Source organism: Paenibacillus glucanolyticus NBRC 15330, from assembly GCF_004000885.1.
GTDB lineage: Bacteria > Bacillota > Bacilli > Paenibacillales > Paenibacillaceae > Paenibacillus_AQ > Paenibacillus_AQ glucanolyticus.
The window spans coordinates 1-223146 of record NZ_BIMC01000008.1 but is presented as its reverse complement, the minus strand read 5'-3'; the positions used below and the strand labels follow the sequence as shown (position 1 = coordinate 223146).

General features: G+C 50.4%; 192 protein-coding genes, 1 pseudogene and 2 riboswitches. Of the genes and pseudogenes, 53 read left to right on the top strand and 140 right to left on the bottom strand.

The features are described from left to right. Nucleotides 1-258: 258 nt before the first annotated feature. The 19 genes from PGL02S_RS14560 to PGL02S_RS14470 form a co-directional block, all read right to left on the bottom strand. Entirely contained in the window at nucleotides 259-1629 is a 1371-nt protein-coding gene (locus tag PGL02S_RS14560) for an NCS2 family permease (RefSeq protein ID WP_006208251.1), read from the bottom strand. Nucleotides 1630-1839: 210 nt separating this feature from the next. Further along, a riboswitch (purine riboswitch) is annotated at nucleotides 1840-1938 on the bottom strand. Between the two features lie 533 nt (nucleotides 1939-2471). Further along, the gene (gene guaA, locus PGL02S_RS14555; RefSeq protein ID WP_006208249.1) at nucleotides 2472-4010 is read right to left on the bottom strand and encodes a glutamine-hydrolyzing GMP synthase; all 1539 of its coding nucleotides are present in this window, start codon (nucleotides 4008-4010) and stop codon (nucleotides 2472-2474) included. Between the two features lie 78 nt (nucleotides 4011-4088). Further along, nucleotides 4089-6413: a transglutaminase family protein gene (locus PGL02S_RS14550; protein WP_006208248.1), complete on the bottom strand. Its 2325-nt coding sequence runs from the start codon at nucleotides 6411-6413 to the stop codon at nucleotides 4089-4091. Next, nucleotides 6382-7680, bottom strand: coding sequence for a DUF58 domain-containing protein (locus tag PGL02S_RS14545; protein WP_036638831.1), 1299 nt, complete (start codon nucleotides 7678-7680; stop codon nucleotides 6382-6384). Before PGL02S_RS14545 ends, PGL02S_RS14550 begins: the two co-directional genes overlap by 32 nt. Further along, nucleotides 7677-8684: an AAA family ATPase gene (locus tag PGL02S_RS14540; protein ID WP_036638827.1), complete on the bottom strand. Its 1008-nt coding sequence runs from the start codon at nucleotides 8682-8684 to the stop codon at nucleotides 7677-7679. The genes PGL02S_RS14545 and PGL02S_RS14540 overlap by 4 nt, the downstream gene beginning before the upstream one ends. A gap of 378 nt (nucleotides 8685-9062) precedes the next feature. Then, entirely contained in the window at nucleotides 9063-10022 is a 960-nt protein-coding gene (locus PGL02S_RS14535) for a carbohydrate ABC transporter permease (protein ID WP_006208246.1), read from the bottom strand. Nucleotides 10023-10024: 2 nt separating this feature from the next. Further along, entirely contained in the window at nucleotides 10025-10990 is a 966-nt protein-coding gene (locus PGL02S_RS14530; protein WP_036638823.1) for an ABC transporter permease, read from the bottom strand. Between the two features lie 84 nt (nucleotides 10991-11074). Beyond that, on the bottom strand, nucleotides 11075-12772 hold the full coding sequence (locus PGL02S_RS14525) for an ABC transporter substrate-binding protein (RefSeq protein ID WP_036638820.1): 1698 nt from the start codon (nucleotides 12770-12772) through the stop codon (nucleotides 11075-11077). A gap of 124 nt (nucleotides 12773-12896) precedes the next feature. Then, nucleotides 12897-14429 carry a response regulator transcription factor gene (locus PGL02S_RS14520; RefSeq protein ID WP_036638817.1) on the bottom strand — a complete coding sequence of 511 codons (1533 nt, stop codon included), beginning with the start codon at nucleotides 14427-14429 and terminating at the stop codon, nucleotides 12897-12899. Continuing rightward, on the bottom strand, nucleotides 14401-16248 hold the full coding sequence (locus PGL02S_RS14515) for a cache domain-containing sensor histidine kinase (protein WP_036638815.1): 1848 nt from the start codon (nucleotides 16246-16248) through the stop codon (nucleotides 14401-14403). The genes PGL02S_RS14520 and PGL02S_RS14515 overlap by 29 nt, the downstream gene beginning before the upstream one ends. A gap of 18 nt (nucleotides 16249-16266) precedes the next feature. After that, nucleotides 16267-17808, bottom strand: a complete 1542-nt coding sequence (locus PGL02S_RS14510; protein ID WP_036638813.1) for a helix-turn-helix domain-containing protein — start codon at nucleotides 17806-17808, stop codon at nucleotides 16267-16269. 220 nt (nucleotides 17809-18028) lie between these two features. After that, nucleotides 18029-18862 carry a carbohydrate ABC transporter permease gene (locus PGL02S_RS14505; RefSeq protein ID WP_006208240.1) on the bottom strand — a complete coding sequence of 278 codons (834 nt, stop codon included), beginning with the start codon at nucleotides 18860-18862 and terminating at the stop codon, nucleotides 18029-18031. Between the two features lie 32 nt (nucleotides 18863-18894). Further along, nucleotides 18895-19848, bottom strand: a complete 954-nt coding sequence (locus tag PGL02S_RS14500; RefSeq protein WP_036638810.1) for a carbohydrate ABC transporter permease — start codon at nucleotides 19846-19848, stop codon at nucleotides 18895-18897. Nucleotides 19849-19878: 30 nt separating this feature from the next. After that, nucleotides 19879-21201: an ABC transporter substrate-binding protein gene (locus PGL02S_RS14495; protein ID WP_036638808.1), complete on the bottom strand. Its 1323-nt coding sequence runs from the start codon at nucleotides 21199-21201 to the stop codon at nucleotides 19879-19881. A 141-nt stretch (nucleotides 21202-21342) separates the two neighbouring features. Beyond that, nucleotides 21343-22890, bottom strand: a complete 1548-nt coding sequence (locus PGL02S_RS14490; RefSeq protein WP_036638805.1) for a response regulator — start codon at nucleotides 22888-22890, stop codon at nucleotides 21343-21345. After that, nucleotides 22865-24643, bottom strand: coding sequence for a sensor histidine kinase (locus tag PGL02S_RS14485; RefSeq protein WP_036638803.1), 1779 nt, complete (start codon nucleotides 24641-24643; stop codon nucleotides 22865-22867). The genes PGL02S_RS14490 and PGL02S_RS14485 overlap by 26 nt, the downstream gene beginning before the upstream one ends. A gap of 347 nt (nucleotides 24644-24990) precedes the next feature. Continuing rightward, entirely contained in the window at nucleotides 24991-26166 is a 1176-nt protein-coding gene (locus tag PGL02S_RS14480; protein ID WP_006208235.1) for an NAD(P)/FAD-dependent oxidoreductase, read from the bottom strand. A gap of 32 nt (nucleotides 26167-26198) precedes the next feature. After that, the gene (locus PGL02S_RS14475; protein ID WP_006208234.1) at nucleotides 26199-26669 is read right to left on the bottom strand and encodes a DUF1641 domain-containing protein; all 471 of its coding nucleotides are present in this window, start codon (nucleotides 26667-26669) and stop codon (nucleotides 26199-26201) included. 271 nt (nucleotides 26670-26940) lie between these two features. Then, a complete protein-coding gene (locus PGL02S_RS14470; RefSeq protein ID WP_036638801.1) occupies nucleotides 26941-28248 on the bottom strand; it encodes a polysaccharide deacetylase in 1308 nt (435 codons plus the stop codon). A gap of 242 nt (nucleotides 28249-28490) precedes the next feature. Here PGL02S_RS14470 and PGL02S_RS14465 point away from each other — a divergent pair, with 242 nt between their 5' ends. Beyond that, nucleotides 28491-29345 (top strand): pirin family protein, encoded by an 855-nt coding sequence (locus PGL02S_RS14465; RefSeq protein WP_036638797.1) that lies wholly within the window; start codon nucleotides 28491-28493, stop codon nucleotides 29343-29345. Nucleotides 29346-29444: 99 nt separating this feature from the next. Here PGL02S_RS14465 and bcp read toward each other — a convergent pair whose 3' ends face one another. Next, nucleotides 29445-29900 (bottom strand): thioredoxin-dependent thiol peroxidase, encoded by a 456-nt coding sequence (gene bcp, locus PGL02S_RS14460; RefSeq protein ID WP_006208231.1) that lies wholly within the window; start codon nucleotides 29898-29900, stop codon nucleotides 29445-29447. 159 nt (nucleotides 29901-30059) lie between these two features. Here bcp and PGL02S_RS14455 point away from each other — a divergent pair, with 159 nt between their 5' ends. The 3 genes from PGL02S_RS14455 (at nucleotide 30060) to PGL02S_RS14445 (ending at nucleotide 33559) form a co-directional block, all read left to right on the top strand. Next, entirely contained in the window at nucleotides 30060-31118 is a 1059-nt protein-coding gene (locus PGL02S_RS14455; protein ID WP_036638792.1) for an LCP family protein, read from the top strand. A gap of 80 nt (nucleotides 31119-31198) precedes the next feature. Then, nucleotides 31199-32515 carry a glutamate-1-semialdehyde 2,1-aminomutase gene (locus PGL02S_RS14450; protein ID WP_006208229.1) on the top strand — a complete coding sequence of 439 codons (1317 nt, stop codon included), beginning with the start codon at nucleotides 31199-31201 and terminating at the stop codon, nucleotides 32513-32515. 171 nt (nucleotides 32516-32686) lie between these two features. Further along, entirely contained in the window at nucleotides 32687-33559 is an 873-nt protein-coding gene (locus PGL02S_RS14445) for an aminoglycoside 6-adenylyltransferase (RefSeq protein WP_036638789.1), read from the top strand. A gap of 163 nt (nucleotides 33560-33722) precedes the next feature. On the opposite strand, the gene PGL02S_RS14440 is transcribed toward PGL02S_RS14445, so the two are convergent. The 15 genes from PGL02S_RS14440 to PGL02S_RS14370 all read right to left on the bottom strand — a co-directional run bounded on the left by PGL02S_RS14440 (nucleotide 33723) and on the right by PGL02S_RS14370 (nucleotide 49725). Beyond that, nucleotides 33723-35171, bottom strand: a complete 1449-nt coding sequence (locus PGL02S_RS14440) for an ABC transporter substrate-binding protein (RefSeq protein ID WP_036638786.1) — start codon at nucleotides 35169-35171, stop codon at nucleotides 33723-33725. Nucleotides 35172-35301: 130 nt separating this feature from the next. After that, nucleotides 35302-36168, bottom strand: a complete 867-nt coding sequence (locus PGL02S_RS14435; protein ID WP_006208226.1) for a carbohydrate ABC transporter permease — start codon at nucleotides 36166-36168, stop codon at nucleotides 35302-35304. Between the two features lies 1 nt (nucleotide 36169). Then, nucleotides 36170-37105, bottom strand: a complete 936-nt coding sequence (locus PGL02S_RS14430; protein ID WP_036638783.1) for a carbohydrate ABC transporter permease — start codon at nucleotides 37103-37105, stop codon at nucleotides 36170-36172. A gap of 97 nt (nucleotides 37106-37202) precedes the next feature. After that, nucleotides 37203-38525: a response regulator gene (locus PGL02S_RS14425; protein ID WP_036638780.1), complete on the bottom strand. Its 1323-nt coding sequence runs from the start codon at nucleotides 38523-38525 to the stop codon at nucleotides 37203-37205. Continuing rightward, nucleotides 38525-40357, bottom strand: a complete 1833-nt coding sequence (locus PGL02S_RS14420; RefSeq protein ID WP_036638778.1) for a cache domain-containing sensor histidine kinase — start codon at nucleotides 40355-40357, stop codon at nucleotides 38525-38527. The genes PGL02S_RS14425 and PGL02S_RS14420 overlap by 1 nt, the downstream gene beginning before the upstream one ends. 511 nt (nucleotides 40358-40868) lie before the next feature. Further along, nucleotides 40869-41615 (bottom strand): type I methionyl aminopeptidase, encoded by a 747-nt coding sequence (gene map / locus PGL02S_RS14415; RefSeq protein ID WP_036638775.1) that lies wholly within the window; start codon nucleotides 41613-41615, stop codon nucleotides 40869-40871. Between the two features lie 27 nt (nucleotides 41616-41642). Beyond that, nucleotides 41643-42371 (bottom strand): TetR/AcrR family transcriptional regulator, encoded by a 729-nt coding sequence (locus PGL02S_RS14410; RefSeq protein ID WP_036638773.1) that lies wholly within the window; start codon nucleotides 42369-42371, stop codon nucleotides 41643-41645. Nucleotides 42372-42845: 474 nt separating this feature from the next. Further along, nucleotides 42846-44108, bottom strand: a complete 1263-nt coding sequence (locus PGL02S_RS14405) for a stalk domain-containing protein (RefSeq protein WP_036638772.1) — start codon at nucleotides 44106-44108, stop codon at nucleotides 42846-42848. Between the two features lie 74 nt (nucleotides 44109-44182). Next, complete coding sequence (locus PGL02S_RS14400) at nucleotides 44183-44635, bottom strand: hypothetical protein (protein WP_244892236.1); 453 nt, start codon at nucleotides 44633-44635, stop codon at nucleotides 44183-44185. A 49-nt stretch (nucleotides 44636-44684) separates the two neighbouring features. Continuing rightward, the gene (locus PGL02S_RS14395; protein ID WP_006208218.1) at nucleotides 44685-44951 is read right to left on the bottom strand and encodes a hypothetical protein; all 267 of its coding nucleotides are present in this window, start codon (nucleotides 44949-44951) and stop codon (nucleotides 44685-44687) included. A gap of 65 nt (nucleotides 44952-45016) precedes the next feature. After that, nucleotides 45017-45880 (bottom strand): inositol monophosphatase family protein, encoded by an 864-nt coding sequence (locus PGL02S_RS14390; protein ID WP_006208217.1) that lies wholly within the window; start codon nucleotides 45878-45880, stop codon nucleotides 45017-45019. 262 nt (nucleotides 45881-46142) lie between these two features. After that, the gene (uvsE, locus tag PGL02S_RS14385) at nucleotides 46143-47144 is read right to left on the bottom strand and encodes a UV DNA damage repair endonuclease UvsE (RefSeq protein ID WP_036638769.1); all 1002 of its coding nucleotides are present in this window, start codon (nucleotides 47142-47144) and stop codon (nucleotides 46143-46145) included. Then, nucleotides 47141-47458: a hypothetical protein gene (locus PGL02S_RS14380; RefSeq protein WP_006208215.1), complete on the bottom strand. Its 318-nt coding sequence runs from the start codon at nucleotides 47456-47458 to the stop codon at nucleotides 47141-47143. Before PGL02S_RS14380 ends, uvsE begins: the two co-directional genes overlap by 4 nt. 104 nt (nucleotides 47459-47562) lie before the next feature. Continuing rightward, nucleotides 47563-48657 (bottom strand): D-alanine--D-alanine ligase, encoded by a 1095-nt coding sequence (locus PGL02S_RS14375; RefSeq protein WP_006208214.1) that lies wholly within the window; start codon nucleotides 48655-48657, stop codon nucleotides 47563-47565. Between the two features lie 45 nt (nucleotides 48658-48702). After that, on the bottom strand, nucleotides 48703-49725 hold the full coding sequence (locus tag PGL02S_RS14370; protein WP_036638768.1) for an amidase domain-containing protein: 1023 nt from the start codon (nucleotides 49723-49725) through the stop codon (nucleotides 48703-48705). A 316-nt stretch (nucleotides 49726-50041) separates the two neighbouring features. Here PGL02S_RS14370 and acnA point away from each other — a divergent pair, with 316 nt between their 5' ends. The 4 genes from acnA to PGL02S_RS14355 all read left to right on the top strand — a co-directional run bounded on the left by acnA (nucleotide 50042) and on the right by PGL02S_RS14355 (nucleotide 54778). After that, nucleotides 50042-52759 carry an aconitate hydratase AcnA gene (acnA, locus tag PGL02S_RS14365; protein ID WP_036638765.1) on the top strand — a complete coding sequence of 906 codons (2718 nt, stop codon included), beginning with the start codon at nucleotides 50042-50044 and terminating at the stop codon, nucleotides 52757-52759. 181 nt (nucleotides 52760-52940) lie between these two features. Further along, nucleotides 52941-53096, top strand: a complete 156-nt coding sequence (locus PGL02S_RS28210) for a hypothetical protein (protein ID WP_006208211.1) — start codon at nucleotides 52941-52943, stop codon at nucleotides 53094-53096. Nucleotides 53097-53282: 186 nt separating this feature from the next. Further along, entirely contained in the window at nucleotides 53283-53681 is a 399-nt protein-coding gene (locus PGL02S_RS14360) for a GntR family transcriptional regulator (RefSeq protein WP_006208209.1), read from the top strand. Next, nucleotides 53681-54778 (top strand): DUF1648 domain-containing protein, encoded by a 1098-nt coding sequence (locus PGL02S_RS14355; RefSeq protein ID WP_006208208.1) that lies wholly within the window; start codon nucleotides 53681-53683, stop codon nucleotides 54776-54778. Before PGL02S_RS14360 ends, PGL02S_RS14355 begins: the two co-directional genes overlap by 1 nt. A 361-nt stretch (nucleotides 54779-55139) precedes the next feature. Here the strand turns inward: PGL02S_RS14355 and PGL02S_RS14350 are convergent, their stop codons facing one another. Beyond that, on the bottom strand, nucleotides 55140-55880 hold the full coding sequence (locus tag PGL02S_RS14350) for an IclR family transcriptional regulator (protein WP_036638763.1): 741 nt from the start codon (nucleotides 55878-55880) through the stop codon (nucleotides 55140-55142). Nucleotides 55881-56102: 222 nt separating this feature from the next. Here PGL02S_RS14350 and PGL02S_RS14345 point away from each other — a divergent pair, with 222 nt between their 5' ends. From PGL02S_RS14345 to PGL02S_RS14325, 5 genes are all read left to right on the top strand, one after another. Then, nucleotides 56103-57095: an alpha/beta hydrolase gene (locus PGL02S_RS14345; RefSeq protein WP_006208206.1), complete on the top strand. Its 993-nt coding sequence runs from the start codon at nucleotides 56103-56105 to the stop codon at nucleotides 57093-57095. Nucleotides 57096-57255: 160 nt separating this feature from the next. Next, nucleotides 57256-58425, top strand: coding sequence for a Fe-Mn family superoxide dismutase (locus PGL02S_RS14340; protein WP_036638760.1), 1170 nt, complete (start codon nucleotides 57256-57258; stop codon nucleotides 58423-58425). A gap of 301 nt (nucleotides 58426-58726) precedes the next feature. Continuing rightward, nucleotides 58727-59038 carry a hypothetical protein gene (locus PGL02S_RS14335; RefSeq protein ID WP_006208204.1) on the top strand — a complete coding sequence of 104 codons (312 nt, stop codon included), beginning with the start codon at nucleotides 58727-58729 and terminating at the stop codon, nucleotides 59036-59038. A gap of 28 nt (nucleotides 59039-59066) precedes the next feature. Beyond that, nucleotides 59067-60326 (top strand): lipase family protein, encoded by a 1260-nt coding sequence (locus tag PGL02S_RS14330; RefSeq protein WP_036638758.1) that lies wholly within the window; start codon nucleotides 59067-59069, stop codon nucleotides 60324-60326. 32 nt (nucleotides 60327-60358) lie between these two features. Continuing rightward, nucleotides 60359-60631 carry a hypothetical protein gene (locus PGL02S_RS14325; RefSeq protein ID WP_006208202.1) on the top strand — a complete coding sequence of 91 codons (273 nt, stop codon included), beginning with the start codon at nucleotides 60359-60361 and terminating at the stop codon, nucleotides 60629-60631. Between the two features lie 100 nt (nucleotides 60632-60731). Here the strand turns inward: PGL02S_RS14325 and folE are convergent, their stop codons facing one another. The 9 genes from folE to PGL02S_RS14280 form a co-directional block, all read right to left on the bottom strand. Continuing rightward, the gene (gene folE / locus PGL02S_RS14320) at nucleotides 60732-61325 is read right to left on the bottom strand and encodes a GTP cyclohydrolase I FolE (RefSeq protein WP_006208201.1); all 594 of its coding nucleotides are present in this window, start codon (nucleotides 61323-61325) and stop codon (nucleotides 60732-60734) included. A 121-nt stretch (nucleotides 61326-61446) separates the two neighbouring features. Further along, nucleotides 61447-61683, bottom strand: coding sequence for a YneF family protein (locus tag PGL02S_RS14315; RefSeq protein ID WP_006208200.1), 237 nt, complete (start codon nucleotides 61681-61683; stop codon nucleotides 61447-61449). Between the two features lie 143 nt (nucleotides 61684-61826). Beyond that, the gene (queG, locus tag PGL02S_RS14310; RefSeq protein ID WP_036638755.1) at nucleotides 61827-63680 is read right to left on the bottom strand and encodes a tRNA epoxyqueuosine(34) reductase QueG; all 1854 of its coding nucleotides are present in this window, start codon (nucleotides 63678-63680) and stop codon (nucleotides 61827-61829) included. Nucleotides 63681-63721: 41 nt separating this feature from the next. Further along, nucleotides 63722-64324 carry a signal peptidase I gene (gene lepB / locus PGL02S_RS14305; protein ID WP_006208198.1) on the bottom strand — a complete coding sequence of 201 codons (603 nt, stop codon included), beginning with the start codon at nucleotides 64322-64324 and terminating at the stop codon, nucleotides 63722-63724. A 202-nt stretch (nucleotides 64325-64526) separates the two neighbouring features. Then, nucleotides 64527-64949 carry a GNAT family N-acetyltransferase gene (locus tag PGL02S_RS14300; protein ID WP_006208197.1) on the bottom strand — a complete coding sequence of 141 codons (423 nt, stop codon included), beginning with the start codon at nucleotides 64947-64949 and terminating at the stop codon, nucleotides 64527-64529. 435 nt (nucleotides 64950-65384) lie between these two features. Continuing rightward, the gene (locus PGL02S_RS14295) at nucleotides 65385-66473 is read right to left on the bottom strand and encodes an efflux RND transporter periplasmic adaptor subunit (RefSeq protein ID WP_006208196.1); all 1089 of its coding nucleotides are present in this window, start codon (nucleotides 66471-66473) and stop codon (nucleotides 65385-65387) included. A 33-nt stretch (nucleotides 66474-66506) separates the two neighbouring features. Then, the gene (locus tag PGL02S_RS14290; RefSeq protein WP_051449146.1) at nucleotides 66507-67835 is read right to left on the bottom strand and encodes an ABC transporter permease; all 1329 of its coding nucleotides are present in this window, start codon (nucleotides 67833-67835) and stop codon (nucleotides 66507-66509) included. A 14-nt stretch (nucleotides 67836-67849) separates the two neighbouring features. Further along, entirely contained in the window at nucleotides 67850-68620 is a 771-nt protein-coding gene (locus tag PGL02S_RS14285; protein WP_036638752.1) for an ABC transporter ATP-binding protein, read from the bottom strand. A gap of 27 nt (nucleotides 68621-68647) precedes the next feature. Further along, entirely contained in the window at nucleotides 68648-71218 is a 2571-nt protein-coding gene (locus PGL02S_RS14280; RefSeq protein ID WP_036638750.1) for a hypothetical protein, read from the bottom strand. A gap of 305 nt (nucleotides 71219-71523) precedes the next feature. Between PGL02S_RS14280 and PGL02S_RS14275 the strand changes: the two genes are divergently transcribed. Continuing rightward, complete coding sequence (locus PGL02S_RS14275) at nucleotides 71524-72132, top strand: superoxide dismutase (RefSeq protein WP_036638748.1); 609 nt, start codon at nucleotides 71524-71526, stop codon at nucleotides 72130-72132. 99 nt (nucleotides 72133-72231) lie between these two features. On the opposite strand, the gene PGL02S_RS14270 is transcribed toward PGL02S_RS14275, so the two are convergent. The 6 genes from PGL02S_RS14270 to PGL02S_RS14245 all read right to left on the bottom strand — a co-directional run bounded on the left by PGL02S_RS14270 (nucleotide 72232) and on the right by PGL02S_RS14245 (nucleotide 78754). Further along, entirely contained in the window at nucleotides 72232-73467 is a 1236-nt protein-coding gene (locus PGL02S_RS14270; protein ID WP_036638746.1) for an MFS transporter, read from the bottom strand. 59 nt (nucleotides 73468-73526) lie between these two features. Further along, nucleotides 73527-74669 carry an A/G-specific adenine glycosylase gene (gene mutY, locus PGL02S_RS14265; RefSeq protein ID WP_006208189.1) on the bottom strand — a complete coding sequence of 381 codons (1143 nt, stop codon included), beginning with the start codon at nucleotides 74667-74669 and terminating at the stop codon, nucleotides 73527-73529. 26 nt (nucleotides 74670-74695) lie between these two features. After that, entirely contained in the window at nucleotides 74696-75088 is a 393-nt protein-coding gene (gene acpS, locus PGL02S_RS14260) for a holo-ACP synthase (protein WP_006208188.1), read from the bottom strand. 255 nt (nucleotides 75089-75343) lie between these two features. Then, nucleotides 75344-76153, bottom strand: a complete 810-nt coding sequence (gene nadE, locus PGL02S_RS14255) for an ammonia-dependent NAD(+) synthetase (RefSeq protein ID WP_006208187.1) — start codon at nucleotides 76151-76153, stop codon at nucleotides 75344-75346. Nucleotides 76154-76267: 114 nt separating this feature from the next. After that, nucleotides 76268-76702 (bottom strand): BrxA/BrxB family bacilliredoxin, encoded by a 435-nt coding sequence (locus tag PGL02S_RS14250; RefSeq protein ID WP_006208186.1) that lies wholly within the window; start codon nucleotides 76700-76702, stop codon nucleotides 76268-76270. A gap of 327 nt (nucleotides 76703-77029) precedes the next feature. Next, entirely contained in the window at nucleotides 77030-78754 is a 1725-nt protein-coding gene (locus PGL02S_RS14245; protein ID WP_036638743.1) for a two-component system sensor histidine kinase NtrB, read from the bottom strand. Nucleotides 78755-78969: 215 nt separating this feature from the next. Between PGL02S_RS14245 and PGL02S_RS14240 the strand changes: the two genes are divergently transcribed. Then, a complete protein-coding gene (locus tag PGL02S_RS14240) occupies nucleotides 78970-80247 on the top strand; it encodes a BaiN/RdsA family NAD(P)/FAD-dependent oxidoreductase (RefSeq protein ID WP_036638741.1) in 1278 nt (425 codons plus the stop codon). Between the two features lie 80 nt (nucleotides 80248-80327). Here PGL02S_RS14240 and PGL02S_RS14235 read toward each other — a convergent pair whose 3' ends face one another. The 3 genes from PGL02S_RS14235 to PGL02S_RS14225 all read right to left on the bottom strand — a co-directional run bounded on the left by PGL02S_RS14235 (nucleotide 80328) and on the right by PGL02S_RS14225 (nucleotide 83766). After that, complete coding sequence (locus PGL02S_RS14235; RefSeq protein WP_006208183.1) at nucleotides 80328-81593, bottom strand: ABC transporter permease; 1266 nt, start codon at nucleotides 81591-81593, stop codon at nucleotides 80328-80330. A 14-nt stretch (nucleotides 81594-81607) separates the two neighbouring features. Further along, nucleotides 81608-82342, bottom strand: a complete 735-nt coding sequence (locus PGL02S_RS14230) for an ABC transporter ATP-binding protein (RefSeq protein WP_063455985.1) — start codon at nucleotides 82340-82342, stop codon at nucleotides 81608-81610. A gap of 86 nt (nucleotides 82343-82428) precedes the next feature. Continuing rightward, nucleotides 82429-83766: an MFS transporter gene (locus tag PGL02S_RS14225; protein ID WP_036638739.1), complete on the bottom strand. Its 1338-nt coding sequence runs from the start codon at nucleotides 83764-83766 to the stop codon at nucleotides 82429-82431. Between the two features lie 213 nt (nucleotides 83767-83979). On the opposite strand from PGL02S_RS14225, the gene PGL02S_RS14220 reads away from it, so the two are divergent. Continuing rightward, nucleotides 83980-84447: a MarR family winged helix-turn-helix transcriptional regulator gene (locus PGL02S_RS14220; RefSeq protein ID WP_036638737.1), complete on the top strand. Its 468-nt coding sequence runs from the start codon at nucleotides 83980-83982 to the stop codon at nucleotides 84445-84447. Between the two features lie 78 nt (nucleotides 84448-84525). Here the strand turns inward: PGL02S_RS14220 and PGL02S_RS14215 are convergent, their stop codons facing one another. The 13 genes and pseudogenes from PGL02S_RS14215 to PGL02S_RS14160 form a co-directional block, all read right to left on the bottom strand. Next, nucleotides 84526-85581 (bottom strand): glycoside hydrolase family 53 protein, encoded by a 1056-nt coding sequence (locus PGL02S_RS14215; RefSeq protein WP_036638734.1) that lies wholly within the window; start codon nucleotides 85579-85581, stop codon nucleotides 84526-84528. A 291-nt stretch (nucleotides 85582-85872) separates the two neighbouring features. Continuing rightward, nucleotides 85873-87945 (bottom strand): beta-galactosidase, encoded by a 2073-nt coding sequence (locus PGL02S_RS14210; protein ID WP_036638731.1) that lies wholly within the window; start codon nucleotides 87943-87945, stop codon nucleotides 85873-85875. A 39-nt stretch (nucleotides 87946-87984) separates the two neighbouring features. Continuing rightward, nucleotides 87985-88863 (bottom strand): carbohydrate ABC transporter permease, encoded by an 879-nt coding sequence (locus tag PGL02S_RS14205; RefSeq protein ID WP_036638729.1) that lies wholly within the window; start codon nucleotides 88861-88863, stop codon nucleotides 87985-87987. Nucleotides 88864-88884: 21 nt separating this feature from the next. After that, nucleotides 88885-89775, bottom strand: a complete 891-nt coding sequence (locus PGL02S_RS14200; RefSeq protein ID WP_006208175.1) for an ABC transporter permease — start codon at nucleotides 89773-89775, stop codon at nucleotides 88885-88887. A 172-nt stretch (nucleotides 89776-89947) separates the two neighbouring features. Then, a complete protein-coding gene (locus PGL02S_RS14195; protein WP_006208174.1) occupies nucleotides 89948-91639 on the bottom strand; it encodes a type 2 periplasmic-binding domain-containing protein in 1692 nt (563 codons plus the stop codon). A gap of 97 nt (nucleotides 91640-91736) precedes the next feature. Next, a complete protein-coding gene (locus PGL02S_RS14190) occupies nucleotides 91737-93377 on the bottom strand; it encodes a response regulator (protein ID WP_173937121.1) in 1641 nt (546 codons plus the stop codon). Beyond that, nucleotides 93355-95139: a sensor histidine kinase gene (locus PGL02S_RS14185; RefSeq protein WP_036638727.1), complete on the bottom strand. Its 1785-nt coding sequence runs from the start codon at nucleotides 95137-95139 to the stop codon at nucleotides 93355-93357. The genes PGL02S_RS14190 and PGL02S_RS14185 overlap by 23 nt, the downstream gene beginning before the upstream one ends. 320 nt (nucleotides 95140-95459) lie before the next feature. Further along, complete coding sequence (locus PGL02S_RS14180) at nucleotides 95460-96983, bottom strand: MDR family MFS transporter (RefSeq protein ID WP_036638724.1); 1524 nt, start codon at nucleotides 96981-96983, stop codon at nucleotides 95460-95462. Nucleotides 96984-97176: 193 nt separating this feature from the next. Continuing rightward, nucleotides 97177-98058, bottom strand: coding sequence for an energy-coupling factor ABC transporter ATP-binding protein (locus PGL02S_RS28800; RefSeq protein ID WP_235187334.1), 882 nt, complete (start codon nucleotides 98056-98058; stop codon nucleotides 97177-97179). 210 nt (nucleotides 98059-98268) lie between these two features. Beyond that, a pseudogene (locus tag PGL02S_RS28795) lies at nucleotides 98269-98727 on the bottom strand (energy-coupling factor ABC transporter ATP-binding protein); the annotation flags it as partial. A 4-nt stretch (nucleotides 98728-98731) separates the two neighbouring features. Beyond that, nucleotides 98732-99262, bottom strand: coding sequence for an ECF transporter S component (locus tag PGL02S_RS14170; RefSeq protein ID WP_051449151.1), 531 nt, complete (start codon nucleotides 99260-99262; stop codon nucleotides 98732-98734). Between the two features lie 181 nt (nucleotides 99263-99443). Next, nucleotides 99444-100202, bottom strand: a complete 759-nt coding sequence (locus tag PGL02S_RS14165; protein ID WP_036638720.1) for an energy-coupling factor transporter transmembrane component T family protein — start codon at nucleotides 100200-100202, stop codon at nucleotides 99444-99446. Nucleotide 100203: 1 nt separating this feature from the next. Beyond that, a complete protein-coding gene (locus PGL02S_RS14160) occupies nucleotides 100204-100785 on the bottom strand; it encodes a GNAT family N-acetyltransferase (protein ID WP_036638719.1) in 582 nt (193 codons plus the stop codon). A gap of 173 nt (nucleotides 100786-100958) precedes the next feature. Here PGL02S_RS14160 and PGL02S_RS14155 point away from each other — a divergent pair, with 173 nt between their 5' ends. Next, the gene (locus tag PGL02S_RS14155) at nucleotides 100959-102026 is read left to right on the top strand and encodes an alpha/beta hydrolase (RefSeq protein ID WP_235187333.1); all 1068 of its coding nucleotides are present in this window, start codon (nucleotides 100959-100961) and stop codon (nucleotides 102024-102026) included. Between the two features lie 129 nt (nucleotides 102027-102155). Here PGL02S_RS14155 and PGL02S_RS14150 read toward each other — a convergent pair whose 3' ends face one another. Continuing rightward, nucleotides 102156-102461 (bottom strand): hypothetical protein, encoded by a 306-nt coding sequence (locus PGL02S_RS14150; protein WP_006208165.1) that lies wholly within the window; start codon nucleotides 102459-102461, stop codon nucleotides 102156-102158. Nucleotides 102462-102643: 182 nt separating this feature from the next. Here PGL02S_RS14150 and PGL02S_RS14145 point away from each other — a divergent pair, with 182 nt between their 5' ends. Both PGL02S_RS14145 and PGL02S_RS14140 read left to right on the top strand, forming a co-directional pair. Continuing rightward, entirely contained in the window at nucleotides 102644-103129 is a 486-nt protein-coding gene (locus PGL02S_RS14145) for a GAF domain-containing protein (protein WP_006208164.1), read from the top strand. A 76-nt stretch (nucleotides 103130-103205) separates the two neighbouring features. Continuing rightward, nucleotides 103206-103568 carry a hypothetical protein gene (locus PGL02S_RS14140; protein WP_006208163.1) on the top strand — a complete coding sequence of 121 codons (363 nt, stop codon included), beginning with the start codon at nucleotides 103206-103208 and terminating at the stop codon, nucleotides 103566-103568. Between the two features lie 124 nt (nucleotides 103569-103692). On the opposite strand, the gene PGL02S_RS14135 is transcribed toward PGL02S_RS14140, so the two are convergent. The 4 genes from PGL02S_RS14135 to PGL02S_RS14120 form a co-directional block, all read right to left on the bottom strand. Further along, nucleotides 103693-104253: a hypothetical protein gene (locus PGL02S_RS14135; protein ID WP_228029884.1), complete on the bottom strand. Its 561-nt coding sequence runs from the start codon at nucleotides 104251-104253 to the stop codon at nucleotides 103693-103695. A gap of 172 nt (nucleotides 104254-104425) precedes the next feature. Further along, entirely contained in the window at nucleotides 104426-104623 is a 198-nt protein-coding gene (locus tag PGL02S_RS14130; protein WP_006208161.1) for a YwbE family protein, read from the bottom strand. Between the two features lie 189 nt (nucleotides 104624-104812). Further along, a complete protein-coding gene (locus PGL02S_RS14125; protein WP_006208160.1) occupies nucleotides 104813-105622 on the bottom strand; it encodes a C40 family peptidase in 810 nt (269 codons plus the stop codon). Nucleotides 105623-106081: 459 nt separating this feature from the next. Next, the gene (locus PGL02S_RS14120) at nucleotides 106082-106846 is read right to left on the bottom strand and encodes a pirin family protein (protein ID WP_036638711.1); all 765 of its coding nucleotides are present in this window, start codon (nucleotides 106844-106846) and stop codon (nucleotides 106082-106084) included. Between the two features lie 237 nt (nucleotides 106847-107083). Between PGL02S_RS14120 and PGL02S_RS14115 the strand changes: the two genes are divergently transcribed. Further along, nucleotides 107084-107770, top strand: coding sequence for a response regulator transcription factor (locus tag PGL02S_RS14115; RefSeq protein ID WP_036638709.1), 687 nt, complete (start codon nucleotides 107084-107086; stop codon nucleotides 107768-107770). After that, entirely contained in the window at nucleotides 107767-109260 is a 1494-nt protein-coding gene (locus tag PGL02S_RS14110; protein WP_036638707.1) for a sensor histidine kinase, read from the top strand. The genes PGL02S_RS14115 and PGL02S_RS14110 overlap by 4 nt, the downstream gene beginning before the upstream one ends. Nucleotides 109261-109291: 31 nt before the next feature. Here the strand turns inward: PGL02S_RS14110 and PGL02S_RS14105 are convergent, their stop codons facing one another. Further along, on the bottom strand, nucleotides 109292-109798 hold the full coding sequence (locus PGL02S_RS14105) for a nitroreductase family protein (protein WP_235187331.1): 507 nt from the start codon (nucleotides 109796-109798) through the stop codon (nucleotides 109292-109294). Nucleotides 109799-110187: 389 nt separating this feature from the next. Between PGL02S_RS14105 and PGL02S_RS14100 the strand changes: the two genes are divergently transcribed. The 6 genes from PGL02S_RS14100 to PGL02S_RS14075 all read left to right on the top strand — a co-directional run bounded on the left by PGL02S_RS14100 (nucleotide 110188) and on the right by PGL02S_RS14075 (nucleotide 116688). Continuing rightward, nucleotides 110188-110889 carry a response regulator transcription factor gene (locus tag PGL02S_RS14100; protein WP_006208153.1) on the top strand — a complete coding sequence of 234 codons (702 nt, stop codon included), beginning with the start codon at nucleotides 110188-110190 and terminating at the stop codon, nucleotides 110887-110889. Continuing rightward, on the top strand, nucleotides 110886-111893 hold the full coding sequence (locus tag PGL02S_RS14095) for a sensor histidine kinase (RefSeq protein ID WP_036638705.1): 1008 nt from the start codon (nucleotides 110886-110888) through the stop codon (nucleotides 111891-111893). The genes PGL02S_RS14100 and PGL02S_RS14095 overlap by 4 nt, the downstream gene beginning before the upstream one ends. Nucleotides 111894-112091: 198 nt before the next feature. Continuing rightward, nucleotides 112092-112862, top strand: coding sequence for an ABC transporter ATP-binding protein (locus tag PGL02S_RS14090; RefSeq protein WP_036638703.1), 771 nt, complete (start codon nucleotides 112092-112094; stop codon nucleotides 112860-112862). After that, entirely contained in the window at nucleotides 112837-114786 is a 1950-nt protein-coding gene (locus tag PGL02S_RS14085; protein WP_036638701.1) for an ABC transporter permease, read from the top strand. Before PGL02S_RS14090 ends, PGL02S_RS14085 begins: the two co-directional genes overlap by 26 nt. A 43-nt stretch (nucleotides 114787-114829) precedes the next feature. Next, nucleotides 114830-115441, top strand: coding sequence for a DedA family protein (locus PGL02S_RS14080; RefSeq protein WP_036638698.1), 612 nt, complete (start codon nucleotides 114830-114832; stop codon nucleotides 115439-115441). Nucleotides 115442-115845: 404 nt separating this feature from the next. Continuing rightward, nucleotides 115846-116688 (top strand): undecaprenyl-diphosphate phosphatase, encoded by an 843-nt coding sequence (locus PGL02S_RS14075; protein WP_036638696.1) that lies wholly within the window; start codon nucleotides 115846-115848, stop codon nucleotides 116686-116688. Nucleotides 116689-117616: 928 nt separating this feature from the next. On the opposite strand, the gene PGL02S_RS14070 is transcribed toward PGL02S_RS14075, so the two are convergent. Together PGL02S_RS14070 and PGL02S_RS14065 are read right to left on the bottom strand one after the other, a co-directional pair. After that, nucleotides 117617-118612, bottom strand: coding sequence for a Gfo/Idh/MocA family protein (locus PGL02S_RS14070; RefSeq protein ID WP_036638694.1), 996 nt, complete (start codon nucleotides 118610-118612; stop codon nucleotides 117617-117619). Then, the gene (locus tag PGL02S_RS14065; RefSeq protein ID WP_036638691.1) at nucleotides 118609-119607 is read right to left on the bottom strand and encodes a Gfo/Idh/MocA family protein; all 999 of its coding nucleotides are present in this window, start codon (nucleotides 119605-119607) and stop codon (nucleotides 118609-118611) included. The genes PGL02S_RS14070 and PGL02S_RS14065 overlap by 4 nt, the downstream gene beginning before the upstream one ends. Nucleotides 119608-119874: 267 nt before the next feature. Here PGL02S_RS14065 and PGL02S_RS14060 point away from each other — a divergent pair, with 267 nt between their 5' ends. Then, complete coding sequence (locus PGL02S_RS14060) at nucleotides 119875-121338, top strand: carboxylesterase/lipase family protein (RefSeq protein ID WP_036638689.1); 1464 nt, start codon at nucleotides 119875-119877, stop codon at nucleotides 121336-121338. A 99-nt stretch (nucleotides 121339-121437) separates the two neighbouring features. Here PGL02S_RS14060 and PGL02S_RS14055 read toward each other — a convergent pair whose 3' ends face one another. The 3 genes from PGL02S_RS14055 to PGL02S_RS14045 all read right to left on the bottom strand — a co-directional run bounded on the left by PGL02S_RS14055 (nucleotide 121438) and on the right by PGL02S_RS14045 (nucleotide 124510). Further along, a complete protein-coding gene (locus PGL02S_RS14055) occupies nucleotides 121438-122256 on the bottom strand; it encodes a carbohydrate ABC transporter permease (RefSeq protein WP_036638687.1) in 819 nt (272 codons plus the stop codon). Beyond that, a complete protein-coding gene (locus PGL02S_RS14050) occupies nucleotides 122256-123122 on the bottom strand; it encodes a carbohydrate ABC transporter permease (RefSeq protein ID WP_006208138.1) in 867 nt (288 codons plus the stop codon). The genes PGL02S_RS14055 and PGL02S_RS14050 overlap by 1 nt, the downstream gene beginning before the upstream one ends. A 167-nt stretch (nucleotides 123123-123289) precedes the next feature. After that, nucleotides 123290-124510: an ABC transporter substrate-binding protein gene (locus tag PGL02S_RS14045; protein WP_036638685.1), complete on the bottom strand. Its 1221-nt coding sequence runs from the start codon at nucleotides 124508-124510 to the stop codon at nucleotides 123290-123292. A gap of 207 nt (nucleotides 124511-124717) precedes the next feature. On the opposite strand from PGL02S_RS14045, the gene PGL02S_RS14040 reads away from it, so the two are divergent. Together PGL02S_RS14040 and PGL02S_RS14035 are read left to right on the top strand one after the other, a co-directional pair. After that, nucleotides 124718-125470 carry an RNA polymerase sigma factor gene (locus PGL02S_RS14040; RefSeq protein ID WP_036638683.1) on the top strand — a complete coding sequence of 251 codons (753 nt, stop codon included), beginning with the start codon at nucleotides 124718-124720 and terminating at the stop codon, nucleotides 125468-125470. A 67-nt stretch (nucleotides 125471-125537) separates the two neighbouring features. Continuing rightward, nucleotides 125538-125948, top strand: coding sequence for a VOC family protein (locus tag PGL02S_RS14035; RefSeq protein ID WP_036638681.1), 411 nt, complete (start codon nucleotides 125538-125540; stop codon nucleotides 125946-125948). Nucleotides 125949-126044: 96 nt separating this feature from the next. Here PGL02S_RS14035 and PGL02S_RS14030 read toward each other — a convergent pair whose 3' ends face one another. From PGL02S_RS14030 to PGL02S_RS14005, 6 genes are all read right to left on the bottom strand, one after another. After that, a complete protein-coding gene (locus PGL02S_RS14030; RefSeq protein ID WP_036638679.1) occupies nucleotides 126045-127265 on the bottom strand; it encodes a sn-glycerol-1-phosphate dehydrogenase in 1221 nt (406 codons plus the stop codon). After that, nucleotides 127262-128029: a glycerophosphodiester phosphodiesterase family protein gene (locus PGL02S_RS14025; RefSeq protein WP_036638677.1), complete on the bottom strand. Its 768-nt coding sequence runs from the start codon at nucleotides 128027-128029 to the stop codon at nucleotides 127262-127264. Before PGL02S_RS14025 ends, PGL02S_RS14030 begins: the two co-directional genes overlap by 4 nt. Nucleotides 128030-128054: 25 nt before the next feature. Next, the gene (locus PGL02S_RS14020) at nucleotides 128055-129368 is read right to left on the bottom strand and encodes an ABC transporter substrate-binding protein (protein WP_036638676.1); all 1314 of its coding nucleotides are present in this window, start codon (nucleotides 129366-129368) and stop codon (nucleotides 128055-128057) included. A 62-nt stretch (nucleotides 129369-129430) separates the two neighbouring features. After that, the gene (locus tag PGL02S_RS14015; RefSeq protein ID WP_006208129.1) at nucleotides 129431-130264 is read right to left on the bottom strand and encodes a carbohydrate ABC transporter permease; all 834 of its coding nucleotides are present in this window, start codon (nucleotides 130262-130264) and stop codon (nucleotides 129431-129433) included. A gap of 31 nt (nucleotides 130265-130295) precedes the next feature. Further along, complete coding sequence (locus tag PGL02S_RS14010; protein WP_036638675.1) at nucleotides 130296-131174, bottom strand: carbohydrate ABC transporter permease; 879 nt, start codon at nucleotides 131172-131174, stop codon at nucleotides 130296-130298. Then, entirely contained in the window at nucleotides 131167-132222 is a 1056-nt protein-coding gene (locus PGL02S_RS14005; protein WP_036638673.1) for an ABC transporter ATP-binding protein, read from the bottom strand. The genes PGL02S_RS14010 and PGL02S_RS14005 overlap by 8 nt, the downstream gene beginning before the upstream one ends. A 363-nt stretch (nucleotides 132223-132585) precedes the next feature. Between PGL02S_RS14005 and PGL02S_RS14000 the strand changes: the two genes are divergently transcribed. Then, nucleotides 132586-133347 (top strand): DeoR/GlpR family DNA-binding transcription regulator, encoded by a 762-nt coding sequence (locus PGL02S_RS14000; RefSeq protein ID WP_036638670.1) that lies wholly within the window; start codon nucleotides 132586-132588, stop codon nucleotides 133345-133347. 107 nt (nucleotides 133348-133454) lie between these two features. Here PGL02S_RS14000 and PGL02S_RS13995 read toward each other — a convergent pair whose 3' ends face one another. The 3 genes from PGL02S_RS13995 to PGL02S_RS13985 form a co-directional block, all read right to left on the bottom strand. Further along, complete coding sequence (locus tag PGL02S_RS13995) at nucleotides 133455-134684, bottom strand: sensor histidine kinase (protein WP_036638667.1); 1230 nt, start codon at nucleotides 134682-134684, stop codon at nucleotides 133455-133457. A 144-nt stretch (nucleotides 134685-134828) separates the two neighbouring features. Then, a complete protein-coding gene (locus PGL02S_RS13990; RefSeq protein ID WP_036638665.1) occupies nucleotides 134829-135866 on the bottom strand; it encodes a lytic polysaccharide monooxygenase in 1038 nt (345 codons plus the stop codon). A gap of 378 nt (nucleotides 135867-136244) precedes the next feature. After that, entirely contained in the window at nucleotides 136245-136544 is a 300-nt protein-coding gene (locus PGL02S_RS13985) for a hypothetical protein (protein WP_036638865.1), read from the bottom strand. 204 nt (nucleotides 136545-136748) lie between these two features. Here PGL02S_RS13985 and PGL02S_RS13980 point away from each other — a divergent pair, with 204 nt between their 5' ends. From PGL02S_RS13980 to PGL02S_RS13970, 3 genes are all read left to right on the top strand, one after another. Further along, complete coding sequence (locus tag PGL02S_RS13980) at nucleotides 136749-138164, top strand: NAD-dependent malic enzyme (protein WP_006208122.1); 1416 nt, start codon at nucleotides 136749-136751, stop codon at nucleotides 138162-138164. Further along, complete coding sequence (locus PGL02S_RS13975; protein ID WP_036638663.1) at nucleotides 138157-138762, top strand: class I SAM-dependent methyltransferase; 606 nt, start codon at nucleotides 138157-138159, stop codon at nucleotides 138760-138762. The genes PGL02S_RS13980 and PGL02S_RS13975 overlap by 8 nt, the downstream gene beginning before the upstream one ends. A gap of 79 nt (nucleotides 138763-138841) precedes the next feature. After that, nucleotides 138842-139357 carry a DinB family protein gene (locus PGL02S_RS13970; RefSeq protein WP_036638661.1) on the top strand — a complete coding sequence of 172 codons (516 nt, stop codon included), beginning with the start codon at nucleotides 138842-138844 and terminating at the stop codon, nucleotides 139355-139357. Between the two features lie 47 nt (nucleotides 139358-139404). On the opposite strand, the gene PGL02S_RS13965 is transcribed toward PGL02S_RS13970, so the two are convergent. The 7 genes from PGL02S_RS13965 to PGL02S_RS13935 all read right to left on the bottom strand — a co-directional run bounded on the left by PGL02S_RS13965 (nucleotide 139405) and on the right by PGL02S_RS13935 (nucleotide 147018). After that, on the bottom strand, nucleotides 139405-140526 hold the full coding sequence (locus PGL02S_RS13965; protein ID WP_235187330.1) for an anti sigma factor C-terminal domain-containing protein: 1122 nt from the start codon (nucleotides 140524-140526) through the stop codon (nucleotides 139405-139407). Nucleotides 140527-140652: 126 nt separating this feature from the next. Beyond that, nucleotides 140653-142077 carry an alanine/glycine:cation symporter family protein gene (locus PGL02S_RS13960; protein ID WP_036638659.1) on the bottom strand — a complete coding sequence of 475 codons (1425 nt, stop codon included), beginning with the start codon at nucleotides 142075-142077 and terminating at the stop codon, nucleotides 140653-140655. 237 nt (nucleotides 142078-142314) lie between these two features. Further along, entirely contained in the window at nucleotides 142315-143088 is a 774-nt protein-coding gene (locus tag PGL02S_RS13955) for a MerR family transcriptional regulator (RefSeq protein WP_036638657.1), read from the bottom strand. A 220-nt stretch (nucleotides 143089-143308) separates the two neighbouring features. Beyond that, a complete protein-coding gene (locus tag PGL02S_RS13950) occupies nucleotides 143309-144076 on the bottom strand; it encodes a hypothetical protein (protein WP_036638655.1) in 768 nt (255 codons plus the stop codon). 261 nt (nucleotides 144077-144337) lie between these two features. After that, complete coding sequence (locus tag PGL02S_RS13945; RefSeq protein ID WP_036638652.1) at nucleotides 144338-145534, bottom strand: acyl-CoA dehydrogenase family protein; 1197 nt, start codon at nucleotides 145532-145534, stop codon at nucleotides 144338-144340. 85 nt (nucleotides 145535-145619) lie between these two features. Further along, complete coding sequence (locus tag PGL02S_RS13940) at nucleotides 145620-146399, bottom strand: alpha/beta fold hydrolase (protein WP_036638650.1); 780 nt, start codon at nucleotides 146397-146399, stop codon at nucleotides 145620-145622. Between the two features lie 25 nt (nucleotides 146400-146424). Next, nucleotides 146425-147018 carry a TetR/AcrR family transcriptional regulator gene (locus PGL02S_RS13935; RefSeq protein ID WP_063455984.1) on the bottom strand — a complete coding sequence of 198 codons (594 nt, stop codon included), beginning with the start codon at nucleotides 147016-147018 and terminating at the stop codon, nucleotides 146425-146427. A gap of 187 nt (nucleotides 147019-147205) precedes the next feature. On the opposite strand from PGL02S_RS13935, the gene PGL02S_RS13930 reads away from it, so the two are divergent. Then, nucleotides 147206-150328 carry a glycoside hydrolase family 2 TIM barrel-domain containing protein gene (locus PGL02S_RS13930; RefSeq protein WP_036638646.1) on the top strand — a complete coding sequence of 1041 codons (3123 nt, stop codon included), beginning with the start codon at nucleotides 147206-147208 and terminating at the stop codon, nucleotides 150326-150328. Between the two features lie 193 nt (nucleotides 150329-150521). On the opposite strand, the gene PGL02S_RS13925 is transcribed toward PGL02S_RS13930, so the two are convergent. The 10 genes from PGL02S_RS13925 to PGL02S_RS13880 all read right to left on the bottom strand — a co-directional run bounded on the left by PGL02S_RS13925 (nucleotide 150522) and on the right by PGL02S_RS13880 (nucleotide 164410). Continuing rightward, nucleotides 150522-151589, bottom strand: coding sequence for a hemolysin family protein (locus PGL02S_RS13925; protein WP_006208111.1), 1068 nt, complete (start codon nucleotides 151587-151589; stop codon nucleotides 150522-150524). Between the two features lie 80 nt (nucleotides 151590-151669). Beyond that, the gene (locus PGL02S_RS13920) at nucleotides 151670-152968 is read right to left on the bottom strand and encodes a hemolysin family protein (protein WP_006208110.1); all 1299 of its coding nucleotides are present in this window, start codon (nucleotides 152966-152968) and stop codon (nucleotides 151670-151672) included. 536 nt (nucleotides 152969-153504) lie between these two features. Then, entirely contained in the window at nucleotides 153505-153999 is a 495-nt protein-coding gene (locus tag PGL02S_RS13915; protein ID WP_036638643.1) for a pyridoxamine 5'-phosphate oxidase family protein, read from the bottom strand. Between the two features lie 237 nt (nucleotides 154000-154236). Next, the gene (locus tag PGL02S_RS13910; RefSeq protein WP_036638640.1) at nucleotides 154237-156270 is read right to left on the bottom strand and encodes an alpha-L-arabinofuranosidase C-terminal domain-containing protein; all 2034 of its coding nucleotides are present in this window, start codon (nucleotides 156268-156270) and stop codon (nucleotides 154237-154239) included. A gap of 68 nt (nucleotides 156271-156338) precedes the next feature. Further along, the gene (locus PGL02S_RS13905; RefSeq protein WP_063455983.1) at nucleotides 156339-157232 is read right to left on the bottom strand and encodes a carbohydrate ABC transporter permease; all 894 of its coding nucleotides are present in this window, start codon (nucleotides 157230-157232) and stop codon (nucleotides 156339-156341) included. Between the two features lie 16 nt (nucleotides 157233-157248). Further along, the gene (locus PGL02S_RS13900; RefSeq protein WP_006208107.1) at nucleotides 157249-158211 is read right to left on the bottom strand and encodes an ABC transporter permease; all 963 of its coding nucleotides are present in this window, start codon (nucleotides 158209-158211) and stop codon (nucleotides 157249-157251) included. A 33-nt stretch (nucleotides 158212-158244) separates the two neighbouring features. After that, nucleotides 158245-159816: an extracellular solute-binding protein gene (locus PGL02S_RS13895; protein ID WP_036638633.1), complete on the bottom strand. Its 1572-nt coding sequence runs from the start codon at nucleotides 159814-159816 to the stop codon at nucleotides 158245-158247. Between the two features lie 198 nt (nucleotides 159817-160014). After that, nucleotides 160015-161664 carry a response regulator gene (locus PGL02S_RS13890; RefSeq protein ID WP_036638630.1) on the bottom strand — a complete coding sequence of 550 codons (1650 nt, stop codon included), beginning with the start codon at nucleotides 161662-161664 and terminating at the stop codon, nucleotides 160015-160017. Between the two features lie 3 nt (nucleotides 161665-161667). Then, nucleotides 161668-163467 carry a sensor histidine kinase gene (locus PGL02S_RS13885; RefSeq protein WP_036638627.1) on the bottom strand — a complete coding sequence of 600 codons (1800 nt, stop codon included), beginning with the start codon at nucleotides 163465-163467 and terminating at the stop codon, nucleotides 161668-161670. A gap of 88 nt (nucleotides 163468-163555) precedes the next feature. Continuing rightward, nucleotides 163556-164410 carry an AraC family transcriptional regulator gene (locus tag PGL02S_RS13880; RefSeq protein WP_036638624.1) on the bottom strand — a complete coding sequence of 285 codons (855 nt, stop codon included), beginning with the start codon at nucleotides 164408-164410 and terminating at the stop codon, nucleotides 163556-163558. Nucleotides 164411-164535: 125 nt separating this feature from the next. Between PGL02S_RS13880 and PGL02S_RS13875 the strand changes: the two genes are divergently transcribed. The 5 genes from PGL02S_RS13875 to PGL02S_RS13855 all read left to right on the top strand — a co-directional run bounded on the left by PGL02S_RS13875 (nucleotide 164536) and on the right by PGL02S_RS13855 (nucleotide 170570). After that, the gene (locus tag PGL02S_RS13875; protein ID WP_036638621.1) at nucleotides 164536-166074 is read left to right on the top strand and encodes a sulfatase family protein; all 1539 of its coding nucleotides are present in this window, start codon (nucleotides 164536-164538) and stop codon (nucleotides 166072-166074) included. Further along, nucleotides 166074-166721, top strand: coding sequence for a chromate transporter (locus tag PGL02S_RS13870; protein WP_006208101.1), 648 nt, complete (start codon nucleotides 166074-166076; stop codon nucleotides 166719-166721). The genes PGL02S_RS13875 and PGL02S_RS13870 overlap by 1 nt, the downstream gene beginning before the upstream one ends. Before the next feature lie 26 nt (nucleotides 166722-166747). Then, nucleotides 166748-167278 (top strand): chromate transporter, encoded by a 531-nt coding sequence (locus tag PGL02S_RS13865; protein WP_006208100.1) that lies wholly within the window; start codon nucleotides 166748-166750, stop codon nucleotides 167276-167278. 20 nt (nucleotides 167279-167298) lie between these two features. Beyond that, nucleotides 167299-168276, top strand: a complete 978-nt coding sequence (locus PGL02S_RS13860) for a formylglycine-generating enzyme family protein (protein WP_036638619.1) — start codon at nucleotides 167299-167301, stop codon at nucleotides 168274-168276. A gap of 122 nt (nucleotides 168277-168398) precedes the next feature. Further along, a complete protein-coding gene (locus PGL02S_RS13855) occupies nucleotides 168399-170570 on the top strand; it encodes a peptidase G2 autoproteolytic cleavage domain-containing protein (RefSeq protein ID WP_036638616.1) in 2172 nt (723 codons plus the stop codon). Nucleotides 170571-170927: 357 nt separating this feature from the next. Here PGL02S_RS13855 and PGL02S_RS13850 read toward each other — a convergent pair whose 3' ends face one another. The 14 genes from PGL02S_RS13850 to PGL02S_RS13785 form a co-directional block, all read right to left on the bottom strand. Beyond that, nucleotides 170928-171113: a hypothetical protein gene (locus tag PGL02S_RS13850; protein ID WP_036638614.1), complete on the bottom strand. Its 186-nt coding sequence runs from the start codon at nucleotides 171111-171113 to the stop codon at nucleotides 170928-170930. A 60-nt stretch (nucleotides 171114-171173) separates the two neighbouring features. Further along, nucleotides 171174-172478, bottom strand: a complete 1305-nt coding sequence (locus PGL02S_RS13845; protein WP_036643662.1) for an ABC transporter permease — start codon at nucleotides 172476-172478, stop codon at nucleotides 171174-171176. Beyond that, nucleotides 172471-173373, bottom strand: coding sequence for an ABC transporter ATP-binding protein (locus PGL02S_RS13840; RefSeq protein ID WP_006208095.1), 903 nt, complete (start codon nucleotides 173371-173373; stop codon nucleotides 172471-172473). Before PGL02S_RS13840 ends, PGL02S_RS13845 begins: the two co-directional genes overlap by 8 nt. A 21-nt stretch (nucleotides 173374-173394) precedes the next feature. After that, entirely contained in the window at nucleotides 173395-174297 is a 903-nt protein-coding gene (locus PGL02S_RS13835) for an ATP-binding cassette domain-containing protein (protein ID WP_006208094.1), read from the bottom strand. Nucleotides 174298-174303: 6 nt separating this feature from the next. Beyond that, nucleotides 174304-174705: a GntR family transcriptional regulator gene (locus PGL02S_RS13830; protein ID WP_006208093.1), complete on the bottom strand. Its 402-nt coding sequence runs from the start codon at nucleotides 174703-174705 to the stop codon at nucleotides 174304-174306. Nucleotides 174706-174779: 74 nt separating this feature from the next. Beyond that, nucleotides 174780-175481 carry a hypothetical protein gene (locus tag PGL02S_RS13825; RefSeq protein ID WP_244892329.1) on the bottom strand — a complete coding sequence of 234 codons (702 nt, stop codon included), beginning with the start codon at nucleotides 175479-175481 and terminating at the stop codon, nucleotides 174780-174782. Between the two features lie 326 nt (nucleotides 175482-175807). Then, complete coding sequence (locus PGL02S_RS13820) at nucleotides 175808-176272, bottom strand: DUF420 domain-containing protein (RefSeq protein WP_006208091.1); 465 nt, start codon at nucleotides 176270-176272, stop codon at nucleotides 175808-175810. Between the two features lie 25 nt (nucleotides 176273-176297). Beyond that, nucleotides 176298-177206 carry a cytochrome c oxidase assembly factor CtaG gene (gene ctaG / locus PGL02S_RS13815; RefSeq protein ID WP_036643666.1) on the bottom strand — a complete coding sequence of 303 codons (909 nt, stop codon included), beginning with the start codon at nucleotides 177204-177206 and terminating at the stop codon, nucleotides 176298-176300. 100 nt (nucleotides 177207-177306) lie between these two features. Next, on the bottom strand, nucleotides 177307-177636 hold the full coding sequence (locus PGL02S_RS13810; protein WP_006208089.1) for a cytochrome C oxidase subunit IV family protein: 330 nt from the start codon (nucleotides 177634-177636) through the stop codon (nucleotides 177307-177309). A 3-nt stretch (nucleotides 177637-177639) separates the two neighbouring features. After that, on the bottom strand, nucleotides 177640-178260 hold the full coding sequence (locus tag PGL02S_RS13805) for a cytochrome (ubi)quinol oxidase subunit III (protein WP_006208088.1): 621 nt from the start codon (nucleotides 178258-178260) through the stop codon (nucleotides 177640-177642). Beyond that, nucleotides 178257-180104, bottom strand: a complete 1848-nt coding sequence (gene ctaD / locus PGL02S_RS13800) for a cytochrome c oxidase subunit I (RefSeq protein ID WP_051449340.1) — start codon at nucleotides 180102-180104, stop codon at nucleotides 178257-178259. The genes PGL02S_RS13805 and ctaD overlap by 4 nt, the downstream gene beginning before the upstream one ends. Before the next feature lie 83 nt (nucleotides 180105-180187). Beyond that, the gene (coxB, locus tag PGL02S_RS13795) at nucleotides 180188-181237 is read right to left on the bottom strand and encodes a cytochrome c oxidase subunit II (protein ID WP_006208085.1); all 1050 of its coding nucleotides are present in this window, start codon (nucleotides 181235-181237) and stop codon (nucleotides 180188-180190) included. Nucleotides 181238-181682: 445 nt separating this feature from the next. Continuing rightward, nucleotides 181683-182432: a type I methionyl aminopeptidase gene (gene map / locus PGL02S_RS13790; protein WP_036643670.1), complete on the bottom strand. Its 750-nt coding sequence runs from the start codon at nucleotides 182430-182432 to the stop codon at nucleotides 181683-181685. A gap of 262 nt (nucleotides 182433-182694) precedes the next feature. Continuing rightward, nucleotides 182695-182883: a hypothetical protein gene (locus PGL02S_RS13785; protein ID WP_006208082.1), complete on the bottom strand. Its 189-nt coding sequence runs from the start codon at nucleotides 182881-182883 to the stop codon at nucleotides 182695-182697. A 350-nt stretch (nucleotides 182884-183233) separates the two neighbouring features. On the opposite strand from PGL02S_RS13785, the gene PGL02S_RS13780 reads away from it, so the two are divergent. From PGL02S_RS13780 to PGL02S_RS28790, 5 genes are all read left to right on the top strand, one after another. Further along, a complete protein-coding gene (locus PGL02S_RS13780; protein ID WP_036643676.1) occupies nucleotides 183234-184283 on the top strand; it encodes a serine hydrolase domain-containing protein in 1050 nt (349 codons plus the stop codon). 156 nt (nucleotides 184284-184439) lie between these two features. Beyond that, nucleotides 184440-184718: a hypothetical protein gene (locus tag PGL02S_RS13775; protein WP_036643678.1), complete on the top strand. Its 279-nt coding sequence runs from the start codon at nucleotides 184440-184442 to the stop codon at nucleotides 184716-184718. A gap of 65 nt (nucleotides 184719-184783) precedes the next feature. Beyond that, on the top strand, nucleotides 184784-186742 hold the full coding sequence (locus tag PGL02S_RS13770) for a hypothetical protein (protein WP_036643680.1): 1959 nt from the start codon (nucleotides 184784-184786) through the stop codon (nucleotides 186740-186742). 100 nt (nucleotides 186743-186842) lie between these two features. Continuing rightward, entirely contained in the window at nucleotides 186843-187181 is a 339-nt protein-coding gene (locus PGL02S_RS13765) for a DUF4870 domain-containing protein (RefSeq protein ID WP_006208078.1), read from the top strand. Between the two features lie 41 nt (nucleotides 187182-187222). Further along, entirely contained in the window at nucleotides 187223-187354 is a 132-nt protein-coding gene (locus PGL02S_RS28790; protein WP_006208077.1) for a hypothetical protein, read from the top strand. A gap of 688 nt (nucleotides 187355-188042) precedes the next feature. On the opposite strand, the gene PGL02S_RS13760 is transcribed toward PGL02S_RS28790, so the two are convergent. From PGL02S_RS13760 to PGL02S_RS13735, 6 genes are all read right to left on the bottom strand, one after another. Beyond that, nucleotides 188043-189407 (bottom strand): nucleobase:cation symporter-2 family protein, encoded by a 1365-nt coding sequence (locus PGL02S_RS13760; protein WP_036643683.1) that lies wholly within the window; start codon nucleotides 189405-189407, stop codon nucleotides 188043-188045. 38 nt (nucleotides 189408-189445) lie between these two features. Further along, on the bottom strand, nucleotides 189446-190015 hold the full coding sequence (locus PGL02S_RS13755) for a xanthine phosphoribosyltransferase (protein ID WP_006208073.1): 570 nt from the start codon (nucleotides 190013-190015) through the stop codon (nucleotides 189446-189448). Nucleotides 190016-190157: 142 nt separating this feature from the next. Further along, a riboswitch (purine riboswitch) is annotated at nucleotides 190158-190258 on the bottom strand. Between the two features lie 196 nt (nucleotides 190259-190454). Beyond that, nucleotides 190455-191552: a metallophosphoesterase gene (locus PGL02S_RS13750; protein ID WP_006208072.1), complete on the bottom strand. Its 1098-nt coding sequence runs from the start codon at nucleotides 191550-191552 to the stop codon at nucleotides 190455-190457. 126 nt (nucleotides 191553-191678) lie between these two features. Further along, nucleotides 191679-191984, bottom strand: coding sequence for a hypothetical protein (locus tag PGL02S_RS13745; protein ID WP_370511138.1), 306 nt, complete (start codon nucleotides 191982-191984; stop codon nucleotides 191679-191681). A gap of 243 nt (nucleotides 191985-192227) precedes the next feature. Continuing rightward, complete coding sequence (locus tag PGL02S_RS13740; RefSeq protein ID WP_006208070.1) at nucleotides 192228-193130, bottom strand: TrmB family transcriptional regulator; 903 nt, start codon at nucleotides 193128-193130, stop codon at nucleotides 192228-192230. 95 nt (nucleotides 193131-193225) lie between these two features. Further along, complete coding sequence (locus tag PGL02S_RS13735) at nucleotides 193226-194077, bottom strand: zinc ribbon domain-containing protein (RefSeq protein WP_036643688.1); 852 nt, start codon at nucleotides 194075-194077, stop codon at nucleotides 193226-193228. Between the two features lie 384 nt (nucleotides 194078-194461). On the opposite strand from PGL02S_RS13735, the gene PGL02S_RS13730 reads away from it, so the two are divergent. Continuing rightward, nucleotides 194462-194830 (top strand): hypothetical protein, encoded by a 369-nt coding sequence (locus tag PGL02S_RS13730; protein ID WP_006208068.1) that lies wholly within the window; start codon nucleotides 194462-194464, stop codon nucleotides 194828-194830. A gap of 168 nt (nucleotides 194831-194998) precedes the next feature. On the opposite strand, the gene PGL02S_RS13725 is transcribed toward PGL02S_RS13730, so the two are convergent. From PGL02S_RS13725 to PGL02S_RS13715, 3 genes are all read right to left on the bottom strand, one after another. Then, nucleotides 194999-195877 (bottom strand): M15 family metallopeptidase, encoded by an 879-nt coding sequence (locus tag PGL02S_RS13725; protein WP_006208067.1) that lies wholly within the window; start codon nucleotides 195875-195877, stop codon nucleotides 194999-195001. 186 nt (nucleotides 195878-196063) lie between these two features. After that, complete coding sequence (locus tag PGL02S_RS13720) at nucleotides 196064-196798, bottom strand: hypothetical protein (protein ID WP_036643690.1); 735 nt, start codon at nucleotides 196796-196798, stop codon at nucleotides 196064-196066. A 68-nt stretch (nucleotides 196799-196866) separates the two neighbouring features. Next, nucleotides 196867-199968 carry a DEAD/DEAH box helicase gene (locus PGL02S_RS13715; RefSeq protein ID WP_036643692.1) on the bottom strand — a complete coding sequence of 1034 codons (3102 nt, stop codon included), beginning with the start codon at nucleotides 199966-199968 and terminating at the stop codon, nucleotides 196867-196869. A gap of 347 nt (nucleotides 199969-200315) precedes the next feature. On the opposite strand from PGL02S_RS13715, the gene PGL02S_RS13710 reads away from it, so the two are divergent. Continuing rightward, a complete protein-coding gene (locus PGL02S_RS13710; protein WP_006208063.1) occupies nucleotides 200316-200531 on the top strand; it encodes a hypothetical protein in 216 nt (71 codons plus the stop codon). 927 nt (nucleotides 200532-201458) lie between these two features. Here PGL02S_RS13710 and PGL02S_RS13705 read toward each other — a convergent pair. The 3 genes from PGL02S_RS13705 to PGL02S_RS13695 all read right to left on the bottom strand — a co-directional run bounded on the left by PGL02S_RS13705 (nucleotide 201459) and on the right by PGL02S_RS13695 (nucleotide 204615). Beyond that, nucleotides 201459-202748 carry an ABC transporter substrate-binding protein gene (locus PGL02S_RS13705; protein ID WP_006208061.1) on the bottom strand — a complete coding sequence of 430 codons (1290 nt, stop codon included), beginning with the start codon at nucleotides 202746-202748 and terminating at the stop codon, nucleotides 201459-201461. 149 nt (nucleotides 202749-202897) lie between these two features. Continuing rightward, nucleotides 202898-203734, bottom strand: coding sequence for a carbohydrate ABC transporter permease (locus tag PGL02S_RS13700; RefSeq protein ID WP_006208060.1), 837 nt, complete (start codon nucleotides 203732-203734; stop codon nucleotides 202898-202900). Next, complete coding sequence (locus PGL02S_RS13695; protein WP_006208059.1) at nucleotides 203734-204615, bottom strand: carbohydrate ABC transporter permease; 882 nt, start codon at nucleotides 204613-204615, stop codon at nucleotides 203734-203736. The genes PGL02S_RS13700 and PGL02S_RS13695 overlap by 1 nt, the downstream gene beginning before the upstream one ends. Before the next feature lie 164 nt (nucleotides 204616-204779). On the opposite strand from PGL02S_RS13695, the gene PGL02S_RS13690 reads away from it, so the two are divergent. From PGL02S_RS13690 to PGL02S_RS13680, 3 genes are all read left to right on the top strand, one after another. Next, nucleotides 204780-206564, top strand: a complete 1785-nt coding sequence (locus tag PGL02S_RS13690) for a sensor histidine kinase (protein WP_006208058.1) — start codon at nucleotides 204780-204782, stop codon at nucleotides 206562-206564. A 1-nt stretch (nucleotide 206565) separates the two neighbouring features. Next, on the top strand, nucleotides 206566-208182 hold the full coding sequence (locus PGL02S_RS13685; protein ID WP_036643694.1) for a response regulator: 1617 nt from the start codon (nucleotides 206566-206568) through the stop codon (nucleotides 208180-208182). A 96-nt stretch (nucleotides 208183-208278) separates the two neighbouring features. Continuing rightward, complete coding sequence (locus PGL02S_RS13680) at nucleotides 208279-209043, top strand: membrane protein (protein ID WP_036643697.1); 765 nt, start codon at nucleotides 208279-208281, stop codon at nucleotides 209041-209043. A 111-nt stretch (nucleotides 209044-209154) separates the two neighbouring features. On the opposite strand, the gene PGL02S_RS13675 is transcribed toward PGL02S_RS13680, so the two are convergent. From PGL02S_RS13675 to PGL02S_RS13635, 9 genes are all read right to left on the bottom strand, one after another. After that, complete coding sequence (locus tag PGL02S_RS13675) at nucleotides 209155-210198, bottom strand: serine hydrolase domain-containing protein (RefSeq protein WP_255308632.1); 1044 nt, start codon at nucleotides 210196-210198, stop codon at nucleotides 209155-209157. Between the two features lie 150 nt (nucleotides 210199-210348). Further along, on the bottom strand, nucleotides 210349-210729 hold the full coding sequence (locus tag PGL02S_RS13670) for a RidA family protein (RefSeq protein WP_006208053.1): 381 nt from the start codon (nucleotides 210727-210729) through the stop codon (nucleotides 210349-210351). A gap of 68 nt (nucleotides 210730-210797) precedes the next feature. Beyond that, nucleotides 210798-211472 (bottom strand): NAD(P)H-binding protein, encoded by a 675-nt coding sequence (locus PGL02S_RS13665; protein ID WP_036643700.1) that lies wholly within the window; start codon nucleotides 211470-211472, stop codon nucleotides 210798-210800. Nucleotides 211473-211547: 75 nt separating this feature from the next. Then, entirely contained in the window at nucleotides 211548-212807 is a 1260-nt protein-coding gene (locus tag PGL02S_RS13660; RefSeq protein ID WP_376166811.1) for an MFS transporter, read from the bottom strand. 173 nt (nucleotides 212808-212980) lie between these two features. After that, nucleotides 212981-213253: a hypothetical protein gene (locus tag PGL02S_RS13655; protein ID WP_036643704.1), complete on the bottom strand. Its 273-nt coding sequence runs from the start codon at nucleotides 213251-213253 to the stop codon at nucleotides 212981-212983. Nucleotides 213254-213285: 32 nt separating this feature from the next. Next, nucleotides 213286-213489 (bottom strand): CsbD family protein, encoded by a 204-nt coding sequence (locus PGL02S_RS13650; RefSeq protein ID WP_006208049.1) that lies wholly within the window; start codon nucleotides 213487-213489, stop codon nucleotides 213286-213288. A 257-nt stretch (nucleotides 213490-213746) separates the two neighbouring features. Continuing rightward, nucleotides 213747-213962 (bottom strand): twin-arginine translocase TatA/TatE family subunit, encoded by a 216-nt coding sequence (locus PGL02S_RS13645; RefSeq protein WP_036643706.1) that lies wholly within the window; start codon nucleotides 213960-213962, stop codon nucleotides 213747-213749. A gap of 93 nt (nucleotides 213963-214055) precedes the next feature. Next, a complete protein-coding gene (locus PGL02S_RS13640) occupies nucleotides 214056-214601 on the bottom strand; it encodes a RidA family protein (RefSeq protein ID WP_036643709.1) in 546 nt (181 codons plus the stop codon). 19 nt (nucleotides 214602-214620) lie between these two features. After that, nucleotides 214621-216231 (bottom strand): flavin monoamine oxidase family protein, encoded by a 1611-nt coding sequence (locus PGL02S_RS13635; RefSeq protein ID WP_081742865.1) that lies wholly within the window; start codon nucleotides 216229-216231, stop codon nucleotides 214621-214623. A gap of 281 nt (nucleotides 216232-216512) precedes the next feature. On the opposite strand from PGL02S_RS13635, the gene PGL02S_RS13630 reads away from it, so the two are divergent. After that, nucleotides 216513-216758: a MerR family transcriptional regulator gene (locus tag PGL02S_RS13630; protein WP_006208045.1), complete on the top strand. Its 246-nt coding sequence runs from the start codon at nucleotides 216513-216515 to the stop codon at nucleotides 216756-216758. A gap of 22 nt (nucleotides 216759-216780) precedes the next feature. Beyond that, a complete protein-coding gene (gene tatC / locus PGL02S_RS13625) occupies nucleotides 216781-217548 on the top strand; it encodes a twin-arginine translocase subunit TatC (RefSeq protein ID WP_036643711.1) in 768 nt (255 codons plus the stop codon). Between the two features lie 179 nt (nucleotides 217549-217727). Here the strand turns inward: tatC and PGL02S_RS13620 are convergent, their stop codons facing one another. Continuing rightward, on the bottom strand, nucleotides 217728-219233 hold the full coding sequence (locus PGL02S_RS13620; protein ID WP_006208042.1) for an HD-GYP domain-containing protein: 1506 nt from the start codon (nucleotides 219231-219233) through the stop codon (nucleotides 217728-217730). Nucleotides 219234-219885: 652 nt separating this feature from the next. On the opposite strand from PGL02S_RS13620, the gene PGL02S_RS13615 reads away from it, so the two are divergent. Then, the coding region (locus tag PGL02S_RS13615; RefSeq protein ID WP_174806173.1) for a hypothetical protein at nucleotides 219886-223146 on the top strand (3261 nt) is incomplete at its 3' end.

The window sequence follows — 223146 nt, the reverse complement described above, 5'->3', positions numbered from 1 at the left end:
CTTTCTTGCTTGTCACCAACAATTTATCTCGTTAGCAACTTTTATATCTTACCACATCCGCTCGATCGTTACAAGCTTTTTTTGAATTTATTTTTCAAATTCATTTGGCTTGTTTACTTTCGAACCGTGTGCCAACCGTGTTTTCTCGGCCGGAATTAGAATATACCACATGACTTAGTTACTATGCAAGCATTTTTTTAAAATAAAAAAAACCGCCTCTGAACGAGACGGTTCTATTATGCAACAACTATGAAATTGTTATTCAGCACCCAGGAAAGCATAGCGGATCAAAATGATCACAAACAGGATCCACATCAGCCAATGCACCTTCGTATCTGTGCGTCCAGTCAGCTTACCGAACACAGCCAGTACCACATAAGCAATGATACCAGCGGAGATGCCGTTAGCGATACCGCCAGTGAAAGGCATCAGGATGATGGTCAAGAATGCCGGGAAAGCTTGCATGAAATCATCCCAGTCGATATCGCGTACCTGACTCATCATCAGTACGCCGACAATGACAAGCGCCGGAGCTGTAGCGGCAGAAGGAACAACCAAAGCGATTGGAGCCAAGAACAATGCCAGAATGAACAGCACACCTGTCGTTACAGCAGTCAAGCCTGTACGTCCACCTTCAGCAACACCGGAAGTACTCTCCACGAAAGCGGTGATTGTGCTCGTTCCAAGGAACGCACCCGCACTTACGCCGCCGGCATCAACGAGCATCGCTTTACCAAGCTTCTTCTCGCCTTCCTCTTTGTTCTTCAGAAGTCCGGCGCGGCCTGCCGTACCAACCAGCGTACCGAACGTGTCAAACAATTCAACGAATGTAAAAATGAAAATAACTTCTATTAGACCAATGCCAAGCGCACCCTTCAGATCCATCTGACCGACAGCCAGATTATCAAATGAAGGAATCCAGCTTGCACCGCTCAGACCTGACAGATCCGTAACTCCCATAGGAATACCGATCAGCGTTGTCAGCACGATACCGATAAGCAAAGCGCCTTTTAACTTCAGAACCATCAGGATGGCGATCAGGAAAAGGCCGATAATCGCAAGCAGTGTATCTTTGTTCTCAACGAAATTCCCCAAGCCCAGGTTGAAGGCACCGCCCGGTACAGGATGAGTAATATCGGTTCCCGGATTAATCGAAGCCGTAACAATATTACCGAGCTTAAGTCCAACAATCGTGATGAACAAGCCAATACCGACTGTGATTGCAATCTTCAAGTTATTCGGAACTGCCGTCAACAGCATTTGGCGAACCTTCGTTACCGTAAGAATGATGAAGACGATACCGGAGATAAATACGGCGCCGAGTGCCGCCTGCCAGGTAATCGCTCCATTTGAGCTTAACACGACGGTCATGAAATACGCATTCAATCCCATACCAGGTGCCAATGCAACCGGGATGTTAACAAAAAAGCCCATCGCCATCGTCACAAGACCCGCACCGACTGCAGTGGCGAAGAACACGCCTTCCTGCGGAATGCCCGCGCCCTCAGGACCCAAGAACAGATTGTTGACCAGCAGGATGTAAGCCATGGTCATAAAAGTGGTCAAGCCTGCAATAATCTCGGTTCTTACATTTGTTCCGTGTTCCTTTAGCTTAAAGAAACGCTCCATTGTAGAGATATCCCCCTTAAAATTAATGACACGGCAACACACAAATAGACCCTAAGGATAGATCCCCAGGGCCGTCGCTTGAAAAAAGAGCCGCAAAACAATCATTCGCATGCTGCCGGGCAGCATCCTTATCGAATAACCGACAGCCGATCAGGAGCAATGCTCCATCTAGCTGGCCGGTCTCGAATGCTGGACGAGTCCGCATCATTATATTGCCGCTCTTCTTTTCGTAGCGAGATCATTACGGTGACCTGTAGAGACTCCCGGGCCCATTCCCGGGATTATACGAAAAAGCTCGTTATTTGTTGTTGTCATGTCAGTTTCTACACATATTCTAGGACGAGAAGCCCAAGCTTGTCAATAACAAAAACGAATATTAAACTTGTTAATTTAAAGAAACGTTCGGAAATTGACTCCACTTGTCATATCCCATCTAGGACAAATGGACCGCATACGACAAAAAACAACCCCAGAACGTGGGATACTGCGCACAGTGGCGTTGAAAAGAGTTAAAATCATTCTGGTGTTCACTCTAGCTTGGTGCTTCAATAAATAGAATAAAAATACAAAAAAAAGACAAAATAGCCCTGCACCGAGGCCTCTCCCTATAATTGTATTAGGTGATCAGACATAAGAAATGATTAGCCTCTTGGAAAAAAGCTTCTGCCCGAATCTCTAGGCCATGGAAGCTTCTGCCCAAATCTCTAGGCCATAGAAGCTTCTGCCTGAATCGCCAGGCCATAATACAGCTTCTGTCCAAGTCATTTTGGACATAAAAAACGCTCCCTCTCATCTGCCAAAAGAAGCAAATGAAAGGGAGCGTATATTTTACTATTCCGATCCTATTCCCACTCGATCGTTGCTGGTGGTTTGGACGTCACGTCATACACGATGCGGTTGACGTTCTCGACTTCGTTCACGATGCGCACGGAGATCTTCTCCAGAATATCCCATGGGATACGCGCCCAGTCAGCCGTCATGCCGTCAATGGAAGTTACAGCACGGATGCCTACGGTGTAGGAATACGTACGCGCGTCACCCATTACGCCGACACTCTTCATGTTCGGAAGCGCCGTGAAATACTGCCAGATCTCGCGATCCAGGCCAGCCTTGGCGATTTCTTCACGCAGGATGTAGTCGGAATCACGAACGATTTGCAGCTTGTCCTCCGTCACTTCGCCCAGTACACGAATCGCCAGACCCGGTCCAGGGAAAGGTTGACGGTGCACGATTGCTTCAGGCAAGCCAAGCTCTTCGCCCACCTTGCGAACCTCATCCTTAAAGAGAGCTTTCAATGGCTCGATCAGCGTGAACTTCATGTCTTCAGGCAGCCCGCCAACATTGTGGTGAGATTTGATGGTATGCGCCGTCTCGGTACCACTCTCAACGATATCGGTATAGAGCGTACCTTGAGCCAGGAATGCAAAATCATCAAACTTGCTGGATTCCTCATCAAATACATAGATGAACTCGTTGCCGATGATTTTACGTTTTTTCTCCGGATCGTCTACGCCTTTCAGCTTGGACATGAAGCGTTCCTGAGCGTCAATCTTAACAACCTTCATGTCGAATTTGCCAACGAAGGTCTCCATAACACTCTCAGCCTCGCCCTTGCGCAGCAGACCATGATCGATGAACATACAAGTCAGCTGATCACCGATGGCTCTGTGAATCAGCATCGCTACAACGGAGGAATCAACGCCACCGCTCAGTGCGCACAGTACTTTTTGCTCGCCGACAACTTCACGGATTTCACGAAGCTGATCCTCGATGAAAGTCTCCATGCTCCAGTTGCCCTCGCAACCGCACACTTCATACAGGAAATTCTTGATCATCTCATTACCATGAACGGAGTGACGCACCTCCGGATGGAACTGAACAGCATACAGCTTCTTCTCTTCGTTGCTCATGGCTGCGATCGGAGCAGATTCCGTTCCTGCATCCAGCTTGAAGCCGGAAGGCAGCGATACCACATGATCGCCATGACTCATCCATACCGTTTGTTTTTGCTCAATCCCTTTTACAAGCGTTGAGTTCGGAGCAAATTCCAATTCGGCCTTACCGTACTCGCGCTTCGAGGCGCGTTCCACTTTGCCGTCCAGCTGCTGAGCCATAAGCTGCATACCGTAGCAAATACCAAAAATCGGCAGCTCCAGATCATAAATGGCAGGATCCACATGCGGCGCATTTTCAGCGTATACGCTTGAAGGACCTCCTGAGAAAACAATGCCGCGCGGGGAAAGAGCTTTAATCTTCTCGACGGGCGTGTTGTATGGCAAAAGCTCACTATAAACGCCAAGATCGCGAATGCGTCGTGCTATAAGTTGGTTGTACTGTCCACCGAAGTCCAAAACTACGATGATTTCATTAGGCTTATTCATTACCGGGCCTCCCTTGATTAATGAAATTAATTATACGCAACCCCAATTCATACCGTCAAGAAAGAGGGCCCTTTGTTTTCATGCCAGTTTTTTGACAATTCGGATGCATTGACGTAAAAAGAGTACTTTTTCCGTACGGGACCAAGGTTCGTCCTTGTATGCCGCCCGCTCCCAGCGCTGTGCAAACTGCTCCAGATCCGCTCTGAATTCGACATCGGCAATCGACAAGGAATGGACATATTGACGAAGGGTCTGCCCTCTCTCCAAGGCTCCAAACCGGCGCTGCAGCTTGTCCCAAACCAGTACGGAAGCGGATACAAGACCCTCACGCCTGCTTACCGCTATCGTTCTGGCCATCCTGATGAAGGCAAACCTCTCGCGAACGGCCGGAATTTGATAAATGACTGCCACGATGACAGGAAGAATAAGCAGAAGTAAGCCCCCAAACATCACGGGACCGATCACGGATATCAGAAGTAATACTTTAACGGCTGCGTTAATGACGGAATCCCAGAAGTCTAACCAAGGCTTAAACCCGGCAGGAGCTGAATCGCTGGCAACCGAAAGTGGCGACATCGGCTCAATGCCAAACCCGGGGGTCGGATCAAACGTCACCCAGCCATGATCGGGAAAAAAGACTTCAACCCAGGCATGCGCATTCTTCTGTGCGATCTCGTACCGATCGACCGTTCCCGCGACCCGCTCGCCAGGTGCAAATCCAGTTACATAGCGTGCGGGGATGCCTTCAGATCGGAGAAGTACGGTCATCGTTGTAGCAAAATGAACACAGTACCCTTCCTTCGTATCAAACAAGAAATGATCCGTAAAGTCTGTACCCTCAGGCGGCACCGATGTTTGCAGCGAATACGTATAGTTCTGCTCCAAATAGGATTCGATAGCTTCGGCCTTTTCATACCTGTTCGCAGCTGTCGAGGTGATCTCCTCCCCTAAATTGCGTACTCTAAGCGGCAGCTGTTCGGGAAGCTGCAGGTACATTTCTTTCATATATTCCGGATCGTCACCAGACGCACTTCGAAGTGATGGCACATCAGGCTGATCGTATAAAGATTCAATGGTAAAACCGGTTACCGCACTTTGGCCTTGTAAAGATACACTTTCGGAGAGCCGATCAACGGATAAGGTTGGCGCCCCTCTCTCCCTGGAAGATTGGATCTCATTCACGCGGGTAATGATGCCTCCTGCCAGAAGCGTCTGAATGGGCGTATCCTTGTCAAAAGTCAGCGTCTGAACCAGCGTGTTTCCTGCAGGCCGCTCCCAGAAGGGCAGGATCCCGCTCAGATCTTCGGATACCTTGACCGACTTGCGGATGGAAGGATCAATCCCCCATTTTCGGCCGTCATACAGGTTATAAGTGTCTCCCCGCCAATAGGTGCGCACAGGCGACTGCGCCGTAAAATACAGCTCATCACTGAGCGTCAGCGGCCCGCCTAAATCTTTTCCCTGAGCAGCATAACCCGTAACCTGGGAGGCAGGAACCGCTGGCTCTGTATTTCCCCGGAGCCGCTCCCCCCAGCCCGACAAGCGCTCGGCCACCTCGGTTAAAGACAACCCCATGCCTGCCGAAGGCTCGCTCAAGGCTCCTCCCATTCGGGTAACTCCTGTTATCAGAAATGAGGTTGCCAGCACAATCAGACCCCATCGCAGCACGGGCAATCCCGACAAGCGACCGACTTTTACAGGCTCATGGACCTGTATATCGCTACACGCACCCTCGACGGTTTCCTGCTTCAGCTTAAGAATCAGCATCATGCCCTGTGCCAGCAAAATATACAACACAGCCCGCATCATATCACGATAGATGCTCTCCTCCATGGCAGATTCCAGCACAGCTAAATAAAGCAGTGTCGAACCGCCAAACAGCCAGACGGTCCGGCGGTGTAATGCCAGCATATGGACGGCAGATACCATAATCCCCCACCCAACGAGCAGGACGATGGTCCTCGTCTCCTGGCTTAACGCTGTAAACTCCCACGCACGACTGAATGCCGCAGCATCATCCGGAAGTATCGCCGAAGCGTAGTCAACAAACCACGCGAGCGGATTCCGATAATCGAATAATTGGGAGCATAGCCAAATTACCAGTACGGCATTCAGCGGCAGCCACACCCAGCCTCGCCACGTAAACAATCCTTGCAGCAGCAGAAATACAGCCCAGAGGGATAAGGCTTGCAGCACAAGGTAGCTGCTCCCCTCTCCCGCAGCGTGAAGCGGCAGGAGCCACTCTGACAGGAGCCCCAACACAGGCAATGTAATAAGAAAACGATGAAGCAGCGTTCCGTGTGTTAATCGGGAATGAAACAAATTCGGCAGGAGCTTGGTTTCCAACCTCTGACTCCCCCGACGGCCAGCTTCAACGGACGAGCTGTTGCTGGATCCTCTCATACCCGGCACCCCCTATCCGGGTTGAATTCTCATAAGCCGATAACTCTTGCAAATAAACCAGCTTCCCGCCTTTGCTGAAAAATTCATGCGCCCACTCCGGGTGATCCTGATCTCCCCCTTGAACAGGCGATGCGTTTACAGGGGATTTCATCCGCTTTGCCATTTGCGTACAGTAAATGGTCACTTTTCTGCTGCCTTCATTCAGCAGGTTTATTCCGGTAACAGCCACATTCTTATGGAACACACCTGTCATTACAGCCCATTCCGTATTTTTCTCTGAAGAGTTATGTGAAAACTCAAACCTGGGCCTCCGTACAGAATCCTTCTCAGCCAGCTGAACGGAAGCAAACGGCAGCAGTATATCCTGATGATGCTCTGAGGAAGCTCCTTTGTACTCGATAGGCTGATTCGCTACACCAGCCCCATCCATTCGCAGCTTGAATGGCATTCTGTCGCGAAGAAGCTGTGTTACCAGTCCTACTGCGACAGATACGGTTTCTTCGAAAGCATCCTCCGGTTTCACTCCTTCATATCCGAAGTAACCTTGGAGCGCTGTATCCAGCACAATTCCCTGTCTTACCCCGTAACCTTCATGCGGCATAAAAGATTGCAGACGTCCAAGCTTCGCGGAGTTCTTCCAATGAATCCGGTTCATGGGATCACCGGGAATATAATCACGGACGCCGGTACCTCTCGTTTCTTTCCATACCCTCACCCGTGCACGCTCATCCTCTCTGTCCATATCGCTTCCCTGCACAAGCACCTGGGCCTCGGGCCACTTCATGGGCCTTGGGAGTACGATAAAGCCGCCAGTGTCACTTTGCAGACTCCGGCATGTCCTGAACCAGCCGAACATATCGCCCCATTCCACCTCACTATAGATTGAAGACCAGACTCCGCGGGGAACCTGGTTCAGACGGTAGGTATACTCGAGCCGCTTGCGCATGCCAGGAAACAGAAGCTTGCGATATTCCCTGCCACCCATCCGATCGGTTACGATGAGCCATGGAAGAGGCAGCACCGAGCGATAGGTGATCTGAACGGTCATCTCAATGGAATCTCCCGCCTGTATGCAGGCAGGGGAACTTCTACGGGAAATGGTCATCCGGGTTGGACCGAACAAACTCGTTAACCCCCCGCATAACAATAGAAACGTACACGCTAACCATACAAATCGAAGCGATTCCCCGCCTAACCACAGATAGAGCCCAAGCGCTGCGAACCAGATGGCGATCCCCCTCGACCATTCCAGCAAACCGCGTCTCATGACAAACTTCCCTTCCGGCTTCGCTGACGGGGAAGATCAAACCTCGTAATGATGGACTCTACCATTTCATAAGGGGTGACTCCTGCTGCGCGTGCATCATGCCCCAGATGGATGCGATGGGTCAGCACAGGTACAGCGACACGAAGGCAATCATCAGGAATGACATACATTCGGCCTGTCAAAAATGCGGCTGCTTGCGAAGCACGGAGCCAGGCCAGCGTTCCTCTTGGACTGATCCCGAGAGACACGCCCTGCTGTTTCCTTGAAGCATCGGCAACACTGACCATGTAGCGCTTAATGCTGTCATCCACAAATACACGGGAAACCATCTGCTGCATTTTCATGAGCTCGGACCCCATCATGATCGGCTTAAGATCCTCCAGCCTCGGGCTGCCCATTCCCCGCTGCAGGAGCTCCAGTTCCCCCTCCATGTTGGGGTATCCGAGCGATAATCGCATGAGAAACCGGTCGAGCTGTGCCTCCGGCAGACGGCTTGTCCCTTCGTATTCATAAGGGTTTTGCGTTGCCAGCAGGAAGAACGGAGCTGGCAGCGGATACGTATGACCATCCACGGTGACGCGTCCTTCTTCCATCGCCTCAAGCAGCGCAGATTGCGCCCGCGGCGACGCCCGGTTAATCTCATCGGCCAATACGATATTGGCCATTACCGGTCCGGGCCTATAAACGAATTCACCCGTATGAGGATAATAGACCGATGCGCCCGTAATATCCCCCGGCATTAAATCATAAGTAAACTGAATCCGGCTGAAGTCGCAGCCAATTAATGCTGCCACCGACTTCACCAGCATCGTCTTCCCGACTCCCGGCACATCCTCCAGCAGCACATGTCCGCCTGCCAGCAGTGCCATCATCGTTAACGAAATTTGCTCCTCATGTCCAACAATGACACTGCCAACCCGCTTGGTAACTCTCCCCAGAAGATCAGGCGCCCATTCCGGAAGATTTGATTCTTCAGCATGTATGGATGAACTAAACAAGAACATCAACCTCCAACCTGTATTCATAGATTATTAGATTTAGAACCACTCGAAATTTAGAATCTATGAATAGGTTTTCCAAGAAAGAAGGAAGATAGACATCATTTACTAGAAAACCTGGAAGCTTCTACTGCCTCACTCATATAGAAACCGGAATGATCTGCGCCCCATCGCAGCTGGGTTGATGATCCCCTTCTTTCTTAGCCGAGCAAAAGAAAAAGCGGTTACCCGACCTAAAAAAGATCAGAGTAATCGCTTTTTCTATCGCATGAATGATTGATTCGTAGCCTTAACCGTCCGGGTCCCCCGCCGATTTTCACTATAACACGGGATGCTTGCCCTCATGATCTGCATGATAGGAGTTTGGCATTTTGTGCAACGGTTTTATTCTTTTACGCTGCCCACGTTCAATCCGACTACAAAATACTTCTGCAAGAACGGGTAAACGACCAGAATGGGCACGGAGGCTACAACCGTAACCGCAGCCCGTATGGATAAGGGCGTTACCATAGCAGTCGCTGAATCCTGAGTCATCCCGGCCCCTGCGGCCACATTAGGATTACTGTTGGAATTCATGCTGGACGACAGCAGTTTCATGAGCTCATACTGCAGCGTGCTCAGCTTCTGCGTGGAAGATGTATACAGGAATGCATCAAACCATGTATTCCATGCGCCTACCGCTACAAAAAGAGCAATCGTAGCCAGAACCGGCTTGCACAGCGGGAATATGATCTGCATAAAGATTTTGAAATCCCCCGCTCCATCGATTCTTGCCGATTCAACCAGACTTTCGGGCAGCGTGCCGATGTAGGTGCGAATCACGATCAGGTTGAAGGCACTCACCATGGACGGCAGAATGTATACCCAGAAGCTGTTCAGCAAGTTCAGGTCCTTGATCAGGAAATATCCTGGAATCAAACCGGCGTTAAAGTACATCGTCAATACAAAAACAAGCGTAATCGGCTTGCGGAAGGCATATTCCCGCCGGCTTAAAGTGTATGCCAGCATCGTGGTCAGGAAGATATTCAATACGGTTGAGAGAACGGTTCTGGCCACCGTAATCCAGAATGCATTGTAGATCGTTCCTGAGGCGAATACAGCCTTATAATTCTGCAGCGTCCACTCTCTCGGCAGCAGATAGATTCCGCCGCGAATCGTATCGTTCCCGGCATTAAACGATACCGCAATTGTGTTGAGGAACGGGTACAGCGTAACAATAACAAGGAAAATCATGAACACCGTGTTAAAGGTGTTAAATAGAACTGGCTCGACACGGTTTCTTACAATATTTTTCTTCACTGGCGCATTTGCCGCTTTCTGCGGGCTGAGTTGTTGATTTGCCATGTCTATAACAACCTCTCTTCCCCAAGCCGCTTCGCGGTCCAGTTGGCAAGCAGCAGCATGGTGACGCTGACAACCGTCTTAAATATACCGCCGGCTGTCGCCATCGAGTAATTTCCTTGGGCAATCCCGTACTTCAATACGAATATATCAATTGTCTCTGCCCAGTCCACCACAAGCCCGTTGCCAAGCAGATACTGCACTTCAAATCCAGCTTCAAGAATATGGCCGATGGACATAATCAGCAAAATAACGATCGTTGCTTTGATGCCTGGAAGCGTAACGTGAAGCATCTTGCGATAACGACTGGCCCCGTCTATCTCAGCTGCCTCGTAAAGCGCAGGATCGATGGAAGCGATGGCGGCCAGATAGATGATCGTGTTCCAGCCAACCTCTTTCCAGACATGGGAGCCCCCTACGATTCCCCAGAAGTATTTCCCTTCGCTCAGCCATAGGATCGGTTCTTTAATCACCTGAAGTTTCATCAGGAGATCGTTGATGATCCCGTCAGAGGCAAGAGAGGTAGCCACGATGCCCGTTACGATAATCCAGGACAAGAAGTGAGGGAGATACGAGATGGTCTGAACGGTTCTTTTCCAAAACACTTTCTTGATTTCGTTTAACAGCAGCGCCAGTATAATGGCGGTAACAAATCCGAGCACGAGGTTAATCAAACTCATGCCCACCGTATTGCGCAGCACGCGCAAAAAGTTGTCGTCCGTAAACAGGAACTTGAAGTGCTTAAAGCCTACCCAGGCTTGTTCTCCGAAATCCTTGGCTGGCTTGTAATCCTGGAAAGCCATCGTCCAGCCCCATACCGGAACATAGGCAAACAATATAATGTACAGCATCAGCGGTACGGACATCATAATCAGCTGTTTCTGATTTTTGATGAGGTTCCATGTGATAGGCTGTTTCTTTCCCCTCTTGGGATTTCGGACGGCTCTCTTTTTCGCTAAGGTCTCATCCATATCAAGCTGCTCTCCCCACAAACCTTAATTTTAGAAAGTGGAAGGCTAATTGCACGCCCTCCACCTCCTGACCTTGCCTGAACATTATTTGCTCCAGTTCGTAATTCTCCACTGGATCTGTTCATTAATGCGGTCTTCATAGGCTTTAATGTTGATCTTACCGATTTCAGCCGTATACTCGCTCCATGCAGATTCGAAATCTGCCGGTTTAGCCAGGATCGCTTTTGGCAGGAATTTGGTAGACAAGTCGTTCAGCTTGGTATTGACCACCTTCGCTTCCGATCCTTCAACTAAATCGATGGTCCATGCCGGGTAAGCAACCTCATTCTCCGGCGGTTCGCTGAAGAAATCCACGTAGCTGTCGAAGCCGTACGCTTCAAGGAATTTCTTGTCATACTCCTTCAGACCGGCTTTGTACTCCTCAGGCTGAGCCGCAGCATCCGTAGCATTTCCGTCACTGAAGCTTCCTTCGATTTTTGGCGCGAAACCGAAGAACGCATCTGCTTTGTTTGCCAATTTCCAAGTTCCGTCCGTAAATGCATCACGCTGCTCCTGCGTTTTCATAAAGCGGCCTTCCTCATTCACGATGTAATCTTCGCCCTCAATCCCCCAACTCAGCACTTTCTGCCAATCTTCCGTAATTAACGCATCCAGCATCTTCAGAATCTTCACGGGATCCTTGGCATTCACGCTGATGCCGAATCCATTATTCAAATTGAGCGGTGCACGGTCACGATAATGATCCTTGGTGTTCTCATCATAGACCAGCGGAAGGCCGACGTACGTTCTTTCGTCCTTGCCCTGCGTGATCAGGGAATTCTCAGCGTTCTGGAAATTCCAGTGCTGGTCGAACATCCCGAGAACCGTTCCGCTGGATAACTTGGCAAGATACTGATCGTAGTTCTGCACAAAAGTCTCTTTATCAATCAGACCCTGCGCATTCATTTCGTTCAGCTTCTGGTAATACTGCTTGGCGTAATCCTTGTTGGCAAACACCTCGGCAACTCCATCCTTGACAACAACACCGCCGTCATTCGGATGTCCGATCAAATGCTGCGGTGCATTGAACAGGCCCCAGTTTCTCCAGTCATAGTTCAAGATCTCGAACCCGATCGTTGGACTGCCGTCGATCGTCGGATATTTTTCCTTGTACTTGCCGATCAGATCAAAGTATTCGTCCAGCGTTTTGACCTTCGGATAACCGAACTCCTCCAGCACAGCCTTCTGAATCCAGAATGCCGGTCCTGAATACCAGGAGCTGTTCAATTTACCGTTGAACACGCCATAGTTCGGAAGAATATAGATATGCCCGTCATTAGGGTCCTTCATCATGTTCCAGTAATCTTCATAATGCTTCTTCAAGTTCGGAGCATGCTCTTCAATGAGATCTTCCAGTGGAATGTAAGCACCGGCAGCTGTAAGCTTCGTATTTCCAGTCATCATATCCGGATAATCAGAACCGGCTATCATGACACCCAGCTTCTGATTGATGTCGCCAGCCAGAAACTCAAAGTTGAAGCTGGCACCCAGCTCATCCTTGATCTTCTTATAAATTTTGTTATCTGGCGTCGGCTGCTGGCCAGCCTCGCCGATAAAGACACTGACTTCAAATGGCTCTACCTTATTCCCGTCTGTTCCGGGTGTTGTTTGTTCCGCGGAGTCCTTTTTTTCCGGCGTGGCCGCATTATTTCCGTTTCCGCTCCCGCAGCCCCCAAGGACAACGCTGAGCGACAACAGCAATACCGTGCTGAGCCGAAGCCATGATTTTGTCTTTCCCCCCATAAAAGCACCTCCGTAATAATGTGGTTACATCGTGTACGAACCCGCATGCTTGTAACCTATCTATATTGTAAAAACGCTTTCAAAGTCGGACTATACTATAACTAAAGCATTAACCTTAAAAACTTTAGAACATCCCGCTTTTGAATTCATTCGGCGACATGCCCCATCTTTTTTCAAAATGCTTAAGAAACTGGTTGTAGTGGCTATAACCGACCCGATCCGCAATCTCGCTGTTCTTGAGCTTGTTCTGCTTCAGCAGCGCGGTGGCCTCATCGATTCGCAAATTATGGATGAGTTCACTGAAGCCAATACCGTTCTTTCGAATCAGCAGTTGGCCGAGATAGACAGGATGTAAATAAAAGAGTTCCGCCAATCTCTTAATGGTTAGATTCTCGCGGTAATGCAAATGGATATAATGGTTGATTTCTTGTATTACTCCTTGCGATTGCCGTGCTTGCTGTACGAGCAGAAACTCAATACACTCTTCGCCGCAGCGTATCAAATCCCCGATCAAGTCATCCAGATGGGTGACCCCGTCTGTTAATCCGGCTACGTTGTATTTGCTGGACAGATTTTGAGGTTCAGCGCCCTCTGCCTCTTTCACCAAGCCTATGATCTTGTACAGGACATGGATCACCATTTTTTTCACAATTCCAGGTGCGATCCAAAGCTCTCGAAATGCGGATGCCGCGATGGTGGCAGCTTCACGGAACCCCGCCTTGTCCAGCAGCTCCACAGACCTAATCACATCATCCATCAGGCTGATCTGATAATGATAGTGAAACGGTTGATCCCGTATCTCACGATAAGAAATGCTTCCACCATAATCCGTATCATAAAATTTATGCTCGATGGCTTCCTTCGCGGTCAGGTAGCAGCGATGGATATTCAGAAGAGAAGGCTCAGTCGCTCCCTCTGACGCAATCAACCGCTGACCGGCATGACGGTGGAGCAGCTCCCGCAGCGTATCAGAAGACTCGCTCTCTCCGCTTGCAGAATGTCCATAAACCAAACCTATTCGGTTCGGTTCCAGATCGATCACATACTCTCCTTCCATCTGAACGGACAAACTGGCAATCGTCTCCCTGACGCTTGCCATCAGGGAAGGCTCCGATTGGATCAGGCAGCAACTCCATGCTTCACGCGCCGAGGATATTGCCTGAAGTTTCACAAGCCCGCTATCTTTAAGCGGCAGCTCCAGCAGTGAATGCTTGATCAGAGAAATGGCTTCTTCTCGCATAGCAATGACCCCGAGATTGAATCTGTTCTTCTCTTGCACAAGCTCCTCATGAATCCTGCTCAATTCCTCCTCGGCCTCTTCCCCGATAACAGGTTTCAGTATGTAGTGGTTGATTCCATGGCGCAGTGCCTTCCTTGCATATTCGAATTCGCTGTATCCGCTCATGACTACAAACTTAACCCCGCTGTCGGGATACTCCTGCTGCCACGTTTCAATCATGAGAAGTCCGTCCATGAGCGGCATATTCACGTCCGTGATGACCAAATCCGGCTTATATTCAACAATCTTCTGCAGCCCTTCAAGTCCGTTGCTGCAAGTTCCGCAGATGTTAAACCCAAGGCGTTTCCAATCAATCCACAGCGCAAGCCCTTCCAGCGCACCCGGTTCATCATCGATCAAGAGCACGTTGAATGTCATGGCTCTCCCCTCCTCCTCCGCTCCCTTGCTCCTGAAATTCCAGCAGTTTGATCGGAATCTCGAACGAAACCGTTGTCCCCTGATTCGGGCTGCTGGCAATATTGAAAATGACATGATCGTTATAGTACAATTCCAGCCTCCGGTAGACATTTCGGATACCAAAGCTGTTGCCCGAGAATTGCTCGTTGCGAACCGACAGGATGATGTCCCGGAGCTTGTCTTGCTCAATGCCCTTCCCGTTATCCGAGATGACGATATGAAGATAGTCGCTGGCTACGGAAGCGCTGATCGTAACAAGACCGGCTCCATCCACCGTTTGCAGACCGTATTTGCAGGCATTCTCAACGAGAGGCTGAATGCTCATTTTCGGTATTTTATAATGAAGCGCTTCCACATCGATATGGAATTGATATTCAAATTTATCCCGAAACCGAAACTTTTCGATTTTGAGATACATTTCAATAAACCTTATTTCTTCCTCAACAGAGACCAAATCCTCTCTCCAGCTTAATAATCTGCGGAGCAGCTTGGACAAACTCTTAATGATGTCCGTCACATCCGAATATTGGTTCTTCGTACAGACCACTAATATCGCGTTAAGGGTATTAAACAGGAAATGGGGATTCATCTGGCTCTGCAAAAAGTTCAATTCAGCCCGGACCCGCTCCATCTCCAGGTCCTTCTTCTGAATTTCCAGCTTATACACATTGTTGATCAGAGAGTTCATCTTCGTTGTCATCTGATTAAAATTACGGATGAGTCCGCCAATTTCGTCCCGGCCTTCATCAATTTCGATCAGATCAAATTTCTCAATGCTCACCTTCTGCATATGACGGGACAGTCGCTTCACACGGTAATTGTAAGACCTGAGCATAACCGTAATAAAAATCGCAGCGATCAGCGTAACCACAGCTGCCAAAATGACGGTAAACAGCTGCATGTCCAGCATGGCGCTCGTGATCCGATTGCCCTGGGTTATGCCGATCAGCTTCCATCCCTTAACATACCTGGCCGTTCCGATGGAGAACACGTGCCGATCCTCTTCATCGTATTGCTCCAAGTCAAACACCGGATAAGCATCGTACTTCCCTCTCTCGTAACCGCTGCTGGCCGACATGATGATCTCGTTGTTCTCGTTTACTAAATACATATCCAGATAATCGCGTTCCCGTACAATGACGTCATAGATTTTGCTTAAGTCGATATCAATTCGAAGCAGCTTCTCATAGGTGTCATAGTTATCAAAATAAGCCATTTTCTCAATCACGCTTAAATACGGAACCGTCGAAGCGGAGTTATTCGCCTCCGTTGCCCTGTATGCTGCCACCAGCACCGGGTGGGTCGAATTGCTCCACAGCTTAAACCAATCACTGTCCAGCACATCGTCATTGATCACATGATAGTTGCCCCCGGACACAATGGAGGGATTGCCGGTGAAGATACTGATCCGCTGAATCTGGTTGTTGACCGGAATGTAGCTGATTACCCGATTCCGCAGCTGTTCATCAAAGGTTTCATAGAAATCCAATTGGGACTCATATTCCCGATCAAGCATTTCGTAGAGTGTCTTATCGGTGCTCAGAGCATGGCTTACTGCCACGCCGCCGTCTATGAAATTATGGATATCCTTTCTTGCCCGCTCCATCGATATGTCAAGGTTCTGCTCTTCTCTCTCCCTGATCAGCTCCGACATTCGATCCATGAACATCAAGTTAATCACCAGAATAGGCAGCAGCACACCTATGACAAAAATAAGAAAGAATTTATATTTCAGTGGAATATCGTTTACGAAATTTCCCCGTCCGAACATCCTCTTCATAAAAGGCACCCTCCCGGATTAGCGCAGCTTGCTATCCTCATTATTCTTGTAATTCGAGGGCAGCATCCCGGTTGTCATCTTAAATTTATGGATGAAATAGTCCGCGTTCGGGAACCCGACATGCTGTGCAACCTCGGACACCTTCATCCCGCTTCGCTTCAGCAGCAGCTTGGCCTCTTCAATCCGCTTATCATTGAGATATTCTTTAAAAGGCCTGCCTGCGTGCTTCTTGAACAGCTGTCCCAAATAGGTGGCGTTCATGTGAAAATGCTGTGCCAACTCCTGAAGCTGCAGCTTACTCCGGTACTCCCGGTCGACATACTGAATCACTTGAAAAATCGTGTTGTGCTCGTTGTGCTTCCTCAACTCAGCGAGCAGTGAGGAGGCTTGGAGCGCGAGATGCCGCACGTAGTTCTTAAGCGCTGCACCATTGCAGGCATCATCCAGATTGCCAAGCTCCTCCTGCAGCCTGTTCATGAAAATATCCGGATCCCCATTCATCTCGGCGATTGTTCTGCACAGCGACAACTCCAGATCAGCCACATCGGCCCGAATGGCTCTCAGATCCGGCATGTAATCGGTCATGACTGCGAAGATCCGCTCCAAACATGCTTCGATTGGTTGGGACTCCCCTGCCAGGATCATCGACATTAAATCTTCGACCCGCCCGAACGGAAATTCCCGGGAATCGGCCATTCTCCTCAGCTCCTGATAACAAAACACGCCGCTTCTTCCTTGGCTTCGTCTATAATGACGCACCTCCGCGCTTTGCCGGTAAAGCTCCCCGACGGCCTGAATTCCTCTCCCCATGGCACTCAATGCCACGATAACCGGCCCTCCCAGCTCCTGGACCAGTGCGGACTGCAATTGAAGCGCGGTTTCCATAACGTCATCAGGGGCCTGCTGCTCAACACGAAGCAGGACTCCGAGACTGCCGCTGCTATCCTGAAAGCATCCGAGCAGTCCCTCGGGGCCATGATTGGCAATCCATTTCATCAAGTCCATGCCCGAGGACTCCGTATCAATCAATAGACACCGAAGCTCCGGCTCTCCCTGGATCAACATCGCCTTGCGGACTTGCTCCGCTATATCGTGGTTATCCCCATCCTGAATTAATCGATTCAATAGATAATGGATGGCGATGCCCGCTTTCATCTGATGGCTATGTTCGGTTTCATACTCATCCCGGATCACATGGCTCAGTCTGGCTAACAGGGCTTCGATCTCTTCATCATCAATCGGTTTGAGCAAATATTCCGCAACCCGCTGCTGCATGGCGTTGTGGGCGTATCCAAAATCATCATATCCGCTCAGAATCACGAATTTCGGTGGATGGGGCATTGTCCGATTGCTGTGCTCAATCAATTCCAGACCGTTCAGCACAGGCATGCGGATATCCGTCATGACCAGCTCCGGCTGCAATCGTTCTATTAACTTCAACGCTTCCGGAGCACTCAGGGCTTCTCCGCATATTTGGAATCCGAACCGGTTCCAGTCAATCATGGTCCTGAGCCCCTCCAGGACCCATGGTTCATCATCCACCAGAAGTACATTGAACATCGTCATCGTCTCCCTTAGTGAAGCGTATTATGTAAGCGCACTCATATACTACCATACTAGTATACCTATGAGAATATACTGACTTGTATAAATTGATGTGAACGCTAATCGTGATGGTGCCTGGTTCTACAAGGCCATTCAGGCGCAGAACGCAAATAACCCGCAAGCGGATTCTGTCATCTAAGAATCCAGCTTACGGGTTATTCCTATCACCTATCAGCTACCCTTTAATTCCCGATAAGGTGACGCCCTCAATAATATATTTCTGGCCGATGATATATACGATAAGGACCGGAATCAGTGCTATGGAAGCCCCCGCCATCATCAGTGTCCAGTCTGTGGAATACATGCCGCGGTACAGATTCAGCATCATCGGAACGGTGAACTTATCCGTGCTGCTGAGAAAGATCAGCGGATTAAAGAAGTTGTTCCACATCCCGAGAAAGGTGAAAATGCCGAGTGCCGACAGCGCCGGTTTAATCAAAGGGAGCATGATCCGGGCATAGATCGTCCAGCGGTTCGCGCCATCCACAATGGCGGCCTCCTCCATCTCTTTCGGAATTCCCCGGAAGAATTGCCGGAGCAGAAACACCCCGAATGCGTTGAGCAACGCCGAAGGGACAATAATCGCCAGATGCGTGTCCAGCCATCCGATATTTTTCATGATCAGATATAGCGGAATGATGGTCACTTGTCCCGGCACCATCATGGTGGCCAGAAACAGAATGAACAGCGGCTCCCGAAACGGGAACGTGATTTTGGCAAAAGCATAGGCTGCCATGGAACAGGTAACTAGCTGTGAGAGGACGACAATCATATTGATATAAAAGCTGTTAAAGTATGCGCGCCCGAAGGGCAGTGCCGTCAGGGAATCCTTATAGTTGGACCAGATGAACGGGTCCGGAATCCATTTGGGCGGCACCACGAATACTTGCGACAAATCCTTGAGCGAGCTGAGCACCATCCAAACAAACGGCAGTGCCATAATACAAGCACCTATGATCAGAACGATGTGCAGCACGACGGTGGACATTCTCAATCCCCGATGTATCATTCATTCTCCTCCTCCTTCCTCGCATGGATCCGTTAGTCTTCGTAATGAACCCACCGTTTGGACATTTTCATCTGGAACAAGGTGAGCGACAGGATCATCACAAACAGGATGACGGCTGACGCCGTGCTCTTGCCGAAGGTAAAGTCCGCAAAGGCTGTCTCGTAAATGTGATACACGAGAGTATAACTCGCCTTCGCCGGTCCGCCGGAGGTCATGACAAAGGACTGGTCGAACACCTGGAAGGAACCGATAATGGACATGATCGTTACAAAAAAGGTTGTCGGCGACAGCAGTGGAATCGTAATATGAATCAACTGCTGCCATTTGCCTGCACCGTCAATCTCGGCTGCCTCATAATAACTTCTGGATATCCCCTGAAGTCCGGCAAGGAACAGCACCATGTTCCCCCCGAGTCCCATCCATACGCTCAAGAGGGCAATCGAGGGCATGACATATCTGGAATCCGTCAGCCAGGAAGGTCCCGTAATACCGAACCATTGCTGCAGATACATGTTAATGAGCCCAAAGTCTGCGTTGAACAGCCACATAAACACAACGGCCACTGCGACGGACATTGTAATGTTCGGCATGAAGTAGATCAGCCGGTACAGGATTTTCCCGCGAACCCGGTTTAAGCCTACCGCCACCAGCATGGCCAGAATAATGCCTGTCGGTACCGATAGAATCGTATAATACACCGTGTTGACCAGGGCGATATGGAACTCCTCATCCTGAAGCTGGGATATGAAATTCTGGAGTCCGATAAACTTCTTGGCTCCCATCCCGTCCCAGTTCATCATGCTGATAACAAAAGCCGAAATCAGCGGAATTAATGAAAAAGCGATCAGTCCGATCATCTGGGGAAGGATAAAAAAGTAGCCCCATAAACCGTCGGATGTCTTGCTTGTTAAGGAGGTTGTTCTCCTCTCCGGGAGCTGCTCCGGAGAAGGAGAGGCTCCGGGGCTTCCAGCAGGCTGCGTCTTCATATCTTCTCACCGTTCCTCTCCAGAGCTTGATCAGTTCTTGCCGCTCTTGTAATCCTGAATTTTCTTATTAGCCATATCCTGAATGTCCTGCAGGGAGCTTTCAAGATCCTGATCTTTCAGCCACAGTGCCTCGAATTTGGATGTGATATCCTGGCTGAGACCCGGAATGCCCGCCTCGAACGGCGTCAGGGAATACCCGATCTCACGAGCATCGAGGAATAACTGGGCATGCTCCGGCAGATTTCCTTCCAGGACCACATCATCCGTGCCTTGTACCGACGGGACCGCATTGCCACCGCCCTGCAGGCGGTAACGTTGACCTTCTTTACTTACATACTCGGAGAAAAAGGTATAGGCTGCTTCCTTATTCTTCGCTGCCTTGTTCATGACCAGGAATGCCGTTGGGATACCGGCCGGCTCGATTTTGTTGCCGGTGTTGGTAGGCCAAGTTACCACGTCATACTCAAGTCCTTGATTCTTCTTGAACAGCGGCAGATACCACCGTCCCGCAGCAACAAATCCGACCTGGTTGGACATAAACATGGCGTCCCCGCCCTGCCCTTTGGGAAGCGTCCCGGAGAACGTAATGTTCTTGGACTTCACGTTGTCGTACAGGAACTTGAAAGCCTCCATTGCCTTGGGATCCGAAGCCGCCACGAAATTCCCCTCGTCATCGTAGACCTGGCCTCCATTCGAGGTAACCCAGCTGTGATAACTGTTCCAGGAATTATCCAGCACGTAGCCGTATTTCTTGCTGTCCCGGATCTTGTCCGACATTTCCTTGAACTTGTCCCAGGTCCATTGTCCATTCGCCTGAAGATCGGCAGGCATCTCGGTTATACCCGCTTCCTTCAGCACCTTCTTGTTGTACCACAGCACCATCGGGTTGCAATCCACCGTCACGCCGTAAGTCTGCCCATCCCGCACCGCTGCTCCCCACAAGCCCTCGAAGTAATCCTCCTTCTTGATCAAGCTCTCCGGGGCATCCATGTAGGGGGTTAAATTCTCAATGCTTTGATTCTCGATCAATTTCACGATCAGACCGTCACCGGCGTAAAAAATATCCGGCGCTGTCCCTCCCGTTAATTGGGTTAATATTTTCTGATCATACTCGCCGGGAATTGGAATGAATTCGGCTTCGATATCTGGATGCTTCTTGTTGAAATCCTTGGTCAGCTCCTGGTAGCGGCTAAGCTCTCCGGGATTCCCCCAGCTCGCCCATTTAATCTTGACCTTCTCGCTGCTTCCCGAATCTCCGCCCGCCGTAGTTCCGCCTCCTCCACACGCCTGAAGCATGGATGATAGTAGAAGAATGATTACAAGCAACGACCCTCTTACCTGTTTCCTTGTCATTTCATTTCCTCCATTCAAACCCGATTTAGTTTTGCTGGCACAGCACTTTGTAACCGCTTTAATTATAAAATTTTGGCAAAAAGCATTTGAACGGATTATGTTCCGAAAAAGTGGCTTCTTTTCCGATCTATGAAGTTTTGATCATTTACGGTGCTGTCCCTGGTACTCAGCCGGCGAAATCCCTACCAGCTTCTTGAACAATTTGCTGAAGTATTTCACATCATTAAATCCGGATCGATCAGCCACTTCATACACTCTGAGCGAGGTCGTGGAGAGCAGCTCCTTGGCGCGTTTCAGTCGAAGGTCGATCACATAATCGATAAAGTTGTGCCCGGTGACGCGCTTGAACATTTCACTAAAATAGTTGCGGCTTACAGCCACGTCGTCCGCCACCTCCTGCAGAGATATGGGCTCGGTAAAGCGGGCGTTAATATATTGAACAGCCTGCAGCACAATCCGCTCATGCAGCGTGGATTCCGGGACGGGGTGACGGATGGCTTCCTCACGCAGCATGCGGAAAGCTTCAAGAACAAGCCCTTTTACCTCCTCCACCGATCGAAGCCGCCCCGCTTCTCCTGCCTGGGGCAGCGCCGGACCGCCAGGGAGATAATGCATGGCCAGCAGTCCCAGAATGCCCTCTGCTTCTTTAAGAACCGCAGGTTTGTTCATCCTTCCAGGCTTCCAGCGCTCCATGATCGCCTGCAGCTCCACTTCGCTTTTATCCATATTCCCAACAGCCAGCCCCGCTCTAAAGCCATACAGTCCGGAAGTTGAACCTTCCTGTGCCGATTCGGCATCCACGAGGAGCCTATCCTCCGCATGAAGAATCTGTTTATCCCTATAAAAGAAAAGCCCCTCCAGACTTTCAACGGCTTCTTGAAAAGCCTCATGCAGCTTGCCTATGCTGTTGAAGCCTCGGCTCAATCCGATGATACAGCGAATTGGCAGCTTGATGCCCGCTTCGCTGACTTCCCGCCTCTCTTCGGGACGCAACGGTACGTAGGCCGCGATCCGGTCCGTTTCCAGCCGCGCTGCCAGCGCTTCCGGGACCTGGTCATATAACAGCTCCAGAAGCCGTTCGATTCTGTCATGCCAATCCTTCTGCTGTCCCCCCGCCGCCCGATCTCCTATGTCGGAATCAAGCTGAAGCACAGCCATCATATAAGAGCCTCCATGACTCCTGGCTTCCAGATCCTCTATCGCACTCGGATCGCCGGATAACGCCTGAAACAACATTTTCTCATCGGCCTTCTTCTTGTTCCGCCGCTGCTGCTGCTCATGCTCCGTCAGAATCCGCTGCATCTGCCGCTCCTCTTCCAGCTTCAAACGCATTTGATCCAGTATGGCACCGAGCGAGTCCGGGTCCAGCGTCGGCTTGAGAATATAATCCGATGCGCCAAGCCTGATGCCTTCACGCACGAATTCGAAATCGCTGTGGCAGCTGAGCAGCAGCACCTTCACCCATGGACACAGCTCTCGGGTCCGGCGGGTCAGCTCCAAGCCATCCATGACGGGCATCGCGATATCGGTGATCAGAATGTCGAGATCCCCGTTCAGAATCCACTTCATCGCCCGCTGTCCATTGGAGGCCTCCCCGACAAGCCGATAACCGTGCTTCTCCCAATCGAAGGTGGATCGAAGTCCTGTACGAGCGATTGCCTCGTCATCCACGAGCAGCACTCTGTACATAAGCGTCCCCCCTTTCCTTGGCAAAGGTAATAGTGACCCGTGTACCTTCGTGTTCCCGGCTCTCCACCCACACTCCGTAGCCGCTGCCATAATACAGCTGGACCGTTTGGTGAACATGACGGAGCCCGATGTGGGTCATGCCGTGTTTGGAGTGATCCTGATCATGCGAGAGCAGTCCTGTTATTCGCTCAGGTCTTATGCCGATCCCATTGTCCTCGATCTGTACCAGGACGTCCTGCTGCTGCGATGAAATTCTGATCCGTATCACGCCCGTGTCATCCAGCGGCGCAATCCCGTGAAAGATCGCATTCTCCACAATCGGCTGCAGCAGCATCCGGGGAATATGGATGTCCTCCAAATCCTCAGGACAATCGATCCTTAGTTCGATCTGATGGTCATAACGGTAATTCTGAATAATCATGTATTTACGGAGCTGCTCCAGCTCGTCGCCGAGCCGTATGAACACGCCATTGCGCTCCAGGCTCCCCTCCAGCAGATGAACAAGAGCGGTGACCGATTGATCCACGTCGTTAGTCCGGTTAAGCTTGGCCATCCAGCGGATGGAATTCAGCGTATTGTAGAGAAAGTGGGGATTAATCTGGTACCGCAGTGCACGGATTTCCGCTTTTTTCTTCTCGGACTCCTCCGCGGCAATCCGCCTGATCAGAAGATCGATTTGCTCAATCATTTTGTTGAAGCTTCTTCCCAGCTGCCCAATTTCACTGGAACCTACATTCTTGCTCCGGACTGATAGATCTCCTGCTTCGCTTCTGCGCATAAGCCTGCTTAGCTGGACGAGCGGATTGCCAATTCGCCGGGTCATGAAATAACCGATGCCGATCGCTGCGAGGATCGATCCGAAGACAATCCAGACGGTGAAACTCCGGATGCTGGCCGAGTCCGCCGTCAGCTCCTTAAGCGGTACCATCCCTACCACATGCCAGCCATTGTTCAGGCGCGACGGAATCATGAGCGTTTTATTGTTGTTCAGGTTATATTCCGTCAGACCCGTTGGCAGCTTGATCTGGGACTGCTTCCCATACATCGAGGGATCGGGATGATAGAAGTAACGGTTCTCGTCATTGGCCACGTACATATACCCCGTATCACCGAACTGGACATGGTTTAATTCGTCGATCAGGACATCCCCCATGATCTCGATGAACATCACCCCCACAATCTCCCCCGTATCCCAGCTCCGTATCGCCCTTCCCAGGCCGAATACCGGAAATCCCATTCCCGTCTGCTTCAGGTAGGAAGTATCCGAGAGGCCGAACCATACCGCCTGGCCGTTAGCTTCCAGAATCGACTGATACCAAGCGGAATCCCATTGGTCCGGGATGGACATCAGGGAATCGGCACTGAGGACCGAATTGTTCCGCAGCACATCGAACACATACACATCCAATATTTCCGGCGAGTTAATCATGATGGAGGTCAACAGATCCTTTCCCTCCTTCACCTTCAGCGTCAGATCATATTTGCTCATATCCTGATCCTCCAGAATGCCGTGCACCACCTTGCTGTTCAGCACCATCATTGAGGAATCGTCCAGTTTCTTGAAAAACATATTCAGTTTGTCACTGACTTGCGTAATGGTGAGAGAGGCAACTTTACTGACTTGTTCCTCCACAATTGATGCCGATTTGTTGTACGACAGGAAACCCATAATAAGTACCGGGAGTGTGGTGCCGATGAAAAAAAACAAAAACAGCTGAATGACAATCGAATGAAGACGATGATATCCCCGCATACAAACTCCCTCCGTTTCGTAAATGAAAATGATGAATCTCTTTTTGATAGCGCTTACATAAATACTTAGCCTTCTTACCTCATTTCCTCCTTCAAGCTCTCCTCTTCCGTTTGCTTTCCCCCTTCCCGCCTTCTCCCCAAGTCCCGGTATCTGGCATAACCCAAGAACTCGCTCTGCTTCCGGGTGTATACATCGTATTATGTTTTAAGATGATTGTCCCTAAGTCGATCTGCTTATGTTTGGAGCCTGTGCTTCACTTCACCGAGGTCATCTTCATATAAAAAAAGAGATGGCCCCGAATAACTCCGGGGCCATCTCTTTGTATTCGTATAATGCCGCCCTTTGGCTTAGTAAGCCAGTGTGAACAAACCGTTGATGTGGGACAGGTAACGCATGTTACTCGCTTCCTTCATCAAGGTTGCAGGCAGACCTTTCAATTGGGTCTTGTTCGCGCCGATCGTACCGATGGCATCTTTACGTCCCAAGCTGCCCAGCGTACCGGAGAATACCGGTGCGAAGGAAGCTGGTGCGCCGCCGTTCAATTGAGCGAACATGTTGTATCCGATCAGCTCGCCCATTTGCCATGCCAGCTGTGCTGTCGGCGGGAACGGACGACCTTCCGGTCCCATAACAACCGCGCTGTCGCCAGCAACATATACGTCAGGGTGGGAAGCGGATTGCAGGAATTCGTTCACAACCGCACGTCCGCGGTTCACTTCGATTCCGCAGTTAGCGACAACGCTGTTGCCTTGTACGCCGCCTGTCCATACCAATGTGCTGGTTTCGATGGTGCTTCCATCTTTCAGCTCAACGGTGGTGCCGTCCATTTTGGTAATAGGCAATCCAGTCAGGAAGTTCACGCCGCGTTTTTGCAGGCTTGTTGTCGCACGGTCAACCAATTCAGCAGGGAAGCCCGGCAGAATGGAAGGAGCAGCTTCAACACAATAAAGCGTGATTTCCTGTGGATCGATACCGTATTTGCGAGCCAGCTCGCTTCTCATATCGGCATATTCACCAACAAGCTCAACGCCGGTCAAACCGCCGCCGCCAACCACGATGGTAGCGTCCGCTTTGTTTTTCGTTTTGCTGTATTCCGCAATGCGGGACTCAACGTGAGCACGCAGACGGTTTGCATCGTTAACAGACTTCAGAATGAAGCTGTTCTCTTGAAGTCCCGGGATACCGAAAAATGCAGTTTCACTGCCCAGAGCGATAACCAGGGCATCATATGTGAAGCTGCCGCCGTCATCGAGAGAAACCGAACGCTCATCCGGCTTGATTTCCTTAACATTGCCGATGCGCAGGTCAACGTTCGCGCCGCGCAGAAGCTTATCCAGCGGCAAAGCTACTGCTTTCTCTGCGATGTTGCCTGCTGCCAGGCGGTGCAATTCCGTAATGATCTGATGGGTTGGGAAACGGTTAATCAGCGTGATTTTTGCAGATGCGCCGAAATGCTCGCGTGCAGAAAGTGCACTAAGCAAGCCGCCGTAGCCTCCGCCCAAAATTAAAATATGTTTAGACATGACCATCCTCCGTTCTTCGTATGATTTATGGATTAACGCTTGTTTTGTTGGTCGCGCTCGTTAAGAACGTCCAAAAAAGCCTGAGCATAGCGAAGACCCTTTTGAACCTGAGGATCTTTCAGCATTTTCATCAGACCAAATACACCGATCTGAGCTTGGTCGCCTTGAGCGTGGACACGGTCCCCGGCTTCGATAGCTGCAGATGCAACGCTTTTTGCTGCTGTCGTTACCGGCTTCGCGAATCCGCTGAGGGAAGCCATAGTGTCTTCCGCAAGCACGGGATCCGTAGCTACGGATTTACCGAAATCATACGCTTTAGTCATAACGGACAGCATTTCCGTAAGTTTAGGAAGATTGTCCACGAGAGTTGTAAGGGATTCCTGAACCTCGGGCTTGAGCAGTTGTTCGAGCAGCACATCAGGACGGCTGGACGCCGCAGCTTCTTGGTTTCCTACAACATTTTCCGGAGTTTCGGACGGTTGTGGAGAAGATGTTTCTGTCATAAAGAATTGCCTCCTTTTCTTTAAGTAAATTCCCAAGATGAACTTGGCGACGATCGAACCGGCTAGGTTTAATTTTGGGATAACCGGTATCTATTATGCATCACTTACAAAAGTGCGAACTTATGGGTGACTCATCTATCGCCAAAAATAAAGCAGGGGGAAGCTTCCCCCTCCTTTATTCTGAAACATTCTTAGGGATTGTGATAAATATCTCTAAGTACTAGTCTATAACTTGTGCAGCATAATTACAAACATAAAATACAAATTTCGACTACAAAGTTAGAACGCGATATTCGCTTTCTTCATATGTCACTCTTGTAACAGGGTGGCCGGAAAAGTCAAGCGCGTCCCGAATCGGAATCCAAGCCGTGCCGCCGATCAGATGCACATCCGATGACACAGGTTTGCCACCTGTTTGATGGGATAACAGCAAGCCCCCCACCGGGTCCGCTTCCCAGCGATTCCCTCCAAGCTTCACCTGCACGGTTTTGTTGTGAGACTTCCAGGACACGCTTCCGCCAAGTCGCTCCACCAGGGAGCGCAGCGGAACCATCAGCCGGCCGTCCACCAACTTGTATTCACCTGCCGCAAACGCGGTTTCAAGTCCGCCGAATTCCACGGCGAGCGTCCTTCCAGATTCAAAGAGTGCGGCATTGGCAACAACTTCCTGTGTGATCCACTGCTTCGAAGGCTGCGAAGCCTTTCGGGCCGCCTTCTGTGCGGTAAATTGAACAGGCTGCGTTTTTGTCGAAAGCACTTCAAAGGCGTACCCCTGCTTTTTATAATAAGAAATAATGTCCGGCAGAGCCTTCACGCTTTCGCCATGCCCTTTACCATCATGAAGAAGCACGATCGCCTCATTGCCCTTAACTTTTGTGGTTGCCCCTTTTACGATGTCCTTAACCGGGACCCCTTTATACTTGGAATCGCCACTGTCAACATTCCAATCGAATACATGATAGCCACCCTGCTTCATCAATTGAAAATAGGCTTCGTCAAAATGACCTGCCGTGCCCCCTGGTGCTCGCACCAACTGCGGCCGCTCCCCCGTAATCAAGCGGATGACTTCCTCCGTCTTCTTAATCTGTCCCCAGAAATCCTGAAAACGCCCGTATAGCTGGTCGTAACGATGATCATATGTATGATTCCCGATGGTATGGCCTTCTTCATAGATGCGATTGATAATCTCCGGATGGGTCTCGGCTTCCTTGCCCAGTACAAAAAAAGTGCCTTTAATTCCTTCTCGCTTCAATATATCAAGCACCTCAAGCGTTAAATCCGATGGCCCGTCATCAAAAGTGAGATATACCGTTTTATCCGTTGGTTTTTTATATGAAACAGGTGCGGCGTTCACAGCGGGTTTGTCCTTGTCTGCCGTAATGACGATGGGCTTGCTTACCTCTTTCCCCTTCATCTGTGCAGCCTGCTGAGGCACTGCCAGGGGTACTGTCGCCAGAGGAGCCTGTTCTACATATATCTCCATCGGCCGCTGGAAGTCCAATCCCGTACCGATCATGATCAGAACAGCCAATACGCCGAAGAATACTGCAATTGATGTTACCCGCACCATGTTTTTCATTATCAACTCTACCTCCATCGTTTCTATGAGTTCGGTTTCCTGATAGATTATATGGGGCGATATTTGAAAAAAGACTAGAATCTGATATTTTCTTGCGAACTTGATTTTAATTCAGATTACTAGTAAACTGAATTTGAGTTCTTCGCTAGCGTTATCTTAATTCCATTATTATAAGAAGCTTCGTTATACAGATTTGGATTGATTCTTGGCCTATTTCGAGATGAGAAGGGATGATAGAAGCTATGGACAACAACTCAACAGTATTCAAACGCGATATTGCAGAGGTCAGAGACGTCGTTCTCCGGCGCAACAGCCCCATCCATGCCGCTGGACCCGTTATTGAATTCGGTAACTGGACCCAATCCGACCCGTTTCTCGGCATGATGGAAGACAAATTCCAAGCCGGTTCATTCGACGACCATCCCCATCGGGGAATTGAAACCGTTACTTTTGTAATCGACGGAACCCTCGAGCATTATGACAGCGTCTCCGAACAACGCGGGGTGCTTGGGCCCGGTGATGTGCAGTGGATGACTGCCGGCAGCGGCGTCATCCACAACGAAGTCCCTTCCGAGGGCGTAACGGCTCATGTCCTGCAGCTCTGGGTCAATTTGCCCCGTGACCGGAAAATGACCTCCCCTCGCTACCAAAACCTGAAGGGGGCGGAGATGCCGGTCAGACAAGAGAAGGGTGCGATCGCACGGGTCTTTTCCGGTTCATCCGGCCATGTGGTATCCGGCACTAAAAACCATGTTCCGGTTACGATGGTTGAGGCCATCCTTGAGCCTGGCGCTTCCATAGCGCAGGACCTGCCCGGCAGCTACAACGGCTTCATCTATATCCTTGAGGGCAGCGGAACCTTCGGAAGCCAAGGTGTGACTGCCTCCCAGAATCAGGTGCTGTGGCTGGGTGCCGGAATTGATGGAATGCCAAGTGAAATCCAGGCAACGGCTGTGGAGCCCCTCCGCTTCGTGCTGTATGCAGGCGAACCCTTGAAGGAACCCGTGGCCGCACGCGGCCCCTTTGTCATGAATACGGAAGAAGAAGTGAATGAAGCGTTCCGCGAATACCGGATGGGCACGTTCTTGAAGCATTGATCCCTCCCACCCGCTCTATTCCTCCGGTCCTATTTTCTCAAAAGAACGGTCCCTTATTATGCCTGTCCAGGCATGCAGAGGGACCGTTCTTCATATAGCTTATGACAGCACGGCTGTGAGAACCGCTTCGACATGACCTTTTACTTTAACCTTCCGCCACTCCCCTGTCATCTTCCCGTTCTCATCAATCAAAAAGGTGGAGCGTATAATGCCCATATACTCACGACCGAACATCTTCTTCATCTGCCAGACGCCAAACATCTCGCTTACCTTATGCTCCTCATCAGATAGAAGCAAATAGGGCAGGCTATGCTTATCCATAAATTTGGCATGAGATTTCAGCGGATCCGGGCTGATTCCGATCACGACCGCGCCCGCCTCTTTCAAGGCACCATAATGGTCACGGAAGCTACAAGCCTCCTCGGTACAGGTCGGCGTCATATCTTTCGGATAAAAGAACAGCACGACTTTGCGTCCACGAAAATCGCTTAAAGATACCTTCTCCCCATTCGAAGCCGGAAGTGAAAAGTCCGGCACCTGGCTTCCGATTGTCAATTGCGTTTGATCTACGATAAGGCTTCAACTCCTGCTGTACGGACCTTATGGCCCGTAAAATTGATTGTCTTTTCGAAAAAAATTATAATAGAATGAATGTCGAATATTCAAATGTTCTATCGAATTTATTCATCAGCGTAATCCGAAAGGAAGAACACAATGACCAAAAAAACAAAGAAGACGATTATATGGAGCGTAAGCATCGTGCTCGCAGCTGTCATTGGCTACGGCATTTATTATGCAGTTTCATTCTACGACGGCTTGCAAAGTCTTCAAAAATCAGGCGAATCCTCCCCTTTCCGTGAACTTGAAAAAGTGGATGCCAAAGCCCCTGCCCCGCCAGAGTGGGAAGGAACGGAGACCGTTAACATTTTGCTCATGGGCGTCGATGCCCGCGGATTTGAGGAAGGTGAAATCCCTCGCTCCGACAGTATGCTTGTTGCCTCAATTGATCCCGTAGCCAAGAAAATGCACTTATTCTCTATTTTGCGCGATACTTACGTAGAAATACCTGGATATGATCGAAACCGGATCAATACGGCAATTACGCACGGTCCGAATACGGCGATGAAGGCCGTAGGCGATTTGCTTGGTATCCCGGTTCAATATTATGTCTACACGGATTTTCAAGGTTTTATGAAGTTGGTTGATTCCGTCGGCGGCGTTGATTTCTATGTTGAGAAGGACATGAATTATTCCAGTAAAGCAGATAAAAACGAATACGACATTGAACTTAAAGAAGGCATGCAGCATCTTGATGGTAATGCGGCGCTGCAATACGTCCGCTTCCGCTATGATGCGATGGGCGACTTCACTCGAACCGAGCGTCAGCGCGAACTCCTGAAGGCCGTAGCCAAGAAAATGCAGACCACCACATCAATCATGAAGCTGCCGGAGATTCTGAAATCCGTCAGTCCGTATATTGATACCAACCTCGATGTCGAGGATATGTGGAAACTCGCCAATGTCGCCTATAAGAGCAAAATGAGCGGCAGTGAGCAGGTTCCTCCGATGAAACTTCTGAAAGAAGAAACCATTGGAGGCGCAGCCGTCTTAACCGTTGCCAATCCGGATACGCTGAAGCAGTATATCCAGGATATCATGAATCCGCCGGTGCCTGATCCAGAGACCGAGGGCAGCGAGAGCACGGAAAGTGATCCTGCCAGCAGTTCTTCCGACAGCATCGCGACTCCATCCACAACAACAGAGCGCAATTAACACCCTATACCGCATCAGGACAGGTCGCTACTTCATTCAGCAGCCTGTCCTGATTCATGAAGAAAGGAAGTTTTAGTCTAATGTCTACATCCAGAAACCATTCAGAAACCCTGTATCAAGAAGCACTCCAGCATATCGTTGGAGGCGTGAACAGTCCCTCCCGTTCGTTCAAAGCCGTTGGAGGCGGTGCCCCTGTCTTCATGAAGCGCGCAAACGGAGCCCACTTCTGGGACGTGGACGGCAACCGCTATATTGATTATCTGGCGGCTTACGGCCCGATCATAACGGGACATGCCCATCCGCATATTACAGCCGCCATTACAGCCGCTGCCCAAAATGGCACTTTATACGGTACACCGACCGAGCTTGAGATTACCTTGGCTAAAATGCTGAAGGAAGCCATCCCCTCCATGGACAAGGTGCGTTTTGTCAACTCCGGCACCGAGGCTGTCATGACCACGATCCGTGTAGCCCGAGCATATACCAAGCGCAACAAAATCATCAAGTTTGCGGGCTGCTACCACGGCCATTCGGATCTTGTCCTTGTAGCCGCAGGTTCAGGTCCGTCCACGCTCGGAATTCCGGACAGTGCCGGAATTCCGAGCAGCATCGCTTCGGAAGTGATTACGGTTCCGTTCAATGATCTGGAAGGCCTGCGCGCTGCCCTGGACCGATGGGGCGATGATGTTGCTGCCGTCATGGTGGAACCGATTGTCGGCAACTTCGGCATGGTCATGCCGAAGCCGGGATTCCTGGAGGGGTTATGCCAGATGACTCACGATAATGGTTCCCTTGTCATCTATGACGAGGTCATCAGCGCCTTCCGCTTCCACTACGGCTCCAGCCAAACCTACGCGGGTCTGGCTAACCACGAGGCTATTCAGCCCGACCTTACAGCACTTGGCAAAATCATCGGCGGCGGGCTGCCGATCGGCGCGTATGGCGGCCGCAAGCACGTGATGGAGCAGGTCGCTCCGCTGGGCCCTGCTTATCAGGCTGGAACCATGGCGGGCAACCCTGCTTCCATCGCAGCCGGAATCGCCTGTCTGGAGGTTCTGCAGGGTGATGGGGTTTACGAGGAAATGGAACGATTGACAATCAAGCTGACGGAAGGCTTGCAGGCTTCCGCGGACCGCTACGGCATTCCGCTGACCATCAACCGGATCCGCGGCTCCTTCTCCACCCACTTCTGCGATCATCCGGTTACAAACTATGATGAAGCGCAAGACACCGACGGCGAAGCGTTCGCTGCCTTCTTCCGCCACATGCTGGACCGCGGCGTGAACCTGGCTCCTTCCAAATACGAGGCCTGGTTTATGACAACGGCCCATACGGATACGGACATCGAGGCCACGCTGGTTGCTGCGGAGGAATCATTTAAGGCCATGAAGAATTAATCCTATATATCCAAAAAGACGCAAGGAGATACGCCCATGAAAAAACACCTAAACAAGTTATAACAGGCTTCCTATCCATGCGGTGCTTCTGCGGTCCGAATTCGTGGACCTCCTGCCTGTCCGATTCGAATAAAGCTGCTCTAAAAATATGAATACGGAGGCATGGATAACATGAGAAGCGAACAAGAGATGATGGATTTGGTACTGGGCTATGCAGCCCGTGACGAACGGGTTCGGGCCGTGACCCTGGAAGGCTCCAGAACGAATCCGAATGTGCCCAAGGATATATTTCAGGATTATGATATCAGCTTTCATGTAACGGACATGGACAGCTTCATTCAAGATCCGAATTGGATCGATGTCTTCGGGGAACGGATAATTCTGCAGACGCCAGAAGACATGGCTATGTTTCCCCCTGATCTGGGAGGCTGGTTCTCGTACCTGATGTTATTTACCGACGGCAACCGGATTGACATGACCCTGATTCCCATCGAGGAGAAGGAGAACTACTGCAAGGAAGACAAACTGATCCAGATCTTAATGGATAAAGATCAAATCTTTCCCAAGATCCCTGCTCCTTCCGACGAGGATTTCTGGGTACAGCGTCCGTCAGCAGCCTTTTTCGAGGATTGCTGCAACGAGTTCTGGTGGGTATCCACGTATGTCGCCAAGGGCTTGTGGCGGGCAGAAATCCTGTATGCCCAGGACCATCTTCACAACATCATGCGGCCGATGCTGTTGAAAATGCTGGAGTGGCAGGTAGGCACCCAGACCGATTTCTCGCTCAGCGTAGGCAAGAACGGCAAGTACTTGAACAAGCACCTGTCTGCGGACAGCTGGAATGAGCTGATGTCCACCTACCCTCGCGGAACCTACGAAGAGGTGTGGGAGGCGCTGTTTACGATGGGAGCGCTGTTCCGCAGAACCGCGCTGGATGTCGCTAAGCAGCTTGGCTTTGACTATGACATGGGGCAGGATCAGCGCGTGAGCGCCTTCCTGCGGCATGTCCGGCAGCTGCCGGCGGATGCACGCGAAATCTACTGATTCTGATTGAAGCAGCGGAAACTGTCGCAGGTTGTTGTGACCCTGCCACACGGAAATGCTACCAATGTTTGCCCCCTGGAAACCGAACAACCCGCTCAAGGAATTCCTTGAGCGGGTTGTTCGTATTTCTCTTTGAAGACAGGCCGACCATCGCCGCTCTATCCTATTTCTGCTCGATTTTGTCGAAGAAGTTCTCCTGTACTAACTTGGCCGTGTCGTCCAGCTGCTTCTTGGAGTCCGTGCCTTCCTTCGAGAACGATTCCTGTACGACATTGGACATCGCGGCATAATAGTCCTGCGTGCCAAACTGCGCTTCCGGCTTGCCTTCCAGCAGGCTGAAGAGCTGTGGATCATATTTGTACACGTTGTCGTATTTATCGTAAATCGCTTTTACCTTGGCTGCGTACTCCGAATCATCACTGAAATATTCAAGCGGTGTCGGAACGAAGTATTTGCCCTCGGCTTTGCGGGCATTGATTGTATCCTCCACTGATTTCAGAGCATCATCCGTAAAATAATCAAACGTAATGTAACGGAATGCCATTTCCTGCTCATCCTTCGTGGCGTTCGGGTTGATAACCAGGTAGTTGCCGCCCAGAATCCCGTGATGTGCTCCGCCCTTCTCCATAGCTGGCATTGGATAAGCGATCACATCCTCAGGCTTCATGCCGCCTTCATTCAGCGCAGGCTGGATCACGTCAAATGCACCTGCAATGACCATAGCCGTACGTCCTTGCTGGAACGAACTGACAGCATCGCCCCAACCGAGAGCCCAGTCCTGGGGAATGGCATTTCCTTCCCATCTCAGTTTCTTGTAGAAATCCAGTGCCTTCACGCCGGCTTCCGAATTAAACACGGCCTTCACCTTGCCGTCCTCGTTCACTTCGATATCCCCGCCGGCTTCGAACAGGAAGTTGGTCCAGTTCCAGCCTGCCTCATTGCCTTTGCCCATTGGCGCAATACCGGATATACCTGCCTTCGGATCAGCGGCACCCTTCGCCGTGTTGTACATATCGTCCCACGTCCAATCCATCGGCGGCAATGCTACTCCCTTCGCGTCCAGCAGTTTCTTGTTCACGATGGTTGACGTGATGTATCCGTTCTGCGTAACGCCGTACACCTTGCCGTCTACGATAAATTGCTCCTGCAGCACAGGGTTCATGTCGTCCTTGTACTCCCAGTTGTTCCAGAACTCCGTAATGTCGGCTACCCAGCCCCGCTCCACGAGCAGCTGCGCCTCTGTAGCCCAGGTATTATAAAATGTCGGTGCTTCGTTCGAAGCCATCTTTACCCCAATTTCATTGACGCTGTACTGCCAGTCATCCTTCACAATCGTCACGTTTGGATACTTCGCCTGGAAACGCGCGATTTTATCATCCTCCTGCTGACGCAGTGTGGTATCGTCCGGCAGCGGATAGTGAATCTTGATCGTTACTTTTTTATCCGCGATATCCTCTTTCGGCTCTTCATTCTGTGTCGTGGTTGTCCCCCCTGTATTGGTGGTCCCTCCCTCTTTACTGGTGACCTCCGGAGCTGCTTTGCCGCCGCCGCACGCTGCAAGCAAGGAGCTGAACAGCATAAGGCAAATCAGTAGTGCTGAGAACTTGCGCATGGATACTCCCCTTTTCCTTATTGAAATAATATGTTCTTTCCTATCTCCATCATAAAAGCGGAACGCTGAAAGAACGATGTGCATTCATATGACGATCATGTGCAGGCCTACGATCATGCAAACGCTATTTCTACCCTTTGACGGCCGAGAGGCTGACGCTGCGCATGATAAACTTCTGGAACAGCAGAAACACAAAGATAGGCGGCACCATCACCATGAACAGGATCGCGAATTTAATGCTGCTGTCCAGGTTCCGTGCATTGATCACATACTTGTAGATGGCTGTTGCCAGTGTGTATTTGTCCTGTGTCTGCATCACAAGGGACGGCCAGAACCAATCATTCCACGCAGTCGAGAAAATAAAAATCGCAAGCGTTGCAAAAATCGGGACCGACAGCGGAATCGCGATACGCAGAAAGCTGCTGATCTCCGAAGCGCCGTCGATGCGCGCCGCCTCGAATATCTCGGGATGAATGCCATCGAAGAAGTTTTTAATCAACAGGAAGAAGTAAGCGTTCGCCCCTGCCGGCAGCCAGAACGCCCAGTAGGAATTCAGCAGCCCCAGCTCCTTCAAATTGACGAAATTCGGAATCATATAACTCGATGCCGGTATAAACAAGGTCATGAGAATGAAGAAATAAATCGCCCGGTGATACGGAACTTTAATGCGCGAAATGCTGAATGCCGCAAGGCCCAATACCAGAATGGTCACCAGCAAATTACCGCCAAAAATAAACAGCGTATTCTTGAGAAACATCGGCAGATCAATGTAATCCCACCCCTTCGGGAAGTTATCCCAATGCCACTCCGAAGGGAAAAATCGCGGAGGAAACGTGTTGATCTCCTGGTTGCTCTTCAGGCCGTTGAACATCGTCATGCCGATCGGATACAGCATCGTAAAAGCCATTGCCGCAATACACAGCACCATAAAGCCGTAAACCACTTGATTCAAGGGTTTTCTCAAATCCGAAGTCGATAATATGCCTCTCTCTTTCATCCTAGTACTCCTCCCTGTTCATCTTGAATTGCAGGATGCCAAGTATGCTCAGCACGAGGAACATCAAGACGCCCATTGCGGTTCCCGCCCCGTAATCCAGCTGGTTAAACGCATATTTTACGGTGAGGAGAGCATAGGTGAGCGTGGCCTTGTTCGGACCACCGTCCAGCATCGCGAGCTGCGATTGATACGCCTGTGAAGTACCGATCAGCTGCAGAATCAACATGAGTATAATCAGATTGCGCATCGAGGGAAGCGTAATATATTTGATCCGGGCCCATACGCCCGCACCGTCGATTTCGGCGGCTTCATACCAATCTTTAGGTATGCTGAGCACCCCCGCCAGATAGATCAGCATTGCCGAGCCGAATTGCTGCCACGTTTCCATCACGACCAGTGCCACCATCGAGAAGCGGCTATCCGATATAAACGATACCGGCTCTGCCCCGAAGAAGCCAAACAAGGCATTGATCGGACCTACCGGATCATACATCCATCTCCACATGCCGTAGAGCACGACACCGGGTACAACAAACGGAAGATAAGCCGCGATCCGGGCGAAGCCCTGGAACAGCTTCAGCTCCGAGATGGCAATGGAAGCCGCTATCGGCACCCAGAAGCCGATCACAAACGTTAACAGCATGAAATAGAGTGTATTACGAACGGAAAGCAGCAGGTCGGGATTACTCAGAACGTTGGCGTAATTATCCAACCCGACGAAGGTGTTTCCTTTGACAAAATCGATATGAAAAAAGCTGTAAAAGATCCCTTTAAATATCGGCACCCATAAAAACACGATAAAGATCGCAATAGCCGGAACGAGGAATAAATACCCCCATAAATACTTCCTCCACAGCGGCTTTCGCTTGTGCTCCTGCCGGGTACGATGACCGGGCTCCGTCAGAGCCTGGCCTTGTGACATGACCGTTTCTTCCATCAGACTCCCTCATTCCTTTATTTAATGTCTAGCTTTTATTTTAAAAAAGCAGGGGAGCCTTCGAACATGTCTAAAACTATGTGAAGTATGACCGTTCTTACTTCTTTAACTCACTGGGGCTGACGCCGAAGTACTTTTTGAAGATTTTGCTAAAATGCTCCGGGGACTCATAGCCGACCCGCTCGGCAATCTCGTACCGGCGAAGATCCGTGTTCAGGATCAGAGACCTGCTCTCTTCCATCCGAAGCTTGACCACATACTCCCATAGGCTGCTGCCGGTATATTTTTTGAACAGATAACTTAAGTAGTTCGGGCTCACGTGATTGTTCTTGGCCACCTCATGTATCGTAAGTCCCTTCTGACGGTAATGATCCTCGATGTACTGCCTGGTATTCTCAACGATCCGGTTGCTCTGGCTCGAAAGCACCTCCTGCGACGTTTCATGGGCATAGTTGTGCCAATTAAAGTCCCCGTAATAAAACACATGAAAATCATGCAGCTGCTGGCTCCACAGCATCGCCTTATCCGCCTGACGGCTGAGCACGCTCAAAAATTCGGTCCCCCTCAGGATTTGGCTTATTCCCACGGTACAGCTCTGCTTCAGGTGCTGCTCCACGTGGTGGTGCAGGCTCCGGCCAATCATCTCCAGGTGATGGATCTTTCCGCCCGCATTCTCCTCCATTTCCTGTTCGCTCCATTGAAGGATGATGTTGATATCCCGCTCCGGCGAGTAGAACGCCAGGGTGTGCGGCTCCTGCTCCAGCAGCTCTTTGGCAATATTCAGCGTTGCGTATTGAATCAGGCGTATGTCTTGTGAGGAAAAAGAAGATTCGGTGCCTTGCTTCAGGGCAAGCTTCATCTTGATGACGGCAAAATAAGGACCGATCAAGCCGAGCTCCGACTCGTCGTGCAGATCGGCTAACTCTGACTGCTCCGGCTCGGTTGCAAGCCGCTGATTCAGCCGCTCCGTTCTCCCGGACGGAGGCTCATCCATCCGAAAATGCTCATTGTCCGCCATGAGAAACTGCTCTACCTGAGGTGCAGGTTTATCCAGCTTCAGCAGTACACTGCGAACCGAATCCAGAAACTGCTCGCTGTTCAGCGGTTTGATCAAATAATCCCTTGCCCCGAGCTGGAGCGCCCGCTGCGCGTATTGGAACGTTTCATGGGCTGAAATAATGATGGTCTGGACCCATGGCTTCACAATCTTGGCCTGCTGCATCAGCTCGATGCCGTTCATCTCACCCATCTGGATATCGGTGACCAGCAGATCAATATCTCCCATTCGTATGTAATCCAGCGCCTCCTGCCCGCTATAGGCCGTTGCAATGTCGTCTATGGCAAGCCCCGAAGACGTTAGCAGTCCCGCTAAGCCTTTGCATATCAACGGTTCGTCGTCTACCACCAAAATGTTGTACATCAGGAGACCTCCTGTTCGTTTAAGATAATGGTTGTTGCTTCCATCCGGGGGATCGTAATGGTCACCCGGGTCCCCCCTTCATCTCTTGGTTCATATTGCAGTCCGTATCCACTTCCATAATGCAGCTGAATCCGCTCATGGATATTGCGGATGCCATAGCCCAGTGAATGATCCGGGGCTTCATCATACAGCAGCCTGCGGATGGATTCGTAATTGACCGGACGATAGCCGTTGTCCTCGATGACAATCCGGCAGTGTCCATCCTCCAGATGACCGGATATGCGGATGATTCCGTCCTCGCCCATATTTTTAATGCCGTGAATAATGGCATTCTCCAGCAGCGGCTGCAGCGTAATCTTCGGCACATGATTCACCAGCAAATCCTCCGGAACCTCCCAGTGGACCGCGAACTGGTAATCATAACGATTCAGCTGGAGATTAATATAAGCCCCCGCATGCTCAAGCTCTTCCCCAAGCGTAATGAGATCCCGGCCTCTGCTGAGACTGATCTTCATCAATTTGGACAGATCCTTGATCATTTCGGCAGACTCCGTATTCCCTTCCATCGTGCTCTTCCAGTAAATGCTCTCCAGCGTGTTGTACAGCAGATGAGGATTTATCTGCTGGTAGAGAAGCTGCAATTGCGCCTCCTTCTGCTTCAAATCCATACGGTATTTGTAATGGATCAGATCATTCAATCGGCGGGCCATGTCATAAATCGTGGAGATCAGGACACTGACCTCATCCTTTCTGCGCCGATACGGTGTTTCCGGCACAATGTTCCCCGGTTCATAGCGCCGTACAAAATGGGCCAGCTTCTGGAGCGGTGTCATCAACGACTGCCAGAAATAAAAGACGATGATTAGGCCCACAACAAAATAAGCGATCGAGATGACCTGGATGACCCGCTTCATCTCGCTTTGCTGGGCGAGCAGCGTTTTGACAGGAACCTTATAGACCAGCTTCTGCTGAAGCATATAGTTATAATCGATGACGTAGATGAAATCCGAGGTGATAACGTCCATGACGCCCATGGTAGAGCTGCCCGGATCAACCTCGGGCGGCAGCTCAAGCGTCCCCGCCAAGCCTTTTACCGATGAAGTCAAAATATTGTTGTTCCAGTCCGTCAAATAGAGCTCCCCGTCCGGTATGGATACCGTTGATAAGGACTCTCCGATCCGCGCATCCAGATTGGTAACAACCAGAACGCCGATGGTTCCGCCCTGATAAATATTGTTGACGGCCCTTACGTAGCTTAGGGTCTCTTGATCCTTGCGTCCTTGCACCGGGGGTGACAGATGCTCCATGCGCCGCAAATATCCGTTGCCCTTCATCGCCACGGCTTCATCAAACCAAGCTGGCTTCTCATTCTCGTCCGAGAAGAAATACACGCCTGCTTTTCTGCGTTCGGGGTAATAAGGAGCAAAAAAGTAACTGTTGTCGGGGTCATACACATAGAGTGAGTAATAAACCGGTTCGCGCTCATCCGTCTCCTGGGAGAAGGAAAACAGCATCTTTTCAAGGCGTTCATAGTTCTTCACCCGCTCCAGAACACTCCCCTCGGAAAAGGTGCCGAGCTGCTGGATCTGCGAGTTCTGAATGACTGTAGAGGTTACTTTGTTAACGGTTTCAATGTCCCGGTTGATGAGCTTGAAATTCTGTTTGTTCAGCTCGATATAGGCATTGGTCACATGGCGCTTCAGAATTTGACCAGCCATGGAATTCCCGTAGGCGTTGAGTGCAAACAACGGGATGACCAGCACCAGGAACAGCAGAATCATCTGCTGTTTAATATTCATGCGGCTTAGCGGATTTTTGAAGCGGTTCTTCATCTGCCCTTGCACCTCCGGCTTTTTCAAGCATATCAACAATCAAATGGAACCAGCGTAGTCATTCCTACGGAAATGATGCGTATTTTTACGATGAGGTACGAAGTCTCAACTGGAAGTATTAGCCTCGGGGCATGTAATTTCCTGCTAGCTCGTTGGGGTTTGCAGGGGGCGTGGCTTCGGGGGGACAAAATTCAAAATGCCCCCATACGGGTCCGAGCGGACGGAATGGAGGCTTTTGTAACGGATATTTACTTGGAACTTTGCACCCCGATTCGATGCAAAAGGGAAATCCTTTGTGTCTATCAACAGATCGAATACGTTTAGGAGAATGTGGAGTTAAAACCATTGTGCGACGTTTCATTGTCGAGTGACAAGAACCCGGCATTCAAGCGATCCATCATACGGACGATGATCTTCCCCCCTTTCCCGGGGACATTTTACCATCGCGCAGGCATCGCGCGGGACTCCGAATATGGGCGACTTCGCCTAAGGCGACCGTTCGCCTCCATTCTTACTGGGCCGTTAAAATCAGTGGTCCATCCGGCGTAATTGCAATCGTATGCTCATATTGCGCCGACAACTTGCCGTCGGCCGTTCTCGCCGTCCACTGATCGTCGTCAATCGTGATATGGAACGTACCTTCGTTGATCATCGGTTCGATGGTAAACACCATGCCTTCCTTTAGCCGGATGCCTTTGCCAGCTACGCCGATATGCACGTAGTTAGGCTCCTCGTGCAGGCTCCGCCCGATCCCGTGAGCCAGCAGATCACGCACGACCGAATACCCATTCGCTTCCGCATGCTGTTGTATCGCCGACGTTATGTCACCGAGCCGGCCCCCTGGGATAGCCCGGGCGATCCCCAGATCCAGGCATTCCTTGGTCACCTTCATTAATTTTTGCGCTTCCGGCCGGATATTGCCCACCGCATAACAATGGCAGGAATCGCCGAACCATCCGCCATATTCCACGACGATGTCGAGCTTCAGCAAGTCGCCATTCATAAGCACCCGGTTTGAAGGAATGCCGTGGGCCACCACATCGTTCACCGAAGTGCAGGTTTCGGCGGGGAAACCGTTGTACCCCTTCGTAAACTGCTTGCCGCCCAGCTTAGTGATGTGTCTGGCAACAAAGTCATTGATCTCCCGGGTGGTGATCCCAGGCTCAATCAGCTTGGTCACCTCGCGGTAGCAGTCCGCAACGATTTGGCTCGCCGGCTTCATCTCTTCGATTTCCCTAAGTGATTTTAAGATAACCATCTTTTGTTTATTCGCTCCTTATCCATTTTATAATTTTAATAACCGGGCGATATCCTTGGCCTCTTCGTGCAGCTTTCCGCGGCGCAGCGAAAGCGAGGCGCAGCCGACCAAGGCGGCCAGCAGCATCTCCGCGTGCTGCAGCAGATCCTGCGGCTCCGCAGCGTTTCCGCCGGAAGCGGCTGCCCCGTCCGCCGTATGCCCGCTTCTCAGCAGCGCGGCAAGCGGCGTGAGCACCTCCCGGCGAAAGGCAGCCAAGAGCGGGATCGAGCGCCCTTCAGGCAGCGCGGCAAAGCCCTCACCGGCCAGCTTATGCAGCAGGTACAGGGCGTGGTCCTCCGCCCAAAGCTGCAGCAGCCGGACACCAGCGGCAGCGACGGGGCCAAGCTCTGCGGCCGTTACACGGCTTCCGCTTCGGGAACCCGCGGCAGCCGAGTTCCCGGTATCCGCCGCAGCAGCCAAGCGGAAATGCCCACCCGCCGGTGCCATCCCCGCATCTGAATCGTGTGGAGCTTCCATCGGAACCTCCAGCCATTCCCCGGCCCGATCCAACGCGTCCCACAGCAGATCGTGGAGCAGATCGCCCTTATTGCTGTAATAATGATATACCGTGCCATAGCCGAGTCCCGCCTGTGCGGCTACATCGCGGATTTCCAGTAAAGGTCCTTTATTCAAAAAAACATCGGCAGCCGCTTTCCGAATTTGCGCCAGACGCCGCAGCCGGATCTCTTCGTTTTGCTCCTTCGTGCGTGGAGTCATCTTCTCCGTTCACCTCTTTTATTTTTGACCTACTATTATGTCAATATAAAACATCGGCTGGCGAATAACAAGAGGCGAACCGGAAGATTTCCGGCTCAAACTTAGAAAACGGTGTCTGGCCAGCGGGTAGCCCGAGCTGAGGTTAAGCACTTTATTTCAGATCTTTCTACCAGGCGTTACGCTGCAATTCCAGCAGTCCACTCATTTCATCCTAAGCTGCCGCCATATCCCCTCTACCCATAACTGCCCAGGGACTGAACCAGCATATCCGAGATCATGGCAGCCCCGGTCTTCTCGATGGCGATCGACATCGGAATCATGCCGCCAATCAGTACGAAACACCGGCCTGAATGAACTCATATGAATAACATCACACTGCTGCCGGATCGTCTTCATCCTATGTCTCAAAAAAGTTCCCATTAAAAAAGCTGAACCGGCTTGATTCAGTCGGTCCAGCTATTCTACGCATGAATATTACAAATTAATGAATGCCGTACGCAATTTGGAACTGTATTGAACATCAAAACCAAGACCGGTTGCAATCACTGCGAGTGGAACGTAGGTTTTGTCTTCCTTCCCTACTTTTTGCAGGAAAGCTGGTGTATCAATCGGTACAGACTTTCCGTTGACCTGAACGGTTTTGGCACCGATCTTCACCACAACGGTCTGATCTCCGAAGGAGATCGTTGCACTGGACGTTTTATTTTCCCATTTTGTAGTTGCCCCAACTGCATTCACGATATCCTGAATAGCTACGTAGTTCAGATTGTCGCGAAGAATCGGCTTAAACGGTGTATTCAGCTCCTGTCCCTTCACGACGATGCGCATCGGTTGCCCCACCTCCTGAACAGGGGGTTTCTTATAGCTGCCCCAGATCGTCTCTGCAAACACGCTGGCCATCGTCTCATATCCGTATTGGTTCGGATGAATATCATCTTTCAGGATATGGGTCATCGTCAGCTCAGAGCCCACGAACTTCTTGGCAACATGGGCGACTTTGATATCTACGCCCTGACTCGCAAATCCGTCAGCCACGCCTTCCACCAGCTTCGTGAATTCACCGGATGATGCGAGCAGTTTGGCGTATGCGACTTCGTCCGCGATTTTCGGTACCGGATTGTACTGGTCGGCCACTACAATCGCAGCATCCGGATTCATGGTATGCAGATTGGTAATTACAGCCGAAACATTGTCCGTGTACAGCTTGAACAGTTCCTGCATTTTGGCCTTCAACTGCTCGTCGCTTAGGGTTCCCACCGTGCTGACCAGACTCATCATGTCATTCCCGCCGATGGTAATCGTGATCAGATCTGCGTCAGCGATGACAGGCTTGGCTTTCGCTGCTTCTGCTCCAATCTGCTTGGTGCGCGGGTCAATGCTGCTGAGACCGGGCTGTATTTCCTCTGCTGTAATGGCCCGTTCATCTGCAACGGCCTGGACGTAATGGTTCAACCCGTCCGTCTTCAAACCGCCGATGCCCAAATTCGTCGCTTCCGTTCGACCGTAGAACAATCCCTGCTCATACAGCCGATCAACAAAGCCATAGGGCTTGCTGTTCAGATCCATACCCGGCTCATACCCAACGGTCAGCGAGTCCCCCAGTGTTACGATACGATATGTATTCTTGGCTGTCACATCATCGGCAAAAGCTGGTGCAACGCCCGGTGCGACCAGTGCCACCGCGAGCGTCAAGGTGCCGGTTACTGCGGCCAGCCCCTTTTTCCATGGTTTAAACATGCCATCACTCCCTTAACATCATAAATCTGATTCAGCCTTATTTTACCACCACAAACCTGTGAATGGTACCGCCATCAGCTTCTTAATCGTGGTTTCATCAGAAGATAAGCAAACAAATAGCCTAACGATGCAACTCCAAACCAAGCAAATATCCCGGGCGTCCCCGTCAGATACAAGCTTGGCAGTATGGACCATCCAAACGCAATCAGCAGCAGCAATCGGTACGAATAGAACACTGCGATAAGTGCCAAACAGCCGGGAAGAAAAAGCATGATAAAAGTATTTAAGGCAGGACTCAAGTTCGTGCCATCCGTATACGGATTGAAGAAAATAAGGATGAGCCAGAGCAATATGGAGCCCATACCTGAAAGTCCTGCAACAATATGTGAAGCCTTAAGCTTGAGCCTCAGCCGAACTCGCAACGCTCTTCCCCCATCCATGTCAATTGTAAACACCCGAACGAGACCCGCTCCATCATAAAAAAGAATGGACAGCCGCTCAAGTGCTGTCCATTCTCCGCTTGCCAACCTATGGTGATATTATGCACTCTCACAGCAAATGTTTCCTGAAGCGCTGTCAAACATCTTCACCTGATTCCTCAGGCTTATCCTTCTTGATCGTCTTATCCATATACTTATCGTATCGGCCATCAACTTCCTTAGCCATACTGCGGTATTTCTGGGTCTCCTCCACGATGGGATCGAGCTGGGTCTGAATTCGGATCTCATATTTCGGAGAAAGAAGCCGGCGCTCCTCTTTCTCCCGGTCCCTCTGCTGCATTTCACCTTCCGTCAACATCTCGCTGAGCTGGCGCTCCAAATTCTGATCTGATTTCTCATTCATCGCACGCATACTCCTTTATCAAGCGGTTGTATGTGACCTGCATTTTCTTTTGTTTGTTCCAGGGGTTAACGGACTGACGCTTCGCCCGCATCTTTTAGTGTGTCCAGAAACCGCTGATGGATCAGCCCGTTCGTTGCTGCCAAATGACGTACCGACAGATCGTAAGGACGCCCCTCCGTATCAGTCACCTTGCCACCGGACTCCTGAACCAGCAAGGCACCCGCCGCAACGTCCCAGACACTCAAGCCGTGCTCCCAGTATCCACTGAGCCGGCCCGCCGCAACATAAGCCAGATGAAGCGCGGCGGAACCGCCGGCTCTCACATTGCGTACCTTCGGCAAAAGCGCCTGAAGCTCTGCCATATTCAGCGGCAAGTTGACCGTGCTGTCAAGAGGAAAGCCTGTGGCAAGCAAGCTGTCCGATAACTGCTCTTCCTTGGAGACATAGGTAGGATTGCCGTGAACGTAGGCTCCTTTTCCTTTTTCCGCAACAAACAATTCATCCCGGGAAGGGTCATATATGACACCGACGATGACTTCGCCATGGTGAGCCAGTGCAATGGACACGGAGTAAAAAGGGAATCCATGCACGTAATTCGTCGTTCCGTCAACAGGGTCAATGATCCAGAGATACTCTTCGTCTTTTGCGTCATCCAAAGCCTTGGCATAGGCTTCGGTGCCGGGAGCAACCCCTTCCTCTCCAAGAATCGCATGGTCTGGAAAATGGGTCAGAATCAGCTTGCGGATCATCTGCTCCGCACCTTTGTCCACCTCGGTTACGATATCCTGCGCGGACGTCTTCGTGCTGAGCTGTTTCACGGTACCCAGCTTGCTCTCAATCCATTCACCCGCTTTCGCGGCACAATTAATCGCTACAGCGGTGTAGCTTTTACTGCTGACAACATAAGGAATCTTTTCGTTCTCATTCAAAGCGCTCACTCTACTTTCTATATAAATCTAGTGATTTTGGCAATCCCTACATCCTATTCAATTAGTACGGGAACGAAAGGGCAGCGTCTCAAAAAATCCGCCCTATTTCAATAAAAGTCCGTCCTATGCTGTGCACCTGAATGCTTGGCGAGAACGAACTTTTTTATCCAATACGATAGCTTGAGGAGAATCTGTGTTCCGTACTTCCAACGTAACCCAAAATCCGTCAACTTGCAAGTCATAACAGGTTCGTCTTATGGTTTTAGGCATTTACTTCGATGGAGGCCCCGTCCAGAATCGTTACACCCTCTCCCGCACAATCTCCCAAATCCTTCATCAGACCAAACAAGGCGCCATCCTTCATCTTGGCTTCAATCATAACGTCCACCTTCGGCGTAGCGCCCGCAATCTTCCGTAAAAATGCCAGCAAAGGCACAACGTCCACCCCGTCTGCATGGCTTCGGATATCTGTAGGGCTTTTGGGACTGGACACATGAATCTTCGGCGGCAGCGGTTGTATCGGCTCAGAGCCTTCTTGAGCCAGCGGCGTCTCCCAGGTGCGGAGAATGGCCGGCCACAGCTCCCAAGGCGCCTCACCATCATTATTGACCCACTGATGATGGATATCCAGCACCATCGGCAGCCCGGTCTGCTGGCATACCGCCAGCGTCTCCTGTGCGGTAAAGGTTTTATCATCATTCTCAAGTGTCAGACGTTCCTTGATGCTCTGATCAAGCGCATGAAAGTGCTCAACGAATCGGGCTGAAGCGCTGGGCTTGTCCCCGTAGGCGCCGCCGATATGGATGTTGTTTTTCATGGAAGCAGGCAACCCCATCGCCTTCAGCATATGGACGTGTGACTCCAGGTCCCGAATGGAATTAATCAACACTTCAGGTCGAGGCGTGCTCAGCACCGTGAAATGATCCGGATGAAACGACACCCGCATCTCATGCTTCTTCACAAACTCCCCGATTGCCTGGAAGCCCTCCTTCAGCGCCGGGAAAGGGTTCCAATCATGCATATCATTGTGCGTGGCAAGCGGAATCAGCTTGGACGAGAAACGGTACACCTTGATATCATGGGCCAGATTATGTCTCAATAACCGAAGGGTATTATGTAAATTCTCGTTCGCGATCCGCTCCAGTTTGTGTATGCCGGCCTCACGGTCATCCAGCTTCGTAAAACTCTTCATGGTCATTGTCTTGGAGGGAGAAGCGTTCTGCACAACCGTGGACATGGCTACATAACCGAAACGGACAATCATGCATGGTCTCCGAAGAACATCTCATGAGCGAGCGCGGTCTGAACGCGTGCTTCCTCATCCGTCAATTTGCGGATCAGCTGCAGCTCAACCGAGGTTACCTCACGACCCTGGAAATTAATCTCCGATACACATGCCGTAATCAGGACAATCGCTACCGCCTGGTTATCCGGCGTATAGGCGATGACCTTCTGTCCTGTCGGAAACACCCTCAGTCCGTCCTTCAGCATTTTGCCGCGGCCGTATTCCAGCAGCTCGTAGAGCTCCTGCTCACTCTTAAACTTACAAACGGAATTGAACTCGGTTTGAAATCCCATATCTCGAATCTTCCTTTCATCCCAAAATATTAGACTCAAGGGGAGCCGTGATGAATAGCGCGGACTCCCCCTGGTCAATCGTATCCTATTGTAAAACGGCTAGCTTATGCCTGGTTCTCATAAATCAAGGATTGCTTGCGGTTGTACCGCTCAAGCCCCAGCTCAATCATCCGGTCGAGCAGCTCGCGGTAGGAAACGCCTGTCTCCCGCCATAGAAGGGGATACATGCTGAACGGCGTAAAGCCGGGCATCGTATTCACTTCATTGATCAGAATCGCGCCGTCGGAGCGGCGTACAAAGAAGTCCGCGCGAGTGATTCCGCCGCCTTCAATCGCTTTGAACGCGTTAATCGCGAGCTCGCGCAGGCGATCAGCCACATCCGGCTCGATCTCCGCCGGGATTTGCATCTGTGACTGTCCGTCCGTATATTTGGCCGCATAGTCATAGTATTCACTGGAAGACACGATTTCACCCGGAACGGATGCCATCGGCTCATCATTGCCGAGCACGCTGACCTCCACTTCACGGGCATCCACAAACTCTTCCACGATGATCTTGTCATCGAACCGGAGGGCGGATTCAATTGCCGACTTGAGCTGCTCCCGGTTCTTCGCCTTGGAGATGCCGACGCTGGAGCCGAGGTTAGCCGGCTTGACGAAGCTTGGGAAACCGAGTTTGTCCTCGATGTCCTTAAGCACGTTGTACTGCCCCTGTTCCCACTGCGTGCGATTGAAGTAACAATATTCACATTGCGGTAATCCCGCTTGGGCGAACAGCTTCTTCATCACGACTTTATCCATGCCTGCAGCCGATGCAAGCACGCCGGTGCCTACGTAAGGAATGTCCGCCATTTCGAACAATCCCTGAATGGTCCCGTCCTCGCCAAACGTTCCGTGCAGCAGCGGAAACATAATGTCCACTGCCTGATTTTCTTGACCATACAGCCTGCTGAACACAGCGTTCAGAGCCGTCTGCGTCCCTTCCCCTTCGGCCAGCTTCAAATCCTCCAGTTGGCTAAACGGAGCTGATCGCTTGCTCCCGATTCTCCAGGTTCCCTGCTTCGAAATATAAAAAGGAATCATTTCGTATTTATCAAAATCAAAAGCGTTCATGACTGCAAATGCCGTGGAAAGTGACACCTCATGCTCGCCAGATTTTCCCCCGTATACCAAGCCAACCGTTAATTTATCCTGTTCCATGTTTACCTCTCTCTTGTCCGTATTGCAGCATGACATGCTGTCATCTTAAAAATAATCGGGTATATGGTAAAACCGATACTCGGTGTTGTCGTTCCATGCGTAGGAATCACGGTAGTCCCAGTAGCGATGACGGCTTGATACCGTATGAGCATTGACCAGCGGCATACCGCCAGCATCAAATGCTGTCACAATGGTGCTGTGCTGAAACGCCCCATCACCGTCCCAATCATACACGATGACATCCCCAAGCATCAGCTGCTCAGGCCGTTCTACCCGCTCGGCTCGCAGTCCCGAGGTACTGGAGTTCAAATAATGCGCGAAGCTGTTCGAAACCGCCCAGCTGTAACTCCACCATTCCCGTTTGCTTACATACCCCTTGTACCACCATCCCGTTTCTCTTTTACCAGTATAGAGGATTGGGGCTTTACCTGCAAAGAGGCACTGGGAGATATAATTGGTGCAATCCACGTCAAATTCTTCAAACTCCGGATTGCCGGAATCCCACCACCTGTCGGCATAAGCAGCAGCGGCTTCACGCTCGTATCGACCGGACCGCGGACTGCTGCCAGCCGAGTAAACACGACCATTCATGAATGGAGTGGACGGTTCTCTTCCAGCCGAGTCCTGGCCTGTGAACGAAGCATCGGTTCTTTGCAAGGGATGGCGTTCGTCCTGCAGACGTTCAATGCCAACGATCAGCCAGGCTTCCCCATCACGGATCAGCGTCAGCCGCTCCCGTGACACCGTGTCCTCACGGTGCGTCATGCCTCTTTTCTCATAATAGAACACGCTGTGAAGCCTTACATCGGCAACAACGTCATCCTCCGTCTCTCTGAGTACACGCTGGAGCCGTGCACGAGTCTCGCTCTTTAGCGGGGTTGCTTCGCGCAACTCGTACCATGACTGCAGTCGGAACTGCCTTTCTCCTCTCTCTACCAGGAAATTCAGATCTGCTACAATTTGCTCTTTCAGGCCTGAAGAATAGTCCACGCGATTTTGGTTATATTGATTGACGTAAATATATAAAGCTTGCTTCCATGGCTTCTCTGCTTGCTTCAGACTGTTCATCTTCTCTCCTCCTCTGACCTTGCCTTTCACGCAGTTCCCTATCACAACTATATGAAGCAAATCTTCAGGCTATGAACTTCGGTAAAGAGAATACAGAAACACTGAATCAGGGCAGCCGTGTCAGCTTAAAAAACGGGCGAATTTTCACGGTTTTGAAATACGTTTCTTCTATAAAAAATGCTTTACGCGGCGAGTTGAAAACGTTATACTTAAGTTAGTTAATTTATGAAATCAGGTTTCATCTAGTGAAACCACAAAAGGTTTAACTCAGATCGTCATAATAAGATCAAATGAAATGACTCAAGGAGGTTCATCTATGCCAGCAAAGGATCAATTCTCCATCTCTCGCAACCTAGAGGTGGGCGGTAAAAATTACCGTTATTTCAGCCTGCAGGCGCTCGAAGAGCAAGGATACGGAAGTGTATCCAAGCTTCCTTTCTCCATTCGGGTACTGCTGGAAGCGGCCGTACGTCAATTTGACGGACGCGCCATTACCGAGGATCATGTAAAACTTTTGTCCACGTGGAATGAAGCACGCGACAACAACAAGGAAATTCCGTTCATCCCTGCCCGTATCGTATTGCAGGACTTCACCGGTGTTCCGGTTGTCGTGGATCTTGCAGCCATGCGCGACACCGTTAAAAAATCCGGCGGCGACCCGAAACAGATCAACCCTCTCGTTCCGGTCGATCTCGTTATCGACCATTCCGTCATGGTTGACGCTTTTGGTACCGACCAAGCGCTTGAATATAATATGAAGGTTGAATTTGAGCGTAACGAAGAGCGTTACCGCTTCCTCCGCTGGGCTCAAACGGCGTTTAACAACTTCCGCGCGGTTCCTCCCGGAACAGGTATCGTTCACCAGGTTAACCTGGAGTACCTGGCTTCCGTAGCAGCTACGAAGACAGTTGACGGCGAAACCCTCGTCTTCCCTGATTCCCTCGTAGGCACCGATTCCCATACAACCATGATCAACGGTCTTGGTGTAGTGGGCTGGGGCGTAGGCGGCATCGAGGCAGAAGCCGGAATGCTCGGCCAACCGCTTTATTTTGTAACACCTGAAGTTATCGGCTTCAAACTGACAGGCAGCCTGTCAGAGGGCGCAACGGCGACCGACCTTGCCCTCACTGTAACCGAGCTTCTTCGCAAAAAAGGCGTAGTGGGCAAATTCGTGGAATTCTACGGTCCTGGTCTTGCCAACATCAGTCTGGCTGACCGTGCAACCGTTGCGAACATGGCACCGGAATACGGCGCTACCATCGGTTTCTTCCCGGTTGATAGCGAGACGTTGGCTTACCTGCGCAACACCGGCCGCACCGATGAGCAGGTTGAACTCGTGGAGAGCTACTATAAAGCACAAAACATGTTCCGTACGGCTGATACGCCGGACCCTGAGTTCTCCGATGTAATCGAATTGGATCTCGCTTCGGTTGTACCGAGCTTGGCTGGTCCGAAGCGTCCACAAGACCGCATTGAACTGACCAACATGAAGCAGAACTTTAACGACATCATCCGTACACCGATTGATAAAGGCGGCTACGGGCTCAGCGATGACAAAATCGCGGAAACCGTTAAGGTCAGTCATAAAGACGGCTCTACCAGCGAAATGGGCACAGGTGCAGTTGTTATCGCAGCCATCACGAGCTGTACGAATACATCTAACCCAAGCGTTATGCTGGGTGCAGGTCTCCTGGCCAAGAAAGCGGTTGAACGCGGTCTGAAGAAACCTGGTTATGTGAAGAGCAGCTTGACTCCAGGCTCCCTTGTCGTAACCGACTACCTTGAGAAGTCCAACCTTCTGCACTACCTGGAAGCTCTCGGCTTCTATGTTGCAGGCTATGGCTGCGCAACTTGCATCGGTAACTCCGGTCCATTGCCGGACGAAGTAAGCGAAGCGATTACCGATAACGACATGACGGTAGCTGCCGTATTGTCCGGTAACCGTAACTTCGAAGGACGTGTGCATGCTCAGGTCAAAGCCAACTACCTGGCCTCACCGCCACTGGTTGTTGCTTACGCTCTGGCAGGTACCGTGAACATCGACCTGCAGAACGATCCGATCGGCTACGATCCAAACAATGAGCCAGTTTACTTGAAAGACATCTGGCCAACCAGTGCTGAAATCCGTGAAGCCATTGGTCAGTCCCTTAGCGCTGACGCTTTCCGTGAAAAATACGAGAATGTGTTCACAGCGAACGAGCGTTGGAACAAGATTCCTGTTCCTGAAGGCGAATTGTATGAGTGGGATGATCAATCCACGTACATTCAGAACCCGCCGTTCTTTGAAAGCCTGGGCAACGGTCTGAACGACATTCAGGATATCAAGGAAGCGCGTGTGCTGGCTCTCTTGGGTGATTCCGTTACAACGGACCACATCTCACCAGCCGGTAACATTGCACCGTCCAGTCCTGCAGGCAAATATCTGAGCGATCACAAGGTGGAACGCAAAGACTTCAACTCCTACGGCTCCCGTCGCGGTAACCACGAAGTCATGATGCGCGGTACCTTCGCTAACATCCGCATCCGTAACCAGGTAGCTCCAGGTACGGAAGGCGGCGTAACCACATACTTGCCGACTGAAGAAGTCATGTCCATCTATGATGCATCCATGAATTATCAAGCAGGCGGACAGAACCTGATTGTTATTGCAGGTAAAGAATACGGTACAGGAAGCTCCCGTGACTGGGCGGCAAAAGGTACGTATTTGCTCGGAGTCAAAGCTGTACTGGCTGAGAGCTTCGAGCGTATTCACCGCTCCAACCTCGTAGGCATGGGTGTGCTTCCGCTCCAGTTCCAGGAAGGTCATGGCTGGAAGAGCCTTGCGCTGAACGGCCGGGAAACATTTGATATCCTGGGTCTCAGCAACGATGTGAAACCAGGTCAAGAATTGACGGTTGTTGTTACACGCGAAGACGGTACTCAATTCGAGTTCCAAGCTATCGCTCGTCTCGACAGCATGGTGGACGTGGACTACTACCACAATGGAGGTATCCTCCAAACGGTACTTCGTCAAATGATCGCATCGAACCAATAAGACAATTCATCTAGGCGCTTTAGCCTTAGGAACAAATCCCCATCATCCGCTAATGGATGATGGGGATTTTTCATTTCACAGTACTTTTTTCCTGAATATTGGAAATTCCGTTTCGAATGATGCCGGAAAGGTTATATGGTAGAAAACATTCCGGAAATCCATATCTAGGAGGATCGTACCTATGATCAAAATACATACGATGGCTTCGTTCCATTATCAATATCAACGGCCGCAGCCGGTGACGGCTCCGAAGAAAGAGGATTCGACAGATAAACCCGTCACATTTCAAGAGATTCTGAATCAAAAGATCAAAGAGAAGAATATCAAGCTGAGATAAGTCACGCTCTCTTGTTACATTACATATCGAGCAATGAAAACACGAGGACCGCCTTCCAATCCCAAGATTGTGAAGACAGTCCTCGTTTTTTTTCGTTTATGAAAAACTGCGGATTGACCTTTACACCATACGTTCCAACTGTTATACTACATATATAACAGTTACAACGAATGCGGAGGTTCTCTTATGATTATCCAACTGGATATGCAGTCCGATGTCCCCATATACAACCAGTTAATGAATCAGATTATCGAAGGCATTGCAAGCGGCAGCCTTAAGCCCGGCGATCCCCTGCCCTCGGTTCGCAGCATGGCATCCGACATCGGGATCAATCTCCACACCGTTAACAAAGCGTACACGCTGCTGAAGCAGGAAGGCTTTATTCAGATACACAGGCAAAAAGGCGTGGTGATACAGCCGGATACCATGCCGGGCATTACCCCCGAATATCAGGATAAACGCAATGCCTATCTAAAACCTATCATTGCTGAAGCCATCTGCAGGGGCTTATCCGAAGAACAGCTGCTTCAGATCGTACGAGATATGCATAATGAGATCACCCAGACTGGGGAGGAGAATGTGTAATGGTTATGATATCAGCCTCGATTCTAGTATTTATGATTATTCCGATTATTGTACTGCTTGCCTTTATGCCTTATTACACCAGGGAAACAGTTAGCTTTGGAGTATCGGTGAGTGAAGAAATGTTCCACAGCGAAGCCCTTCGCAGGCTGCGAAAGCAGTTTGCTTCCATCAGCTGCGGTATTTATGCCCTTATCTTGATCGCCTGTCTGATCGGATTGTTATCGATTGGGAACACAGGGTTCGAATGGCTTATTGTCGGCTCCATCACGGCAATCGTCATTGCTTCACTTGCCCTGAACCTGACCTTTCATTTCAAAATGAAAGGGATCAAGGCCACTCTTCCCCCTGCGACAACCGGACGCCAGGTCGTGGCAATCGATACCAACTTCAGAAGGCAGAAGCTTGTCCTCTCTAACCGCTGGTTTATCATTCATGCCGTCATTACCATCATCAGCACCGTCTGGATTTTCCAATACTATGACCAGATCCCAGATACCATTCCCATGAAATTTGATTTTCAAGGCAGCGTGATCAACTATGCGGACAAATCATGGGGTGTAGTCCTGCTGCCCAACATTATGCAGGTATTCATGATCCTCATCTTCATGTTGATCAATTGGTCCATCCTAAACAGCAAACAGCAGATCGATCCGGGAGATCCGGCGGGCTCCTCAGCGCGCAACGCCATCTTCCGCCGCCGTTGGTCCTTCTTCAATACGATGGCTGGTCTGCTGCTTGTGCTGATGTTCTCCTTGATCCAGCTCAACATGATCGAACAGCTGAATCCCGAATTGCTGCTGGTCATCAGCTTAGCCATACCGTTGGTGATTGTCCTCGGTGCAGTGGTGTTATCCTTCACAACAGGTCAAGGCGGAAGCCGGCTGAAGAGAGATCCCAACACTCCGCACTCCACTCATAGTGCCAATGACGATAAGTATTGGAAGCTCGGCTCCGTCTATTTTAATCCGCAGGACCCTGCTCTCTTTGTGGAAAAAAGATTTGGCGTTGGCTGGACCATCAACGTAGCAAGTCCGTTAGCCTGGCTATTCCTTGCAGTTCCGATCGTGATTGCCCTGCTGACCATGCTCCTGGTTTAATTTAATCCCCTTACTTCATCATCCAGAATGAAAAAAGAGATGGCCCTGGTCTAAACTCAGGTGTCATCTCTTTGTATATTTGCAAGGGCTCCCGGCAAAACCCTGCACATCTTATCGCCATGCATCCTTCCACTCTCCGTTTAAGCTTTTTCATCATATAAGAGTAACGTTTATCCATGATATCCTCAGAATACAGACCGCCTGTAGCGGACATTTTTCTTCTCAGAGATAAGGATGGGGAGTCTTTGAAGTTTACGCTTTCTCATCTCATGTAAAATAACCGGGCAGCTGTATCACTCGGAGCTGCCCGGTCATTCAATAACTTATAGTGATGCTGTCCGCAACTCCGAAATAGAATGAATTAAATCATCATTCCCATTTCCCGCGCTGCTTCCATCAGGACGGGCGCATGTTCACGAAGTGTATCCGCCGGGAGGCGGGTGACCGGCCCTGACATCGACAGCGCGGCCGCCACTTGACCGTTCCGGTCAAAAATCGGCACCGATACAGCGGCAGCTCCAGGCTCACGCTCTTCAATGCTGATGGCGTACCCCTTCTCCAGAATTTCGGCGAGCTGCTGCCGGTACACGTCCCGATCAACAGACTCTGGCCAATCTGCCGCATTCAGCAGCTCCTCCTGATCTACCGCAGGCGCAAAGGCCACCAGCACCTTGCTGGAAGCGCCTACCGACAGTGGCAGTCTTACTCCCACCTGGGCGACCCGCCGGATGCCCTGGTTACTCTGCACCGCCTGGATGCGAAGCCGATCGGCGCCATCCCGCAGATACAAGCTGACGGTTTCCCCCAGCCGGTCCCGCAGCGCTTCCATCGCGGGAAGAAGGCGAATGGCAGGATCATCGCTCTGGGACAGATGCATTGACAGCTCCCATATTTTAAGGCCGAGCCGGTATTTCTCCGTCTCTTTGTTCCGCACCACAAATCCTTGGTCTTCCAGCGTTGTAAGCAGTCGATGGACCGTGCTTTTATGCAACCCGATAAGGGAGGCTATCTCCGTCAGAGCAAGCTCATTATTTTTCGTAAAACACATCAATATATCAAGTGCCCGCTCTACAGCACGTACCGTTAATTTTCGGTCTTCCATCCCGACCTGCTCCTCTCGTGTTTCATTGTATGAAACCTGGTTACAATAATTATATGAGAATTATTCTCAAAAGTAAACCATTCGCACCGGGACTTTACATTTGTCTTACAATCTATGGATTTGCATTGACTTTATAGGCCACCGGGCATACGATTATTATAAATTTCGATATTTTCACTTTAACGAAAAAAAATCCGACTATATGGTAAGGAGGGGCCACTTATGAGTACAACAACTGGTAGTAATGCCCCACTCTCCCAATTGAATGACACGCCAGCCGAGCTGTCGACAGGCCTGGTTCGTTTTAAGCATATTATATTAGCGTTGTTGTTATCTGTCGTTTTTTTTCTAGTTTTCTGTTTTATTGCACTGCATGCCTATATTGCTTGGGTATTGTCGAATCCGACGGTTGCTCCGCTCTATTCCAATCCCAAACTCGCTAAAGATATGAATTACGAGAATGTCACATTCCACTCGATTGATGGTAAACGGAATATTAACGGGTGGTATATACCGGCAGAGAATTCCTCCAAAACCATCGTGCTGAGCCACGGCTACGGCGCCAACCGGGAGGAAACCTGGGTTCCTATGTACGATATCGCCCATTACGCGCACAACATGAATTTTAATGTGCTGATGTTTGATTACGGCTTTGCGTCCCAGACCAGCAAGGAAGTGGCGACCGGCGGCAAGGAAGAGAAACGCCAGCTTCTCGGTGCCATTGAGCATGTGAAACAGCGCGGCGCGAAGCAGATTGTCGTCTGGGGTTTCTCCATGGGTGCCGGTACTGCTCTCCAGGCGGGGCTTGAGACCAAAGATGTGGACGCCATGATCCTGGACAGTGCATTTTTGCTCGAGCCGGACACGCTTTACCACAATATCCATAACCAGATTAATCTTCCGCGGCATCCATCTCTGGAGATTCTGGAGCTGCTCTTCCCGGTCCTCAACGGCACAAGTCTGGATCAGATCCCTTACAACGAAGTGAAGAAGCATGACTATCCGTTCCCGACCTTGTTCATTCACGGAACGAAAGACGATAAGGCGCCTTACCCGATCGCCGAGAAAATTGCGTCCAATCAGAGTCATGCGGATTCGGATTCCTGGATCGTAGAAGATGCCCATCATGAACTTATCTTCCGTGAGCATCCTAAAGAATATTTACGCAGAGTATCAACCTTCCTCGGCAAACTTGAAACACCGGAAGGACCGTGACGTTCCGGATAATAGCATTCATTGCGAGATGCCGCAGCTCCATACTATGTTCCAACCCCCTACTGCCTGGAGCAGTGAGGGGATTTTATTTTTTCCACATAATACAGGCTGCAAAATGAATATAGTGAGTTTAGTGAAGCTGATACTGGAGGGAACGGACATGTTATTTCATTATGGAGCGAAACTCCCGGTACGATTATTGGAGGAAATTCGCTATTGGAAACATCAGGAAAGGAAACATACCGGGCTGATTAAAGCCGTAGTTCCTGATCTGGAACCGGTCTACGTTCAGATGCTGGATCAGTGGGCCCTCGTATTTGCCGATACAGAAAAAGTCGCTGACGAACTTCTGCGCCACATTCTCAGCAACCATGCGCCTCCTTCACCTCAAGTGCTGGCCCAGGTAGAGCAGCTGCTTCGAGCCTCCTGCGAGCAATCCAGAGAGTTCATCCGCCAGCTGCACGGACTGAAGGAGAATAGCGAAGCCGTTCAGAAGGTACCGCTTGCCGGTACGGTTGTACATCACGTCATCCGGGAGTCCGAGTATTTCCTGAACGCACTGGAGACCCTCAACTCCGCTGGAGCATTGGAGCGATTCATGGATATGCCGCAACAATCCATGACGCTTCATGAGGCCTCGTCCCCTCCACTCTCTCTCTCAGAGGCTGAGCTGTCCATTCAAGGCATGGGCGACAGCGGTCAGGCCGTCCCGATTGGTGGACACCGCCTCCCCCCTCTCCCTTACGCTTATGATGCGCTTGAGCCTTACATTGATGAAAAGACAATGCGGATTCATCATGACATTCACCATCAGAGCTATGTCGACGGCTTGAACAAAGCGGAGAAGAAATTGGAGGAAGCCCGAAAAAGCGGAGATTTCGAACTCGTGAAACATTGGGAACGCGAGCTGGCCTTCAATGGTGCCGGCCATTATCTGCACACGATCTTCTGGAATATTATGAACCCTCGGGGCGGCGGCGAACCGGGCGGGGAGCTTGCCCAGCAAATCAAGAATTATTTCGGCAGCTTCGATCGCTTTAAGAAGCAATTTACCGAAGCAGCAGACAAGGTGGAAGGCGGCGGCTGGGCCATCCTCGTCTGGAGCCCGCGCAGCCATCGGCTTGAAATTTTACAGGCTGAGAAACACCAGAACCTGTCCCAATGGGATGTCGTCCCTCTCCTCACCCTGGATGTATGGGAGCATGCCTATTACCTCAAACATCAGAATAAACGGAAAGATTACATTAACGACTGGTGGAAAGTGGTCTACTGGCCAGAGGTTGCGGATCGCTTCAAACATGCCAGCAAGTTAAAATGGAAGCCGTTCTAAGCAAAATCCAGCTGGATTGCTTCGCAATGGTTAATATTGGGTATTAAGCTATAGCCCTCCTTACTTCGCTTCTGAAGTTTAGGGAGGGCTTATCCATTATTTCAGATAACCACGTTGTTAGGTCTTAATAACCATTACTCTGGTTATTTATTCGGTTGAAGTCTCCTATTTACTGGATTATGATAAAAAGAATGAATGAACATCTGGAAGGGATGAAATTGATATGCTTACCCGATTAGGGTGGAAAAAACCATTCATATTCCTTATGTTAACAATGGTTGTACTAGGGGGTTGTCAAAATATGAATTCAAATAAAAACAACAATACCTCAGGTATCACGGATGACATTACAAACCATGATGATGAATTAATGAGCCAAACCAGAGAAACTGCAATTCAATTCTTCAAGGAAGAATATGACCTGGAAGTTGAGATAACAAACCAAAAGAAAATGCCTACCTATGTCGCAGATGAGATTGATGTTGAAGGATATGTCATTGGACATAAAGATCAAACATTTAATATTTCTGTAAATTACAAAACCTTTCAAACCAAAAATTTTGTCATGAGTCCTGAACTAAAGAAGGTTATCCAATCTAAGAAGCAAAAATAATGAATTATGTTTGATGGAGGAACTCATCATGGTCAATGATGAAACATATAACATTTTATCCAGATTGGCATACAAGGATCTAAAAGAAGGCTCTCAAATTGAGGATCTTCCACAATGGGAGGTTTTAGAAAATACTAAAAGCTATAAGTTGTCAGGATTTGATGCTGTCACTTTTGTGAATAGAGATACTGGGGAAGCGGTCATTGCATACAGAGGGACAGAGGGAGAAGCGCAGTTATCAGCATCTATACCTGATTATGTAAGTGATGTTGGAATTGGAATTGCGGAACTCAAAAGGAAAGCTGAAATTGAAAGACCATTTGAGGACCATCTAACCAAATTTGAGGATGCGGTTGGAATTAGCAGCATCAACGATTGGCTCGGCGAAACTTCAAGAAAGCTTGATAAGAATATGAATATTCTGGGTACCAATCAGATGTACCAGGCGGAAGACTACGCTAAAGAAATGCAGGAAAAACATAAAGATCTAAATTTTTCTCTGACAGGTCACTCACTCGGCGGTGCAAATGCACAATATGCTGCTGCTTATACAGGTATGACAGCTGTGACTTTTAGTGCCCCCTCTGTTATTGGGAGTCTGTCTCCGGAATTTAGAAGAAAAGCCGAGGATGGGGGGTTCGACTCCCAGATTATTAATTTTGCGCATCCAGGTGATATTATTGCCAGTGGCACTTTGGGAGGTTATGACGGCCACGTAGGCTCTACCTATTACATAGACTCTAGTTACCAAGATGCTAACGATGGGATTAGCATAAAACAAAAAATTGATAATACACTAGGGGATCCGAATTATCATCAGCTTGAACGATATCAATTCGAGAATGGGTACATTTCCAACCCTCTGTATGACGGCAGCTCTGACAAGTCTATCGAGTCTCCCCGAGTCCCATCAGAAAGCATGCTCTTTGATGGGTTGAGGAACATGATACTTGGAACTGCAGGAGCCTTATCTCCATTCTTGGGCCTAAATAGAGATGCTGCAGGCAGTTCCTCCAGCACCATCCAGGTCACCCCTGCCGAGCTCCGAAGTGTGGCCGAGAAATGGAGAACACACGCCCAGCAAAGCGATGCCGAAGTTCAAGGAATCAGGCAGCGTCTCGCTAAGTATATGTATTCCAGTCACAGCAGACGCCTCCAGCCAATTGTACAGCAACTGGATGCATCCATCATGTCGATGAGCCAGTGGCATTTGCAGCATACCACGGATATTGTTCAGTACATTAAATTCAAGGCTGATCTATTTGAGCGGACAGACAACATCGGGTAAACATCTATAAGAAGTGACCGGGAGGGAAAGATATGAGTCGAGAAATTTTGCTGGAACTTGATGATTTGCTTCAAGCAGAACGTGAGCTGTCGGGACTGCTGGCCGCCATCCAGGCTGACGAACAGGAAGCGAAGGTCATGTACGCCCGTCTGCAGGATTGGAAAGGCCAGTCAGCCCATGTTTTACGGGAGCAGATCGAAGCCTTCTTCCTGGAAATGTCCCGCCGGATCAAGGATATCGAGGAACACAAAAGCAACCTCACCCAGTATGTACAATATATGAAACAGGTAGATGGCGCATCATAGGTCCTCATGCTCATCTTGAAGTATTTAAAATATCCATTCATCATACAGCAAAAAAAGGCTTCGCCTCCGTGGGCGAAGCCTTTTTCCATTATCCTCATTCTTAGTCTTTGATCAAAGACAGGAATTCCGAACGCTGCGCGGAATCGCTCCGGAAGCTTCCGCGGACAGCTGACGTTACAGTCTTGCTGCCTGGCTTCTTCACGCCGCGCGCGCACATGCACAGATGCTCGCCTTCCACAACGACCATGACACCGTTTGGCTCCAGCGCCTCGACCATAATATCCGCGATTTGCGAGGTGATGCGCTCCTGTACCTGAAGCCGGCGGGTAACCGCCTCTACCAGGCGTGCCAGCTTGCTCAGGCCAGCGATTTTGCCGCTTGGGACATAACCGATATGAACTTTACCGAAGAACGGCGCCATATGGTGCTCACACTGACTGTAATAGACGATATCCTTTACAATAACCAGTTCCTCGTGATTTTCGTCAAATGTAACGCCGAGAACATCCTTAGGATCGACTTCGTATCCCGCAAAAATCTCCTCGTACATCCGTGTCACGCGGGCCGGTGTCTCAAGCAGTCCCTCACGCTCGGTATCTTCACCGATCAGCTTCAAAATCTGCTCTACATGGTACTCGATCTGCTCTCGGTTTTCGCCTACTTTGTTATTTACATAATCTTTTACGCCCGCCACAGTACATCCCCCTTTCCGTCCCAAAAAAAAGCAAACGGTTAACTTATAGCCGCTGTTAGCGGCCTTTTTAAATAGAAATGCCCCTCCGTCCTAAATGTAGACGCGAGCGGGCCTTCTGGCATTATGATTTGCGTTTACGACCTTGACCTTTACCAGGCATTGGCTGATTTTTCATCATTTGCTGCGCACGCTGCATTTGCTTGCCGTTCATGTTGTACCCCATTTGTTTGGCCATCTTCTGCAGCATTTGCGGATCATTCTGCATCTTCTCCAGCTGCTTGCGGAGATAGAATACACCGATGAAAAATCCGCCAACCAGACCCACGATCAATGTAATAATCGGAATGACATAGTTCATCACTTGACCACCTTCTACTATACTAATATTTACCATTTAATGGCGCATATACGAACCTATCATAGCATGTCCTTTTCGACACAGCAAATGAAAATAACGGATATATAGCAGCCAGGCAGTCCCATGATGGCACCTTAGATCCCTTACGACCCTTTCCGGTCAGGCATAGCCCCTTCCAGCGTTAACAAGGTACGTTTAATTTCCGGGCCGCCGGCATATCCAATCAGCGCCCCGTCGGTTCCAATCACCCGGTGGCATGGCACGATAATCGGCACAGGATTTTTGTTGTTTGCACCGCCTACAGCACGCACGGCTTTTGGACGACCGATGGATTCGGCTATATCCTTATAAGAACAAACCGTCCCGTAAGGAATGGATTTCAAAGCTTCCCATACTTGCAATTGGAATGAGGTTCCCCGCATATCCAGTAGGATCTCAAACTCCTTCAGCTCACCTGAAAAATACCGTTCCAGCTGCGCTGTCGCAGGAGCTAACCTCGCCTCGTCCCGCTGGTAACCGCCGTTGCCGGCCCAGGTCCGAGACCACTGCTGGATGACTGCTTCCTTTACATAGAAGCTGCCGAACTCAATCAGACAAAGTCCCTTCTCCGTTGAACAAACCGTTAAAGGTCCGATCGGCGATTGAATTTCGTCATAATACAAAACTTCGGGTCCGCCTTCCGGAATGGCCATAGGCTCTACTCCATGAATGGCGGGGCTCTCCTGTTCCGGCTTATCTCCCTTATCCGGGGAAGCCGGCAACGCGTTGCCACTGGATAAAGCTTCTCCCCCGGCTTGCGCCTCAGTTGGGGCCTCTTTCTCATTCGGTTCAGGCTTCAATTTATTCAAGGCTTGCTGCAGCATATCTCGTACTTGGGAATCCCCTTCTGATTTCATGCTTTTCTCTAAGTTGTTCAACGCTTCTTCGCCTCCAATACGGCCCAGAGCCCATGCAGCGGTTCCCCGCAGCTCCGGGCGCGGGTCTTTCAGCAGTACTTCGCTCAGCTTCGGTACAGCTGAAATATCTTTAAAGTTGCCAAGCGCGATGACAGCGTTGCGCTGTATCGGCTTTCGGCCGCGCCAAGCGGCAGATGTATCTCCGAACGTTTCCTTGAATTCACGGTTGCTTAAATCAAGGATCGGCAGGAGCAGCGGCTTGGCTTTTTCAGGATCGGGTTTGAAGGCCTCTTGATGAGTCCAGTTCTTGCCCCGATTCTTCGGACAAACAATCTGACAGGTATCACAGCCGTACAGCCGGTTGCCAATCTTGCGCATGACTTCTTCGTCCAGAAACCCTTTGGTTTGGGTCAAAAAAGAAATACAGCGCTGGGCGTTAAGCTGCCCCGGGCCCACAAGCGCTCCGGTAGGGCAAGCATCGATGCACTTGGTGCATTCCCCGCAGTCCTCGGTAACCGGCGTATCCGGCGGAAACGGGATATTGGTGATCATCTCGCCAAGGAATATCCAGGAGCCTAACTTCGGAGATATGATGGCACAGTTCTTAGCACTAAAGCCAATGCCTGCACGCTGGGAAACCGCCCGGTCGACAAGCGCTCCCGTATCGACCATGCTTTCAAGTCTTGCATCCGGTACCCGTTCTCTTATAAAAGCCTCCAGACGGCTCATGGCCTCCCGAAGCACCTGATGGTAATCTCTGCCCCAAGCAGAACGCGCCATAATTCCCCTGTACTTTCCAGGCTCCGATTTTGGCGGGTTGTCCATTTTGGAATGGTACGTTATCGCAATCGCGATTAAGGACATGGGCTCGCTTCCCGGGAGAGCCGGAGTAACCCTCTTATCCAGATCCGGCTCTTCAAACCCGGATTCATAACCTTTGTCCCGATGATTCTGCAGGATTCCCTTCAAGGACTGAAACGGTTCCGCCGAAGCAAAGCCGATATCATCAATACCAAGCTCTGGGGCAACGGATTTCAGTTCCTGTTTGAGCTCCTCCCAAACCGAAGGCGGAGGAGCGTGCGAGCCGAGTGTGTAGGTCATTCTCCAGCGCCTCCTTTCCTGGGATGATGTCCAATTGGCAGCTACAGCTTTTTGATCTCGGACAGCGGCCAGAATATGAATTCCGCCCTGCCTACAATGTCGCTTTCCTTCACACTGCCAAACATGCGGCTGTCCTTGCTCTTTCCGAGATGACGGTTATCTCCCATAACAAAATACCGTCCCTCCTCGAGGGTAACAGGCTCAAAGCCTGGATCTTCGATCGCAACATCGGTGTATCCTTCCTCCTTGGCCACACCGTTAACATACAGCGTCTGATCCTTTACTTCAATGGTATCCCCTGGAACGCCGACAATACGCTTCACCAAAAACTCCTTCTTGTCTGGACCATCGCTTGGATCCTTAAGCACGATGACATCACCATGACTCGGTTCTGCAAAGCGATACACTACTTTATTAATAAATAGCCGCTCCGATGCTACCAGTGTCGGCTGCATTGATTCACCTTTAACCATGGACAGGTTGAACACAAACATATTTAGAAGCACCATAATAACAAATGCAATCGTAATCGTCTTTACCCAGTCCCAAAGCTCGGCTGCCCACCCGTTCTTCTTGCTGGGTTGATTCTGTGGTCCGTTGTTCTCGCCATTCTCAGTTGAATCCGGAGGAATCACTTGTCCCATACTGCACCTACCTTACTTCGATTTCGCCTACAAGCTCCGACGGCGGCACCCTCAAAAAAGGTACATTAATAGAAAAGCATATCTCCCAACCATTTGCAACGGCCGGTAGATATGCTTCATATAGAAAAAATGTCGTTTCTTATCTCTGTCGAAGCTTAAAGCCGCCGTTTTACGTGGCTCGTATGTACCGCTAGTCGTTCAACTATTGACCTAGGATACTGAGCTTCTGGAACGACCGCAGGATTTGGCTGGCACCGTATCCCATGGCTTCATAAAATGGCATGGCTGCGGCGTTGTGCTCGTCTCCGGCTACCATAATCCGACTGACCTTACGTGATTGAAAACGCTGTTCCATCGCCGATATCAGAGCCTTGCCAATTCCTTTTCTGCGATAGTCAGGATGAATGGCAATGCGGTAATAACAACCATGATTGCGTTCGATCGTACCAATTAGGGCACCAACGATTTCACCGTTTTCTTCAGCCACCATAATCAGATCAGAGTCCCAAGCGAGCTGTCTGGAGAAGGGCTCCATCGTGTTTTCGTAGCAGTCTTCCGATAAAGCAATCTGTAGTAGCTCGGTTACGGGGGTACAGTCACTCAACTGAAAGGAACGAACATGCATTTCAAAATCTCCCTTTTCGTTAGCATGATGCGGTTTACCCGGTTTACAAAGATCTAGTATTCCGTTAACGCAAACCTGACATTTGTGTTTACTACAAAAAACGCGAAAATCCTGTTTCCTTGTCCATTAAACCACATCTTTCTCGTAAATTCACGAGTTTTCTTCTGTAAGCGCTTTATCTGAAGCGGTTACATTTTTATTGATGGATTTACTTCCATATTTTTGTTGAATGTATATGCTGTTTCCTGCTGAAAACTGTTAGCGCACTGTAAAAATCAACTCCAATACTTTCTATACATGCTTTTTGTATCTGTACTAATTTTACAAAGCGACCCACTAAATCCTCTGCTCATCTTATTGGGAAGGGGACGATTAGAAAAGCAGCGTCCTCCCGGCTATATGCCGTTAAGAACGCTGCGTAATCGATTTCTATTTTTACTGGAGAACCACAGTATCGCCTGATTTCAGTCCTGACAGGACTTCGATTTTGTCGAGAGTCTGCATACCGGTCTCAATATCCTGACGTTCAATTTGACCGCCGCCCCTATCCACCATGACGTATGATTTCCCCCCATCCGTCATGACGGCGAGTTTGGGAACGACAACGGCTTTGTCCTTCCGCTTGGTCACAATGTCTCCGTTAAGCGTCAATCCGCCGATCAAGCGGTCATTCTTAGGCAGCGAGACAATCACCTTGAACTGCGGTGTCTGAGACGTTTGTTTTTCCTGGGCGGTTGCCTCAGCGAATTTGGCCACCTCCAGCACTTTCCCCTTCAGCTTCAAATCCTTGATGGAAGGCATCTTCACCTCAACCGCCATATCCGGTTTAATGTTGAACACCTCGTTCTCCCCTACATATGCCACGAACCGGAGGGAATCCAGATCGACGATTTTACCGATATACTGGTTCGCCGTGACCGATTGCGGCACCTGCTGTGTCGGGTCGAACAGAAACAACCCCGTAGCCGGAGATTGATATGTGGACTTCTTCAGTCTATCATTCAGATCATTCATCGTCTGTCGTTCAATATCATTGTTCACTTCGTCCAGCTGGCTGCTCAGCCGCGCATTTTCCTGGTCTGCCAGCATTTTCAGACGCTCGGCCTCGGTTGCCCCGACTGGCGCGTTATCCAGGTCCTGATTCAGCGTGAATTCCTTCAGTTCCTGCTCCAGCTTCTTCTTCTGCAGTTCGGCCTCTTTCTGCTGAAGCTGCTGGCGGATCGCTGTTTGCTCCAATTTAAAGAGTGTATCGCCCTGCTTGATCTGCTGGCCATTCTCTACGCTCCATGACTCGACCTTCGCTTCAAAAGGGGCGTACACATTCGTCTCCCGTCCGTACTCGGACGTTCCCTTGACCTGCACGGTCGAAGTGATGGTTTCCTCGGTTACGGGAAACGAGATGACCTGGGGTTCTTCCATCATCGGAATTTCAGGCTCTTTCGGTTTCACCTGTCCATATCCCCAATAACCCACCACACCCAGCACAGCCACGATAATTGTCCATTTTATGATTTTTTTGATCATACCGATTTAGCTTCCTTTCCGATGCTCATAATCCTAATCCCGCTTAATGGCAAGGAGCGCATTTGTTCTTGCTGCGCTGATCGCCGGATAAATCCCCGAGAGGATTCCGGTCATCACCGCGAATGCGATGCCGATGGGCAGCGTGCCCAGCGTAACTGCAATCTGCAGCCCCGACATCCCTGCAGAAGCTGTAATGAATGAATTCAACCCGTTGATGATCAAATACGCGAACACGATGCCAAGCAAACCGCCAAGCAAACCGAGCAGACTGGCCTCCACGATAAACATATTGCGGATTTGCGGCATATTCGCCCCCAAGACCTTCATAATGCCGATTTGCCGGCGGCGCTGATGCGTAGACATTGTCATGGCTACAATGATCGAAATGGAGGCCAGCAATAGAATAAATACGCCTACGCCCAGTGCAATCGCCTTGAATGTGTCCAATTGGGAAGCGATCTGATCGCGCATCGCCAGATTGTCGCTTGCATTAAGCGCAAGTTTTGATATCAAATCCTCAAGTGGTTTAATATTCTGCAGGTCATCCACTTTGACCGTTACGCTGTCGTATACCCGCTGCTTGGAAGCCGTCCCATTTTGCAAATTCAGGCTGTCTGCAAGCCATTCAGCCGTATCAAAGGAAACATAGGCCTGCCTGTCGTAGATGGCAAACTGGGCTTCCCGCCCCGTAGGCACATCCAGCACACCCCCTACGTACATCTGCGGACCCAGCAGCTTCTTTTCGTTGTCCATCTGCTCAAGCTGAATGCTTTTGCCGCTCATGTCCGTCACGGTGCCCTCATACATCTGGAATTCTTCCCACAGCTTCGGATTGTTGGGATCGGTATTCATCATATTGGTCAATCTCTCGCTTGTCTCTGCATCCTTCCATCCTGTTGTGGCTCCATAATTGAGGACGACGGCGCCTATCTGCTCAAGCGCACCACCCTCCTTGAACCTTTGTCCCTGCTCTTTGAGTTTGGACAGGTCCACGGCCACTACATTAACACCTTCGCTAATCAGATTGTCGGACGAAATGGATCGGAAATATCCAAGCTGCTTGGTCGCGATAACGGATTTGACATGATTAAAGCCCTGAATCACCTGAACCTTATCATCCGTAAGCAATCCACGCTCCCCACCGGCAGCGCCGCCCCCCTCTCCGGGTCCACTGCTGCCCTGCGGGGTCACCGTAATCTCATCCAGCTTCATACCGCCTATAATCTCGGTCTCCAAATAACCCTGGGCGGCGTTGCCAATGCTGATCGCAACAATGATTGCCGCACATCCAATGGAAATACCGGTCATGCACAGGGCTGTCACTACTTTGCGGCGCTTGATCTGCCCCCATGCCAGCCGCATGCTGTCTAGAATTTTCAGCTGACTTCACCTGCCCCCTCCGAATGAACCTCGACACCGGACGGAAGCGATGAGGCATTAGGCGCCTTAGAGCCTCCTGCTGCCGGTCTCGTATATTCCTCCGGTTGAACTAAGTAACCGTCACGGAGCATGATCGTTTTTTTCATTTGAGCCGCAACTTCCATCTCATGGGTAACGATGACAAATGTCGTATTCATGGACTCATTCAGCGCCATCATAATCCGGATGATTTCCTCTTCCGTTTTGGTGTCCAGATTGCCTGTCGGCTCGTCCGCAAAAATGACGGAAGGCTCCGTGATCAGCGAGCGCGAAATACTGACGCGCTGCTGCTGTCCGCCGGACAATTGGGAAGGGTACAGTGCTGCCTTATCGCCAATTCCCGTCATCTCCAGAAGCTCCATCGCTTTCTTCCGGCGCTTGGACGGTGAAACGGACTGAAAAACAAGCGGCAGCTCCACGTTTTCCCGTACCGTCAGGGTCGGAATAAGCTCGTAGGCCTGAAATATAAATCCGATATGCTTGCGCCTGAAGACGGCAAGTTTGTTCTCCCCGTATTTGACAATATCCTGATCGGCAATATAAATATGGCCCTCCGTGGGCTTCATCAGTCCAGCCATCAAGTTGAGCAGCGTCGACTTGCCCGACCCTGAGCTGCCGAGGAGAGCAATCATCTCTCCCTTCTGGACTTCAAACTGGATGTTATGAAGCACCTTTAACACTTCGTTGCCGTTCTTAAAGCTGTGCGATACATTTTCCAAACGCAACATGTTCGCTGTTCCTTTCCGATTCTTAATCTATCTCTCCTCATTCGGATCCACAGTAGGCTGGAATGTCAGATTATAGCTTTGGCTGCCAAGCGTGATTCGCTCATTCTGGAATTCGTCCACAAGGGTCAGGTTAAACCATCCGCCGCGAAGTCTTTTATATTGATCGTCCGTCAACTCGATCGACATCGACCGAGTACCTGGCACCTGGATATCCGTACCTGGCGTAAGTGTGCGCTCCTGTGTCTGTCCCAGCACGTCTTTGATGATCAGAATCAGCTTGTGGCCGGAATCCGCGGCAGTAATACTCTCGCTGCGTTTCACGTCAAACGTGACATTCAGCGAAATGGAAGAGCTGCCTTCCTGCAAATGCCCTGACGCCTTCGTGACGGAGACGTTGTAAGGATACCAATCGAGCTGCGTCAGCCCGGAGCTTGCTGCCGGTCTCACCGGATTCAGCATCAGTTTCTTCACGCCCATCACACCGGTAACGTCTTTCCCCGTTTCCGCAAGCTTGCCGCCGGACATCGCCGTGCCAAGAGCTAGTCCCAGTTCGCCCGATACCCCTTTTGGCACCCTTGCCCAAAAGACAACGGACTGCTTGGACCCTGGCTGTAGCGCGGCTTCCGGCTGAATGGTGTCCGCTTCGTAAATCATTCCGTCCGCGCTCTGGAAATACCCTTTCAGCATGGCCGCTTGCACACGGCGCTGTTCATTGCTGGTCAGCAACAGCTCGGAATAGACAATGTCGGTATCTACCCCCTCATAGATCACGGTCCGTCGCTCCTGCGCATCTGCACGTTTACCGATAACGGTAACCGAGTAGGGTTTTCCCTTCTCCAGCACTTCAATCGACTGCGTGGCTCCTGAAGTGGTTACGGTTAGGAAAGAAGATTTAGCTGTATCTTTCTGGGTAAACAGCTCGAAGCGGAGCGAACGGATGTCCTTGGTATAAGGGATCCGCGCCATGACATACACCTCTGTTGATGACCCGGGGGCAATCAAAGAGCCCTGTTCCTCTGCAATAACCTCAGAGCCGGTCAACACCGTTTTTTCGTCCGATGTGACGTTTGCCTTAAGCTCAGGCAGCGGCAGCGATTTGGATTCCTGAGTATTTCGCAGACGCAGCTTGGCAACAATGAGATCTGTATCCTGCCATGGGAGACGCTGCATGGATACAAGCGTGTAAGCAAATCCCTGGGCAGACTGCGCGCCGTATTCGACACCGATGGAAGCCTTGCGCTCCGTTTGATACGAAATGTCAAAATAGGCAATCGGCAGGGCCACTTTCTCCTGAGCTCCTGACGCCGATTCGCTGCCCGGCTCGGCCGGATTAGCAGGGGTTTGGGTTGAAGGATCATCCCCGGCAGAGGATTCAATCATTTGCAGCTTCAGCTTGTCCTGCTTGAGCTCAAGCGGAAGCGAAATTTCCATCGACATCGTTTTCTCTTCGCCAGGTCGCAGTGTCAGACCCACTTTGTTATCCGGATTGTAAGGATGGAAGGAGCCTTCCGAGGCTTTAATCGCAAAATCATAACCCGGCACTGCCACCGATTTCTTGCCTTTGTTCTTGAAAGACATCTCGATGTTCCATATGCCCTCGCCCCCGGAGGAACGCAGCGAAGCCTGCCTGATTCTGGCTTCAACCGGAATCCCCTTGATCGTCATCTTCTTGGCTGCCCCCGCCGCGATATCCCATTTAGGAGCTGTTGCCGCTGGCAGCTTAAAGGACTCGACCGGCAAGGTGAGCTTCAGTGTGTCGTCGTTTTCGGTCCATAGGAAACGCAAACCGGCCGATTTAAGATAAGAGGGAATTTCCGTTATGTAATATACCAATTTCTTCTCTTTCGGCTGGATGGGTACCCCCTCTGTACCTGCTTCGTGATGAAGAAGGAATGAATTGCCGCTTGCTGTCACCAGATGAGGTTCGAAACCGCGGTCGCTCCACACTTTCCCGCCATGGTTTGTCATGTACATGCCGACTTTGGCTATCACTTTGCCGTCATACTTAATGATCTCCAGCGATTCCGCCTGAACGGTAACCGGCGTACCGCCCAATTGCAGCTTGGTACTCGATCCCGGTGCGGCAGCTGCCGAATAATTGGCAGGCAATCTGTACGTTCCGACACGCTGCAGGTAGCCTTTGGCTTTCGGATTCCATACGTCCATCACCAGCTTCATGCCGGATAAGGAGTTGCCTTCGGTTTTGGCATAGTAGGTCACGCTGAGGCTCTGACCCGGTTCAATCTTCTTCTTGGCAAGATCTCTGGTAATTGGATTAGCAGCTGTCACAGAACCGCCGGGTAGCACCACCTTAGGAAAATAGGATACCAGCCGTGCGGAGCTCTTGCCCCCGTTTTTGTACTTCAGGGTAAACACTGCAACATATGTGCCGTTTTGCTGCCATCCGTCGGCATGCTCCAGCGTTGCCGTAACGTTATTGCCAAGCGTTACGTTCCATGCAGGCACTGCATGATTCTGCGAATTGGATTTCGTGACTTGCGATGGCCCCGTCTTAGCTGCCGCTGCCTCTGCTTGCGGTGCCGCTGCCAGAATTGCAGCCATTAAGACGGCAGTCACTCTGAACTTTGTACTACTCATGTTTTGAAACGACTCCCTTCTACCTCGGCATATCCCTTTCATTGTCCCATGCAGATGTCATCGACTTGTGTCCATGGTCATATATATAACGACAAGTTTCACAGGAAAGTTCTTCATAAATTTTTGCTGATTTATCAGGTCTTTCGGACTTTTCAAACATAAAAGTTGATTTAATCACCCAAAACGGTTTAATATATGTAGTGTAGCCGGATTACATATCTCATTGCTCCGGGATGATAAAGACTTCCTGATGAAGGAAGACCTTTCATCATAACCAAAAACTAAATTTACAGGAGGTTTTTATTATGGCATTTCAATTACCAGCACTTCCTTACTCAAACAACGCGCTCGAGCCTCATATCGACGCACAAACGATGGAGATCCACCACGATCGCCACCATAATACCTACGTAACGAACTTGAACGCTGCGCTTGAGAACGCTCCTGAGCTTCAAGACAAATCCCTTGAAGAACTGATTGCTAACCTTGACGCTGTTCCAGAAAGCATCCGCACAGCAGTTCGTAACAACGGCGGCGGCCATGCAAACCACTCCCTGTTCTGGGAAGTTATCGGACCTAATGGCGGCGGACAACCGACTGGCGCATTGGCTGATGCTATCAACAATGAACTGGGCGGCTTCGATAAATTCAAAGAAGATTTCGCAAAAGCAGCTACAACACGTTTCGGCAGCGGCTGGGCTTGGCTCGTTGTTAAAGACGGCAAATTGGCAGTAACCAGCACACCTAACCAAGACAGCCCGATCATGGAAGGTCAAACACCTGTCCTTGGCCTTGACGTTTGGGAGCATGCTTACTACCTGAACTATCAAAACAAACGCCCTGATTACATCTCCGCTTTCTGGAATGTAGTCAACTGGGAAGAAGTCGGCAAACGCTACGATAACGCGAAGTAATATCGTTTAACTAAGCCGATGCATACAAAAAGGCTGCTTACAGCTGTAGATCATGTCTACCGCTGTAGCAGCCTTTTTTTGATGTCTACGACTATCGATTTAATGGATGCCGGTCGCCGTCACCTTATCGGACTCGTAATAGCGGACTTTGGATGGTGCATAGATGACACCCCATAATACGACCGAGATAAGAACCGCTGCACCTGCACCGATCAGGCAGACGGCCTGCAGTGACCATACATCAGCTGCAAAGCCTAGCAGAAGCGTAAGAGCGATCTGAAGCATTCCTTCCAACATACGGGTCACGCTGGTGAAACGTCCCATCAGATCGATAGGCACCTGATTTTGAAAGAATGTGGTAAACCCCGCATTGGCATACGAAGAGAAAAAACCAAAAATGATAAATCCGATTACTGCAGTCACAAGGCCGGAAGCTGCATAGAAAATCATATAACCCGCACTCGACAGCAGGACGCCAGCTCCGATAAACATACGCAGCGACAGCCATTTTACCGATAGAGACGCTGCCGCCGAGCCTGCCAAATACCCTGCTCCTGCTACACTTATAAGCAAACCGTAATCCTCATCTCCGAGCAGCAGCACCTGTTTAATGAAGGTTGCCTCCTGGGAATCGAGCGCAAATCCGAGCAGCATCGCGCATTGAAACAACAGGTAGACCAGCATGAAATATTTCGCGGCTTTGCCGAAATCAATGACAGCGATCCAGTCCTGAAGGAGTGTCTTCATCGTGATGACATTCCGTTTGCTGCCATCCAATTCCTCCCCATCCACATCGGGAAGAAAGTAAATGACCAGTGCGCAGATAAAGAATGATACCGCATTAATAACAATGCTGATTCGAATATCCGTATAAGCGATCAATAGTCCGGATATAGCGGGACCCAGCAGTACGGCTCCGGAAGTAGTAAAGCTGGACCATGCATTAAACCGCTTTCGTTCCTCTGTCGGAATCAACTTCGTGACATACGTCATTGAGGTAGGCCCGAAGAAGGAGCCCGCCACATTTATCAGGAACATGATGATATAAATCCCCCACACGGAGGACATAAAAGGGATTGTGGCAATCAGGACACCCCGAATAATATCGGTTGAAATCATAAGCTTGCGCTTATTCATCCGGTCAATGATGCTCCCTGCCCACGAGTTAGTCAATAAGGTTGCAAGCGGCCGGATGATGAACAATCCAGCCACGGCAGCAGGAGAGCCTGTCATATGCAGCACAAGCAAATTGATCGCAACCAGATAGATCCAGTTCCCGAGATTGGAAACCCCGATACCAAAAATGTACAACAGCGCATTCTTCCAGCTATGCAACAGCTTCACTACTCCTTATGCTGTTTCCTTCTATACTTCTCCTAGGAAGGAGAACAGCTTCAAGATGAGAAATACGAATGTAAAATACGGATGAACACGTTCGGGAACGCGTAGCGTTCCATGTCATGCACGTGAATCCAGCGGAATTGCTCGATGCCCGTCTCATACGCTGCTGCGCTTTCTGCGGCTTGCAGGGAAGATATCGGCGCATCCTGCCATGTGCAGCGGTATACCCCCATATTCCAATGAATATGGCTAAAGGTATGCTCCGCGTCCATCACATGGCCGATTGGCAAAACTGGAATCCCTTCCTCCAGCAAAGCGCCTTGCAGATGGCTCATAGCCGGCTCCTCGGGCATCACAGCCGGGTTTGCCGATGCCGGCACAATGACATGAGGCAGCTCCCACATTCCTGCCAACAGGCCGGTTGATGGCCGCTTGCGGATCAGGATTTTCCCTTCGTGCACGCCCGTACCCTCTACGATGGCTGTAAGGCGATATTCAGGACGAGGGGGCTTCGCCTTTGTCTTAATCGGAAGGGACTCCTCCTTGCCCTCATACCGTGCCGTGCAGTGCTCCATGACCGGGCACACCAGACATTTGGGCGACTTCGGCGTACAGATTAATGCCCCCAGCTCCATCAGTGCCTGCGTAAAATCCGATGCTCGTCCCTCAGGGACCAGAGTAAGCACCAGCTCCTCCATTTTGGTACGTGTCTTCACTTTCATAATATCTTCTTCAATCAAAAAATAACGGGACAGCACGCGCATCACGTTACCATCCACCGCGGCCGCGGGAATGTTGAATGCAATGCTGCGAATGGCGCCTGAAGTGTAAGGACCGATGCCTTTTAGTCCCGACACTTCGTCTTTACCGCTTGGCATAACGCCACCATACAGCTCCGTTACTTGCCTTGCAGCAGCCTGGAGATTGCGTGCCCTGGAATAATACCCTAGACCCTCCCAGCATTTCAGCACATCGTCCTCCGGTGCATCTGCAAGCGATTGGATCGTCGGGAACCGCTCGATAAACCGATGAAAATATGGAATAACCGTATCCACCCGGGTCTGCTGCAGCATAATTTCCGATACCCAAATATAATAAGGATCGCGGTGTCTGCGCCATGGCAGATCCCTTTTATTCACCTCGTACCAATCCAATAGCTCCTGGCTGAAATATCGTTTAAGTTCTGTGTTATACATCTATATAAATCCCCTTCATAACCTTACTATAGTGTCTCAACAACCGCGAAGGCCGAAGCCAGCTCTGTCTGATGCGAAATCGTCAAATGAATCGTGTAATCGGCAGGTTGGTCAATTCCGAGGCGTGTCCAGGCTTCCTTGGACAGAGTGGCGATGGGTTTCCCGAGGCCATTTGGCAGCACTTCAATGTCCCAGAATCCGATCAGGCGACCGATTCCGCAGCCAAAGGACTTGGATATCGCTTCCTTGGCAGCAAAGCGCCCGGCAACAAACTCCGTCCGTTTAGCTCCCTTACGGGCAGCGATTATCCGCTCACCCTGTGTAAGTACACGTTCCATGAATTTCTCTCCATGCGGGCCTGTCATCAGAATGTCCATTCGTTTCATGTCCAGCACATCATGTCCAATTCCGTAAATCACATCTTCCGCTCTCCTTCACTAACCCGTCTTCCGTCCATAATCAAACTCACTACTATATTGTATCAGTCGATGTACGTCAACGCGAGACTGTCGTGTTACAACAACATGAAATCATTCAATTTGTGTCATTTCAAATTTTATCTGTTTAGACGGTTCAAGCCGCATCCTGATGGGGTGTGGGGTCCCGAATATAAAAAACAAAAGCCTTCTGGAAGGTAATCCCCCAAAAGGCTTTTTGGCCTGAAAATCGTTATATTAAATTCCTGGAATCGTGTTGCGCTTGTGAGCGGTTTTTACGTAATAACTCTCCAGTTTCTCCTGAACTTCAGGATTGATTGTCTTGCCCTCCAAATAGTCACTGTTATCATCGTAGCTGATTCCGAGCTCTTTCTCATCCGTCTGTCCTTCCCATAGCCCAGCGGAAGGCGCTTTGTCCAGGATCGATTGCGGTACTCCCAAATAGGATGCAAGCATACGGACCTGACGTTTGTTCAAGGAACTTAGCGGCGTGATGTCCACTGCTCCATCGCCCCACTTGGTGTAAAAGCCGGTGATGGCCTCAGACGCATGGTCAGTCCCGACAACAATCAAATTCTGCTCAAACGCCAGCGCATATTGCACCACCATGCGAACTCTGGCTTTTACGTTGCCTTTGCCGGGAACACTGATATGTTTATGAACACCAATATTTTTCAGACCATGCTCAACCTCAAGAGCAATCTCATTTACAGCTTCCTCGATATTGGTCTCCACGGTATGCTTCAGATCGAAGGCTTTGGCCGTAGCATAGCTGTCGGAAATATCGGCCTGTTCACCGAATGGCTGAAATACTCCAAGTGTTTTGTATTCCTTGCCAGTCTCCTCGGTGAGCTCGTCGGTTGCCCGCTTGCACAGACCCGCTGCCACAGCGGAATCGATCCCGCCGCTAATAGCGATCAGCAGCCCCGAAGTGCCTGAGTTTTTCACATAATTTTTCAGAAAATCAACCCGTTTGCTGACCTCTTCCTCCACATTAATGGTTGGTTTGACACCCAGTTCAGCAATAATTTGTTCTTGTAGGCTCATGATTCAAAGACTCCTTTCAGTATGCTCTCTCTTTCTTAAGTACGTAACATATACAACAAAAGCCCCGCGGCTTCGGAATATGCCGAATGCTTCGGGGCCTATGTAACTGCCAGCTTACTGGCAGTAGCGATTGAATGCGTCGGACAAATCAGCCGCGATTTCTTCTGCGGAACGGTTCTCCACTTGGTGACGCTCAATAAAGTGCACCAATTCCCCGTCCTTCAGCAGAGCAATCGATGGTGAGGATGGCGGATACGGAGCAAAATACTCACGGGCTTTTGCCGTTGCTTCCTTATCCTGTCCAGCGAATACGGTATACAAATGATCCGGCTTCACTTGGTTCTCAAGCGCTATGGCTACACCTGGGCGTGCTTGCCCTGCAGCACATCCGCATACGGAGTTTACAACAACCAGTGTTGTACCTTGCGCATTTGGCAGCACTTCCTCTACCGCTTCAGGAGTTGTGAGCTCCTTGATTCCCAAACTGGTGAGTTCATCCCGCATCGGTTGAACCATATCGCGCATATATCGGTCAAAAGACATACCCATAACTGCTTCACTCCTTATATAAACAAGATTGTTCGAATTATAACAGCTCATCGATATCTATATTATACAATCCTAAAGAGTGAAAGCAAGAAAATACAAAACGAGCAGCATCACAAAATGGGATACCGCTCGTCTTTAACTGTTTCCGGTGGTTTAAACTAGGTAGCAGGATAGTTGGCCCCATCCTTTTTCTTGTCAACGATGGGTTCGCCACGACGATCCTTGTTTTCGCGCTGCTGCTGCTCCTGCTGTTTCGAATCATTTTTACTCATCCGAATCCCTCCTTTGCCATTAGCTCTGCCTTATGATGCCTATTCATCCTCCTAATTATTCGGACGCGGCAGCGCTTTGGGATTCCATTAAGCCCTGAGGGTACGAGCGGACAGAAAATGAGATAATGAACACCGTTCCCTCGCCTTGCTGTGACTTCACATCGATCGTTCCATGATGCCGCTGAACAATGCTCATACACAGGGCGAGCCCAAGCCCCGTTCCCTTACTCTTCGTGGTGTAGAAGGGCTCAAACAAACGCTCCAGCTCGCTCTCCGACATGCCCGTTCCGGTATCTGCCACATACAGCTGCACCTGGTCCCCTTCGATCCTGGTTTCAAGGGTCAACGTTCCTTTGTCATCCATAGCCTCCATGCCGTTGCGACACAAATTCAGGATCAGCTGTTTCATCTCTTTAGCATTCAGGTGCAGCTTGGGTACATGGGTTCCGAGCTTCAGTTCAATGCTCTGTCCACGCAAGTTCGCGTCAGCCCACAAGAGCGGGCTCAGCTCATGGATAATATCATGAAGATGACAGTCTTCCTTCTCGGCAGCCCGGTTCTGGGCCAGAGACAAAAAGTCATTAATGATGCCATTGGCACGGTCCAGCTCCTCCATGACGATCCGGTAATAGTGATCGAGTGTCTCCGGGCTCTTCTCCTTCATCAGCTGCAGGAACCCGCGAACCACGGCCATCGGATTACGAATTTCATGGGTAATGCTTGCCGCCATTTGGCCAACCAGGCTCAGTCGTTCTACATTAATAAATTCGGTTCGAAGCTTCTCAAGCTCCGTGATGTCTTCCATAACACCCACCGCACCCAAGATGTCGCCTTTCTCATTATGTATAAGCGGATAAATGCCCGTTGAATAAACTCGCGTTGGGCTGCGCATAATCTCGCCGGTGCTTTCAATTCCCTCCATGGCCTTCAGAAACCGGTTGCGGAGATGTTCCTTCTGAATCATACCGTCCAATAAATCGAACAGCGGTCTTCCAATCACATCTTTGGACGTCAAATTCGGAAACACACTCCTGCAACTGCGGATAAGAAGTTGGTTAAAAGCGATGATGTTCCCTCTTTTATCCACGGCCACCATTCCTAAAGGGATCATCTCTATTATTTTTGTCAAAGAGATCATTTCTTCACTCTTCACGTCATATTGGCCTGAGGCCAGACGCTCGCTGGTCAGCTCGATCCAATACACAATCATGCCGGAATAAAAGATGCCAATCAGCATATAGAGTATGGTCACCAGGATTGTATCCGGATTCAGGTGATCATTATTAACCTTTCCTTCAATGGCATGAGAGGCTACAATGATCAACATAGCCGGAATCAGTGCACTCCACAGCCAGCAGATCTTCTCGGTCTTGGAGCCTTTCTTGAAATTGGAGGAAATCCAGGGCAGAAGCGAGTAAACCAGGACCAGTACATTGAGGATGAAGTCGATCATCGACCAGCCGTTTATCAGCCCATGGCTTGTCATATACAAGACGGCAAGACATAACCCTGAACTTCGACTTCCATATAATATGCCTAAAAATAACGGGATCACGCCAAGATTGATCGGAACGTAATATTCGTTCATCGCTGAAATCAGGACGCAGAGTACGGTGCTGACTCCGCTCGAAATTACGATATGCTTGTGAAATCGAAGCAGATCATTCGGATTCTTCTTGTTCAGCCACTTGAGATGTCTGTCGAGGAGAAGGGGTAGATGAAAGATGAGTGTACCAGACAGCAAAACTTGCAGCAAAATATCCTTCCATAGGCTCAGCACAGTGATCAATCACCTCAATTGGACAACGTGTCTAATATTTCTGATTAAAACACAGGCGACATCATTTTACAATATCTTGTAAGTTCCTGTTGAAGCAACAGAAAACCCCGTCTTACGTCCTATTCATGAGGTTTGGGTTAATTCGCGAATACCTATATAATTATAATAAGATTCATCTATTCATTGATATAACCTCAAAGGAGCTATGAGCAAACATGCTTGATTATGATATTATTGTCGTCGGCGGTGGACCTTCCGGATTGATGTCCTGCGTAGCTGCAGGAGAAAGAGGAGCTTCCGTTCTGCTGATTGATAAAGGGGATAAACTGGGCCGCAAGCTGGGCATATCAGGCGGTGGAAGATGCAACGTGACAAACGCCAAGGAACAGGATGAGTTGATAGCCAACATCCCGGGCAACGGACGTTTTTTATATAGCGCTTTTCAGCATTGGAACAATCGGGATATCATGGCCTTCTTCGAGGAACTCGGCATCCGGCTCAAAGAAGAGGACAATGGGCGCATGTTCCCTGTGACGGACAAAGCATCCAGCGTAGTGAATGCCTTGATTGGCAAAGTGAAGGAGCTCGGAACCGATATCCGGACGAACAGTCCGGTTAAAAGCGTTCTGTTCGAGAACGGCCAAACGGCTGGAATTCAATTAAAATCCGGGGAAGTGATCAAATCCTCCTGTGTCATCATAGCCACAGGCGGTCAGTCCGTTCCTCAAACAGGCTCGACCGGGGACGGTTATCCTTGGGCGGAAGCAGCTGGCCATACCATTACTGAGCTGTACCCCACTGAGGTCCCTATCGTCTCAACCGAGACGTTCATCGCATCCAAAGAGCTGCAGGGTTTGTCGCTGCGTGATGTTGAGCTGTCCGTCTGGAATCCCAAAGGGAAAAAAGTGATCGCTCATCGGGGAGATATGCTGTTTACCCATTTCGGGGTGTCCGGCCCAATCGCTCTGCGCTGCAGCCAATTTATCCGCCAGGTGCAACGGAAGTTCGAAATCGTGAACGTGGATATGGCAATTGACATGTTTCCTGATCGCTCGCAGGCCGAAATCGAGGCCGAGCTGAAGGAGCGCTTTGAGGCTGAGCCCAAAAAGAGTATTAAAAACGTTCTTAAGGGTATGCTGCCGGAGCGCATGATTCCGCTGCTGCTGTCCAAATCATCTATCGACAGTGACATGATCTGCAGCGGTTTATCCAGAACTGCACTTACGTCCCTTGCAACCATTTTGAAAAAATTTGCGTTCCGAGCTTCAGGCACCCGGTCGCTGAAGGAAGCCTTCGTGACCGGAGGCGGCGTCAGCCTTAAGGAAATTCAGCCGAAAAGCATGGAATCCAAGCTCATGCCAGGCCTGTTTTTCTGCGGCGAGATTTTGGATATTCATGGATACACCGGCGGCTATAATATCACGGCGGCGTTCGCAACGGGTTATACGGCGGGCAAGCACGCCGCGGAAGCGGCAGCGTATAACAAGAACTGATCCAATGGTATTGGAAATTACGAATAAAGCACGAAGCGCGCCAGTATGCCCTTTCCTACCCGGGTCATACTGGCGCGCTTTTATTCATCTTGCTGATGCTTATCCTCCCTGTACATCGGCCATGACATCAGTGATGGTGCGATCATGACTGCCGCAGCCGTCAATGCCAGCGCGGCCAGCCATCCGACTCCCCCCTGAAACAGCGTGAGCCCTGCCACCAGGGAATACAAAAATGCCGGGAGAGCAAGCAGCGTTCTAACGGCAAGAATACCCGCAGAGCGGTGCTGTTCATTCGTAAAGGGAAGCACGTGCATAAATTCAGCCTTCGCGAACACGGCCCACCGTGTATTGAGCCAATACGATATCATCAGCACAAGCGCGATATACACAACGATTTTAATGATTAACGGCGGGAGCCATACGGCCGGAATGCCAACCAATGTAATCTGAATATATAATGTCAAACTCTCAGGGTGACGCAAAATCGCTTTTAACCCTGCATCGGCAAGCCTCTTCTCCGCTGTGCCCTTGAACAACCGGCCGGACTTGCGCATAAACCAGGTCTTGCTTCGCACACTCGGCGGTTTGCCGACAGCTTGAACCAGCAGCTTCTCGGTCAACTGGATGCGGGTCCTGGCATCCTCCCTTGTATCCGCCATAAAGGTTCCATGCATGGCAAGACGCCTGCGGCTCAGAAGAATTAATACAATCAGCAGAATGACGACGATTGTCCATAAGACTGCATAAACCTCAAGCCACAAGGATACAAGCAGCGTTAGTAATCCAACGGAAAGCCAGCGTACCGCATAAATCAACAGGTGCTGCCGCCACCCTTTGCAGCTTGAGCGAATCATCCCGGCCCATAGATTCGTACACCAGGCACAGACAACCGTAATCACCAGCAAGGTTATCAAGGTACCCCCGGTAATTTCATGTTCCCTGACCAGGATTGGCAGGGCAAGCAGGGTAAACAACAGTCCCTTTAGCGCTGACATAGCATGGCTGTATGCCATGCCTCTGATCAGCAGCCCCTTCATCCATTCCCGCTGCTGGCGGAGAAACAATACGTCAGCCTCTTCGAGGAACAGCAGCACTCGGCCGGAGAACATAAAGAGCAGGATGACAACCACCGCTTGGAGGGGCAGGAACTGTGCCCACCCTGGAAGGGGGCTTGTCCACAACTCACGGTATAACCCGCCTCCCAGAAGCAGGCCTGGAATCAGAATGTAGAGCATCACGATCCAATCAACCACGGTCGCCAAGCTTTTACGTTGATAGGTCCAATGTGCAAGCACCCTTCTCCAGAAGAGCGCCCCCGGATGGCTAAGCTGCTGTGAGCGATTCATATCCATCCCCTCCCTCATGTCAGCGCATCGAAGCAGTCAAACAACGATGCGCCTGGAAGTCCCGCGGCCTCACGGAGATGATATAGCGTGCCTTCGGAAACAATCCGGCCCGCGGATATGAGCACAAACCGATCACAAATCTTCTCTGCGGTGTCCAGCACATGCGTAGACATCAGCACACCGGCACCACGGCGTCTCTCCTCCAGCAATAAGTTCAAAAAATCGCGAGTAGCCCGCGGATCCAAACCGATAAACGGCTCGTCTACAATATAGACATCGGGCTTGGAGAGGAAGCCGATCATCAGCATCATCTTCTGCTTCATCCCTTTGGAGAAACCTCCCGGCAGTTCGTTCCGTACAGTCTCCATTCCAAACTGCCGAAGAAGCTGTTCGGCCTGCTCTTCGAAATGGTTGTCATCCATTCCGAAAGCAGCAGCAGCCAGGTCCAAGTGCTCCCACAGCGTTAAATCCTCGTAGAACACAGGCTGCTCGGGTACATACGCATATCGGGGAGGATTACCCGCAATCCTGACATCAGCCTTGCAGTCCTTCAAGAGCCCTAACACCGCCTTGATGGTTGTGCTCTTTCCGGCACCGTTCGGCCCGATCAAGCCGAGCAGTTCACCGGGAACCACTTGAAACGATATTTCGTGTATGCGGGGTCGGCCAGGTTCGTACCCGGCTTCCTGAATGTCTACTTCCAGCACCGGCTCGGCCCCGCGAATGTTCTCCAGAATCCTATCCTGCATCCTAACACCCCATCCATTCATTCTATTTCCATTATTACGCAGATGGACAAGGATTAGTTGCAAGCACCGAAACTTTCTTTGTGGTTTTACATTGTCGAGGATTCAGGTACCATAGGGACTGCGTTCAAGGAGGCAGAGGCTTCGTCCTTTCTTTCAATCCTTCCCTTGAACAGGAGCAGTACGCCTCCCACTGCAGCAGTTCCGAGTCCTGCAACAATATATGTTGGAACAGCGCCGATTCCCGTGATAAGCGCACCACCGATAGTAGGTCCGACAATGGCCGCGCCGCTTGTAAGGCTGTTGACCGTTCCGAATACACGGCTGGTCATATGCTCCGGCGTTCTTTTCATGAGCAGCATCTGGAAAGGAACCAGCACGAATCCTCCACCAGCGCCCGCCAGAAAGAATGAACCGAACAGCACCACGCTCTGCAGCAGATGCGGCATCTTTGTCACTACAACTACGGCACATACGGCGAAGACCAGACCGGCTGCGGTAGCGCCGGCGCCCATCTTGGCAAGAGTGCTCCAGCTCAGCTTGCGGACAAACATGGCTGCGATTAAAGTACCTAAACCGCTGGCGGAAATACAGTAACCCAGCAGATCCTCCGATACATTAGGAATCAGCCGGAACAGGGTCACGATCTGGGAGTCGGCCATCTGCAGCACCAGCACTACTGCACATATCGTAACAACTCCTCCCAGCAGCAGGGGGATGCCATAAATCAATTGCACCCCTTCACCGATCTCCTTCAAAAAGGATTTCTTCTCGCCCTGACCAACCCGCACTCCATGGTGCGACTCCCCGGTCAGGCCTTCTTGTTTAACGATCTTTCGGCCTGGAACACCGAGCAGAAGCAGCGCCGATACCACAAAAGCGCCTGCATCAATGATGAAGCATAACTGTATGCCGAACAGAGCCATCAGCAATCCGCCCAAGGACGGCCCGATAATTTTGGACATTTGCTCAATCGAAGAACTGATCGTAACCGCCTGATCGATATGCTTAGGATCTACAATTTCTTTAATTTTGCCGCTCTTGGCAGGAGAGAACAGAACATCCATCAGTCCCTTAACGATGAGCAGAACATAAATTTGAATTAAATTTCCCACCAACAAGACTCCCAGCAAAATGAAGACTCTCACAACATCCGAAATGACCATGATCTTTTTCCGGTCATACCGGTCGCCGATCCAGCCTGCTATCGGTCCTCCGATCAGAACAGGAAGCGCCATGCATAACGTCATAGCGGTAATTTCCCATGGCGCGGCTTGCCACTTCAATCCGACAAGCGTCAGGAGCGCGATGATATACAGCCATTCGCCCATGTTGGACACCAGCTGAGACCCCATCAACAACATATAGTTCCGATTGCGGAGCAGCGGTTTAAATCCCTCTGATTCTACGGTTTGTACTTGATTCATTCTCCCACCCTTTTCTTCCCATTCGAATAATTTCATTATAGAATCGGCATTCAGGGAACGTATCAGGCTTAAGGCGTAGTTGATACCGGAGCTGGAGAATGAAAATGTTTCGGCAGCATTGTGACAAATCACATGTTGAAATTGTTCATTAAAGCGTAATCTTAGATTTGAAGTAATTCAGGACATGAGTCCATATCAAAGGCGGGAGAATGTATGAAGGTATTACATGATCGCGATACACAGCTTGCTATGCACCTGTATCGGGTGTTTGCCAAGTCATTCAAGAGCGTCAACGAACATGTCGTGAATGGCAGCAAAATCGAAGGCTTTAACCCCACCTCTTTTGCCGTAATGGAGGTGCTGTTCTACAAAGGCCGCCAGCCTATCCAGCAGATCGGGGCACAGCTGCTTCTGCAAAGCGGAAATGTCACCTATGTGGTTGATAAGCTGGTCGCAAAAGGATATGTTCGCCGCAGGCCCTGTCCCGAGGACAGGAGAGTCATCTACGCCGAACTGACTACTACCGGAGAGCAATTGATGCAGAAGCTGTACCCCATACATGAGCGGCACATCCAGCATGCGCTTGGCGGACTGAACGAAGAAGAGAAGCAGCAGCTAATCGGCCTTCTCGCCAAAATGGGAAAACATGCGGAACTGGCGCAATTGATCGTACGACAGTAAGTGCAAAACGAAGAGAAGAACCCTCCTCCTTGACTTCGGAATCAGGGTTCTTCTTATTGAAATCGATTTTAGCTATACTCAGTCTTTGAATCCCTCCAGTGCGAGGGTCGGTTTCCCGTCCGCCTGCCAGGCCCCCTTGTTATAACCCGCATTGTAACCCGGCGCAGCTTCCGGTTCCCAATAAAACACTCCAAGTCCCGTTCCTCCCGATAATCCGCGCACTTTGGTTTTAATGGTCTGAATAAAACTCTTGGCAGCCGCCGGCTGGCTGTAATCCATGCCGATTTCACTGATCATGATGCTTTTTCCATACCTAGCGGTCATGTCTTTGGCATTGGTGATGGTCTGATCCACCTTCGTTGACCAGTCGCCCGCTTCCGGGTACAGTGACATGCCGATAATATCAAAGTTCGCACCGTTACTGATCAAGCCGCCGATGTTCCATTTGAACAATTCATTATCGTAGCCGTTGGATAAGTGGACTATGGTCTTGGTCGAGCTACTGACGGACTTAACCGCATTATGCCCCGAGTTGACAAGCCATGCATAATTTTTCATGTTCACCGAAGCTTTGCCGTCCTCCCATAACATTCCGTTGTTGGTTTCGTTGCCAACCTGTACCCAATCCGGCGTCACGCCCTTATTCTTCATGGTGTTCATCACGTACACGGTGTGGGAATAGACCGCATCCATCAGCTGCTGGAAGGTGAAGCTGCGCCAGGCATACGGCTTGTTCTGCTGCCCCGGGTCGGCCCAGGAATCGCTGTAATGCAGCGTGAGCATAATGCTCATGCCTTTGTTCTTGGCACGCAGAGCCAGCTCAGCCGCTTTTTCCGCATTCATATAACCGTTCATGTAATCATTCATATTGGGATTGACCCAGACTCGAATCCGCGCAGAATTAATCTGGTAATCATTCTTCAAAATGTCGAGAATATCGCGCTGAATCCCATTCTTATCCTTCCATTTATACCCCTGAGCCTCCATGCCGGTGACCCAGCTGATATCGGCTCCTTTGGCAAAAGCCGTCGCCGCCTCAGCCGAGCCGTTACCCGTGAAACCGAATGATAACGCAAGCATCGATAGACAAAGAAACATCCTGAACAGAACTCCTTTCGTATCCCCGGTCATCATCATACCCCCTTCGTTATTCGTTCACTGCGCAGTGACCCCCCTATTGTAAGCGCTACCCAAACAAAGCCACAGGGCATAATCCCAACATTTCCGGTGCTTTTTCAAGTAAAATAAAATCAGTCCATAGAGGCTGACTGGTCGAAACCTCTTCGGACCGTACGGGCTTCCAACATGAGATGCATCACATGCCGATATCGCCGTGGACGAAAATATAAATAAAACAGGTGCCAGCATGCCGACACCTGCCATATTAAGGTGATACGCTTGATGATCTAATTGAATTAAGGTTTATTAACCATTCACTTTGCGCGTAATCACCTTCACGCCATAAGGCGCCAGTTCTAGCTCCGCACCCACTGCCTCGCCTGAGACCAGATCGCTGTACCGAGCCCCATCCAATGCAACCTGCCTTGGCTCGTTCGAGAAGTTCATTATAAAAATATAATCCGACTCTCCATCTGTGCGAATGGATGAGCTTACGCAGGAAGGCAGCTTCGCGGCCAATGCCCGCCGAACGGCGGTCTGTTCAACGAGTTCCTTGTAGAAATCCGAATGAAAAGGCTCCTTGTTGCGGGAAGCGATATAATAGGCTCGACCCTTCCCAAGCTGATTGACCGTCAACGCCGGGCGCCCGGCATAAAAATCAGATCGGTAAACGGCCAGCGCTTCGGCCGTCTCCAGATGAATCAAATCGCACAGCTCAGCGGCATCATACGCTTCCGCCAAGCCAAGTCCACCGCCGGCATTCGTCACAATCCCATTGACATCATGATCATGCAGGGCGTCGATTTCCTCCGACCATATACCAAGCGTCTTTCGGAGCGGACCGGGAAAACCGCCCAGGAAACAAAGATCATTCTCGTCCACGATGCCGGACCAGTACGTAGCAACAAACGTGCCGCCCGCCTCCACAAATTGGTGAATCCTTTCGCCCACTCCCGGCCGGACCATATACAGCATCGGCGCGACCAGCAGCTTGTAAGGAGCAAAATCCTGCTCCATATCAATGACATCAAGAGGAACTCCCTGCTCCCACAATGCCCGGTAATGCGCCTGCACGGTGTCCTCATATTTGACCCCCATGTTCCGCGGACCCTGCGCATCGTTGATCGCCCAGCGATTCTCCCAGTCAAAAATGATCGCGGCTTCGGCTGGAACGCCCGTTCCTACAACAGCATTCATCTTCTTGAGTATCTCTCCGACCTCAGCCACATCATGGAACACCCGCGTGTGTTCGTGACCGACATGATCCACGACAGCGCCGTGCAGCTTCTCGCTTGATCCCCTGCTCTTGCGCCATTGAAAATATTGCACGGTGTCCGATCCATGAGCGATGGCTTGCATGGAGGACAGGAGATGCATTCCCGGCCGCTTCAGCTTGCTCACCTGCTGCCAGTTCGTAAGACTCGGCGTGCTCTCCATCAGCATCCATGGCTGTCCGCCTTTGATCGAACGAATGATATCATGCATCATGGCAACACGGGCCGCCTGAGCGGCATCATCCCCGCCACGATCATGCCAGGTCGGATAGCTGTCCCAGGATACCACATCCAGCAAATCGGCAAACTTCCAGTAATTCAGCCCTTCAAAATACTCCATCAGGTTGGTTGTAACCGGAAGGGAGGAATTGATCCTGCGGAGTGGCTCAATCTCATGCCGGATGAAATCGGCCGTCTGATGCGTTACAAACCGTCTCCAGTCCAGGTTCATTCCGTGAACCTGCGTCTCTCCATGAGGCGCCGGGGATTCGATCTGGCTCCATTTCGTAATCGTATGGCTCCAGAATGCGGTCCACCAGACATGATTCAACTCATCCAGTGTTCCGTACTTATCGTGAAGCCAGGTCCGGAATGCCTCCTGGCAATAATCGCAATGGCAATCGCCGCCAAACTCATTGGATATATGCCAGCCGATGACCGCAGGATGATGGCCGTACCGCTCCGCAAGCTTCATGTTGATCGTATGAACCTTCTCCCGGTATACAGGCGAAGTATAACAATGATTATGCCGGAAGCCGTGCAGGTTCCGAACGCGCCCTTCGCTTACGCGCAGCACCTCCGGGTACTTCTCCGACATCCAGGCCGGTCTTGCGCCGCTTGGCGTAGCCAGAAAAGCGTAAATGCCATTGGCCGCAAAACGGTCCAATACACCGTCAAGCCAGTCGAACGTAAATACCCCCTCCTCCGGCTCCAATGAAACCCAAGAGAATATACCAACGGACATCACATTGCAGTTCGCCAGCTTCATTAGCCTGATGTCCTCTTCCAGCACTTCGGGATAACGGAGCCACTGCTCCGGATTATAATCTGCGCCATGCAGCATATGCGGAACGCGCGGGCTGATCGGATCAAACATTTGCTTCATGTTACGAGAACCTCCTGTTTCCTGATATGATCTCAACTCTTATTCTTTGACAGAACCCAGCGTCATTCCTTTAACGAAAAAGCGCTGCAAAAACGGATACACCAGCAGGATTGGCGCTGCGCCGATAAATATCTGCGCGGCATTCACCGTTGTCTGGGACAACATCTCCATCTCCTTTGGGCTCATGCTCATTGAGCTCATGTCCCGCTGAATAATGACTGTCTGCAGGAAGGTAGCCAATGGGAAGTCCTTGGCGTTGTTGATATACAGCAGCCCGTCAAACCATGAGTTCCAATGGAACACCATGCTGAACAGCGCAATGGTTGCAATCGAAGGCAGCGAGATTGGCAAAAAGATTTTAAACAGCGTTTTGAAATGACCCGCTCCATCAATCAAAGCCGCTTCCTCCAGCTCTTTCGGGATCCCCCGGAAAAAGTTCAGCATCAGAATCACCAGGAAGGTATTCACGGTGCTCGGCAGCACCAGCACCCAGAACGAATTGATTAATCCCAGCTTCTGAATCACGATATAGAACGGCACCAGCCCGCCGTTGAACACCATGCTGAACACAAACAGCCAGGAATAAATGCTGCGGCTGCGGAAGACTCGGTTGTCCTTGGACAGCGGATACGCGGCCAGAAACGTTACGGCGAGTGTCAGAGCGGTTCCCAATACAGTGCGGGCAATGGAAACCCAGATCGAGTGCAGAAATGCCGGGTTGTTAATCGTTTTCTTATAAGCCTCAAGTGAAAAATCGACTGGCCATAAACCCACCAGACTGGCATCAGCAGCTGCTTTGGAGCTGAATGAAATCGCCAGCACATGAAGCAGCGGAATGATGCAGAGAATGGCCAGCGAGACAAGCAGGCACGTGTTAAACACATTGAATATCCGGTAGTGCATCGTTTTATGGTACATGGCTCTCCCTCTTTCACGTAACTAGAATATACGGTACCCCGCCCACTTGTAGGCCAGACGATAGGATACGAGAATCAGGGCCATACTGATGACCGATTTAAACAATCCAATAGCCGTTCCGAACCCCATCTCCCCGTTCAAAATAGCCGTCCGGTACACAAACGTATCAATGATATCGCCTTTTTCGTACACCAGCGGGTTGTACAGGTTGAAGATTTGATCAAAGCCGGCATTCAAAATGTTGCCAAGCGCCAATGTTCCGACAACGATCGTGATCGGGATCATCGAAGGGATGGTAATATGCAGCGTTTGTTTCAAACGATTGGCCCCATCCATTTCCGCCGCTTCATACAAAGTCGGGCTAACACCTGCCAGTGCAGCCAGGAACACAATCGTGTTGTAGCCAAACTCCTTCCATACATCTGACACAATCACCGTGAATCGGAACCAGTTATTGTCGCCGAGAAAAAAGACCGGGTCCAATCCAACCGCCGCCAGAATCCGATTGACAAAACCGTCCACAGCCAGCATTTCGATCAGAATGCCGCCCAGTATGACCCAGGACAGGAAGTGAGGCAGATAAACCATCGTCTGAATGCTCCGCTGAAGCGCTGTTTTGCGAATTTCATTCAGCAGAATGGCAAATACAAACGGGATGAGCAGATTGAACACAATTTTCATCACCGCGATGACCAATGTGTTCCATATGACCTGCATGCTGTCCTGTCGTTCGAACAAATAGCGGAAGTTATCTAAGCCCACCCACGCAGAGCCGCCAACGCCTTCCCACGGCTTATAGTCCTGAAAGGCCATAATGATGCCGCCCATCGGCAAATAACTGAACAAGAACAGACAGATCAGGGCCGGCAGCAGCATAACGTGGAAAGGCCATGTTTTTTTTATCCTCTTCATCCAAGATCCTCCCGTTAAATCAATCTACCTCCTGATTATAGGGCCCGTCCCAAGAGCTGTAGTAGCCCACAAAACCAATATTCATGGCACGATATCAATCAGTTTGGGAAGGGTCCCTCATTGAAAAAAGGACGGCCTTGGCAGGCCGCCCTTCATACAGATCAGATATAAACTATTTCACGCTTTGATACCAGTCGTTAACCTCTTTCGTAATCTGTTCACCGCCCCCGGCTTTCCACGTCTCCACGAATTGATCAAACGATTCAACAGGCTGCTTGCCGTAAATAATTTCGTTCAGCGTCTGGTTCTCGATCTTTGTCAGGTAATCCCATTTCGACTTCATCGTTGCCGTGACGGGTCCCGTAAACATGTCTTTCTTGGAGATCTCCTCTTGGGATAGCAGCACCTCCGCGGCGGCTGGAGTATCCTTGCCGTAGTTTACCGCTACATCCTTCTCCAGTCGGCTCTCCGGCTTCCCGCCTTTTGCCAGCTTCAGAAGCGCCTTCATCTGCTCATCGGGAATCCGGGCTCCGTCACGGACCAGCAAGTAGCGGACAACGTTGACGTAACCGCCTTGGATTTCATCATTCGGCACCATTTCGCCGTTTGCATCAAGTTCAAAATCATAACCCTCGAACAGACCATTGGCAAATTCGCCACCTTCCTTGGACACGGCAAAGTTATCAAACAGATAGTTCTGATACGTAAAGAACGCTTCCGGATGCTCCATGTCTTTATGGATCAGCGTAACGCCATTCGTATACTGTGTTCCATGACGCATCGCCGTACCGTCCGGCCCCGTCGGAATCTGCACCGGCTTCCAGACGGCCTCCGGCGCATTTTTCACCGTATCCAGCAGCGGCCAGCCGCTCATCCAATAAGGCCCCGGAATAATCCCGGCGGTTCCGGCTACTGCCGGCTCCGCTGTCTTGTTCTCATCCCACAGCGCGGCTTCCTTCGGAATATACCCTTTATTCATCCACTCGTTCAGCTTGCTCAAGCCTTGCTTCATGCTTGCGTTGACCGAGCCGTACTCCAAACTGCCGTCCTCGGCCACGTTCCACTGCTGCGGCAGCGTTCCGTAAGCGCCGAATATCCAGGACGGATCTCCCATCCAAGTGTTCATGGACGTCTTAAAGCCAATGCTGAGCGGTGTGACTTTATCCGGGGCAAGCCCCGACGGATTCTGGTTCTTGAAGGCATCCATCACTTTCTCAAGTTCATCCATCGTCTTCGGTGCACCCATGCCCAGCTTGTCCAGCCAATCCTGCCGGATCCATAACACGTAGTCATGATTATAGGCAAAGTCCAGCACCGGGATACCCATGCGTTTTCCGTCCCGGCTGTATTGATTCCACACGTTGGAATCCAGACTCATCGCGCTCTTCCAATTGTCCGATGCATACTGGTCAAACCATGTCCCCACCTCAGCAAACATACCGGAATCGATTAAATCCTGAGCCAGCTGCTGATTCTCCGTTCCGAGCGTTACAATATCCGGCATTTCCTGTCCGGAAGACATCGCCAGACGCAGCTTGGTTGCAAAAGCGCCATTGGTGTCCGTAATGGACCACAGCGATTTGATGTTAATGCCAAACTTCTCTTTGGCCCACTTCGTGGCCACGTTGTTCTCAATGGTTTCCCCATTCTTGAATTGCAGCGTCGGATCGACGCCCCATACCGTCGTAATCGTAACTTCAGGATCATATTTGTCTTTGTAGACGTTTTCAGTTTTGGGTTCGGCAGGCTGTGCTGCTTCCGATTTCGGCTCACTGCCACCGCCCGAGCATCCCGCCAGCGTTCCGGCAAGCAAGATAGACGCGGCCAGGGTTGGCAGCAGCCAATTCTTCCTTCTATCACTCATATCTAAATCCCCCTTCTACCACCTTATGGATTACATGTTTAATTATAGAGGGGAGCGCATAAGCATCCTATGTCACGAATCGAACATTTCTGCACCTTTAGCAACATCCTTGATCCCTGTATTCGTTCGGGGTCATCCCGTAATGCTTGCGGAACATTTTACTGAAATATTGCGGATTCTGATAGCCCAGCTCTGCGGTAATTTCGTAAATCTTCTTGTTTGTATGCTTCAGCAGGTATACTGCCCGCTCCATCCTTTTCCGAATGATATAGTCACCGAGGCCCTCACCGGTCTCGCTTTTATAAATTTTGGATAAATACACCGGATGCAGGTATACCCGGTCCGCAATCGTTTTGACGGACAGATCATGACCACAATCGGTAGTCACCATCTCCTGCACCTGTTTGATAATATGGCTTTTGCTCGTTGTCTCCTGTTCGGAGGAAATAGCCTGAAGTTTATTCAGCATATCAAGCGACCAGGACCGCAGCTTGGTAGCCGACTGAACAACCTGCTGAATATAGAGCGGGTCCCAGCCTGCCTGGTCCAGCTGGTGGATATAATATCCCTGCTTGTGGGCCATGTACATATAGGCATTCGTAACTGACAAAAAAATCTCGTACAACGCGCTCTGTCCGATGAAGGCGGTTTCAAGTTCCACGAAGAGCTGTTCTATTTTCTCCCGGGCGGAGTCCCACTGTCTCGTCTCCAGAAGATGGAGCAGACTGGGCGGCTTCATGAAGGAATGGGTGGCATGGGGGACCGAGTCGCGCCGACTTCCGTCGTTGTCAGCAGCGAAACGAATCGCTTCATGGTCCCCGCTCCCTCCTATATAAAGTGAGCTTAGCCCTGTCCGATAAACGCCTGCCAGCTCGCTCGGAAAATCAAAGCACCCCGATACGAGAACAGAAATGCCGCCTTTCAAATAACTTCCTACATCTTGCTGAAACTGGGTCACATACCGCTTTATCACATCGGAAGCAGCAGGCCCATCCGTCCCTTCTGATAGGAGTTCTGTCTTTAATTGTGCCAGCAGAATCATCCCGCTGTGCGGGGTCTTGCTCGGCCACACGCGAAACAGCTCCGCAAACACCTCTTCGGCGATGTTCCCGATGGCATATTCCATCAGACTGATCGAATGATCGTCCATGCCGGTGAACTTCGGTCCAAGCTGGATCAGCAGCATGGTGGTCCTCTGATCGGTTCCAAGAGGGATTTCATATTCACGAAGCTTGTGGTCAATCACATGCCGCGGCATCTCGTGTCCCAGCAAGAGATCATGCATCAGACTGGTTCTCAGAATCCCGATATCCGATTTACGACTGTACCTAAGCTGTTGGTATTCTCCAAGCTCCTTCCGCTCCTCCCGGATCGACTCCAGCGCTGATTGCACACTTCGCATGAATTCGCCATCGTCCACCGGTTTTAAAATATAGTCCGATGCGTTCAGCCGAATCGCCTGCTTCGCATATTCAAAATCGGAGTATCCCGTCAATAGAATACAGCGGATATGAGTCCACCTCCCGGCAATGGTCTCTATCAGCTCCAAGCCGGTCATGACCGGCATACGAATATCGGTGACGACCACATCAATGTCCTGCTCCTCCAGCAGATCAATCGCCTCCAGGGCAGATGAAGCCTGATAGACTTGTCGTATATTCAGCTCACGCCATGGAATCGTCTGAAATAAACTCTCCGTAACGTAACTCTCGTCATCAACCAATAAGAGATTCATCATTTTCATGCCCCCTGCCCTGGCTTATACTGCCATGTGATTGCGGTATTGGCCAATAGAGAATGGCCCGTACGCCGCCTTGAGGAGATGCCATGAATCGCAATCCGGCATTCTCTCCGTAACGCAGCCGCATCCGCTGGTGAACATTCCAGACGCCGCAGCCCATTTCTTGATCCATCGGCTTGTTTAACCGCTCCTCGATGTCGGACAGCTTCTGTCCATTCATCCCGATCCCGTTATCATCGACCAGAATGCAAGCCATACCGTCCATACTCTGAAAGGTTATCCCGATTTCGCCTTCGCCGGAATGGGGTTCAATGCCATGCAGCACGGCATTCTCCACTAACGGCTGAATGACCAGCGGCGGAATTTCAGAGTGGCCCGCTCCCTCAGTCAAAGCGACATAATAACGGAGCCGCTTCATCCGCATCTGCTGAATCTCCAGATAATGAGTAACAAATTCCAGCTCATCCGACAAGGGGACGAGCTCCCTCTCCTGACGCGTGGTATAGCGGAAATACCGGGACAGATTATGCGACATCGCCACCACGGCTTCGTATTTCTGAAGTTTGGCCATGCTGGTAATAAATGAGAAGCAGTTATAGAAGAAATGAGGATTGATCTGCGACTGCAGCTGCTTCAGCTTCGCTTCCCTGACGTGGATTTTCTCCATATATACATGCTCAAACAGCTCCTGGATCTGCTCCACCATCGAGTTGAACCTTGCAGCCAGAAAACTGAATTCGTTTCTGCCCGAAACTTTCACCCTTACCCCGTAATCACCGGCTTGCAACCTGCGAAACACATATACCAGCTGCTTGATCGGTACCTGAACCTGAGAGTACAGCAAATACGCAGCGAGGCAGCTCATCAGAAGCAACGCGCTGATCGAGATATAAAAGAGCCTGTTTGACGTAAGGATAGGCTTCATGATGTCCGATAGCGGGATATAATCAATCAAATACCAGCCGGTCGTTTCCGACAATACGATGCTGACCGAGTAGGTTTTGCCGTCTACTTCCTTCACACGATTCTCTACATCCTGGAGCGGCTCGCTGCCAAGCTCCGCAATCATCTGATGGATCAGCTCTTGATCCGCGGTTCGGTTATAAATCACGCCCGAAGCCGGTTTATAGTAGAACGGATCGCTCCTTCCGTCACTCTTGAAGCGGTCCAGCATATCCTGGATGTTGGTGCTGTCGAATTCAACCTTGATGATGGTATTTGACTTCCCTGTATGCTGCTGAGTGGAATAGGGTGCCACCGAATACCACACGAACAGAAACCGCTGATCGGTCCCCTCCTGATAAGGAGTCACCTGCCAGCCCGGCTTCACGTCCTGCGCTAGCTCCTCCGGCGAGTAGAATCCGGCATCACTCTCTGTGACCACCCGCCCGAGAGACGGGGAATAGATGGCCAGATGGCTTCGCCAGTTTGATGAACTCTCCTGTATGCTCAGCTTGGTCTGGATCTGCTTCACCAGATTGATCGCGTCCAGATTCAAATACTTGTCCTGCAGATAAATATCCCGAAAGCTGGTGATGTCCGGGTCATGCAGCAGTAAATTCGGCCATGATGCCAGAATATCGATGTTCGTGTTCACCTGATTCTGAAAGAAGACAAGCTGGTTCGTATTCGATTGGCTGAGCTCATCGCTGAGCACATTCGTAGTGGTTTGATTGGAATAAAAATAAAGACCGACAATCGGGATTAACATCAGGAAGATAAACAGAATGATTTTTCGGAACAGATTAAATCTGGACATGCTGCGGCAGCCCCTTGGTTTATGTAGTATGAGGAGTTCTTATTATAGCGAAATATGTTTATTATATCGGAGTTCCGTCTGGGCCGAATAGGGTATTAATGCAATATTTCGGGCACTTTCGAAGGGTTTGGTCATGAAGAGAGACTAGTGTTGAAAAAGCGCAGCTTTTGATGGTCCACAGCCATCCAAGCATGCCCGAACCACGCATCGTGCGCACAAGGAGAAGTGCGTACGATGTACAATACAAAACAAGGGACCCCTGCGTCCAAAAGGCAGGGGTCCTGTTATTCTTCTATATCATGAGTTAATAAAATGAATGCTTAAGATTTCACGGAAGGCTGCGCTTCTCCCGTCCCTTCCTCCGGCTCAGGAGGAGCATTGCGGAAGGCGGCCACGATAAACAAACAGATCACGGCCATTACGGCCATCACCACAAACAGCGAGTTCAGACTGCCCTCCAGTATTCCGCTCAGCAGACCGCCTGACCCTTCAGGCAGTTCAGCGATTCCATGCGGAGAGAGCAATTTGTTAATGTCGTCGCTGGTAATGCCTGCAGCATCCGGTTCCGCCGCAAGTCTGCCCGCAATTCCCGCGTTGACCCATAATCCGAACACCGCTACGCCCACGGTCTGACCGAACGTCCGAATGAAGGAGTTCAGCGCCGTGGACGCTCCCCGAACCTGATAACCCACCGAGGATTGTGCAATGATCTGGAACAAAGTCGAGATGTATCCGAAGCCGACGCCATAAATGAAAGTAAAGACCAGCAGCACGCCCAGCGCCGTATCCTTATGCATATAAGCCAATCCCACCGCTCCGATCATTAGGAATACGACACCGATAATCGCCGTTTTCCGGGAGCCGGATTTAACGATCAAACGGCCGCTGATAATCGAACCGATGAGCCATCCGATCGACATCGGTGCCAGCGTCAGGCCCGACAAGGTTGCATTGCCGCCTCGAACGCCTTGAATCCACAGCGGCAAATACGTGGTCAACCCGATGATAAGCGCACTGACCAGAATGTTGGCCACCGTCGATACCGTAATATCCCTGATCTTAAACAGATGGAGCGGCAGCATCGGTTCCTTCACCTTGCTCTCCACCACCAGGAATGCAAGCAGCAGCACCACGGAGCCGATGATCAGACTGAGCATAAATGGAGAAGTCCAGGAATAGGTCTCTCCGCCACCTACCGCGAGCGCAAATAACAGCGCCGTCATCCCCACGGTAAACAGAGCTGCTCCCCCGTAATCAATCGACACCTCGCGGGTGGTCCGTTCCTCTTTGAAATAACGGAAAATCAGCCATATCGATAACAGCGCAAACGGTACATTAAAGACAAAGATCCAGTGCCAGGACAGGTAATCGACAAAATACCCGCCAAGCAGCGGACCAATCAAGGAGGATATTCCCCATACGGAGCTGATCATCCCCTGAATTTTTCCACGCTCCTCCAGATTGTAAATATCCCCGACAATCGTGAAGGTCACCGGAATGACGGCGCCCGCCCCGATCCCTTGGATCGCTCTAAAAATAATAAGCTGCGTCATGTTCTGGGACAGACCGCACAGCAGCGAACCTGCCAGAAAGATTAGCGAGCCGTATAGAAATACAGGCTTGCGTCCGTATAAATCACTAATTTTGCCGAAGATCGGCGTTGTCACAGCCATCGTTAACAGATAGGCCGTAAATATCCAGCTCATCAGGCTCACACTGCCGAAGCTGCTAATAATGGCTGGACCAGCCGGTCCGACAACCGTGCCTTCAATCGCAGCCATAAAGGTGGATAACAGAATCCCGACCAATATGTAACTGCGTTTATCCTGTTTCAGTACGTTCACGTTCCTTACTCCCCTTTACTTTAGACAGCCCCTGCCGAAGCAGGCATTTTATTGGATAACTTGAAAGATATATGCCAAAATCGGGGCTCATAGCATAAAAAGCGCCTACCTGATATCAGGAGCGCTTCCACATCATGTAATATTTCTATTATAAAGGTTACCTCGTAGTATGCACAGTCACATTTTACCGTTCCTATAGATGAATGAACGATGTGGCATGTTCCTTTATGAGCTCGGGATCGTGAGTAATCATGAGTATGGCCGATCCTTCTTCCAACATATGCTGGCAAAGGCCAATCACCCGGTCGATGGCGGCATAGTCCATCCCCGAGGTTGGTTCATCTAATATATACAAAGCCCGCGGAAGCATCAATTGGCTGATCACACTCAGAAGACGCTTCTCTCCCTGACTGAGCAGATAAGGGGACATGTGAAGCCGGTCCGTCAGCCCAGCCTTCTCCAACAGGAACCCGGCCCGCTCTTGCTCGGCAGCCGACAACTCCCGTCGTTTCTTCACGGGTACCCCTCCATGAAGGCTGTATATCAGTTCCTCCCATACGTTGGGGGCAGTAAACATATATTCGGGCTGCTGGAACACGTAACCGATCTGCTCGGCCCTGCGGTACACGGCCATGCCCTTGATATCTTCCCCCTGCCAACGTATACTGCCTGCTGGAGCTGGCAGCAGTCCCATGATCAGGCGGCTGAGGGTTGTTTTGCCCGACCCGTTCTCACCGGTCAGCAGCACCCAGTCGCCGGGGTATATCTTGGCATGGATGCCGTGCAGCGCTTCCCGGCCCCCGGGATAGGCAAATGTTAGCGAATCGACCTCAAGCAATGGGGAGGCGGCAGACTCCCTCGCGCCTTCTGCATGGGGTACCGCGGCAGGAACGGAACCTGCGGCGATCGGCTTGCCCGCATGGCGTTCAGCCGAATGCGGGGGAGTTGCCGCCGGGACAGGTTTGTCCCCGGCGGCGGTACCCGCTGCCTCGCCTGCGGGACGAGGCAGCAAGCCCAGCTGCGCCAGCTGCTCCCCGCAGCAGCGCAGCAGCTCCTCCGGCGGCCCGTCGAGCACGACGGTCCCGCCGTCCAGGACGATGACGCGCTGCGCGGCGCGCGCGGCATCGTCAAAGCGGCCGGACGCGGTAATGAGCGTCCGGCCCTCCGCCTGCAGCGTGAAGCACAGCTGCAGGAAGTTCGCCTGCGCCGCGGCGTCCAGGCTCGCGCAGGCGTCGTCGAAGACGTAGAGCCGCGGCCGCAGCGCCAGCACCGCGGCAATGGCCGTGCGCTGCCGCTGTCCGCCGGACAGGCGGCGCACCGGGTCCAGCCGGCGGTCAAGCAGCCGGACCGCGGCAAGGGACTGTGCCACCCGCTCCTCAATCTCCGCCGGTGATACCCGCATGTTTTCAGGACCGAAGGCCGCTTCGTCCTCTACGATGCCCTGCACAAGCTGCGCATCCGGGTCCTGAAACAACACCCCAACCGCCTCCGCTATGCTAGCAATCGGCGCCGCTGCGGGATCGGTGCCATCGAGCAGCACCTCCCCTTCTCTCGTGCCCCCGCCGCTGCGCGGAAGGAGACCGCACAGCAGCTGGCACAGCGTAGATTTGCCGCTGCCGCTTGCTCCGATGATCGCCACCCGTTGGTTGCGCGCTATCTCCAGATTGATATCTTGTATAACCGGCTGTTCTTCTCCATCATAAAGAAAACCCAGTTTCCGGCATGTTATCGTTGTTCCTGACATCCGTTTATCCCTTCGTTGAGGCGGCAAACCGGCGAAGCAGCCCCGTCTTCACTAAAGCCTCTCCCAAAACTTTGGTTACCAAACCACAGAGCAACACACCGCTGAGAATCCGCACAACGAGCGCGATCCCAAGCACTTCAAGCGGCCAGGATGTATACCCGAACATATTGGCTGCGAACAGGAACCACAGCGGAACCATGGCTCCGCCAACCAGCATGAGGACGCCCGCGCTCCATTTTTGATAACGGAAGATCGCAAATATCGTCTCTGCCACAATCATATAACAAGCAGCAGCCACGAAACAGGAAGGAATGCCGTACACCGTTCCCGTCAGAGCCTGTATCGTGCCGCCAATGGCAAAGGTGACAACCGCTGTTCCCGGTTTGCGAATGATGTAATAAGCCAAGAGACCATAGATCATATAGATTCCGGTTGTAGTCGAAGTTGCAATGGGTCCTCCAAGACTGTTCAACAGCTTGTTGACCGGCCCTATGTATATCGTAAGAACGGCATTAACAGCGGCAAGCATCGCCATCAGGATAATTTCCTGGGTAGTAAAAGCAAACCATTTTTTCTGGGATGATGATGAATTCAAGTGGAGTCCTCCTTAATTCCAGTCATGAATGACTGTACTTGCGTTCGAATGCTTCATTATCATATTTTGCATCCTTCTGCCCTTATCGTCAACTCGGTTTTTGATATATCCGGTTAACAATTTAAACAATCCACCACAGCCACACCGTTGCAAGCACATAAATCACAGCCGATACGGCCGCCCATGAAGGTATGTTAACCTCCGTTCGGTACGTTCGGTCCGGATACGCCCCAAACCCCTTGGATTCCATGGCTCCCGCTGTTTGCTGCACACGTCGCAGCGCATTGAGCAAGACTGCCGATACAAACTTTAATCCATAACTTATGCGGCTTCCTAATCCCTTCGGCGGACGATGTCCCCTAACCTGCTGGGCAGCCAGAATATGGTTTCCCTCTTCCTCCAACAGCGGAATGAACGTGAGGGCAGCCGATATGCCGAATGCAAACCGATAAGGGACCCGAAGACGCCGGGTCAACTCCGCCACCAGCTCCCTGGGGTCTGTTGTAATGATGTACGCCATGGAGGTCAGGAACAGCGTAAACATTCTCAGGGTCATGGCCCCTGCAGCATTCAGCGCTTCTATGGTCACCGATACCGATCCCCATTGCAGCCACACGGTCTCCCCTTGAACGGTCAGACTGGTCAGAATAAAATAAGGCACCGCAACGATGGCAATCAGCCGAATGCCTCCCAGCAGCTGCCTTCCTGACATATGTCCAGCATATCGGGCTTGTCCGATACAGAGAAGCAGAAAAACCGCCTGCTGCCAGGCCTGGTCAAGCAGCATCGCAATCACGGCTGTACAGAACAATATCACGAGCTTGCTTAAAGGATCATATCGATGAAGAAGCGAGCTGCCCTTCTCATATTGAATCAACACGTCACCACTCCTGCCTTTCCCTTGCCTTAAGCCAATCTTGCCTAAGCAGTGAAAACACTGCTGCATCCACATAACCGCTGGACGTATGCCGGTACTCCCGCAGCACGCCCTCGCGCATATAACCGATCTTTGCAAACCAACGGCATGCCCGCTCGTTTCGGGGATCCACAAAGGCTTCGATCCGGTTTAGCCCCATGGATGAATATCCGAAGTCAGCTGCCAGTTTCGCCGCTTCCGACATGAAGCCTTGCCCCCAATAAGAACGGGTCAGCTCGCAGCCGAATTCAGCCCGAAACGCACCCTTGAGCTGCCAAATATTAAATCCACAGCTGCCAATCAGCTCCCCGGTTTCGATGATTTCGACTCCCCAGCGGATGGCTTCATCCTGCTCGGCAAGCCGAAACAGCCATTGAATCAATGCCTTCGCATCCTCAGCTGAATGCATGACCGGCAAATCCAGATAAGCCGTGGTGGCCGAATCCGACCAACAGCGGAACATCGCTTCCGCATCTTCTGCTGTCATCCTTCGCAGCCGTATTTGCCTACCTTCCAGTTCAGGAATATTTCCTTCACAAATGTACATGGATCTGAGGTCCCCCCTTACAAAAAAACTGACTTGTATCCGCTGTTTCCGGTGATACTATCTATGTGTATAAATGAGTATAACGAAAAATCCGATCCGTTCCTGGTCATCCATTAGCATCCTAGTGGCTGGATGTTTATATATTGATGGATTCGGGAGGCTTCCGTCAATATGTGTTGCACAGCCCCCTGTACAGTACGGAAGAAGGAGGAAGTCATCTGAGTATGTATATCGCGATTGTATTGCTGTTAACCATCGTTATGGTCGCCGCTGCCATTACCCAAATCGGATATCTGCAGATTACGCGGATGAGAGTGAAGAATGATCTCAAACTGTTCACGGTGCTGGAAAAAGCCGGACTTTACAGCAGGGAGCGATATGAATCCCTTCGAAAGAGTGAAGTGGCTATCACCAGCTTTGACGGATTGAAGCTGTGCGGAGCTGCCATAGAAAACAACCCCGGTTCCAAGCACTGGATGATCCTCGTGCACGGTTATACCGGCTCCCGAGCAGTTTCCACCCAATTCATTGATCTGTTCACGGAGGAGGGCTACAACGTACTCCTCATTGATCAGCGCCGGCATGGACGAAGTGAAGGACGATATACCACCTACGGTTATTATGAGAAACACGACGTGCAGGCATGGGTTCGCTGGATCACTCAGCAGTATGGGCAGGACGTGGCCATCGGGCTGCATGGCCAATCTCTGGGGGGTGGAACCGTACTGGAATATCTGTCTATCGCCGAGCCGCAGGTCAAACTCGTTATCGCCGATTGCCCGTATTCCGATTTGACAGATTTAATGCGACATCAGCTTACCCGCCTTAATAAAATCCCTTCCGTGCCATTTCTGTCGTGGGTGAATGCAAGGATTCGGCGCAAGGCCGGATTCAGCCTCGACCAGGTCAGTCCAATCCGCGCTGTTCGGAATAGCACACTTCCGGTCTTGTTTGTCCATGGCACCCAGGATCATTACGTACCGACCCGAATGAGCATCGAGATGTTCAAGGTTAAACCGGAACCGAAACAGCTGCTCCTTATTGAAGGAGCCATTCATGCCAACGCATACCATATCGACCCTGAGTTATACAGGGCAGGTGTACATGCTTTCCTTCGCAAGTATATAGGCCAACCCGTGAAGACATATCAACCGGAAGCCGCTCAAGTACCTCAGACGGAGGAAACTCCTCCCTTACATCCGTTTCAATTGGAGCTGGACGGTTCTCTTGAGACGATATAAATGGTTTGCTGCAGCTGAAGCATGGATACTGAACCGACAGCATAAAGAGCCCCCGCTCTAACGCACAGCACCTAGTGTTAGTCGGGGGCTTCTTTCTCATTATTCATCATTATTCATCATTATTCATGTTTATGCCATGGAATCTTCCTTCTTCGATTTTACCGGCTTGAGCACTTCTCCGCAGAGATCCTTAAGCTTACTTTGAATCTCCTTAAACTCTTCGATTCCGGCACCAGTCAAGCTGTAGCCCTCACCGTGTGCAGTCAGGAAATTCTCTTCCGTCAAACGTTCGAGCTCATGCTTAACCTCCCGATCGCCGACCTTATATCCTTGTCGCTCCAGTTCAGGCTGCATCTCACTTATCGTAAGGTCACGCTCGTGTGCGTGATAGAGCATATGAATCCCAATAAACAAATTTTGTACGTCTGCCCGCATTCGCTTTCTCTCCCTCCACCTGTTAAGTTGATACCTGGTCTTGTCATTCATTACCCTTGCACCCTGACGGGGAATCAGCCGTCTGGCCGGATCAAGCTCCCCATACTCGTCCCTTGACGAATATCTTATACTTATACTATGGTGAATGAACTACGACGATATAATGGAAGGCGGAAATCAGCATGTTTCAAAATACACCTTATGAAGGCACCCGGAGCGAGCAATATGCCCAGGTCCTGAATCAGTTAAAAGCACTTATACACGATGAGCCAAACGCGATTGCCAATCTGTCTAATGCAGCCGCTCTGCTCAAACAGTTTCTGTCCGATACAAATTGGGCCGGATTCTATCTCTATGATGGCAAAGAGCTGGTGCTTGGCCCATTCCAGGGGCTGCCCGCATGCATTCGCATTCCGATGAATCGGGGAGTTTGCGGCACGGCTGCCGCTAAACAAACGACGCTGCTTGTAGACGATGTACACGAGTTTCCCGGACATATCGCCTGCGATGCTGCCTCGAACAGCGAGATTGTTGTCCCTATTATCGTAGAGGGTGCCTTGTATGGCGTTCTCGATATCGACAGCCCTCTGAAGAGCCGGTTCGATCAGGAGGACCAGCTATTCCTGGAGGAGTTCGTCCACATATTGGAAGCCCAGCTCACCTTATAAACAGGATGTTTTTGCGTATTCTTCCATACACTAACCAGGAGTTTGAATCCAACAATTCTTAGGAGGAATACAAGCAATGTATCAAATGAACAACAATAACTCACAAATTTCGCAGCAAATCCGTCAGTGTGAGCAAATTCTTCAACAGTTGACCCAGCAAACGCAGCAGGGCTCAGCCATGTACCAACAACTGCTGCAACAGGAACAGCAGAATGCAGCCCGTCTGGAGGAAATTGCTCAACGCGAACGTCAAGCAACTCAAATGATCCAATCCGCTCTGCAGGGCCATCAACAAGCCATGCAGCAGTACCAGCAAATCTCTCAGCTTGTCAAACAAGTGGAGCATACCGCGCAAGCTCACAATCAAACACAGCACATTCAGCCTTCCTTCGGGCAGCAGGGTTTCCCTAACATCCACCAAGGGCAAGGCTTTCAATAAGAACATCAAGAAGGGGTACCCACGATCTGGGTACCCCTTCTGCTGTTTCTGCCATGTGACAGCGACTCGCATGTAAGATCTCTCTCTATGAAATTCCGTCATCCTTGTTCATTGCTTCTTGTTTCTACTTCGATTCATCGCTTACGCTGAATTCGATCTCTGCTTGAATCTTGTACCTCTTCGGCTCTTTCCTGTTCGAATCACGCTGCGCCTTCGAATCAATCATAAAGTCCGCAGATCCGTACACCACATACTCTCCTTCAGGAAAACCATTCCTCAGGGAATGAATAAACGCTTTAAACTGTTTATCATCCCCGCCGTTGTATCCGCCACCGCCGCTATAATACTCGCGCAGGGGCTCTCCCTTTTTCAACGTGGTCGTAATATACGGTTCATTCATCGCATAGCTGATGTTATAATCCCTGATGAGCTCCTTCATCGGAAAATAAAAAGCGGAGGCTGCATGGCCGATCGTAATCTCAGCCTCTTCGCCCACATATTCCAGTTCCCCGTATACTTGAACTTTTTCATTTGGCTCGTAATGCTCCTTCTCGCTAACCAGGCGATACACAAAATCCCCATCGGGAACCTCCGCATGACTATCCCTGTCCGCTTTATTCAATGAAAGATTAGACTGAGCCGCCCCCGACATCTCCTGCTCCGCGCAACCTGTAAGAATAAACATCAATATAAACCCCAAGCAAAGGTATCTTCTCATCTTTGATTTCACCTCAACCTCCAGACGGCTCGTGTGGTTACAAAGTTGCATAGATATGCAAAAAAGCCGTTTCCAAAAGTCCGCATAACTGCGAAGTTTTGGAACAGCTCCTCAACTGGTGCATATCAATAAACCGAATCTACGATTCGTAAATGTTCTTAACCCGTCCAACCTGGCCGTCTTGAAGACGCACTTTGATGCCGTGCGGATGGTTCGGCGAATTAGTCAGGATATCCTTAACCACTCCACGGGTTAGCTTCCCCGTTCTTTGATCCTGCTTCAATACAATATCAACCTCAAGTCCCGGTCTGATGTTGGAACGCTGCCCACCATTCATCATCGTCCCTCCTGTTCTCATCATTCATGCTGTTCATTGCGCTATGTCCACCTTACTGAAATCAAAAGCCAAAAGCAAATCTCAACAACAAAGGACTGCCCGTTACGGATCCTTTCAGATCTCATAACCGGGCAGTCCCTCTATCTCATTCCAAGTATGGGGTAACCCCCTATGAATGGATTGGCATTGTTACAGCACACTTCCGCCATACAGGAAGCGGTTTTTCCAAGAGTCGCCGAAGCTGCCTACCAGGACGCCGCCGGATTCTTTTGAATACGTATGCAGCAGCTTGTTGTCTCCCAGATAGATAGCAACATGCGTAATTCTCTGCTTGGACTTGTCCAGTCCCGCATAAGCCGAAGCTGATGATCCTTTATAACTCATGAAGAATACTAGATCTCCGCGTTTCAGTTGATTTACGTTTGTAACCGCTGTTCCTTTATCTTTAACATATTGTCCTTGAGTACGTGAATTACTTGGCAGCGTAATGTTAGCCCCATCCATGAATGCGCGGCGGACAAAGGCCGAGCAGTCAAAAGTTTTCGTTGAACTGCGGTTAGAACCGAATTCATACGGCGTGCCCAGATACTTCATGCCTGCACTGATAACTTTTTCAACGCTGGCATTGGTAGAAGGGGTAGTTGTTCCCGAATTGCCGGAGTTGCTGCCCGAGTTATTTCCAGAATTGCTGCCGGAATTGTTTCCGGAATTGTTAGAAGAGCCGTTGCTTGGGGTAATCAATTTAGATGAAGCGTACCCTTGCTTGCCACTAGAAGTTTTAATCTTATACCAGCCGGAGCTGCTGCCCAGAATTTGAACGCTGTCTCCTTTATATACACGATCAACGACTTTACCGGAAGTCGAAGGCTGACTGCGCATATATACATTTGAGCTTGCTACACCTTTTGTTACAGACTGCGCAGTGGCAGCAGAGACTTCATTCACAGACCCATATCCGTAAGAACCAAGAACTGCTGCTGACAGAAGCGCTCCGGCCATCAATTTTTTAAAGCTTTTTTGCGAGAAAATAAGTATCTCCCCCATCTCGTTAGATTGTGGGATGACGAAATTGTCATTTTTCGTGATCCCGCAATCATTATAGACAGGCTATGTCTTGGGACGCATGCTACCATTCTCACAAAAACGCATGCCAACTATTGGTAAAGAGTAGGACTTTAGTCTCTTTTTATACTTTAATTTAGTATATATAGATTATAATAGAAATAAAAAACGCCAAAATAACCCAACGGGCCCGGTAAATAAACGTCCGGATCGCTCTGTTGGGTCTATCTGCTTATTAAATATACGAATGTATTTCTTACATTTGTGCATGGGGCACCTGATTCAGGTTCTCTTACACCTAAAAAAGAGCCTGTCCAGACGGTATCCCATCTGACAGACTCTAGTTTATCGTACATATTAAATTTCATTCCACTACAATATTGTAAACTTTTCGCTTTACGGTCTCTTGGAATAGAGCGGATATCCAGGGTTTTCCGGTACATCGATCAGAATGACCCGTACATTCTCTTGCGCCTTAAGGTTTATCGTCTCCCCCTGCTTCGTATCCATTACCATAAAGTCCCGATGTTCAAATAGAAGTTTCTCCTCTTCGGAGCTAAAACTGCCGGACCCCCTGACTGCGAGCGCAGCAGCACGTCTGCCGGATTTCAATTCATACTGGGCCTCATGCCCGGCCAGAATCTGGATATCCAGCATCCTCACGTCTACGGATAGATCCGTTGGCGCAGAACCGCCAATCATCGTTTTGACCAGTCCGCCCTGAATGCGGGTTACCGGAAATGAATCCGGTCGATACTGACGACAGGCCGGATTCTGTTTCAACGAATCCCTAAGATACGGCTCGAACCATAATTGGAGCCCTTCTGCATCAGGTCCGGTCAAACGTTCCTCATGCGTAAGTCCAGATCCGGCCCTCATCAACTGCAGGCCTCCAGGCCCCAATTCGCTGTGCATTCCCTGTGAATCCTTGTGTACACCCTTACCCTGCATCATATACGTCACGATTTCAAAACCTTGATGGGGATGGGGTGCAATATAACCTTCAACAGGCGAGCGGAACCAGGACCAATAGAAAAGAGGTCCCACCCGGGTCACAGCCGACCCTTCTCCAGAGAAACCGATCGGCTTCAGCTCTGTTATCCTTCCTCCGTCGAGAGAGCCCTTGCTCTGATTCTCAGGTGGATATACATTTCCTATCATGTCCAGTCTCCTCCTTTCACCCATCCATGATTGACCTTGAACAGGTGTTCACCTTGATATCTCGGCTTTAAGATAGTATTAACGATAACAGAATATATATCAACATCCTTATTTTCCCTGATTGAGAATGCATATTTGCGAATCACCTTCAGTTTATTTTCAGTTCGCTTTCAGACTTCATTCAGTTAGAGAACGTATGATACAGTTAAAGGAACGAAATAAGAGGAGTTTTGAGTTATGGAATCTGTTCACCGTATTCGCATTTTGCTTGTCGATGACGAGCCGCATATCCTGCAATTTTTGGAGTTGGGATTAAGAAATGAAGGCTTTGAGGTGCGCTCGGCCCCCGATGGAGAACAAGCAGTTATAGTAGCAAGCAACTTCGAGCCGCATGTCGTCGTGCTGGATGTGATGATGCCGGGGATGGACGGTCTGGAGGTGTGCAGACGCTTGAAGGAAGAGGGCAAGGATGTCGCGGTGATTATGCTAACGGCCAAGGATGAGATTGATGACCGGGTAAAGGGGCTAACCATCGGTGCGGATGATTATATGGTTAAGCCTTTCAGTTTTGAAGAGCTGCTTGCCAGAATCCAAGCACGGCTGCGCAATCAATTTCCAAACCTGCTGGGTGAAATCCGGCTGGGTTCCTTCACCATTGATGACCGCAAGAAGGAAATTGCATACCAGGGTGAGGCGCTGGAGCTGTCACCTACGGAATACAAGCTGTTGAAGCTGCTTGTGACCAAACACGGCAGCGTTCTGAGCAAATCCAACATTTTGAATATTGTGTGGGATTATGATTTTGGCGGAGAGGATAACATTGTTGAGGTCTATATCCGTTCCCTGCGCGAGAAGCTTGGAGATAAGGAGCACCGGGTTATTCGCACCCTTCGCGGTGCCGGTTACCGGGTGGACTTGTTATGAGAATCCGCGACCGGATACGCTCATCAGGTCCTGGTTCTCTAAGGACGCAGCTGCTGTCGCGTTCCCTTATCGTATTGGCGCTTCTACTGGTGCTGATCGGTGCGCTGCAATATGTATTGATGAAAAATGCCATGTTCCGTAATCAAGCCGAGGCGCTTGCTCTTCAGGTCCGCTCGCTCCCCAAGGAGCTCTGGGAACCTGACCGCGAGCCTCGTAACCGGCCTGCACTTCCGGATAAAGACACCGATCAGGAGAACCCTCGCCAGCAAGACAAACCCCTGTTCTTTCTGCCGAATATGTCGCTTGCCAAGATTGATATCGATGGGAGCTACTCGGACTTGGCCGCCGACAACGGGCTCATCGCCCCGCAGCTGCCCTCCGAGGATTATACAGCAGTCCTGGCCCAGCTCAAGGAGCGCCACCCCCTTCGATATGAAGTGATCGAAAATGCCGAAGGCACAGAGCAGATCGTTGTCTTTCGCCCTTACGGCAGCCCTGACAGCCCTTCCGGCCTGCTGCAGCTTGGTATGGATACGCAGCCGCTGCACGCGGTTCTTATGCGGCAGCTGATGATTTTTGCTCTTCTGGCCTTGCTTGCCATGGCGGGTGGAATCGCGTTGTATCTGCCTTTACTGCGCCGAACGCTCAATCCGCTCAGCCGAATGGTGGAGACGGTAGAACGCACCGATGCCGGAAATCTGGCCGAGCGTTTTCCCGTTATGCAAGGGCAGCAGGAGATCGACCGCTTGGCCGAGTCGTTTAACGGCATGCTGGAAAGGCTTGAGGATGCATTTCAGGCCGAACGTGAAGCCAAGGAGCAGATGCGGAGGTTTATTGCGGATGCTTCCCATGAGCTGCGGACGCCGCTCACTTCGATTCACGGGTTTCTGGAGGTGCTTGGCCGCGGCGCTGCCGACAACCCGCAGCAGCTGCATGCTGCGTTATCCAGCATGCACGGTGAATCCAAACGCATGAAGAAACTGGTCGAGGACCTGCTGCTGCTCGCCAAGCTTGACCGCAAGCCTGAGCTGCACCTTCAGGAAACCCGGCTCGATCAGCTGCTGCATGAGATGGAGCCCCATCTGAAGATGCTTGCCCAAGGACGGGAGGTATTCTTCCAATCGGCCCCCCTTCTATGCCGATGCGATCCCGACAAGATCAAGCAGGTTATCTACAATCTGTTCCTTAATGCGGTGCAGCACACGAATCCTGACAGGGGGCAGATCCATGTGACGCTTGATAGGGCTGCGGATCATGCCGTACTGCTGGTTCGCGACAACGGGACCGGGATTCCGAAGGAGCATCTTCCCCATCTGTTCGAACGTTTCTACCGGATCGATGAATCCCGGACCAGACAGCAAGGCGGATCGGGTCTTGGACTCGCCATAACCCAGTCCATCATTGCCGCGCAGGGCGGCTCGTTGAGTGTGGACAGTACAGTTAACCTAGGTTCTGAGTTCCGTGCCGAATGGCCGGGGATTATTCCCTAGCCTAAAAACACAGCTTCAAACACCAGCTCATTCAAGGAACGGCGGCCTGTAGGAACCTCGCGCTCCTGCAGCGCCTCCGGAAGTGCCGATTTGTCTCCCGGATAACCAAGCGTAATGACCGCGTGAAGTTCATATTGTGCCGGAATATGAACTTCACGCGGGCAAGCTCACGGTCATAACCGCCAATGGCGCGGGTGTTCAGGCCGAGCAATGCTGCCTGTGAGGCGATTGTGCCCCAGGCTGTTCCCTCATCAAATGCATGACTGCCGCTGGGCGTCCCATTGGCATTCAATGTGTAGGAAATCAGCAGGATCAGGACAGGCGCATGATCGCTCCACTCGCGATTCGCAGGCCGGATAAAGGATGCGAAACGTCTCCGCTCCTCCTCCGTTCGGGCCACAATAAATCGCCATGGCTGTCCGTTGCCCGAGGACGGAACCCATCGTGCCGCCTCCAGCACAGTGTAGAGCACCTCATCTGCAACCGGGCGCGAATCAAACGCCCTCGATGACCATCGGTTCGCATAATGAGCGTGCACAGGGTACCGCCGCCGATCACGAGGACATCCGCCGTCAGTTTCAGCTCATCAATCGCGTTCAACCCATCATCTCCCCGCTCCCTTTTGTCAGTTAGATAAACCTGGATAAAACAACAAAAGGAGATCATGAATAGGGCTCATGATCTCCAGTGGACTGGTCGTTTGCAAATTTATCATAGTTATTCGATTGGAATTATCAAGAATTTTATCAGGTGAGGACACCAGCGTCAAAATATTTTTTGCAGTGAAGCATTGGTTATACGAGGTATGAACTCCACCCAGTCACCCCTATGTACGCTGCCTTGACTCACGCGTTTTTTCCTTATATCCCGACAATTTGGTACAATACAATCGGTAGTAGAATGTCAGATGAAGGGACTATTAACGATATGTTCAAAATTTTCATTGTCGAGGACGATGCCGGGCTGGTCAGCCTGCTGAAAGAGCATCTTCATAAATTCGGTTATATGACGGAGTCCGTTCATGACTTCGAAACGGTACGTGAGCAATTTGAATCGTATGACCCTCACCTCGTGCTTCTTGATATCAATCTGCCGAAATATGACGGCTATTACTGGTGCCGCCAGTTCCGCAGCCTCTCCACCTGCCCGATCATCTTCATCTCCGCCCGCGACGGCAAAATGGAGCAGGTGATGGCACTGGAGAACGGTGCGGACGATTATATTACCAAACCTTTCGATTATGAAATTGCGATCGCCAAAATCAAGAGCCAGCTGCGCCGCGCCTACGGCTCGTATGCCGCCGGACAGAACGAGCGCATCCTGAGTGTCGCCGGACTAACGCTCGACGTTGAACGCCTCTCCCTTTCACTGGAGCAAACACAGACGGAGATCAGCCATACCGAGGCCAAAATATTGGACGAGTTAATGAAGAAACCCGAGATGGTGGTCAGCCGCGACAGGCTCCTGGAGAAAATATGGGATGACCAGGCCTTTGTAGACGATAATACGCTGAATGTGTACATCACCCGGGTCCGCAAAAAACTCGCCAACCTCGGGATCGAGGAAGGCCTTCAAACCGTGCGGGGACGCGGCTACCGGCTGATTCCGAACTGGAGGGATGAAGCTTGAGATTATTTCTGCAGGAGCAGCGTCCCCTAATCATTGTTTATATTGCACAGCTTCTTGTCGTATCGCTGATCTACAGACTTGACGGCTTCCGGAATATCACGGTCAGCCTGTACGCCGGCATCATCAGCCTGCTGCTGCTTCTCGGCTACCTGATCTTCCGATATATTGCCAACCGTTCCTTCTATAAACGACTGGAGCAGCCTCTCCCGGGAGAATCTCTCACCGGCGAATCCTCTGCAGAATCCTCCCACACTCCGCTCGCCGAAGCACTTCATCAGCTGCTTAGAACCCAGTTCCGGCAATACACAACGGATCTGCATAACTACAAGCACAAAATCGAGGGCCATCTTCAGTTCATCAACCAATGGGCCCATCAGATGAAAACACCGATATCGGTCATTCACCTGATTCTTCAGGATGACGATGATCCCCGTTTTGCAGCGATTGGCGACGAGCTGGATCGACTCAAAAAAGGGCTTGATCTGGTGCTGTATACCGCCAGGCTCGATACGTTCGAGCACGATTTCTATGTCGAGAACCTGCCGCTTGAACGCATCGTCCGAGGTGTCACCTCAGAGCAAAAACGGCTGTTTATCCGGCGCCGAATTTACCCCTCCATCCGGATGGAGAGCGGATTAACGGTCGCTACGGACGAGAAATGGCTCTCTTTCGTGCTGACTCAGCTGCTGACTAACGCAGTCAGGTATACCCTGGAGGAACAAGGGCGCTTGTATTTTGACGGTTATGCCCGGGAGGGTAAGGTTGTGCTTGAGATCCGGGATGAGGGCATCGGCATCCCTCCAAGCGATCTGCCCCGGGTGTTCGATCCCTATTTTACCGGAGAAAACGGGCGCCGATTCCGGGAATCGACGGGCATGGGGCTGTTTCTGGTCAAACAAATATGCGATAAGCTCGGACATGCCTTCGAGATCGAATCCAAGTTGGATGAGGGAACGACGGTGCGCCTTATTTTTGAAGGTACCGGCAGCCATAACTCGCACTGATCCCGTATCTGAAGATAAGGGATTGGCTTTGTGCCGGTTCAAATCCTGGTTAAGATGCTTTAACTCAGGTTCCCGAAGCACCGGCTTGCGATGCAAATAGAAACCTTACAAGGTTGTAAGGTAACTGTAAGTTACGAACATGGCATGGACGCGGTCAATTATTTTACAATGATACCATCGTATTAGAGGAGTGAAGATATGCCCATCCTGAGCGTCAAGCATCTATCCAAAATCTACGAGGGCAAAGTGGCGTTTCAAGCGCTGAGCAACATTCACTTCAACGTCACCCAAGGGGAATTTGTCGGCATTATGGGTCCTTCGGGCAGCGGGAAAACCACGCTCCTCAATCTGATTGCCACCATTGATCAGCCCACCGCGGGCGAAGTTATCATCAATGGACGCAACCCTCATCTTCTCAGCAGAAGTGACACCGCTCTGTTCCGGCGCCGGGATCTGGGTTTTGTCTTCCAGCATTTCAATCTGCTGGATACGCTGACAGTTGAGGAAAATATCGTTCTTCCGCTAACGCTGGAAGGTATGGCTCTAGGTGAAATGGACAGCAGGCTGGGCCGGATTGCCAACCAACTCGGCATCGAGTCCATTCTGAACAAACACACATATGAGATCTCCGGCGGGCAGATGCAGCGAACGGCCATTGCCAGAGCGCTCATTCAGGAGCCCTCCCTGATTCTTGCCGACGAGCCCACGGGCAATCTGGACTCCAGGGCTTCCAAAGAGGTCATGCAGACGCTCTCTGCTTCAAGCAAAGAGGCTTCTGCAACGATCCTCATGGTCACTCATGATCCGGTAGCAGCCAGTTACTGTGATCGCGTCTTGTTCATTAAGGACGGACAACTATATAATGAAATGTATTGCGGCGACAACCGGCAAGCCTTTTTCCAGAAAATCATCGATATGCTGGCTCTGCTGGGAGGGGGAAGTCATGACCTTTCGACAATTCGCTTTTAGGAATGTCCTGAGGAATAAGCGGACCTATGCAGCCTATTTCCTAAGCAGCGCATTCTCCGTCATGATTTTCTTTGTCTGTGCTTTGTTCCTGTTCCATCCTGCCATTGCAAATGAGATGTTCTATCCGGTTGTAATTCAGGCCATGGTCGGAGCAGAGCTGATTATGTATGTGTTCTCGTTCTTCTTCGTGCTGTATTCCGTCGGGGCTTTTCTCAAGACACGCAAACGCGAGTTCGGCATTCTGTTCATGCACGGGATGACAGACCGCCAGTTTAACAAGATGGTGTTTCTCGAAAATATGATCATCGGCTTAAGCGCCATAGCAACGGGTATCGTATTCGGCATCATTACAGGCAAGCTGTTCCTGATGGCCGGTTCGGCATTCCTTGGCATTCCGCCCCTGCCGTTTCGATTGCCGCTGCGCGCGCTTGGGCTGACCGTTGCAAGTTATGTACTGCTGTTCATCATTATCTCGCTGTGCACATCCTGGCTAATTCGGCCCAAAGCGTTAATCGAATTGTTTCAATCCGGGCAACGTCCGAAAACCGCACCCGAGACATCACCATGGCTATCGGCACTGGCCGCTGTCCTGCTGATCGTCAGCTACAGCCTGGCGGCCACGACAACGGCCTCAACCCTCGAGCTGCGCATGTTCCCGGTAACCATAATGACGATAATCGGCACCTATCTGATCTATTCTCAGCTCGGGGTTGCTCTCGTTCGCAGGCTGAAGCGGAGCCGCAGGTTAACCTGGAGGCGAACCAAACTCATCTCGCTTTCGAGCCTGCAGTATCGGCTCAGGGATCACGCCCAGATGTTCTCGATGGTGACCATCGTGCTGGCCGTGTCTTTTTGCTCGGTTGGCGTATTTGCCTCCATCCCGGTGCTTACGAAACAATTCAACGAGGATTATCCTGCCGCCATCGGCTATCTTGCCAAAGCAGGTGATACCTTCGAGAAACAGCATTTGAATGAAATCAAGCAGGAGCTTGAATCTAAAAAAATACCGTTTGAAACGCTATCGTTTCGCGTTAAATATACGGAAGCCACATCGGCCTCCGCTCTGGATCAGCCTGTGGAGAATCCGTTAGCCTTGATATCCTTCTCCGACTACAAGGCAGCGGTGCTGATGGCGGGGCTGCCGTTCGACGAACAGCCGCTTCGGGGCGAAGATGCGCTTGTTCTGATTGCTTCTCAAAATGACAGAGCCTATACCCGCAACCGGGAGCACGCCTCTTACCAGCTTCAGGATTCCGGAATCAGGGTGCACGAAATCGGTTATTCCGATCATGTCGGCGTGCCGGAATATTTGCTGCCGGAGATGGATGACGATTCCCGCTTCGGCGGGCTTGTCGTCCGTGATGCGACCTTCGCCGCCATCACGGACCCGGTACGACAGGAACGGTACACCGGCTTTTACGTGGATGATTTCACGAAAACGGAAGGCATCGTTCCCCATCTCGCGCCGCGAGGGGCCGTACGTTATGAGATGGGCCAGCCTTACGCGCTGGCGGTCAGCGGCACGCTGTTTGCCCTGCGGGACAGCCTGTATAATATGCTGCTCTTCGCGGCACTGCTTGTGGGCACGGTGTTTTTTATTGCGGCAGGCAGTTTCCTGTATTTCCGACTCTATGCCGACCTGGATTATGACCGCAGGCATTATGCCACGATATCCCGGCTCGGGATGACTGATAAGGAGTTCCGGCGAATCGTAACCGGACAGCTGGCGCTGCTGTTTTTTGTGCCGATTGGCCTTGCGATTGTGCACAGCATCTTTGCGTTTATTGCGCTGCAGAGCTACTTCTATCTATCCATTGCAGCTGAGATGGGGATTGTGCTGATCAGTTTCCTGATGATGCAGGTCCTGTACTTCTTCTTCATCCGCAGTCAATATCTGCGCAAGCTGAAGCAGTCACTTATATAAAGGGTGGAAGAGCCGTCCTTATCTTTTGAAAGAGGTGTAACTTTTGGAAAACTGGATTACGGATATTATGGAGCAATTCGGCTACATCGGCATTCTGCTCATGATTGCTCTGGAAAACGTGTTTCCTCCGATCCCCTCCGAGGTCATTCTTACCTTCGGCGGATTCATGACAACCTATACGAAATTGACGGTGCCCGGCGTCATTATTGCCGCTACGATCGGCTCTGTGGTCGGTGCGGTTATTCTGTACGGCATTGGCCGTCTGCTCGATGTCGAGCGGCTTGAGAAGATTGTGGATCGCTGGGGACATATCCTCCGCGTGAAAAAAGACGACATCCGCAAAGCGGATGCGTGGTTTGATAAATACGGCTACTGGACGGTGCTGTTCTGCCGCATGATCCCGCTGATCCGGAGCTTGATCTCCATCCCAGCGGGCATGTCCAACATGAAGTTCGGCATGTTCCTGCTCTTCACCACCATCGGGACCTTGATCTGGAACATCATCCTGGTGTCCGTTGGAGCCGCCGTCGGCGATTCATGGGAGAATATCGTGGCCTTCATGGACGTCTACTCCAATATCGCTTATGCTGTAATTGCTGTGGCAGTTATTGCGTTTTTGTTCTTTTTCTTCCGCAAGCGGAGAAAATCCGCATAACGTCAACTTGGGATTACGACATGAAATGACCATGAGATCCGATTGGGCTCGTGTTTGAGTGCGAATTGATCAGGCGTTTGGCACGCAGTTCGCACGCATGGGTCGCGTAATTGATCATGCATTCGGTCGTTTTGTTCCACGCATGGTTCACGCGTTCGGTTGGCATTCGCGTTCGATCGCATTGATTCACGCATGGGTCACACGCATTTGATCACGCACTCGGTCGTTTTGATACACTCATGGGTTACGCATTCAATCATACATTCGGTCGTTTTGATCCACGCCTGGGCACGCACTTGTCGCACATTCGATCACCCATTGATCAGGTTATTTCATGCCATACATCATTAACATCATTACGGTTTAACATTTTATATTATCATGTAAGGGAGAGGCTGTAGGTCATGGATTTTTTAACCATCCTCAAAGCAATTATTCTGGGAATCGTCGAGGGACTGACCGAGTTCGCTCCTGTATCCTCAACCGGTCATATGATCATCGTTGATGACATGTGGCTTAAATCCGAGGAGTTTCTGACGAAATATGTAGCTAACACATTCAAGGTTGTCATTCAGCTTGGCTCCATCCTGGCGGTCATCGTTGTGTTTAAAGACCGTTTCCTGGACCTCTTGGGACTTAAGCGCAAAAAGCCTGAAGCCGGCGCTCCGGCTGATACAGGCAGACTGAAACTCAGCCAGGTTATCGTAGGATTGATTCCTGCGGGTATCCTCGGCGTATTGTTCGAAGATTTCATCGATGAACATTTATTCTCTACCGAAACAGTGCTTATTGGACTTGTGATCGGGGCCATTTTCATGATCGTTGCCGACAAAGTCAGCTCGAAAAAAGAGCCGAAGGTTGTGTCCGTCGACCAAATTACGTACAGGCAAGCCTTCAGCGTCGGACTGATTCAGTGTCTGTCGCTCTGGCCGGGCTTCTCACGCTCCGGCTCCACCATCTCCGGGGGCGTCATGGTCGGCATGAGTCACCGCGCGGCAGCGGACTTTACCTTCATCATGGCTGTACCGATTATGTTCGGGGCCAGCTTCCTGTCGCTGCTGAAGAACTGGGAATACTTCACCCTGGAGGCCCTTCCGTTCTTCATCGCCGGATTTGTAGCGGCCTTCGTATTCGCTCTGATCTCCATCCGCTTCTTCCTGAAGCTGATTAACCGGATCAAGCTGGTACCGTTTGCGATCTATCGGATCGTGCTCGCTGCTGTAATTGCATTGGTGCTGTATCTGTAAGTGAGTTGGGTAACTCTGTGGGTGATTTGTGGGTGATTGGTAAGTCTCTGCGTTTGAGTCTCTAATAATGAGTCTCTATGAACCCGTTAGAGCTGTGGAGACGCTTAGCAGACATACCGTTGCTCCAACTACTGTAGTTCCCCGGATTGCTGATATGATTCATCATACGAAGAAATCCGGGGCAAAGGTGACCACTCCGCTGTTCCGGAATCGATTGGTTCGCTTCGCTGATTCATGTGAGTGGTGCTCCTTTTAGAGTAAAAAGGCAGGTCAAGATCTAAAAATCTTGCCCTGCCTTTTGTTATTTCAGCTGCCAGGTTCCCACGAGTTATTGGGTTCCTCTATTCGAACACCTTGACCTTGATTACTGATAACCGTGATTCCTAATGCGTTACTGTGCCTAATGCGTACTGTGCCTGCTGTGTTACTGTGCCTAATGCGTTACTGTGGACGAAGGTATGGAGACTGGAGTATTGCAAGGCTAACAACGGAGGCTGTTCCGGACCAGAAATCCGTTATTTTCGAAAAATCGACTCATTTTTAAAATGAGCGGACACCAGAGCCGTTATTATACAAAATTATGCTCAACAACTGCTCATTTTCGGGGAATAGCGGATCTCTTGTCCGTAACCTTTGCGAAAATGCCTAGTTTCCACCAAATAAGGTACTCTGTGTCCGCTAGCGATTCACGATTTTAATTTTGCCTATAACAACAGGCTGTTTCCCCATACAAGGCCATAAGGATACCAAAAGGAACCGGCGCGGTTTTGATCTTTTTTGCCAACATAACAAACCCCTTCGAATATACGTTTCGAAGGGGCTTATTTAACGATTTATTCAAGTCACTCCGGTCCTGATAATGGAATGACTCCTTATAGCGCCAAAGACTGCGCCGTGAACAAAGGCACGGCCCTATCTACAAACCATATTACCCCTGCGCCTTCAGCTGGACGGTGCGCTTGGTGCTTGCGGACTCGTACGCTGCAATGGCGACACGGGCAGAGTAGTAACCGTCCTCACCGGTTATTTCAACCGGTTTGCCGTCGCGGATGCTTTCCACAAAGCTGTTCACAAGACCTTCGTCCATATCGTCGCCCCAGAAGCTCCATGCGGCCTTGCCTGTCACATCGCTGTAAACGTCGTTCTTCTGGGCGAAGGAATCGATGTTCAGCACACCCTTGGTGCCAATAATCTCAAGTGTCACATCTCCCCAGGTCGGGAAGGTGCGGTTACGGGACCAGCTCGGGTCCAGCACGGCTACAACGCCATTCGCGAATTTGACGTGCACCATGCCTGCATCATCAATCTCCGTGTCATTGAACAGGGTTTCCGCGTGGGCATAGACTTCCTCTGCCTTGCTGCCGGTAAACCAGTGCATCAGATCCATGACATGGACGGTATGGTCCAATACGGCTCCGCCACCCGATTTCTCCCGTTCAATAAACCACCCCCCGGGCATGCTGCCCCGATTGGTCCCCTTCATGGCCAGAATATCGCCGATCTGTCCGGCGTCAATCGCTTCCTTGGCCTGACGTACGGACGTAATGTAACGGCAAGGAAAAGCGGTCATAAGCTGAACGCCGTTATCCTTGCACACTTGGATCATCTCCAGCATCTCCGATTCAGACAAGCCTAAAGGCTTCTCACACAGGACATGCTTGCCCGCTGCAGCAGCGTGCTTGGTGATTTCCGCATGACGCGAATTTTCCGAACAGATCACGACGGCATCCAGTTCCTCTGCCAGCAGCTCGTTATAATCCGCATAGTACCGAATCCCTCGATCCACGGAGTATGGTCGCACGCGTTCCGCGTCTTCATCCGCGATTCCGACTACCTCGACATCATCCCGCTTCAGCATGCCCAAAAGATAACTTGCTGCATGCATATGGGCGAAGCTGATAAATCCTACTTTCACTTTCTTCATAAAACTGTCCCTCCGATCGTCACGGGCTGTCCGGTCTGAGCCGATTGCTCCGCCGCTTGAGCGATTTGAACAGCATAACAAGCATCCTTGATGCTTACGAGCGGCTCGCTGCCGTCACGGATACACTCGATGAAATGCAATACCTCTTTATAATAAGGGTCATGGAGGCTTGGACTTGCGGGAACCTGTACCGCTGCTCCATCCCCTGCCTCTGCGCTTACCCGTTTAATGTCCAGGGACTGCACCTGATTGCTATCGAATCTGATGATTCCTTGATCTCCGGAAATCTCGAACTGTGTCGTAAACGGTCCGGGATACCCCCAGTAGCCGGTTAAACTCGCAATTGAGCTATTTTTAAAATGAAGCGTCAGCTGGGCGTACTCCATCTCGGGCTCGGCCCGTTTAACAATGGAAGCATATACCGACTCCACCTCCCCGAACAGCCAGCAGGCGAAATCGATGTCATGAATCATGAGATCCATAATAACGCCGCCGCTTTTGCCAGGGTCGTTATACCATAAATCCATGCCCTGCGGATAGGACCCGTACCGCTTAAAGTGAGCCATCTTCGGCGTTCCAATATGACCGGAGTGGGCCTTCCGATAAGCATCCTGATAGTTCGGAAAGAATCGGACGACATGTCCGATAAACAAACGGACTCCGTGCTTTTCGCAGGCCGCCTTCATCTCCTGTGCATCCTCCAGCGTTAAAGCTGCCGGTTTTTCGCAGATGACGTGCAGCCCTTTTTCAGCCAACTTCAGTACAAACGGTTTATGGAGATAGGTGGGCAGACACACCGCAACCGTTTCCAAATCTTTTTGCTCCAACAGCGAATCTACATCCGTGTATGCCTTCGCCCCGGTCAAGGCAGCAGCCTGCTCAGCCCGTTCGGCGTTCAGATCGACCACGCCCGTTACCGTTACGCCCGGCATTTTCGCCAAATTATGCGCATAGGCCATCCCCATCGTTCCACAGCCCAATATCGCTATGTTCATGCTTATCCCTCCAGTATGCCTATAATGACCTGAATCAATAGGTGATGCCGTATCCACGGTCCGCGAATACTTTCCACCCTGTTTACATTCTTCATGTGACATGACATTCCTGCCTGTTTTTTCAGGATTCGTGCTTTTTTGAACTTATGCCGCTAACTTGGTAAAGTGTATATAGTGAGTAGTAATAATAACATCCCCAGCGCTGCAAATTCGAAATTGGGATGCGTTCCAATCCAGCACAATAGAGAGAAAGGGTGTAGAGAGAACATGTCAGAATTTGTCGTACAGACGAAAGACGGGCGTATTCAAGGCATTTTGGAAAACGGAGTGCGTGTTTGGAAAGGCATTCCGTATGCGAAGCCCCCGATTGGACCGCTTCGGTTCTGTGCCCCCGCTGCTCCCGAGCCTTGGGACGGGATAAAAGACACCACCGCCTTCAGCCCCATGTGCCTCCAGCCGTTGGAATCCACATCAAGCATGCTTGGAGGAGGCGTAACCAAGACCGTGTCAGAAGATTGCCTTTACCTCAATGTGTGGGCACCCCGGAACGCTCCTGCTGAGCCCCTGCCAGTCATGGTATGGATTCATGGCGGCACGTTTGTCACCGGCTCTGGCAGCTTGCCAAGCTATGACGGTTCGGCCTTCGTTCTCCGCGGCAGCGTCATTATGGTTACCATCAATTACCGCCTGGGTCCTCTCGGCTTTCTTCATCTGGCTCCATTTGGTGAATCTTATGCCTCCAACACCGGCTTGTTGGACCAAATCGCAGCTTTGCAGTGGGTGCGGGATAATATTTCCAGCTTCGGTGGAGACCCGGGACGGGTTACAGTATTCGGCGAGTCAGCCGGCAGCATGAGCATTGCCGCCCTGCTGGCCATGCCTGCGGCAAAGGGGCTGTTCCACCGGGCCATCATGGAAAGCGGTGCTGCCCAGGCTATCACTTCGGAAGAGGCACAGATGATTACGGCAGGTTTATTGAAGGAGCTTGATATCCCGCGAGCAGAGATGCATCGGCTGGAATCCCTCACCGGGGAGCAAATATTCGAAGCCGGGGAACGGCTGAAGAAGCGGGTTGGTCCGGGCGTAAGCATGATCTTCCAGCCCGTCCTGGACCCGGACACACTCCCCCAGAATCCGCTGCAAGCCGTTCAGGAAGGCTCGGCCAAGGATGTGCCCATCCTGATCGGAACGAATCTCGAGGAAGGCGCTTTGTTCTTCCGGCCGGACATGCCCCTGGTGAAGGAGAGAGATCTGGTCCACGTCGTTGAACGGATGACCGGCATCCCCGATGCGGCTCCCCTTACCAAGGATTACCCTTATACCATTGACGGACATGCCCAGATTATGACCGACCTGTATTTCTGGCGTTCGGCCCTGCAGTTCGCTTCAGCTCAGATCGGACATGCACCGGTATGGATGTACCGATTCGACTGGACACTGCCGAATCACCCGGTTCTCGGAAAAGCGATGCATGCTCTCGAAATTCCATTTGTATTCAATACGCTGGCGCTGTTCCGGAATATCGGCGTTCAGGTGGATGCTCAAACGCAGGCCTTGTCCGACCGGATGCAGGATGCATGGATTGCCTTCGCACGGGGCGGCTCACCGGATACGGAGGGACTGCCGTGGCCGGCTTATGAGCCAGCGTCGCGCTCAACGATGATATTCAACTCCGATTGCGCGATCATCGAGGACCCGGATGCGGTGAAGCGCGTGAATATGGGTTTATAGCACACATCACACATCCTACCGCAGCAAAAAGCTGTACTCCGCGAATCTCGATTCGCGCAGAGTACAGCTTTTCATTTGTCTTCGTCTATTCTTCACTTTTTATTTTACGGCACCCTGCGTAATGCCGTTGATGATCCACTTCTGCGCGAACAGATAGATGATAATCATCGGCAGCATCGCCATCAGATACGAAGCAAAGGCCAGATTGAAGTCCGTATTGAACTGCCCTTGGAATATATACTGCACCAGCGGCAGCGTGTAGGAATTCGTATCGCTGATGATGATCAGCGGCAGCAGGAAGTCATTGTAGGTGGAGAGACAGATCAGAATCCCTACCGTTGCATTGATCGGTGCCATGATCGGGAATATGATTCTCCAGAACGTTCCCCAAGTCGATGTGCCGTCCACTCTGGCCGCTTCCTCCAAGGCAACCGGAATGGATTTGATGTAACCCACATACACAAATACGTTAAATGCCAAGGCATATACGGTATGCAGGATCGTAAGCCCGACCAGATTGGTCATATGGAGCCCGGCCGTCAATTTGACCAGCGGCAGCATGATGATCGGGAACGGAATGAACATCGCGCTGATGAAATAGAAGTACAGTCCCTTGAAGAATCTACGATTCATATTGCGAGCGATGGCATACGCCACAAGTGAATTACTCAATAGCGTCAGCACCACCGTTGCCGTTGTTACCATCGTGCTATTACCCAGCGCATTGAAGAAATTAGTCATTCGTATCGCATTGGTAAAATTCTCGAAATGAAGCTCCTTCGGCAAACCGAACAGGGAGGTAAGCATGTCCTCCGGCGTTTTGAGCGCAATGGTGATTGTCATGTACAGCGGGAACAGGATCAGGATGGTACCCAGCGTGATGAGAATCATCACCGTCCAATTGGTTTTGGTCCGCATTACATCTCCCCCTCCCTTCTCTGCAGGAATCGGATTTGCACGATCGAGATCGTGGCAATCAGAATGAAGTAGATCACGGAATTAGCCGATTGATAGGCAAACTCCCCTCCCTCGAAGCCGCCGGTGTAGATCAGATGGGAGATGGACTGCGTCGCCCTTCCCGGCCCCCCGTTGGTGAGGGCGACGATCTGGTCAAACACCATCAGGGAATTCTTCATCGCAAGCACCATGTTAATCGTAAAGAACGGTGCAATCAGCGGGAACGTAATCCTCCAAAACTCCTGCCAGCGGTTGGCTCCATCCAGATTGGAAGCCTCGTACAGCGTATGGGGAATAGTCTGCAGCCCGGCCAGATACAGAATCGTGTTATAGGCAATACCCTGCCATACCGCTACGACTACGATACCAATCCAGGCATGCTGCTCGCTGCCCAGAATATTGGTGGACAGCCACTCGATCCCCAGGTTTTGTCCCCAAATGGTGAATACATTCGAGAACAGGTAATTGAATATGTAGCCTACAATCAGCACACTCAGAATATTCGGCAGGAAGTAGATGCCTCTGAAGAAATTCCTCGCCTTGATTTTGGCATTAAGCCCCATGGCAATCAGCAGGCTGAAGATATTGATGAGGATCGTTACTACCACCGCGAATTTAAATGTGAACCAGTACGCATTGCCCACGTTGCTGTCCTTAAACAGGTTCGCATAATTCTTGAATCCGATGAAATCGAAGTTGTCCCCGAATCCGTTCCAGTTCGTGAAGGAGTAATACACCCCTTGCAGTGCCGGCAGTGTCAGAAATACGAAGAACAGTATCACCGCAGGCACGGTCATCAAATAGTAAGGCATAAGCCGCTTGTTCATGTTGGGTCCTCCTCAGTGCATCTTGGATATCGTGTATGTCACAGAAAACTCGCTTGAGAAGCTTACCGGGGAATGATCGTATTGCAACATGGCAACGTTCCTCCGTCTCTTCATTATGGAGCCCTTCTTCTCATGTTGCCGCACTTCATTCCCTCGTGCTGCAACTGTTAGCGCCTGTCTGCTACCTTGTCCCATTCGGTGTCCAGTTTCTTCAAATACCCATCAATGTCCCGGTTCTGTAAAAAGGACTGGATAACCGAGTTCAGCTGCACTGCGGCAGGTATGTAATGGTCGGCAAAGTCTATCACTTGCCCCCGCTCCAGGTAAGGCAGCAGCTCTGCAACGGCAGGATCGTCCTGCGTTACACCCTCAACGGTGGAGAACAGTGTTTGCTCCGTTATATATTGCTTGCTATTTTCAGGCTCCAACAGAAATTGAATGAACTGCTGGGCCTCCTCTTTATGCTTCGAATCCTCGGATATAGCCAGCAGGGTGTCCACTCCCGAAATCAGCTTGTTCTCTTCCGGATTGTTGCCGGTCGGCAGCGGAAAGAAGCCGATCGGTGCATCCGGATTGGCTTTCCGAATCTCCGGAATCGCCCAGGTCCCTTGGATGTACATGGCGGATTCACCTCTGGCGAACTCCCGGTTACCATCTGCATAATTCTTGCCGAAGTTATCCCCATGACCATAATCCATCAGCGCCAACTGCTTCTCTGCAATCTCTTGGTATTTGTCGGCAAAGGTTACAGTGCCTTCCCGCCGCTCCATATAAAATTCGATGCCTTCCAGGTTGGACGCCAGCGCATTGAACGGAAGCACCGTCTGCCAATCGTCTTTATAGGTAAGATAGAACGGGATTTTGCCAGCATCCTTGGCCTTCTGTGCTGTAGCCAATAACTCATCCCATGTCTTCGGAACGCTAAGTCCCAGTTCTTTAAAAATTTCCGTATTGTACATTACGCCGTTAGCGTTCGTGGAATATGGAATGCCCGTAACCTCGTCCATGCCCGCTACGTCTTTCAGCATCTGAACATAAGTCTCATCCACCTGATTCAGCAGCGGGTTATCTGTCAAATTCATAAAGATGCCGCTCTGTGCCAGCAATGAATAGGTATCCGTTGCACCCATGCCGATAATGTCAGGAATGTCATTCTTGACAACTCTCGTCTTAAGCACCGTCTCTGCATCCGGCGGATTTACCTGTACCACCTTAATCTCGGATTGGGATGAATTAAACTTCTCAATCAGTGCATCAAAAGAGCCCTTCGCCTCAGGTTTATTCTGAAAAAACTCTACCTGTACCCGTCCGGATTCCTCTTTAGCTCCGCAAGCGGTCAGCACCAATACAGTCAACAAACATGCAGCGATATATTTACCAAGCTTCATGGTCTGCCCCCACTTCCTATCCTGATGTAATTTAGGTCAATGCCCATATCTATTTACTACCCTTATTGCTTGGTTGGTAAACGTCTGCTCCCTCACGTGTGGCCCCGTAGACCCATCGACGTGGAGGCCTTGTCCCCTTGTCTGCCCAGCAGGAAATGGCCTACAGGTTATGGAATGTATAGGGAACCTGATAGGAGTGATCCCGATTTGTCATCCCCATTCTCTGAAGCCATATCCTCTTACCTCCCGGACCTCCGGCGTTACTGCATGCAGCTTGCATCAGGGTCCAAGTGGGATGCAGAGGACATCGAGCAAGAATCCTTAATCAAAATTCACAAAGCCCTTGAGCAGTCCCCTGACCGGCCCATCACCAAAGCCTATCTGTATCGGATAGCGCGGAATACGTGGATCGATTCCTACCGTAAGCACACCGGGAAACCCGTTCTGCTGCCCGATGCCGGCAATGATCGGGAATATCATGAGAGCCGCTTCTTGGTAAGGGAGACGCTGGAACTGCTCGCAGCCCAACTCACGGCACATCAGACGGTATTGATCATTCTGATCGACATTTTCTCGTATACGGCCAGGGAAGCTGCCCAACTGATACAGAGTACCGAGGGAGCCGTGAAAGAAGCATTGAAACGGGCCCGTAAACGGTTGAAGGGAATTCGGGCAAGCGGAGAAATTCATGGTTACGCCCTGCCATCCGAGCGGAATCAGGAGAGCCGTGACACTTTGGAATGGATGGAATCCTTGATACGCGGCTTTCAATCTGCCAATCCGTACGCCATTGCCAACGCCTATCTGTCCATGCAATCTCGGCGTATTCAGCTGCAGCGGGTGCAGCGTGCCGGGGAGAGGCTTCTTTTTACCTTCCGTGATCCGGACGGTCATCTACTTACCATGACAACAGAAATTTTTTGGGACCCCGTTTCTTATGCACCCTCTTCTTCCGTTTAATTTAATTGAGATCGCATATATAGCGAAGTCCTCAGGATAGAACTATCAAAAAAGGAGTGTATAATCAATGGCAGCAACCCCCCACCGGATAGCTGTAATTCAGTGGCCTGTAAAAAATGTAGAGCGATCGCTAAAGTGGTACCAGGATGTGCTCGGCGTTACGCTGACCTTCCCTTTTACCCCGGGAGATCCTGCGGCCTGGCTCTGCATTGGCGATGCCGGGTTCGGTCTTGTGCAGACAGAAGATGTTCCTCGGCTGGAATTTACGGATTCACAAGGCAATCTTCAATCCATCGTTCAATTGCAGGTGAATGAAATTCACGAGGTATACCAGGACCTGCAAAATAAAAAGGTAGCCGTCAGCGATATGAAATATATTCCGGATGGCGGCTACAGCTTCAGCCTCACCGATCCGGATGGAAATACCGTCAGTCTCTGGGGCGGCTGGCCTTCACCCGGCGAAGAACAAGCGGAATAAATTTCCCAGATGAGCAAAAAAGGCTGTTCCTTCAAAGCAGATTAATCTGCTATGAGGAACAGCCTTTTACTTCTTTAACAACGTTCGCAGCCTTACTTAATCCACGAATAAAACATCCTGTTCATTGTATGCACGAAGAAGTGTGTACCGGCTGTACCGAACCTTGTGGGCTTCACGCAGACTCCGCATCAGCAGCTCGCTCTGGATCGGGAGCTCCGACACGGCTGCTGGGCCGCCCACCATTGACATCAGATCGCCAAGCTCGGACGGTTCCGGGATCCCTTTAATCCCTTCGCTGATATCATCCCAATGACGGGAGATGCGCTCAGCCACAGAATCAACGTCTGTGGCAGCATTAGGGACGATCCCGAGTTTCTGCTCACCGAGGCGGTGATACAGCTTCGAGATTTCAATACTGGCAGCGCCTACCTTAGCCCCGTGCAGCAGCTGCTTCTCCCCGAGCCGGATGAACTCCATCTCCCAGTAGTGGGACAGATGATGTTCAGCACCCGAAGCCGGATGGGATTGACCGAACAGCAGCATAGCCAGGCCGGATTCAATGAGTGCGCCCATTAAGGTGCGCACCCCCTCCTCGCTCCGCCGGGCAATCTGTTCCACCCCACTCACACATTGGCTGAGCGCGAATTTCGTAATGTCCGCCGAAAGCTGCAAATATGGCTCCTCTGCCACCAGGCTTCCAAACTTCCAGTCGAACAGGGAGGTATACTTGCCCAGCATATCGCCAAAGCCAGCTGCGGTAAGCTCGGTGGGAGCAGACATGAGAATATCGACGTCGGCAAAAATCGCACTTGGCCCAATAGCCGGTATGGTTTTCTTCTGTCCCCGGATCATGATGGGAGCTCCCTTGGAATTGAAACCATCCACTGACGCGGCCGTTGGTATCGAGAGGAATGGAATCCCAGTGGTATAAGCCGCGTACCGGCTAATATCGTGGATCGTCCCTCCGCCAACTGCAAGCACAGCCTTCGCCCTGCTCTGCTGGATATCCAGTATGACCTGGATCAGGGAGGGTTCATCTGCGATGACATCCCCCTTCTGATCCGAAGAAAGCTTGGTAACCTGGACCTGAATAGCGGATTTCGTGAGCAGTCTCTCCAACGACTGGCCAGCCGCATCATAGGTATTGCCATCAACCACGATCACGACCACCGTCCATTGCTTCGTCTCTAGATAACCGGCGACCTCGCGTAGGGCTCCGGCTTGAATCCGGACAGAATCCACTTCATCCAGATTTGCATGCCGATGGACCGGCAAACCTGCCGCCAAGCTTCGGATGTTCGATAATAGATCGGTCATATCAGGGTGTCCTTCTTGCCTGTAACCGCCAGGGCCGGGAGCGGGTCGTTGCAGGTCATGCCTGTAACTCCACACTCCAGCGAGTACCTGACACCCTCCTCTTCGTCCGGGCAATAGCTCCAGACTAACAGCCCCTGTTCCTGGAACCGGGCAACAAGCGCTGGTGTAAGCAGCGACATCTCCACACCGATCGCCCACATCCTGGTATAGGTTCCTGCTTCGCCAGAGACAAAATGGGACATTTTCTCGCCGAGGAACCCTTGCGTCTTCAGACCATACGTATCGTGAATATAGGTCAGAACTTCTGCATCGAAGCAGGTGAATACACAGCGTGGCAGGTATCCGTATCGGCCCAGTATGGCAACGGCCCGATCAGCAGCCTCTATGGCGTCGGGACTTGGCTTAATCTCAATGTTGCACAATACCTCAGGATATTCCTTGAGCAGATCGCAGAGCTCTCCAAGCGTCGGAATTTTCAACCCTTCAAACTCATGTGCGAACCAGCCTCCCGCATCCAGAGACTTCAGCTCCTCCAGGGTAAAATCCCGAACCGCGCCCGAACCGCTCGTCGTACGCTGAACGGTTGCATCATGGATGACCACCACTTCATGGTCCTGTGATAGCCGGAGATCAAATTCCAGCATATCCACACCTAATTCAAGCGCCTTGCGAAAGGCCAGCAGCGTATTTTCCGGATAAGCTGCTTTGTACCCGCGATGTGCAGCCACCATCATACAGGATGGTTCCTGTAGTCGTTCGATCATATGTCCTGCACTCCTTTACCGATTGTTATTGGGCGAGAATCCGCTCCGTCTCTTTCTTGAAGGTATCCAGCGTAGCCGGAATATCCTTGCTGTCGTACATAATCGCTTCAATAGCCGAGAAGAACTCATGCATAATTTCTGGCCATGCCACATCCTTATTGGTATCTACGGCAAATTCCAGCTGATCATAGGCGACTTTGCGATTCGGTTCTTTGGCCCACAGCGCTTGCATCTTCTCCGACTCCACCATCTTCTTCGTGAAGGGCAGGTATCCCGATTGCAAAATAAATTCCAGACCGCCTTCCTCCTCCATCTCCATCCACCGGATGAACTCCCACGCCGCTTCCTTGTTCTTGGAAGAAGAGAGCATTGTCACATTCGCGCCCCCGGTCGGATTCGCGTACACTTCGTCCTTCGGCAGGAATGCCGTCACGTAATCAAAATCCACCGTGCTGGACAGCCCGCCGATCGACCCCGTGGATTGATACATCATGCCGACCTTGCCTTCCACAAACATGCTGTTCACAATGTTGCCGGAATCCTGTGCCGGCGGATAATACAGTGCGCCCGTGCTTTGCAGGTCTTTAAGGTATGCAAACATTTTGGTGCCGGCTCCGTTATCGCCGAATCCTATCGACGAATGGTCATCATTGAAAAAGGTGCCGCCCGCCTGCGAGATCATGGCAATGGGATACCAGGTGTCATAAGGCATCGTAACTCCGTAACGTTTATACTCGCTGCCTTCTTTGACAACCAGCGCATTTGCGACTTCCTTCATCTCCTCCCACGTGGTCGGAATTTGCAGCCCCAGCTCATCCAGCAGCGTTTTATTCACATGCAAAATCGGGGTGGAACGGTTAAGCGGCAGTGACACCAATTGATCATTGAAGGTGGAGTGCCCCATCAGCCCCGGCGTGAAATCATCGACACTGATGCCGGAGCCTTCAAGATAAGGCGTCAGATCCTCCAGCACCTCCGAATCGGCGAACATCTGAACGTAGGCGCGCTCCAGCATGCTGACATCGGGACCGGTACCGGAGGCAATCGCCTGCTGGAGCTTGGTAACCGTCTCGTCATAACTTCCCTGGAACGTGCCGACAACTTCAATATCTTCATGGGATGCATTGAAGCGCTGAATAAGCGCGTCCATGTACTCCCCGTTCTTGCCTCCGAGCGAGTGCCAGAACTGAACCGTGGTCTTCCCCTTATCACCGGACGGAGCTTCGGTGCCCCCGCCTCCCGGCGCTTCGCCAGTCTCCCCGGAACCTCCTCCACTACACGCGGCAAGCAAACTGAACAGCAGGATGACGGATAGCAGTGAATACCATTTGGATTTCATTCGATTCATTCCTCCATTTAATTATTCGATTATGATTTGTATAAACCTGTCATTTCCTGTAATTATTTAATGCCTGAATAAACAAATGCCTTCACGATATGCTTCGAGCAAAACAAATACACAAGCAGGATAGGCACCACCAGAATGACGTTTCCGGCCATAATGATATGCCAGTTGCTGATGCCCTCCGTCTCCCGGAGCATGGCAATGCCCAAGGTCAACGGCCGGACAGCAGCCGAATCCGTCATGACGAGCGGCCAGAAATAATCATTCCAGTGACTGACAAAACTGAACAGCGCAATGGTAGCAAGTGCCGGCTTCGACATGGGGATCATAATTTTCCGCATAATTTTGAATTCATTGGCGTTGTCAAGACGGGCTGCTTCGATAATCTCTTCCGGGATCTGCATGAAATATTGCCGCAGCAGGAAGATGCCAAAGGCATTCGAGATGAACGGTATGATCTGCGGCAGCAAGGTTTTTACCAGGCCCCAGTCCGCCATCATCAGATACACCGGAATGAACGTAACCTGTCCCGGAATCATGAACGCCAGCAGAATCATGCCAAACAGCAGGGTTTTGCCAGGGAATTTGTATTTGGCAAAGGCATATGCAGCCGGAATCATGATCAGGAACTGCAGAACGATGATGGAACCCGTAACCACAACGGAGTTCTTAAAATAGGTCAGGAAAGGACCGGCATTCATGGCCTCCATGAAATTGCCCCATTGCGGCGAAGCCGGAATCCAGGTCGGCGGAAACGTCATCGTCTCCCGGAATGTCTGGAGCGAGGTGGAGATCATCCACAGAAACGGGAAGATAAAAATCATGAGAACCGCAGCCTTCAGTACATAGCCGAGCAGGATCCATACGGTTTTTAATTCAAAGGTCTTCAAACTGTGCCTCCTTTCTGCATGGACGCGCCCTTTATTGATAGTGAACCTTCTTGGACAGCAGCCGGAAATAGATGAACGTCAGCAGACCGATAATCGCCATGAGCACAACGCCGGTTGCTGCCGAGTACCCGATATTGGTCGTTCGGAAGCCGTATATGTAGTACACAAGCGTGGTTGTTGCATTGTTCGGTCCACCGCCTGTCATCACCTGAACCGTATCAAATACCTTGAAGGAACCAATCGTCATGATGATCAGGATAAAAAACAGCTGTGGCGAAATCATCGGCAGTGTGATTTTATAAAACACCTTGAACTTACTGGCATTATCCAGCGCAGCCGCTTCATAAATACTCGGCGAAATGCTCTGCAAGGCCGCTACGATAATCAGCGTGTAGTAGCCGATGGCCTGCCAGACCGATACGATAATGATCGATATTAATGCTGTCTTGGAGCTTTGCAGCCATGCAGACGACGGGAGCCCGACCAGCTTAAACACATAATTAAGCAGACCTTGATTCGGCTCCATCAGCCACAGCCACACCAGCGAGATCGATACGATGGATACGACATGAGGCGTGAAAATCCCGGCCTGAACGACGGAGTTGAAACGGCTTTTTTTGTTAAGCCATACCGCAATCAGCAGAGACAACAGCATGGTCAATACAACAACGCCGGCCGTATAGATGGTCGTGTTCCAGAGCGCCCTGTAAAAATCGCCGCGGCCCAGAATCTGCGTGAAATTATCCCACCCGACAAACTTGCTCTTGTCTTTGTTCATCAGATTGTATTTGAACAAACTTAAGTAAATCAGGTACCCTACCGGATACATCACGAACAGCATAATGCCCGCCATGGCCGGTGCGATCAGCACGTAAGGCCTGAGCCCCTCCCATATTCGCTTCTTATCCATGCGCCAGCCCTCTCAGCCGCTCCATGAACTCCCGGTAACGAGCATCCTGCTCCTCGACCCGCTTCTCGTCCGCACCGAAAAAAAACAATTTATCGGCTGGCACGCCGAGATAAACCTCCTGATCGACATGGAACTCATCTTCCAGGCACTTCACCATGAATGCCTGACCCTCCGTCGTTTTCACCTGATAAATGGTCTCGGCGCCCAGCATTTCACGCGTGATGATCTCACCCTTGGCCGTATAATGAAACGAGCCGGGCTCTGTACCCACCACGACACTCTCCGGACGGAAACCGAATGTTGTGTTATCGTTGCCAAGCGGCGCAATGTTCATCGGGGGAACCCCGATAAACTGTGCAGCAAACCGATTGCTGGGCTTGCGGTATACTACCTCCGGCGGCGCCTCCTGCTGAATGACGCCTTGGTTCATAAGCACGATGGTATCGGCCATCGACATCGCCTCTACCTGATCATGGGTCACATACACAAAGGTCGTTCCGAGCTTCTTGTGCAGCTCAATCAGTTCAATCCGCATCTGAACCCGCAGTTTTGCATCCAGATTAGACAGCGGTTCATCCATTAGGAATACCAACGGGTTCTTGACCATCGCCCGGGCTAACGCCACCCGCTGCCGCTGTCCGCCGGACAAGGTGGATGGCCTGCGGTCCAGGTAATCGTTCAATCCGACGGTTTCTCCAATGGTCTCTACCAGACGTGTCCGCTCCGCTTTGGGAACCTTGTTGTTCACAAGACCGAACTCGATATTCTCGCGGACCGACATGGTCGGATAGATCGCATAGTTCTGAAATACCATGGCCACGCCACGTTTACCCGGTGCAATCCGTGTAACGTCCTGACCATTAATGAGAACGGAACCGGAGGTTTGAGGATCAATGCCCGCAATCATCCGCAGGAGCGTGGTTTTTCCGCACCCTGACGGACCTACCAATACGGTGAATTTTCCATCCTCAATCGTTAGATCCAAATTCTGAATGACGGGTTGACGATCAAACCACTTGCTTACTTTCACAAATTCAATAGATGCCAAGAGCGGTCCCCCTCACGAAAATGTAATGATGCTATCATGACAAGCAAATAATGAACAGAAATCATTAAAATGAAAACCTTTACATGCTCTCGATAATAAATACGCATTAAATGCACATGTAATGATCATTTTTGTTCATTTTTATTTAGTTTGATTGTAGATCTGCAGTATTAGGGGAGTGTTAGGCCTTCGTACGGATTTTGTAAATTCGCATGGCACCAAGGGATTTAACATGGCGTTAACATAGTGAGGGTAAACTGTAGAGACATGGAATCCATAAGCATAAAAGAGCAAAAGTGCGCATTGTATGTACAAACGCATCTAATGAACTCATGGTCCTAATAGGAAGGGAGATATCATCGATTGCTGGCACATGAACGAAAGAAAAGAATCATTGATTATGTAAGACAATACCGTACGGCAACGGTTGCTGCACTGGCATCGGAATTCGGCGTTCATACGGCCACCATCCGCCGGGATCTGGCGGAGATTGAACAGGAAGGCGCTTTAAAGCGTACGCACGGCGGCGTCATCATGGAGCAATGGACGCATAACGAGCCATCATTTAATGAACGAACCAACTTTCACCGGGATGAGAAGATTCGGATTGGCCAGCTCGCGGCATCACTAGTGGAGGACGGAGAAAATATCATCATTGATTCGGGGACAACCACCCTTCATATTGCTACACATCTGGTACACCGCTCCGACATTACCGTCATTACCAACGACATGAACGTGGCTGTCGAACTTCGCGATGCTCCAGGCATCAAGGTTATTCTGACCGGCGGGGAACTCTACCCGTCCAGCTATATGCTGAATGGCATGTTCACCGATCATGTGCTGAAATCACTGCATGTGGAAAAAGCGTTCATCGGGACCCCTGCCCTGCATCCGCAGTATGGCTTAATGCACCCGGAGGCACTGCTCGTCCCGGCCAAGCAGAGCATGATTCAGGCTGCCGGTGAAATCGTTGTTGTCACGGACCACAGCAAGATTGGCAAGCTGTCCCTGCACACCGTTGCACCCAACAGCGCTATCCACACCCTTGTAACCGGCGCTTCGGCATCCGACTCGGATATTAAGCCGTTTCAAGAACGGGGCATCACGGTATACCGGGCTTAAGGATGGTTTCCTTCTGGTTTACCTGTGAAAAACACAAAAAAGCACCCGTATGGGTGCCCTGATTAAGCTGCTGCCAGCCAGCAGCTTTCCTATTTTATTATTATGAATCATGTATTTACCGGTTCCATCATGCCTATTAAAGGGATTGTAAAGGTAAAACATGCTCCTTCGCCAGAAGTCTCCTCCAGCCAGATTCGACCATTCATTAGCTCCGCCAGCTGTTTGCAGATCGACAGGCCAAGACCCGTTCCGGTGTATTCCCTGGTCACTTCAGCATGGTGGGCTTGAGAGAAGGACTTGAACAAGCGATGTCTCCGGTCAGCCGGAATGCCAATTCCCGTATCTCGAACGGATATCTTGATGGCTTGCGTTTCTGGAGAGATTCCAACAACGACCGATACCTCTCCTTCACTTGTGAACTTGATGGCGTTGGAGATCAAATTGATGAGCACCTGCCTAATCTTATTGGCGTCTGCTGTCACCTTCTCAGGCACTTCATCGCCAATAACGACGTGGAGTCGGATCCCCTTACGCTGCACGTCATTCATAAACAAACAGGTCACCTGCTTCATCAGCGGACGGAGGTAAAACGGCTCCATAACCAGCTCCATCTTGGTATTCTCAACCTTGGAATACTCCAGGATATGTTCGATCATGGAGAGAAGCGATTCACTGCTCTGCTCAATCAGCTCCACGTATTCCCTCTGCTCCTCATCAAGCGAGGTCAACTGCAGCAATGCCGACATCCCCATAATCCCGTTCATCGGAGTGCGGATTTCATGACTCATCACGGCCAGCAGCTCTGACTTCTCTTGCAAAATTCGGTCGTTCTCATCTTCCATCTTCTTCAATTCACCGATGGTGGACTCCAATTCAAGCATATCTCCAAAGAATGCCGAGAGTGACAGCAGCAAATCGATATCCTCTTGGCTGTACTCGTAAAAGTTATGATCGAAAGCACACAAAGAGCCATAAATCTCGCCCGAGCTTGTAACGATCGGAACGCCCATAAACGAGCATCCGCCAACAAACCGCGTGGCATCCATGTCCTTGGTCAACGCATGCGTCAAATTATTCGGTATCACGAGCGGTCCTTCCGATTTCTCAATAACAAGATGACAATAGGAATCTTCATTCGCTACGATCAAGCCTTCCTCAAGCATAATCGTTTCCCGGTTAAACGATTTCAAAACGGTTGTTGTATGCCGGTCGTTCAGTGCAATGCAGAAGGTATTGGCCTGCATTAATCGGCTGGAAGTCTGGATCACTCTAGCTGCAGAATCATATAATTTCGTGGATATTACGGTCAGTACATCTACATAATCCGTCTTTAACATGATTCTCCTCTCGTTCTAACAAAATGCCGCCTTCTTACCTTCATATCATAGCATTCTCATAACAAAAGTAAAGTTTGGCCGTTTCTGCCATTGCATAAAAAAGATCCGGCAGTCATAGGACGCCGGATCCTCTCGTACTGTTGGTTAAGGAATTACCTTCCATACTTCGGCAGATCCAGGAGTTTCACCTTGTGTCCACCATTTCGCTTCATAGTTCACGCCATTGTGGCTGACTTTATTGCCGCCGACATAAACGGCTGTTGCACTCCAAGCCGGGTAGGCCGTAGAGCCTCCGGACGTTGACACCGTAAGCGGCGCCGATGCGGTGGATTTGCTGCCTGAGCTGTTAACAGCTACCACAGTATACGTATAAGACGTGCCTGCAGTTAAACCTGTATTGTTGTAAGACGTTGTAGTGGATGTACCCACAAGTGTTCCGTTACGGTAGATTTCATAGCTGGAAGCCCCTGTGGAAGCTGTCCAGGCCAAGGAAACACTACTGCTTGTTTGGGATGGGGAAGTCAGTCCCGTCGGTGCCGGTACGCCTGGATTCGGAGTTCCACCGCCGCCACCGAAGTCAACATCGATCGCGTTATAAAAAGCATTAGGTGTATCAGCTACTTCCCATACAGCCAGGATTACATGGTATCCGGATTTAGCAGGGACGTTACAAGTGGAAGCATAGTTTGTTGGAGGTTTAGCACCGCCGTAGTCAATGGAGCAGAAAGGCGTCAGATCAAAGGAAGCTCTGCTCAGTGGAGCATTTTGATTCCAGCCGTCTTTCGTGATGTAGTATTTCCAGCTTGCCGTCGCATGGTTGGCTGTCAAATGCCATTGGAACGTTTTGGTTCCCGGGGTAATGCTTACTTTGCTCCAGCGTGTTGCAGATTGCTCATCAAGTTTAGGGAACACACCGCCTGCACTGGCGATTTTGCCATCAGCAGGACCAGCGTTTGGCCAGCCCTTAGGGGCTTCCAAACTTTGCGGCTCATACACGATTGCCCCGCAATCGGTGTTTTGCCCCTGCTTACACAGAATGGCGCGGCTTCCCGGAGAATCGACATACCCGTGGGCAAAAGCCTTATCTGCAAATAAAACCATGAATAAAGCCATCAATAACATCGTGGAACCAGCAATAATCAGATTTTTGAGCCAAGCTTTGTTCGGCAAACTTAAAGTCATACAATATTTCCTCCTCTTAATGTTGAATTTATAATTAAAGCGTTTCCACAACCTCCGGGCTGCGCTTCCCACCTCCCTTCATTTAGACAAGTGTTGCGATCTGAATGGACTGAACTTGGAGATATAATCAAAAAGCGAATGTCCAAGCTTTACCAGTGCTATAATTATTTTAAAGCATATGGAATCGGTATCCCATAATACTAATCAACGATTTATTACACACATCAATGAAATTGGATAAATATGTAACTTGTTATGTAATGAAAAAGCGCATTTTTTGCTGAAAAAGATCACAAAAAAAGCATGCCTCCCATAAGGATTCATGCTTTCGTTCCAAACATTCAGTCCATTCGTACTGCCGGGCAGAACGGAACGGCATTATTCGACTCCGTCCTTAAAGTGCTTCTTGTAATGTTTATCGCCTTTGTGCTCCAAATCCTCAATGGTAAGCTCCAGGGTATGCACAATCTGTTCCTTGACCTGATTCAACGTGTCAAAATACACATTTTCCTCCGTTCCTACGATACGCGTACCACTAAGTGCCTGAACGGCCTGGTAGACCCGGTGCTGTTCGGCCAAATCATCGACTGCCTTCAGTGTATGTTTCATCTGAAGAAACAGGTCTTTATGGTGCTGGGTGGTTAAACGCTTCTCAAGCTCTTCGATTCGGGCATTCACAGCAGATCTCCCCTTCATATTATGATGCTTCCGATTATACTTTGTGCGATCGTCTTTTTCCAATAAATTCTTCTTATCTATATCACGGTTTCTTGGTTGCTAAACAGGAAATCGCCCCCTGCTCAGCGAACTATGATAACGTTAACATTCTGCACAATTACATACCTTGGCATTACAAAAATGATCAAACATTTGGAGGTAGCAATGGAAAACAACGGACTCGGCGGAAAAAGCATCATCCTCAGGCTGGAAATGAATACTCAAGAGATTAAATTCGGTCAGGTCGCATCCGCGATATTCGAAGCTGGAGGAGACATGGTCGCTATCGACGTCATTCAGGCGAGCGGCAACATCACCGTGCGGGATATTACCATTACGGTAACGGACAGCGTTGATATCGGCAAGATCACAAATAGCGTGAAGGAATTAAAAGGGGTTCGTCTCGTCAACGTTTCAGACCGTACATTCCTGCTTCATCTCGGCGGCAAAATCGAGACCCAGCCCAAAATTCCGATTCAAAACCGGGATGATCTATCCCGTGTCTATACACCAGATGTTGCACGGGTGTGTACAGCCATTCAGGAGGACCCGAAAAAAGCCTTCACACTGACGATTAAAAGAAATACGGTGGCTGTTATTTCGGACGGCAGCGCAGTACTCGGTTTGGGAAATATCGGCCCTTATGCGGCCATGCCCGTCATGGAAGGGAAATCCATGCTATTCAAGCAGTTTGCCGGCGTAGACTCCTTCCCCATCTGTCTGGATACTCAGGATACGGAAGAGATCATCGCTTGCATCAAAGCTTTGGCTCCGGCTTTTGGCGGCATTAATCTGGAGGACATCTCCTCCCCTCGCTGCTTCGAGATTGAGCAAAGACTGCGCGATGAGCTGGATATTCCGGTATTCCACGATGATCAGCACGGTACAGCAGTCGTTCTTTATGCCGCACTCATCAATTCCCTGAAAATTGTCGGCAAATCGATTGATAACGTCAGAGTGGTGGTGTGCGGCATCGGCGCGGCTGGTATAGCATGCAGTAAAATCCTGATGTCGGCCGGCGTTAAGGACATCATCGGTGTCGACCGCGAAGGCGCCCTGGTTGCAGGGAAGGAATACGGCAATAAGATGTGGCAATGGTATGCCGAGCATACGAATCCGAATAAGGTTGAAGGTACTTTACGCGAGGTGATTCAAGGCGCCGACGTGTTCATTGGACTCTCTGCCGGCGGTCTGCTGCGCCGCGAGGACGTACAAGCCATGGCCGAGAATCCGATTGTGTTTGCAATGGCAAACCCTACGCCGGAGATCAGACCCGAAGAGGTGGAAGATATCGTCGGGGTGATCGCAACCGGGCGTTCGGATTATCCGAACCAAATTAATAATGTCCTCTGCTTCCCGGGTATTTTCCGTGCTGCTCTTGACTGCAGAGCGACCACGATTAATGAGGAAATGAAGCTGGCAGCTGCCGAAGCCATTGCATCGGCCGTATCGGACGAGGAACGCAACCCATCCTATATCATTCCTAGTGTCTTCAACCAGAACGTTGTAAAAGCCATACGTGATCTTGTCGTAAAAGCCGCCGTCAAAACCGGCGTGGCCCGGAGAATCCCGCGTGAATAAGAATTCCCTCATCCGGAAGTTCAACAAGCAGGCTGCTCGATATGAGAGGAATACAAGACAGCGCAGCCTCGGTGAATGGAGACAACGGCTTCTTCAGGATGTCGAGGGACATGTGCTTGAAGTCGCTGTTGGCGCCGGTGCCAACTTCCCCTTTTATAATAGAAGCAAGGTGGACGTAACGGCAGTCGATTTCAGTCCCGAGATGTTAAGCCGGGCACGGCAGATGACCTCTGAACTTGGCATCCAGGCGACTTTCCAGGAGCAGGACATCGAGATGCTGGAGCTTCCGGAACGGTCTTTTGACTGCGTGGTCTCTACCCTTTCATTGTGCGGTTATAAAGATCCGGTCAAAGCACTCAATCAAATCAACCGCTGGGCGAAACCCGGCGGCCGCATTTACCTGCTGGAGCATGGCATGAGCACGAACCGGCTGCTCGGCTATGCGCAGCATCTGCTCAATCCGGCGGCACGGCGGATATCCGGCTGTCATTATAATCGGGATATGATCGAGATCGTGGATGCCTCGGCGCTGAAGGTCGTTAAGACAGAACGCTACTGGAACGGCATTATCCACCTGATCTGGGCGCAAGCAACCTGACCTTTTCATTCATTCATTTGAACCTGTCTGCATAGTTTTTTAACGTGAGCTCTTATTAATTGATCTGGAGGAACTTGTTATGAATACAAGGCCTGATTCTCATGAGTATTTGCCCCTCGCTGAACCGTACGTCTCTCTGGTCCCCGAGGGCAGCATCACGGAGATTTTGCAGCAGCAGCATGATGAAACGTTAAAATCTCTCAGCGATCTGACGGAAGAACAAGCCAATTACAAGTATGCAGAAGGCAAATGGAGCTTAAAACAGGTGGTTGGGCACATCGCCGATGTTGAGCGCTTGTGGAACTACCGCATACTCTACATTGCGCGGGGGGATGCCCGTGAATTCTCGGGTTATGACCGCGAAATTTTTGTCCGGAATTCTCCCTTCGGCAGTCTTCCGTTGAGAGAAGCCCTTAAAGATTACGCCGCTGTCAGGCAGTCCAGCATTACGCTCGTAGGAAGTTTGACGGAGGAAGCGAAGCTGCGCGAGGGCACGTTCAACAATTACCCCCTCTCCGCCCGCGCTGCCGCTTACGTCATTGCAGGTCATGAGCTTCACCACCTGAATATTCTCCGGGATAAATATTTAACGTAATGTAAGACCTGTGCAAGATTCTTCGTCATCTTGGCTGTATCACGTATCTACATAAACAAAAAGAGGAGGCCCTCCATGAAGGCCTCCTCTTTATCGTTTTCAAACCTAATCCCAATTCCAAACCTCGATGCGGCCCAAGCGGTTTCCCGGAATTGCGGCTGCTCCTTCAGCTTCTCCAGCTCCCGCACAGGTCCCGTCACGGTAGCGCCGTAAACCTGAACCCCATGTTTCTTCAAATATGCCAGCCGCTGTTTGTCTATGTCCACACCGTTGTATTGAATGCTCTCGGTCAACCATTTGAGGTCGGAGATCATATTCGCAGTATGCTCCGACATCTTGCCTACATCCTCAGCTGTAAAATAGAGCCCCCACATAGACAGTCGATTGTCCTCCTCGAACGCGTACAGGGGCCGTAGGGTAAGGTGCGGAACATAATAGTCTTTGCCACCGGCAACGGTTCGACCAACCTCGAATTCCTTAAGCTCTCCCGCATATACGGGCATTCCCGTCACGGCCAGGTCATAACCTTCCAGAAGTTTCAGCAGCTGCTCGGGCTGCATTAAAGTCATCGTTGAAAATGACATATCCGCTACATTTCCGTCATCCATTCTGCCTAATTGCTCGATCCCCTCCTCCTTGCGCTGTTGATCAGGCAGCGTCGTTTGTTCAGACATAATCGATGCAGGCAGAATAAACGCCCCTTGCATATCACTGTCACTATTCAGATAAGCCCCGGTATCTTCAACGGAATACGTCAACTCGCCAAACAATGGCTGCTCAGCTCGAACCTCACCGGTAATGACTTGCCATCCCCCGATATCTCTATATAACTTCAGCTTTGCGTTCTGGGTCAGGAGGGGCGTAACCTCAACATTCGGAAGACCCGTTTTCTCCACCTTAACGCCGTTTCCATGCAGCTCTACCGCCGTGATAACAGACCGGATAAACCTATCATTCCTCTCCGGGGTATCAAAAAATATCTGACTGAGCGACAAATACAGCACGTACAAAAGATAGAACAGCAGCAGCGCTCCCACCGCATTCGACAACAGCCTCACGCGCGTCCGCCACACCATCCGGTTAAACTTCTTCTCGCTCCACTCGGGCTGTTCATCCTCGAAATCCCCGTTCCGGAGCACTTGCTTCTCCTGATCCTCATCATTGCGCATACTTCTACGCCTCCCCTTCTCACCTAGACAACGGTTCTAACGCGCAAATGTTACAGGTAAAAATAAAAAAATCGTCACAGCCGCAACAAATGCTGCTGCCATGACGATTCCACATTCATTCATCTATTATTGCGCTTCAGAGGACGAGGTGTTCTGTCCATCCCAGCACTCCACATCATGGAGCCCTGGAATGCTGTCCTTGGTGAAGACAGGATCCAGACCTGCCCGCTTCTGCTTCAAGTAGTCCTTAAGCGCAGCGAAGGCCTTCCGGGAAAGGAGTGTGATCGCCACAAGGTTTACAATGACCATCAATCCCATAAATAAATCCGCCAGATCCCACACCAGCTTCACGCTTGTAACCGAACCAAAAATGACCATAGCCAGCACGGCTACCCGATAGATCCAAACCCAAGCCCGATTCGACTTCAAAAATTCGATGTTGGTCTCCCCGTAGTAATAATTGCCGATCAGCGTACTGAACGCAAACAAGAAGATCATAATCGCCAGGAAGTCGGACGCCCACGCTCCCATCTCCATACCCAAGGCAGCCTGTGTCAGCGCGATCCCGTCAAGCCCGGTCTGCTTGTACGCGCCGGTGAAGAGAATAATGAAGGCCGTGCTTGTACATATGACCAGCGTATCGATCAGCACACCAAGCGCCTGCACCAGCCCTTGCTTCGCAGGATGGCTTGTCGTTGCGGTTGCTGCGGCGTTCGGTGCACTCCCCATTCCCGCTTCGTTGGAGAACAGGCCTCTTTTGATTCCGTTCAGCAACGCCGCACCGATAGTCCCGCCAGCGATTTGCTCGTAACCGAACGCGCTTTTGACAATAAGAACTAACACTTCCGGCAGCTTGGTAATGTTGGCTAATACGATAAAGAGTGCCGCACCGACATAAACCACCGCCAATACAACAACGATCAGCTCCGACATTTTGGCAATCCGCTTCACTCCGCCAACGATGATCGCCGCAAAAATAACCGCCATGATGATCCCAATGGTTAAACGATCCGCGCCAAATGAATTCTCGAAGGCAATCGTAATGGTATTGGATTGAACCGCGTTAAAGACAAGGCCGAATGATAACGTGATCAGGATTGCAAACAGCACGCCCATCCACCGTTTCTTCAATCCTTGCTGCATATAATAGGCCGGGCCGCCACGATAACCGCCCGCTCCGTCCTTTACTTTATAAATCTGAGCCAGCGTGCTCTCGATAAAGCTTGAGGCTGACCCGATAATCGCAATAATCCACATCCAGAAGACTGCCCCGGGGCCGCCAAGGGAGATGGCCAGAGCAACCCCCGTAATATTCCCTGTCCCGACACGCGCCGCCATACTGATGGCAAATGCCTGAAAGGGCGAAATACTGCCCTTTGTTTTACTTTTGGGTTCGCGGATTACCCGGAACATTTCACCGATCAAACGAAACTGCAGGAACCTGGTCCCCACTGTGAAATACAGGCCAACCGCAATCAGCAATACGATGAGCAGTTTAGACCAGAGAAAATCATTAAAGATATTAACGGCATACTGTACAATTTGATCCATATTCTACCCTCGCTATATAAGTCATCACCCATGGTGTAGGTTTGTGAAAAATAGTCCAATTTTCATCTAACCATTACTTCCCCCTCAAATACAAGAGGTTAATTGTGGAAATCAGGGGCTTGATGAACAGCGCGGGTTCTTCTTGGCCTTCCATATAAGAAAAGTCCCTCTCTACTGCGTGTTAACAACAGTGAGAGGGACTTGCAATCAGAGCAGGGCAACTCTCTTCAGCTTGCCTTATATGGACGGAGGTTTTGCGCCCGTATAGATCAGAATCGCATCCCGAAGGAACTCCGCAGTTCCGGGATGCTTCTCATCGTAATGGGCCGTAAAGCGCTCATCGTCGACATACATCTGAGCAAGGCCGGCATGGGCTTCCTTGCTGTAATCGTTCCAATAATAAGTGAGCCACCGCTTGTGAAGATCGGCTGCCTTCTGCGCCAGATCGCTGGCCGGATCGCCTTGCTTGAACGCTTCGGCCAGCGTCTCGTACAGATCCTCCGCGAGCCGCGTCACTTCATCATGCTGTGCCTGCGTCATATTTTTCAGCTTGGCATTCGATTTATTCACAGTCTCTTCGCCATACTTCGCGCGAATTTCCTTACCGTATTTCTGCTCATTATCCTCAATCAACCTCTGTTTGAATCCTTCGAATTTCTCTTGGTCACTCATGGTCATTCTCCCTTCCGTGAAGGCGATCGTGTTCTCCACATTGGTAATCAGCATATCCAATTGCTTTCTTTTGTCCAGAAGCTGTGCATGGTGTTCCTGGAGCGCCCGGGATCTGTTGAAGGATGGCGAGGTCAGAATTTCTTTGATACCGTCCAGATGAAGCCCGAGCTCCCGGTAAAACAGGATCTGCTGCAATTGATCGACCTCCTCCTGCCCATAAATCCGATATCCCGACGAGTTGATCCTGGCCGGCTTCAGAATGCCAATCTCATCGTAATACCGAAGCGTCCGGGTACTGATTCCTGCCAACTTCCCAAGCTTCTGCACCGTGTATTCCATGGTTTCACCTCCTGACAACACCACTGTACACCTTCACGTAACGTTAAGGTCAACACATTGCTCGAAAAAAATTCAGGACCAAACCAAAAAGTCCCCCACACAAGGTGGAGGACTGAAAACTCGCCCCATAGGATAGCGGGCGACCTCTATCATGAATGGCGGCGCGGCAGCATCCATTATCTTAGCGTAACCGCACCTGTTTCAAGCAAATGATACATCGTTATACCGCTTCATCTTCGGTATCAGTTTTAGCAGCAGATCCCGATTTATCCGCGTCCGTATGCTTCTCGTTAATCCACTGCTTCAAGGGCTCGGTCATTTGATCTTTCAGCTTTTGCAGCAGCTGCTCCTCTGTAATTCCCTTGGTGGCAGCCATCTCGACCAACGATTTACCATCTTCCATGCCTGCCTTAAGCTCGTCCTCCGTTATACCGAGCAGAGCGGCTATTTCCTCCGGATTACCGAATTTCCCGAAGCCATGCCCCTCTCTGCCATGACCTTTCATCCCAAAACCGGGATCACTGCTCGCCACCATTTGCTCCAGACGGGCGCTTAGCCCCTCCTTCCACTCGGCTGCTTCGGTTTCCGTAATACTGCCCTCGCTCAGACGTTCCTCAATCTTGGCGGTCTCCAGCTCGGTGAGCTTCTGTACCAATACAGCTTTCGTCATCCCTTTACCTTCGGCAATCTCGGCAAATGTACTGCCGCCTTCAAGCGCCGTTCGGATCTCGGCCTCGGTCAGTCCGAGCAGCTCAGCCGTTTCTTTCAAGATGTTGCCTCCGCGGGGACCTACTCCCTTATGATCCATCCGCTTACCCTCCCAGTTCTTTACGGAATCAGATGTGCCTGTCTGCCCTTCTTCAGTAACCGAGGCGGAAGTGTCCGTGCTTGCCGCGGCGTAGGTCTTGCTCTGCAGATATCCGGCTCCTCCCAGCGCAATCGCTGCCGCCATGCTGCCCACTAATACTTTTTTACTTATCGTATTCATCGTAATCTCTCCTTCAGGGTTATAGTTTGTCTTACCATTTGAAGTATAGAGAAGGAAGCTGAAAGTAAACTTAGGGGAAGATTATGCCAGGCTTAGGCCTAGCTGAAGGTTTGCTGAATGCGGGGTCGACAACGTAGAAAACCAACTGATCCTGCACAAAAAAACTGCCGGGGATGGCCTCCCGGCAGTTCGTGTTCATCCATTCCCTTCACGATCATATAGCATGCAACTCCATACTGCCTAACCTATTATGAAGGGCCTTTATTCATCCCCCTCATCCGCAGCTTCCTGAATGGCCCGATTGGCCAGGTTAGTCAGCACCATGTCGTCCATTGGCGGGTTATGAAGCCCTGCCCGAACATCCCTGTACATTCTCTCCAAGGGGAGATTCCGGGATAGACTTAATCCACCGACTATCCGCATAGCCTGATCTACAATCCGGACAGCTGCGTTGGTCACGATGTATTTGGCGAGACCGAGTTCGGGCTTTAGCGAAGCGCGGTTCTCCACTTCCTTGTCCCAGCGGTCGGCCGTTTGATACAAATAACTTCGGGCTGTGAGCAGATCCACCTCGATTTGAGCGATCTGGCGTTTAATATTCGGCAATTCCGCAATGGGGACTGTCAACGAATTCGGTTTATGATGTCGTGCAAAATCGATAGCAAAATTGCGCGCGGCATAGGCAATCCCCATATAACATGCCGGTATGTGAAGCAGGACGCCTTCTGTAGGTACGGGTTCCTCAGGTTTCTCATAATCAAGTCCACGGATCACTTCCGCATCCGGCACAAATACATCCTCCAGAATCACATCATGGCTTCCCGTCGCGCGCATGCCCAGCGTATTCCAGGTCTCCTCAACCTTGACACCGGGCCCGCTGCGAACCAGAAATGCACCAACGTTCTCGCTGTGCTCCATTCCCGCCGTAACAACAAACTGCTTCAAAATCGGACTTAATGTGCTGAAGGTTTTACGTCCCGTAATGCTCCAGCCACCCGTCACCCGCCGTGCAGTGGTCTCCGGCCTTCCGCCCCGGCTGGGGCTTCCCGTCGCAGGCTCGCTTGCCAGCTCATTCATGACGACGCCTTCAGCCACAACGTCCTTGCACAACTTCTCAAATAACGGCGCCGGCCAGGCACCGGAAAGACGCAGCTGCAGCATTTGCCCAATATGCCAGCCGACGGCCAGCGCAGTGGAGCCGTCTCCTCTGGCAAGCCTTTCCTGGGCAAGCACCATCTCGTATACGGAGGCTTCTTCTCCGCCGAAGGATTCCGGCACGGTCAGCTTCAGATAACCCGATGTCTTCAGGTCTTCAAAATTCTCGAACGGAAACGATCCCTCCAGATCATGCTTGGGTGCTCTTTCCGCGAATTTCGCTCCGAGCTGGTCGGCCCGAGCAACAATCCATGCTTCGCGTTCATTACGTATGAATGGATCTGTATAACCGAACCGATTCAAGGTCGTCCCCTCCTCATTAACCTATTATTCCGATGGCTATATACATAAAATTGTAGCAACCCTATTTTGGAGTGTCAATGAAGGGCTAAATATCGTTTCCTGCCAGAAATGAAGAGATGGCTTCATTCACTTCATCCGGGTTATCCAGATTCGTGGCGTGGTGGGCGTTCCGGATGATTTCCAATCGCGCATTCGAAATCCTCTCCAGCATGTATTCCTGCTGCCTGCGGATCATCGTGTCGCTTTCGCCCTGAAGAAGCAATGTTGGACACTGGATCTTGTGCAAGTCCTGCCTGCTCTCCATTCGGGTAACCGCATCCCATATCCGAACCCAATCGCGATGCGTTATGGAGCCGAAGGCTTCCTCGATATAGGCCTGATTGTCCTTATTATATTTGGATAACATCTTGCCCTGGATTTTCCCCGATAAAGAGATCGGCATGAGGTAACTCGACCAACGGTTCAGCGGCACAAACATGCGCTCGAACCAATTGAACGCATTCGTGAATGGAGTGCCTATCAGTACCAGCGCTTCAACCATGTCAGGATAGCGAACTGCAGTCTGTAACGAGATATGACCGCCCAGAGATAACCCGCAAAGGATAGCTTTATCTATGTTCAGATGATCCAGCAGATCCGCCAAATCCCGGCTGAAATCCTCCGAATTCACTTGTCCATCGGGCAGGGCAGACGAACCATGTCCCCGAATATCCCACACGACGGTTCTATGAGTTTGCGAGAAATAGTCGATCTGCGGCCGCCATTGCTTATGATTCCAGGAGGCCCCGTGTGTAAACACAAGCGGCTTCCCTTCCCCTTGTACTTCATAATACAAATCGACTCCACTTCCGTTATAAACTGGCATGACGCTCCCCCTTCAACTCATGAAATTACGGCTTATCGCTGTTTGTTAACGAGGCAAATATCACATCAAAGCACTCATCAAACAGTTCGTCCAATGACCGGTTGGACTCTTTAATCCAGATCAGCATGGCACCGCTGATGGCAGCCTGTAATACCCTGCTGAGCGAAGCGACATCACATGGAATGATTTCGTTGTTTGTTATCGCCTGGTTCAGCATCTGCCGGGTAAACTCATCGATCAGCCGCAACCGGTACTGCGTCTTCTCCAGCAGATCGGGATCGGCCGTACTCTCCAGATAGAAGGAAGTATGGTTAGCCAATTCAACGGGATGGCTCATACGTGAGGTAGAGTGCTTGAACACGGCCTTTAGTGCATCGATTCTGGGTTGATCAGACAGGCTGGCCTCATGGAAGGATTGCCGGGTTAATTCAATGACATAATCGCTGTATGCCAGGAACATATTCTTCTTCGAGCCGAATCTCTTCATTAAGGCTGCCGGCGAGATATGCATCTCATGCGTGATATCCGTTAACGCTACTTGACCGTAGCCTTTTTTGCACAGTGCTCTGTAGACGCCATCAAATATGGCCTCGTCTTGAAATTCGCGAGGTCGTACCATCCAATACACTCCAATCAATTAGTGAATGATTATTTACTAATCATTATTTCATAGACCTTTTTACATGTAAACCCTTAATTCCCGGCCGCTTATCTTAGAAACGTGAAATATGTCTTATTCTCTTAGGCGGGTTTAACCTCTATACTGGCAGTAGAAGGAAACCATAATCTAGGAGGAGCTGAGCAAATTGCGTACGAAGTTCGTTTACCAGGCACCTGCAAACGGTTATCCCGAATGGAATAATAACCCCCATATCTTTCAGCTAAATCGTCACAAGGCACACGCTTATATGATGACGTTCCCATCCGAATCCGAAGCGTTAAACCACGACCACTCCTTGTCCCCCTTATATAAGTCATTGAATGGGACATGGAAATTCGCTTTTGCGGAAACACCGGAAGCGCGCATCCACCATTTCCATGAAGCCGATTATGATTCCAGCAGTTGGGCCGACATTCCCGTCCCTTCCCATTGGCAGCTTCAAGGCTACGACTATCCTCAATATACGAATGTCAGATACCCTTGGTCCGATTCGGAGCCTGAATTGAAAGCTCCCTTCGCGCCAACCCGATATAATCCCGTAGGCTCCTACATCCGGGAATTCACGGTACCCGATACATGGGAGGGGCAGCCGGTTTATATTAGCTTTCAAGGTGTTGAATCCGCTTTCTATGTATGGGTGAACGGCGAAATGGCCGGGTATAGCGAAGATACGTTCACACCGGCCGAGTTCGATATTACTCCCTATCTGATCAAGGGCGGGAACAAATTGGCTGTTGAAGTATACCGATGGTGCGATGCGAGCTGGCTTGAGGATCAGGATTTCTGGAGACTTAGCGGCATCTTCCGTGACGTCTACCTCTATTCGGTCCCTGCGCTTCATATCTCGGATTTCTTCGTGCGGACGATTCTCGATGATGATTACCGGAATGCCGAGCTGCAGATTGATGCAGCCATCACGAATTATTTTAATGAAACCATCGATAAGGACACCCTTCGGCTTGAGGCGCTGCTGTACGATCATGACCATCGACTGGTTCAGAAGCAATCACTCACCATCGCGGATTACATTATTGATGAGGGCACCTTCTCCCTGGGCATGGACGTTCATCAGCCTGAACGATGGAGCGCGGAATCCCCCGGCCTCTACACTGTAGTTCTGGCATTGAAAGATTCAGATGGGGCATGCCTCGGAGCGGTAAGCTGCCGCACGGGCTTCCGCCGCTTCGAGCTTAAAGACGGATTGATGCGAATCAATGGGCAGCGCATTCTGTTCAAGGGTGTCAACCGGCACGAATTCTCCCCTGATACCGGACGGGCTCTAAGCCGCGAGGACATGATCACCGACATTGAACTGATGAAGACCCATAATATTAATGCGGTACGGACGTCCCATTACCCGAATCATTCCATATGGTATGACCTTTGCGATGAATATGGCCTATATGTCATTGATGAAACGAATCTGGAGACACACGGCACGTGGGTGTATGGGCAGCAGGAACTGGAGGATACGATTCCGGGCAGCAAACTCGAATGGCGCGACAACGTATTGGACCGCTGCAATTCGATGTTTCAACGAGACAAGAACCACCCCTCCATCCTCATCTGGTCATTAGGCAATGAGTCTTTTGGCGGCGACAACTTCATAGCAATGCATGATTTCCTTAAGGAGGTCGATCCATCGCGGCTGGTTCATTATGAAGGGATATTCCACTACAGGGAATCCGAAGCGGCCAGCGATATCGAATCCACCATGTATGCCAAGCCGCAGGATGTGGAGAAGTATGCAACCAGCAATCCGGGCAAGCCCTACATTATTTGCGAGTACAGCCACGCGATGGGCAATTCATGCGGCGGGCTTCACCTCTATTGGGAGCTGTTTGAGAAGTATGACATCTTACAGGGAGCCTTCATATGGGATTGGATCGATCAAGCGATTCGCACCCAGACACCGGACGGTACAGAATACCTTGCATATGGCGGGGATTTTAACGAGACGCCGCATGACGGCAATTTCAGCGGGAACGGTCTGATCTTCGCGGACCGCAGCAAAACGCCAAAGCTGGATGAAGTGAAAAAATGCTATCAGAACGTCAAATTCGAAAGCACCGATCCTGCCGCAGGTCGGATTCGGGTCAGCAACCGCTTCTTGTTTACCAATCTGGATCAGTATCTTGTACAATGGGACGTGCAACTAAACGGAGAAGAGAGCCAATCCGGCACACTTCAGCTTTCCCTGCCTCCGGGCGAGCATACCGAATTCTCGATTCCCTGCTTTCCTATGGAACATAATGGGAAGGAAGCGATTCTTACCCTCTCCCTCGTGAGGAAGGAAAGCGTCAAGTGGGCGCCAGCCGGACATGAAGAGGCCTGGGAACAGTTCGCTCTTACGCCATACGTTACGGAAAAATCGGAGCACGGCGCTCATGGGCAGACGGATGCCTTGCTGGATGTTACCGAGTCTGAAGAAGACCTCCTCATCACAGGGTCTGCCGTTTCGCTGCGCTTTAACCAGATCACCGGCGATCTGACATCTTACGCGCTGTCCGGCAAGGAATACTTGCGAGCTCCCGTCAGACCTAATTTCTGGCGGGCCGTTACCGATAACGATCTGGGCAACCGCCTCCCTGAACGCTGCGGCGTATGGAGAACCGCCCATAATCAGCGGAAGCTGATATCGCTGAGCTGGCAAACCGAGGGCCCTGCCGTTATCGTCTCCAGTCAATATCAGATGGAGACCCACCCCATATCCAGCCTGACCCTGGACTATCGGATCTTCCCTGACGGAACGCTTCATGTGCATGAAACTTTCATTCCTGGCAGCGGCTTGCCCGAGATTCCGGAAATCGGCATGCTGTTCCTGCTGGATAACGAACTGGACACCCTCCGCTGGTACGGCCGCGGACCTCATGAGAATTATTGGGACCGGAAGACCGGAGCCAAAATCGGCCGATATTCGGGGAAGGTGGCGGATCAGTTTGTCCCCTATCTGAGACCCCAAGAGTGCGGGAATAAAACGGATGTCCGCTTCGCCAGCCTTAACGCAGGAAGCAGCGGCGTCGGCCTCCGTTTCGAAAGCCCATCGCTCATGGAGTTATGCGCTCTGCCGTGGACGCCGGATGAACTGGAACGTTGTGACCATGCTTATAAACTTCCCGCAAGCGATAAAACCGTCCTGCGCATCAACTACAAGCAGATGGGTGTAGGCGGCGACGACAGCTGGGGAGCGCCCATTCATGAGGAATTCACCCTGCCTGCAAACCGTACGTACAGCTTCGGATTCACGATTAGGCCAAGCCCAGGGTGAAATATATGAATGCTGGTTAACCGTGACCCATTGAGCAGCCAGAATATTGCGCAGAGGCCAGAACGCAGGTCACACTGAGAATTCCGATAGAAACATAGAGAATATAACAAAAAAATGCCCTCTCACCTCCCAAATGGAGGGAAGAGGGCATGGTTATTTACTTTTTCTTGATCGGGTGCGAATCCTATATCACTTACGCCTGTACGCCTTGCAGCTCATTGCGATCCGATTCGTCCCGGATATCCCCGACGATTTCTTCCAGAATATCCTCCATCGTCACGAGTCCGGCGGCAGCGCCCGACTCATTCGTTACAATCGCCATGTGGACGCGGGATTGCTGCATCTTGATCAGGACGTCTTTGATTGAGGACGATTCCGAAAGACGCGGCATCTCATGAATAAATTCATGCACGGCGCAGTCCCTTCCAGCCGCAATGCCTGTCAGCATCTCTTTGGTGTTGATAAACCCGATGAAACGATCGGCATTCCCTGCTTCGGCAACCGGATAGCGGGTATAATCATACTCACCCAGAACCTCAATGATTTTAGCAAGTGGCCAGCCCTGTTCCACCGTAATGATTCGCTCTCTAGGAATCATGATTTCCTGTAAGGTGCGCTCATCAAAAGCGAATATATTCTTCAGGTAATCCAGCTCAGTTTGGTTGATCTCGCCGCTCTCGTAGCTCTGATCCACAATCCACTTCAACTCCTCCTCGGAATGGACCGTCTCATGTCCAGCCGGCTTTACGCCAAATATACGAAGAAGAAGACGCGAAGCTCCGTTCAGTGCATAGATAAACGGGTACATGATTTTACCGAACCAGTATAGAGGCGATGCCAGCAGCAGCGTCATCTTCTCGGCAAATTGGATCGCCAATGTTTTCGGTGCCAATTCTCCGATGACAACGTGCAGGAATGTGATAATCGAAAGAGCAATGACATAGGAGAGCACGGTTGCAATGGCAGCCGGCACATCAAATCTCTCAAACAGAGGATGGAGCATCCGCTCAACCGTCGGTTCGCCCAGCGCTCCGAGTACGAGCGCCGTTATGGTTATCCCGAGCTGGCAGGCAGACAAGTAGTAATCCAGCTCGTGTGCTACCTTCTTGGCCTTGACTGCTTTTTTATTACCCTCTGCAATCAATTGATCGATTCTTGACATCCGTACCTTCAATATCGCGAATTCGGCTCCGACAAAGAACGCTGTCAGTCCTATAAACACAGCTACTAAAAATAAGTTTAACACGATTATTCCGTCCAATGATTTCCCTCAGTCGAGGGATTCACCTCCAAAAAAATGATGGTCTGAATGTATCAACGAGAAGCCCTTAACACGCAATCTCAAGCTTGTCTTAGAATGACTTGTTTAATCTGCAAGTTATCGGTTTCCGATACAACCCATACGTGCTCGCCTTGCTTGATCTCATCGCCGTCCTGAACCGTAGTGCCTTTCTGATACTGAATCCAGCCGCCAATCGTATCCATCTCTTCACGATTCTCGAAGACCAGTCCAAACTGCTTCTCAAGCTCATCCAGGAGAACCCGTCCATTAATCAGGTATTCACGTTCCCCGGTCTTCCGGATATCCGCCACTTCGTCGGCATCGAATTCATCACGAATCTCCCCAACGATCTCTTCCAATATATCTTCCATGGTCAATATCCCAGATGTGCCGCCGTATTCATCGATAACCAGAGCCATATGCATACGTTCCTGCTGCATCTTCAACATCGCTTCATGGATCGGCGTAACTTCAAGCACGATAGGAAGGTCCCGGACAAATTCCGTCAGTTTGCGCTCCCGTCCAGCCACGATATGCGGCAGCATCTTCTTCACGTTGACAACGCCGACCACCCGGTCCTTGCTGCCCTCTTCAATGACAGGATATCGCGTATAGTTGTGTTCATCCAATATACGGACGATATCCGGGTATTTCATATCCTTGTCGAGGGTAACCAGAGCGGTTCTCGGCACCATGATATCCTTGGTCACACGCTCATCGAATGAGAATACGTTCTCCATGTAAGCCAGCTTGGTCTGATTGATCTCGCCGCCCTGATAGCTTTGCGTCATAATAATGCGCAGCTCGTCTTCCGAGTAAGCCTGTTCATGTCCAGCAGGCTTCACGCCAAAGGAACGCAGCAATACTCGTGATGCTCCATTCAATGCCCAAATGAATGGTTTCATGATTTTCCCGAACCCATACAGCGGGGCAGCGAGCAGCAGGGTCATCTTCTCCGAGAATTGGATTGCCAGCGTCTTGGGTGCCATTTCCCCAACCACGACATGCAGAAATGTCACGAGTATGAAGGCAATGGCGTAGGAAGCAATCGAAGCCGTTGAGGCCGATACGTTAAAGAGATCAAATACCGGGTACATGATGCGTTCAACGGCAGGCTTACCAATGGCTCCAAGTCCGAGAGCCGTTACCGTAATCCCGAGCTGGCAGGCCGATAGATAATAATCAAGGTCGCCGGCTACTTTTTTGGCCACAACCGCCTTTTTATTCCCTTCAGCAATTAATTGATCAATCCGAGACATACGAATTTTTACAACAGCAAACTCAGAGGCCACAAAAAACGCTGTCAATGCAATCAGAACTGCAAGTATGAATAAATTAGTGATGGTAATAATGTCCAATGATTTCCCTCTTAAGAGGGATTCACCTCCAGATTTAATTAAGGCTGTATTCAATGTTATTCAGAAGCAAGTACATCATGTATTACAAATACCCAGGCAGAAGAGGCAGCCAATAGAAAAGATGTCACACCCTTTAGTTCCGTAACTTGATCCATTTGCAATAACGCCTTCCCAATGTACTACCTCCTCTCCGAATGTAAATTTTCATAATTACGAAAAAAGTATAACACAATCAGAGCCAAACCATCCAGTTGAACGTCATGGTTTAGAACCAGTTCTGCCGTTTAATTCACACAATTCTCACTTGATTTATGGGTTTAAAATAGGTTTCAGGGTAAATCTGCCTTCTTACGTATTAAAGTTCCCTCTTTCTTCCTTCTTAAACCATTTATCTATCAATACGTATGAGCTGATGACTTGCCCGCATACATATCGATCCGTTACTAGAGGACAGTCATGACCATAGCCAAAATTCCTAAAAAAAACCGCAGGATCGTGGCTTGATCCTACGGTTTTTATAACTGAATTATTTCCGCTTAATGAAGATCAACGGTTTTGTTAATCTCCGAGTTGCCCTCCGGCTGCTGGCCCACCATTTTTTTGAAGAAGGCCTTCACCGTTTTAGTTTTATTTCCAGTTTCCCAGTACTCTGCCGTGTCCGTATTCACCTTGATCAGAATCATGTTGGGATCGTCGTAGGATGTTTGCAGCAGCTTCTCGTATGCTGCATTCCAGAGCGCTTTTTTCCGTTCCACATCCTCTACAACTTCAGCCGTTCCACGAATCGACACGTAGGATTTGCCGACATAAGCAATATTCACGTTGGGATTAGCCATGATTTCCGCATATTTGCTGGTATCCCGTTTCGTTAAGAACCAGAGGTCCCCATCAAATTCAATATCCTGTGTCTGCATCGGCCGGGAATTGATCCCACCCTCCGATATCGTGGAGAACATCGCGGTTTCCACATCCTTGATAATATCCTTAACAATCTCAACGGCTTCCTCGTTCACGACGGTTCCGTTTGACATATTGATCACCCCATCCTTCTGTTTAGTCTCTAATTACACTTCCCATAAATAAGTTAAACGATGAATGAAGACCATTTTCCCTGATTCTTGGATAAGATCAGCCTGTATCATTCCATTTCGGGCCGCGGCGAGCTTCGAATGGCTTTATGCAAAAAAGAGCCGTGACTGTCAGCGCAGTCACGGCTCTTCGGTTATAATAGATACTTTAGTCTTGATGGTCACAGCCAGCCTAGGTGATTATTCCACTCCACCGGATTCGGGCTTCGCCCTGAATTCAAGCGCATAAATGGAGGAAGGACGCAATGGGTAACCGCGCTGCAGTTCCTCCGCCGAAACCCCGTATTCCTTACACTTGATTTGCTCAGGCTGGAATACGGAATTGATATCATCGTAAAAATTCCCGGTAATTTCATAAACGGTTGTTTCCCCGGAAGCTTCGAAAGCTTGCAGCTCAAGCTCGGCCCGAGCCTCCCCCAGGCTTCGGTTCACGATAAGCAGCGTAATCACGCTGCCGTCGTCATTCGTACCGGCCACAATGTCCAGATCCGGAAGCGCATCCAGCTCCACAGGCGTCTTCTTGTGTGACGACACGGAGAAGGTGCCGCATTCCGCCTTAACAGGAAGGATTCGCCGGATATCCCGATTCGCGTAAAGCTTTAACACTTCATAGGTGGGTGTACCGTATATTTCGAGAGGAAGCCCGCTCCAGCCAGGTTCTTTGCCGCAATACTGGTCGGCATAATAATCCCCCACTCTGATGCATCCTCCCAGCCAGCCGTTAACTAGATCGGAGAAGCTGCCGATATGCACCATATCGCTGCAACGAATCATTTCATTCAGGTTGGCGGCATTGGCCACGGCTGCTCCCAAGGTATGTTCGTTCGGCAGCCCTTTTCTTACGGTGTTCGGATAGTACATCGTGTTGTATTCGGTGATCGCCAGCTTCACGTGGCTATGCTTCGACTGGGACCGAATAAGCTCCGTCGTCTGCCGGATATAATGCCGGGTCCATTCGGGATAAGAGGCGATCGCTTTATAGCGGTCCTCTGCCGGGGTGTCCCGGTTCATGCCGAAGGGACCGTAGCCGTGGTACAAATGCAGTGTCAGATAGTCCATATACTCACCGGCCAGATCGAGGACCGTTTGATTCCAGTCCTGATCATAATGCCCGCAGGCCAGCAGCACGATGGAATCGTCCGCCTCCTTCATGGCCTTGGCAAACGATATCGTCCGCTCCGCAAACCTGTCAGCTGTGCAAGTGCCGACCTGCCATTGCCCCCAAACCTCGTTGCCAATCTCCCAGTACCTTACATCGTATGGCTCGGGTGATCCATTCTTTGCTCGCAGAGCTCCCATCGGTGTATCCACGCTTCCATTGCAGTATTCGATCCACTGGGCAGCCTCTTCTGGCGTGCCGGAACCATCGTTCACGCAAATGAGGGGCTCAACCCGCAGTTCGCGGCAAAAGCGGATGAATTCGTCCGTTCCGAAATATTTGCTGGTCCACCCTCCCCACGCTTCGTTGTACATGACAGGTCTCTCCAGAACAGGGCCGATCCCATGCTCCCAATGGTACGCGCTGATATAATTGCCTGCCAGTCGCATCATCCCCGCGTTCAGCTCGCGGGTCATGTCTACCACTTCGCGCTTCACCATGGCAATGCTGTCTACTGGCAGCATTGACACATGATCGATCCAAAGCATGCCGGTGGATACGTGGTCGACCCACCTTGGGTGCCCGGCCGGGATATACACCCGAATTTCCGCATCGGCACAAGCACGGGTTATGGACAGCTGCCCCTGGTATTCCTGCCAGTTATGGCTGCTCAGCTCGACCCGCAGCTGCCCCAGCGTTTCTTCCGTACGCCGGTCCACCGCTTCGATCATCAAATAACGAAGCTCGATGGAAGCCCTTGCAACCATCCGAACGGTGTAATCCTTCGGCCCTTGCAGCGATGTGATCTGCGTTATGCCGGCATAGGCCTCATCATCGCTCAGAATGCGGATGCGCTGGGCGCGGCCCGAATGCTTGGGTGCCGGCGCCTCCATGGCATACCTGGTGTTCCTTCCGTTGGTATACGCGCGCCAGCTTCCCGATACCGCGGTCTTTGATTCCGTCTCGCTTTCGAAATCCATGTCCTTCAAGGGAAATGCGAGCATGGCCTCCATATGGTCCCGTATATCCTCCACGAAATGTCCGAACAGGTAGGGGTTGACCGTATGCTCGCTCGGCCTGACGCAGTCAATGGTAATCTTGGCGTTTGTTTTCAAGATAAATCCTCCATAAGCGTGATATATTAGGGGAATTAATTCGTGCGAAAATGGCATGTGAGCTGAGCTCACCCTTTTACCGAGCCAATCATGACGCCTTTAACAAAATGCCTTTGCACAAACGGATACATAAGCAGTACAGGCAAACTGGAGACAATAATGACCGCGTATTTAATGCTCTCGGCAAGCAGGATTTTGTCTTCCAAACCAATGCTGCCGTCCACCGCATCAGATTGACTAATCAGCAGAATTTCGCGGAGCACCAGCTGAAGCGGATGCAAATTCTCGTTACGAATATAGATGAGCGCATTAAAAAATGAATTCCAGTGTCCTACCGCATAGAACAGCACCATGACCGCCAGAATCGGCTTGGATAAGGGCAGGATGATGCTCAGCAGCAGCCTCCAGTTGGAACATCCATCGATATGGGCAGCCTCCTGCAGCTCCCACGGAATGCTCGATTGGAAATACGTTCTCATCACGATCAGATTGTAGGTCGCGATGGCACCGGGAACAATCAATGCCCACATCGTATCGACCATTCCCAGGTCCTTGACCAACAGATAAGTCGGAATCAGCCCTCCGCTGAAAAACATGGTCAGGGTGATAAACACCATAATTGTATTGCGTCCTGGAAGGTCAGGTCTCGATAGCGGGTACGCTGCCAGTATCGTCATGATGATATTAATTACCGTCCCTACAATCGTATAGAAGATCGTATTGCGGTAACCGATCCAAATCTTATCGTTATGCAAAATATTCGTGTAGGCATCGAGCGTTACGCTCTTGGGCAGCAGCCAAACCTCCCCGTTCAGCACCCTTGCCGGATCACTGAACGAAGCGCTGACAATAAAGATTAACGGATACAGCACAATGAGAATAATGATGGCGGCGACCGCGTAAATGATCACATCGAATACCCATTCATCCGAGGTTCTTTTTATGGCCGATGGCTTGGACATGTCGCGTTTTCCCCCTTTACCATAAACTCGTCTCCGACGTTTTACGCGCAATTCGGTTTACAAGCAGCAGCAAAATCAGGTTGATGATCGAATTAAACAGCCCGATTGCTGCCGTGTAACTGTACTCTCCCTTTAAAATGCCTGTCGTGTAAACAAACGTGGAAATGACATCACTCGATTCGAGATTCAAATTATTTTGCATCAGCAAAATTTTCTCAAAGCCAATGTTCATGAAATGGCCGATATCCAAAATCAGCAGAATGATAACAACAGGAGCGATGCCGGGTAAGGATATATGCCAAATCCGCTTCAGTCTTGTCGCTCCGTCCATCTTGGCAGCCTCATAAAGCTGCGGGTTCACCCCGCTCAATGCCGCAATGTAGATAATGGACTGCCAGCCCATGTTCTGCCATATGTTAGAGCCGATAAAAATGGTCTTAAACCAGCCGGCTTCCTCCATAAAACGGACCGGCGTGCCTCCCATTGCCTCGATCAGCAGATTGACCGGACCGCTGGTAGGCGAGAGGAATACATTCAATATGCCGACAATCACGACTACGGAAATAAAGTGCGGAATATACGTAATGTTCTGCAGCCATTTGCTGAAGGTCTTGTTACGAATTTCATTAATGATCAACGCCAGCAAGATGGGAATCGGAAAAGCGATCAACAGCGAGAACAGATTAATGGACAACGTATTCCACAGCAGCCTCCAGAAATAATACGAATCGAAGAAGCGTTCGAAATGCCCGAAGCCCTCCCAGCTGCTCCCGAGGATTCCCTTGGCCGGGTTGAAATTCTTAAACGCAATTTGCAGCCCGTACAACGGACCATAGTGAAAAACCAGATACCAGACGACCGGCACAAGCAGCATGAGGTACAGGTCATACCTTTTGGCCATTTGTCTTAGCAAGCGGGGACCTCGCCTTCGTTGACCTGGAGGCATAGTGATCGTTGTATCGGCTTTGACACTCTTCATGGGCATCCACTCCTTATCCATGATGCGGCAGCATTATTTCTGCATCTTGTCATAAGCATCCTGATACAACTTCTCCAGCTCATCGATTTTCATCTTCTTCAGCGTAGACTGGAATTGTTCCCACTTGTCGAAGCTAAGCGCGCCCACAATGAATTTCGTGCTCTGCTCTTCGTAGTATTTATCGATATCGTTACGCAGAATGTTCACTTGCTGAGCGGTTTGCTCGTCAAACATGGGAGCCGCGTAGCGAACCTCCGGCATGAATGGATCCAGCTTCTGCTGCGCCTCCTGTACCTGCGGCGGATTGATGAAAGAGGCGACCTGCTCGCTGATGAGATGAGGCGCTCCTCCTCCGGCGTAAGGCGTGATTTTTGCCTGGTTGGTAATATCCTTCAAGAAATCTTCTGTATAGTAGGGAATTCCGTCCTTCATCTCGTAATGCTCTCCTTCTCTGCCGAACCGGAGAAGGGTAGATCCTTCGTCGCTATAGAAGTAATCGATCCAGCGCATCGTGACTTCCGGGTATTTATTGACGGACGTGATGGCAAAAGCTCCAAAATCCCGCGCAATCGGCAGCGCCTGACTTTGCATCCGGTCTCCGTCAGGCCCTGCCGGAGGCGCGATCCCGGTATATTGATCCTGGATTGACAAAAAGTTGTTGTTTGTCTGGTCAAAGAAGAATCCCGCATTCCCTGATCCCTGCTTGGCCAAATATTGCGCTTCAGTGTGCGAGAATATCTCGGGATCCAGAAGCTTTTCCTTGTAAAGCTTGTTTAGATACATCAGCATCTCTTTATTCTTGTCGCTGCCCATCCAGATGCTCGCCTTGTCATTTTCAATGTTGATGTTGTAGCCGAGCTGTGTGTCCAGTCCGAACGATCCGCTCATCGCGCTCACAACCGATAACCCGATTCGGGCGGTCATCGGAATCTCATCCTGCTTGCCGTTGCCGTTCGGGTCCCCGTCACGGAAAGCAAGCAACACCTGATACAGTTCTTCGGTTGTCTCCGGCACCTCCAAATTCAGCTTATCCAGCCATTTCTGATTAATCCATTTCTTATCCGTACGCGCCGCGCCTAGCGTGACGATGCCCGGAATCGCGTAAATGTGGCCCTCCGGCGTTGTGATGCCCGAGCGGATTTCGGGATATTCCTCCATCCATTTCTTCAGATTCGGAGCATATTCATCAATAAGGCCTTCCAGCGGGATCAATTGGCCTGCCGACCCGTAGCGGACGGTTTCAAGCGGCGATAGCCCCGAACGGAACAGCGCATCGGGCAGCTCATTCGACGCGAACAGCAGGTTTTTCTTCTCCTGGAAGCCGTCTGTCGGCGCTTCGATGAACTCCACCTTTACATTGCTCAATTTCTCGTAATCCTGAAAAACTGGCATCTCCTTAAACGGACCATTAACGGGGGCAATCCGGGTGAACATCTTGAGTTCCACCGCCTGCTCTACGATCGGAAATCCCGTGGTGTGAACGACATTCTCCGAACCTTCGGGTGCGGCTTCCTTCTTCGAACCTCCATCTGAACTGCATCCGGCTAGCATCAAGCTGGAAACGATCATGGTCATGATCGCGTTTCTTCCCCAGTGTTTACGCATGAATAGGTGACCCCCACATTTCTTAATCACCACACGCTTAGTGTAAGCGTTTACCGTTGGTGTGTGATTATTATAATTCAACGGCCCTGGCAGCCAATTACAATAATATGATCATTTACTCCACATATTTTACGGTTTTTTTATACTGGCTGCTTCCGAAACACGGTTTCTGCCGATCCGAATGCTTGGTTTTTTCTCTTATCCTTTTCCCAGACTGTTCAAGTACTCTTGCGGTGTCATTCCCGTAATCTCCTTGAACACTTTAAAAAAATAGTTATGAGTCGTGAACCCCACTTGATTGCTGATTTCCTTGATGGTATAGCGCCCGCTTTCCATCAGTTTGCACCCTGCGTCGATTCGTACCCGATTCAAGTATTCCGAGAAGGTACGCTGCGTCTCCTCCTTGAAAATTCGGCTTAAGTAGGATGAGTTCAACCCGATGGCGCCTGCCGCTAGCTCCAATGTGACATACCCCGGATATCTCTCCAGGATGAAGTGGATGGCTTGCGTGACATGACGAGAATGGGCCCCGCTCACACGGTGCTGCTTCAGCAGGCCCAGCAAGTCGGCATAGAAGGATAACAGCCACTGCTCCAATTCCCCGACACTGCCCATCCTTCCGAGTTCGCTTCTTGCAGGAAGCCTGTCCCCTGCTGCTTCAATGGATGGCATCCATGTTTTCAATGCCTTATCACCGGTCTGCATCAGCTCACTGACAATGATCTGAACCGTATGCGAATGGATTGGCTGATGGGAGATCGAAGCAAATATGGATGAAATTAAAGCCTGCACATCTTGGGTGTCCAGTCTTTCGATGGAGAGCAGAAGCTGCTTGTGCTCTTCGATCGTCAAAGAAACGCGCTCTTTGTACCCTCCGGCAAATCCGACAACGTGGTCCATTATCCTTGGCGGCGTATTCTCGGCGAACGGCACCTTGACGGATGAAGCATCTAGTTCCCGCTCAGCTGAGCTGTAACTGGATCCAAGCTGGGATAAGCTGGTGCACACATGTCCTATAGCGGTTACGCATCTTAAATTGAGGAATAATTCAAGCGCGTGCTGAATCTTTCTTATTCGTCCGTCTGCCTCGCTCATCACGGCAAATTCACTTCGTTCCTTGTTCGCAAACACAACAACAAACCGCCCATCCTCCACATAAGCTGCCGTCCGCTCATGGATATCCCCCAAACTCTGCTGCATCATATCCACTACCTGCTGAACCAGCCGATTCGTTTGCACATCGCTGTACGATTCCGTCAGCAGCCGAAACGGGATAATCTGCACAGCCGCAGCCGTATAACTGAAGGTCTGGGGATACAGGTTATTCCGCTGGGAGAAGGTTTCTGACTCCAGGCTTGCTTCCATCCCTCCTCCCCGGATTAAATGCACAACATAATCACGGATCAGGACAGGGTTTATCCTCTCTTCCAGGGCCTGCCGGGCAATGCGTTCTTTAAACAGCCGATCCTCCTGCCGCAATGCCAGGACCGCTTTATTCAGCATGGCGATCAGCGTTGCCCCGTCCAGCCGATGCTTCAATACATAATCGATGGACCCGTTCTTCAGGGACTCCCGCACGTAGTCATAGTCATCAAAGCTGCTGAGCATGATGGTCTTAATGGCCGGGAAGCGTTCTTTGATCGCTCGGTTGAGCTCTACACCGTTCATGCCGGGCATGTTCACGTCAATAATTGCAATATGAGGAGGGGACTGCTCCATCATCTCCAGAGCCATGAATCCGTTATGCGCTTGGCCGCACAGCTGAAATCCATGCTCATTCCAGTCGAGTAACGTCCACAAATTATGCCGCACCAGCGGCTCATCGTCGACAAGCAGCACTTGAAACATCGCTTATATCACCTCTTGTTCGGATTCTCCCTTACACTCCGTAAGTTTCGGCAGCCGGATCTCGACCTTGGTATACAGACCTGGCTCACTGTACAGCTTGACACCGTATGAATGACCATAGAGGTGTACGATCCGTTCATGCACATTACGCACCCCCATTCCGCTAAAACGGGACGTATTCCAGCTCTTTCCCCTTTCACCCAACAAAGCAGCCTTCTGCCCCTCTGTCATACCCTTGCCATGGTCGATCACTTCAATCTTGAGGTCGCCCCCCTCTTCGCATACGCGGATCAGCACAAGTCCCTCCCGCTCCAGCGGTCCGATACCATGAATAATGGCATTCTCCACAAGAGGCTGCAGCATCAGCTTCAGCACCCGGCATTCCAGCAAAGCATCCTCCTCAACCTGGGCAACCATCCGGATCGGCTCCATATACCTGTACTTGACGATGGAGATGTAGCGTTCAACATAATCCAGTTCCTCCCGCATCGTCAGAAATTCGCTTGAATTGCCCAGAACCCCGCGCATGAGCTCAATCAACGATCCCGACACTTCTTCGATGTTAGGCACGCCGTTCATCTTGGCCAGATACTTAATGGTGTTCAGCGAATTGTATAAAAAATGAGGATGAATCTGTGCCTGAAGGGCCGTTAACTCGGCTTCTCGCTTGGCCCTCTCACTGACCCGGATTCCTTCCATCAGCCGCTTCAAATCCTCCACCATGCTGATAAAGACGCGGTACAGCTGCCCGGTCTCATCCTCGCCCTTGATCTCCTTCCTGGGAAACGTTAAATTCCCCTCCTTCACAAACATCATCAACGATTTCAATCGCCGGATATTAAGGGTGATCCGCGAAGACACCTGCAGCGACCCGATGAGAACCACAACAAAGACGATAACCGACACCTCCGCCAGCAGCTTGCGCAGCCTTGCCGATTCGCTCAGCAGCGAATCCATCGGAATCAACGCCAGCGTGGTCCAGCCCGTATAACCGGATCGGCGGCTGACCACGATATAGTCTCTCCCGTCAATAACTTGCTTGATAGCATCACCATTACCTGCATGCTCCTGATTGAGGCCGACAATCCTTTCGGATGAAGGGGCAAAAGACGGTGCCGATTCGGCCTCATAAACGAACCCGCCCTGCATGTCCAACACATAGATCATGCTGTCCGTAGTCGGCTTCACGCCGTAGGTTTTTTGGATAAAATCATAATTCAAGTCCACCATGACCACCCCGATCGGTTCACGATTGTAGCGGATCTCCCGCCCTACCGTGATGGCGTCCGACACCCCCGTCTGCTTGAAATACGCATGGCGGGATCCGTTCTGCAGCATATAATCCAGCATCGGTGACCCCAGCACCGTCCTGTCCAGCCACGGCCCACCGGAGAAATACACCTTCCCGTTCAGACCGACAACAGCGATCCGTGTAATGTAGGGCTTATAATCGATCAGAACGGACAGGAACTCATCGATCCGCTTCTGCTCCTGAAACCACTCGTAACTGATCTCTTCATTCGGGCTTAACAGGGTGTCAATCACCGTGTTTTTGTTGGTCACCACAACGGTGTTCAAGCGATCGATCTCTTCCAGCATCATATTCAGCGATTCATCCGCCTGCCGAATGCTGTCCGATACCGAGGTGACCGCATTGTGCATGATCGTCTCACGCATGCTCATGTAAACAATGACCGTAATCGAGACAATGGACACGAGGGTAACCGCACTAAACGCAATGAATATTTTCCCTTGAATGCTTCGACCGGGCGATATCCACCTCTGAATCGTAGAGAGCTTCATAGCGGAATTCTCCTTTTTCAAGATCAACCGAAATAAAAAGTAACCGTTTACAAAATTTCGTTCACATGGGCATTCCCATGGTACGCACTCAGCATTGGGTTCCCCGCATGGTAATGGGAGGCACCTTGTAATAAATCTTGAAGGCTCTCGTGAATGAGTATAAATTGGGATAGCCAAGAGACAGGGCAATCTCCGTGATCGTTGCGTCCGTTTCGGTCAGCAATCGTTTCGCCTTCTCCATCCGTATTTTCTGCATGTATTTTAACGGAGGCATCCCTACCTGACTGGTGAACATATTGGAGAAGTACGAACGGTGCACCCCCGCAAATTCAGCCACCTGCTGTACTGAAATCCCTTCGGTCGCGTGAAGTTCCATGTAATCCAAACACTCATGAATCCATCCCGCAAGCTCTGTCGGCTGCGAAGAAACCGTGTCCGGCACCAGTCCGGCAAGCAGTCCGTAGATCAAGCCATGCAGTTCCAGTGAAATTGAAGGCTTCCAGCGTTCCACGCCAGCCAGGGCATGAATCACGCTTTCCGACGACTCTTTGACCCGGGCGGATAACATTTGTTTGCCAAACGGGCTATCCGGAAGCAAACCGGCAAGCTCCAATAACGGCTTGACCCTGTTGCCGTCCAATGCGAGCCAGCTCATTTGCAGCGGAGAATCCGAGGGAAGCATGTGATAGTAATAGGTCCGCCCCGGAAACAGGCAGAACACATCGTTCTTCTGCAGATCCACCCATTTACCATCGAATTCAAGCCGGACCATGCCTTCATGCACAAAATGCAGACTGTAACACTCGATCCGTTTCGGTCCGACCTTGTAATTGGGCTTGGCTGCAGTTCGTCCTGCCCGAACCGGCCAAATTTGTTCCTCCTTATCCAAATATCCCGGCGTATAGTAGATGAATTCCGCATACTCGTATTCATATTCCTGCATTTGGCGACGCCCCTCCTTTCCTTCATTTTTTGCTTAATCATAACAAAATGACAACAAAAATATAACACTAAGCTATTTTTATAACTGATTTTTTTCAATATTATCATACTAGGAGGGGATTACACTTGTCGAGAACACCTAACATTTTGCTAATAACGAGTGATCAACAGCATTGGAACACCATCGGTACATTTCAGTCTGAAATTTCCACGCCGAATCTGGACCGTCTCGCCCGGCAAGGGACAACGTTCGATCGGGCCTATTGCCCAAATCCCACCTGCACCCCCAGCAGAGCATCCATCATTACGGGAATGTATCCCAGTCAGCATGGAGCATGGACGTTGGGTACAAAACTGCTGGAAGACCGCCACACCGTGGGTCAAAGCTTCCAGGAAGCCGGATACCGAACGGGTCTTGTCGGCAAAGCTCATTTTCAGCCACTGAAATCCACGGATGTTTATCCTTCGCTGGAAGCGTACCCGATCCTTCAGGATTTGGAATATTGGAGAAATTTCCACGGGCCATTTTACGGATTCGACCATGTTGAACTGGCCCGCAACCACACCAATGAAGCCCATGTCGGTCAACATTATGCACAATGGCTGGAAGAGCAAGGGTGTGCCAACTGGCGGGAATACTTCCTGCCGCCGACGGGAACCATGGATCCTTCCCGGACGTACACATGGCCCATCCCGGAGAAATACCATTACAACGCCTGGATTGCCGAACGAACCGGCTCCCTTTTGGACCAATACCAGCGCTCGGATGACCCTTTCTTTCTGTGGGCCAGCTTCTTCGACCCGCATCCGGAATATCTGGCCCCTGAACCGTGGGACTCGATGTATGACCCGGACGAGTTGACCATTCCATCCGTAATGCCGGGAGAGCATGACCGAAATCCGCCGCATTTCCAGTTGACGCAAGAGGACGATCCTGATTTCTCGCATCTTGCAGAGACCGGGTATGGCATACATGGCTACCGTTCCCATCACTATTACGAGTATGGTGCAAAGGCACGACTAACGGAGTATGACAAGAAAAAGCTTGTTGCCGTGTATTACGGCATGATCAGTATGATGGACAAATATATCGGCAAAATCCTCGATAAACTGGATGATCTGGGACTGGCGGAGAATACCGTCGTTGTATTCACAACGGATCACGGCCACTTCTTCGGCCAGCACGGCCTTCAAGCCAAGGGAGGGTTCCATTACGAGGATTTAATCCGGATTCCGTTCATGGTAAGGTACCCCGATCAGGTGCCTGCCGGAAAAAAATCAAATGCCATGCAATCCCTGGTCGATCTGGCCCCGACCTTCCTATCGCTCTGCAACGTTCCGATTCCGCACGCCATGACGGGCGTCGACCAAAAGGAAGTGTGGCTCGGCAAGAAGGCGGCCGCTCGGGAGCATGCCCTCTGCGAATTCCGGCACGAGCCGACAACGATTCATCAAAAAACATATATCGAACAGCGTTATAAGATCACCGTCTATTACAATCAATCCTACGGTGAGCTGTTCGACCTTGAGACCGATCCTAACGAGCTGCATAACCTGTGGAACGAGCCGGAGCACGAGCAGCTGAAGGCCGAGCTATTGCTCAAATATATCTGGGCCGAGCTTGGCAAGGAACCGATGCCGATGCCCAGAATCCATCATGCGTAATGGAAATCATGAGAGATCGCATCAAGGGACTGAAGCATAAATTCAAGCTGCTGAACCAGCTGTTCTGGACCTTCTTCCGCATCGGGCCCTCCACCTTCGGAGGCGGGTATGCCATGCTGCCAATTATTGAGCGCGAAGTGGTGAGCAAGAAAAAATGGATGCAAGAGGATGAAATCGGTGAGCTTATATCGCTCGCCGGCTCAGCTCCCGGAGGCGTTGGCGTTAATGCGGCTGCCATCATCGGCCACCGTCAGGCTGGCGTTGCCGGAGCTGTGTCGGCGGTCATCGGAGTGACATGTCCCACGTTTCTGATTGTGATTCTGATCAGCATATTTGCCATGGTGTTCCGAAACCAGCCTAAAGTCGAAGCTGCTCTAAAGGGGATGAACGGTGCCATTATAGCGCTAATCCTCATGGCGGCATATCGGATGGCCAAGTATTCCGTCTTTGACAGGACGACAGCGATAGCTGCCCTTGCTACCGTCTCCGTGCTGTTATTTGCTGGTGTCCACCCCCTCTATCTTATAGCTCTGGGTTTGTTATGCGGCATGACGGTCATCCGGATCAAACTACGGCTTGGACTTCGGGCCCGGACCGAGAAGCAGACCGCAACCGGCAGCCCTTCGGAGCTGGAGTATTACATTTAAGCGAGAGAAATCGGGGCGATCGAATCATGTATTGGGACTTGTTTATCATGTTTATAAGCGTAGGCCTTGTGTCGTTTGGCGGCGGTTATGCAGTCATTCCGATGATTCAGTATGAGGTCACGGAAAAAGGATGGCTGACAGCCGCGGAGTTCCAACAGACAGTGGCGCTGGCTGGAATGGCGCCCGGCTCGATTGCAACCAATGCCGCCACGCTGATCGGCTATGAAACAGCAGGTTATCTCGGAGCCGCCGTCTCCACCGCTGGGATCATTATCCCGTCGTTGATCGTTGTTGTGCTGCTATCTGCCTTCTTCTACCGCTTGCATGACAACCCATGGCTGAAATCTTCCCTGTACGGCTTGCGGCCTGTAACGACCGGGCTCATTCTATATGCAGCCATTCACTTTGGCTTGTCTAATGAAGGCGCAGCGATAACCTGGGGCATCGTCCCCACGCTCCTTATCAGTGGTGTTTGCCTGTATCTCTTACTGAAGCACAAGCTCCACCCGCTGCTCCTGCTCATCGTCGCCGGCGCTGCCGGCATTGTTTTATTCTAACTTGAACTGGGAGGTGCATGATGGAATCCAAACCGTCCTGCTGCACCGCAGCACGAAACAGGCTGAACGTCACGGCCCCAACTCCTGCTGCAGGCCAGGCAGCGTTACCTGGCATTACGATTGCCGAATCCGAGAAGGACCGTATGGTTCAGCTTCCTGGCGGTCTATTTCTGATGGGCACCTCCGATCAGGAAGCCAATCCGTATGATGGAGAAGGACCCGTTCGGGAAGTAAATGTCAACGCTTTTGCGATTGCTCCCTATACGGTGACCAACAGCGATTTCGTCCGTTTCATACAAGCGACCGGATATAGGACAGATGCTGAGAAGTTTGGCTGGTCGTATGTGTTTCACTTGTTCTTGACCGAACAGGCTGCTGCGGCAACACAGGCCCCGGCCCATACGCCATGGTGGAGAGCGGTACCCGGTGCGGACTGGGCTCATCCTGAAGGCCCCGGGTCAAGTCTCGTTCATCGTATGGACCATCCCGTCGTCCATGTGTCCTGGAACGATGCCGACGCCTACTGCAAGTGGGCCGGAGTCAGGCTGCCCACGGAAGCCGAATGGGAATATGCCGCACGCGGCGGACTCGTGCAGAAACGATACCCTTGGGGCGATGAATTGAAGCCTGCTGGAGAGTTTCGCTGCAATATCTGGCAGGGGAGGTTTCCCGTGAAGAACCATGCCAGCGATGGTTATCCTGGCACGGCACCGGTTGGAGCCTATCGGCCGAACGGGTACGGTCTGTATCAGATGTCGGGCAATGTGTGGGAGTGGTGCTCGGACTGGTATGACCGAAGCTATGATGTGACTGGACACACGGACAATCCCAAGGGACCACTGCAAGGACAAGAACGAGTCATGCGCGGCGGCTCCTATTTATGCCATCGATCCTATTGCAATCGCTATCGCGTTGCCGCAAGGAACAAAAATACGCCGGACAGCTCATCCAGTCATGTCGGATTCCGCTGCGTCAAGGATATGGGTTACCTATCGTAGTCTCGAGGGTTCAAGACATATCGTGTACAATAAGTCCACTCATGCTCCTTAGACACACATATCCTGTATCATAGGGAAGTTTGGTGACATTACCACACCTTATAGATAAAGGAATGAATACGATGGCTGAATGCAATCGAAATCCAATCGGTGAATGCTCGGAGGCTGAAGGTTCGAATACGACAGCCAGTGGATTCGCCTCCCATGCGGAAGGAATTCTGACGACAGCTAGCGGAGCCGTTTCCCATGCGGAAGGCAGTACGACCAGAGCGTCCGGGGACGCTGCCCATACGGAAGGCTATAATACCGAAGCGCTGGCCGACAGTTCCCATGCCGAGGGATCGACTACTATGGCAAGTGCAACAGCTTCTCATGCCGAAGGTTTTACAACGATGGCCTACGGCGAAGCCTCCCATGCCGAAGGCAACGCAACGACAGCTCTGGGCCATGCCTCTCACACCGAAGGCTATCTGACGGAAGCGATAGAGGATACCGCCCACGCGGAAGGCTCAAACACCGTAGCAGGCGGAACCGCATCTCATGCGGAAGGGTACAGAACCATGGCCAGTGGAGAAGCCTCCCATGCCGAAGGCATCTCGACAACGGCGAGCGGGTTTATATCGCATGCCGAAGGATTGTCTACAACGGCGAGCGGCCTCGTATCCCACGCCGAAGGAACCAACACTACTGCGCAGGGTAATTATTCTCATGCCGAGGGCGCATATAACACAGTAACCGGCAATTACGGTCATGCGGAGGGCGCAAACAACACGGTGGACGGGAATTATGCCCACGCGGAAGGCGGAAGTAATACGGCTCAGGGAAATTTCTCTCATGCAGAAGGATACGATAATTCGGCAACCGGCAATTATGCACATGCCGAAGGTTCGCTTACGACTGCAAGCGCCTTTAATTCCCATGCCGAAGGCTACACTACGTTAGCGGAAGGTTACGCTTCGCACGCGGAAGGAAATACAACGATAGCTTCAGGAAACAATTCGCACGCCGAAGGTTTTACTACGACGGCGGGTGGTTATGCTTCGCATGCAGAGGGAAATACCACCACCGCATCGGGCGGAAATTCCCATGCGGAAGGAGTCAACACCCTCGCCGAGGGCAGCAATTCCCATGCCGAGGGGTCCGGCAGCCAGGCATTAGGGATCAATGCGCATGCCGAAGGCTCCAATACGCTGGCTTCGGGGAATAATGCGCATGCCGAAGGTGCTAATACGGTTGCTTCCGGTGTATATGCCCATGCCGAGGGAGCAGACACAACGGCATCGGGCAATTACTCCCACGCGGAAGGTTCAAGTACGCAGGCAACCAACAACTATGCCCATGTTGAGGGCTCCCTCACCACGGCCAACGCCTTTAATTCGCATGCGGAAGGCTACACGACGTTGGCATCCGGATATGCTTCGCACGCGGAGGGCAATACCTCCACTGCCTCAGGCAATAATTCACACGCGGAAGGATTTACGACTTCGGCAGAAGGCTATGCCTCCCATTCTGAAGGGTCCAACACCGTGGCATCGGGCAGCAGAGCGCATGCCGAAGGAGTCCAAACGACGGCAAGCGGAGATTTCTCCCATGCGGAAGGCCTCCAAACCACCGCCACCCATAACGGAGCCCATATTATGGGCAGATATGGGGCGTCGCTCTATACCTATTCCTGGCATGTCGCGAACGGGACCTCCGCTGATGCACAGGGTCTGGCCGCTGTTCTGCAAGGGTCAACCGGCAATATGTATATTGACGGCAACTATTTTTCCGGTGGAGCCGATTATGCCGAAATGTACGAAACACTGGATGGCACCGGCATAGAGCCCGGCTATTTTGTAACCCTGGATGGAGATAAGGTCCGGATCGCTACGCAAAGCGATGGTTACTTGCTAGGGATTGTCACCTCCACTCCCTCTATTGTGGCAGATGCCGCAGAACTGCGATGGAAGGATTACTACCTCCGTGATGAGTGGAGAAACGTGCGGTTTCAGGAAGTTACGATTCCTGAGGAACGGGATGAAGAAGGAAATATCATTGCACCTGCATCCACCGAACAGCAGCCGATCTTGAATCCGGAGTGGGACCCTTCGATGGCCTATATTCCAAGAAGCCAGCGCGAGGAATGGGTAACCGTCGGTTTGATTGGAAAACTGCTCGTTCGTGATGATGGAACGTGCACGGTTAATGGCTATTGCATGCCCAATGACGATGGGGTCGCCACCAATGCCGATAGCGGATACCGTGTAATGAAGCGCACCGGACCCAATCAAATCATGGTGCAGTTTAAATGAGGGTGGAATGCACCGTGATCTGGCTGAGCGTAGAAGAACCGACTTCTTGGAGTCGGTTCTTTGTACATAAGAATAATAATCGATCTGATTGGGATACAACATTCTTAGGAATAGAGACAATGCAAAGGGTCAAATTGATATAATACACTCTATAGTTTAAATGATGTGACTAATTTCCTGATCTAACCTATGTGATTGGTGGAACAGAATATAGATTGCTTCATTCCGCTAGTAACTTAGTGTAGTTGTTGTTTAAATCGGCCTCTTGTTCTGCCAAAGAAAAAGACTAGTAAAATCAGCAATCTGATTTCACTAGTCTTATACATTCGCCTCATTTAAACCATTTCTTTTTAAACTCTATTGTTTTCGTTTACCAAACGCCCACAGACCAACGCAGGCTAATACTGCCCCAAAACCTATCAACACTCCCTGAACGACCTCTTTCAGCATAGAACCTGTTGTATCCATAGTTGTTCCAAGCAGAATGAGCAGGACCGCTGAGATCAAGACCATCATCATACTTTGATTCTTTTCCATTGTCATGTCTATCTTTACCTCCATGGACCTTTTATTTTGGTTTAAAGCCTCTTTTTCGTGCTTTGACTATATCTTATAAGCCTTCATCGCTTTTCTAAGCTCCTTGAATGTAGGGCGTTTGCCGTACATCAGGACACCAGTGCGATAGATTTTTGCAGCCAACCAGCCAAACACGAGGATGGATACGATCAGGATAGCAAGGGATAACAGGATCTCCCACATCGCTACGTCGCCAAGTCCGATACGAACCAGAATCGTTGTTGGTGAGATGAATGGAATATAACTGGACACCTTCATCAGCATCGAGTTCGGAGCGCTCAGGCTAAAGATTGCGATATAAAATGCCACCAGCGACAGCATGGTAATCGGCATGACAGCCTGCCCCAAATCCTCTGTACGGCTGACAATCGAACCAATGGCCGCGTATAACATCGCGTACAAGAAATATCCGAGAATGTAGAAGATTAAGCCAAACACCAGCAGCATCGGATCAATCGCAGTAAGGTCAAGATTCATTTCCTTCAATGTGTCCATGTTGTGAGGCAGCATCAAATTCGCTGCGGCAACAATGCCGAACGCCAGGATCTGTGACAGACCCAGCAGGAACATGCCGATAACCTTACCGAACATTTGACTCAGCGGAGAGACGCTGGTAATGAGGATCTCCATAATACGGGAGCTCTTCTCTGTCGTCACTTCCGAAGCAATCATGTTGCCGGTCCCCATCAAGGTGAAGAAGAAGAGAATAATCAGTGCATACACCACGATGTAGTTAATAACCTCGGAAGCCCCATCCTTCTCTTCGGATGCTCCTCCAGCACTGCCTGATGGATTCGTGCCAATACTGCGAGCATCAATCTGAACCGGCGCATTCAGCTCATTGATCTGTGCATCAGACAAATCAAGCCCATCTACAATGCTGCGAGTCTTTGCCACTTGAAGAGCGGCTTGCAGATTCGATTGCAGCTCCGGACTCATTCCCTCTTCTTCGGAGCTGTAGACCACGGCCGGGAACGTGCTGCCTTCTTGTGCTTCAAATTTTAAATAACCTTCAATAGTGCCATCTTCAATGTCTTTATTCAAGGCAGCTTCATCTGCCGTTTCATATTTCACAAATTTATAGGTAGTTGACGGCAGGCTGCTCCAAGTCGTCTCCAATTGTTCAGCGAGCGCTTGCTCCTGTCCATACACCAGACCTATGCGAGTGGTTTCCTCAGATCCTGCCTTGTCACCCGTGAACATTTGGATCAGAAAAGGAAGATTAATCCCGATTGTAATGATCAGTGCAAAAATCAGGGTTGATACGAGAAACGACTTCGTTCTTACCTTATTCATAAACGTAAATCGGATAACGGTCCACATATTATTCATTAGATTCACCTACCGCCTTTATGAAGATTTGATTGAGTGTCGGCTCCTTCACTTCAAACCGATGGATCACGCTTTGCGACATCGCTGTATTCAAAATATTCTGGGCAGCGTCGATGTGGCTTATGCGGATGGAGTAACCATCCTCTGTCCGCTCAACAGCCGTTACGCCCGGCAGTGAATCGAGCCCCTGAACTTCACCAGAGGTGCCGAGCACCACTTCTTCTCGCGGATACTTGGATTTAATGTCCTTCAGGTTCCCCTTCACTACGGTGTTGGAGCGATGAAGAATGGTAATGTTCCTACATAATTCCTCAACATGCTCCATCCGGTGGGTAGAGAACAGAATGCTTGTGCCTTTGTCGCGAAGTTCTTTAACCGTCGATTTCAATAGTTCAACGTTCACCGGATCCAGTCCGCTGAATGCTTCGTCCAGAATCAGGATCTGCGGATCATGAACCACTGCTGCAATAAAGCCCATCTTTTGTTGATTACCTTTAGACAGTTCTTCAATCTTCTTATCGTAATAGTCAGGCACTTCAAAGCGCTCCAGCCAGTACTTCAAGCTCTTATCGGCGTCTTTGGCTGACATGCCCCGAAGCTGGGCCAAGTATGAAATCTGCTCGCTGACTTTCACTTTCGGATATAACCCGCGCTCCTCCGGCAAATAACCCATAATGTGACGAAGTTCCTTGTTGTAAGGCTTCCCATTATACAAAATCGTTCCATCATCCGGGTAGATCAAGCCAAGCACCATCCGCATGGTGGTTGTTTTACCGGCACCGTTCGCACCAAGCAGGCCGTAGATTTCTCCTTCCTCAACCTGAAGCGAAATCTGGTTTACGGCTGTTTTGTCCGCATAAATCTTAACTACATCCTCTAATTGCAATCGTTGCATATTGTGAAACCCCTCTCTATCCTAGTTCTGCACGTTGGCAGGAATATTACCTTCAATCCATAGTCGAAGCACTTCATCCAGCTCCAAGGAACGAGCCCGAATAAACGGTATGCCTGCAGACTGGAGGATCTTTTCTACTTCCAAACATTCCGTCGTTATAAAAGAAATCGTATTCGCTGTCTCTTGTTTGCTGCTAAGAATACCAGGCAATTCCTCTACGATGGAAGCATCGCCTTGAATCCAGCATTCCTTCCAATTGTCGAGCAGCGAATCCTTCTCCACCATACCCAGCAGCTTTCCATGATGGATAAGGATCACATAATCCGCCAGCCGCCTGATTTCATCCACCACATGGGTGGACAGCACGATGGTGGTATCCATAGATTTCATCACCTTGTGCAGCTGGTCGATCATCAGCTTCCAAGCGAAGGGATCCAGACCGGAAGAGGGTTCATCCAGAAGCAGGAGTTTCGGCTTCGGCGCAAGCGCCGCTGCAATCTCGAATTTGCGCCGCTCCCCTTTGGACATCTTGCGAAGTTTTACGCCCCTCGGGACATCAAATCGTGACAGAAGCTCATCGAAAAAGTAACCATCCCAACTGTCATACCAAGATGCTCGAAAGCTGGCCGCCTCATCCACCGTCATATGCTGTTCTTCTGAGCTCAGCTGTTCGGGAACGAACCCCATCTGTTTACGAATCGAGACGGGGAGCTCTCTCGGATGGGATTCACCGAACCAGGTGATCTCCCCTTCATCTGGAAACACGGTCTGCATCATCATGTTCAGCAGCGTGCTTTTCCCCGAGCCGTTAGGTCCCACCAACGCAACGATGTATCCTTGAGGTATCGATATTTGGATGGGTCCGATGGTTTTCGTTTTCCGCCGTTTAATGACATTACGAATTTCAATGATATGCGGTTCCATTGATTGCTAGCGACCTCCTCTTGCTTGGTATTTATCCCGGACAACTTCCATGAACAGTTCCTTTAATTCATCTTCATTAAACTGAACAGCAAGCCCCTTATCTACCGCAATCTTTAATGCCTCAACGACCGAATCGCGTTTATATTGTTCACGGGCCCGATCACCGACACCAGCAACAAAAGTTCCCGTTCCTTGTCTCGTTCGAAGCAGCCCTTCATTCTCTAGATCCTGATACACCCTGCGTACCGTAATGACGCTGCAGTTCAGATTCCCGGCAAATTCCCTGATGGACGGCAACAGCGTTCCCTCCTCGATCTGACCGCTGATAATAAGCGAGCGCAGCTGTGATTCAATCTGGTGATATAAAGGCTCTGCGCTATTTTCATTAATCTGAATCGGAATTCGCACCTTGTATCACCTCTCTTCTTCCTTGTACATAAGCGGCGAACCTCCGACACCAACGTGTATGTGTTCTATATAAATCATGTGAGATCCCTTGTCTGCTGCCGGGTGTACGTGAATTTACTCATCAGCAGCATGGCGCCCAGTCCGATGATGAGTGATCCCCACATGACCGGTGATATCAAGCTCCATCTGATGGATGCGTTAGCAATGAAATCGAATAAGCTGTATCCCAGCAAGTTAAACAGAACAACGGAACCGGAGGTGAGCACCATCACCACAAGGGTGTTTCTGAAGTACGCCTTGCCACTGCACATATTCTCCCAGTAAATATAAGGTCCGGTTATTAAAAATCCGATACCGATCCATGTCAGTGAAAATGCGATATAGCTTGGAATATCCATTGTGGCTCTAATATGACCGCCTATCGCATACATAAATCCGAAAAACATAATGCTGTTTATGGCATAAGCGATCAGGCTATTCATGATGCGGCTTACGAAGATTGCGGAGGCCGGTACCGGTATGCTCCGGTAAAAATACAGCATCCGAGTATACGAATCCTCGTTCAGATAACGGAAGGATCTTCTGCTAAAAAGGAATCCCAATAACGGAGCGTAGAGCACCAATATAAAGTCAATGAACGGGTTGCTGTGCTCGTTCATATGTTCAAACTGACTATTCATAATAAAGCTGGCGGAAAACCCCATATACGCCATAAACAGCATGGTCCATAGAATTTGGAGCTTATCGCTTGCAAAATCCTTCTTTACGATCTTCATTGCATTATGGAGTACTTGTTGCAACGCGCCTCACCCTTTCCCTCGTATATACAATCAATTTCTATAGAATCAATTCCGTAATCATTGCAGTTGTGCACTTCCACTGTGCTTAGTGTGATTACTGTGCTCACTGTGTATATCTTTATATACAGTATATAGTCTGTATCTAAACAGTGTCAATAGAATTTGTAAATATTTATGATTTTCCTGGTTGATGGCAGCGACCGGAGTGGATACACTCCCACACTTCATCCTGCAAATGAGCTACCCCGCCCGCCTCCATAAAAAACACCCGTCAGATCTCTCTGACGGGTGTTCTCCCACACTTACATTCCAAATATGACTTTCCATACAGGCTGAGTATGACCGCCTGGATACAACAGATACAACAAGGTGTACACGGCCACACCGGTAATTGCTGTAAAGAACCAAATAATAGACGTAACTCTGCCCCATTTACGGTGCTTGGAATATTTTTCCTTGAGTCCAAGAGTCAATGTCGTAATGCCAAAGACCGCAGCGACGGTAGCCAGCACAATATGGAAGATCAGGAATACCTGATAATAAGGCTTAAGTTCATCCGGTCCGCCCCACGACGTATTGCCAATGAATATAGTGCGCGATGAATAGATGATAAAGAAGATCACCGCTGCCACCGCTGCCCAGATCATCACTTTTTTGTGAGCTGCGCGTTTGCCTTTAATAATAAGTCCCCAACCGATAGCTACCAGCACGGCGCTTATCACGATAAACGTAGTGCTGACCGTGGGAAATATAAAATACCAATCCATATGGATCCTCCTTCATTAATCCTTATTAAGCTTGATTCAGGTTACCGGGAGGCACCTCACCAGGCAAAGGATCGTCTTCCTGATTCTCTCGTTTGTACCAATGGAAGAACACATAGGCCAGCATCGAAGCGAAGATGATCTCCTGGAAGAATTTCATGATAATCCCGCCAACACGCTGGTCAATGGCCGGCTCCAAGTAGCCGAAAAATTCGGGTCCTCCGAATTGGCTGAGTAATGCTGAGGTGTCGCCAGACACACAATAACCCATCGCATTCGCCCATACAACCGGGTCACTATATGTAGCGTACATCGGCTCGTTTGCGAAAATAATGAGCCCACACGCCGGTGTCAGCAATACCATATTGAGGAAGATATACCCCATCTTCATAAGCCCCGAGGACTTGTCCTTCTCCGGAATCGGATTCAATATGGCCCACCACATGAGCAGTGAGGCAATTAACAGAATCAGATAGTACAATCGATGCACCCAGAAATTCAACATGACAAAGTCATGGATTACTGGAATGTGATAAAACGAAAACAAACCGTTAAACACTACTGCTGCCACAATCGGATGCGTGAGGAAGCCTAGCTTCTTAAATGGATTTATCCTGTCGAAAGCACGCCACAGCCAAACCGGAATGCCCAGAATCAGGAGTGGTGTTGCCATGAGATAAGACATCGCCATACTCACCATATGGAACGAGAACATTGTATGTCCAAGCAGATTAACCGGTCCACCTTGGGCAAGATAGAACGTAATCATCCCCGCAACAAATAAAGATTTCCGCCCAACCGAAACCGGAGCACTTCCTTGGAATCGATGGCTCAAGGGACCGGTCAGTAAGAAATAGCCAGCAGTCAGGAGCAGCATAAACGCCAGGAACATGGGGGTCCATTTATCTGCAAAACTAAAATATTCTAAGCCCAGCATGCAAAAACCTCCCCTAAACGGGTTAAATTCTGTCGAAATTGTGACACCTTCCTACGACTTAAAAAAAGAGGGGGCTGAAGTAGCCCACCTCTTTTTCATTTTACCACCAAACCCAGAACAGTGCCATGACAATACAGGTACTTGCTACGAAGAAGCCGCCAATCATGAACAGGATTGGCATCAGATGCCCTTTGTCCTTTAAGTGCATCCAGTAACCCATTTGTACGAACACCTGCAGCACAGCCATAACCAGCAAGATGATGATCGTAAATGCTGTGTTGATGCCACCGGCTGCGACGGCTGCAAAGGCAATTGCCGTCAGCACGATGGAGAAGATAAATACTACAATGTGTTTCTCAGGGCCCTCCACGCGATGGCGGTGTTTAACTGTCGGCCCCTCATTAGCATTAGATGATTGGTTCGCAGTCATTCCTTAGCCCACCTTTCCAAGAAGGTATACGACCGAGAAGATGAACACCCATACAACGTCGATAAAGTGCCAGTACATGGCAGAAACATATACCTTGGGTGCTGTAACAACGGTTAACCCTTTTCTGTACAGCTGAGCAATCAACAGGCTGATCCACACGACCCCAAAAGCAACGTGAGCACCGTGGAAGCCAACCAGCGTATAGAATGCAGACGAGAATGCACTCGTCTTCATATTAAATGATTCATGTACAATATACTCGTAGAACTCATAAATCTCAAGGCCAAGGAATCCAAGACCCAGTGCTACGGTTACGATGAGCCACAACTTCAGCTTCTCGATATTGTGACGGTGGAGCGCCTGAATGGCGAACACACTGGTCAAGGAACTGACAAGCAATATCAGTGTTGCTGCTGCCGTAATCGGCAGCGAGAACAGTTCAGAAGCCGTTGGACCTTCATTGTTCTGGCCGCGAAGTGCCAGGAATGTTGCAAACAACGTACCGAAGAGTACAGCCTCTCCACCAAGGAAGAGCCAGAAACCAAGAACCTTATTACGGCCTTCGAGTGTTGCCTTCTCCGGCTCGTGAGGAAGTTCGCCGTTTACATGTTCAGCGTGACTCATGCTTTCCCCTCCCCTTCCAGTTCTTCAACTTCGATGTGATATCCATGATCATCGTACAGGGAACGAGCGATCATTGCAGCGAACGTAATCAGAAGACCAACAATCAGAACAATGTATTTATTGAAGATTAAGCTCATGAACGAATTCGAGAAGTCCTCCGTGCTAAACATGAAACCAAGACCCGCGATAAACAGACCCAGTGACATCACAAACGGAAGGATGCTTGGCGAAGGCATATGGATCGGACCAACCGGCTCGGATGGTGTCATCTCTTTATTACCTGCCATCTTCTCTTTCCAGTAAGCATCGATACCGCGAACGAGCGGAATTTGCTTAAAGTTGTACTCTGGTGGTGGAGAAGGAATGCTCCACTCGAGCGTACGGCCATCTTCCCATGGATCCGCTGCTGCACCCACCGGTTTTCTTGAAGTTGCAACAACGTTGGCCAAGAAGGCCAACACACCGATACCCATCAAGATTGCACCGATGGTACTGATGAAGTTGAGTTCATCGAAATTCTGATTCGGCAAGTACGATACAATCCGCCGCTGCATACCGAGCAAACCAAGGAAATGCTGTACAAAGAATGTCATATGGAAGCCGATAGCGAACAGCCAGAACGTCCATTTGCCCAGCGTTTCGTTCAGTACGCGACCGAACATTTTAGGCCACCAGTAGTGCAATCCGGAGAACAGTCCGAATACCAGACCACCGACGATTACGTAGTGAAAGTGAGCTACAACGAAGTACGTATCATGGAACTGGAAATCTGCAGGAGCAGATGCCAGCATGACACCGGTAACGCCACCCATAACGAAGGTTGGTACGAAACCGATCGCGAACAGATTGGCACTGGTGAAACGGATTTGACCGCCCCACATCGTAAAGAGCCAGTTAAAGATTTTGATACCCGTAGGAACCGCAATCAACATCGTAGCGATGGAGAAAAGTGCATTTGCTACAGGTCCAAGACCTGTCGTAAACATATGGTGAGCCCAAACCATGAAGCCCAAGAAGGCAATCAGGATGGTTGCAAATACCATCGAGCTGTATCCGAACAAACGTTTACGAGAGAATGTCGGGATAACTTCTGAGATAATACCGAATGCCGGCAAAATCAGAATGTATACTTCAGGGTGACCGAAAATCCAGAAAATATGCTGCCACAATACGGGGTTACCGCCGCCCGCAACATCAAAGAAATTGGCACCTAGCAAACGGTCAAAGCTGAGCAATACAAGGCCTACTGTAATTGCAGGGAATGCGAACAGGATCATAGCCGATGTAATGAACGCCGTCCATGTAAACATTGGCATTCTCATGAAGGACATTCCAGGTGCACGCATTGTAATAATGGTTGCCAGGAAGTTGATACCGCCGATCAACGTACCCAAACCTGCTATCTGCAGCCCGATGGTATAGAAATCCACACCGTGTGTAGGCGAGTAGTCCGTTGAGGATAGCGGTGGATAAGATGTCCATCCCGCATCAGGCGCACCGCCCATAATCCAGCTAAGGTTAAGCAACAGTCCACCGAACAAAAACGTCCAAAACCCGAGTGAGTTCAAAAATGGAAACGCAACGTCCCGCGCACCGATCTGAAGCGGAATGACCGCATTCATCAAGGCGAAGATAACTGGCATTACACCCAGGAAGATCATCGTCGTTCCGTGCATCGTAATTAATTCATTAAATACTTGAGCCGATACCAAATCGTTCATCGGCTTGATCAGCTGCAAGCGAATGAGAATCGCTTCAATACCGCCAATCCCGAAGAAAAAGCCGCCCGCTATCAGGTATAATATACCGATTTTCTTGTGGTCAACGGTTGTTAGCCAATCCATTATCCCCGTGTAGCGTTTGACGCTATGGCTATGAGCATGAGCGTGAGCCAAGGTTTGTACCCCCTTTTAAAGTTCCTGCTGTATTAATAATCCAACTTATAATTGGCTAAGTAATCGGCAATTTGCTCGATTTCTTCATCACTGAAGCCGAGATCCTTCGGATTAGGCATCGTGTTACCAGGTTTTACAGCCTGTGGCTCCATCAGCCATTCCACCATGTTGTCTTTTGTCGGCTTTGTCCCTGGATTGCCGCTTATGTCGTTCAGCAAGATACTCGCTACCGTCTCACGTGATCCAATGCCAGTCAAGTTAGGACCCATGGCTCCGCCTTGATCGCCAACAGCGTGGCAGGAGAGACAGTTGGTCTTAAATTTCTCAGCAAGCGCAGCGTCTGCAGGAAGCACGGCAGGTGCTTTCATTGCAGTGACCCATTGCTCAAACGTTGCATCATCAACCGCTTTCACACGGAATTCCATGAAGCCATGGGAAGGGCCGCACAACTCTGCGCATTTACCAATGTATGTATCCGCTTTGTCAGCAACCAGAGTCATGTAGTTAACGCTGCCTTCTGTGTTCGTATCCATCTTGCCGCCGAGCGATGGTACCCAGAAGGAGTGAAGCACATCATTCGTTTTTAATTGGAAGGCAATTTTCTTTCCTACAGGAACAACCAGCTCTTGAGCGGTTTTCACACCGTGGTCCGGATAAGTAAACTCCCACCAGAACTGGTGAGAAGTAACTTCCACCTTAACTGCTTCCGGATCGTTCCAATCGTTCGCTCCGTACGCAAACACCTTTTGAATAGTAGGAACTGCAAGCACAAGCACCAAGAGCAGCGGAATCGCCGTCCAGATAATCTCCAGCTTATGGTTCCCTTCCACTTGTTCAGGAATTTCATCTTGTCCCTTTTTTCTACGGAACTTAACAAGCACGTATGCGGCAATTCCAAATACCACAACCATTACGACGATCATAATCGAAATGGAGAGCTTAATTAAATCCAGTTGACCTTGTGCTACCGGACCTTGTGGTCTTAAGACCGACAAATCCTCTCGGCCGCAGCCGGATAACACCAAAGCAAACATGGCCATCAAAGGAAGAAGACGCTTTACAGCCTGCCACCGTTTCATCATTGATCTACCCCACTTTTCCGATTTTCGTAGACTACCATCCGGCGCAAACAGCGGTAATCTACCTGCACAATCACGGATGAAGTAATCCTGTCAATTAAAGCAATCACTTATTAAATATAAGTTCATGGGTTGCTTTTGTCAATCATTCACAGGGAGTTCACAAATTGTTCGAAAAGTCGTCAAAGTCGCGCCGTTACTGATTTTGCAATCGCTTTCAAACTCGTTTCACACTCCCGTGACCCATGATTCGACATTCTGCACAATGCCTCAGCGACAGTCTTTATAGCTATATATACAGTCATTTCCGTCTTTTTGAATCTGTATGCAGCCGCTGTGCAGGAGCTCCATTCACCCCGGAATCTCCATGCTAAAGGAGGTGTTCCAGGCAAGCTGCATCATCCCCGCCAGGAATACCTCCTATTATTATGCTATATTTCTCTGCACTTTAATCCGTCAGAATGACAGGCCCTTCACGCATGATAGCAATCGTATGCTCATATTGAACACCTATTGATCCATCCGCGCTGGATATGGTCCAGCCATCATCTCCCCAGAACACTGCACCTGTGCTCCCCAGAGTGAATACCGGTTCGATGGTAATGACCATACCTTCTTTAAGCTTCAATCCCCTTCCAGGAACTCCATAGTTCAGCACATCAGGCGGCTCGTGTATGGCACGGCCGATTCCATGGCCAACCAGCGATTTTACGATCCCGTATCCTTCCCTTTCGGCAACCTGCTCGATAGCATGACCTACATCACCTAACGCAGCGCCGTGACGCGCCGCCTCGATCCCTCTAAACAGCGCTTCGTGCGTATGCTCCATCAGCTTTCTTACCTTGGGAGAAACCTCGGCTACCGCATAGGTCCATCCTGAATCCGCCAGCCATCCGTTCTTATTCACCACCATGTCGATGGTCACCACATCACCCGACTCCAGCGGCCGCTGGTCGGGAAATCCATGACAGACTACATCATTAACCGATGCACAGGTTGCGTAGGGAAATCCTTTATACCCCTTTTGCTCGGGGACAGCTCCGTTCTTCTCCAGAAACTTCTCCACCCTGGCATCAATCTCGCTTGTCGTAATCCCGGGTTTTATGATCTTAGCTATTTCACGGTGGCACGCAGCCAAGATGCGTCCCGCCTCGCGGATATATCCGATTTCTTCCTTTCGTCTCAGCTGTATCCTCACATCTGCCACTCCCTTATATCCTTATCGGATCGACTGCTAACAATATATGAAGGGACAGATGCAAAATACCCTCAAAATAGTGGACTTTGCACGGAAGTTCGAGCCCGATGTCTATCATCGACCGCAAACGCAAAAAAACCGCCTTCGGGACATTTGTCCCAAAAACGGTTTAACCATATTCTCTAAATGGTTCATATTATTAGTTGTTAACAAAATGAACATGCTTGTGATATTTCTATAGATATCAGGTGCTTATTACAGGTTACGAAACGGAGGAATTCAGCTTGCCAAGTTCATGCTCAACAACAAGTGTAAGCTCTTCTTCATAGCCCCCCATAATATGGTACTTCCGGACATACTCCTTTACAAATTTTTTCGGATCTTTAGGCCGGAAAATTCGTGTCATTTCCCGCAGACTTTCCTTAACCTCATTGTGACCTTTCGTTGCCATGTTGGATCCCTCCCAAAACGTGTGGAATAAAATTACTCCGTTTAAAGAGAATGCCGAAAAGATCTACCTCATTAAGTTGAAGCCATATTGCAGTTCTAACGGTGATGATTAGGTTGATATTCAGCAACTTACCAATGCACCTGACACTATACATACCCTTACAGCATGCAACTGAATCATTAATATATTATATCATATTCTTCTGTTTGTTTCATCTTTCCCAAAAAATGTTTTTTAGTACGATGAATTTCATATATCATCAATTACGCCCGGAATTGGTTAAGATACATTCATAATCCGTGAAACGCAATCAAATCGCAATAAGATTCCAACATAAGGAGGCCCTTCCTATGGCAGAAACACGCTCTATCCTGCACTCCCCTTATTCTTCCGGCTCCCCGATTCCTAGTGCGGAACCGCAAGACTTGGGGCTCCAGCATGAGATTCTGGATCAGGTCGACAAGATCATCCAGAAACAATATCCGAAAATGCGCAGCTTTCTGCTGCTGCATAGCGGCAAGCTCGTATATGAACGCTACTATGGCGGGCACAGTGTTTCTTCGCTCAATGATCTCAGGTCAGCCACAAAGAGTTTTACATCCATATTATTTGGCATTGCCCTCTCGCGCGGCGAATTGCCCGATCTGAATTCATCCATTAAAGACATCTTCCAGCGGTATATTCCCGAACGCGCTCATCCTCTCCTGCACAAGGTTTCCCTTCATCATTTACTGACTATGACCTCAGGCTTTGCATGGCAAACAGGCAAGAAGCTGGGAGAGCCCCTCATTCACCGCTTCCACCGCAACCGGAAATGGACGAGCTTTGCGCTTTCCCTGCCTGTGGTTGAGCAGGAGATGGGGCTGTTTCAATACCGGAGCACGGATTCACATCTGCTCTCCGTCGCCATTAGCGAAGCCACGGGAATGGATGCTTACACCTATGCCAGGCAGCATCTATTCGGTCCCCTGGGCATTCACCATGCTGCATGGTCTCCAAGCCCTGAGGGCCACAGCATGGGTCACGTCGGGCTCTATCTCACGTCAAGGGATATGGCCAAATTCGGTTTATGCTGCCTGGACGGAGGACGATGGGAAGGTGAGCGTCTCATTCCGGAATCATGGCTGGAGCAAGCACTTACTCCCCAAGTTAAGGGCTATCCCGCTTTTGGCGATTATGGATTCCAGTGGTGGAACGGCATGCAGAACGGTACGCCCTTTGCACTCGCACATGGCCATGGTGGACAGCAAATCTATCTTTTTCCCAAGTTGGATACGGTCGTTGTATTTACTGCCGATAGCAAGGTCAGCCGCTGGAAGAATCCTCGTGTGCTGCTGGAACGCCATATCCTTGATGCTATCCAATCCAAATCCCCACCATCGTCGGATGACTCTGACTAGTTCGTTAAATTGGGGCGGCATATTTAAAGAAGCGACCATTATTTTCAAGCCTGTATTTGACTTTCATGCACCTTTTAGCGGATAGTACCTTCTCTTTCTGGTTACTTTATGCGATATGAATCATTTCTAAAATCAAGCCTGAGAGGAGCATGCGACATGTCCGGTAAAGACAAAGATCTCCATCCGATTTCAAACGAAGAGGTTGAAGTGGACGGAACGTACACCAATGAATGGGGTCGGGAGGAATATTTGAAGCGCGGCGAAGAGTTCCCGTTTGATCCGCAGAAGGGCTCTACGGAGTGGAGACTGGCTGAATATGATTTTGACAACCATCATCAAGGCAGAACAGACGAACGTATGGTTCCAAAAGAGAAGGGCCCGGATAAACAGGTGAATGCCGAATCTCCGCTGCGCCATGATGTCGAAGTTGATTAATCCCTTGTATACCGGCAGTGTACAGAGATGGTTCATCAAGTCCTGCTCATAAAGGGTGATACCACATGCGAAAATCGAAATGGGTTCTGCTGCTTATCCCCATTATAGCCGTGGGCGCCCTATGGCTTGCAGCTTATATCGGGAAGCCGGAATACGCCTATGTACCGCCTGAACACAAGTTGGAAAATGCACCACAGCTCCAGGCCCAGCAACTGGGCTTCATTCGCCAGTATGATCTCTGGGGCAAAACACTTACGGTTCCCGGTTCTGCCCTTCAGGACCAGGATCCTCGCTTATCCGCGGCTAACGGAGCTATAGAAATAACGAAAGACATGATTGCTCTGGGGCGCCGCACCCTTTATGAGGAGACCTTTGGCAATGAGGTATTCTTAACCGATATTCTGGGGATTGTTGACGGCCCAATGAAACTGGGCAAAATCGCCAAGGCTATCGCTGAGCTGAAGGGAAAGGGCACGAACAATTTACAAATCGAGCTTGATCAGGATGTTACAATTGGTGGCAAATCCTTCCGCAAGGGAGATAAGATTGACACTGGCTTTGATGTAGCCAAAGGAGCTTATGCCCCGATCGGTGTCAAAGTAAAATATGACAAGGGTAAAGCCCGTATCGGAGTCACCTGCATGGCCTGTCATGCTACCGTCAACCGCGAGACGGGAATGGTGGTGGAAGGCGCACCGAACTCTGATCTAAACTTGGGTTTCATGCTGGCGCTGGCACCTAACAGCTCGGCATATTTTACCCATACGGATGTCACGAAGCTCGTGGATTTTATTAAGAACGAGAACCGTACCGTCATCAATTCCAAAGGAAAACCCGAGGCACTGCCCGATCCAGCAGCACTGGAAAAGGCGGTTGACGACAATCTCATGAAATGGGCACCCGGCAATTTCGATACTACCGTTGATCTTATCAGCGATGTGACCCAAATTCCCGATATGTTCACGAAGGGTGATCATCCGTTCAGCTGGAGCGGCTTCGCTATTGCGGGCCCTTTCAAGGGGCTCAGCACCTTCAGCAACAATGTGCATGCACAGAATACGGATACCTTGAGCCAAAGCGAGATCAGCGAGCCTTTATGGGGGATCGACAAGGAAATCTATGTGGGTACCATTTTGCAAAATGCAGCTCATCGCAAGTTCCGTTACGACCCAAAGAGCGGGCTGAAGCCAACCGAATTCTTCAACCGGCTGGACCCGAATCCCGGCACCCCCGGTGTCAATGAAGTAATCAAGATTCCGAACTTCCCGAAGGTTTCGGCAATTGCGCCCAATGGACTGTACATCAGTTCGCCCGGATTTCATGCCGGGGAGCAGGTTAATGCCATGTCTGCCTATCAGAATACGGTGCGTCCGCCAGACACAGATTCTTCGGCAGCCACCAATGCCAAGACCATCCATCTCGGAGCGGAGGTATTCAAAAAAGTACAGTGCATCTCTTGCCATGCAGGTGATTTTTTCACGAATAACCGGATTCTGCCTGCTGTCGAAATCGGCACTGAGCCTGCAAGGGCCAAAGCCTTCCACACCACGCAAAACGCTTTTGGCGAGGCAGAGTTCTATCCTCCCAACACTCCCGTACCCCTCCCTTCGGATGCGAAGGGGGTCAAGATTCCCCTGGACGGAATCGACCCGAAGCAGATCGAGCTGGGCTTCGGCCATCATCAATCCGGAGGCGGTTATAAGGTCAAGGGGCTGATAGGGCTGCGCTGGTCTGCACCGTATTTGCATGATGGCGGAGTGGCTGTTGGCCCGGAGCTGGGACAAATTGGAGTAGCCGAAAGCGTTATGAAAGGCATTCAGCCGGATCCTTACAACAGCCTGAAGGCCCTGATCGACCGGAAGCTGAGAATGCAGGTCATTGAAGCGAACCGCAAAGATGCACGGCTGAGGGACACCCACATTACGGGTCAGGGTCATGAATATTGGGTGGACGAAAGCAGCGGTTTTACCAAGGAGGAGCAGGATGCTCTCGTGAAGTATCTGCTGCAATTGAAAATGAAATAATATCGGTGCACAACCATCATACTTTGTCCAATCGCTTCATAAGGTAAGGTATAAAGCTTGCCCTACCCAGAACCGGTTTTTAAGACAAGGAGTTGATGAGATGTCCCCTTTCAAATCGTCCACAGGGCTTCCCGAGAATCTGGCCGCAACACTCTGTTATCTTCTTCCCATGGTCGGAGGAATTCTGTTTCTTTCATTAGAAAAAAGAAGCCGTTACGTCATATTCCATGCCCTTCAGTCCCTGCTGGCCTTCGGCATTCTTGCCGTCGCCCACCTGCTGTCGAGCGCGGTGCCCATCATCGGCCTCCTGGCTTCCGCCCTCCTCGCACTGGTTGGCGTGCTGATGTGGCTGGTGCTTATGGCTAACGCCATTCAGGGAAAATGGTTCAAACTGCCCTGGATCGGCAATTTTGCCGAGAAACAAATGCAGCGTATCTGACGTGAGCTGCTCCCATTACGACTGGATACATTATTGCATATGTGAACAACAAAAAAACGGCCTCGCTCCTGCATCTGGAGCGAGGCCGTTTTGGTTGTTCGGGACCGCTGCTGGGAACGCTGTTAGAGAGCAGGCTGAATTCGACCCGTATGCTGGAGCGAAGTTGTTCTTAAGTTCGGGACTTTTTTTAAATTGACCCTCTTAAGGGTGCAGTTCACCCTTTATCCGTGCTAGTGCTATAGGTAAATATGGCGTAACGGACCTAGTAGACGTTATTTTCAAAAAGCGAGCATGTTTTGAGATGTAACGGACCCTGGAAGCGTTATTTGACAACTAACGGTGGGGATATCAAGCCCATATGGACACTTTAACGACTACTGTGTCCGTTAGAGTTGAGGAAGTGGCGATATCCTGTAAATAAGGGATATGAGGTCCGTTAGCTAATAGCTCCTGATTCGAGGGGACATCAACTATCACATTAGTTACTATTCATGCAGCAGCGATCACTTTAGTTACTATGCAGAACAAGCAGCATTCTATTGTGTTAGTTACTTATTACATTCAGATCACAACAATCCATCACATTAGTTACATTCATGCAGACACGGAGCAGCCATAGCCCCCAACCCATCATTCAAAGAAACCCACGGGTCCGCATAACACCGGGTAACGGCCATAACCAAGATAACCGTGAGTAATATTGAAGAGAATCACGGATAGCGACTCGCCGTCGCTATCCATCTGTAATGCCGGTGCAGCGATCCCGTCAGTCCATAATAAAAGGCAGAGCAAGATATGGAATCTTGCTCTGCCTTCTTCTTTTTGAAACCCGAGTTATCCAGCTGCTTACACAGGCACTCCTTATGCGGCATGCCCTTCCGCAGTATCACCTTGCTCTGTACGAGTAGGCTTCGTATAGTTCAACCCGTTAAATATCAGGTTCAGCACGATTGCTGTCAAGCTGCCTGCAACAATGCCGTTATCTGCAAGAATACGGATGCTGTCCGGCAAATTAGCGAAGAGATCCGGTACAGTCGTCACGCCAAGTCCCATACCCACAGAACAAGCAATGATGAACAGGTTCTCATGACGGTTCAAGTCAACCTGATCCCCCAGCATGCGAATACCGGAAGATACAACCATTCCGAACAATGCAACCATGGCCCCACCGAGCACAGAAGGAGGTACCAGTTGAGTCAAAGCCGCAATTTTCGGAACAAACCCGATCAGGATCAGCAGACTGCCTGCTACAACAATCACGTCCCGTGTCTTCACGCGACTCATCTGGATCAAACCAACGTTTTGAGAGTAAGTGGTGTAAGGGAACGAGTTGAAAATACCACCTACCACAATAGCGATTCCTTCTGCACGGTAACCGCGCGAAAGATCTTTGGAGGTAATATCTCGGTCTACGATTTTGCCAAGCGCCATAAATACACCCGTGGATTCCGCCACACTGACAATCGCCACGAGAATCATCGTTACGATCGGAACGATTTTAAACTCCGGAGTTCCAAAATAGAATGGCTGCGGAGCACGGAACCATCCCGCTTCACGCAGTGGCGTCAGATCCAGGCCCCCGAACATAGCAGCAGCAATGGTACCGATAATCAGACCAAGGAGGACGGAGATGGAACGCCAGAACCCTTTTGCAAAACGGTTCATAATAATAATGAAAACCAGCACCCCAAAGCCAAGGCTAAGGTTCAGCATACTGCCAAATTCTTCGCCGGCATTCGCACCGCCCCCTAGATCCGTCAAAGCAACAGGTATCAGCGTCAAACCAATGATGGTTACAACAGAGCCTGTAACGACAGGCGGAAACACCTTAATCAGCTTGCCAAACAGACCGGAGAACAGAATTACAAATAAACCGGAAGCAATGATCGCTCCGTAAATAGCCGACATCCCGTGCTGCTGTCCGATAATGATCATCGGACCCACCGCCTGAAAGGCACAGCCCAGCATGACCGGCAAGCCGATGCCGAAATACTTGTTGCCGAACACCTGCAGCAGAGTTGCCACCCCGCATGCAAGCAGGTCGATGGCGATCAAATACGTCAGCTGCTCCGTCGTTAAACCGAGCGCCCCGCCAACGATAAGCGGTACGATAATAGCCCCTGCGTACATTGCCAATACATGCTGCAGACCCAGTGAAAAGGTTTTACCCGGATTCCGATTCTTATCAAAGATCGGATCTTGCACCGCTTGTTTCTGCTGTTCCATGACTTCTTAATTCCTCCCAATAAATTGTTGGCTTGGTTCTATGCGAATGTCACTACACCATCATCAAGTGATGCAATACGTACAAGCGATTCGACCCGGTAACCCGCTTCAGCCAGCAATCGCCCTCCGGGTTGGAACGCTTTTTCGATGACGATACCGATGCCTGCCACTTCAGCTCCCGCCTGCTCAACGATGCGCGCAAGTCCAAATGCCGCCTCGCCATTCGCAAGGAAATCGTCCACGATCAGCACTTTATCGCCTGGCTTGATAAATTTCTTCGCTACCGTAATTTCATTCGTTTCCTGCTTGGTGAAGGAGTACACTTTCTCCACGAATATATCCTCACGGAGCGTCAGCGACTTCTGCTTCCGTGCAAAGATGAGAGGCACTTCCATCTCAAGCGCGGTCATAATGCCGGGTGCGATGCCGGAGGATTCGATGGTCAATACACGCGTCACATTCGCTTCCTTGAACAACCGTGTAAATTCCTTTCCAACCTCTTTCATCAATACCGGATCCATCTGGTGATTCAGGAACGAATCCACCTTCAGTACCTGTCCGCTTAATACAATGCCTTCCTCTTTCACTTTGTTCTGCAGTAATTGCATGATGCTCCCCCTTAAATTTTGTTCACATTCCAAGCAAGAAAAGCCCACTTCCTCCTCTCACCGAAACGCCGGGAAAGAAACAAGTGGGCATAAGCAACAAAAACGCACCGTTAGCCAACCGGTCCATTGACCTGGCTTGTCCGCTGCTGCTGCCATAACCCGTAGTCCAATCATTTCCGGTGATCGGGTAGAAACATGCAGGCCTATTCCTGCACCTATACGAGAAAAGTATGATATCCAAATATCTTAGAATGCTTACGTATAAATGTTGAATTTCCGAATGGTTGAATTTCCGAATGAATGAAGTATAACGCATTCCGTATGAAAAAATAAAGTGAAAATTTACGGAAATTAAAAACGTACGCTTCCTGAACTGCAACCTGCAAATGAAAAAGCCACCCCCGGGCGGCTTCCTCAACAGCTTTTCTGCTGCGGTCATTTATTCAAAGGTAACATGGATCTGTACGATCTCGGAACGAGAGCCCAGCCGAATCGGCGGTCCCCAGAATCCATAGCCTGAAGAAACGATGGAATGCATCTGTCCTTTTTGCAGGTACCCCCAATCATTCTCGAACAAGGCCTGGGTAATCAAATGTGCCGGGAAGACTTGCCCGCGATGCGTGTGGCCGGAAACGGTCAAATCAACGCCCTGCTCCTGAGCCTCGCCCAGCGCATTGGGCTGATGATCCAGCAGAAAGACAGGCTTGGACAAGTCCGCACCCTCCATGATCGAGGATAACGCAGCTCGGTCCTGATCCTGTTTGTCACGCCTGCCTACAAGCGTTATGCCCTCCACCGTCTGCTTCTCATCATACAATACGGTCATGCCACTCTGTTCAAGCGCCTCGATCAACTCCGGAATTTCCCCTTCGAAGCGATCATGGTTCCCTAGCGATGCATACACACCGTAAGGTGCCTGGATGCCAGTCAGAATCTGATCAATGCCTTGGTGCAAGTACGCATCCAGATCGTCATCAATAATATCGCCCGGGAATAACACCATATCGGGCTTCAGGTCATTGATTTCCTTCACCATTCGCTCGGCATGGGCCTTGCCTGACAGTACGCCGAAGTGCATGTCGGATGCCATGACGATATTCAGCTGCTGAAGTGCGCCGGCGTCCTTGGCTACGTGAATGTTGTAAGCCCGCACCACTGGACTATATGCATTAAAGGAGCCAAAGCCAATCAGAATGACCATCAACAAAAGTACGATGGAACCAGCAACCTTCTCCATGCCGTCTCTCCGCAAGGCCGTCATTCTCAGCAGCCATAACGTGATATGCATCAACGGTAGCAGAACGATCAACACATAGAATATAGCCATCCAGTAGGAGCCGATAATATTCAGCACCGTAAGGTTACCGAGAAACCGTCCGGATATAAACGATGTCGATACCACGGTCAGCACGGCAATATACACCATTTTGAGCGCAAGGGAGGGGCCGGGTTTCATCCAGCTCCATACGCTTCGCCCGATATAATAAACCAATAAGCCATAAATTATAATCGCTACAATTCCTACAAAAATAAACATCGTCATCCCCTTCCGTAACATCCATTATAACAAGTGGATTTTATAAATCCCAGCGGACGCCGCGGAAGGGGGGATTTCCGATCTATTTAGTTGGGGTACTGATGATGAATGACCCGTATTTTGCAGTTATAGACCTGTTCTTTGTTTAGGGAGCAGCTCATTCAGAAGCGACTTAAGATTGCGATCTTCCGTATACCGCTCTTGACCCAGATCCAGCTCGTTCACCCGGATATACGTATAGGTTTCGGCACTATTCTCCGGTCTAAACAGCAGCTCGTCATGGGGATCAGGCACCACCTGGTATTCCATTTCATGAAACATGTCGAGCAGCTGCTGGCCTGTAGGACTCTTGCCTTTATCAACAAAAATCAATCCCCGCAGCTTCTTAGGCCCTTCCTTGTGTCCGACTGTAAAATGAACGATGCATTCCATGCTCATTCATCCCCCTTCTCTTGGTTGTCGTGGTTGTCGTGGTTGTCGAATAAATCCGTCTCTCTCATGATCTCCTGTCATCTCAACCTTCATTCTAAAACCCATACCGAATCTTAAGCAAATAAACGCCAAGAACCTTCCCGGCGTTCATATCCTAATATGTCTACTTCATTGTATGATAAAATATGATAGCCATCTGTGAGAAAAGTCACTTCTGGTCAACTGAATATCGCAGGCCTTTGCTCAGGCTGTGTTGCGGCTGGCTTCGTCTACGATTTCTGTGGCGTCCACTTCCAGTTCCTCCAACACATCCGAATGTGTCGAAGTGATGCTCTCCTCCGTGGATTCAAGGTCTGCTTCTGCATTCAGATACTGGCTTTGAATGAGGCCAAAATGATCTCCATAGCGCTCTTCCAGCTGTTCGCCCATATCCTGTTCAAGCTGGAACAAGACCATCTCCTGGGTAAAATGATGCAGCAGCAGCTCTGCCATTACCGGATGCTCCGTGATCACGGCCCCTGTATCATAATCTCCTCCGCGCATGCCGAGTATGCACCATTGCCGGTCTACCACAAACGAAAATTTCCGGCCGCCCCCTCGGCGCTCCGCAAGGCCGTTCCATCCTGACCATGCCAGCGTTCTAGAGAGCCCCTGGTCAGGTCCGTCACAGGCCCACAGAACCTTGACTCCGCGCGCTTCGGCCTCAGCTAGCGGTTCGCGCAGAAGTGCGGCTTCCTCACGCCATACGTCAACTACAATCTCTCGCTGGGCCCGCTTTAATTCCCGGGCTAGAACATCCAGCACGGCTTGGTCGCCTTCCATGCTAAGGAAGGGAGCTGCCGTTCCGCTGCCCCGCGGCAGGCTCTTCTCCACAAAAGCCAGTGATGCTTCCACGCGCCCGGATATCATCCGCGTCAATTCCTCCGGCTTCAGCGAACGGTAACGAACAGGTTCTCCGCTCATACGCTCCAGTGCCCCCTGCCGCTCCAGGCGCTGCATGGCTGCATATACGTTAGAGCGCGAGGCTCCCAGGCGTTTAGCGACCTCATAACCACCCGCAGGCCCATACTCGGCCAGGTCCACCATAATCTTCGATTCAATCTCCGTAAATCCCAAATTGCGCAGATGATGCAGCAATTGTTCCATAATATTAGTCCTCCCATAGATGCTTGAACGCTTGCTCATTCATATATAAAAGTCTTCTCTCGCGCGCAAGGGCATGATCGTCCGATCCCTACATCTTAAATCTGTTCAGCGCCGCAGCGCGGGCACCATTTGGAGCCCTTTGGCAGGTCGACACTGCAGATTTGACATTTCACCATATCGCGGGTTTCCTCATCGTCGCCTACATAGTCCTGACTTTGGTTATTCTCCTGCCAGAAGCGTATCCTGCGATCAAGCTCCAGCTGTCTCTCCCGCTCACGCTCAAGCTCCTCCCAGTGACGGCGCTCCTTCTCCTGCTCTTCCTGCTCCAAGCGCAGCTGATCTCCATCTACCTCCGGTTCAGACAACTCGATATCCTCAAGCTCACGTCCACGATCGCGATCATGTTCCGGCTCTGGCTCCGGCTCATACGAATCGACCTCGTATGGATCCGGATTCTGACGGTATTCATAGGAATGAAGCTCTTCCCGTTCCTGTTGTTCTTCGGCAGCTGCATATTCATGATCATCAAACAACATGCTCTTGCGCTCCTGCTGCTCTTTAGGTTCTTCCGGAGCCGATTCTTCCGGATTCATCAGATTAGCAAGCTTGTTCCCGCAATAAGGACAGAAATTGGCATCCAGCGCAACGACCCGGCCGCATTCGCAGACACGCTCATTCTTGAGCACCGCAATCCGGTTCCGGATCGCTTCGATTTGTTCCTGCAAACCATCGCAGGTCTGGGCGAGCTCCACCATTTCCTTTTCCGCGATGGTCATATCCTGCAAGCGGTAGCCTTCATAGAAAACTTTACCCATCTGCAAGTAATAGGAACTCCGCTGTTGTTCAATTTCCGCAATTTGGCTGTTCAGTTTATTCACTTCCACCACGTGCTGGGCTTTTTCAGTTGCACGATTGGCACCATCTTTTAGCTTTTGCAAAATATTCATTCATAAATCCTCCTCTTTCGCATATCCCGAGTCTTTCGACAATCGTCGGCTCATTGCCATATCTCTTCATTATGGTTATAAACGATTTGTAGTTAGCCATAAACCGGGCTATCCCATGTTTCTTTGCAGTTCACAGACTGAACCTCGAGCCATCATATGATCTCTTATCGTCCAGTATACTGCCGTCATGGTTATACTATCATACCAAATTCCATGCCTCATGTGAAAAAGGAAGGGCCTTCCAATCCTCTCTCTTGATTCATCCACGTCCTGAACGTGTATATGATTAGAAAAATGCACCGCACCCTAAAGGATACAACTTGCCTCTTAGCCACACCCTATTTCCGTGCAGCGCATGCTGCCGAAGTCTGGAGGGATATTATTATGACAAACGATAAGAAGACCTATTATGTTTCAGTCAATCACAACCTGATCCAGGATGTGCCGAACGATTCGAATGAATATGTTGTATATATGGATGATGAAGAGGTTTCGAAGCTGCGGGGGCTGCTCCATGAGGTCAGCAGCAGTGACCGGTACGCTTTTAAACGCACCTTTGTCCCTTATAAATCAGCAGATCATGATGACGCCGCGGAGGAATACGATGAACGAACGATAAACCTCTATATCTTTCTCCATGAACATGGGGATGAAACCACTCGCAAAACCATCGAGGATATGAACATCATAGGCAAGCTGAAGGATACCGGTTACGATGATCCTGGTTACGAAGACTCGCCACTGAATAAATAGCCGTTAAATTCCACTCAACACGAATGAATCCCGGAGCAGCCGCTCCGGGATTCATTCACGTAACAAGAACATGGCCCGGCCTTCCTCAGGTCCTGTTCTACTTTATAGATTTGCAGGGCGGGGGACAAGGATAAAAAGTCCCGTTTATCCTACGACTATTAGCACAGCTTACAGTTTAATGTTCGCCTCATCGAAGTATTCCTCCAGCGTCAAGCCGCTATCGGCGATGTCAGGCGCCAAGTCCTTGCCAACATAACGAATATGCCACGGCTCGTACACATAGCCCGTAATGTCCTCGGCCCCGTCCGGATATCGGATGATATATCCGAATTCAGGCGCGCGGCGTGCCAGCCATTGGCCTTCCTCCGTATGTCCGAATGCTTCCTCCAGCGCATTGCCTGCGCTTGGACTGGACACATCAATGGTTAGACCCGTTTGATGCTCGCTCGTACCCGGCACTGCGCTAACACGGTTAGCCTCTGCCTCCCCTTTGGTACGAACGTTATTCTCATATATTGTTTTCTGACGGTCATAAGAACGGTATCCTGATACGGCGCGAAGCTCAATACCGTCCGCTTTGGCTGCATCGAACAATTCTTCGAGTGCATCCGCCGCTTCTTTTCTCAGGTTCCGCTTCTCATGCGGCTCATCAAAAGAAAATGGAACATTCGGCTCCACGAGATCACTGGGTTCATAACCATCCGGCAGGCTGCGCTGTTTATTCACAACCACCGTCACGGCCTCCGCATTCGTTACGACTTGCTTGCCATTGCTCTCCTGAATGGTGGCCTGGAGTGCATTCTCGCTGCGCTTCGCCATCACCGGATCTGCTGGCTGATTCTCAGGCGATGTCTCTCCGTCACCCGAGCCGCCTTCAGGAAGCGTATTTCCTTCCTGACCTTCCGCAGGCGATTGCAGCTCCTGCCCCTGCTCCTTGCCGGAACCCGCATCATCCGATTGACACCCCGCCAGAATGGCCCCTGTCAACAGCAGCGATGACAGCATCACGCTTGTAAATCGTATTCCTCTTCCCGAAAATGCATTCATCTCTGCTTCTTCCTTTCCCACAGTTTGTCCTGACCTCATTGTACCTTATCGGGAATCAGCGGGACAAACGAGCGGCTGGCGAATCATGGCGGATATACTCCGATTATGTCAGTTATACAGCAGCTTATCGCGTTTTACGGCGCCATCCTTAGCTAATCCCATCCAAATTTATGATGGATTCCCCAGCTAAGGCAACCTCAAACTTCTGCGCTTCTGCTCGGCTTGCTTGGCCGCCCCGCGGGCGATCAGGCCGAGCGCCTTGGAAGCGCCGCGGACGCCGGGCAGCAAGCTTGTCCAGTCCCCGACTGGGCCAAGCTGATCTGCCGGAGGCGGTGGTGACAGCTGCACCGCCAGCTCGCCAAGCTGCGGGCCGGGTCGGTGCAGCCGGCCCTCGGCCGCGGCTTCGGCCACCCATTCGCCGGGAGAAGGGCCAGACGGTCCCTTCTCCTTCGCGCGCGTGGCCGTGTCTGCGGCAGAGCCGCCTGCCGACGGGGCTGCTTTGGCCCAGGCAGCGAAGACGCCGGCCAGCACCGCTTCCCGCGGCAGCCCCAGCAGCGTCAGCTGCTGGAGCGGCTCTGCCGCGATGTGCGACGCTGCGGCAGCCAGCAAGGCCGCAGCGTGCCCGCATACCGACTGGCCGCAGGTGCAGTCGGCAGCAGCGGCGAGCGCAGCGCCCGGCAATGGCGAAGGTGCCAGCTCATCGAGCCAAGGGGCACCTTTGCCTGCGAGCAGGCGGTACAGCGCCTGCGGGTCTTCCTGAAGATAGGCCAGCACCGCCTCACGCGCAGCAGCGTCCAGCATTTTTACATGAACGCTGACTTCGCAGTCATCTGGTGATTCTTCGGCTCGCTTCACCTTACCCTTGAGCAGCCCTGGTTCGAACACCAGCTCCATCGGTTCGGATGCTCCTATCGGTTCCATAGCCCACACCTCCTGCAGCCCATCCTTATACTTCAACAGGCTGATTATTACGCTCTATTTAATCCAGGTTACATCCAATCCTGCTCCTGCAGCTCAATAAGCTGGCGGAGCTCGCCGTCTGACATTTCCGTCAGCCACGTTTCTCCTGATCCGACAACCTGTTCAGACAATGCCTTCTTCTGTTCAATCAGTTCATCGATGCGTTCCTCCAGCGTTCCTTGAGAAATCAGCTTATGCACCTGCACATTGCGATGCTGACCGATCCGGAATACACGGTCCGTTGCCTGATTCTCGACCGCCGGGTTCCACCATCGATCATAGTGGAGCACATGATTCGCACGGGTCAAATTCAAACCGACACCGCCGGCCTTCAGCGACAGAACAAAAAACTCCGGCCCTTCGCCTGCCTGAAATGCCCGGACCATCTCATCCCGTTCGCGTTTGGGTACCCCTCCATGAAGAAAATACGGTCGTTTCCCGTATTTGCGACCTAGCATGCTGACCAGCAGCTCCCCCATACCAACATACTGGGTAAAAATCAGCGCCGATTCGCCGACATCTGATATGCTGTCGAGAATCTCGAGCATGCGTTCCATCTTGCCGGAGGACTCTGCGCGTACCGCGCGGCCTTCATCCCGTCGAAGCAGCTGCGGATGATCACATATCTGCTTCAGCTTGGTGAGGGATGAGAGCACAAGCCCCTTGCGGGCCATGCCCGTCCGGCTCTCGATCTGCCCCATCATGTCATCGACGACCGCTTGATACATCGCACCCTGAACCTCGGTCAGCGGACAATATGATTTCAATTCGAGCTTCTCCGGCAGATCCTTGCGAATATCCGGATCACTTTTCAGTCTGCGCAGCATAAATGGAGAAACGAGTTTGTGAAGCTCACGGAATTTCTCCTGCTGTCCCTCGCCCGGCGCATAGCGCTGACGAAAGTTGTTAAACGATCCCAAATACCCCGGATTGAGAAAATGGAATATGGACCACAGTTCGGCCAACCGATTTTCCACCGGCGTTCCCGTCATCGCTATGCGATGAGGTGCAGACAATTTCATGACACTCTGTGCCTGCTTCGTACGATAATTCTTAATATATTGAGCTTCATCAAGCACCACACTCGACCACTGGATTGCGGATAAATCACTGCCGTCCCGGCCCGCCAAATGATACGTGGTCAGCACGACATCATGATCAGCTGCCTCCTTCAGGAAGTCTTCCCCGCGCAGACGGCGGACGCCATGGTGCACATGCAAGGTGAGACCGGGGGCGAACCGCTGAATTTCCCGCTGCCAATTGCCCAAGAGCGAAGTCGGACATATGATCAGCACCGGACCGCCTGCGGATTCGGTTTGAAGACGCTCAAGCAGGCAGGTAATGACCTGAACCGTTTTTCCAAGTCCCATATCATCCGCGAGGCAAACCCCGAATCCCAAATCGCGCATCACGCTAAGCCACTGATACCCCCGCTCCTGATACGGTCTTAATTCCCCGTGCAGCGAGGAAGGAATCGGCCGGGAAGGCAGCTTGCGAACCGTATCTCCATCCAACAAGGATGAGAGCAGTCCTGTCGTCTCCACTTCCTCGATGAACAAGCCCTTCCACAGGCGTTCCCCATCCATATCTGCGCTAAGATGCATCCATTCTGCAAGCTCCATCTCGCCCTTCTCATGGCGTTTCATGAAGCGTAACACCTGATGGATTTCCTTCAGATCGACCTCGACCCATTCACCGCGAAACTCCACATAAGGCAGATTCTGTTCGGCAAGAGACTTCAATTCTTCCCGTGTGAGGGATTGACCTCCCATCGCCGCCGATATCTGAAAGCTGACCAGATGTTCCATGCCCAGTACAGGGAGGGGATGCGCTTCGCCAGGCAGCCTGGCCTCGGGCATCATTTTGAGAGATAAGCCGACGCGGCGCCGGCCTTCCCGGCTCCAGCGAGACGGCATTTGAACCGTGATACCGCTTGCCGTTAGCTTGGGAACCGACTCCTTCATAAACGTGGACAAGCGCTCGAGCGTAAGTGTTACGCTATCCGGAGCGTGTCCATACAAGCCTTCGGCCAGCTCAGGCGCCAGCTCTGCGGCTTCTCCCAGCTTCATTAACAGCTGGAGCTGAATCGAAGTATACATACGGCCGCGGATCACTTGATCCGGCTCCGGGTTCCCCCAGATGCTGCGAACAGGCATTAATAAACCTTCGTCCTCCTGGCTGCGTACCCAGAAGGAAACCTTCCAGTCCTTCCGGCTGTCTTCGAGCGGCGGCTCGAGCCGGAGTCCAAGCGCGAACGTTCCGTTCTCGGGAGTCTGACCCTCCCCTGTAGGGTAAGGGAACACCGTTCCCCCAACACGTTCTACTGCTTCCTCCAGTTCACTGACTTCCTCCGCCGTGCCTTGAATGGGAATATCCCGGCTGACCGTCAGCAGACCGTTCCACCACAGCTCAGCCAGCGGAGATTGTCCCCGCCGGTAGTTCGCCAGATAGGTCCGCAGCTTATCCTCCGAATCCTGGACAGCGACTCTGGCCTGGCTGTCGATGATTCCGCACAGGAAGGAATACAGCACAATGGCCCCTGCTTCCTCCCGGGTAGATGGATCGCTCCCGGCAAGAGCAGCTGGCGTCCCAATCCCGATGGGCGGAATATTCGCCGCAAGCAACAAAAAGCGCGAAGTATCCTCCGCAGACAACTGCGGCTTCCATACTGCTTTTATATTCTGCATCGTTGTCCGGCGCCTTCCTGCTGAAGGCACCTCCGCTGTACCCGGTGCAAACTTCCCTTGCAGGAGCAGCTCCAATGCAAACCTGCTGGCTTGTACCCAATACTCCATCTCTTCACCGATAGTCAGACCCTGAGCCTGATAATACTCGGTGTCCAGTGAGAGAAGCATCTGAAATGCGTCTCCCGGTGTGAGTGCGAGCCCTTCCATTGTCCGTCCGCCAAGCGTCTTCCGTTCCGGACGCCGCGTGCTTTTCGATCCGAGGACTTTGGACGGATATCTGAGCTCGGCAAGCCGGAGGGAAGCGTTAGCAAAGGGACGGGTTCCATCCGGTCTGTGAAAGGTACGGACCACGCGGCTCCATGCATCCACTCTGGGCTCCGAAGTCTCACCGGAAAAACAAAAGAATACGTCACCTAACCATACGCCATAGAGCGGTTGATTCATCGTTGTCTCCCGTCTTTTCCTGCTTTATAGATATTATTACTATCTTATACGATAGCTGCATAATTTCAAAACGATCAGGAATTTTACTTACTCTAAAATAACATCATCCTTTATCATACCATGTATTGGCTATTGCGTTGTGATCTATGTATTGCAGAATTCTTCTATTATATAGGTTCAGGAAATATCCTAATTATATAAGTTTGTGAAAAACCCGCCTTCTTATACAATACAGATACCCTCATCATCAAAAGGCAGGATTTCGAATCGCGGGTAATTTTATGCGACCCCTTTTGCCTGACACTCGTATGTAGATCATACTTTTTCAATTTTGGGAGGTTATTCATATGAGCAGTGTTGCTGGTGTCGGCATATTCGGTATCGGAGCTATGCTGGTAATGTTATTATTCTTCGTTCTTCACATTGTCATCTGCGTATGGGGTTACAACGATGCCCGGCGGAAAGGCCGCAGCCCGGAGTTTGCGCTCCTTGTTGTGCTCGGATTACTGTTCTTCCCCGTTGTTGGTTTAATTATTTATTTACTGATTCGAAATCATTATTAACAATGCCACTTGATGACTTGGTTGGTGGTAGCTCCCCGCGCTTCCACCCTACCTGATCTGGCCATGCTCATTGGCTGTTAAGCTCTTAGATAGACGTAAGCTGCAACGGACCAAGAAGACGTTAATTCGTGAATAATGGCTCTCGTGAAATTCTAGCGGACCTAAGCGACGTTATTCCGGGTAAAAAGCGGCGTTTGAAGAGGAAAACAACACATTAACAGCTACTGAGTCCGTTAGAGCTTAAAAAAAGCCCAAAAGGGTGAAATAACGGCTAGGTGGTCCGTTAGCGTGGAAACAAACCAAAGGGATGGAATATGCCCGGCTAGATAGCACCGTAGTGTGGAAGCACACCAAGGTGATGGAATATGCCCGGCTAGATAGCACCGTAGCATGGAAGCAAACCAAGGTGATGGAATAAGCCCTGCTAGATAGCACCGTAGCGTGGAAACAAACCAAAGGGATGGAATAAGCCCGGCTAGATAGCACCGTAGCATGGAAGCAAACCAAGGTGATGGAATAAGCCCTGCTAGATAGCACCGTAGCGTGGAAGCAAACCAAGGTGATGGATTAACCCACCAGATAGTCCGTTAGTGTAGACTGCTTTTTAACTTCCACTACTGCGCACGCATGATCCTCTGCCAGTCAGTCAATGCGAGGGTCTTCATTCTTAATCAGATGCTGCTCGCTCGAATGAAACTTGATTACACATGCCATTGTGCTCAATAACCTAGCCCCGGGCTCAGGAATAGCCCCATTGTTACTCTAATTTTCATTCCCTCATATGCCGCTATTGGTGCAATCTTGTCCTTGACGCGTTTATTTTAGTTTTCTTCGCATCCAAAAACCAAAAAAAGGCGTTGCAGGGCTAAGCCCTGCAACGCCTTTTCAATGGATTTAACCCTCAATGACACAAGGTCATCGTCATTATTACTTCGCTTTCAGGCTTTCCCACGATTTCTGAATGCCTTCAAACAATTGATTCTTGTCCACATTGCCAGCTACGTATCCCTGCATCTGGCTTCCAAACTCATTCATGCCGCCATCCGGGAATTTATTGAACTCCCAGCTGAGGGCTTTGTTCTCTTGGCTGTATTTCATCACATCGTTACCCAGGTCGCCAAGCGTCTCGCTGTTCGCTTCAATGCTTGTCAGTGCCGGAATGAATTTAAATTCTTCCGTAATGTAACGTTTACCTGTCTCGGAAGTCACGAGCCAGTTCAAGAATTCTTTGGCTTCATCCTTCACTTTGGACTTATTGTTCACTACCCAGTTGTTCGGCACGCCGATTGGGAGTTTATCGTTCTCTTCCGCATTATCGTTGATTGGCATTGGCAGAAGGCCAATGTTCAGATCCGGGTTGATTCCGTCGATTTGCACTTGCGTCCAGTTCCCGTTCTGCGTCATCGCTGCTTCGCCACTGGCAAAGGTTGTGATCTCTGTATTGTAGTCCGTTGTCAACGGGTTCTTCTGCCCATATTGAATCGTCAGGTCGAACAGACGCATCCATTCGTCAAATTTCGCGTTGCCTACCAGCTTCTCCGTACCTTCATTCAATCCTTTAACAAAAGCATTAGGATCTGGCTGATGCGCAAACGGAATGTTCAGCAAGTGGTTTGCCAAGATCCATGTTTCCTGGTAACCATTGGCGAATGGAGTAATGCCAGCCGCTTGCAGTTTTTTAGCCGCTTCCTCAAGCTCGGTAATGGTCTTAGGAAGCTCGGTGATTCCTGCTTTTTCAAACAGATCTTTGTTGTAGATGAACCCGTAACCCTCGATGGTCATGGGTTGACCGTACAATTTGCCGTCTTTGGTCATCGGCTCTTTAGCCACGTCAACAACGTCTTTCACCCACGGCTGATCTGACAAGTCTTCCACGTTCTCGAACCAAGTCTCAAGATCGCGATATCCGCCTACGTTGAAAATATCCGGCTCATCGCCAGAAGCGAATTTGGCCTTCAGTGCTGCACCATAGTCGGAGCCGCCACCAACCGTTTGAATGTCCAGCTTGATGCCGGGATGCTCTTTCTCATACTCGGCCTTCAGCTTGTTCAGAGCCTCGGCTATTTCTACTTTGAATTGGAAGATCTTAATCGTTTTTGTTCCACCCTCAGTTCCGCCTTCAGCGCCTTGATTCTCCTCTTTGTTGCCTCCGCACGCTGCAAGAAGCGTGGAGAAAGCCAGAACCATGACCAGGAGCAGCTTACTGTATTTCTTCATTGGTGAATCCTCCCTTTTGTCTTCTCTAATCAATTGGTTTACATCGCTTGATGATAGCGTTTACTTTTTCAGTATAATCAACCTTTTTTCGTAAGATCAGGTATTATATTGATCTATCAGGGGGAAGGAATTGACCGATTGACTCCCGCTTATCCCTTCACCGCTCCCTGCGTGATTCCCTCAATGATGTATTTCTGCATAGCCAGGAAGAAGATAATGACCGGCATGATCCCCAGCACAAGCGCCGGAAGCGCCAAATCCCACTGCTTTGTATATTGCCCAAAAAATGCGAAAGTAGCAATCGGAATGGTCCGGAGCTCCGCGGACTGCAGAATCAGGGATGGAAGCAGGTAGTCATTCCAAATCCACAAGGTATTCAGAATGATGACTGTAACAAACATCGGTTTCATCAACGGAAACACAACCCGGAAGAATACCCCATAGCCGCTCGCTCCATCCACCGTTGCGGCTTCTTCAATCTCTACGGGGATCGACTTCACAAATCCATGGAACAGGAAGACACTCAGCGGGACCCCGAATCCAAGGTAACAGATAATCAAGCCGTACAAGCTGTTATTAATGCCGAGCGTAGCCGTCACTTTCACGAGCGGGATCATGATCGACTGGAATGGAATAACCATGGCTGCAACAAACAAGGCAAACATGAGCTGATTAAAACGCGTGTTGCGGCGCACCATTTGATACGCAGTCATCGCGCTTAACATCGCCAGCAGCAGGTTGCTTACAACCGTAACGACCAGCGAGTTCCAGAAGGCCAGCGGAAAGTTAGTAATGTTCCATGCCCGTGAATAGTTACTCCATTCAAACGCGGTCGGAAGACCCGCGGAATCCGTCAACAACTCGCCAAAGGTTTTGACGGAGTTCACAAACAGGAAGTAGAACGGGACCAGGAAGAGCAGTGCCACGATGATCATAATGATCTCGGTGGCCAAGGTGTTCAGCCGGTATTTTTTCATAGTCTCCATTAAGCCTCAACCTCCTTGCTCTTGGTGAATCGAACCTGCAGACTCGTGATGATGGCAACCACGATGAAGAAGATGACCGCCTTCGCCGTTCCGAGTCCGAGACGGTTATTCGTGTATGCCTCGTTGTAAATATTCATGGCCACCGACTCCGTAGAGCCAAACGGTCCGCCCTTCGTTAGGGAAAGGTTCAGGTCAAACATCTTGAATGACCAGGAAATCGCCAGGAACAAACATACGGTAACAGCTGGCATCACCAGTGGTATAATGATCGATCGCAGCACTTGTCCTCTGCTTGCGCCATCAATCTCGGCAGCCTCCAGAATATCCTTGGGCACGTTGTTGAGCGAGGAAATGTAGATAACCATCAGATAGCCCGCCGTCTGCCATACGAAAACGATTACAATTGCCCAGAACGCAGTTCCTTTTGTTCCGAGCCATGGCAGGTTGAAGAATCCAAGATTCGTGGCATTACCGATAGCGGCAAACCCTTTTACAAAAATAAACTGCCAGATGAAACCAAGCAGCAAGCCGCCGATTACGTTAGGCATAAAGAAAATCGTCCGCAGCACATTCCGTGTCTTTAGCGGTTTGGTCAGGAAATACGCAAGTAAAAATCCGAGCAGATTCGTAAGGATGACACCCAGCACCGTAAATCGGGTAGTGAACCAGAAGGCATCACGGAATTTATCATCATTGGTAAAAATGGTAACAAAGTTATCAAAGCCGACCCAGTCGATTTTGCTTGACACGCCATTCCAGTTCGTGAAGGAATAATAAAGCCCCAGCAGGAATGGAATGATCATGATCAGGATGAAAAAAATAGTGGAGGGTCCCACGAAAAGAAACTGCTGAAGCAGCGCCGAAGATTTTTTTCGATTCATCCCTTGATCTCCCCTTTTCGTTAAGTTTGTTGTATGATGTATAGCCATTATGCGGTAACCTGTTAACAATAAACACGGAGAATCATGAACCGTTAGGTGTAAAATATTGACCATACGCGCTTATGCCCATTCGATCATATTCGATAATCCAGAGGTGATCCATCATGAAATATCGCAGCATCCAGACCCGTCTTATCCAGTTCATGCTTGCAGTCACAACCATTCCCCTCCTGCTGTCGCTCTTCATCACGTTTACGCATACACGTGAATCAGTGAAGGAACAGACAGTGAATGAAAATGTTCGGCTGATTTATCAAGGAGCTACCAACCTGATGAACTATTTACGCGGCATTGACCGGGCATCGCTCTCTGTATATTCCGATCCCCATTTTCTGCGCAACCTTGCCCTAGACCCCGATAATTACCGGGTAATTGCCGAGCTGTACGCAACCTTGCAGGCTATCCAAACCGGCACACAGGACGTCCATCAGATTTATCTTCATAACGATTTGACGGGACAGTCCACCCAAATATCAAGCAACCTGCCTCGCAGGGAATTTCGGCAGGCTCCTTACCGCACCATAGAGCAATTTGGTCAGGGCAATACCGCCATCGAGCCTGTACATCAGGTGCACAGTTACGGGTTTCCGCCGCGGCCCGCGGATATCCTGGATTTTGAGGTCATCACCTTCTATCGATCCATAACCAACGTACCGTCACCCGACCAATATGCCCTCATGGCCATTGATGTGAAACTTGACAGTATTTTGGCCATTTGCGATCAACTGTATGCTAAAGAAGAAGAACAGTTATACTTGATTGATGACAATGGCAGCATCATATATAGTCCGGATCCGGCACAAAGAGGCCAATATTTGAACGATCCGGAGCTGATGAATGTAATCGCTCAAGCGGACAAGGGATATTATGACGGCAACGATGCGATGATCATTTATGAAAAGCTTGATCTGCCTTATGCCCCCTGGACACTGGTGAAGCAGATTCCACACCAGACCCTGTACAAGAACTCAACGGAATTAACAAGCATCAACGCGATTATTGCAATATTCGCGCTATTGATTGTCATATTCGGTACGTTATGGATTTCTATTCGAATTACCAAGCCCATCAAGCAGCTCACAAGTTATATGAATCAAGTAAAAACAGGGCGGCTTGACGTGAATATCGATGTGACAAGTCCGGATGAGATCGGTGTTCTCTCCCGCCGCTTCCGGAACATGATGGATACTATCAACAACCTGATCCTTCGTGAATACAGACTGGAGATCGCCAATAAAACCAATCAGCTGAAAGCACTGCAGGCCCAGATTGATCCGCATTTTCTCTATAATTCGCTTCAATCCATCGGCACCTTGGCACTCCAGCATAATGTACCGCGAATTTATTCCCTGCTCTCTTCGCTGGCGAACATCATGCGTTATAACATGCGCAACAGCGAAGCCAAAGTAACATTGCAGGATGAAATCAATCATGTACGGCTCTATCTTGAGCTGCAGAAGCAGCGGTTCCGGGATCAACTGGAAGTGATATGGGAGCTTGATCCGGAGAGCCTAACAGCTCCGGTTCCGAAAATGATCCTGCAGCCGATTGTAGAGAATTATTTCAAACACGGCATGAATACCCATGCCGGGGTCGGCCTCGTATCGATTTCTTCCCGTATATCCGAGGATAGCCGCTTAATCGTTGTGATCGAAAATAATGGTTCCTCGATCGATGAGGAGGAGCTTGCCTTGATTCGGAGCAAACTCGCCGCCGCTTACGATCACTATGATCGTAACGACAACGGGAACGATTCTATCGGGCTGTTGAATGTATTGATGCGATTGAATCTCTACACCAACAACAATGCTGAATTAATAATAGAGAACGCGTTGCCACACGGCGTCATTGTTACGCTCAATATCAACGCATGGGAGAGTGAACAGTAGAATGAGAGTATTGATTGTAGATGACGAGCAGCATGTACGGGAAGCGATCGGGCTTCTGGCTGACTGGGAGCGGCATGGTATAACCGAAATCGATCAGGCCGCTGACGGCGAGGAAGCCGTGAGATTAATTGAGGAGACCAGCCCGCAAATTGTTATGACCGACATGCGAATGCCCCGTAAAAACGGACTGGAACTTCTGACCTGGCTGCATAGCACCAAACCGGACATCAAGGTGCTTGTCATTAGCGGCTATGACGATTTTGAATATGTACGACATACGATTCGCTCCGGAGGCATTGACTATATCCTGAAGCCCGTGGAGCCGGACAGCTTGAACGAGGCGTTAAGCAAAGCGGTGCATACCTGGCAGCTAGAGGAAGAGAAACGGCAGCGCATCACCACTCAAAATATTGAAATGAATCAGATGACCCCGTTCTATATGGACCGCCTACTTTCGGATCTCGTGAGCGGATACGGGAACAGGGAAAGCGTCGTCTCCCAATTACGGAATCGGATTAGGCTGCCCGAGGCCGGTACTGTATGCAATGTAGCGGTGCTCAGCGATGTTCAATTTGACGAAGCCTTGCTGTCGAAATTTCGCAACAGGCGGCACCTGCTCTCTTTCACGCTTATCAATATCTGCAATGAGCTGCTGAAGGATCAGGGGGTTGCCTTCAGACACAGCGATAAGCCCGGCGAAATCATCCTGCTCTGCTGGCATCCGAGGCTTCCCTTCAACGACCTGCTGGGGAGGATTAATGACGGCTTTTTCTCTACCCTTCGCAGGCGCTGCCATTTCGGTGCGGCGGAAGCAAGCGCCTTTCCCAATGATCTCCCGAAGGCTTATCAAAATGCCGTCCAAGCCTTGTTCAGCCGCAATCTGCTGACGGGAACATGCCGAATACACCGTGAACGCGCCGTCGACAGCGAAGGCTCACGGACGCTGCGGCTCTCTTCCTATGAGGAGAAGTTCAAGCTGGCCGCTCTTAGCGGAAGCAAGGAACGCATGGAAGCTGCCACGGAGGAATGGCTGCAGGATGTACGCGATCGGGATCTTGTATCCCCGGAGCATCTGCTCCGGTGGAATTCGGAATGGGACTGGATACAGTATCACTGGACAGAGAGTGAGGTGAAAAGCACGCAGGAGCCGATCGAAGACGCTGAAATCTCGCAGGATCTTCCATCCGCTCTGCCCTTTGGCGAGGAAGGAATGATCTGCTGGGATCGCTGGCGTGAACAGATCAGCGGCAGGCTGCATGCGGCATCCAGGGTGCTTACCCAGATCCATTCAAAGGATAACCATATCATCCATGACATCGCCCACTATCTGGAGCATCACTATCACGAGGAGATCTCGCTGCAGCAAATCGCGGGGAGATTCTTTCTGAGCAGGGAATACATTTCGCGCAAATTCAAACAGGAATTTGGCGTAACGCTATCCGATTTTCTCGGTCGGATTCGCATCAACAAAGCCAAGACGCTGCTGCTTAACCCCCAAATCCGGATTGCTCAAATCGCGGAGATGGTCGGTTATCAGGATGAGAAATATTTCAGTAAAGTGTTTAAAAAAATGGAAGGCTTCACGCCGAACGAATACCGTAAGAAGCATATGAATTAACGAGTTGCCTGCTGCCTCTCTCGGGAGGCACTGGCTCGATATCGATTCTTTTGGGTATATTCTATATATTCCAGACTGATACCAGGAGGAGATCGTATGTACCGCAACAATCCATACCGCTGGTGGAATCTTCTGTTTTTTGCCGGGGTTATCACCGTGAATGTGTTATCGGGAATTCTGCCGCTTGGCGGCAGAACAACCGGGGAAATATCGGATATGTATTATACGGCGATCACTCCCGCGGGTTATGCCTTTACGATATGGTCCGTCATCTATGTGCTGCTGCTCTTTTTTGTCATCTACCAGCTGCGCCGTGATACCGGAACCCGGGATACTGTCAGATCCATCGGACCATGGTTTATACTAAGCTGCGTCTTCAATATGGCATGGCTGGTATTGTGGCATTATCTGTATATCGAGTGGTCTGTCATTGTGATGTTATTGCTGCTGTTAACCTTATGGGTACTCTATGTCCGCACGCACTCCATAAGCTATCCAGCAACAGGGGAGAAGCTGTTTCTCCAATTACCGTTCAGCCTTTATATCGGATGGGTGTGTCCTGCCTTTATCGTGAATGTTGCAATCGTGATTCAGAAGAATGGCTGGAGCTTTCTGGGTCTGAATGAGACCCCCTTGGGGATTGTCCTGCTCTGTATCGGGGCTCTGCTCGCCATTCTCATCGGCCTCCGTTACCGTGACAGTATCGTACCGATGGTCTTTACGTGGGCATATATCGCCATCGCTGCCGAGCATCGGGAGACGGACGCCATCTTGATGACAGCCTTTATCCTTTCTGTTGTCTTGTTCGTATATGCCGTATGGCTCTTCTTTACACGAAACCGGAGAAGGTCACGGTATTAAGTGAACCCCCCTCGCTAAGCAGTTAAAGCGTCTTGCTACCAATAAATCGAGGGGAAGTGTCATAACTTGGGTTGAATTGATCAAGCCAAGGGGATTTCCATTTCGAGAGACCTATTCAAGCGATCTTAGAATTTCTCCAATAATCCCCTTGGATTGATGAACACCGGAATCGATGTTTGTCATAATGATGCTGCCCTTGCCTTGATACGGCTTCGCTGTCAACAGGCATTGGAATCCCACACCCCAACCAAGTGACGATATTTCAACTTCCTGCTCACTCCCATCCAGAAAAACTCCAAGCCCTGTCCAGTCTCTGCCACCTTGAGGAGTAATCCATTCTTTTGCCTTGCCCTCAGAAATCCCTAGTATACTCTTGCTCTTCAACGAATTCATCAATTCGATCACCAGAACGGCCAGATCGGCTGGCGTGGTCCAAAGCCCTGAAGCTGCTGGGTATGGATACATGGGGTACTTGCCTTCAACTAATCTCCCGTTTTTGTGGTGACCGCATGACAGCTGTCCATTCATTGATTTGTAGGAAGACGGATTCATTTTACTGTTTCTGATATGTAAAGGAGCAAATATAAGTTCATCTAACAGTACCTGAAACGGCTTTCCAGATACGTCCTCTATTACTTGTTGGATGATGCAGAAACCTGTATCGGAGTAAGCAAATTCACTACCAGGCTCATACGTGACATTAATCGCTTCTCTGCAATAGGCTGACCTTCCCTCTAACAGTTCCACCACTGAAGGTGAACCCTGTACGGAATTCCACACACCAAAACTATTTTCAGGATCCAAGATCCCTGATTGATGACTGAGTAATGTTCGAAGGGTCACTTTATGATGTTGCGTACATTCGCTCTCAGGAACCTTCCAGGAAGAGAGTTTAACATTAACATCTTCATCTATATCCACAATTCCTTGATCAGCCAACTTCAACACGAGCATGGATGTAACAAATTTACTAATGGAGCAAGCGTTAAACATAGAATGGCTAGTTACCCTGCGATCGGTTCCCGCTTCCAGAATACCGTAACCTTCCGTCATACGAATGTGACCCTCTTGAATTCTTGCCATACTCAATCCTGTCACCTGATATCGTTCCATCCATTCACGTATATTCCTGTTGATATCAGACCCCATTCCCATGGTATTCCCCCGTTCCATCTATCCTTTTACTAGATTCCTATCCATTATAGAACATATGTTCCTTAAAATCAATATTAATGGGAATTAATTCACAAAACCAAACAAATAGGAGCTCTGCCAAGGTAGGCAGAGCTCCTATCATAGAATTGCTTATTTCTTAACAGCGATAACTTCGATTTCAACCAGTCCGTCCTTCGGAAGACGGGCAACCTCCACGGCACTGCGGGCAGGATACGGCTCTGCGAAGAAACTGCCATACACTTCATTCACGGCGGCAAAATCATTCATATCCTTCAAGAACACAGTGGTTTTAACCACCTGTTCCAGGCTTGTCCCGGCCGCTTCAAGAATCGCCTTCACATTGCTAAGGGACAGCTTGGTTTGCTCCTGTACCCCTTCGCCGAATTCACCTGTCTCCGGGTTCAGACCAAGCTGGCCTGATGTATACACCAATCCGTTAATTTCAACAGCCTGGCTGTAAGGCCCAATGGCTCCTGGCGCTTGGTTCGTCGATATGATATTTTTACTCATCGTTCATCACCCTCTCTATGTATTCCTATCTGTGTACATTGTAATCTGCCACGGTGACTCTGGCAAATCTAATCAGCTGCCTCGCCAAGTACATGAATGACTTCATTGGTGTAGATATGATGGCCTTTCATATCTGTTAACCCTATGTTGACCATCGACTTGGCTACCTTTACCGCCGGAATGGCGCGGTATGGAGCGAGTTTCGGACCTCTGAACGCAAAATCGAAGGCTGTCATGAGAACCGAAGCGGCTCGCTCCCCAAACCGCTGCTCGGGCCTGTCACCCAGCAATAATGACGGTCTGAACAGATGCAGTCCTCGAAAACCGATCTCGCCCAATCTTTGTTCCGTTTCCCCCTTTGTCCGCAGATAGAAATTACGCACCTTCGGGTTGGCTCCAGCGGAGCTGACCGCCATAAACTGTCTTACGCCATGCCGCTTAGCCAGCTCTGCGGTTTTGATGACATAATCCACATCCACTTTGCGGAACTCCTGCTGGGAACCGGCCTTCTTAATCGTTGTCCCCAAACAGCAATACACGCTATGGACGCCGGAAAAAGCATCGCTGTATCGATCCAGCCGATCCCACTCCACCAGGATGGGCTTCAGCTTGGGATGTGTAACATCCGGAAGCCTTCGAACGAGCACGCGAACCTCGTCAAGCTCCTCACGGCGCAGCAGCTCGTCGGTTACCAATTGGCCTACAAGTCCCGTGGCTCCGACCACAAGGGCAATCATTCCCACCTCGAGTCTCCCTCCTTCCGTTCATGATATTAAATATAAATTACGTGAAGGATCTATCCGCAAATCGCCACTCTTCTATGGAGAACGAAGAACTCTCCGCCCAACCGTCAATGCAATCAGCACCATCAAGACGCCCACTGCGGTTTGAAATCCGTATTGAGATACCCAGTCCGGCGCATTTGCGATCCCTTTATATATAAAACCTCCCAGCACAGGGCCCAGGAAAGAAGTAAAACCCGTTATCGCCGAGTATACAGCAATAAACATCGGCCGTTCGCTTTTTGGCGTATCCCCAATCATAAAGTTGAAGGCCAGCTGGTTAAACCCGCCTACTCCGGCACCCAGCAGCATATGCGACAGCAGCAGCACCGGAATAACCGGCAGGACTGACAGCAGTCCCCATGACAAGCATGAGCCTGCAATAAGCGGCAGCGTCCAGTAGAGCAAGGTTCTGTTGCTAAAGCGCGCGTTCAAATTCCCCCACACATAGAAGCCGATCATCATGACCATGGTTTGTGCAACCGTCATGATGGAAACGACCGAATACGAAATATGCAGAACATCTAGCATGGCGTATGAATATAGCGGGACAATCAGCGTCTGCAGAAACAACCAGGCTGCCAGAAATAACGTTGACCTGATGAAGGTGGAGTCCGCAAGTGGCTTTCGGATCATCGCTTTAAACTGACGCTCACTCGAATGCTCGAATGGAGGGTCCGGATACAAGAAGAATAGGGACAAGTTCGCGGAAATTGCAATCCATGAAATGATAAACAGAATCAGGAAGCCCTCGCTGCCAGGATAACGGTCCAGGATCACCCCCCCGACAAACAGGGTCAAGGCCCCCAGCGCATTCAAAATCGTATTGCGTATGCCAAAATAACGTCCCCGCACCTTCGCTGGCACCATATCGCTAATAAGCGAAGTCCAGAGTACGCCGGATACGGTATTGGCTATAAAGGCGGCCATGTACAAAACCATAAACACCGGAATCCACCAGCGTTCCGGGAACATAAACGGAATAACGCCTGTGGCCCCCCATAAGATGCGGTGCACAAAGACGAATACAATCATGGCCTTCTTGCGGTATTGCAGGCGCTGGATCAGGTACGCTACTAGAATCTGAAGCACGTTGAACAGCGTTGTGACGGCGAGAACGAATCCAACCTCGCTGGACTCCGCGCCCAAGAACAATAAGTACCCTGTAAGAAAAGGCCCTCCCAGCAGCGTCTGCAATATGATCGCCGGGACCCCTTCCCATGTTGCCGCTATCAAATTTCTGCGCTGGTATGAAACCTGTTTACGCGGCTTGTGAATAACCTGGACAGCCTTGATGATGATGCACTCCTTCGATGTCTTAGAATGGGCTGATCAAACTTCCTTTTGACCTCATTCTACACCGCATTACACCTAAGTCAATATGACTTTTCAAATATAAAACTCACATGATTTTCTTCATGCCTAAGGGCTGGATACCCCGGCTTAAGAAGACACAAAAAGAGTGCAAATCAGGCACGATTTGCACTCTTTTTCCAAGCGGTTATGAAACTGGTCAACGGTTTCCATTCCCTGCGGAGCCAGCCGGATGATTCGGCAGTTTCCTCCGCCATAAGCCCCGCGGGGGAAAACGCCTGCTGACTGTCTTTGACAGGGAGAGCTTCCTCGTTCATCATCTCATAGTATCCCAAATGATAGGTGCTGACCATGTCTCCGTGTAAGGTAAACGCTTTGCCGTCACGAATATCAATCAATTTGCCGGTCACAACCCGGGATTCCAGCATGATCATTCCGCCTCCCTTATCATCTGAATAGACTAGTCACGGAACCTTGTACTCCAATCTGTATATTCACGCTCTGCGTCATCTTTCGAGTGACCGTAGCGTTCCTGTATCTTACCTACCAACTTGTCCTTTTCTCCGGCAATCACGTCGAGGTCGTCATCGGTCAATTTGCCCCATTGCTTCTTCGCTTCGCCCTTCATCTGCTTCCATTTCCCTTTAAATACGTTGCTATCCATAAATATCAGCTCCTCTTAGAGTAATGAATGATGAATTCTATAATTGCCTGTACTTGTGTATACCCGTCACGAGTTTCTCTGAATCCTGGCAAAGGATGTCATGCGCAGATTCTTCCTCCTTCTTTCTCCGGTGGCCTGCAATTGTGAAGATATAGAAAAGCTGCCACCGTGGATCTCGACAGATCCACGGGACAGTTATTTTCACACCTGCCTATCCAAGTTCTCATTGTTACTCAGGTACCGGATTCTACCGCCTATCATCCTTTCAATTTAATGACCGATGCCTCCCGTTCTCTCTCTTTGTCCTTCTCTTCTTCTTTATCATCGCCAACAAGCTCTCTTGCGGAAGCTTTGAATTCGAACAATGTACGGCCTACCGCCCGGCCAAGTTCCGGCAGCTTCGAAGGCCCGAACAGAATGAGGACGACAACCAAGATCATCATTAACCCGACAAAGCCGACATTCTGGAACATATGGACTCAACTCCTCTAATTAAGTAATGGTGAGTCTGTTTGACTCCTAAGCGCTGGAATTGTTATTTCGGTTTTTTCCAACTATCCTGCTCCCTATTTCTTCTTACTCGGAAACACGGCTACCGCCTCAATCTCAATCAACCAATCGGAATTAACGAGACTGGCTACTCCTACGGTGGAACGAGCAGGCTTAACCGGATTCTCCTTCGTATTAAAGAATTGGCCGTAAGCATCAAACCAGCCGGTATAATCAACACTTCCATTCTTGGCTGCATCCGGGGTCAAGTACACCCTCAGATAAACAACATCCTTCATTGTCAGTCCCTGCTCCTTCAGCTGCTTCTCAATCTCCTTCAGGATGCCGATCCCCTGGGTTTTGGTGTCGCCATAACGTTCGTACACCGATTTGCCATCCTTGTTCAACATAGGGGGCACTGTCCCGCTGGTATAGAGGTAAGAAGACCCTTCCGGCACAATTACCCCGCTTGAGATAGAAGAAGTAGGACTGCCGTAAAATTTAGGGGCGGGCGCTGCCTTGGATGGCTTCTTATGGACAGTGGCACTGTCTGCATACGCAGTGACGCTTACGGCACTGAACAACATGACCAGAGCCAGTAACGTCTTCCATTGGTTATTCATTGAATAGTCTCCCTTCAATTTAGGCTTTCATGACACGCTTATGGATATCGGTTACGACCTCACGCGCAGACTCGATGGCTCCTGCCTGCCAGGCCGTGATATAACTGATGTGCTCCCCTGCCAGATAAACGCGGTTATCCGGCTTGCACAAGGTAGGATAGTAGGTTTTCCTGTCGTTGGCGGAATAGGACACCCAGCCCCCTTCCTGGTACTTGGTCTTCTTCCAGTCGATGGAGTAGGAAGCCTCGAACTCCTTCGGATACTGCGGATGGATTTTGGCCCCTTGCGTCAGCGCTAGTCTCTCGCGCTCTGCGTACGACATGCCCCCAAGTTTGTCGGCAGTCCCCCCGTATGCATAGTAGCCGAGCAGAATTCCCTTTTTCCCGAAATAATCGGTCGGAGGATAGTAGATTTGCGTAATATCCATATTCGTGAGGCTGCTGCCGCCGTAGAGATCATCGTCTTCCTCCCAGAATCGCCGCTTGAACTGCAGACCGATTTTACCCGCGGAGGCGTATCCGACACTGCTGATGGCCTTGGACATCTCCGGCGAGAAGTCTGCCGGAATCTTCTTTAGTACCGTCAGCGGTATGGTACAGATACAGTAATCCCCTCGGAGCTCCTGCTCTTTGCCGGAATTGCCGTCCTTATACACGATCCGCACCCCCGAGGAGGATTGGCGAATCTCCTTCACCTCTGCCTTGAACTTGATTCGGTTGCCAACCCGCTTCTCAAATGCCTTCACGATAGCATCCATACCGCCGACCGGATGAAACATCATCATCTGCTGGTCATAACTGTACTCATTGCTGAAATATTTACCGAAACCTGAATGAAGGATGGCCTTCAGATCGAACGGATCCCGGAGAACCCCCGCATCCAGCCGGCTTCCCGGCTCATCCTTGTAACCGCCGCGTTCCGATCCCTTATAGAACAGGTCCGGATTCAGGTCTCCCTCGGCCTTCAGATAATCTACGAGCTTCAGCTTCTCTTCCGCCGTAAGCGGCAGATCCAGCGCGTTTTGATTCACCGCTTTGGCAAGCATCTCGGCAACATAACCGCGAACATCTGCCTTGGCCGCACGTTTAGGGACCCGCTGCCCGGATAACGCGCCAACGTTCTCGTTATAGTAATAGCCACTCTCATTCACATTGTTGAAGGGCTCGATGGCCACACCAAACTTCTTGCAATAATCAAGCGTGACATGAAACTGCGGGATCCGCATCGGGCCTGCATTGAAATAAAGTCCGTTATCAAAGCGGGAGGTCTGGCGACCTGAACCAATCTCCGCCACAGAGGTCCCTTTGCGGATTGTCCAGTTACGACCACCGGCGAATTCCTTCGCTTCCAGAATCGTACAGTCATAGCCTGCCAGCCCAAGCTCATAGGCTGCCGTTAAACCCGCTATCCCTGCTCCAAGAATGATGATTTTTTTGCCTCCACGGCCGCTAAGATTTAAGTCATTCTTACCGGGAGGCGTATATTCCGCTGCTTTCAACGTTTCAGGCGATAGGAGCCCCATCGTACCCATTAGACTTAAGACGGCAACAGATCCTCCCACTTTGCCAACGGTCGTCAGAAATTGTCTCCGGGTCATCTCTTTTTCTTTTGGTTGTTCTTTTGTAGCCACCCTCGTTCACTCCTTCGCTAGTTGTGCTGGATTGGATTCATGAGCCGATCTTAGCAAAGAAACCAAACTTTGACGCAAATTTTGTTAGGAATCCTTACATTGTTTTTTTATTTTTGAAAAAAGATTGCTTTTTTCACTTCTTTTTCATAAAATCATGTCATAAATCCTTCCAAACGAAATGCAATTGCCCAATTATTACCGTTTTATCTTCTTTCAGTTTTAATCCCAAGCCATTCAACAAAAGCTCAGGGTTAATAATACTTACATAGGAGGTAAAGATCATGGAGAGTAAGGTGATGAGTATTGGGGTGGTTTGCGAACTGACTGGATTGACGGAACGACAAATTCGGTATTACGAGGAACGGAAGCTTGTTTTTCCGGAGCGTACCAAAGGAGGGAATCGCCGATATTCTTTTGAGGATGTGGAGAGCATCCAGGAAATTCATCGAAAAATGCAGGAGGGATTTAATACGTTTGAACTCAAGGAATTGAAGAAAAAACAGCGATGCACACCCATCTTCCGATGATGAACAAGGAGTGATCAAGACTATGGAGATCAAGAACACCATGACGATGCTGGAACATATCGCCGAGTTAAGGAAACGGATCCTGCAGGTGGCCGCCGTTTTTATACTTAGCATGGTCATCGGACTGATTGCCGCGCCTTACGTCTTATCAGTGCTAAAGCATCATTCGCCGGCATTTCAGGTAACCTGGAATGTATTCTCACCCTGGGACGGCCTGCGCATCTATATGAGCATCGGTATCGTCTTGTCGCTGCTGCCCACCCTGCCGTTTGCCCTGTATCAAATATGGCTGTTCGTTAACCAGGGACTGAACAACCGCGAGCAGAAAGCGGCACTCCGGTTCATCCCCTTCTCCGCCTTATGCTTCATCATAGGAGTAAGCTTTGCTTATTTTGTGGTTTTTCCCATGAGTCTTGCCTTTACAACGGGAATCAACAGTCAGATGGAGCTGGTGGAAACATATGGCGTCTCCCAGTACTTCGGGTTTATGTTCAATATTATGATCCCACTGTCACTGGCCTTCGAGCTGCCGGTTGTCGTCCTGTTCCTGACCCGGATCGGATTATTAAGCCCGGCTATCCTGCACACCATGCGGAGGTATGCCTATGTCATCCTGGTGATCATTGCAGCACTGATCTCCCCGCCTGATCTCGTCTCCCACCTCATGGTTGCTATCCCCCTGATTGGCTTGTACGAGATCAGTACATGGCTGGCAAGCTGGATGCACCGCAAGCAAAAGCATGCTGAAAGCGTTGAAACGGAGATAGACGCAGCGAACCAGATGATATGACGCTTGTGAGCCAATACGGGAGACACATCCTATGTTAACGCGCCTTGCTGCTGGTCCTGAGTCCAGGGAGGACAGTCTCAATCACATTGACATCACAAAAAGGAGGCCGTTTACCTAAAGGTAACGGTCTCCTTTTTTTAGAAGCCAACGAAAACAAGTCTTGCGTTCTCCGCTTGCCCTTAACGGATTGAAATAACCTTCTTCTCCGTTTTCATATATTTAACGAACATGCCCGCATAATCAGGATCCCACTGGGTCCCCCTGCCAGCCTCCAGTATGTTCAAGGCATCCACGGACTTCATGCCGCTGCGGTACGGTCGATCAGAGGTCATCGCATCATAAGCATCAGCCACCGCAATGATCCGGCCAAACAGCGGGATTTCTTTCCCCTTCAGCCCGTCAGGGTAACCGGCTCCGTCGTACCGCTCGTGATGGGAACGCACCCCTTCCAAATAAGGGGCCATGGCGTCAGCCGGCTCGATCTGCAGCAGAATGTTCTCTCCTTGTGCCGGATGGGCTTTCACTTGATCGAATTCCTCTGCCGTCAGCTTTCCTTCCTTCAACAGAATATTGTCGCGGACCCCGATTTTTCCGATATCATGCAGCAGTGCCGTCTTATGCAGGATATCGACCTCCTTTTCGCTCAAACCAGCCAGACGGCCGATTAACACCGAATATTCCGCTACCCGAAGCGAATGTCCCGCCGTATAGGGGTCTCTTGCATCAAGCGCCGCTGCCAAGGCGGCAAAATAGCTGTCCAACAGCTTGCGGTTTCGCTCTTCCCGCACCTGAAGCCCTCGAACCATCATATTAAACCCTGCAATCAAGTTGGAAAATTCATCGGAATACAGATTGGAGGTCTGAATGAGGCGGCCTTCCTTAATCTCATTCATTGCCCTATACAACTGCCGGATCGGGCGCTGTAAATCCTGAGTCAACAGCCAGGCGCCAACATAAGCAAAGCCTACGCCCAGCAGCAAAATGAATCCTGCCCATCCCCAGTACTGCTGGGCTATGATCTGACTGAGCCCCTCCAGCCGAATCTGGACCGCGAGACTGAACAGAAACAAGGGAAAGGTACCGATCAGCATCGTACTCAGCAGAAATTTGGTTCGAATTGCCATGAATACATGGCCTTCCAATGAAAAATCCACACCATAACGAGACAACGCCTGCCGCCTGATCTCCTTGATTAACGGACGGATTGCAGCTATCGTCAGAAAAAATTCAATCATTGCATGACAGCTGGCAAGGAGAATAGCTCCAAGACAAGCCAGCCATATGTAAAAAGGGGGAAAGTTCAGCTTCCCCTGCTCCATCATCCAAACAGTAAGTACTATGGCCGGAAGGGATAAACCCAATAAATGAGGACCGAATATGCGATATACTGCCATTCGCGGCATCCGATGAACGCTCAAATATGCTTTTTCCAACACTTCCAGATCGATGTTGTCTTCATCAAATCCCGCATGAATCGGTCGTAAGTGCCTAAGAAAAATTGTCAGCTCTGATGCAATCATAACCATAAACGAAATAGCGAGAATGATCATAAGACGTGCGCCTTCCTCGAACGGGATGTCCAAGGTCGTAACCATCAATACGCCACCCACAACAAGCACAGCTGCAGAGGACCCAATCATATAGTTCCGGATGAGCTGCTTAAGAAAAGACTTATACAGTTGCATGGTACGCCTACTTTCGTTGACAGATAATAAATATCGGCGAGGCATATTCATTGTAAATCAGAACTTATTCGACATTATGCTACAATTTTAAGAGGGCATCAGCGGAATTTGCAAGAAAAATTTGTTAATATGAATATCGTTGGAAATCGGAAAAAAATCAAGCGCTTTTACACAACATTCTAATACATGTTTGAATATCTTTGCTTATTAGAACATACTATGATATAATAAGTAATTGTTACATGAAGTTTAACCCCGTTAGTTCCTCGAAACATGGTTATTTACATCTCTGTTGAAGTGAAAATTCCTATTTTAATGACCCTAAGAGTAAGAGTTTTATGGAACGTTTTTCTGATTCACACTGGAGCGGTCATCGGAGCCGCAAGGACGAAAGAGAGGCAGGGCTTTTGTTGTTTTAGAATGATTCTTGAAGAAACTTCAAATACGGAACCAACTGTGCAGCCAGCCCATACTGGCCGTCAGGGGTTAAATTTTATATGCGCATTTAGCGCCAAATCAAGGACTCGGCCTTTGCCGGGTCCTTTTCCATGCCTCCCTTCGCACGCCCTTTTCGAATACCGAAAGACAGTGACAGCCGCCTAAACGGCTGCATATGATACCGAAGACGATCATTCGGAAGGAGCGTGTTGTTTTGAAAAAAAAGAAGAAAAGCGCTGTGTTTTCAACTGCCCAGTCCTACATGATAGATCCCAATACAAGAGAGCTTGACCTGCTGGAGCGCACGAAAGAGCACAGTCACCATAAGGAAACCGACAGAGAGGCCCACATTCTATCATCGGCTCCTGTTGCGGATCTGGAAGAGAATGCCGTTGGCATTAGCGAATTGCAGCAAACGAACGAAACCATGGACGAAGACATAATCAACCAGGTTATATCGGACCAAAATTCCCTTTTGCAAACTGCCCCAGATTCAGATTCGACCAATGAAACCTCTGCCTTCGATCTAGCATCACAAGCTGTCGATTCCAGCAATCCTGCTGCTTCGGATGTCGATCTCAGTTCTCCTGCAGTATCGGATGCCGAGCAAGTGCAGCTCATAACGGAAAAAGAAATGCCAGGAATCAAAGGAGCATTCATATTCACTGAAGATATTGGTGAATTTGCCATAACCGAAAACCGGATCGCTTCCAAAGCGGTCACAGCATCCAAACTGGCGCGCGCATCGGTGGGTCCCGAAGCTATCCAGGACCATAGCGTTACCAGCCTTCACCTGGCCGACGAAGCGGTGACCTCGGGTAAAATCGCGCCATTATCGGTCACGGGAGATCATCTGATGGATGGTATCTTATCCACGCGCAAGCTTCGGGACGGCTCTGTGAATGCCAGTAAAATCAAGGATAGCAGCATCACTTCACAGAAGCTGGCAGACCACGCTGTGACTGGCGATAAAATCGCGGATGGTGCCATATCTGCCCGTCACCTTGAGCAGCTTCTCATTACAACCGAACTGCTTGATAACCAAGCGGTTCACGGGGACAAAATCGCATCAAGCGCCGTGGAAACGCGCCATCTCGCGAATGAGACCGTGCACAACTCCAAGCTGGCCGACCTTGCGGTTACCTCTTCCAAAATCCGTGACGGTGCCGTCACCGGAAATAAAATTGCCAACGATGCCGTAAGTGGTTCCCACATCCTGCCGCAGAGCGTTGACAGTGAGCATCTGGCGAAGAAGGCTGTCACAGAAAAGCATATCGCACTCGGCAGCATTGGATCAGAGCAAATCGCGACTGGAGCTGTTAACGCTGCACATATCAAAGAAGGTTCGTTGAACGCCCGCCATCTGGAGGATGGAGCCATTGGATCAGAGCAAATCCAGCCGGGTGCCATAGGACCGGTCCAAATCAATAAAAACGCTGTATCTACCCTCCATCTGGCCGATTCCAGCGTAACCAGTTCCAAGCTCGCCGATCAGTCTGTTCATACGGCAAAGCTGGTTGAGCAAGCCGTTACGGCTTCGAAAATCGCGGATCAGAGCATTCTCCCGCACAAAATCGCCAATGAGGCTGTTCAAACCCGCCATCTGGCCAAGGGAGCTGTCGAATCCAGCCAGATTGCAGCAGCGGCTGTTCAAACCGAGCATTTTGCTGCACAGGCAGTGAATGCAGAGCATATTGCAAAGGGCAGTATCCTACCTCAGCATTTGGCTCCTCAAAGCGTGCCTGGCACTGCCATTCAGTCCAAAACGATAACGGACCAGCATCTGGCTGACGGAGCTATCGGGAAACGGCATCTTCAGGCGGCATCCGTCGAAGAAGATACGCTGGCACCCGAGAGCGTAACCAGCCAAAAGCTCGCGCTTGGTTCGGTTGGCGGGGCCATTATTGCACAGGATGGCGTGACCTCCAGCAATATTGCCAGCCAATCGATACAGCAGCAGCACTTGGCCGCAGGCAGCGTAGGTACGAGAGCCTTGCAAGAAGGGGCCGTTCACGAGTCCCACCTGGCTGAGAGTTCCATTGCAAGCCGTCATCTGCAGAAGGAAAGCGTACGGACAGAATCGCTCGGATTCGGCTCCGTAACGACAGATAAAATCGCGGCTGGCAGCATTCTGGAGTCCTCCATCGGCGATGGAGTTATTGCGCCTCGGCATTTGGGGGACCATGCAGTAACTTCTCTGAAGCTGTCTCCGGAAAGTGTATCCACGGATAAACTGACCGACCTTGCCGTAACGACATCCAAGCTTGCCGAGGGCAGCGTATCTGCTGGAAAAATTGCAGCACAAGCGGTTCAACCCATCCATCTGTCGCCTGATGCTGTAACCGCGGAAGCGATTCAGAATCAGGCTGTAACCTCAGATAAGATTGCACCGCAGGCCGTAGAGGGCGCCCATCTGGGACTGGAAACCATCTTGGGTAAACACATTGTGCAGGAAGCCATTCATGGTTATCACTTGAAAAAGAAATCCGTCACCTTAAGCCATCTGGCTGACGAAAGCCGTTCTGCAGAAGTGTTATTTGCCGATGCCAGCATTCCGGGCACTAAGCTTGAGTCACAGTCCATTACAGAAAACCACCTCTCGCCTTCATCGGTCTCGGGTACAACACTGCAAGCACATGCCGTGAGTGGCGACAAAATCAAACCTCTCTCCATCTCTGCTGTTCATCTGCAGGAGGCGAGTGTCCAGTCGGATCATCTGGGTGTGGAGATAATCAAGTCCCAGCATATTGACGAGGAATCTGTGACCGATCGCCATATTGCTTCCGGCTCCATCAACGCTGGGCATATTCAAGATGAGAGCATTGAGTCCGCGCATCTCACGAGAGGCGCTGTTCTCTCAGAGCATATTGCCGGAGAATCGATTGATGGCGGGCATCTCACCGAGGGTGCTGTTGGCTCCAGACATGTGGAATTGTTCTCGATTCAGAGCAATCACTTGGCTCCGTATTCCATCAACTCTGCACATCTCGGAAATCAGTCCGTCAGTCATGTCCACCTGCAGCCAGACAGCGTTGGAGTTGATCAATTGCAGCCAGGTGCTGTTAAATCTCGGCAGCTGGCCGAAGGCGCTGTTCTTCCGCATCACCTGCAAACCCATTGCATCGGTTCGCAGCATATCGAAGCAGGTGCGATCACAACAGAACTTCTGCAGGATGGCGGAATAACAGGAAGCAAGATTGCAGAGGCTTCCATCACCGGGGTACATGTTGCCGATGGCTCTCTTACTGGTACTCAAATTGCCAATAGTTCCCTTACCGGCGCTCAAATCGCTGACGGCTCCATCGGCAGCAGACATCTCGGCCCTAATGCCTTCGATAACTTCGTATTAGACGAAGGTTCTGTGACTGGGGACAAAATCGCCAAAGCTTCTATCACTGGGGCCCATGTGGCCGATGGCTCTCTTACTGGCACTCAAATTGCCAATAGTTCCCTGACAGGTGATCAAATCGCTGAT

Coding starts and splice junctions, on each gene's coding strand:
- PGL02S_RS14560 (WP_006208251.1), bottom strand. CDS start 1,629: ATGGAGCGTTTCTTTAAGCTAAAGGAACACGGAACAAATGTAAGAACC.
- guaA (WP_006208249.1), bottom strand. CDS start 4,010: ATGAATAAGCCTAATGAAATCATCGTAGTTTTGGACTTCGGTGGACAG.
- PGL02S_RS14550 (WP_006208248.1), bottom strand. CDS start 6,413: ATGAGAGGATCCAGCAACAGCTCGTCCGTTGAAGCTGGCCGTCGGGGG.
- PGL02S_RS14545 (WP_036638831.1), bottom strand. CDS start 7,680: ATGAGACGCGGTTTGCTGGAATGGTCGAGGGGGATCGCCATCTGGTTC.
- PGL02S_RS14540 (WP_036638827.1), bottom strand. CDS start 8,684: ATGTTCTTGTTTAGTTCATCCATACATGCTGAAGAATCAAATCTTCCG.
- PGL02S_RS14535 (WP_006208246.1), bottom strand. CDS start 10,022: ATGGCAAATCAACAACTCAGCCCGCAGAAAGCGGCAAATGCGCCAGTG.
- PGL02S_RS14530 (WP_036638823.1), bottom strand. CDS start 10,990: ATGGATGAGACCTTAGCGAAAAAGAGAGCCGTCCGAAATCCCAAGAGG.
- PGL02S_RS14525 (WP_036638820.1), bottom strand. CDS start 12,772: ATGGGGGGAAAGACAAAATCATGGCTTCGGCTCAGCACGGTATTGCTG.
- PGL02S_RS14520 (WP_036638817.1), bottom strand. CDS start 14,429: ATGACATTCAACGTGCTCTTGATCGATGATGAACCGGGTGCGCTGGAA.
- PGL02S_RS14515 (WP_036638815.1), bottom strand. CDS start 16,248: ATGAAGAGGATGTTCGGACGGGGAAATTTCGTAAACGATATTCCACTG.
- PGL02S_RS14510 (WP_036638813.1), bottom strand. CDS start 17,808: ATGTTCAATGTACTTCTGGTGGATGATGAACCATGGGTCCTGGAGGGG.
- PGL02S_RS14505 (WP_006208240.1), bottom strand. CDS start 18,862: ATGATACATCGGGGATTGAGAATGTCCACCGTCGTGCTGCACATCGTT.
- PGL02S_RS14500 (WP_036638810.1), bottom strand. CDS start 19,848: ATGAAGACGCAGCCTGCTGGAAGCCCCGGAGCCTCTCCTTCTCCGGAG.
- PGL02S_RS14495 (WP_036638808.1), bottom strand. CDS start 21,201: ATGACAAGGAAACAGGTAAGAGGGTCGTTGCTTGTAATCATTCTTCTA.
- PGL02S_RS14490 (WP_036638805.1), bottom strand. CDS start 22,890: ATGTACAGAGTGCTGCTCGTGGATGACGAGGCAATCGCTCGTACAGGA.
- PGL02S_RS14485 (WP_036638803.1), bottom strand. CDS start 24,643: ATGCGGGGATATCATCGTCTTCATTCGATTGTCATTCAGCTGTTTTTG.
- PGL02S_RS14480 (WP_006208235.1), bottom strand. CDS start 26,166: ATGTCTAAACATATTTTAATTTTGGGCGGAGGCTACGGCGGCTTGCTT.
- PGL02S_RS14475 (WP_006208234.1), bottom strand. CDS start 26,669: ATGACAGAAACATCTTCTCCACAACCGTCCGAAACTCCGGAAAATGTT.
- PGL02S_RS14470 (WP_036638801.1), bottom strand. CDS start 28,248: ATGAAAAACATGGTGCGGGTAACATCAATTGCAGTATTCTTCGGCGTA.
- PGL02S_RS14465 (WP_036638797.1), top strand. CDS start 28,491: ATGGACAACAACTCAACAGTATTCAAACGCGATATTGCAGAGGTCAGA.
- PGL02S_RS14455 (WP_036638792.1), top strand. CDS start 30,060: ATGACCAAAAAAACAAAGAAGACGATTATATGGAGCGTAAGCATCGTG.
- PGL02S_RS14450 (WP_006208229.1), top strand. CDS start 31,199: ATGTCTACATCCAGAAACCATTCAGAAACCCTGTATCAAGAAGCACTC.
- PGL02S_RS14445 (WP_036638789.1), top strand. CDS start 32,687: ATGAGAAGCGAACAAGAGATGATGGATTTGGTACTGGGCTATGCAGCC.
- PGL02S_RS14440 (WP_036638786.1), bottom strand. CDS start 35,171: ATGCGCAAGTTCTCAGCACTACTGATTTGCCTTATGCTGTTCAGCTCC.
- PGL02S_RS14435 (WP_006208226.1), bottom strand. CDS start 36,168: ATGAAAGAGAGAGGCATATTATCGACTTCGGATTTGAGAAAACCCTTG.
- PGL02S_RS14430 (WP_036638783.1), bottom strand. CDS start 37,105: ATGGAAGAAACGGTCATGTCACAAGGCCAGGCTCTGACGGAGCCCGGT.
- PGL02S_RS14425 (WP_036638780.1), bottom strand. CDS start 38,525: ATGTACAACATTTTGGTGGTAGACGACGAACCGTTGATATGCAAAGGC.
- PGL02S_RS14420 (WP_036638778.1), bottom strand. CDS start 40,357: ATGAAGAACCGCTTCAAAAATCCGCTAAGCCGCATGAATATTAAACAG.
- map (WP_036638775.1), bottom strand. CDS start 41,615: ATGGTTATCTTAAAATCACTTAGGGAAATCGAAGAGATGAAGCCGGCG.
- PGL02S_RS14410 (WP_036638773.1), bottom strand. CDS start 42,371: ATGACTCCACGCACGAAGGAGCAAAACGAAGAGATCCGGCTGCGGCGT.
- PGL02S_RS14405 (WP_036638772.1), bottom strand. CDS start 44,108: ATGTTTAAACCATGGAAAAAGGGGCTGGCCGCAGTAACCGGCACCTTG.
- PGL02S_RS14395 (WP_006208218.1), bottom strand. CDS start 44,951: ATGAATGAGAAATCAGATCAGAATTTGGAGCGCCAGCTCAGCGAGATG.
- uvsE (WP_036638769.1), bottom strand. CDS start 47,144: ATGATTGTCCGTTTCGGTTATGTAGCCATGTCCACGGTTGTGCAGAAC.
- PGL02S_RS14380 (WP_006208215.1), bottom strand. CDS start 47,458: ATGGGATTTCAAACCGAGTTCAATTCCGTTTGTAAGTTTAAGAGTGAG.
- PGL02S_RS14375 (WP_006208214.1), bottom strand. CDS start 48,657: ATGGAACAGGATAAATTAACGGTTGGCTTGGTATACGGGGGAAAATCT.
- PGL02S_RS14370 (WP_036638768.1), bottom strand. CDS start 49,725: ATGAACAGTCTGAAGCAAGCAGAGAAGCCATGGAAGCAAGCTTTATAT.
- acnA (WP_036638765.1), top strand. CDS start 50,042: ATGCCAGCAAAGGATCAATTCTCCATCTCTCGCAACCTAGAGGTGGGC.
- PGL02S_RS28210 (WP_006208211.1), top strand. CDS start 52,941: ATGATCAAAATACATACGATGGCTTCGTTCCATTATCAATATCAACGG.
- PGL02S_RS14360 (WP_006208209.1), top strand. CDS start 53,283: ATGATTATCCAACTGGATATGCAGTCCGATGTCCCCATATACAACCAG.
- PGL02S_RS14355 (WP_006208208.1), top strand. CDS start 53,681: ATGGTTATGATATCAGCCTCGATTCTAGTATTTATGATTATTCCGATT.
- PGL02S_RS14350 (WP_036638763.1), bottom strand. CDS start 55,880: ATGGAAGACCGAAAATTAACGGTACGTGCTGTAGAGCGGGCACTTGAT.
- PGL02S_RS14345 (WP_006208206.1), top strand. CDS start 56,103: ATGAGTACAACAACTGGTAGTAATGCCCCACTCTCCCAATTGAATGAC.
- PGL02S_RS14340 (WP_036638760.1), top strand. CDS start 57,256: ATGTTATTTCATTATGGAGCGAAACTCCCGGTACGATTATTGGAGGAA.
- PGL02S_RS14335 (WP_006208204.1), top strand. CDS start 58,727: ATGAATTCAAATAAAAACAACAATACCTCAGGTATCACGGATGACATT.
- PGL02S_RS14330 (WP_036638758.1), top strand. CDS start 59,067: ATGGTCAATGATGAAACATATAACATTTTATCCAGATTGGCATACAAG.
- PGL02S_RS14325 (WP_006208202.1), top strand. CDS start 60,359: ATGAGTCGAGAAATTTTGCTGGAACTTGATGATTTGCTTCAAGCAGAA.
- PGL02S_RS14315 (WP_006208200.1), bottom strand. CDS start 61,683: ATGAACTATGTCATTCCGATTATTACATTGATCGTGGGTCTGGTTGGC.
- queG (WP_036638755.1), bottom strand. CDS start 63,680: ATGACCTACACACTCGGCTCGCACGCTCCTCCGCCTTCGGTTTGGGAG.
- lepB (WP_006208198.1), bottom strand. CDS start 64,324: ATGGGACAAGTGATTCCTCCGGATTCAACTGAGAATGGCGAGAACAAC.
- PGL02S_RS14300 (WP_006208197.1), bottom strand. CDS start 64,949: ATGCATGTTCGTTCCTTTCAGTTGAGTGACTGTACCCCCGTAACCGAG.
- PGL02S_RS14295 (WP_006208196.1), bottom strand. CDS start 66,473: ATGATCAAAAAAATCATAAAATGGACAATTATCGTGGCTGTGCTGGGT.
- PGL02S_RS14290 (WP_051449146.1), bottom strand. CDS start 67,835: ATGCGGCTGGCATGGGGGCAGATCAAGCGCCGCAAAGTAGTGACAGCC.
- PGL02S_RS14285 (WP_036638752.1), bottom strand. CDS start 68,620: ATGTTGCGTTTGGAAAATGTATCGCACAGCTTTAAGAACGGCAACGAA.
- PGL02S_RS14280 (WP_036638750.1), bottom strand. CDS start 71,218: ATGAGTAGTACAAAGTTCAGAGTGACTGCCGTCTTAATGGCTGCAATT.
- PGL02S_RS14275 (WP_036638748.1), top strand. CDS start 71,524: ATGGCATTTCAATTACCAGCACTTCCTTACTCAAACAACGCGCTCGAG.
- mutY (WP_006208189.1), bottom strand. CDS start 74,669: ATGTATAACACAGAACTTAAACGATATTTCAGCCAGGAGCTATTGGAT.
- nadE (WP_006208187.1), bottom strand. CDS start 76,153: ATGAGCCTACAAGAACAAATTATTGCTGAACTGGGTGTCAAACCAACC.
- PGL02S_RS14250 (WP_006208186.1), bottom strand. CDS start 76,702: ATGGGTATGTCTTTTGACCGATATATGCGCGATATGGTTCAACCGATG.
- PGL02S_RS14240 (WP_036638741.1), top strand. CDS start 78,970: ATGCTTGATTATGATATTATTGTCGTCGGCGGTGGACCTTCCGGATTG.
- PGL02S_RS14235 (WP_006208183.1), bottom strand. CDS start 81,593: ATGAATCGCTCACAGCAGCTTAGCCATCCGGGGGCGCTCTTCTGGAGA.
- PGL02S_RS14230 (WP_063455985.1), bottom strand. CDS start 82,342: ATGCAGGATAGGATTCTGGAGAACATTCGCGGGGCCGAGCCGGTGCTG.
- PGL02S_RS14225 (WP_036638739.1), bottom strand. CDS start 83,766: ATGAATCAAGTACAAACCGTAGAATCAGAGGGATTTAAACCGCTGCTC.
- PGL02S_RS14220 (WP_036638737.1), top strand. CDS start 83,980: ATGAAGGTATTACATGATCGCGATACACAGCTTGCTATGCACCTGTAT.
- PGL02S_RS14215 (WP_036638734.1), bottom strand. CDS start 85,581: ATGATGACCGGGGATACGAAAGGAGTTCTGTTCAGGATGTTTCTTTGT.
- PGL02S_RS14210 (WP_036638731.1), bottom strand. CDS start 87,945: ATGAAGCAAATGTTTGATCCGATCAGCCCGCGCGTTCCGCATATGCTG.
- PGL02S_RS14205 (WP_036638729.1), bottom strand. CDS start 88,863: ATGTACCATAAAACGATGCACTACCGGATATTCAATGTGTTTAACACG.
- PGL02S_RS14200 (WP_006208175.1), bottom strand. CDS start 89,775: ATGAAGAGGATAAAAAAAACATGGCCTTTCCACGTTATGCTGCTGCCG.
- PGL02S_RS14195 (WP_006208174.1), bottom strand. CDS start 91,639: ATGAGTGATAGAAGGAAGAATTGGCTGCTGCCAACCCTGGCCGCGTCT.
- PGL02S_RS14190 (WP_173937121.1), bottom strand. CDS start 93,377: ATGATGAATCTCTTATTGGTTGATGACGAGAGTTACGTTACGGAGAGT.
- PGL02S_RS14185 (WP_036638727.1), bottom strand. CDS start 95,139: ATGTCCAGATTTAATCTGTTCCGAAAAATCATTCTGTTTATCTTCCTG.
- PGL02S_RS14170 (WP_051449151.1), bottom strand. CDS start 99,262: ATGGCGATGCTTGCCGCTGTTAATGCCGTTCTTACGATATACATAGGG.
- PGL02S_RS14160 (WP_036638719.1), bottom strand. CDS start 100,785: ATGTACATTTGTGAAGGAAATATTCCTGAACTGGAAGGTAGGCAAATA.
- PGL02S_RS14150 (WP_006208165.1), bottom strand. CDS start 102,461: ATGCGGGCAGACGTACAAAATTTGTTTATTGGGATTCATATGCTCTAT.
- PGL02S_RS14145 (WP_006208164.1), top strand. CDS start 102,644: ATGTTTCAAAATACACCTTATGAAGGCACCCGGAGCGAGCAATATGCC.
- PGL02S_RS14140 (WP_006208163.1), top strand. CDS start 103,206: ATGTATCAAATGAACAACAATAACTCACAAATTTCGCAGCAAATCCGT.
- PGL02S_RS14135 (WP_228029884.1), bottom strand. CDS start 104,253: ATGTTTATTCTTACAGGTTGCGCGGAGCAGGAGATGTCGGGGGCGGCT.
- PGL02S_RS14130 (WP_006208161.1), bottom strand. CDS start 104,623: ATGAATGGTGGGCAGCGTTCCAACATCAGACCGGGACTTGAGGTTGAT.
- PGL02S_RS14125 (WP_006208160.1), bottom strand. CDS start 105,622: ATGGCCGGAGCGCTTCTGTCAGCAGCAGTTCTTGGTTCTTACGGATAT.
- PGL02S_RS14120 (WP_036638711.1), bottom strand. CDS start 106,846: ATGATAGGAAATGTATATCCACCTGAGAATCAGAGCAAGGGCTCTCTC.
- PGL02S_RS14115 (WP_036638709.1), top strand. CDS start 107,084: ATGGAATCTGTTCACCGTATTCGCATTTTGCTTGTCGATGACGAGCCG.
- PGL02S_RS14110 (WP_036638707.1), top strand. CDS start 107,767: ATGAGAATCCGCGACCGGATACGCTCATCAGGTCCTGGTTCTCTAAGG.
- PGL02S_RS14100 (WP_006208153.1), top strand. CDS start 110,188: ATGTTCAAAATTTTCATTGTCGAGGACGATGCCGGGCTGGTCAGCCTG.
- PGL02S_RS14090 (WP_036638703.1), top strand. CDS start 112,092: ATGCCCATCCTGAGCGTCAAGCATCTATCCAAAATCTACGAGGGCAAA.
- PGL02S_RS14085 (WP_036638701.1), top strand. CDS start 112,837: ATGACCTTTCGACAATTCGCTTTTAGGAATGTCCTGAGGAATAAGCGG.
- PGL02S_RS14075 (WP_036638696.1), top strand. CDS start 115,846: ATGGATTTTTTAACCATCCTCAAAGCAATTATTCTGGGAATCGTCGAG.
- PGL02S_RS14070 (WP_036638694.1), bottom strand. CDS start 118,612: ATGAAGAAAGTGAAAGTAGGATTTATCAGCTTCGCCCATATGCATGCA.
- PGL02S_RS14065 (WP_036638691.1), bottom strand. CDS start 119,607: ATGAACATAGCGATATTGGGCTGTGGAACGATGGGGATGGCCTATGCG.
- PGL02S_RS14060 (WP_036638689.1), top strand. CDS start 119,875: ATGTCAGAATTTGTCGTACAGACGAAAGACGGGCGTATTCAAGGCATT.
- PGL02S_RS14055 (WP_036638687.1), bottom strand. CDS start 122,256: ATGCGGACCAAAACCAATTGGACGGTGATGATTCTCATCACGCTGGGT.
- PGL02S_RS14050 (WP_006208138.1), bottom strand. CDS start 123,122: ATGAACAAGCGGCTTATGCCTTACTATTTGATGACCGTGCCTGCGGTG.
- PGL02S_RS14045 (WP_036638685.1), bottom strand. CDS start 124,510: ATGAAGCTTGGTAAATATATCGCTGCATGTTTGTTGACTGTATTGGTG.
- PGL02S_RS14035 (WP_036638681.1), top strand. CDS start 125,538: ATGGCAGCAACCCCCCACCGGATAGCTGTAATTCAGTGGCCTGTAAAA.
- PGL02S_RS14030 (WP_036638679.1), bottom strand. CDS start 127,265: ATGACCGATCTATTATCGAACATCCGAAGCTTGGCGGCAGGTTTGCCG.
- PGL02S_RS14025 (WP_036638677.1), bottom strand. CDS start 128,029: ATGATCGAACGACTACAGGAACCATCCTGTATGATGGTGGCTGCACAT.
- PGL02S_RS14020 (WP_036638676.1), bottom strand. CDS start 129,368: ATGAAATCCAAATGGTATTCACTGCTATCCGTCATCCTGCTGTTCAGT.
- PGL02S_RS14010 (WP_036638675.1), bottom strand. CDS start 131,174: ATGGATAAGAAGCGAATATGGGAGGGGCTCAGGCCTTACGTGCTGATC.
- PGL02S_RS13995 (WP_036638667.1), bottom strand. CDS start 134,684: ATGTTAAAGACGGATTATGTAGATGTACTGACCGTAATATCCACGAAA.
- PGL02S_RS13990 (WP_036638665.1), bottom strand. CDS start 135,866: ATGACTTTAAGTTTGCCGAACAAAGCTTGGCTCAAAAATCTGATTATT.
- PGL02S_RS13980 (WP_006208122.1), top strand. CDS start 136,749: ATGGAAAACAACGGACTCGGCGGAAAAAGCATCATCCTCAGGCTGGAA.
- PGL02S_RS13970 (WP_036638661.1), top strand. CDS start 138,842: ATGAATACAAGGCCTGATTCTCATGAGTATTTGCCCCTCGCTGAACCG.
- PGL02S_RS13965 (WP_235187330.1), bottom strand. CDS start 140,526: ATGCGCAATGATGAGGATCAGGAGAAGCAAGTGCTCCGGAACGGGGAT.
- PGL02S_RS13960 (WP_036638659.1), bottom strand. CDS start 142,077: ATGGATCAAATTGTACAGTATGCCGTTAATATCTTTAATGATTTTCTC.
- PGL02S_RS13955 (WP_036638657.1), bottom strand. CDS start 143,088: ATGGAATACACGGTGCAGAAGCTTGGGAAGTTGGCAGGAATCAGTACC.
- PGL02S_RS13950 (WP_036638655.1), bottom strand. CDS start 144,076: ATGAATACGATAAGTAAAAAAGTATTAGTGGGCAGCATGGCGGCAGCG.
- PGL02S_RS13940 (WP_036638650.1), bottom strand. CDS start 146,399: ATGCCAGTTTATAACGGAAGTGGAGTCGATTTGTATTATGAAGTACAA.
- PGL02S_RS13935 (WP_063455984.1), bottom strand. CDS start 147,018: ATGGTACGACCTCGCGAATTTCAAGACGAGGCCATATTTGATGGCGTC.
- PGL02S_RS13915 (WP_036638643.1), bottom strand. CDS start 153,999: ATGTCAAACGGAACCGTCGTGAACGAGGAAGCCGTTGAGATTGTTAAG.
- PGL02S_RS13905 (WP_063455983.1), bottom strand. CDS start 157,232: ATGTCCAAGCCATCGGCCATAAAAAGAACCTCGGATGAATGGGTATTC.
- PGL02S_RS13900 (WP_006208107.1), bottom strand. CDS start 158,211: ATGAAGAGTGTCAAAGCCGATACAACGATCACTATGCCTCCAGGTCAA.
- PGL02S_RS13895 (WP_036638633.1), bottom strand. CDS start 159,816: ATGCGTAAACACTGGGGAAGAAACGCGATCATGACCATGATCGTTTCC.
- PGL02S_RS13890 (WP_036638630.1), bottom strand. CDS start 161,664: ATGTTTCAAGTGCTGCTTGTCGACGATGAGCCGCTGGTGCGGCATAAT.
- PGL02S_RS13885 (WP_036638627.1), bottom strand. CDS start 163,467: ATGAAGCTCTCTACGATTCAGAGGTGGATATCGCCCGGTCGAAGCATT.
- PGL02S_RS13880 (WP_036638624.1), bottom strand. CDS start 164,410: ATGCAGGAATATGAATACGAGTATGCGGAATTCATCTACTATACGCCG.
- PGL02S_RS13870 (WP_006208101.1), top strand. CDS start 166,074: ATGGAAATCATGAGAGATCGCATCAAGGGACTGAAGCATAAATTCAAG.
- PGL02S_RS13865 (WP_006208100.1), top strand. CDS start 166,748: ATGTATTGGGACTTGTTTATCATGTTTATAAGCGTAGGCCTTGTGTCG.
- PGL02S_RS13860 (WP_036638619.1), top strand. CDS start 167,299: ATGGAATCCAAACCGTCCTGCTGCACCGCAGCACGAAACAGGCTGAAC.
- PGL02S_RS13855 (WP_036638616.1), top strand. CDS start 168,399: ATGGCTGAATGCAATCGAAATCCAATCGGTGAATGCTCGGAGGCTGAA.
- PGL02S_RS13850 (WP_036638614.1), bottom strand. CDS start 171,113: ATGACAATGGAAAAGAATCAAAGTATGATGATGGTCTTGATCTCAGCG.
- PGL02S_RS13845 (WP_036643662.1), bottom strand. CDS start 172,478: ATGAATAATATGTGGACCGTTATCCGATTTACGTTTATGAATAAGGTA.
- PGL02S_RS13840 (WP_006208095.1), bottom strand. CDS start 173,373: ATGCAACGATTGCAATTAGAGGATGTAGTTAAGATTTATGCGGACAAA.
- PGL02S_RS13835 (WP_006208094.1), bottom strand. CDS start 174,297: ATGGAACCGCATATCATTGAAATTCGTAATGTCATTAAACGGCGGAAA.
- PGL02S_RS13825 (WP_244892329.1), bottom strand. CDS start 175,481: ATGAAGATCGTAAAGAAGGATTTTGCAAGCGATAAGCTCCAAATTCTA.
- PGL02S_RS13820 (WP_006208091.1), bottom strand. CDS start 176,272: ATGGATTGGTATTTTATATTTCCCACGGTCAGCACTACGTTTATCGTG.
- ctaG (WP_036643666.1), bottom strand. CDS start 177,206: ATGCTGGGCTTAGAATATTTTAGTTTTGCAGATAAATGGACCCCCATG.
- PGL02S_RS13810 (WP_006208089.1), bottom strand. CDS start 177,636: ATGACTGCGAACCAATCATCTAATGCTAATGAGGGGCCGACAGTTAAA.
- PGL02S_RS13805 (WP_006208088.1), bottom strand. CDS start 178,260: ATGAGTCACGCTGAACATGTAAACGGCGAACTTCCTCACGAGCCGGAG.
- ctaD (WP_051449340.1), bottom strand. CDS start 180,104: ATGGATTGGCTAACAACCGTTGACCACAAGAAAATCGGTATATTATAC.
- coxB (WP_006208085.1), bottom strand. CDS start 181,237: ATGATGAAACGGTGGCAGGCTGTAAAGCGTCTTCTTCCTTTGATGGCC.
- PGL02S_RS13785 (WP_006208082.1), bottom strand. CDS start 182,883: ATGGCAACGAAAGGTCACAATGAGGTTAAGGAAAGTCTGCGGGAAATG.
- PGL02S_RS13780 (WP_036643676.1), top strand. CDS start 183,234: ATGGCAGAAACACGCTCTATCCTGCACTCCCCTTATTCTTCCGGCTCC.
- PGL02S_RS13775 (WP_036643678.1), top strand. CDS start 184,440: ATGTCCGGTAAAGACAAAGATCTCCATCCGATTTCAAACGAAGAGGTT.
- PGL02S_RS13770 (WP_036643680.1), top strand. CDS start 184,784: ATGCGAAAATCGAAATGGGTTCTGCTGCTTATCCCCATTATAGCCGTG.
- PGL02S_RS13765 (WP_006208078.1), top strand. CDS start 186,843: ATGTCCCCTTTCAAATCGTCCACAGGGCTTCCCGAGAATCTGGCCGCA.
- PGL02S_RS13760 (WP_036643683.1), bottom strand. CDS start 189,407: ATGGAACAGCAGAAACAAGCGGTGCAAGATCCGATCTTTGATAAGAAT.
- PGL02S_RS13755 (WP_006208073.1), bottom strand. CDS start 190,015: ATGCAATTACTGCAGAACAAAGTGAAAGAGGAAGGCATTGTATTAAGC.
- PGL02S_RS13750 (WP_006208072.1), bottom strand. CDS start 191,552: ATGTTTATTTTTGTAGGAATTGTAGCGATTATAATTTATGGCTTATTG.
- PGL02S_RS13745 (WP_370511138.1), bottom strand. CDS start 191,984: ATGGAATGCATCGTTCATTTTACAGTCGGACACAAGGAAGGGCCTAAG.
- PGL02S_RS13740 (WP_006208070.1), bottom strand. CDS start 193,130: ATGGAACAATTGCTGCATCATCTGCGCAATTTGGGATTTACGGAGATT.
- PGL02S_RS13735 (WP_036643688.1), bottom strand. CDS start 194,077: ATGAATATTTTGCAAAAGCTAAAAGATGGTGCCAATCGTGCAACTGAA.
- PGL02S_RS13730 (WP_006208068.1), top strand. CDS start 194,462: ATGACAAACGATAAGAAGACCTATTATGTTTCAGTCAATCACAACCTG.
- PGL02S_RS13725 (WP_006208067.1), bottom strand. CDS start 195,877: ATGAATGCATTTTCGGGAAGAGGAATACGATTTACAAGCGTGATGCTG.
- PGL02S_RS13720 (WP_036643690.1), bottom strand. CDS start 196,798: ATGGAACCGATAGGAGCATCCGAACCGATGGAGCTGGTGTTCGAACCA.
- PGL02S_RS13715 (WP_036643692.1), bottom strand. CDS start 199,968: ATGAATCAACCGCTCTATGGCGTATGGTTAGGTGACGTATTCTTTTGT.
- PGL02S_RS13710 (WP_006208063.1), top strand. CDS start 200,316: ATGAGCAGTGTTGCTGGTGTCGGCATATTCGGTATCGGAGCTATGCTG.
- PGL02S_RS13705 (WP_006208061.1), bottom strand. CDS start 202,748: ATGAAGAAATACAGTAAGCTGCTCCTGGTCATGGTTCTGGCTTTCTCC.
- PGL02S_RS13700 (WP_006208060.1), bottom strand. CDS start 203,734: ATGGAGACTATGAAAAAATACCGGCTGAACACCTTGGCCACCGAGATC.
- PGL02S_RS13695 (WP_006208059.1), bottom strand. CDS start 204,615: ATGAATCGAAAAAAATCTTCGGCGCTGCTTCAGCAGTTTCTTTTCGTG.
- PGL02S_RS13690 (WP_006208058.1), top strand. CDS start 204,780: ATGAAATATCGCAGCATCCAGACCCGTCTTATCCAGTTCATGCTTGCA.
- PGL02S_RS13685 (WP_036643694.1), top strand. CDS start 206,566: ATGAGAGTATTGATTGTAGATGACGAGCAGCATGTACGGGAAGCGATC.
- PGL02S_RS13680 (WP_036643697.1), top strand. CDS start 208,279: ATGTACCGCAACAATCCATACCGCTGGTGGAATCTTCTGTTTTTTGCC.
- PGL02S_RS13675 (WP_255308632.1), bottom strand. CDS start 210,198: ATGGGAATGGGGTCTGATATCAACAGGAATATACGTGAATGGATGGAA.
- PGL02S_RS13670 (WP_006208053.1), bottom strand. CDS start 210,729: ATGAGTAAAAATATCATATCGACGAACCAAGCGCCAGGAGCCATTGGG.
- PGL02S_RS13655 (WP_036643704.1), bottom strand. CDS start 213,253: ATGCTGGAATCCCGGGTTGTGACCGGCAAATTGATTGATATTCGTGAC.
- PGL02S_RS13650 (WP_006208049.1), bottom strand. CDS start 213,489: ATGGATAGCAACGTATTTAAAGGGAAATGGAAGCAGATGAAGGGCGAA.
- PGL02S_RS13645 (WP_036643706.1), bottom strand. CDS start 213,962: ATGTTCCAGAATGTCGGCTTTGTCGGGTTAATGATGATCTTGGTTGTC.
- PGL02S_RS13640 (WP_036643709.1), bottom strand. CDS start 214,601: ATGAATAACCAATGGAAGACGTTACTGGCTCTGGTCATGTTGTTCAGT.
- PGL02S_RS13630 (WP_006208045.1), top strand. CDS start 216,513: ATGGAGAGTAAGGTGATGAGTATTGGGGTGGTTTGCGAACTGACTGGA.
- tatC (WP_036643711.1), top strand. CDS start 216,781: ATGGAGATCAAGAACACCATGACGATGCTGGAACATATCGCCGAGTTA.
- PGL02S_RS13620 (WP_006208042.1), bottom strand. CDS start 219,233: ATGCAACTGTATAAGTCTTTTCTTAAGCAGCTCATCCGGAACTATATG.